This is a genomic window from Delftia sp. WY8 (assembly GCF_018437695.1).
GTDB classification, from domain to species: domain Bacteria; phylum Pseudomonadota; class Gammaproteobacteria; order Burkholderiales; family Burkholderiaceae_C; genus Comamonas; species Comamonas tsuruhatensis.
Map to the genome: position 1 here is coordinate 2327383 of NZ_CP049795.1, position 227019 is coordinate 2554401.

201 protein-coding genes, 1 tRNA gene, 1 other RNA gene and 1 pseudogene (2 of these 204 cut by a window edge) are annotated in these 227019 nt (G+C 66.8%); 72 read left to right on the forward strand and 132 right to left on the reverse strand.

Annotated features, from left to right (window positions below):
* The 6 genes from G4D77_RS10785 to G4D77_RS10810 form a co-directional block, all read right to left on the reverse strand.
* A protein-coding gene (locus G4D77_RS10785) for a DNA-3-methyladenine glycosylase I (protein ID WP_074922779.1) crosses the window boundary here: on the reverse strand, positions 1-457 show its 5' portion. It extends 143 nt beyond the left edge of the window; the window shows 457 of its 600 coding nt (coding positions 1-457); it begins with the start codon at positions 455-457; its stop codon lies beyond the left edge, outside the window.
* A gap of 2 nt (positions 458-459) precedes the next feature.
* Positions 460-936, reverse strand: coding sequence for a c-type cytochrome (locus tag G4D77_RS10790; RefSeq protein WP_017406137.1), 477 nt, complete (start codon positions 934-936; stop codon positions 460-462).
* Positions 936-2534, reverse strand: a complete 1599-nt coding sequence (gene purH, locus G4D77_RS10795; RefSeq protein ID WP_154835582.1) for a bifunctional phosphoribosylaminoimidazolecarboxamide formyltransferase/IMP cyclohydrolase — start codon at positions 2532-2534, stop codon at positions 936-938. The genes G4D77_RS10790 and purH overlap by 1 nt, the downstream gene beginning before the upstream one ends.
* Positions 2535-2578: 44 nt before the next feature.
* Positions 2579-2812: a Fis family transcriptional regulator gene (locus tag G4D77_RS10800; protein WP_016447943.1), complete on the reverse strand. Its 234-nt coding sequence runs from the start codon at positions 2810-2812 to the stop codon at positions 2579-2581.
* A complete protein-coding gene (gene dusB / locus G4D77_RS10805; protein ID WP_154835584.1) occupies positions 2809-3879 on the reverse strand; it encodes a tRNA dihydrouridine synthase DusB in 1071 nt (356 codons plus the stop codon). Before dusB ends, G4D77_RS10800 begins: the two co-directional genes overlap by 4 nt.
* A gap of 143 nt (positions 3880-4022) precedes the next feature.
* Positions 4023-4631 (reverse strand): hypothetical protein, encoded by a 609-nt coding sequence (locus G4D77_RS10810; protein ID WP_154835586.1) that lies wholly within the window; start codon positions 4629-4631, stop codon positions 4023-4025.
* A 107-nt stretch (positions 4632-4738) separates the two neighbouring features.
* Between G4D77_RS10810 and G4D77_RS10815 the strand changes: the two genes are divergently transcribed.
* Positions 4739-5260 (forward strand): YqaA family protein, encoded by a 522-nt coding sequence (locus G4D77_RS10815; protein ID WP_016447946.1) that lies wholly within the window; start codon positions 4739-4741, stop codon positions 5258-5260.
* 38 nt (positions 5261-5298) lie between these two features.
* Here the strand turns inward: G4D77_RS10815 and G4D77_RS10820 are convergent, their stop codons facing one another.
* Positions 5299-6222, reverse strand: a complete 924-nt coding sequence (locus G4D77_RS10820) for a LysR family transcriptional regulator (protein ID WP_016447947.1) — start codon at positions 6220-6222, stop codon at positions 5299-5301.
* A 102-nt stretch (positions 6223-6324) separates the two neighbouring features.
* Between G4D77_RS10820 and G4D77_RS10825 the strand changes: the two genes are divergently transcribed.
* The 6 genes and pseudogenes from G4D77_RS10825 to G4D77_RS10850 all read left to right on the forward strand — a co-directional run bounded on the left by G4D77_RS10825 (position 6325) and on the right by G4D77_RS10850 (position 12298).
* Positions 6325-7029: a pirin family protein gene (locus G4D77_RS10825; protein ID WP_154835588.1), complete on the forward strand. Its 705-nt coding sequence runs from the start codon at positions 6325-6327 to the stop codon at positions 7027-7029.
* A gap of 108 nt (positions 7030-7137) precedes the next feature.
* A complete protein-coding gene (locus tag G4D77_RS10830) occupies positions 7138-7836 on the forward strand; it encodes a hydrolase (RefSeq protein WP_154835590.1) in 699 nt (232 codons plus the stop codon).
* Between the two features lie 39 nt (positions 7837-7875).
* A pseudogene (locus G4D77_RS10835) lies at positions 7876-8145 on the forward strand (XapX domain-containing protein); the annotation flags it as partial.
* A 127-nt stretch (positions 8146-8272) separates the two neighbouring features.
* Positions 8273-10171, forward strand: coding sequence for an amidohydrolase (locus G4D77_RS10840; RefSeq protein WP_213757953.1), 1899 nt, complete (start codon positions 8273-8275; stop codon positions 10169-10171).
* Positions 10172-10194: 23 nt separating this feature from the next.
* Positions 10195-10638 carry a DoxX family protein gene (locus G4D77_RS10845; RefSeq protein ID WP_174549386.1) on the forward strand — a complete coding sequence of 148 codons (444 nt, stop codon included), beginning with the start codon at positions 10195-10197 and terminating at the stop codon, positions 10636-10638.
* Entirely contained in the window at positions 10628-12298 is a 1671-nt protein-coding gene (locus G4D77_RS10850; RefSeq protein ID WP_154835594.1) for an MFS transporter, read from the forward strand. Before G4D77_RS10845 ends, G4D77_RS10850 begins: the two co-directional genes overlap by 11 nt.
* A 50-nt stretch (positions 12299-12348) precedes the next feature.
* On the opposite strand, the gene G4D77_RS10855 is transcribed toward G4D77_RS10850, so the two are convergent.
* From G4D77_RS10855 to mdlC, 9 genes are all read right to left on the reverse strand, one after another.
* Positions 12349-12987, reverse strand: coding sequence for a response regulator transcription factor (locus tag G4D77_RS10855; protein WP_043824892.1), 639 nt, complete (start codon positions 12985-12987; stop codon positions 12349-12351).
* Entirely contained in the window at positions 12980-14080 is a 1101-nt protein-coding gene (locus tag G4D77_RS10860; protein ID WP_013804047.1) for a sensor histidine kinase, read from the reverse strand. The genes G4D77_RS10855 and G4D77_RS10860 overlap by 8 nt, the downstream gene beginning before the upstream one ends.
* Positions 14081-14283: 203 nt before the next feature.
* Positions 14284-15603 carry a TolC family protein gene (locus G4D77_RS10865; RefSeq protein WP_154835596.1) on the reverse strand — a complete coding sequence of 440 codons (1320 nt, stop codon included), beginning with the start codon at positions 15601-15603 and terminating at the stop codon, positions 14284-14286.
* A gap of 11 nt (positions 15604-15614) precedes the next feature.
* On the reverse strand, positions 15615-18788 hold the full coding sequence (locus G4D77_RS10870; RefSeq protein WP_154835598.1) for an efflux RND transporter permease subunit: 3174 nt from the start codon (positions 18786-18788) through the stop codon (positions 15615-15617).
* Entirely contained in the window at positions 18785-20020 is a 1236-nt protein-coding gene (locus tag G4D77_RS10875) for an efflux RND transporter periplasmic adaptor subunit (RefSeq protein ID WP_154835600.1), read from the reverse strand. The genes G4D77_RS10870 and G4D77_RS10875 overlap by 4 nt, the downstream gene beginning before the upstream one ends.
* A gap of 443 nt (positions 20021-20463) precedes the next feature.
* On the reverse strand, positions 20464-21462 hold the full coding sequence (locus G4D77_RS10880) for a Bug family tripartite tricarboxylate transporter substrate binding protein (protein ID WP_012203478.1): 999 nt from the start codon (positions 21460-21462) through the stop codon (positions 20464-20466).
* 78 nt (positions 21463-21540) lie between these two features.
* A complete protein-coding gene (locus G4D77_RS10885; protein WP_154835602.1) occupies positions 21541-22515 on the reverse strand; it encodes a Bug family tripartite tricarboxylate transporter substrate binding protein in 975 nt (324 codons plus the stop codon).
* A 42-nt stretch (positions 22516-22557) separates the two neighbouring features.
* On the reverse strand, positions 22558-23496 hold the full coding sequence (locus G4D77_RS10890) for a ketopantoate reductase family protein (RefSeq protein WP_154835604.1): 939 nt from the start codon (positions 23494-23496) through the stop codon (positions 22558-22560).
* Between the two features lie 28 nt (positions 23497-23524).
* The gene (gene mdlC, locus G4D77_RS10895; RefSeq protein WP_213757954.1) at positions 23525-25171 is read right to left on the reverse strand and encodes a benzoylformate decarboxylase; all 1647 of its coding nucleotides are present in this window, start codon (positions 25169-25171) and stop codon (positions 23525-23527) included.
* A gap of 130 nt (positions 25172-25301) precedes the next feature.
* Here mdlC and G4D77_RS10900 point away from each other — a divergent pair, with 130 nt between their 5' ends.
* Together G4D77_RS10900 and G4D77_RS10905 are read left to right on the forward strand one after the other, a co-directional pair.
* Positions 25302-26231 carry a LysR family transcriptional regulator gene (locus tag G4D77_RS10900; protein WP_071954433.1) on the forward strand — a complete coding sequence of 310 codons (930 nt, stop codon included), beginning with the start codon at positions 25302-25304 and terminating at the stop codon, positions 26229-26231.
* A gap of 446 nt (positions 26232-26677) precedes the next feature.
* Positions 26678-27460 (forward strand): 3-hydroxybutyrate dehydrogenase, encoded by a 783-nt coding sequence (locus tag G4D77_RS10905; RefSeq protein ID WP_012203473.1) that lies wholly within the window; start codon positions 26678-26680, stop codon positions 27458-27460.
* A gap of 27 nt (positions 27461-27487) precedes the next feature.
* Here the strand turns inward: G4D77_RS10905 and G4D77_RS10910 are convergent, their stop codons facing one another.
* The 8 genes from G4D77_RS10910 to G4D77_RS10945 all read right to left on the reverse strand — a co-directional run bounded on the left by G4D77_RS10910 (position 27488) and on the right by G4D77_RS10945 (position 35842).
* The gene (locus G4D77_RS10910; RefSeq protein WP_154835610.1) at positions 27488-28483 is read right to left on the reverse strand and encodes a tripartite tricarboxylate transporter substrate-binding protein; all 996 of its coding nucleotides are present in this window, start codon (positions 28481-28483) and stop codon (positions 27488-27490) included.
* A 10-nt stretch (positions 28484-28493) separates the two neighbouring features.
* Complete coding sequence (gene nadC / locus G4D77_RS10915) at positions 28494-29375, reverse strand: carboxylating nicotinate-nucleotide diphosphorylase (protein ID WP_016447964.1); 882 nt, start codon at positions 29373-29375, stop codon at positions 28494-28496.
* A 124-nt stretch (positions 29376-29499) separates the two neighbouring features.
* A complete protein-coding gene (locus G4D77_RS10920; RefSeq protein WP_013804059.1) occupies positions 29500-30450 on the reverse strand; it encodes an NUDIX hydrolase in 951 nt (316 codons plus the stop codon).
* A gap of 198 nt (positions 30451-30648) precedes the next feature.
* Positions 30649-31797 carry a PDDEXK nuclease domain-containing protein gene (locus tag G4D77_RS10925; RefSeq protein WP_154835612.1) on the reverse strand — a complete coding sequence of 383 codons (1149 nt, stop codon included), beginning with the start codon at positions 31795-31797 and terminating at the stop codon, positions 30649-30651.
* Positions 31798-32227: 430 nt separating this feature from the next.
* Positions 32228-33115 carry an SMI1/KNR4 family protein gene (locus tag G4D77_RS10930; RefSeq protein WP_154835614.1) on the reverse strand — a complete coding sequence of 296 codons (888 nt, stop codon included), beginning with the start codon at positions 33113-33115 and terminating at the stop codon, positions 32228-32230.
* Positions 33112-33654, reverse strand: a complete 543-nt coding sequence (locus G4D77_RS10935; protein ID WP_154835616.1) for a CbrC family protein — start codon at positions 33652-33654, stop codon at positions 33112-33114. The genes G4D77_RS10930 and G4D77_RS10935 overlap by 4 nt, the downstream gene beginning before the upstream one ends.
* A 157-nt stretch (positions 33655-33811) precedes the next feature.
* Positions 33812-34906, reverse strand: coding sequence for a redox-regulated ATPase YchF (gene ychF, locus G4D77_RS10940; RefSeq protein WP_047217470.1), 1095 nt, complete (start codon positions 34904-34906; stop codon positions 33812-33814).
* A gap of 69 nt (positions 34907-34975) precedes the next feature.
* A complete protein-coding gene (locus tag G4D77_RS10945; RefSeq protein WP_193726171.1) occupies positions 34976-35842 on the reverse strand; it encodes an MOSC domain-containing protein in 867 nt (288 codons plus the stop codon).
* A gap of 175 nt (positions 35843-36017) precedes the next feature.
* Here G4D77_RS10945 and G4D77_RS10950 point away from each other — a divergent pair, with 175 nt between their 5' ends.
* The 7 genes from G4D77_RS10950 (at position 36018) to G4D77_RS10980 (ending at position 43231) form a co-directional block, all read left to right on the forward strand.
* Positions 36018-37163: an FAD-dependent monooxygenase gene (locus G4D77_RS10950; protein ID WP_026062153.1), complete on the forward strand. Its 1146-nt coding sequence runs from the start codon at positions 36018-36020 to the stop codon at positions 37161-37163.
* A 144-nt stretch (positions 37164-37307) separates the two neighbouring features.
* Entirely contained in the window at positions 37308-38024 is a 717-nt protein-coding gene (locus G4D77_RS10955) for a DsbC family protein (RefSeq protein WP_016447970.1), read from the forward strand.
* A 121-nt stretch (positions 38025-38145) separates the two neighbouring features.
* Entirely contained in the window at positions 38146-40068 is a 1923-nt protein-coding gene (locus tag G4D77_RS10960) for a M61 family metallopeptidase (RefSeq protein ID WP_154835620.1), read from the forward strand.
* Positions 40069-40163: 95 nt separating this feature from the next.
* Positions 40164-40943, forward strand: coding sequence for an enoyl-CoA hydratase (locus tag G4D77_RS10965; protein WP_016447972.1), 780 nt, complete (start codon positions 40164-40166; stop codon positions 40941-40943).
* Positions 40944-41072: 129 nt separating this feature from the next.
* Positions 41073-41149, forward strand: a tRNA-Met gene (locus G4D77_RS10970).
* Between the two features lie 185 nt (positions 41150-41334).
* On the forward strand, positions 41335-42372 hold the full coding sequence (locus G4D77_RS10975) for a type IV toxin-antitoxin system AbiEi family antitoxin (RefSeq protein WP_154835624.1): 1038 nt from the start codon (positions 41335-41337) through the stop codon (positions 42370-42372).
* Positions 42362-43231 (forward strand): nucleotidyl transferase AbiEii/AbiGii toxin family protein, encoded by an 870-nt coding sequence (locus G4D77_RS10980; RefSeq protein WP_154835626.1) that lies wholly within the window; start codon positions 42362-42364, stop codon positions 43229-43231. Before G4D77_RS10975 ends, G4D77_RS10980 begins: the two co-directional genes overlap by 11 nt.
* A gap of 17 nt (positions 43232-43248) precedes the next feature.
* Here the strand turns inward: G4D77_RS10980 and G4D77_RS10985 are convergent, their stop codons facing one another.
* The 5 genes from G4D77_RS10985 to G4D77_RS11005 all read right to left on the reverse strand — a co-directional run bounded on the left by G4D77_RS10985 (position 43249) and on the right by G4D77_RS11005 (position 50744).
* Positions 43249-44460 (reverse strand): DUF1513 domain-containing protein, encoded by a 1212-nt coding sequence (locus G4D77_RS10985; RefSeq protein ID WP_154835628.1) that lies wholly within the window; start codon positions 44458-44460, stop codon positions 43249-43251.
* Entirely contained in the window at positions 44444-45529 is a 1086-nt protein-coding gene (locus G4D77_RS10990; RefSeq protein ID WP_213757955.1) for an imelysin family protein, read from the reverse strand. The genes G4D77_RS10985 and G4D77_RS10990 overlap by 17 nt, the downstream gene beginning before the upstream one ends.
* Positions 45529-47025: a di-heme oxidoreductase family protein gene (locus G4D77_RS10995; RefSeq protein ID WP_154835632.1), complete on the reverse strand. Its 1497-nt coding sequence runs from the start codon at positions 47023-47025 to the stop codon at positions 45529-45531. Before G4D77_RS10995 ends, G4D77_RS10990 begins: the two co-directional genes overlap by 1 nt.
* A 104-nt stretch (positions 47026-47129) precedes the next feature.
* Positions 47130-48326, reverse strand: a complete 1197-nt coding sequence (locus G4D77_RS11000; RefSeq protein WP_016447976.1) for an imelysin family protein — start codon at positions 48324-48326, stop codon at positions 47130-47132.
* Positions 48327-48575: 249 nt separating this feature from the next.
* The gene (locus G4D77_RS11005) at positions 48576-50744 is read right to left on the reverse strand and encodes a TonB-dependent siderophore receptor (protein ID WP_016453159.1); all 2169 of its coding nucleotides are present in this window, start codon (positions 50742-50744) and stop codon (positions 48576-48578) included.
* A 602-nt stretch (positions 50745-51346) separates the two neighbouring features.
* Between G4D77_RS11005 and G4D77_RS11010 the strand changes: the two genes are divergently transcribed.
* Complete coding sequence (locus tag G4D77_RS11010; protein ID WP_016453158.1) at positions 51347-52639, forward strand: MFS transporter; 1293 nt, start codon at positions 51347-51349, stop codon at positions 52637-52639.
* An 81-nt stretch (positions 52640-52720) separates the two neighbouring features.
* Here G4D77_RS11010 and G4D77_RS11015 read toward each other — a convergent pair whose 3' ends face one another.
* From G4D77_RS11015 to G4D77_RS11025, 3 genes are all read right to left on the reverse strand, one after another.
* Positions 52721-53131, reverse strand: coding sequence for a hypothetical protein (locus G4D77_RS11015; RefSeq protein WP_047217464.1), 411 nt, complete (start codon positions 53129-53131; stop codon positions 52721-52723).
* Between the two features lie 93 nt (positions 53132-53224).
* The gene (locus tag G4D77_RS11020) at positions 53225-53503 is read right to left on the reverse strand and encodes a hypothetical protein (RefSeq protein WP_016447980.1); all 279 of its coding nucleotides are present in this window, start codon (positions 53501-53503) and stop codon (positions 53225-53227) included.
* Positions 53504-53719: 216 nt separating this feature from the next.
* Positions 53720-54547, reverse strand: coding sequence for a TOBE domain-containing protein (locus tag G4D77_RS11025; protein WP_016447981.1), 828 nt, complete (start codon positions 54545-54547; stop codon positions 53720-53722).
* 103 nt (positions 54548-54650) lie between these two features.
* On the opposite strand from G4D77_RS11025, the gene modA reads away from it, so the two are divergent.
* The 9 genes from modA to G4D77_RS11070 all read left to right on the forward strand — a co-directional run bounded on the left by modA (position 54651) and on the right by G4D77_RS11070 (position 64627).
* The gene (gene modA / locus G4D77_RS11030) at positions 54651-55412 is read left to right on the forward strand and encodes a molybdate ABC transporter substrate-binding protein (protein WP_046237955.1); all 762 of its coding nucleotides are present in this window, start codon (positions 54651-54653) and stop codon (positions 55410-55412) included.
* A gap of 90 nt (positions 55413-55502) precedes the next feature.
* The gene (gene modB / locus G4D77_RS11035; protein ID WP_016447983.1) at positions 55503-56183 is read left to right on the forward strand and encodes a molybdate ABC transporter permease subunit; all 681 of its coding nucleotides are present in this window, start codon (positions 55503-55505) and stop codon (positions 56181-56183) included.
* Positions 56180-57310: a molybdenum ABC transporter ATP-binding protein gene (modC, locus tag G4D77_RS11040; RefSeq protein WP_154835634.1), complete on the forward strand. Its 1131-nt coding sequence runs from the start codon at positions 56180-56182 to the stop codon at positions 57308-57310. The genes modB and modC overlap by 4 nt, the downstream gene beginning before the upstream one ends.
* 52 nt (positions 57311-57362) lie before the next feature.
* On the forward strand, positions 57363-58283 hold the full coding sequence (gene fdhD / locus G4D77_RS11045) for a formate dehydrogenase accessory sulfurtransferase FdhD (protein ID WP_213757956.1): 921 nt from the start codon (positions 57363-57365) through the stop codon (positions 58281-58283).
* A gap of 73 nt (positions 58284-58356) precedes the next feature.
* A complete protein-coding gene (locus G4D77_RS11050; protein WP_016447986.1) occupies positions 58357-58758 on the forward strand; it encodes a hypothetical protein in 402 nt (133 codons plus the stop codon).
* Between the two features lie 156 nt (positions 58759-58914).
* Positions 58915-60243, forward strand: coding sequence for a tRNA (N6-isopentenyl adenosine(37)-C2)-methylthiotransferase MiaB (miaB, locus tag G4D77_RS11055; RefSeq protein WP_016447987.1), 1329 nt, complete (start codon positions 58915-58917; stop codon positions 60241-60243).
* A 210-nt stretch (positions 60244-60453) separates the two neighbouring features.
* Positions 60454-62742: a hypothetical protein gene (locus G4D77_RS11060; protein WP_154835638.1), complete on the forward strand. Its 2289-nt coding sequence runs from the start codon at positions 60454-60456 to the stop codon at positions 62740-62742.
* Positions 62739-63956: a hypothetical protein gene (locus G4D77_RS11065; RefSeq protein WP_213757957.1), complete on the forward strand. Its 1218-nt coding sequence runs from the start codon at positions 62739-62741 to the stop codon at positions 63954-63956. The genes G4D77_RS11060 and G4D77_RS11065 overlap by 4 nt, the downstream gene beginning before the upstream one ends.
* Positions 63953-64627 carry a DUF1266 domain-containing protein gene (locus G4D77_RS11070; RefSeq protein WP_016453151.1) on the forward strand — a complete coding sequence of 225 codons (675 nt, stop codon included), beginning with the start codon at positions 63953-63955 and terminating at the stop codon, positions 64625-64627. Before G4D77_RS11065 ends, G4D77_RS11070 begins: the two co-directional genes overlap by 4 nt.
* 22 nt (positions 64628-64649) lie before the next feature.
* On the opposite strand, the gene G4D77_RS11075 is transcribed toward G4D77_RS11070, so the two are convergent.
* The 3 genes from G4D77_RS11075 to ffh all read right to left on the reverse strand — a co-directional run bounded on the left by G4D77_RS11075 (position 64650) and on the right by ffh (position 67186).
* On the reverse strand, positions 64650-65045 hold the full coding sequence (locus G4D77_RS11075; RefSeq protein WP_016447991.1) for a helix-turn-helix domain-containing protein: 396 nt from the start codon (positions 65043-65045) through the stop codon (positions 64650-64652).
* 98 nt (positions 65046-65143) lie between these two features.
* Positions 65144-65698 carry a C40 family peptidase gene (locus tag G4D77_RS11080; RefSeq protein ID WP_016447992.1) on the reverse strand — a complete coding sequence of 185 codons (555 nt, stop codon included), beginning with the start codon at positions 65696-65698 and terminating at the stop codon, positions 65144-65146.
* 93 nt (positions 65699-65791) lie between these two features.
* On the reverse strand, positions 65792-67186 hold the full coding sequence (ffh, locus tag G4D77_RS11085; protein ID WP_016447993.1) for a signal recognition particle protein: 1395 nt from the start codon (positions 67184-67186) through the stop codon (positions 65792-65794).
* Positions 67187-67453: 267 nt separating this feature from the next.
* Between ffh and G4D77_RS11090 the strand changes: the two genes are divergently transcribed.
* The 11 genes from G4D77_RS11090 (at position 67454) to G4D77_RS11135 (ending at position 83232) form a co-directional block, all read left to right on the forward strand.
* Positions 67454-71116: a response regulator gene (locus G4D77_RS11090; RefSeq protein ID WP_250134272.1), complete on the forward strand. Its 3663-nt coding sequence runs from the start codon at positions 67454-67456 to the stop codon at positions 71114-71116.
* Positions 71113-71361 carry a hypothetical protein gene (locus tag G4D77_RS30850; RefSeq protein ID WP_250134273.1) on the forward strand — a complete coding sequence of 83 codons (249 nt, stop codon included), beginning with the start codon at positions 71113-71115 and terminating at the stop codon, positions 71359-71361. The genes G4D77_RS11090 and G4D77_RS30850 overlap by 4 nt, the downstream gene beginning before the upstream one ends.
* The gene (locus G4D77_RS11095; protein WP_213757958.1) at positions 71354-72280 is read left to right on the forward strand and encodes a GGDEF domain-containing response regulator; all 927 of its coding nucleotides are present in this window, start codon (positions 71354-71356) and stop codon (positions 72278-72280) included. Before G4D77_RS30850 ends, G4D77_RS11095 begins: the two co-directional genes overlap by 8 nt.
* 86 nt (positions 72281-72366) lie before the next feature.
* Positions 72367-73182 (forward strand): cytochrome C assembly family protein, encoded by an 816-nt coding sequence (locus tag G4D77_RS11100; protein WP_017407444.1) that lies wholly within the window; start codon positions 72367-72369, stop codon positions 73180-73182.
* Positions 73179-73439 carry a PP0621 family protein gene (locus tag G4D77_RS11105; RefSeq protein WP_016453148.1) on the forward strand — a complete coding sequence of 87 codons (261 nt, stop codon included), beginning with the start codon at positions 73179-73181 and terminating at the stop codon, positions 73437-73439. Before G4D77_RS11100 ends, G4D77_RS11105 begins: the two co-directional genes overlap by 4 nt.
* A gap of 2 nt (positions 73440-73441) precedes the next feature.
* Positions 73442-75205: a sensor histidine kinase gene (locus tag G4D77_RS11110; RefSeq protein WP_016447998.1), complete on the forward strand. Its 1764-nt coding sequence runs from the start codon at positions 73442-73444 to the stop codon at positions 75203-75205.
* On the forward strand, positions 75205-76719 hold the full coding sequence (locus G4D77_RS11115; RefSeq protein ID WP_154835644.1) for a sigma-54-dependent transcriptional regulator: 1515 nt from the start codon (positions 75205-75207) through the stop codon (positions 76717-76719). Before G4D77_RS11110 ends, G4D77_RS11115 begins: the two co-directional genes overlap by 1 nt.
* Positions 76706-77347 carry a 1,6-anhydro-N-acetylmuramyl-L-alanine amidase AmpD gene (gene ampD, locus G4D77_RS11120; RefSeq protein ID WP_016448000.1) on the forward strand — a complete coding sequence of 214 codons (642 nt, stop codon included), beginning with the start codon at positions 76706-76708 and terminating at the stop codon, positions 77345-77347. The genes G4D77_RS11115 and ampD overlap by 14 nt, the downstream gene beginning before the upstream one ends.
* 528 nt (positions 77348-77875) lie before the next feature.
* A complete protein-coding gene (locus tag G4D77_RS11125) occupies positions 77876-80794 on the forward strand; it encodes a ribonucleoside-diphosphate reductase subunit alpha (RefSeq protein WP_016448001.1) in 2919 nt (972 codons plus the stop codon).
* A gap of 206 nt (positions 80795-81000) precedes the next feature.
* Complete coding sequence (locus tag G4D77_RS11130; protein ID WP_016448002.1) at positions 81001-82095, forward strand: ribonucleotide-diphosphate reductase subunit beta; 1095 nt, start codon at positions 81001-81003, stop codon at positions 82093-82095.
* Positions 82096-82272: 177 nt separating this feature from the next.
* Complete coding sequence (locus G4D77_RS11135; protein WP_074922800.1) at positions 82273-83232, forward strand: hypothetical protein; 960 nt, start codon at positions 82273-82275, stop codon at positions 83230-83232.
* Positions 83233-83329: 97 nt separating this feature from the next.
* Here the strand turns inward: G4D77_RS11135 and G4D77_RS11140 are convergent, their stop codons facing one another.
* The 7 genes from G4D77_RS11140 to G4D77_RS11170 form a co-directional block, all read right to left on the reverse strand.
* Positions 83330-84232, reverse strand: coding sequence for a carbohydrate kinase family protein (locus G4D77_RS11140; protein WP_154835646.1), 903 nt, complete (start codon positions 84230-84232; stop codon positions 83330-83332).
* A gap of 34 nt (positions 84233-84266) precedes the next feature.
* Positions 84267-85613: a zinc-ribbon and DUF3426 domain-containing protein gene (locus tag G4D77_RS11145; RefSeq protein ID WP_213757959.1), complete on the reverse strand. Its 1347-nt coding sequence runs from the start codon at positions 85611-85613 to the stop codon at positions 84267-84269.
* A gap of 75 nt (positions 85614-85688) precedes the next feature.
* On the reverse strand, positions 85689-86579 hold the full coding sequence (gene prmA / locus G4D77_RS11150; RefSeq protein WP_154835649.1) for a 50S ribosomal protein L11 methyltransferase: 891 nt from the start codon (positions 86577-86579) through the stop codon (positions 85689-85691).
* 85 nt (positions 86580-86664) lie between these two features.
* Complete coding sequence (accC, locus tag G4D77_RS11155) at positions 86665-88029, reverse strand: acetyl-CoA carboxylase biotin carboxylase subunit (protein ID WP_016448007.1); 1365 nt, start codon at positions 88027-88029, stop codon at positions 86665-86667.
* A gap of 132 nt (positions 88030-88161) precedes the next feature.
* Positions 88162-88626, reverse strand: a complete 465-nt coding sequence (gene accB, locus G4D77_RS11160; protein WP_016448008.1) for an acetyl-CoA carboxylase biotin carboxyl carrier protein — start codon at positions 88624-88626, stop codon at positions 88162-88164.
* Between the two features lie 145 nt (positions 88627-88771).
* Positions 88772-89272 (reverse strand): TlpA family protein disulfide reductase, encoded by a 501-nt coding sequence (locus G4D77_RS11165; RefSeq protein ID WP_016448009.1) that lies wholly within the window; start codon positions 89270-89272, stop codon positions 88772-88774.
* Positions 89273-89318: 46 nt separating this feature from the next.
* Positions 89319-89927 carry a hypothetical protein gene (locus G4D77_RS11170; protein WP_016448010.1) on the reverse strand — a complete coding sequence of 203 codons (609 nt, stop codon included), beginning with the start codon at positions 89925-89927 and terminating at the stop codon, positions 89319-89321.
* 244 nt (positions 89928-90171) lie between these two features.
* Here G4D77_RS11170 and mpl point away from each other — a divergent pair, with 244 nt between their 5' ends.
* A complete protein-coding gene (gene mpl / locus G4D77_RS11175) occupies positions 90172-91611 on the forward strand; it encodes a UDP-N-acetylmuramate:L-alanyl-gamma-D-glutamyl-meso-diaminopimelate ligase (protein ID WP_061288105.1) in 1440 nt (479 codons plus the stop codon).
* An 83-nt stretch (positions 91612-91694) separates the two neighbouring features.
* On the opposite strand, the gene G4D77_RS11180 is transcribed toward mpl, so the two are convergent.
* Positions 91695-92012 carry a hypothetical protein gene (locus G4D77_RS11180; RefSeq protein ID WP_016448012.1) on the reverse strand — a complete coding sequence of 106 codons (318 nt, stop codon included), beginning with the start codon at positions 92010-92012 and terminating at the stop codon, positions 91695-91697.
* A 247-nt stretch (positions 92013-92259) separates the two neighbouring features.
* On the opposite strand from G4D77_RS11180, the gene G4D77_RS11185 reads away from it, so the two are divergent.
* Positions 92260-92628 carry a YqcC family protein gene (locus G4D77_RS11185; RefSeq protein WP_016453140.1) on the forward strand — a complete coding sequence of 123 codons (369 nt, stop codon included), beginning with the start codon at positions 92260-92262 and terminating at the stop codon, positions 92626-92628.
* A gap of 57 nt (positions 92629-92685) precedes the next feature.
* Here G4D77_RS11185 and G4D77_RS11190 read toward each other — a convergent pair whose 3' ends face one another.
* From G4D77_RS11190 to rodA, 4 genes are all read right to left on the reverse strand, one after another.
* Positions 92686-93843 carry a 3-deoxy-7-phosphoheptulonate synthase gene (locus G4D77_RS11190; protein WP_016448014.1) on the reverse strand — a complete coding sequence of 386 codons (1158 nt, stop codon included), beginning with the start codon at positions 93841-93843 and terminating at the stop codon, positions 92686-92688.
* Between the two features lie 441 nt (positions 93844-94284).
* Positions 94285-94905 (reverse strand): hypothetical protein, encoded by a 621-nt coding sequence (locus G4D77_RS11195; RefSeq protein ID WP_016448015.1) that lies wholly within the window; start codon positions 94903-94905, stop codon positions 94285-94287.
* A gap of 97 nt (positions 94906-95002) precedes the next feature.
* Positions 95003-96463: a metalloprotease TldD gene (gene tldD / locus G4D77_RS11200; protein WP_016448016.1), complete on the reverse strand. Its 1461-nt coding sequence runs from the start codon at positions 96461-96463 to the stop codon at positions 95003-95005.
* 352 nt (positions 96464-96815) lie between these two features.
* Positions 96816-97985: a rod shape-determining protein RodA gene (gene rodA / locus G4D77_RS11205; protein WP_016448017.1), complete on the reverse strand. Its 1170-nt coding sequence runs from the start codon at positions 97983-97985 to the stop codon at positions 96816-96818.
* A gap of 212 nt (positions 97986-98197) precedes the next feature.
* Here rodA and G4D77_RS11210 point away from each other — a divergent pair, with 212 nt between their 5' ends.
* The 6 genes from G4D77_RS11210 to ruvC are packed head-to-tail and all read left to right on the forward strand — an operon-like array spanning position 98198 to position 104002.
* A complete protein-coding gene (locus tag G4D77_RS11210; RefSeq protein ID WP_016448018.1) occupies positions 98198-98782 on the forward strand; it encodes a YqiA/YcfP family alpha/beta fold hydrolase in 585 nt (194 codons plus the stop codon).
* 55 nt (positions 98783-98837) lie between these two features.
* A complete protein-coding gene (locus tag G4D77_RS11215) occupies positions 98838-100904 on the forward strand; it encodes a ribonuclease catalytic domain-containing protein (protein ID WP_154835656.1) in 2067 nt (688 codons plus the stop codon).
* Between the two features lie 48 nt (positions 100905-100952).
* Complete coding sequence (locus tag G4D77_RS11220; RefSeq protein WP_016448020.1) at positions 100953-101816, forward strand: energy transducer TonB; 864 nt, start codon at positions 100953-100955, stop codon at positions 101814-101816.
* Between the two features lie 38 nt (positions 101817-101854).
* Positions 101855-102712 carry a shikimate dehydrogenase gene (gene aroE / locus G4D77_RS11225; protein WP_154835658.1) on the forward strand — a complete coding sequence of 286 codons (858 nt, stop codon included), beginning with the start codon at positions 101855-101857 and terminating at the stop codon, positions 102710-102712.
* Between the two features lie 7 nt (positions 102713-102719).
* Positions 102720-103436, forward strand: coding sequence for a monofunctional biosynthetic peptidoglycan transglycosylase (mtgA, locus tag G4D77_RS11230; RefSeq protein WP_016448022.1), 717 nt, complete (start codon positions 102720-102722; stop codon positions 103434-103436).
* A 17-nt stretch (positions 103437-103453) separates the two neighbouring features.
* Entirely contained in the window at positions 103454-104002 is a 549-nt protein-coding gene (gene ruvC / locus G4D77_RS11235; RefSeq protein ID WP_016448023.1) for a crossover junction endodeoxyribonuclease RuvC, read from the forward strand.
* On the opposite strand, the gene G4D77_RS11240 is transcribed toward ruvC, so the two are convergent.
* The 27 genes from G4D77_RS11240 to dapF all read right to left on the reverse strand — a co-directional run bounded on the left by G4D77_RS11240 (position 103996) and on the right by dapF (position 134755).
* A complete protein-coding gene (locus tag G4D77_RS11240; protein WP_154835660.1) occupies positions 103996-104907 on the reverse strand; it encodes an alpha/beta fold hydrolase in 912 nt (303 codons plus the stop codon). The genes ruvC and G4D77_RS11240 overlap by 7 nt on opposite strands.
* Positions 104908-104913: 6 nt before the next feature.
* Positions 104914-106398 carry a coproporphyrinogen-III oxidase family protein gene (locus G4D77_RS11245; protein ID WP_227740844.1) on the reverse strand — a complete coding sequence of 495 codons (1485 nt, stop codon included), beginning with the start codon at positions 106396-106398 and terminating at the stop codon, positions 104914-104916.
* Positions 106399-106616: 218 nt separating this feature from the next.
* The gene (locus G4D77_RS11250; protein ID WP_016448025.1) at positions 106617-106793 is read right to left on the reverse strand and encodes a hypothetical protein; all 177 of its coding nucleotides are present in this window, start codon (positions 106791-106793) and stop codon (positions 106617-106619) included.
* 13 nt (positions 106794-106806) lie between these two features.
* Complete coding sequence (lpxC, locus tag G4D77_RS11255) at positions 106807-107730, reverse strand: UDP-3-O-acyl-N-acetylglucosamine deacetylase (RefSeq protein ID WP_016448026.1); 924 nt, start codon at positions 107728-107730, stop codon at positions 106807-106809.
* 93 nt (positions 107731-107823) lie between these two features.
* The gene (gene ftsZ, locus G4D77_RS11260; protein WP_016448027.1) at positions 107824-109062 is read right to left on the reverse strand and encodes a cell division protein FtsZ; all 1239 of its coding nucleotides are present in this window, start codon (positions 109060-109062) and stop codon (positions 107824-107826) included.
* A 119-nt stretch (positions 109063-109181) separates the two neighbouring features.
* Positions 109182-110411: a cell division protein FtsA gene (gene ftsA, locus G4D77_RS11265; protein ID WP_012203404.1), complete on the reverse strand. Its 1230-nt coding sequence runs from the start codon at positions 110409-110411 to the stop codon at positions 109182-109184.
* A gap of 84 nt (positions 110412-110495) precedes the next feature.
* A complete protein-coding gene (locus G4D77_RS11270) occupies positions 110496-111296 on the reverse strand; it encodes a cell division protein FtsQ/DivIB (protein WP_016448028.1) in 801 nt (266 codons plus the stop codon).
* Positions 111293-112270, reverse strand: a complete 978-nt coding sequence (locus G4D77_RS11275) for a D-alanine--D-alanine ligase (RefSeq protein ID WP_154835664.1) — start codon at positions 112268-112270, stop codon at positions 111293-111295. Before G4D77_RS11275 ends, G4D77_RS11270 begins: the two co-directional genes overlap by 4 nt.
* On the reverse strand, positions 112267-113700 hold the full coding sequence (gene murC / locus G4D77_RS11280; protein WP_154835666.1) for a UDP-N-acetylmuramate--L-alanine ligase: 1434 nt from the start codon (positions 113698-113700) through the stop codon (positions 112267-112269). The genes G4D77_RS11275 and murC overlap by 4 nt, the downstream gene beginning before the upstream one ends.
* Positions 113697-114788 carry an undecaprenyldiphospho-muramoylpentapeptide beta-N-acetylglucosaminyltransferase gene (gene murG, locus G4D77_RS11285; protein WP_016448031.1) on the reverse strand — a complete coding sequence of 364 codons (1092 nt, stop codon included), beginning with the start codon at positions 114786-114788 and terminating at the stop codon, positions 113697-113699. The genes murC and murG overlap by 4 nt, the downstream gene beginning before the upstream one ends.
* Entirely contained in the window at positions 114785-116050 is a 1266-nt protein-coding gene (gene ftsW, locus G4D77_RS11290; RefSeq protein ID WP_154835670.1) for a putative lipid II flippase FtsW, read from the reverse strand. The genes murG and ftsW overlap by 4 nt, the downstream gene beginning before the upstream one ends.
* Entirely contained in the window at positions 116047-118008 is a 1962-nt protein-coding gene (gene murD / locus G4D77_RS11295; protein ID WP_154835672.1) for a UDP-N-acetylmuramoyl-L-alanine--D-glutamate ligase, read from the reverse strand. Before murD ends, ftsW begins: the two co-directional genes overlap by 4 nt.
* A gap of 4 nt (positions 118009-118012) precedes the next feature.
* Entirely contained in the window at positions 118013-119191 is a 1179-nt protein-coding gene (mraY, locus tag G4D77_RS11300) for a phospho-N-acetylmuramoyl-pentapeptide-transferase (RefSeq protein ID WP_016448034.1), read from the reverse strand.
* Positions 119182-120597 (reverse strand): UDP-N-acetylmuramoyl-tripeptide--D-alanyl-D-alanine ligase, encoded by a 1416-nt coding sequence (locus G4D77_RS11305; RefSeq protein ID WP_154835676.1) that lies wholly within the window; start codon positions 120595-120597, stop codon positions 119182-119184. The genes mraY and G4D77_RS11305 overlap by 10 nt, the downstream gene beginning before the upstream one ends.
* A complete protein-coding gene (locus G4D77_RS11310) occupies positions 120594-122123 on the reverse strand; it encodes a UDP-N-acetylmuramoyl-L-alanyl-D-glutamate--2,6-diaminopimelate ligase (RefSeq protein ID WP_016453129.1) in 1530 nt (509 codons plus the stop codon). The genes G4D77_RS11305 and G4D77_RS11310 overlap by 4 nt, the downstream gene beginning before the upstream one ends.
* Positions 122120-123868: a peptidoglycan D,D-transpeptidase FtsI family protein gene (locus G4D77_RS11315; RefSeq protein WP_013804112.1), complete on the reverse strand. Its 1749-nt coding sequence runs from the start codon at positions 123866-123868 to the stop codon at positions 122120-122122. The genes G4D77_RS11310 and G4D77_RS11315 overlap by 4 nt, the downstream gene beginning before the upstream one ends.
* Complete coding sequence (gene ftsL, locus G4D77_RS11320) at positions 123865-124149, reverse strand: cell division protein FtsL (protein WP_012203393.1); 285 nt, start codon at positions 124147-124149, stop codon at positions 123865-123867. The genes G4D77_RS11315 and ftsL overlap by 4 nt, the downstream gene beginning before the upstream one ends.
* A gap of 37 nt (positions 124150-124186) precedes the next feature.
* Positions 124187-125116: a 16S rRNA (cytosine(1402)-N(4))-methyltransferase RsmH gene (rsmH, locus tag G4D77_RS11325; protein WP_154835677.1), complete on the reverse strand. Its 930-nt coding sequence runs from the start codon at positions 125114-125116 to the stop codon at positions 124187-124189.
* A 15-nt stretch (positions 125117-125131) separates the two neighbouring features.
* Entirely contained in the window at positions 125132-125560 is a 429-nt protein-coding gene (gene mraZ / locus G4D77_RS11330; RefSeq protein ID WP_026062826.1) for a division/cell wall cluster transcriptional repressor MraZ, read from the reverse strand.
* Between the two features lie 370 nt (positions 125561-125930).
* The gene (gene hslU / locus G4D77_RS11335; RefSeq protein WP_193726172.1) at positions 125931-127250 is read right to left on the reverse strand and encodes an ATP-dependent protease ATPase subunit HslU; all 1320 of its coding nucleotides are present in this window, start codon (positions 127248-127250) and stop codon (positions 125931-125933) included.
* Between the two features lie 105 nt (positions 127251-127355).
* Positions 127356-127901 carry an ATP-dependent protease subunit HslV gene (hslV, locus tag G4D77_RS11340; RefSeq protein WP_016448040.1) on the reverse strand — a complete coding sequence of 182 codons (546 nt, stop codon included), beginning with the start codon at positions 127899-127901 and terminating at the stop codon, positions 127356-127358.
* Between the two features lie 69 nt (positions 127902-127970).
* Complete coding sequence (locus G4D77_RS11345; protein ID WP_193726173.1) at positions 127971-129755, reverse strand: STAS domain-containing protein; 1785 nt, start codon at positions 129753-129755, stop codon at positions 127971-127973.
* A gap of 45 nt (positions 129756-129800) precedes the next feature.
* A complete protein-coding gene (gene dksA / locus G4D77_RS31080) occupies positions 129801-130295 on the reverse strand; it encodes an RNA polymerase-binding protein DksA (RefSeq protein ID WP_016448042.1) in 495 nt (164 codons plus the stop codon).
* Between the two features lie 530 nt (positions 130296-130825).
* Positions 130826-131947: a CobW family GTP-binding protein gene (locus tag G4D77_RS11355; protein ID WP_154835678.1), complete on the reverse strand. Its 1122-nt coding sequence runs from the start codon at positions 131945-131947 to the stop codon at positions 130826-130828.
* Between the two features lie 134 nt (positions 131948-132081).
* On the reverse strand, positions 132082-133170 hold the full coding sequence (locus tag G4D77_RS11360; RefSeq protein ID WP_154835679.1) for a tyrosine recombinase XerC: 1089 nt from the start codon (positions 133168-133170) through the stop codon (positions 132082-132084).
* A 14-nt stretch (positions 133171-133184) separates the two neighbouring features.
* The gene (locus G4D77_RS11365) at positions 133185-133898 is read right to left on the reverse strand and encodes a DUF484 family protein (RefSeq protein WP_016448045.1); all 714 of its coding nucleotides are present in this window, start codon (positions 133896-133898) and stop codon (positions 133185-133187) included.
* Positions 133895-134755 (reverse strand): diaminopimelate epimerase, encoded by an 861-nt coding sequence (dapF, locus tag G4D77_RS11370; protein WP_154835680.1) that lies wholly within the window; start codon positions 134753-134755, stop codon positions 133895-133897. The genes G4D77_RS11365 and dapF overlap by 4 nt, the downstream gene beginning before the upstream one ends.
* A gap of 127 nt (positions 134756-134882) precedes the next feature.
* On the opposite strand from dapF, the gene G4D77_RS11375 reads away from it, so the two are divergent.
* The 4 genes from G4D77_RS11375 (at position 134883) to G4D77_RS11390 (ending at position 141413) form a co-directional block, all read left to right on the forward strand.
* On the forward strand, positions 134883-136553 hold the full coding sequence (locus G4D77_RS11375) for an MBL fold metallo-hydrolase (protein ID WP_213757960.1): 1671 nt from the start codon (positions 134883-134885) through the stop codon (positions 136551-136553).
* 63 nt (positions 136554-136616) lie between these two features.
* Positions 136617-137360: a pseudouridine synthase gene (locus G4D77_RS11380; protein ID WP_012203381.1), complete on the forward strand. Its 744-nt coding sequence runs from the start codon at positions 136617-136619 to the stop codon at positions 137358-137360.
* Between the two features lie 95 nt (positions 137361-137455).
* Positions 137456-138766, forward strand: a complete 1311-nt coding sequence (locus G4D77_RS11385; RefSeq protein ID WP_154835686.1) for a sigma-70 family RNA polymerase sigma factor — start codon at positions 137456-137458, stop codon at positions 138764-138766.
* Positions 138767-138929: 163 nt separating this feature from the next.
* Positions 138930-141413: a TonB-dependent siderophore receptor gene (locus tag G4D77_RS11390; RefSeq protein WP_154835688.1), complete on the forward strand. Its 2484-nt coding sequence runs from the start codon at positions 138930-138932 to the stop codon at positions 141411-141413.
* A gap of 44 nt (positions 141414-141457) precedes the next feature.
* On the opposite strand, the gene rnpB is transcribed toward G4D77_RS11390, so the two are convergent.
* Both rnpB and G4D77_RS11400 read right to left on the reverse strand, forming a co-directional pair.
* Positions 141458-141890: RNase P RNA component class A (gene rnpB / locus G4D77_RS11395), an RNA gene on the reverse strand.
* 56 nt (positions 141891-141946) lie between these two features.
* Positions 141947-142741, reverse strand: a complete 795-nt coding sequence (locus tag G4D77_RS11400) for an AraC family transcriptional regulator (protein WP_016453123.1) — start codon at positions 142739-142741, stop codon at positions 141947-141949.
* 96 nt (positions 142742-142837) lie between these two features.
* Here G4D77_RS11400 and G4D77_RS11405 point away from each other — a divergent pair, with 96 nt between their 5' ends.
* From G4D77_RS11405 to G4D77_RS11420, 4 genes are all read left to right on the forward strand, one after another.
* Positions 142838-143737, forward strand: coding sequence for a DMT family transporter (locus G4D77_RS11405; protein ID WP_046241200.1), 900 nt, complete (start codon positions 142838-142840; stop codon positions 143735-143737).
* Positions 143738-143995: 258 nt separating this feature from the next.
* Entirely contained in the window at positions 143996-145321 is a 1326-nt protein-coding gene (locus G4D77_RS11410; RefSeq protein ID WP_016448052.1) for an MFS transporter, read from the forward strand.
* 105 nt (positions 145322-145426) lie between these two features.
* On the forward strand, positions 145427-146104 hold the full coding sequence (locus tag G4D77_RS11415; protein ID WP_043822013.1) for a DUF2848 domain-containing protein: 678 nt from the start codon (positions 145427-145429) through the stop codon (positions 146102-146104).
* A gap of 50 nt (positions 146105-146154) precedes the next feature.
* Positions 146155-147525, forward strand: a complete 1371-nt coding sequence (locus G4D77_RS11420) for an amidase (protein WP_154835690.1) — start codon at positions 146155-146157, stop codon at positions 147523-147525.
* A 20-nt stretch (positions 147526-147545) separates the two neighbouring features.
* On the opposite strand, the gene G4D77_RS11425 is transcribed toward G4D77_RS11420, so the two are convergent.
* On the reverse strand, positions 147546-148481 hold the full coding sequence (locus G4D77_RS11425) for a LysR family transcriptional regulator (protein ID WP_017406934.1): 936 nt from the start codon (positions 148479-148481) through the stop codon (positions 147546-147548).
* 141 nt (positions 148482-148622) lie between these two features.
* On the opposite strand from G4D77_RS11425, the gene cysK reads away from it, so the two are divergent.
* The 3 genes from cysK (at position 148623) to G4D77_RS11435 (ending at position 151710) form a co-directional block, all read left to right on the forward strand.
* On the forward strand, positions 148623-149540 hold the full coding sequence (gene cysK / locus G4D77_RS11430) for a cysteine synthase A (protein ID WP_013804126.1): 918 nt from the start codon (positions 148623-148625) through the stop codon (positions 149538-149540).
* A 42-nt stretch (positions 149541-149582) separates the two neighbouring features.
* Positions 149583-149714 carry a hypothetical protein gene (locus tag G4D77_RS30990; RefSeq protein WP_013804127.1) on the forward strand — a complete coding sequence of 44 codons (132 nt, stop codon included), beginning with the start codon at positions 149583-149585 and terminating at the stop codon, positions 149712-149714.
* A 139-nt stretch (positions 149715-149853) separates the two neighbouring features.
* On the forward strand, positions 149854-151710 hold the full coding sequence (locus G4D77_RS11435; RefSeq protein ID WP_154835692.1) for an ABC transporter ATP-binding protein: 1857 nt from the start codon (positions 149854-149856) through the stop codon (positions 151708-151710).
* Here G4D77_RS11435 and G4D77_RS11440 read toward each other — a convergent pair.
* Complete coding sequence (locus tag G4D77_RS11440; protein ID WP_154835694.1) at positions 151707-152453, reverse strand: GntR family transcriptional regulator; 747 nt, start codon at positions 152451-152453, stop codon at positions 151707-151709. The genes G4D77_RS11435 and G4D77_RS11440 overlap by 4 nt on opposite strands.
* 97 nt (positions 152454-152550) lie before the next feature.
* Here G4D77_RS11440 and pcaB point away from each other — a divergent pair, with 97 nt between their 5' ends.
* The 3 genes from pcaB to G4D77_RS11455 are packed head-to-tail and all read left to right on the forward strand — an operon-like array spanning position 152551 to position 156408.
* Positions 152551-153933 carry a 3-carboxy-cis,cis-muconate cycloisomerase gene (pcaB, locus tag G4D77_RS11445; RefSeq protein ID WP_154835696.1) on the forward strand — a complete coding sequence of 461 codons (1383 nt, stop codon included), beginning with the start codon at positions 152551-152553 and terminating at the stop codon, positions 153931-153933.
* A 44-nt stretch (positions 153934-153977) separates the two neighbouring features.
* Positions 153978-154970, forward strand: a complete 993-nt coding sequence (locus tag G4D77_RS11450; RefSeq protein WP_154835698.1) for a tripartite tricarboxylate transporter substrate-binding protein — start codon at positions 153978-153980, stop codon at positions 154968-154970.
* A 4-nt stretch (positions 154971-154974) separates the two neighbouring features.
* Positions 154975-156408: a class II fumarate hydratase gene (locus G4D77_RS11455; protein ID WP_154835700.1), complete on the forward strand. Its 1434-nt coding sequence runs from the start codon at positions 154975-154977 to the stop codon at positions 156406-156408.
* Between the two features lie 5 nt (positions 156409-156413).
* Here the strand turns inward: G4D77_RS11455 and G4D77_RS11460 are convergent, their stop codons facing one another.
* Together G4D77_RS11460 and ggt are read right to left on the reverse strand one after the other, a co-directional pair.
* On the reverse strand, positions 156414-157370 hold the full coding sequence (locus tag G4D77_RS11460; protein ID WP_016448063.1) for a tripartite tricarboxylate transporter substrate binding protein: 957 nt from the start codon (positions 157368-157370) through the stop codon (positions 156414-156416).
* A gap of 1071 nt (positions 157371-158441) precedes the next feature.
* On the reverse strand, positions 158442-160430 hold the full coding sequence (ggt, locus tag G4D77_RS11465) for a gamma-glutamyltransferase (RefSeq protein ID WP_017406720.1): 1989 nt from the start codon (positions 160428-160430) through the stop codon (positions 158442-158444).
* Between the two features lie 325 nt (positions 160431-160755).
* On the opposite strand from ggt, the gene G4D77_RS11470 reads away from it, so the two are divergent.
* Together G4D77_RS11470 and G4D77_RS11475 are read left to right on the forward strand one after the other, a co-directional pair.
* Positions 160756-162540 carry an NAD(P)/FAD-dependent oxidoreductase gene (locus G4D77_RS11470; RefSeq protein ID WP_154835702.1) on the forward strand — a complete coding sequence of 595 codons (1785 nt, stop codon included), beginning with the start codon at positions 160756-160758 and terminating at the stop codon, positions 162538-162540.
* Positions 162537-163106 (forward strand): VUT family protein, encoded by a 570-nt coding sequence (locus G4D77_RS11475; RefSeq protein ID WP_154835704.1) that lies wholly within the window; start codon positions 162537-162539, stop codon positions 163104-163106. Before G4D77_RS11470 ends, G4D77_RS11475 begins: the two co-directional genes overlap by 4 nt.
* An 88-nt stretch (positions 163107-163194) precedes the next feature.
* Here G4D77_RS11475 and G4D77_RS11480 read toward each other — a convergent pair whose 3' ends face one another.
* The gene (locus tag G4D77_RS11480; protein ID WP_154835706.1) at positions 163195-164571 is read right to left on the reverse strand and encodes an amidohydrolase; all 1377 of its coding nucleotides are present in this window, start codon (positions 164569-164571) and stop codon (positions 163195-163197) included.
* Between the two features lie 96 nt (positions 164572-164667).
* Here G4D77_RS11480 and G4D77_RS11485 point away from each other — a divergent pair, with 96 nt between their 5' ends.
* The 3 genes from G4D77_RS11485 (at position 164668) to msbA (ending at position 168545) form a co-directional block, all read left to right on the forward strand.
* Positions 164668-165687 carry a GlxA family transcriptional regulator gene (locus tag G4D77_RS11485; protein ID WP_016454774.1) on the forward strand — a complete coding sequence of 340 codons (1020 nt, stop codon included), beginning with the start codon at positions 164668-164670 and terminating at the stop codon, positions 165685-165687.
* A 527-nt stretch (positions 165688-166214) separates the two neighbouring features.
* Positions 166215-166484 carry a hypothetical protein gene (locus G4D77_RS11490; RefSeq protein WP_154835708.1) on the forward strand — a complete coding sequence of 90 codons (270 nt, stop codon included), beginning with the start codon at positions 166215-166217 and terminating at the stop codon, positions 166482-166484.
* Between the two features lie 234 nt (positions 166485-166718).
* Complete coding sequence (msbA, locus tag G4D77_RS11495; protein ID WP_154835710.1) at positions 166719-168545, forward strand: lipid A export permease/ATP-binding protein MsbA; 1827 nt, start codon at positions 166719-166721, stop codon at positions 168543-168545.
* A 266-nt stretch (positions 168546-168811) separates the two neighbouring features.
* Here msbA and G4D77_RS11500 read toward each other — a convergent pair whose 3' ends face one another.
* From G4D77_RS11500 to G4D77_RS11575, 16 genes are all read right to left on the reverse strand, one after another.
* Complete coding sequence (locus G4D77_RS11500) at positions 168812-169807, reverse strand: tripartite tricarboxylate transporter substrate binding protein (protein WP_154835712.1); 996 nt, start codon at positions 169805-169807, stop codon at positions 168812-168814.
* 391 nt (positions 169808-170198) lie between these two features.
* On the reverse strand, positions 170199-170444 hold the full coding sequence (locus G4D77_RS11505) for a DUF2274 domain-containing protein (protein ID WP_012202365.1): 246 nt from the start codon (positions 170442-170444) through the stop codon (positions 170199-170201).
* Complete coding sequence (locus tag G4D77_RS11510) at positions 170441-171715, reverse strand: TraB/TrbI/VirB10 family type IV secretion system protein (RefSeq protein ID WP_012202366.1); 1275 nt, start codon at positions 171713-171715, stop codon at positions 170441-170443. Before G4D77_RS11510 ends, G4D77_RS11505 begins: the two co-directional genes overlap by 4 nt.
* Positions 171716-171717: 2 nt before the next feature.
* Positions 171718-172707, reverse strand: a complete 990-nt coding sequence (gene trbG, locus G4D77_RS11515; protein ID WP_012202367.1) for a P-type conjugative transfer protein TrbG — start codon at positions 172705-172707, stop codon at positions 171718-171720.
* A complete protein-coding gene (trbF, locus tag G4D77_RS11520) occupies positions 172704-173408 on the reverse strand; it encodes a conjugal transfer protein TrbF (RefSeq protein WP_012202368.1) in 705 nt (234 codons plus the stop codon). The genes trbG and trbF overlap by 4 nt, the downstream gene beginning before the upstream one ends.
* Positions 173409-173426: 18 nt before the next feature.
* Positions 173427-174800 (reverse strand): P-type conjugative transfer protein TrbL, encoded by a 1374-nt coding sequence (gene trbL, locus G4D77_RS11525; protein ID WP_012202369.1) that lies wholly within the window; start codon positions 174798-174800, stop codon positions 173427-173429.
* A complete protein-coding gene (locus G4D77_RS11530; RefSeq protein ID WP_012202370.1) occupies positions 174797-175096 on the reverse strand; it encodes an EexN family lipoprotein in 300 nt (99 codons plus the stop codon). Before G4D77_RS11530 ends, trbL begins: the two co-directional genes overlap by 4 nt.
* A 12-nt stretch (positions 175097-175108) precedes the next feature.
* The gene (gene trbJ / locus G4D77_RS11535) at positions 175109-175834 is read right to left on the reverse strand and encodes a P-type conjugative transfer protein TrbJ (protein WP_012202371.1); all 726 of its coding nucleotides are present in this window, start codon (positions 175832-175834) and stop codon (positions 175109-175111) included.
* Positions 175831-178284, reverse strand: coding sequence for a conjugal transfer protein TrbE (trbE, locus tag G4D77_RS11540; protein WP_012202372.1), 2454 nt, complete (start codon positions 178282-178284; stop codon positions 175831-175833). Before trbE ends, trbJ begins: the two co-directional genes overlap by 4 nt.
* Positions 178285-178299: 15 nt before the next feature.
* Positions 178300-178572, reverse strand: coding sequence for a VirB3 family type IV secretion system protein (locus G4D77_RS11545; RefSeq protein WP_003103993.1), 273 nt, complete (start codon positions 178570-178572; stop codon positions 178300-178302).
* Positions 178569-178952, reverse strand: coding sequence for a TrbC/VirB2 family type IV secretion system protein (locus tag G4D77_RS11550; RefSeq protein WP_012202373.1), 384 nt, complete (start codon positions 178950-178952; stop codon positions 178569-178571). The genes G4D77_RS11545 and G4D77_RS11550 overlap by 4 nt, the downstream gene beginning before the upstream one ends.
* Entirely contained in the window at positions 178949-180010 is a 1062-nt protein-coding gene (gene trbB, locus G4D77_RS11555) for a P-type conjugative transfer ATPase TrbB (RefSeq protein WP_012202374.1), read from the reverse strand. The genes G4D77_RS11550 and trbB overlap by 4 nt, the downstream gene beginning before the upstream one ends.
* Positions 180007-180471 carry a ribbon-helix-helix protein, CopG family gene (locus tag G4D77_RS11560; RefSeq protein ID WP_012202375.1) on the reverse strand — a complete coding sequence of 155 codons (465 nt, stop codon included), beginning with the start codon at positions 180469-180471 and terminating at the stop codon, positions 180007-180009. The genes trbB and G4D77_RS11560 overlap by 4 nt, the downstream gene beginning before the upstream one ends.
* Positions 180468-182489, reverse strand: coding sequence for a conjugal transfer protein TraG (locus G4D77_RS11565; RefSeq protein ID WP_012202376.1), 2022 nt, complete (start codon positions 182487-182489; stop codon positions 180468-180470). Before G4D77_RS11565 ends, G4D77_RS11560 begins: the two co-directional genes overlap by 4 nt.
* A 217-nt stretch (positions 182490-182706) precedes the next feature.
* Entirely contained in the window at positions 182707-182934 is a 228-nt protein-coding gene (locus G4D77_RS11570) for an EexN family lipoprotein (RefSeq protein ID WP_016451559.1), read from the reverse strand.
* A gap of 13 nt (positions 182935-182947) precedes the next feature.
* Complete coding sequence (locus G4D77_RS11575; RefSeq protein ID WP_012202378.1) at positions 182948-183874, reverse strand: LysR family transcriptional regulator; 927 nt, start codon at positions 183872-183874, stop codon at positions 182948-182950.
* 76 nt (positions 183875-183950) lie between these two features.
* On the opposite strand from G4D77_RS11575, the gene G4D77_RS11580 reads away from it, so the two are divergent.
* A protein-coding gene (locus G4D77_RS11580; RefSeq protein WP_085930546.1) for an IS5 family transposase occupies positions 183951-184759 on the forward strand; the annotation gives its coding sequence in 2 pieces (ribosomal slippage) (positions 183951-184281 and positions 184281-184759; 810 coding nt in all).
* 139 nt (positions 184760-184898) lie between these two features.
* Here G4D77_RS11580 and G4D77_RS11585 read toward each other — a convergent pair.
* The 8 genes from G4D77_RS11585 to G4D77_RS11620 all read right to left on the reverse strand — a co-directional run bounded on the left by G4D77_RS11585 (position 184899) and on the right by G4D77_RS11620 (position 193067).
* Positions 184899-185183 (reverse strand): CopK family periplasmic copper-binding protein, encoded by a 285-nt coding sequence (locus G4D77_RS11585; RefSeq protein ID WP_016451563.1) that lies wholly within the window; start codon positions 185181-185183, stop codon positions 184899-184901.
* A 128-nt stretch (positions 185184-185311) separates the two neighbouring features.
* The gene (copD, locus tag G4D77_RS11590; RefSeq protein WP_008063304.1) at positions 185312-186238 is read right to left on the reverse strand and encodes a copper homeostasis membrane protein CopD; all 927 of its coding nucleotides are present in this window, start codon (positions 186236-186238) and stop codon (positions 185312-185314) included.
* Between the two features lie 4 nt (positions 186239-186242).
* Positions 186243-186629: a copper homeostasis periplasmic binding protein CopC gene (copC, locus tag G4D77_RS11595; RefSeq protein WP_008063308.1), complete on the reverse strand. Its 387-nt coding sequence runs from the start codon at positions 186627-186629 to the stop codon at positions 186243-186245.
* 141 nt (positions 186630-186770) lie between these two features.
* The gene (locus tag G4D77_RS11600; RefSeq protein ID WP_079384337.1) at positions 186771-189209 is read right to left on the reverse strand and encodes a heavy metal translocating P-type ATPase; all 2439 of its coding nucleotides are present in this window, start codon (positions 189207-189209) and stop codon (positions 186771-186773) included.
* A gap of 154 nt (positions 189210-189363) precedes the next feature.
* A complete protein-coding gene (locus G4D77_RS11605; protein WP_008063316.1) occupies positions 189364-189636 on the reverse strand; it encodes a DUF2933 domain-containing protein in 273 nt (90 codons plus the stop codon).
* A gap of 33 nt (positions 189637-189669) precedes the next feature.
* Complete coding sequence (locus G4D77_RS11610) at positions 189670-190155, reverse strand: DUF411 domain-containing protein (protein WP_003090303.1); 486 nt, start codon at positions 190153-190155, stop codon at positions 189670-189672.
* Positions 190156-190192: 37 nt separating this feature from the next.
* Positions 190193-191173, reverse strand: a complete 981-nt coding sequence (locus tag G4D77_RS11615) for a copper resistance protein B (RefSeq protein WP_005408883.1) — start codon at positions 191171-191173, stop codon at positions 190193-190195.
* A 25-nt stretch (positions 191174-191198) separates the two neighbouring features.
* Positions 191199-193067 (reverse strand): copper resistance system multicopper oxidase, encoded by a 1869-nt coding sequence (locus G4D77_RS11620; RefSeq protein ID WP_213757987.1) that lies wholly within the window; start codon positions 193065-193067, stop codon positions 191199-191201.
* Positions 193068-193322: 255 nt separating this feature from the next.
* On the opposite strand from G4D77_RS11620, the gene G4D77_RS11625 reads away from it, so the two are divergent.
* Both G4D77_RS11625 and G4D77_RS11630 read left to right on the forward strand, forming a co-directional pair.
* Positions 193323-194015, forward strand: a complete 693-nt coding sequence (locus tag G4D77_RS11625) for a heavy metal response regulator transcription factor (protein ID WP_012202383.1) — start codon at positions 193323-193325, stop codon at positions 194013-194015.
* Positions 193999-195420: a heavy metal sensor histidine kinase gene (locus G4D77_RS11630; protein WP_462050507.1), complete on the forward strand. Its 1422-nt coding sequence runs from the start codon at positions 193999-194001 to the stop codon at positions 195418-195420. Before G4D77_RS11625 ends, G4D77_RS11630 begins: the two co-directional genes overlap by 17 nt.
* A gap of 76 nt (positions 195421-195496) precedes the next feature.
* On the opposite strand, the gene G4D77_RS11635 is transcribed toward G4D77_RS11630, so the two are convergent.
* The 9 genes from G4D77_RS11635 to G4D77_RS11675 form a co-directional block, all read right to left on the reverse strand.
* A complete protein-coding gene (locus G4D77_RS11635; protein ID WP_016451568.1) occupies positions 195497-197479 on the reverse strand; it encodes a relaxase/mobilization nuclease domain-containing protein in 1983 nt (660 codons plus the stop codon).
* A gap of 448 nt (positions 197480-197927) precedes the next feature.
* Positions 197928-198515, reverse strand: coding sequence for a S26 family signal peptidase (locus G4D77_RS11640; protein WP_012202386.1), 588 nt, complete (start codon positions 198513-198515; stop codon positions 197928-197930).
* The gene (locus tag G4D77_RS11645; RefSeq protein WP_012202387.1) at positions 198512-199069 is read right to left on the reverse strand and encodes a DUF2840 domain-containing protein; all 558 of its coding nucleotides are present in this window, start codon (positions 199067-199069) and stop codon (positions 198512-198514) included. The genes G4D77_RS11640 and G4D77_RS11645 overlap by 4 nt, the downstream gene beginning before the upstream one ends.
* Positions 199066-199341 carry a hypothetical protein gene (locus G4D77_RS11650; protein WP_012202388.1) on the reverse strand — a complete coding sequence of 92 codons (276 nt, stop codon included), beginning with the start codon at positions 199339-199341 and terminating at the stop codon, positions 199066-199068. Before G4D77_RS11650 ends, G4D77_RS11645 begins: the two co-directional genes overlap by 4 nt.
* Complete coding sequence (gene parA, locus G4D77_RS11655) at positions 199338-199976, reverse strand: ParA family partition ATPase (RefSeq protein ID WP_012202389.1); 639 nt, start codon at positions 199974-199976, stop codon at positions 199338-199340. The genes G4D77_RS11650 and parA overlap by 4 nt, the downstream gene beginning before the upstream one ends.
* 253 nt (positions 199977-200229) lie before the next feature.
* Positions 200230-201087, reverse strand: a complete 858-nt coding sequence (locus G4D77_RS11660; protein WP_012202390.1) for a replication initiator protein A — start codon at positions 201085-201087, stop codon at positions 200230-200232.
* Between the two features lie 26 nt (positions 201088-201113).
* On the reverse strand, positions 201114-201404 hold the full coding sequence (locus G4D77_RS11665) for a helix-turn-helix transcriptional regulator (RefSeq protein ID WP_016451569.1): 291 nt from the start codon (positions 201402-201404) through the stop codon (positions 201114-201116).
* 83 nt (positions 201405-201487) lie between these two features.
* Positions 201488-202261 (reverse strand): DUF2285 domain-containing protein, encoded by a 774-nt coding sequence (locus G4D77_RS11670; RefSeq protein WP_012202391.1) that lies wholly within the window; start codon positions 202259-202261, stop codon positions 201488-201490.
* A 343-nt stretch (positions 202262-202604) separates the two neighbouring features.
* The gene (locus G4D77_RS11675) at positions 202605-202952 is read right to left on the reverse strand and encodes a DUF2958 domain-containing protein (RefSeq protein ID WP_012202392.1); all 348 of its coding nucleotides are present in this window, start codon (positions 202950-202952) and stop codon (positions 202605-202607) included.
* A gap of 216 nt (positions 202953-203168) precedes the next feature.
* On the opposite strand from G4D77_RS11675, the gene G4D77_RS11680 reads away from it, so the two are divergent.
* Complete coding sequence (locus tag G4D77_RS11680; RefSeq protein WP_012202393.1) at positions 203169-203462, forward strand: helix-turn-helix domain-containing protein; 294 nt, start codon at positions 203169-203171, stop codon at positions 203460-203462.
* 364 nt (positions 203463-203826) lie between these two features.
* On the opposite strand, the gene G4D77_RS11685 is transcribed toward G4D77_RS11680, so the two are convergent.
* The 18 genes from G4D77_RS11685 to G4D77_RS11770 all read right to left on the reverse strand — a co-directional run bounded on the left by G4D77_RS11685 (position 203827) and on the right by G4D77_RS11770 (position 221040).
* A complete protein-coding gene (locus tag G4D77_RS11685; RefSeq protein ID WP_016451571.1) occupies positions 203827-204141 on the reverse strand; it encodes a DUF736 domain-containing protein in 315 nt (104 codons plus the stop codon).
* Between the two features lie 790 nt (positions 204142-204931).
* Complete coding sequence (locus tag G4D77_RS11690; protein ID WP_012202395.1) at positions 204932-205324, reverse strand: YkvA family protein; 393 nt, start codon at positions 205322-205324, stop codon at positions 204932-204934.
* Entirely contained in the window at positions 205321-206268 is a 948-nt protein-coding gene (dmeF, locus tag G4D77_RS11695; RefSeq protein ID WP_017405395.1) for a CDF family Co(II)/Ni(II) efflux transporter DmeF, read from the reverse strand. Before dmeF ends, G4D77_RS11690 begins: the two co-directional genes overlap by 4 nt.
* Positions 206269-206320: 52 nt before the next feature.
* Positions 206321-206593: a metal/formaldehyde-sensitive transcriptional repressor gene (locus G4D77_RS11700; protein WP_012202397.1), complete on the reverse strand. Its 273-nt coding sequence runs from the start codon at positions 206591-206593 to the stop codon at positions 206321-206323.
* Between the two features lie 260 nt (positions 206594-206853).
* The gene (locus tag G4D77_RS11705) at positions 206854-207063 is read right to left on the reverse strand and encodes a hypothetical protein (RefSeq protein WP_012202398.1); all 210 of its coding nucleotides are present in this window, start codon (positions 207061-207063) and stop codon (positions 206854-206856) included.
* A gap of 63 nt (positions 207064-207126) precedes the next feature.
* The gene (locus G4D77_RS11710; RefSeq protein ID WP_012202399.1) at positions 207127-209190 is read right to left on the reverse strand and encodes a ParB/RepB/Spo0J family partition protein; all 2064 of its coding nucleotides are present in this window, start codon (positions 209188-209190) and stop codon (positions 207127-207129) included.
* 64 nt (positions 209191-209254) lie between these two features.
* Positions 209255-210079 (reverse strand): DUF932 domain-containing protein, encoded by an 825-nt coding sequence (locus G4D77_RS11715; RefSeq protein ID WP_012202400.1) that lies wholly within the window; start codon positions 210077-210079, stop codon positions 209255-209257.
* Between the two features lie 710 nt (positions 210080-210789).
* Complete coding sequence (locus G4D77_RS11720) at positions 210790-211068, reverse strand: hypothetical protein (RefSeq protein ID WP_012202401.1); 279 nt, start codon at positions 211066-211068, stop codon at positions 210790-210792.
* Between the two features lie 65 nt (positions 211069-211133).
* The gene (locus G4D77_RS11725; RefSeq protein WP_012202402.1) at positions 211134-211484 is read right to left on the reverse strand and encodes a DUF2958 domain-containing protein; all 351 of its coding nucleotides are present in this window, start codon (positions 211482-211484) and stop codon (positions 211134-211136) included.
* 465 nt (positions 211485-211949) lie between these two features.
* Positions 211950-212387: a copper-binding protein gene (locus G4D77_RS11730; RefSeq protein ID WP_012202403.1), complete on the reverse strand. Its 438-nt coding sequence runs from the start codon at positions 212385-212387 to the stop codon at positions 211950-211952.
* Positions 212388-212494: 107 nt separating this feature from the next.
* Positions 212495-212797 carry a hypothetical protein gene (locus tag G4D77_RS11735; protein ID WP_033945460.1) on the reverse strand — a complete coding sequence of 101 codons (303 nt, stop codon included), beginning with the start codon at positions 212795-212797 and terminating at the stop codon, positions 212495-212497.
* 52 nt (positions 212798-212849) lie between these two features.
* On the reverse strand, positions 212850-213233 hold the full coding sequence (locus tag G4D77_RS11740) for a hypothetical protein (protein WP_059038862.1): 384 nt from the start codon (positions 213231-213233) through the stop codon (positions 212850-212852).
* Positions 213220-216390: an efflux RND transporter permease subunit gene (locus G4D77_RS11745; protein WP_012202405.1), complete on the reverse strand. Its 3171-nt coding sequence runs from the start codon at positions 216388-216390 to the stop codon at positions 213220-213222. Before G4D77_RS11745 ends, G4D77_RS11740 begins: the two co-directional genes overlap by 14 nt.
* Positions 216387-218024 carry an efflux RND transporter periplasmic adaptor subunit gene (locus G4D77_RS11750; RefSeq protein WP_012202406.1) on the reverse strand — a complete coding sequence of 546 codons (1638 nt, stop codon included), beginning with the start codon at positions 218022-218024 and terminating at the stop codon, positions 216387-216389. Before G4D77_RS11750 ends, G4D77_RS11745 begins: the two co-directional genes overlap by 4 nt.
* Positions 218025-218044: 20 nt before the next feature.
* On the reverse strand, positions 218045-219358 hold the full coding sequence (locus tag G4D77_RS11755) for a TolC family protein (protein WP_012202407.1): 1314 nt from the start codon (positions 219356-219358) through the stop codon (positions 218045-218047).
* A 134-nt stretch (positions 219359-219492) separates the two neighbouring features.
* Positions 219493-219966 (reverse strand): hypothetical protein, encoded by a 474-nt coding sequence (locus tag G4D77_RS11760; protein ID WP_012202408.1) that lies wholly within the window; start codon positions 219964-219966, stop codon positions 219493-219495.
* Positions 219963-220484 (reverse strand): MerR family transcriptional regulator, encoded by a 522-nt coding sequence (locus G4D77_RS11765; RefSeq protein ID WP_012202409.1) that lies wholly within the window; start codon positions 220482-220484, stop codon positions 219963-219965. The genes G4D77_RS11760 and G4D77_RS11765 overlap by 4 nt, the downstream gene beginning before the upstream one ends.
* A gap of 163 nt (positions 220485-220647) precedes the next feature.
* A complete protein-coding gene (locus G4D77_RS11770; protein WP_236083815.1) occupies positions 220648-221040 on the reverse strand; it encodes a Cd(II)/Pb(II)-responsive transcriptional regulator in 393 nt (130 codons plus the stop codon).
* A 280-nt stretch (positions 221041-221320) separates the two neighbouring features.
* Here G4D77_RS11770 and G4D77_RS11775 point away from each other — a divergent pair, with 280 nt between their 5' ends.
* The 4 genes from G4D77_RS11775 to G4D77_RS11790 form a co-directional block, all read left to right on the forward strand.
* The gene (locus G4D77_RS11775) at positions 221321-224194 is read left to right on the forward strand and encodes a heavy metal translocating P-type ATPase (RefSeq protein ID WP_175866204.1); all 2874 of its coding nucleotides are present in this window, start codon (positions 221321-221323) and stop codon (positions 224192-224194) included.
* Entirely contained in the window at positions 224184-224690 is a 507-nt protein-coding gene (lspA, locus tag G4D77_RS11780) for a signal peptidase II (protein WP_016451581.1), read from the forward strand. Before G4D77_RS11775 ends, lspA begins: the two co-directional genes overlap by 11 nt.
* Before the next feature lie 87 nt (positions 224691-224777).
* Positions 224778-225581, forward strand: a complete 804-nt coding sequence (locus G4D77_RS11785) for an undecaprenyl-diphosphate phosphatase (RefSeq protein WP_012202413.1) — start codon at positions 224778-224780, stop codon at positions 225579-225581.
* Between the two features lie 231 nt (positions 225582-225812).
* Positions 225813-227019: the 5' portion of a cytochrome c/FTR1 family iron permease gene (locus G4D77_RS11790; protein WP_213757962.1), read on the forward strand. It continues 743 nt past the right edge of the window; the window shows 1207 of its 1950 coding nt (coding positions 1-1207); the start codon lies at positions 225813-225815; its stop codon lies beyond the right edge, outside the window.

The window sequence follows — 227019 nt, forward strand, 5'->3', positions numbered from 1 at the left end:
GCTCCTTGGACAGCGCCCGGGACTCGGCCGTCTCGGACACGGGCCCGCCACCGGTCACGGGTGCAGGCGCATGGCGCCAGAAGAAGGCCGACAGCGAGCCTTGCGCCTCCACCATCTCCAGCGCCCGCTGCGCGTTGTTGATCACGGCCTCGATCTTGCCGCGATGCCGCACGATGCCCGCATCGCCCAGCAGCCGCAGCACGTCGTCCTCGGTGAAGCGCGCGACCTGGTGGAAGTCGAAGCCCGCAAAGGCCGCGCGGAAGTTCTCGCGCTTGTTGAGGATGGTCAGCCAGCTCAGGCCGGACTGGAAGCCTTCGAGGCTGAGCTTCTCGAACAGGCGCCGGTCGTCGGTGACGGGAAAGCCCCATTCACGGTCGTGGTAGGCCAGGTAGCTGTCAGTGGCGGCGCACCAGTGGCAGCGCGGCCGGCCGTCGGGGGCGGTGAACAGGCGGGACATGGTCAGGATTTCCCGGGTTCGGGAGAAGGGAGGGACAGCAGCCAGGCCGCCATCTGCAGGGATTGCGCCGTATCGATGTGCGGGTGGCGCGGCATGATGGCGCGGCCCCATTCGCCGGCCCCGCCCTCGCGGATCTTGCGCGCCAGGTAGTCGGCGGCATCTTCGCGGCCCCGGTAGCGGCCGGCGATCTGCTGGAAGGACGGGCCCACGTAGTGGCGCACCAGGCCGTGGCAGCGCAGGCAGTCATTGCCTTCCACCAGGGCCTTGCCGGCGGCCAGCTGCGCGTCGGCTGTCACGGCAGCTGCGGCCGCCGCCGTGGTGGCCCCGACAGCCGGCCCGCGCATGATGCGCCAGCCGATGTTGAAGACACCCAGCGCCACCAGCAGCATGAAGACCACGAGCGCCCAGCCCAGCCAGCGGGGCCGCTGGGGGGCGTCGTCGCCCTCGTCGTCTGCGCCAGGAGGCAGTTGGCCGGCCATCAGTGGCGGAAGTGGCGCACGCCGGTGAAGACCATGGCCACGCCGCGCTCGTTGGCGGCGTCAATGACTTCCTGGTCGCGCATGGAGCCGCCGGGCTGGGCCACGCAGGTGGCGCCTGCGTCAACGACCACGTCCAGGCCGTCGCGGAAGGGGAAGAAGGCATCGCTGGCCACGACCGTGCCCTGCAGGCTCAGCTTGGCGGCCTCGGCCTTGATGGAGGCGATGCGCGCCGAGTCCAGGCGGCTCATCTGGCCTGCGCCCACGCCCATGGTCATGCCGTTCTTGCAGAACACGATGGCATTGCTCTTGACGTACTTGGCGACCTTCCAGGCGAACAGCAGGTCCTGCAGTTCTTCGGGCGTAGGCTGCTTGACGGTGACGACCTTGAGGTCGGCCAGGGCCAGCTCATGGTTGTCGGCGGTCTGCAGCAGCAGGCCCGAGCCGACGCGCTTGGCGTCCACGGCGTTGCGGCCCTGGTCCCAGGCGCGCTCGCCGCCGGCCGGCAGGGCGATCTTCATGAGGCGCACATTGACCTTGGGCTTGAAGATTTCCAGCGCCTCGGCCGTGAAGTCGGGGGCCATCAGCACCTCGACGAATTGCTTGACCACGGCCTCGGCCGCCGCCTTGTCCACCGTGCGGTTGAAGGCGATGATGCCGCCGAAGGCGCTGGTAGGGTCGGTCTGGAAGGCCTTGGCATAGGCTTCGTGCGCGTCCTTGCCCACGGCCACGCCGCAGGGGTTGGCGTGCTTGACGATCACGCAGGCGGGCTGCTCGAAGCTCTTGACGCATTCCCAGGCGGCATCGGCGTCGGCGATGTTGTTGTACGACAGCTCCTTGCCCTGCAGCTGCTCGCCCATGACCAGGGAGCCGGGGGCCGGATACAGGTCGCGGTACAGGGCGGCCTGCTGGTGGCTGTTTTCGCCGTAGCGCAGGTCCTGCACCTTGGTGAAGTGGCCGTTGCTCTGGCCGGGGAAGGCGCTGCGCTCTGGCACGTAGGCTTCGGAGAGCTTGTCGTCCTCGAACTTCACGCTGGACAGGTAGTCGCTGATGGCGCCGTCGTACTGGGCAATGCGGTTGAAGGCGGCCACGGACAGCGCAAAGCGCAGCTTGTCGGAGAGCTTTCCGTTGGCCTTGAGTTCGGCCAGCACGGCCTCGTACTGGCCGGCATCGGTGATCACGCCCACGTCGGCCCAGTTCTTGGCGGCAGAGCGCACCATGGCCGGGCCGCCGATGTCGATGTTCTCGATGGCGTCGGCCAGCGTGCAGCCGGCCTTGGCCACGGTGGCCTCGAAGGGGTAGAGGTTCACCACCAGCAGGTCGATGGTGTCGATGCCGTGCTCCTTGAGGGCCGCCATGTGGGCGGGCAGCTCGCGGCGCGCCAGCAGGCCGCCGTGGACCTTGGGGTGCAGGGTCTTGACGCGGCCGTCCAGCATTTCGGGGAACTGGGTGACTTCGGCCACCTCGGTCACGGGCAGGCCGGCCTCGGCCAGCAGCTTGGCGGTGCCGCCGGTGGACAGCAGCTTGATGCCCAGGGCGTGCAGGCCTTGGGCGAATTCGACGATACCGGTCTTGTCAGAGACGGAGAGCAGGGCGTTCATGGGCGTCAGTGCAGGGAGTTTGAAGAAATGGAGATTCGTGCCGCTCAGAGCATGTCGTGCTCGAGCAGCTTCTTGCGCAGCGTGTTGCGGTTCAGGCCCAGCCAGTCGGCAGCGCGGGACTGGTTGTTGTCGGCCTGGCTCATCACCACTTCCAGCAGCGGCTTTTCGACCAGGTGGATCAGCATGTCGTACATGCCATTGGGCTTTTCGCCGTCGAGATCGCGGAAGTACCCCTCCAGGCTTTCACGCACGCATTGTTCGATGTTCTGGTTGCTCATACTGTCATTCCTGCGGGCTCTGCGAATTCGGCGCTTGTGGCGCCGGCATCGATGGCGGCTGGTATCCGGTCCATCTGCGCGCCCAGGGCGTCCAGATAGTCGGCCACGGCCTGCCATTGCACCGCGCAGTCCTCGATGGTGTTGATGTGTTGTCTGAATGCCTCGCCGCCCGGCAGGCTGCGCAGGTACCAGGCGATGTGCTTGCGCGCACTGCGCACGCCGGTGCCTTCGCCGTACAGGCTGTAGTGGTCCTGCAGATGCTCCAGCAGCAGCCGGCGCAGCTCGGCCACCAGGGGCGGGGCCATGTGCTCGCCCGTGGCCAGGAAGTGCGCGATCTCGCGGAAGATCCATGGCCGGCCCTGGGCGGCGCGGCCGATCATCACGGCATCGGCGCCCGTGTAGGCGAGCACGTCGCGCGCCTTCTCGGGGCCGGTGATGTCGCCATTGGCCACCACGGGCACGCGCACCGCCGCCTTGACGGCAGCGATGGTGTCGTACTCGGCAAAGCCCTTGTAACCCTGCTCGCGCGTGCGGCCGTGCACGGTGAGCATCTGTATGCCCACCTCCTCGAAGCGGCGGGCCAGCACCACGGCGTTCCTGTGCGCGTCGCACCAGCCGGTGCGCATCTTCAGCGTGACGGGCACGCCGTGCGGGGCGCAGGCCTCTACCACAGCCTGGGCAATCTCCACGGCCAGGGCCTCGTTCTGCATCAGGGCCGAGCCGGCCCATTTGTTGCAGACCTTCTTGGCCGGGCAGCCCATGTTGATGTCGATGATCTGGGCGCCACGGTCCAGGTTGTAGCGCGCGGCCTCGGCCATCATCTCGGCGTCCGTTCCCGCGATCTGCACCGCGATGGGGCCGGGCTCGCCTTCATGGTTGGCGCGGCGCGAGGTCTTGAGGCTGTTCCACAGGTCCTTGCGCGAAGTCACCATCTCGCTGACCGCATAGCCCGCGCCCAGGGCCTTGCACAGCTGGCGGAACGGCCGATCCGTCACCCCCGCCATGGGGGCGACGAACAGGCGGTTGGCCAGGGCATGGGGGCCTATGGACAGGGGTGGGGAGGACATCGGAAAAGCCGGAGAAAACGCGCGCGCCGAGCACAAAACGGGCGGCAACAAAGGACCAAGATTGTACCTGCCCAAATTTTCAGCAGGGCTAAAACCGGGCCGTCAAGACGGCCAAGCAGCGAAAACAAGACAGTGCGCAGTTTTCATGGTGTGGGAACGAAGGTGCGCACCTGGCCCGGAACGGCCTGCAGCCCGTAGGCACCCAGCCGGCCCTGCCACCAGCGGCGGTTGAATTGCACGTCGGGAGAGACCTGGTCGTCGGGCATGGGTCGCAGGCCGACCTTCTGCAGCCCGGCTTTCTGCTGCCCGGCTGCCTGCAGCCCAGCTGTCTGCAGCCCAGCCTCAAGCCCCAGGTCCAGCGCCTCGCCGTCGGCCAGCGGGCCGCGCACCACGGCCATGGCCTTGCGCCCGTCGGTCACCCAGGCGTCCAGCACCAGGGCCGGGCGGAGCTCGGGACCGGCCAGGCTCACGCAGCCTTGCAGACGCGGCTCCAGGCCCAGAGGCTCCAGCTCGCGCTGCAGCTGCTCCAGCCTGTCGGCCACGGCCGGGTCCGGCAGGGTGCAGCCCTTGGCCTGCAGCGCCTTGCCCCAGGCCGAGGTCGGTGCGGCCTCCTGGGTCGGTGGCGCCTGGGCAGCGGCCTGTGCCACCACGGTGGTGTCCTTGCCTGGCGATGGTTGCAACGCGGCGCAGCCGGCCAGGCCGGCTGCTGCCATTCCCAATGCCGCCCATCCTGCAATCCGCCCTGTCTGCATGACGCCCCCTGTTCTTTGTGGTTCCGGACCAGGCCCCACGATAGCTTCAGGCCGACAAGGCGTCAGCCAGCGCAGACCTACACTTGGCAGCACCTATGGAAGTCTGGATGCATCAATTGCTGGGCTGGCTGGCGCTGCCGCAGTTCGGCCTCAGCACCGTGTTCATCGTGGCCCTGATCTCGGCCACGCTGCTGCCGCTGGGCTCGGAGCCTGCGGTGGTCGGCCTGCTCCAGCTCAATCCCGACCTGTTCTGGCAGACGGTTTTCGTGGCCACGGCCGGCAATACGCTGGGCGGGGCCATCAGCTGGTGGATGGGTCTGGGCGCGCACAAGGCCTGGCGCGCGGCACGCGAGCGGCGGCTGGCCGGGCTGCCGCCTGAACGGGCCAAGCCGCCGCGCAATCTGTCACGCCACGAGCGCCGCGCCCGCGTCTGGCTGCGCCGCCTGGGCGCCAAGGCCTGCCTGCTGAGCTGGCTGCCCGTGGTGGGCGATCCGCTGTGCGCCGTGGCCGGCTGGCTGCGCCTACCGTTCTGGCCCTGCGTGTTCTACATGGCCATCGGCAAGTTCCTGCGCTATGTGGTGATGACGGTGGTGCTGCTGCAGCTGCTGCCGGCCTCCTGGGCCAGCTGAGGCCGAAGCCCCCACTGAAGCCCTCCCCTTTTTGCGATCTACGCCTGCGGCTCGCGCGCCCAGGGCGCCAGCGCGAAATGCGCGGCCAGGAAATCGATCAGCGCCTGCACGCGCGCCGGCCGGGCGCGCCCCGGCGGCGTGACGATGTGCAGGGCGATGGAGGGCACCTGCCAGTCGTCCATGCAGGTCTGCAGCGCACCCGATTGCAAATCTTCCCAGGCCAGGAATTCGGGCTGCAGGGCCAGGCCCAGCCCGGCGCGCAGGGCCGGCGCCAGGCCCTCGGCATTGTTCACGCGCATGGCCGTGGGCACGACCTGGGCGAACTCGCCGCGGCGCGCATGCACGAAGCGCCAGGCCTCGCCCAGGCGGCTGTGCACATAGCGCAGCGCCCGGTGCTGCGCCAGCTCGCGCGGATGGGTGGGGCGGCCGTGGCGCTCGAAGTATTCGGGTGAGCCCACCAGCAGCAGGCGCACCGTGCACAGGCGCCGCGCCAGCAGGCTGGAGTCGGGCAGCGAGGAGATGCGCAGCGCGATGTCGAAGCCCTGGGCCACGACGTCGATCAGCTCGTCGCTGAAGTGCAGGTCCAGCGTGACCTCGGGATGCTCGGCCATGAAGGCGGGCACGGCCGGCGCCAGGTGCGAGATACCGAACGACATGGGCGCCGCAATGCGGATGGGGCCGCGCAGGCTCTTGGACTGCTCGCTGATCTCGGCCTCCACGGCCTCGCCCTCGGCCAGGATGCGCGCGGCCCGCTCCAGAGAGGCCTGGCCGCCGGCCGTCAGCGACATGCGCCGCGAGGTGCGGTGCAACAGGCTGGTCTTGAGCCGCGTCTCCAGCCGCGTGATGGCCTTGGAGATGGTGGGCTGGGAGACGCCCAGCTCGGCGGCGGCCTTGGCGAAGGAGCCCGTCTCGGCCACCTTGGCGAAGACGGCCCAGGCTTCGAGGTCAGGAAGTCTTGGCATGAAAGTTTTGGAATAGATGTCTTTGCATATTTTCTATTCTCTTCTTGATCGGCAAAACATAAAGTTCATCCATCGCAACACACAACGCAGCAGGAGAACACCATGATCGAACGCCGTCCCTTCCAAGCCCTTGGCGGTGCCAACCACGGCTGGCTCGATGCCAAGCACCACTTTTCCTTCGCCGGCTACCACGATCCGGCCCGCATGGGCTGGGGCGCGCTGCGGGTGTGGAACGACGACACCATCGCCGCCGGCACGGGTTTCCCGCCCCATGCCCACGCCAACATGGAAATCATCACCTATGTCCGTGAAGGCGCCATCACCCACCAGGACAGCCTGGGCAACAAGGGCCGCACCGAAGCGGGTGATGTGCAGGTGATGAGCGCGGGCACCGGCATCCGCCACTCGGAATACAACCAGGAAAAGGACACGACGCGGATCTTCCAGATCTGGATCATGCCCGACGAGCGCGGCCAGCAGCCCCCGTCCTGGGGTGCCAAGCCCTTCCCCAAGGGCGAGCGCTCGGGCAGCTTCGTGGCCCTGGCCAGCGGCCTGCCCGGTGACGAGGACGCCCTGCCCATCCGCACCGCCGCCCGGGTGCTGGGCGCCACGCTCAAGGCCGGCGAGAGCACGGAGTACCGCATCGGCCGCGACCGCCTGGGCTACCTGGTGCCGGCCAGCGGCTCGGTGCAGATCGACGGCGTGACGCTGCAGGAGCGCGACGGCGCCGCCATCAGCGACGTCGAGACCCTGCGCGTCACGGCCCTGACCGACGCCGAGCTGGTGCTCGTCGACACGGCGCGCTGAAGCGCCCTTGCCGCCCCGGCTCCGGCCGGGGCCCACCTGCCCCAACTGTCTTTCCGAATTTCCGCTGTCCCTTCCTTCACCCAACCCACTGCCTCACAGGAGATCACCATGACCGACCGCAAGTACCTCGAAGTCCTGACCCCCGCCAACAGCCAGATCATCTTCATCGACCAGCAGCCCCAGATGGCCTTCGGCGTGCAGTCCATCGACCGCCAGGTGCTCAAGAACAATGTGGTGGGCCTGGCCAAGGCGGCCAAGGCCTTCGACATTCCCGCCACCATCACCACGGTGGAGACGGGCAGCTTCTCCGGCCACACCTATCCCGAACTGCTGGCCGTGTTCCCCGAGCACAGGCTGCTGGAGCGCAGCTCCATGAATTCCTGGGACGACCAGAACGTGCGGGACGCACTGGCCAGAAACGCCGCCCAGGGCCGCAAGAAGATCGTGGTCTCCGGCCTGTGGACCGAGGTGTGCAACACCACCTTCGCCCTGTCGGCCCTGCATGACACGGACTACGAGATCTACATGGTGGCCGACGCCTCGGGCGGCACGTCGCTGGACGCCCACAACTACGCCATGGACCGCATGGTGCAGGCCGGCGTGGTGCCCGTGACCTGGCAGCAGGTGCTGCTGGAATGGCAGCGCGACTGGGCCCGCCGCGAGACCTATGACGCGGTGATGGACATCGTGCGCGAGCATTCCGGCGCCTACGGCATGGGCGTGGACTATGCCTACACCATGGTGCACAAGGCCGCCGAGCGCGTGCAGCATGGCGAGACCGTGGGCCCGAACCCCGCCAAGGCCTGAGCACCAGCGCCGCCGCCGGCCCGCCAAAGGAGTCTCGCCATGAAGCTCTATGCACTTTCCCTTGGGGCCGGCCTGCTGGTCGGCGTGGTCTACAGCCTGCTGCAGGTGCGCTCGCCCGCACCGCCGCTGGTGGCCCTGGTCGGCCTGCTGGGCATCCTGGCCGGCGAGCAGATCGTGCCCGTGGGCCGGCACCTGCTGCAGGGCATGGACCTGCGCAGCGCCTGCAGCAAGACGCAGGCCACCGAGCATGTGCTGGGCCAGCTGCCCGGCCGCAAGAACGCCGATGCCGATGCCGATCGGCACCACGGCGGACCCCTCCCCCTCGCTCCAAGAAAACTGCACCATGACCACGCGCAGAAAAGTCCTGGGCTCCGCCGCCACCCTTGCCATGGGTGGACTGCTGGGTTGCACCACCAACGCTCGCCAAGGAGCCTCCATGTCCGATTCCACGCCCGAAGTCATCTTCCACAATGGCCGCTTCACCACGCTGAACAAGGCCCAGCCCACGGCCACCGCCGTGGCCGTGAAGGACGGCCGGTTCATCGCCGTGGGCTCGGACGCCGAGGTGCTGGCCCTGGCCGGCAGCGGCACGCGCCGCATCGATCTGCAGCGCCGCAGCGTGCTGCCCGGCCTGTTCGACAACCACACGCACGTGATCCGTGGCGGCCTGAACTTCAACCTGGAGCTGCGCTGGGACGGCGTGCGCTCGCTGGCCGACGCGCTGGACATGCTCAAGCGCCAGGTGGCCAACACGCCCGCGCCGCAGTGGGTGCGCGTGGTCGGCGGTTTCACCGAACACCAGTTCGTGGAAAAGCGCCTGCCCACCATCGAGGAGATCAACGCCATCGCGCCCGACACGCCGGTCTTCCTGCTGCACCTGTATGACCGCGCCCTGCTCAACGCGGCCGCCCTGCGCGCCGTGGGCTACACCCGCGACACGCCCGAGCCAGCAGGCGGCGAGATCACGCGCGATGCCAACGGCAACCCCACGGGCCTGCTGCTGGCCAAGCCCAACGCCACCATCCTCTACAGCACGCTGGCCAAGGGTCCCAAGCTGCCGCTGGACTACCAGGTCAATTCCACGCGCCACTTCATGCGCGAACTCAACCGCCTGGGCGTGACCGGCGTGATCGATGCGGGCGGGGGCTTCCAGAACTACCCCGACGACTACGACGTGATCCAGAAGCTCAGCGACGCCAACCAGATCACCGTGCGCCTGGCCTACAACCTGTTCACGCAAAAGCCCAAGGAGGAGAAGGCCGACTTCCTCAACTGGACGCAAAGCGTGAAGTACAAGCAGGGCAACGACTATTTCCGCCACAACGGCGCGGGCGAGATGCTGGTGTACTCGGCCGCCGACTTCGAGGACTTCCGCCAGCCGCGCCCCGACATGCCCCCCAGCATGGAGGGCGACCTGGAGGAAGTGGTGCGCGTGCTGGTGCAGAACCAATGGCCGTGGCGCCTGCACGCCACCTACGACGAGACCATCTCGCGCGCGCTCGATGTGTTCGAGAAGGTGCACCGCGACACGCCCATCGACGGCCTGAACTGGTTCTTCGACCATGCCGAGACCATTTCGGACAAGTCCATCGACCGCATTGCGGCGCTGGGCGGCGGCGTGGCCGTGCAGCACCGCATGGCCTACCAGGGCGAATATTTCACCGAACGCTACGGTGCGCGCGCCACCGAGGCCACGCCGCCCGTCAAGAAGATCCTGGAGCGCGGCGTGAAGACCTCGGCCGGCACGGACGCCACGCGCGTGGCCTCCTACAACCCCTGGGTGTCGCTGTCGTGGATGGTGACGGGCAAGACCGTGGGCGGCCTGCAGATGTACCCCCAGCGCAACCTGCTGGACCGCGAGACCGCGCTGCGCATGTGGACCGAGAACGTGGCCTGGTTCTCCAACGAGGAAGGCCTGCGCGGCCGCATCCAGGTGGGCCAGCTGGCCGACATGATCGTGCCCAGCAAGGACTATTTCGCCGTGCCCGAGGACGAGATCTCCTTTCTCACCTCCGAGCTCACCGTGGTGGGCGGCCGCGTGGTCTATGGCGCAGGCCCCTTCCAGCAGCATGACGACAACCCGCTGCCGCCGGCCATGCCCGACTGGTCCCCCGTGCGGCGCTTTGGCGGCTACGGCGCCTGGGGCGAGCCCGAGGGCGCGGGCAGAAACTCGCTCAACCCTGCGCGCTACCGCAGCCTGGCGGCGGCCTGTGGCTGCGGCACCAGCTGCGGCATGCACGGCCACAGGCATGCCAACGCCTGGGCATCGAACGTGCCGACCTCGGACCCCCGAAGCTTCTTCGGCGCGCTGGGCTGCTCCTGCTGGATGGCCTGAGGAGCACACGCATGACACCCGCCATGACCCAAGCCAGTACGTTCTCCGGCCGCCTTGCGGCCACCGCACGCCCGGTGTTCGGCAGCCAGGCCGTGCGCCTGGTGGCCTACCTGGGCCTGTGCGCCGCCTATCTGCAGGGCGGCCTGGTCAAGCTCACCGACTTTCCCGGTGCGCTGGGCGAGATGGCCCACTTCGGCCTGTCGCCGGCACCGCTGTTCGCGGTCCTGGTGATCGCGCTGGAGCTGGGCGCCTCGGCCATGATCATCACCGGCCGGCTGCGCTGGCTGGGCGCCCTGGCGCTGGCCGCGTTCACGCTGCTGGCCACCTTCGTCGCGCTGCGCTTCTGGGAGCTTCCCGCAGGGCAGGAGCGCTTCATGGCGGCCAATTCCTTCTTCGAGCATCTGGGCCTGGTCGGCGGCTTCCTGTTCGTCGCCTGGCATGACCTGGGAGAGCGCCATGACCGCTGATTCGTCCCGGCCCGCAGCCACTGCCTCCGGCAGCTTCGCGCCGCTGCGCCAGCCCGTGTTCGCGGTGCTGTGGGCGGCAACGGTGCTGGGCAACATCGGCAGCTTCATGCGCGATGTGGCCAGCTCCTGGATGGTGACCGAGCTGTCGGCCAGCCCGGCTGCCGTGGCCCTGATCCAGACGGCGGCCACGCTGCCCATCTTCCTGCTGGCGATTCCGGCCGGTGTGCTGTCGGACATCCTGGACCGCCGACGCTTCCTGATCGGCATCCAGATCCTGCTGGCCGCCGTCAGCGCCAGCCTGCTGCTGCTGGCACGCACCAACACGCTGACGGTGGAGTACCTGGTGGCGCTGACCTTCGTGGGCGGCATAGGCGCGGCGCTGATGGGGCCGACCTGGCAGTCCATCGTGCCCGAGCTGGTGCCGCGCAGCGACCTCAAGAACGCGGTGGCGCTCAACTCGCTGGGCATCAACATCGCACGCGCCCTGGGCCCTGCGGCCGGCGGCCTGCTGCTGGCCAGCTTCGGTGCGGCGGCGGCCTATGGCGCGGACGTGGCCAGCTATGTGTTCGTGATCGCCGCGCTGGTCTGGTGGAAGCGCCCCAAGGCCGAGGCCTCGGCCCTGAACGAGCAGTTCTTCGGCGCCTTCCGCGCAGGCCTGCGCTATGCCCGCTCCAGCCGCGAGCTGCATGTGGTGCTGCTGCGCGCCGCCGTGTTCTTCCTCTTCGCCAGCTCGGTCTGGGCCCTGCTGCCGCTGGTGGCGCGGCGCATGCTGGGCGGCTCGGCAGGCTTTTACGGCGTGATGCTGGGCGCCGTGGGCGCAGGCGCCATCCTGGGCGCCCTGCTGCTGCCGCGCCTGCGCCAGAAGCTGGATGCCGACGGCCTGGTGCTGCTGTCCTCCGTGCTCAGCGCCGCCGTGATGGCCGCGCTGTCCACGGCGCCGCCGCAATGGGCCGCCGTGCTGCTGATGCTGGTGCTGGGCCTGGGCTGGATCATTGCGCTGACCACGCTCAACGGCGTGGCCCAGGCGGTGCTGCCCAACTGGGTGCGCGGCCGCGGGCTGGCCATCTACCTGATGGTGTTCAACGGTGCCATGGCGGGCGGCAGCCTGGCCTGGGGGCTGTTCGCGCAGGGCGTGGGCATTCCCATGGCGCTGCTGATCGGCGCGGCGGGCCTGGTGGCCATCTCGCTGGTGTTCCACCGCATCAAGCTGCCCACGGGCGAGGCGGACCTGCAGGCCTCCAACCACTGGCCCGAGCCGCTGCTGGCCGAACCCGTGGCCCATGACCGTGGCCCGGTGATGATCCAGGTGGAGTACCAGGTGCGCCGCGACGACCTGCCAGCCTTCATCGAGGCCATGCAGCATGTGGCGCGCGAGCGGCGGCGCGACGGCGCCTATGCCTGGGGCATTGCCGAGCACACGGGCGAGCCGGGCCGGGTGATCGAGTGGTTCCTGGTGGAGTCCTGGGCCGAGCATCTGCGCCAGCACCAGCGCGTGTCCAAGGCCGATGCCGATCTGCAGGCCCAGGCGCTGCGCTTTCATATCGGCCCCGAGCGGCCCGTGGTCCACCACTTCCTGGCGCTGGATGCCGCCAGTGCCGCCAGTGCAACCAGTGCCGCAAGCGGGCCTGCGCAGGCACCGGCGCACGGCCACGCCCACTGAAGCGTTGCGGCAGGCCTGGCCCTGGCCTGCGCCCGGCCTGCCCGGACACCTCAGCGGATATCCAGCCGCTCCAGCGCACGCACCAGGTCGGCCAGCGTGCGCACCTGCATCTTGCGCATGGCCTGGCCACGCCGCACCTTCACCGTGATCTCGCTCACGCCCAGGTCCGCCGCGATCTGCTTGTTCAGCAGGCCGCGCACCACGCCCACGACCACTTCCTGCTCGCCCGGCGACAGCGATTGCCAGCAGGCGCGCAGCGCCTGTTCGCCGGCGTCCAGCGCGCGGCGCTGGCGGTCCAGGGCAATGCCCTGCTGGATGGCGTCCAGCAGGTCCTGGTCGCGGAAGGGCTTGGTCAGGAACTCGATGGCGCCGGTCTTCATGGCCTCCACGCTCATGGGAATGTCGCCATGGCCGGTGATGAAGATGGTGGGCAGCTTCAGGCCCATCTCCAGCATCTGGCGCCGGAAGTCCATGCCGCTTTGGCCCGGCATGCGGATGTCCAGCACCAGGCATGCAGGCCCCGCGGGCGGCTGCCGCTGCCAGTGGTCCAGAAACTCGCGCGTGGCGCCGAAGGCGCGCACGCACAGGCCCACCGAGGCCAGCAGGTCCTCGATGGCGGCACGCACCGAGGCGTCGTCATCGACGATGTAGACAAGTGCCTCGGCTTCGGCCGTGGAAGGTTCAGCCATGGCGCAATCCCGTGGAAGACCTGTCGCCCGTGGCCGGGGCGCAGGCAATGGTGATGTGAAAGACCGTGCCGCCGCGCATGTCCTCACGGTCCGTGGCCCAGATGCGGCCGCCGTTGGCCTCGGCCATGTGGCGGCAGATGTTCAGGCCCAGGCCCATGCCGTCGGGCTTGGTGGTCCAGAAGGCATCGAACAGGTGAGTGCGGGCCAGGGGCGACAGGCCTTCGCCCGCATCGGCCACGGTCAGCACCAGTTGCTGGCCCAGGGCCTGGGTGGTGACGGTGATGCGCCGCTGCGCGGCCGGCGTGCCCTGCATGGCATCCATGGCATTGATCAGCAGGTTGGCCAGCACCTGCTGGATGTGCACGCGGTCGGCCCAGGCCGGCTGCAGCGCGGGCGCCAGTTGCAGGTCCAGGGCCACGCCGCGCCGGTCCAGCTCGGCGTCCGACAGGCGCGCCATCTCGCGCACGGCGTCGTTGAGGTCGAAGGACTGGCGGCTGGGCGCCTCGCCGCGCGCCATGCTGCGGATGCGGGCAATGACATCGCTGGCGCGCTGCGCATCGCCCAGGATGCGCTCCAGCGCCTGGCCGGCCTTGGCGAGATTGGGCGGCTCCTGGGCCAGCCAGCGCTGGCAGGCATTGCCGCTGGTGACGATGGCCGCCAGCGGCTGGTTGACCTCATGGGCGATGGAGGCCGTCAACTGCCCAAGGCTGGTGGTCTGGGTGATGCGCATCAGCTGGGTGCGCGCCTCATGGGCCGCGTTCTGGGCCGCCACCATCTTCAGGCCCAGATAGGCCGTGATGGCAATGGCCAGGATGCTGATCACCATGTTGATCAGTCCGGTGCGATAGGCACCGGCAGGCGTGAGCGCAAAGCTGGCCAGGGTCAGCACGATGCACAGCGCCGTGAGGCCGATGACCACGCGCGGGCTGAACCAGCGCACTGCCACCAGGATGATGGCGGTATGGAACACGGCGGCCGCCACGGCGTAGTCGGTCAGCGTGTCGAGCGCGAAGATCGCGGCCATGGCGACGCCCATGGCCGCCAGGATCAGGGCCCGGGGCCAATGGGGAAAGCGGCGCAGAGCGGTGGTCATGACGTGCAGGGAAAAGGAATGGACTGTCAGCTGCCAATTCTCATTCAAGAAGCCGCTGCACCTGAATGCAGGCTATACCCGAACCGTACGATACTGGCGCGACCCAAAACAAGGGACACCGAGGAAGGGACGCCCCGCACCGAAGGTGTCGTCCCCCTCCCGCGTAGCGAGAGAGGGGGAAGCCGCGCAGCGGCTCAGGGGGTTCACAACACTGGTCGCCGGCCCACGCTCAGTTGGAGCTCCACGGTGGCCTTGGCCAGCTCGGTCTCGGCCTCCAGCGATCCCAGGTAGGCCTCGTCGGCCGAGCGCTGGGCGGACAGCAGCTCCAGCAGCGAAGCCTCGCCATGCCGGTAGGACAGGCGCATGCCCTCGAGCACGCGCTGCGCATCGCGCAGCACGCCGTCGCGGTAGCGCTGCACGTTCTCGCGCGCGGCGGTCAGGCGAAAGCGCGCGCCGCGCACATCGGCCTCTGCCCGGTTCTGGGCCTGCTGCAGGGCCAGCATGGCCTGCGTCACGGCCGCCTCGGCCTGCACCAGATCGCCCCGGTCCAGACGCGACAGCGGCAGCGGCACGCTGACCGAGACCGACAGCGTGCGCGAGCGCCCGCCGCCATCGAAGGGATTGCCCTGGGCATCGGTGCCGGCCGCCGTGGACGGCACGGCGGCCATGCCCACGGCCAGCGTGGGATTGACCCAGCGGTTGGCCTGGGCCAGGCCCGCGTTGTCGCGTGCATGCTCCAGCGCCGCCTGGGCGATGCGCACCTCGGCGCGCGACTGCAGCGCCTGGGCGACCAGGGCATCGGCATCCTCCAGCCCCGAGTCTTCGGCCAATTCCATGAAGCCGCATTGCAGCGTGTCGCTGGCAAAGACTTCGGACAGGCGGCGCCCCAGCGGGACGGACAGCGCCAGCCGCGCGGTCTGCGCCTCGGCACGCGCCTGCACCACCTCGGCCTGGAAGCGGTCGCGTTCCACGCGCGACTGCAGCCATTCCACGCCGCCGATGTCGCCGGCCTTGCGCCGCAGCTCGTTGGCCTGCACCACGTCGCCCAGCGCCTTCAGCGTCTGCTGCTTGCGCTCCAGCGCCAGCGAGTCGCGGCAGGCCTGGGTGTAGTCCTGGGCGGCATCGGAGAACAGCTGGCTGCGCACGCCTTCAAGGCCGGCCTCGGACAGGCGCACCTGGCTGCGTGCGGACTGGATGCGCGCGGCGCGCTTGCCGCCCGTCTCCAGCTCCATGCTGATCTCGTAGTTGCGCGTGGTGGGCCGGGGCTGGCCGGTGCGCACCTGCTCGCGCGAGGCGCCCAGCGTGAGGCTGGGGTCGGGGCGTATGCCGGCGATGCCGATGCCGGCACGCGCGGATTCCACGCCCTGCTCCTCCGAGCGCAGCAGCGGGCTGTGCTGCTCCACGGCGTTGAGGTAGTCGGAAAAGCGCAGGCCGGCGGACGGCGCCGTCTGCGCCTGGGCTGCGGCGCCAAGGCACAGCAGCACGGCCAGGGCCTGCCTGGGGAAGAAAAGGGTCGTTTGCATGGCGACTCGCATCAATGGGGTTGGCTCGTTGCGGTCCGATGCCCGCCCTCGTCCTCGGCGGCATCCGGATCGCCGCTCTCACCGCGTTCAGCGGCGCGGCGCTGGCGGCGCTCGGCCGCGCGGGCGGCACGGGCCTCGATCACGTAGTAGAGGTTGGGCAGCAGCAGCAGGGTCAGCAAGGTGGCGCTGAACAGGCCGCAGACGACGACGGTGGCCAGGGGCCGCTGCACGTCGCTGCCCAGGCCCGTGGCCAGCATGGCCGGCGTGAGGCCGAAGGCCGCGACGGTGGCCGTCATCAGCACAGGGCGCATGCGGCTGGAGGCGCCTTCGAGCACGGCTTCGCGCAGGCCCAGGCCGTCCTCGCGGCGCAAGCGGTTGATCTGCGAGACCATGAGCACGCCCGAGAGCACGGCCACGCCGAACAGCGCGATGAAGCCCACGGCGCTGGAGACGTTGAGCGTCATGCCGCGCAAATGCAGGCCCGCAAAGCCGCCGATCATGGCCAGCGGCACCACGCCCAGCACCAGCAGCGGCTGGCGCAGGTTGCCGAACTCGCCGAACAGCAGCACCAGCATGATGCCCAGCGTCAGCGGCAGGATCATGAGCAGCCGCGCCTCGGCACGCTGCAGGTTCTCGAACTGGCCGCCCCACTCGATGTGCAGCTTCTGGCGGTCGTAGTCCAGGTGCTGGTCGATGGCGGTGTGCGCATCCTTGAGGAAGCCCGCCAGGTCGCGGCCGCGCACATTGAGCTTGACGAGGATGTGGCGCTCGCCGCCCTCGCGCACGATGACGCTCTGGCCCACGGTGGTGGTGATGCGCGCCACGTCGGCCAGCGGCACCTGGGCGCCATTGGCCGCCGACAGGCGCAGCGCGCCGATGGCCTCGGGGCTGCTGCGCGTGTCGGGCGTGAAGCGCACGGCCATGTCGTAGCTGCGCTCGCCCACGTACAGCTGGCCGATGGAGGCCCCGCCCACGCCGGTGGAGATGAGCTGCGCCACCTCGGAGGCATTGATGCCGTAGCGCGCGGCAGCCGCGCGGTCCAGCGCAATGCGCAGGTTGGGCAGCGGCGGCTCCACGTCCACGGCCACGTCGGCCGCGCCGGGCACTTTCTCCAGCACGGCCACCAGGGCATCGGCCACGCGCCGGTCTTCGGCCAGGTCCTGGCCGAAGACCTTTACCGTGAGGTCGCTGTGCGCGCCGGACAGCTTGTCCTGCACGCCGTCGATCATGGGCTGCATGAAGCCCACGGAATAACCGGGCAGTTGGTCGAAGCGCGCGGCCATCTTCGCGATCAGCTGCTGCTTGGTCAGGCCCGATTTCCATTCGCCATAGGGATGCAGGCCCACGCTGGCCTCGATGTGCGAGGGCGTCCAATAGTCCGTGCCGTCATCGTTGCGCCCGGTCTGGGTGACGATGTAGGAGACCTCGGGGAACTCCAGCGCAGCGCTGCGCAGCGCGTCGGCCATGTCGCGCGCCTTGTCCAGCGTGATGCCGGGCGGCATCTGCACCTGCAGCCAGATGGAGCCTTCGTCCAGGTACGGCAGGAAGTCGCGGCCCATGGTGCCCGCCAGCACGCCCAGCGCCAGCAGCGAGGCCGCCACGGCCCCCGCCAGCCAGCGCACGCGGCCCACGGCCACGCCCAGGAAGCGGTCATAGCCCACGCCCAGCCGGTGCAGCACGGGGTTGTGGAAGATCTTGCGCGGCCTGCGGAAGGCCAGCCAGGCCAGGGCCGGCGTGAGCAGCAGGGCCACGGCCAGCGCCCCGACCAGGGCCGCGCCCACGGCGCTGGCCATGGGCGAGAACAGCTTGTACTCGATGCGCTCGAAGGCGAACAGCGGCAGATAGGCGGCCGCGATCACGCACATGCCGAAGAAGATGGGCCGCGCCACCTGCAGCGTGGCCGTGATGGCGTCCTTGGGCGTGAGCGGCCGGTTCTGGTCGGCCTCGCGGCGCCGCAGGATGTTCTCGACCACGACCACGGCGCCGTCCACCAGGATGCCGAAGTCGATGGCGCCCAGCGACAGCAGGTTGGCCGGAATCTTCGCGTGGTGCATGAAGATGAAGGCCAGCAGCAGCGCCATGGGAATGGTCAGCGCCACGATCAGCGCCGCGCGCGGGCTGCCCAGGAAGACCAGCAGCACCAGGGTGACGACGATCAGGCCTTCGGCCAGGGTCTTTCCCACGGTGTGGGTGGTGCGTTCGATCAGCGTGGTGCGGTCCAGGTAGGGCACGACCTTCACGTCGGGCGGCAGCAGCTTGCCGTTGAGCTCCTCCACGGCGGCGTGGATGCCCTCCAGCGCCTGCGAGGGGTTGGAGCCCTTGAGCAGCAGCACGATGCCCTGCAGGGTGTCGGAGTTGCCGTCCTTGCCCAGGATGCCGCGCCGCTCCACGTTGCCGTAGGTCAGCCGCCCCAGGTCCTTGACCAGCACGGGCGTGCCGCTGTCCGTGGTCTTGACGACCACGTTGCCCATGTCGTCCAGCGAGCCCAGCAGGCCCACGCCGCGCACCACATAGGAGACATCGCCCCGGTCGATGACGCTGCCGCCGCCGCTGGCGTTGTTGGCATTGATGGCCTCGATCACCTGGGACAGCGCCAGCCCGTACTGCAGCAGCCGCGCCGGGTCCAGCTCCAGCATGAACTGCGTGGTCAGGCCGCCGAAGTTGGTCACGTCCACCACGGACTGGGCCTTCTTCAGGCGCGGGATCACCACCCATTGCTGCAGCTCGGACAGCTCGCGCAGGCTGCGCACGGGGCTTTCCAGCGTGTAGCGGTAGACCTCGCCCGTGGGCGAGCTGTAGGGGTCCAGCCCGGCGCGGGCGCCATAGGGCAGCGTGACCTCGTCGATGCGCTCCTTCAGGCGCTGGCGCGCCCAGTAGCCGTCCACGCCGTCCTCGAAGACCACGGTGATCAGCGACAGCGCGAACAGGCTGCGCGAGCGCAGCACGTGCATGCCGGGCGTGGCCAGCAGGGCGCGCTCCAGCGGAATGGTGATCTGCTGCTCTATCTCCTCGGCCGCAAGGCCTGGCACCTGGGTGACGATCTGCGAGGTCACGTCGGCAATGTCGGGATAGGCCTCCAGCGGCAGCTGCTTCCAGCTGAACACGCCATACAGGGCCGCGAAGCAAAAGACCAGCCAGACCACGCCGCGGCGCGAAAAGCCGATGTTGACGATGCGCTCGATCATTGCAGCAGCACTCCCCCGTTGACCACCACGCGCTCGCCGGCGGCCAGGCCCGAGAGGATCTCGGCCTGGCCGTCCTGCTGCGCGCCGACCTGCACGTCGCGCGGCTCGAAGCGCCAGCCGCCCTTGTCCACGAACACGCGCGTGCTGACCTGGCCCTGCAGCAGCGCCGCGGCCGGCACCATCACGGCCTGGCGCGCCGGGGCGTCGAAGCCCACGCGCGCAAACATGCCGGGGCGCAGCCGCCCTTCGGGGTTGTCCACGGCCACGCGCACCTTGACGCTGCGCGTGGCGGTGTCCACCAGCTCGCCCACGTACTGCACGCGGCCCTGCAGCTGCAGGTCGGGATAGGCGGCCAGCGCGATGTGGGCCTGCTGGCCCACGTCCACATGGGCCAGGTCGCGCTCGCTGACGCTGGCGCTGAGCCAGACCTTGCGCAGGTCGGCCACGGTCATGACGGAGGCATTCACATCGTTCCAGTAGCCGCCCTGCGAGCCCGCCATCTCCACCACGCGGCCGCTGATGGGCGACTTGACCACGTAGCTGCCGCGCGAGCCTTCCTGCACGGCCGCACCCAGCTGGGACAGATGATCGGAGGCGGCGCGCGCATCGGCACCTGCTGCGGCCAGCGACTGCTGCGCGGCCTCGTAGTCCTTGCGCGCGGCGATCTCGGCATCGAACAGCAGCTTCTGGCGGTCGAATTCCTGGCGCGCGTGCAGCAGCGCGGCCTGGGACTTGGCGTGCTCGGCACGCACGCTGGAGATCTCGGAGGAGTCCATGGTGATCAGCGCATCGCCGGCCTTCACCGCATCGCCCAGCTGGTGGTGCAGGCGCACCAGGCGGCCCGCCACGGGCGGCGTGATGCGGACCAGCTTTTCAGGCTCGGCCTCGATGGTGGCGGGGGCCGACAGGCGGGTCTGCAGCGGCTGCAGGGCGATCTCGGCCACCTGCAGGCGCTCGCGCAGCGGCGAGCCTTCGGGCACCACGATGAGGTTGCCTTCGCGGCGCACGGGAGCCGGCTGCGGGACGGCGGTGGCGGGGGTTGCTGCTGCAGCCTGGGTTTCGGCCGGGCCGTTGCAGGCGGCCATGGCCACGCTGATCAGCAGCCCGCCCACAGGCCAGGCGGCCGCCAGCAAGGGATGGCGCTGGTGCAGGCCATGGAGTCGGTCATGGGGTCGGCCATGTGGTTGGCCATGGGGTCGGCCTGGTCGTTCAGAAGCGAGAAAGCGGGTCATCCTGAGGTCTCCGGGCGCCACGGACCCGCGCAGACCTCTCGCCCCTTCAGGCGATCACAGGTCTCCGCCCGGGTCCGGGCAGATCAAGAAATGGAAGAAGGGAAAGACGGGAAGGGACGGCGCGGCAGCGCCTGGCAGGATCGGGATCGGAATCAGGATCGGGGTCCATGGGGTACTCCTTTGCGTGTGGGTGGCGCAGTCCCCGTGCAGGCCGGGAGCCCTGTTTGCTGCAGTGCAATATGTGCCCGGAATTATCAAAGGCGAAAGTGCCTGCGGCCAGCCTTTGTTGGGAAGGCTGGCCTGTTCATTGGTGGATGCGGGATATACCTTCGTATAGAAGATGGCCGGCACAAGGCCCCCTCGGCCCGGCCCAGCCCGGCCCGGAAAGCAAAAAGCCGCCAGCGCGGAGCGGGCGGCTTGCGGGCGATGGCCTGCGGGAAAGCTCAGTCCACTTTCAGGCCGATGGCTTTCACCAGTTCGCCAAAGCGCTCGCGCTCGGTGGCGTGGTGGTCGATGAAGGCCTTGCGGCTCAGGGGCGCGGGCGTGGCGCCCAGGGTGAGGATGACGTCGTTGACGTTCTTTTGCTCCAGCGCCTTGGCCACGGCAGTGCGAACGGCCTCGATCACCGATTCGGGCGTGCCCGTGGGCGCGTAGATGCCGAACAGCGTGTCGGCGTCAAAGCCCGGCAGGCCGCTTTCGGCCAGCGTGGGCACGTTGGGGTATTGCGGCGAGCGGTGCGGGCTGCCGATGGCCAGCAGGCGCAGCTTGCCCGCCTCGACCTGCTTGAGGCCCGGACCCGGGTCGAACCAGAACTGCAGCTGCCCGCTGAGCACGTCGCTGAGCGCCGGGCCCGCGCCCTTGTAGGGGGCATGCACGGCATCGACACCGGCCATGCGCTTGAACATCTCGCCGGCCAGGTGCGGCGAGCTGCCCTGGCCCGGCGAGCCGTAGGACAGCTTGCCGGGGTTGGCCTTCAGGTGCTTGATGAAGTCGGCCACGTTGGTGGCGGGCACGGCAGGATTGGTCTCCAGGAACACATGCACGCGCGCCACGGCAGCCACGGGCGTCAAGTCCTTTTCGGGATTGAAGGCCAGCTTGCTGTAGATCATCGGGTTGATGGTGATGGCCCCGCCCGAGCTGAGCAGCAGCGTGTAGCCATCCTTGGGCGCGCGCACGGTTTCGCTGATGCCGATGTTGCCGCCCGCGCCGGGCTTGTTGTCCACCACCACCGACTGGCCCAGCACCTGGGACATGGTGGGCGTGATGGCGCGCGCCAGCACATCGGCCGCGCCGCCGGGCGCGAAGTTCACGACCAGGCGCACGGGGCGCTCGGGCCATTTGTCGCCGGCCTTCTGCGCCAGTGCAGGGACCGAGGCCGTCGCGCCCAGCAGGGCCAGCAGGCCCAGGCGGCGCCAGCGGCTGAAGGGGGTTGTCTTGTGCATGAGCTATGTCTCCTTGGGTTATGAGTTCTTGAAAACGGTGAGGGCGCCTGAAGCAGCAGCGGCGCAGCGGCGCTACGGTCAATCCAGCCGTATGCCCGCCGACTCGATGACCTGGCCCCAGCGCCGGCTTTCGCTGCGCCAGTAGTCACGCATCTGCGCAGGCGTGCCGGGCAGCGGCTCCAGCGACAGCGCCTCGAAACGCGCCAGCACGGCAGGCGAGCGCAGCGCCTGCTGCAGCGCCACGGACCAGGCCTGCACGGTGGCGTCGTCCGTGCCTGCGGGTGCCACCAGGCCCTGCCAGGCATGGGCCTCGAAATCCTTGACGCCCTGCTCGGCCAGCGTGGGCACGGCCGGATGGCTCCTGAGACGCTCGGCGCTGGCCACGCCGATGACGCGCAGCTTGCCCGCCGCAATGTGCTGGGCCGCCGCCGCGCTGTCGGCCAGCATGAAGGGGATCTGGCCGCCGATCACATCGATCAGGGCCGGCCCCGCGCCGCGATAGGGCACATGGGACATCTTCACGCCCAGGCGCTGCGACAGCAGTTCGGTGGCCAGGTGATGCGGCGTGCCCAGGCCCGGGCTGCCGTAGCTGACGGGGCCTGGCTGGGCCTTCACCCACTGCGTGAACTCCTGCAGGTTGTGCACCGGCAATTGGTTGCCGACCACGAGGAACAGCGGAAAGCGCGCCAGCAGGCCGATGGGCACGAAGTCCTTCTCGGCGTTGTAGGCCAGCTTGCGAAACAGGTGGGGATTGGCCGCCAGCGTGGCGAAGTCGGCCGTGAAGACCAGGCTGCCCAGCTCGCGCGTGCGCGCCGCGTATTCGGCGGCGATGTTGGTGCCGGCCCCGGGCTTGTTCATGACGACCACGGTGCGGCCCAGGGCCTTGCCAAAGGACTCGCCCACGGTACGCGCCACGGCGTCCGAGCCGCCGCCTGCGGCAAAGCCCACCACCCATTCGACGGGCTTGCCGGTCTGGGCGTGTGCCGTGCCCATGCCCAGCAGGGGCGGGGCGCCTATGGCCAGTGCGGCCTTGAGTGCTTGTCTGCGCAGCATCTTGTCTCCTTGTTGTAGTGGCTCGTTTTGCCTTGAGCGCGTTCAGCGCGGTGCGACGGCGCCCGCGTTCTCTGACAGGCTGACCAGTGCATGCAGCGTGCGCGTCACGGGAACGGCAATGCCCAGGCGGTCGGCCACCTGCAGCACGGCACCGTGGATGGCGCCCGTCTCGGTGGCACGGCCGGCCAGCAGGTCCTGCAGCATCGAGGGCTGGTGGCCCCGGTGGTGGTCCAGCGCATCGCGCACGGCCGCACCCACGCGCTCGGCGCTGGCGGCGACGCCATGGGCATGGGCGACGGACAGCACCTCGTCCAGCACGCGCTGCAGCAGGGCCTCGCCCTGCGGATTGGCCAGTCCGTCCACGGTCTGGCGCGTCACGGCGCACACGCCGTTGAAGGCGGCATTGAAGGCCAGCTTCTCCCAGATGGCTTCCTGCACCTGCGGGTCGATGCTGCAATGCATGCCTGCGCGGTTGAGGTCTTCCGCCAGCAGGTCGAAGACCGCGCTGCGCTGGCCGTTGCAGGGCATGAAGCGGATACTGCCCTGCCCCATGGAGCTGACCTCGCCCGGCGACATCACGCGCGCAGGCCAGGTGGTCACGCCCACGGCGATGCGTTCGAGCGGCACCATTTCACGCAACACATCGGCATGGCCTATGCCGTTTTGCAGGCTCAGGAAATGCGTGTCCGGCCCGATGAGATGGGCAATGCCCTGCAGCGCGGCCCGCGTATGGGCCGACTTGGTGAAGACCAGCCACAGCGCGGGCCCCGCCGTGAGCTGCTCGGCCCGCGCCGCATGCACGCGGACCTTGAGCAGCCCCTCATCGGTGTGGCAGCGCGCGCCATCGCGGTTCAGGGCCTGCAGCAGTTCGTCGTTCACATCGACCAGGGTCACGTCCAGGCCGATGCGGGCCAGCCGCGCGCCGAACAGGGTGCCCATGGCGCCTGCGCCGAGGATGCCTATGCTTCTTGTGTTTTCCATTGCCGTGTCTCCTGCAGGGGGCTTCGCCTCAGGCGACTTCGACCTCGACCACGATGGGCTTGGGATGGGCCAGCGCGCGCTCCAGCACATCGGCCAGCTCGGCCGCGTTCTCCACATGCACGCCGTCGCAGCCCTGGCCACGGGCCAGCGCCACGAAGTCGATGTCGGGCAGTTCCGTGCCCTCGACCTTCTCGCCCTCGCGGTAGCCGAAGACATGGGCGAAGTCCTGCAGCGCTGCGTAGCGGCGGTTCTTGAGGATCACGAAGCTGATGGGCAGGCGCAGCTGGGCTGCGCTCCAGAGGGCCTGGATGGCGTACATGGCCGAGCCGTCGCCGATGACGGCGACCACCTTGGACTCGGGCTGTGCCAGTGCCACGCCCACGGCGGCCGGCATGCTGTGGCCCAGGCCGCCGCTGCACATGGTGTAGAAGGTGCCCGAGTGGAAGATGGGCAGGTAGGTCTGGATGGTGGAGCGCGAGCTGGGTGCCTCTTCCACCACGATGCTGCGCCGGTCACGCACCTGGGCCAGCGTGTGCATGGCAAAGGCCACCGACATGCGCTCGCCTGCGGCGGGCGCGGCCGGCACCGGCGCTGCGGGCCGGGGTGCGGGCGCCTGGCGCGGTGCGGGCGCGGGGCGCTGCAGCAGCTCCTCCACGCCCATGCGCACATTGCCCACGGCGGCCGTGCCCACGGGGGCCCAGGCGGCAATGGCCGGGTCCTCGATCAGCTGGTAGAGCGCCGTGCCTTCGGGGATGTGCGGGCCCTCGCCTTCCACGTGGTAGGTGAAGGCGGCCGCGCCCACGGCGAAGACCACGTCATGGCCGGACAGCAGCTGCACGATGCGCTCGCGCATGGCGGGCAGGAAGCCGGCGAACAGGGGATGGTCCTCGGGGAAGCTGCAGCGCCCGCTCATGGGGGCCACGAAGACGCGGGCCTGGTGGCGCTCGGCCAGCGCGACCACGGCATCCCAGCCCTGGGCCCGGTCCACGGCCGCGCCCACGACCAGGGCCGGGGCACGCGCGGCGTCCAGCGCCTGGCCGATGAGCTCCAGCGTGCGCGGGTCGGGCCGCGTCTCGAAGCCCACATGGCGCAGCGTGACGGGCTCGGCCGGCTTGTCCCAGTCATCGGCGGGAATGGAGACCAGCACGGGGCCGCGCGGCTCCTGCATGGCGATGTAGTAGGCGCGCGCCAGCGCCTGGGGCACGTCTTCGGCGCGTGCGGGCTCGCAGCTCCACTTCACATATGGCTTGGGCAGCTCGGCGGCCTGGCTGGAGTGCAGGAAGGGGTCGAACTGCAGCAGCGAGCGCGCCTGCTGGCCCGCCGTGATCACCAGGGGCGTGCGGTTCTTGAAGGCCGTGAAGATGTTGGCCATGGCGTGGCCCACGCCCGCAGCCGAATGCAGGTTCACGAAGCTGGCATTGCGCGTGGCCTGGGCGTGGCCGTCGGCCATGCCCACGACGACGGTTTCCTGCAGGCCCAGCACATAGGAGAAGTCTTCGGGGTAGTCGCGGAACAGCGGCAGCTCGGTCGAGCCCGGGTTGCCGAAGATGCGCGTCATGCCCAGCTCGCGCAGCATGGCGATCACGGCATGGCGCACGGTGTAGGTCGCGGTGTAGGTCGCGGTGGAAGAGGATGCCTCGGCGGGCTGGCTGCGCGGTGTGGTGGGTGCTTGCAAGATGGGGTCTCCTGGGGAATGGGCCGGCCGCCCGGTGCGTGCCGCGCGGTGGCCATGGAAGTCGGTGCCCATGGTGCAGGCGCTTATGATTTCCAGCAATTGAATAAACTATCTAAGAGATATTCACCAAATGGATATCAAGAACCTGGACCTCAACCTGCTGCGCGTCTTTGACGCCGTGTACCGCCACTGCAGCGTCAGCCGCGCGGCCGAGGAGCTGGGCATGTCCCAGCCCGCCGCCAGCCAGGCCGTGACGCGGCTGCGCCTGCTGCTGGGCAATCCGCTGTTCGAGCGCGCGCACGCAGGCGTGCGCCCCACGCCGCGTGCCGAGCGCCTGGCGCTGGCCGTGCGCCAGGCGCTGGAGGTGCTCGAAGTCGCCATGTCCGAGGCCCAGAGCTTCGAGCCGCTGCAGGCGCGCCAGCGCTTTCGCATCCACCTGAGCGACATCGGCGAGGCGCGCTTTCTGCCGCCGCTGATGCAGGCGCTGCACCAGCGCGCCCCGCATGTGCAGCTGGAGACCCTGCCCATGCCGCTGGACGGCATTGCCGATGCGCTGGACCGGGGCACGCTGGACATCGCCATCGGCTTTCTGCCGGGTGGCACGCGGACCCGGCAGACCGTGCTGCTGTCCGACCATTACGGCGTGCTGCTGCGCAGCGGCCACCCCGCGCTGGCGCACGTGCCCGAAGACGCGCCACTGGCGCTGGCCACGCTGCGCCAGCTGGATTTCGCGGCGGTGCGCTCGCATTCGGAGACGCTGCGCATCCTGCAGGCGCTGCGGCTCGATGAGCGCATCCGCCTGTCGGCAGCACACTTCATGGCCGTGCCCTCCATCGTGGGCAAGACCGACCTGGCGGTGATCATGCCGGCCGAGATCGCGGCCGGCTTTGTCGAGCGCGGCGGCTATGCGGTGCGCGATGCCGACCTGCCCGATCACCGCTTCGACGTGTCGCTGCACTGGAGCTGGCGCTTCGAGCAGGAACCGGCCAAGCGCTGGCTGCGCGAACTGGTCTGCGAGCTGTTCCAGCAGCCCCGGCACCGCGAGGCCGCCGCGCCCTGAAGGGCCGGCCGTCACGGCCATGACTTGCGGGCTGCCAACACTAGAGCGTGTTATGCACTTTTACGTGCCCGCGAAAGCCGGGAAAGGGGTCCGGAACGAGGCGTAGCACGCGCCGCGGTTGCCACACCGCAAGCGGGCTGCAACGAAGGGCCGGGCCCCTTTCCCGGCTTTCCCGGAGGGTTGGCTCTGCGCGCAGGCGCTCGCGGCGTTGCAGCGCTTGCCAAGGCTTCAGCCTTGGCGGCGCACTGCGCCTTGCGATCACCAGCGCGCAGAGCCAACGCGGGTACTTAAAAGTGCACAACACGCTCTAGGCAGCCGGGCCTGCCGACTCAGTTTCGTCTAAGAAACCGGCGCCAGACTGGTCCCTGCGCCGACAAGGGCACGCGGCCGGCCGCGCCGAAGATGGGCACCGGCCTGTTTCATCCACTCTCCAGGAAAGACTCACCATGCAACTCAAGGACAAGGTCGCCTTCATCACCGGCTCGGCCAGCGGCATCGGCAAGGAGATCGCCACGCTGTTCGCCAGCGAAGGCGCGCGCATCGTCATTGCCGACCTCAACAAGGAGGCAGCCGACGCCACGGCGGCCGAGCTGCGCGCCACGGGAGCCCAGGCCATGGGCGTGGCCGTGGACGTGACCGACGAGGCCCAGGTCAACGCCTCGGTCGAGGAGGCCGCCCGGGCCTTCGGCGGCATCGACATCCTGGTCAGCAATGCCGGGATACAGATCGTGCATCCGGTGGAGGAATTCAGCTTTGCCGACTGGAAGAAGATGCTGGCCATCCACCTGGACGGCGCCTTCCTCACCACGCGCGCCTGCCTCAAGCACATGTATGCGCAGGGCCGCGGCGGCAGCGTGATCTACATGGGATCGGTGCACTCCAAGGAGGCCTCGCTGCTCAAGGCGCCCTATGTCACGGCCAAGCACGGCCTGATCGGGCTGGCCAAGACCGTGGCCAAGGAAGGCGCCAAGCACGGCGTGCGCGCCAATGTGATCTGCCCGGGCTTCGTGCGCACGCCGCTGGTGGACAAGCAGATTCCCGAGCAGGCCCGCACGCTGGGCATCAGCGAGGACGAGGTCATCAAGAACGTGATGCTCAAGGAAACCGTGGACGGCGAGTTCACCACCACAGAGGACGTGGCCCGCGTGGCCCTGCTGTTCGCGGGCTTCCCCAGCAATGCGCTGACCGGCCAGTCGCTGGTGGTCAGCCACGGCTGGTTCATGCAGTAAGTCGCCAGTCGGCCACCCAATCGGCCCTCAATCGGCCTTCAGGCCCAGCGCACGCGTCACGGCCGCATAGCGGTCGATGTCGGCCGCGATCAGCGCCTGGAATTGGCCCGGTGTCTGCCGCGCCAGGGTGTAGCCCTGGTCGCGCAAGCCAGCGCTGACGGCGGGATCGGCCAGCGCCTGCTCCAGCGTGTCATGCAATGCCTGCACCGTGGCCCGGGGCGTGGCGGCAGGTGCCAGCAGGCCGTGCCACTGCTCCACCGCAAAGCCCGGCAGGCCGCGCTCGGCCACCGTGGGAACGCCGGCCAGCTGCGGCAGTCGCTGCGGCGCCGTGACGGCCAGGGCGCGCACGCGGCCTGCAGCGATCATGGCCGCAGCACTGCTGGCCGTGACCATGCCCGCCGCCACCTGGCCTGCCGCCACGGCCGTGATGGCCGGGCCGCAGCCCTTGTAGGGCACATGCTGCACAAAGCGCTTCGCCTCCCGGGCCAGCATCTCGCCGGCCAGGTGCTGGGGCGTGCCGTTACCGCAGGAGGCGAACAGCAGCGGCCGTTCCTGGTGCGCCTGGGCCAGCGCGTCCTCCAGCGTCTGCAGCGCGCTGTCCGCAGGCACGACCAGCACCGAGGCGATGGAGCCTGCGTTGAACACCGCCGTGAAGTCCTTGCGCGGATCGAAGTCCAGGCGCTCGTACACACCGGGGTTGATGGCGAACGAGCTGTTGGCCATCAGCAAGGTGCTGCCGTCCGCCACGGCCTGGGCCACGGCATGGGCGCCGATGTTGCCGCTGGCGCCGGGCCGGTTCTCCACCACCACGGGCTGGCCCAGGCGCTGCTGCAGCTGCTCGCCCAGGCGCCGCGCCAGCAGGTCCGTGCCGCCACCCGGCGGAAACGTCACGACGATGGTGATGGGCCGCTCCAGGCGCGTGCCGGCCTTGCCGGGCGCCGCCAGCCACAGCCCCGATGCGCCCGCCAGCAGCGCACAGGCCGCTAGCGTCCAGAGTCCCCGCCCGCGCAAAGAAAATGCCATGGCCGAGTCCTCAGGTGTCGAGGCCGATGTCGAGAACCCGGGCGCTGTGCGTGATCCAGCCCACGGCGATCTGGTCCACGCCGGTCTCGGCCACGGCGCGCGCCGTCTCGGGCGTGATGCGGCCCGAGGCCTCGGTCACCGCGCGCCCGCGCGCCATGGAGACGGCCGTGCGCAGCGTGTCCAGGTCCATGTTGTCCAGCAGCACCACTTCCACGCCCAGGGACAGCGCCACCTCCAGCTGCTCCAGCGTGTCCACCTCCAGCTGGATCTGCACCATGTGGCCCACGCCCGCGCGCGCCCGGGCCAGGGCCTCGGCCACGCCGCCGGCCAGCGCGATGTGGTTGTCCTTGATCAGCACGGCATCGTCCAGGCCGAAGCGGTGGTTGCTGCCGCCGCCCACGCGCACCGCGTACTTCTGCAGCGCACGCAGGCCGGGCATGGTCTTGCGCGTGCAGGTCACGCGTGCGCCCGTGTCGGCGATGGCCCTCGCGATCGATGCCGTGGCCGTGGCCACGCCGCTCAGGTGGCACAGGTAGTTGAGCGCCACGCGCTCGGCGGTGAGGATGGCGCGCGCGCTGCCGTGGATGCGCGCGATCTCCTGGCCGGGCGCCAGTTCGCTGCCATCGCGCAGCACCGGCTCGAAACGCGACTGCGCATCCAGCGCACGGAACGCCAGCCGCGCCATGTCCAGCCCGGCCAGCACGCCCTCCTGGCGCGCCACAAGGCGCAGTTCGGCCTGTGCGTCGGCAGGGACGATGGCATCCGTGGTCAGGTCGCCCGCGCGGCCCAGGTCTTCCAGCAGGGCCGAGCGCACCAGCGGCTCCAGCATCAGGTCGGGCAGCGGCGGTACCGGCAGGCGGGCACTGAGGGCATTGGCAATATTAATGCTCATTTTGAGTATATGTAGGTCAAAAAAATGTGGCGCGCGGCCTTGCGGGCTTAAGCGAGGAACTTATGCTAGATACGAGCATAAGTGCTGTCAAGCCATTGACACAATCGGGCAAGTGCCGTGCGGCTCAGGGGGAACCGTCGATTCCCTTGGCCAGGGGCAGCTTGCTGCCCGAGATGGCCCGCTCCAGCAGCACATCGCTGCGAAAGCGGAACAGCTTGGCGGGCCGGCCCGCCGAGCCCACCGTGAGCTGGCCGGTCTCCTCGACCAGATCCTGCTGCTCGATCAGGCGGCGGAAGTTCTGCTTGTGCAGCCCGCGCCCGGCCAGGGCCTCCACCGTCTGCTGCAGCTGCAGCAGCGTGAACTCGGGTGGCATCAGCTCGAACACCACGGGCCGGTACTTGATCTTGGCGCGCAGCCGCGCCATGCCCGTGGCCAGGATGCGGCGATGGTCGTGGTGCATGGCCTCGCCGGGCAGCATGGCGGCCGCGCCATGGACGCGGTGAGCCGCCTCCTGCACCAGTCCGGCCTCGTACAGCAGTTCGTAGCGCTGCAGCACCATGTCCTCGTTCCAGGGCCCGCCGTCCAGGCCGAAGGCGATGTCCGCGCGCTGGCGCCGCAGCGCACGCTGGGCGCCGCGCGCCTCGGCCATCCAGGCATGCAGGCGCGGAGCGATGTGGGAGCGCAGCAGGGCCGGCTCGCCGCCGCGCCAGTCTTCCCAGGGAAAGTAGCGGTACCAGTCCTGCCAGACGGCCTGCCCCGCGCTGCGGTCCGCGGATTCGCGCGTCAGCCCCAGGTAGCTGACCGAGATCACGCGCGCCCCGCTGGCATCGGTGCGATCGCCATCGGCAAAGGTGTAGAGCTGCTCCATGTAGCCCAGCGGGTGATGGGTCTGCTCCTCCACCCAGGCGCGCAGGCCGGCCTGCAGCGAACGGTGCCCCACCTCGAACGGCCCCGCCGGCAGCAACTGCCCGTCCGCCGTGGTCAGCACGCGCGGTGTGCCCTGGGTCACCGCCGCCAGCACGGCGACGAGTTCGGCATGGATGGGAGAGGCTGCGGGACTGGTGGGGTGGGGCACGAAGGTGAGGGAGGTCGGTTGGCGGGATGGGTGATTATGGTGGGTTGAAGGGGCGGCTTCGAGCCCGGCACAGCAGACCGCCACGGGCCATCGGACGGTCAAATTCAACCTGTTGAGCGCCGGCGTGTTTTTCTATCGCATGACTACCCGCGGCGTTCGAGCTGTCGCAGGTACTTTTCCAGCAGTTCAGCGGTGTGCTCATTCATGCCCGCCTCCCAGCTCGCGCTCGATCTGTTCGATGCTGGGCAGGCTGCTTTGCAGGGTTTCCGGCAAGGCACGGGTGAGCTCGAAACCGGAAACGCCGATGGGCTTGTCCACGCCGCGCAGCGCATACTCGGCCAGCACGTGATTGGGTTTCTGGCACAGGATCAAACCGATGGTGGGTTGGTCGGTTGCGTGTCGCAACCTGTCGTCCACAACGTTGCAGTAGAAGTTCATCTTGCCCGCGTATTCAGGCTTGAAATCGCCCCGCTTGAGGTCGATGACCACGTAGCAACGCAGCTTGAGATGGTAGAACAGCAGGTCTATGTAGAAATCGTCTCCGGCAAGGTCCAGGTGGTATTGGCGCCCCACAAAGGCGAAGCCCTGGCCCAGCTCCAGGAGAAATTTTTCCAGATGGGTGATCAGACCGGTTTCCAACTCACGCTCATGGAAACCTGATTCCAACGTCAGGAAGTCGAACAGGTAAGGGTCCTTGAGCGTTTGCTGTACCAGGTCGGAATCCGGCGGAGGCAGGCGCAAGGCGAAGTTGCTGGCAGCTCTGCCTTGTCGCAGGTGCGCGGCTGTTTCGATCTGCATCAGCAGGACACTGCGGCTCCATCCGTTTTCGATGGCTGCGCACATGTACCAATGGCGTGCGCCCGGCTCCTTCACCTTGGCGATCAGCTCGGCATGGTGGCCCCACGGCAGGGACAGCAGAACATCAGGAGAAAACACCTGTGCGCCATCTGCCGCCACCCCCGGCGCCAGGCGGCTTTGTGCCACAGCCTGTGGCACTTTTTCGCTGGGGGCAAGTTGTGCCACGGCCTGTGGCACTTTCTCTGTGCTCCCGGCTGTGGCAGCCAGAGAGGGATACTCGCGATAAAAAGCCAGCATGCGCTTGATGTTGCGCTCGGAAAAACCTTTTTCCTCCGGCAGTTCGTTGTGCAGATCCCTGGCCAGCCGAGGGATGACTGCGGCACCCCAGCCTTCCCGCTTCTGGCGCTGGTCGATCAGTGCCCCGATATCCCAATACAGGCGGATCAATTCGGCATTGACCGCCAGCATGGCCCGCGTCTGGGCATGGCGGACACGCTGCTTGATATCGGCCAGCAGTGCCGGGTAGTCGGCGGGTAGGTGGGTGCTCATACTGCGCCCCCGCTGGTGGCCCTGAGTCCGTCCGGAGGGAATTTTTCGCGCACCTCGGTCCGGGCGTCCCATCCAGCCTTTTCCATAGCCTGCGTGATGAACTTGGTACAGATATCGCGTTCGCCAAGCGCCTGCTTATCCATAGGACGTGATTCCTTTCTTGCTGGCGTTACCGTGCTCGGGCCTGTCTTTTCACTCTGTCGGGTGACGACGGGTCATCTTACGGCGCTCGCTCCGAAACAGCCTGGGCCTCTGCAGAGCGATCCGGCACGATCGGAAGCTCAATGTCCAGGCCCCCACGGAGCATCTGCCTTGCATTCCCGAAGAAGAGTTCGGCACGGATGGGAGGGACTGCGGAACTGGAGGGTGAAGGCGGTCGGTTGGCGGGATGGATGGCTATGGTGGGTTGAAGGCGCCGGCCTGCCCCCGGTCAGGCGTGCGCGTTCACACGGCCGCCGAGGTGCTGGTCCACCATGGCCTTGGCCTGTCCCAGGCTGCAGCCATGCTCACTCTGGCAGGCTCTGATGGCCGCCATCTTCTGCAGGGGATCGGCGGCAAGGGTGCGCCAGTCAATCTTTGCGGGCTCTGGCACCAGGCCGGGCTGCGTGCTGCCCTCGTCCGATGAACACACTTCCCAGCGCGCCACGACGGGAAAGGAAAGGTCCACGGCGGGCAGCCGGTCCAGTTCGGCCGCCAGTTCATCCTGTGAAATCAATGAAGCCACCTGGCGAACACGCGCCCGGGGCCCGTCGCGCCAAGGCCTGATCTCCAAGGGACGCCGGCAGAAATCCTGCAGATAGCCTCCCAACTCCTGCGTCATGAAGCGCGTGGTCTGTGCGACATCGGCCCGCAACAATTGCAAAGCCTCCGGCTCCGACAATTCATCCAGCTGATCGCTCAGGTCCGCAAAGGCCTGCAGAAATCCCGCACAGACAAAGTCATCGAAGCAGGCATGGGCAACGCTGCTGGCCTCGTCATCGTGCAACACCAGCGCCACGCCCACGCCATGCGTGTCCAGCGGCGTCAGGCACCAGGCATCGCCGGCGCCCGACTGGGCGAATGGCAGAAAGCTCCGGCCGTTCTGTGCGCCAGGATGAAGCCAGCCCTCGATGACTTCCCGGCTGGCTTCGGCGTCTATCCATTCGAAGTCCTGCCAACTCATGAACAAGGGCGGGTCCTGCAGGCAGCGCTGGCGCCAGGTATCAGCCCAATCCGGGCCATAGTGGGTCTTTCCCGATGCCAGAAATTCCTTCAACAGTGGCGGCAAGGCAATGCCGGTCTGGGTGGAGAGCGTTTCGTAGTCGATCATCGGGTTCATCCCACATCCATATGCAGCCTATGCTCGCCGCAACGCACGCACCGGAAAAGGCAGCCTGAAATCATGCCGTCCGTGGACATGCGCTCCAGCATCCACTGGGCATCCTTTTTGTAGATGCCTTCGATGTCGGGCAGGACCTCAGCGAGGAAAGGCTCGACGGCCTGCCTGTCGGCGTGACCCAGGAAGACACAGGGCTCGTTGCAGTGCGTGAGCCACACGGGCTGCTGCCAGGCCCTGTAGCCGGGCGTGCGCAGCGCGATCTCCAGTAGCAGTTCCCTGGCGATGGCGGGCTCCGGGTCTGCCGGATCAGGCGACACGCCTTCGATATCGGTGTATCCCACAAGTTCGCCGTCGTATGTCTCGCAAGCCTGCCCGCTGGCAATGCACCAGGGACACAGGTAATCGGGGCTTTGCTGGCTGTAGAACGGGCCTTCGTACTTGAGGCTGCGGTTTTGTCCGCAGCAGGAACACACACCCTCTTCCTGCTCGAAGACGGTTTCATAGGCACCGGGATGGAATCTGAAATGCGGGCGGTCCATTTCAAGGTCTCTCTTTCCCCAATGGAAAGGCGCCATTGTCCATGGCGGCTCAGCGCGTGGAAATGAAACGTTCCTGGCAAGAAAAAACCGCGCAAAGCGCGGTTTTTCCGAGAAGCGCGGGAGCTGCTTTAGCAGCCCCGCTGCAGCATGTGCCGCCTCAGACGTTGAACAGGAAGTTCATCACGTCGCCATCCTTGACGACATATTCCTTGCCTTCGGCGCGCATCTTGCCCGCGTCCTTGGCGCCTTGCTCGCCCTTGAAGGCGATGAAGTCGTCGAAGGAGATGGTCTGGGCGCGGATGAAGCCGCGCTCGAAGTCGCCGTGGATGACGCCTGCGGCCTGGGGGGCGGTGTCGCCGACCTTGATGGTCCAGGCGCGCACTTCCTTGACGCCGGCCGTGAAGTAGGTCTGCAGGCCCAGCAGGCCGAAGCCGGCGCGGATCAGGCGGTTCAGGCCCGGTTCTTCCAGGCCCAGTTCCTGCAGGAACATGTCGCGGTCCTCGTCGCTCATCTCGGCCATTTCGGCCTCGATCTTGGCGCAGATGGCCACGACGGGAGCGCCCTGCGCCTCGGCATAGGCCTTGAGGCTGTCGAGCAGCGGGTTGTTCTCGAAGCCGTCTTCGCTGACGTTGCCCACGAACATGGCGGGCTTGGCGGTGATCAGGCAGAACTGCTTGAGCAGGGGCGCGTCTTCCTTGGAGACGGGCACCGTGCGTGCGGGCTTGCCCTGGTCCAGGGCAGCCTGGATGGGGGTCAGCAGCGCCACCAGCTTGGCCGCTTCCTTGTCGTTGCCCGACTTGGCGGCCTTGCTGTAGCGGTTCAGCGCCTTCTCGACGGTGGCCAGGTCGGCCAGGCACAGCTCGGTCTGGATGACCTCGATGTCGGCGATGGGGTCCACCTTGTTGGCCACGTGGATGACGTTCGGGTCTTCGAAGCAGCGCACCACGTTGACGATGGCGTCGGTCTCGCGGATGTGGGCCAGGAACTGGTTGCCCAGGCCTTCACCCTTGGAGGCGCCGGCCACCAGGCCCGCGATGTCCACGAATTCGACGATGGCCGGGACGATGCGCTCGGGCGTGATGATGTCGGCCAGCTTCTGCAGGCGCGGATCGGGCACTTCCACCACGCCGGTGTTCGGCTCGATGGTGCAGAAGGGATAGTTCTCGGCGGCGATGCCGGCCTTCGTCAGCGCGTTGAAGAGAGTGGACTTGCCCACATTGGGCAGGCCCACGATGCCGCATTTGAGGCTCATGGCAGGGCTTTCTACAGGGATTCTGGGGACAAACCCCGTATTTTAGTCAACCGGGCATTTCCTGTCGTTTCAGGCGAACTGCCAGTCGCCGGCCACGGACTGGCCAACAGCCAGTTCAGCCCCGTCGTGCAGGCCTTCCAGCACGGCATTCATGCCGAAGGTGATGGCACCATCGACACGGTCGTCCTGGCGGTAGGCACGGATGGCATCACCCACGGCGGTGCCCTGCACGGCCGTGACGGGGTCGATGTCGGGAATGGGGCAGCGTGTGCAGGGCTTGGCCATGCGCAGCCGCAGGCCCCGGGCATCGAGCACGTCGAACCCGTCGACCCGGTCCTCGTCATGGGCCTCCAGGCCCTCGATCACGATGTTCGGTCGGAAGCGGCGGGCATCGACGGCGGGCTGGCCGGCGGCCTGCAGGCGCTGGTTGAGCTCATCCACGGCCGCCTGGCTCAGCACCAGCAGCGGGTAGCCGTCCGCAAAGTGCACGGGCGCGGCCTCGCCGCCTGTCCAGCGCTCGCTGGTGCGGCGCGGCGCGGCCGGGTCGAAACGCACCAAGGCGCAATCCGCGCCCAGGGCCTGGGTCAGCCAGCGCGCTGCCTCCGGCCCCATGTCCCAGGCCTGGACCCCATCCGACCAGACGCGCGCCTGGCGCACCGGGCCCGTGGCCTGCAGCGGGATGCGCAGGGGCGGGAGCTGGGGGAAATGCAGGACCAGGTGGCCGGCCTCCAGCTCGGGGCGTATCCAGGCCATGCGCGGATGGTCGCGCTGGGTCAGGAATTCGCCGTTGACATCGACCACCATCCAATGGCGGTCCCAGGCCAGGCCCGTGGCGCCGACACCGCTGCTTTGCAGCGCGATGCCCGCGCAGGATTTGACGGGATATACCCACAACTGGGCAATGCGGCCCTGCACGTCTCTTTCTTGGTCAAACATCGGATAGCTCTTTTTGGGGAAATCTGGAGTGTGTATGCCATCCATGGCGCGAATGGCGCCATGCGATGGGCGGCAATATGCCAGATGGCGACGCAGGCTGCGGCACATCACGCCAAAGCCGGAGTTTGCGCCAGTTGGAATCCCCGGCATGGCCCGGACTCCTACAATGCCGGCCATGGCGCAAACCTTTGATGTATGTATACGCGGGGCCGGCATCGCAGGCCGGACCCTGGCTCTCCTGCTGGCCCGGGAACGGCTGCGCGTGGCCCTGGTGGTGGCCGCTCCCACCGGCAACGCGCCCGATGTGCGCGCCTACGCGCTCAATGCCAGCGCACGCGGCCTGCTGGACAGCCTGCGCTGCTGGCCGGACGACGAGCACGCCACGCCCGTGACGCAGATGGAAGTCTTTGGCGACCTGGACGGCCACGTGCTGTTCGACGCTGCCCGCCAGGACGTCGACGCCCTGACCTGGATCGTCGATGTGCCCGCGCTGGAGCAGCGCCTGGCCGAGGCCGTGCGCTACCAGCCCATGGTCGAGGTGGTGCACCAGCCCGTGGCCGCGCCGCTGACGGCCATCTGCGAAGGCCGTGCCAGCCGCACGCGCAGCGAGTTCGGCGTGGACTTCGCCGTCACGCCCTATGCACAGCACGCCATCGCCACCCGGCTGCACTGCGAGCTGCCGCACGGCCAGGTGGCGCGCCAGTGGTTCACGCCCGAAGGCATCCTGGCCCTGCTTCCGCTGGAAGGCCCCCAAGGCCACAGCGTGGCCGTGGTCTGGTCCATCGCCCGCGAGCTGGCCGATGGCTGGCTGGCCGCCGACACGCAGGATTTCACGGCGCGGCTGGAAGCCATCAGCCAGGGCGCACTGGGCCGGCTGGAGCTGAGCGCACCGCGCATGGCCTGGCCGCTGCAGCAGGCCGTGGCCGACCACTGGTGCGGCTCCATGCCTGACGGCGATGCACGCTCGGCCCGCAGCTGGGTGCTGGTGGGCGACGCGGCCCACAACGTGCACCCGCTGGCAGGCCAGGGCCTGAACCTGGGCCTGGGCGATGTGCAGGCCCTGGCCCGCGTGCTGCAGGAGCGCGGCTACTGGCGCAGCACGGGCGATCTGCGCCTGTTGCGCCGCTACGAACGCGAGCGCAAGGCCGCGCTGGCGCCCATGGGCCTGGCCATGGACGGGCTGCAGCAGCTGTTCAGCCGACCGGAGGTGCCGGTGCAGATGCTGCGCAACTGGGGCATGAAGGGCTTCGAGCGCTTCGGCCCGCTCAAGGACTGGATGGCGCGCCAGGCCATGGGCCTGGACCCGCGCAGCGGCGCCTGAGCCCGGCATGCAGGAATGCTTGCCGTTGAACCCTTTGCCGATTTGCGACTCGTACCCGTGCTCCGTGGCGCACTGCGCTGCGCACTCCCCCCTCAACCACGGCGCGGCCGGCCTGAACGCGGCCCCGCCCACCTCCGCATTGCCATGAAACTCTTCGCCTGCCTGCTGACGGCTGCCAGCCTGACCTGGAGCCTCGGTGTTCACGCCCAGGACGCCAACCTGCGCAAGACGCTGACCGAGCGCATTCCCCAGCTCGAAAAGATCGACGAAATCCGCCCCACGCCCATGTCCGGCCTGTTCGAGGTGCGCATCGGCACGGATCTGTTCTACACGGACGCCAAGGGCAACTACCTGATCCAGGGCGAGCTGATCGACACCAAGGCACGCCGCAACCTCACCGAAGACCGCATGAACCAGCTGACGGCGGTGGACTTCAAGCAGTTGCCGCTCAAGGACGCCGTGACCATCGTCCACGGCAAGGGCGAACGCAAGATGGCCGTGTTCGAGGACCCCAACTGCGGCTATTGCAAGCGCTTCGAACGCGACCTGCAGAACGTGGACAACGTCACCATCTACCTGTTCCTGTACCCCATCCTGAGCCCCGATTCGGCCGAGAAATCGCGCAACATCTGGTGCGCCAAGGACCAGGCCGGTGCATGGGCCGACCACATGCTGCGCGACAAGGTACCGGCCGCTGCCCAATGCGACACCTCGGCCGTGCAGCGCAACCTGGCCTTCGGCCGCAAGTACAAGATCACGGGAACGCCCACCGTCATCTTCACCAACAACACCCGAGTGCCTGGCGCCATCAGCGCCCAGGAAGTCGAGAAGAACCTGGCCGCAGCCGCAGCCGCACGCTGATCGCCGCCTCGCGGGCCCGATGCCGGGCCCGCCCCTCTGATTCCCCTTGGCCGGAGCTTCCCGGCTCCAGCCCGCCGCAGCGGGCCCGGGCAGCCTCCAGGCCACACCTGCAGGAGCCCGAATGACCTCTCCCCTCGCCGCCACCGCCGCTGCCACTGCCGCAGCGGACATCCACTACCGCGTGCAGGCCCTTGATGTGGACGCGCACCTGTTCAGCGTGCAGCTGCACATCGCCCGCCCGGCCGCCGGCCAGACCCTGTCGCTGCCGGTCTGGATTCCCGGCAGCTATCTGGTGCGGGAGTTCTCCAAGAACCTCCAGGACCTGTCTGCCGAGCAGGACGGCCGTCCCGTCGCGCTGGCCCAGCAGGGCAAGAACCTCTGGCAGGCCGACTGCGCAGCCGGCGTGCCGCTGGTGCTCAGCTACCAGTTCTGCGCCTACGACAGCTCGGTGCGCACGGCCTGGCTGGACCGCCGCCGCGGCTTCTTCAACGGCACCAGCCTGTGCCTGCGCGTGCACGGCCAGGAAGACACGCCGCATACGCTGCAGCTGCTTGCATCGGACGCCACGGCATCGTGGCAGGTGGCCACCGGCCTGGACGCCGTGGACGCCGATGCGCGCGGCTGGGGCCTGTACCGCGCTGCCCACTACGACGAACTGGTGGACTGCCCCGTGGAGATGGGCAGCTTCTGGCGTGGCGACTTCGTGGCCGCGGGCGTGCCCCACAGCTTCGTCGTTGCGGGCGCCGCGCCCAGCTTCGACGGCGCGCGCCTGGTTGCCGATGCACGCAGGATCTGCGAGACCGTGCTGGCCTTCTGGCACGGTACGGGCGAGCAGGCCACGCCCGCGCCCATGCAGCGCTATGTGTTCATGCTCAACGTGGTCGATGACGGCTATGGGGGCCTGGAGCACCGCAACTCCACGGCCCTGATCTGCGGCCGGCGCGACCTGCCGCGCGTGGGCGAGCGCAAGGCCGCCGAGGGCTACACCACCTTGCTCGGCCTGATCAGCCACGAGTACTTCCACACCTGGAACGTCAAGCGCCTGCGCCCCGCAGAATTCGCACGCTACGACTACGGGCAGGAGAACTACACCGAGCTGCTGTGGTTCTTCGAAGGCTTCACCAGCTACTACGACGACCTGCTGCTGCGCCGCGCCGGCCTGATCGACAACGCCCAGTACCTCAAGCTGGTCACGCGCACCATCAACCAGGTGCTGCAGACACCGGGCCGCCGCCTGCAGTCCGTGGCCCAGGCCAGCTATGACGCCTGGGTCAAGTACTACCGCCAGGACGAGAACACGCCCAACCAGACCGTCAGCTACTACACCAAGGGCTGCCTGGTCGCGCTGGCCCTGGACCTGCAACTGCGCCGCGAAGGCCGCAGCACGCTGGACGACGTGATGCGCGCGCTGTGGCAGCGCTGCCAGGGCGGCCCCATGCGCGAGGCCGATGTGCTGGCCGTGCTGCAGGAGCTGGGCGGGCGCAGCTTCGCCCCCGAGATCACGCAATGGGTGCACGGCACCGACGACCTGCCGCTGGCCGAGCTGCTGGCCGCCCAGGGCGTGCAGGCCAAGGCCGAACCGGCGCAGACTGCCCAGCGGCTGGGCCTGCGCGTACAGGAAAGCCAGGGCATCACCGTCAAGACCGTGCTGCGCGGCAGCCTGGCCGAGCGCGCAGGCTTCATGGCCGGCGACGAATGGCTGGCCATCGAGCTGCCCACCGGGGCCGAGGATGCACAGCCCGCACGCTGGCGCATCACCCGCCTGGACGATGTGGCGCTGTACGCAGGCACGGCGCTGGAGGTCGTGGCCTGGGTGGCCCGCGACCGCCAGATCCTGGCCTTCACCCTGCCCTGGGGCTCGGCCCTGCTGAGCGAGGCCGCCATGGTCGAGAAAACGGACAACGGCGATGCAAAAGCTGCCATCTCCAGCGCTCCACAGCTCCCGTCTCCCAGCAACCTCGCCCTGGAAATCACCGACGAAGAGGCCGTGGGACGCTGGCTGGGCGGCCGCGCCGACAGCCCGCAGGCTCCCGGCACGCCGTGAAACGCGGTGCAGGCGCGCACATGCACACACGCGCACCCGCGCCCCTGGCCGGTTATTCTTGAGCATCACGACGACAACCCCAGCAGGAGACTCCCTTGGCCTACGAAATGATTGAAGTTCGCGTCGAAGCCGACAAGGTCGGCATCATCACGCTCAACCGCCCCAAGCAGCTCAACGCGCTCAACGACCAGCTCATGAACGAGCTGGGCCAGGCCCTGCAGGCCTTCGATGCCGACGAGGCCATCGGCTGCATGATCATCACCGGCAGCGAGAAAGCCTTTGCGGCCGGCGCCGATATCGGCGCCATGGCCAAGTACAGCTTTGCCGACGCCTACAAGGGCGACTACATCACGCGCAACTGGGAGACCATCCGCAGCATCCGCAAGCCCGTGATCGCCGCCGTCAGCGGCTTTGCCCTGGGCGGCGGCTGCGAGCTGGCGATGATGTGCGACTTCATCATCGCCGCCGACAACGCGAAGTTCGGCCAGCCGGAAATCAAGCTGGGCGTCATCCCCGGCGCCGGCGGCACGCAGCGCCTGCCACGTGCCGTGGGCAAGTCCAAGGCCATGGACATGGCCCTCACGGCCCGCATGATGGACGCCACCGAGGCCGAGCGCGCCGGTCTGGTCAGCCGCGTCGTGCCCTTCGACAAGCTCATGGACGAAGCCCTGGGCGCCGCCATCATCATCAGCGGCTTCTCGCAGATCGCCGTCATGGCGGCCAAGGAATCGGTGAACCGCGCCTTCGAGGGCTCGCTGGCCGACGGCGTCATGTTCGAGCGCCGCCTGTTCCACGCGCTGTTCGCCACCCAGGACCAGAAGGAAGGCATGGACGCCTTCGTCAACAAGCGCCCCGCAAACTTCAAACATCTCTGAACCTGCTGAAAGACACGCTACAATGCGCGTCTTCCGGCAAGGCACTGCAGGCCTCTCGCAAAGAAATTTCGAGAAATTTGCACAACTTCCCGGATCGACCAAAAATTCTGCATATAATTTAGGTCTTACGGCGCTTTAGCTCAGTCGGTTAGAGCGATGGAATCATAATCCACAGGTCCGCGGTTCGAGTCCGTGAAGCGCCACCAAACAAAGAAAAGGGTCTACGTGCAAGCGTAGACCCTTTTTCCGTTGTACATCGATGCAGCGCGCACCTCACCGCACACAGAGCCTCCTTGGCAGCTTCAAAAAGCAATCAAGGTCAAGGTGCATGACGGGCCAAAACTGTCTATAGTCAAGCTCATCTTCCAAGGAGGATGTTCATTTTTTCAAAATGTTCATCCAAAATGAACAAGGTGAAATTTTGAACAACCCCGTTCTACAAGAAGCCGTGCTTGACGCCGCTCGCCGGACTGTTCCAGATCTGGCACTGAAGCTCTCCTTACCGCCATCATCCTCCGAAGAGCGCGACGGCCAGCGCCTTGGCTTCGCTGACATCTGGCTCGATGGACGCAGCGAACGCTTTCACACCCTTCAGCGCAACCACTCCCAACTGCATGACATGGGCGTGCTGCTATCGCGCCTGAAGGATAGCCACGGTAACTACCCACCACTGCTCATCATCCCCCACATGCCTTTGAAGCAGGCTCTGCAATGCAAAGAAGCCCACTTGAACTTCCTTGACGCGGCAGGGAACATGTTCTTGCGCATCGGCTCCAGCATCCTGTTCGTGGCCGGCATGCCACGCCCAAAGATCCACGAAACGGATGGAAGCTTCAAAGCTCTGGCCACCAGCGCCGGGATGCGCATCCTGTTCAACCTGCTCATCTCGCCAGAACTGATCAATACGCCCTATCGGGAGATCAGCCTCAGGGCTCAAGTCTCACTGGGTTCAGTCAGTCACACTCTAGAAAGCTTGGCCAGCCACAAATTTATCGAAGGACACGAAAAGAACCGTCGCCGTCTGATTCAGAAAACGGCGCTGATGGATTTATGGGCATCCAACTATCCGCTGACGCTGAGAAGAAAGCTGCAGGCTCATCGTTTCTCGACAACCCATTCTGAATTCCACGCCGACAATCTTCCTTCAGGATCTTGCTGGAGTGGGGAAGAGGCGGCCTATCGGATGATCCACTACATGGAACCGCTGACATATACCATTTACAGCAAATCCCCAATGGATGTAATAAAAAAATATCGGCTGCGTGCCGATCCGCAAGGATCTGTCGAAATTCTTGATTCTTTCTGGCCCCTCGACAGCCAGCAAGATTGCGCCCCTGCCTTGCTCGTGTACGCCGACCTAGCTGCATCCCCCGATCCACGCTGCGTGGAAACAGCAAGCCTGATACGGAGCCGCTATCTTGACAGTTGAACTCACCGTCGATGCACAGCACCCCGTCGAACCATTGCTGCATGAAATCCTTAGTCAGGCTCTCCGTTGTGCCGATCGGACGCCAATCAGTATTTTCGTGGGCGGCGCCATGGCCCGAGACATTCTCCTCCGCCATGTGTTCGGCCTGAAGCCTGGCAGGGCCACCAAGGATGTGGACTTGGGCCTCTACTTGGATTCTTGGGAACAATTCCATGGCCTGAAAGAATCACTGATCGAAAGCGGCTGTTTTAAAATAGCGGAAAAATCGGTACAACGCCTGCTCTATATGCCTAAGGACATGACCCTGGGAATACCGTTGGATCTGGTGCCCTTTGGACCTGTCGCCAATGCGCAGGCCGAAATCTCTTGGCCACCTGAACACGAAATCGTCATGAATGTTTCAGGCTTCGAGGAAGCACATCGCAGTGCTGTGACAGTGGATATTGGACAAGGCCTGAAGGTCAAGGTCTGTTCTCTGCCATCGCTTTCGGTTCTCAAGCTCATAGCATGGAATGACCGAGGACTGCAAACCAGCAAGGATGCGCAGGACTTTGTGACCCTGTGCAAGTTCTATGGCGATGCAGGAATAGGGGACAGAATCTACCAAGGCGATGCCAGCGTGCTTGCACACTACGAGTACGACATGGCGAAAACAGGGTCGTATTTTTTGGGGGTCGATGCCCAACGAGAGTGCTCGCCTGAAAACGCAAAGAAGGTAATCCACTGGCTGCAGGACGAGCAGTGGCGGCGGCGCATGGTCGATAGCCTACTGCGGGCCGGCGCTCAGCTTGGTGGCAACAGCGCACCGTATGAAGCACTCATTCAAGCCTACTTGGAAGGCTTCAGGGCCAGCACCTGACCCCCACTGCACTCACCTCACGCACCACCAGCTCCGACCCTCAGCGCAATCCAGTGATTGTCTAATGCCATGCCGGGAACCGCCACCGTGCGCAACACCTGGCCGCGTTGTCGCAGCTGGGCCTGGCGCGCACCGCCCATCCACAGCGCGGGCTCGGCAGGCAGGGGCCGGCCGTTGGCATCGAGCGAGACGCTTGCGTTGGCCACGCAGTACACGCCTGGCATGGCATCGCCACGCAGCCAGCGTCCGCTGGCCTGGCCGTTGCCGGGCACCTGCCACCAGGTGACGGTGTTCACGCGCGGGCAACTGACGGCGAAGAGCTGGCCGTCGCAACCGATGTCGCCGCCATAGCCGGCCAGGGGCTCGCGCCCTTCGGGCAGGGGCACGGCATGCAAACGGTGGCCATCGAACAGGGCCAGCACGGGCGCGGCGGCGCGCGCTTCGGTGTCGCGGTGCTCGGCCTGCAGCGCAATGCCCAGCCAGCGGCGCGCGGGCGCGTGGGCGACCTGCGGGCCCCAGGCCAGGTGGCGCAGGCTCAGGCGGCTGTCGTCCAGCTTCCAAAGGCCGGCACGGGCGCCGCCTTCTGCCGGCAACAGCCGCGCGATGGACGAGTCCATGTGGTCCAGCTGCAGCTTGCGCCGGCCGGTCTCGGACTGCGTGGGAATGCCGCCGTTGGCGACCATGAGCGTGCCGTCGGCGTCCAGCAGCAGCTGGTGCGGGTCCATGCCGCCCGTGCGCCATTCGGCGATCTTCTCCAAGGTGATGGCATCGCGCACGCCGATCAGTCCCTGGGCATCTTCCAGGTCGGTCTCAGTGGTGTAGAGATGGCGGCCATCGGCGCTTTCGATGACATGGCCGTTGAAGAAGCGGTCGGGCTCTATCCACTGCCATTGCGCATCCTCGGCGGCCTGTCCCGGCTTCAGACGCACCAGCCAGTCGCCGGGGCGGCGGCTGGCGAAGACCACGGAGCCGTCGCGCAGCGCGGCCATGCCATGGGCGCGCGTGGGCACATCCAGGGCCTGCAGCACCTGCAGCGGCCTGTCCACCTGCGCACTGGCCTGCACGATGCCGACACGCATCTGCTCGCCCTGCATCCAGGCCGCAGCCAGCGACCGTGCCGGTCCAGACGGCCTGGCCGCATGGGAGGTTGCCAGCGGCATGGCAGCCAGCAGACCCAGGCCCTGCAGCCAGCGGCGGCGATTCAGCGCCTGCTCAATCCCCGTCGGCATCCGAGAACCCGATGTTGACTTCCAGCGCAGGCGCCACCTCGCCTTCCATGAGGCGCTTGAGGCGCGAAAGCGGCTTGGTCGCGGCATCGACGGCCTTGGCACTCGGCTCGGTCAGGGCACGCATGCCGGCATCGGCCTCGTTGACGGCCTTGAGCCAGCGGTCGGCCAGCGGGTTGAGGCCACGGCCGCGCAGGTAGGACTCGATGGGCACGATGTCCACGCCGGGCCGGGGCACCTTGCGGTCCACGCTCACGGCCAGCGTGCGCAGGCCCTGCCAGTGCGCGCGCCAGACCTCGACGGTGCTGCCGCTGGCCAGGTGCTCCCAGGCGGGGGGCTTGCTGCCTGCACTGCCCGCACTGCGCAAGGGCTTTTCCATGTCCGCCCAGCGCAGGCGCTCCAGGCCGCCCACCCACTGGTTGATGAACTCGGCCATGGCTTCGGTGGTGGCATCGCCATCCTCGGACCAATTCTGGGTCGCGAGCTTGGCAAAGCCGTTGCTGAGGATGCCCATCTCGGCGCCGATTTCCTCGGCCACCAGGGTGGCATAGGCGCAAGCCGGCGTCTGCGGCTCCACGGGCTGGGTCCACAGCAGGTTCTCGAGCGCCGGGTATCCCTTGGCGGGTGCACCGATGCGCTCCATGGCAGCCAGATCGGCGGGGGCCGACTGTATGGCCTTCTTGAGCAGAGCCGGGCGCATGGGGCGGAAGTCCACCAGACGCGCCGAGCGGCGCTCCACCAGCGGCCCCAGGGCCACGGCCGAGAAGCTGCTCCACTGCCGCGACGATTGCACATAGGCCTGGCGCGCCGTCTGCAGCGTGGCAGCGGCCGATCCCGCAGGTGCTGCGCAGTGCGCGCGCAGCGCCTGGCTCAGCGCCTGGGCGGATGCCTGCGCGGCCTTGGCCTGGGGCGAGAACCATTGGCCATACAGCCCCTGCACGGCATGGGCCGTGTTGTAGAAGGGGATGGCCATGTTGGCCTCCACTTCCTGGGCCTGGGCCGGGGTGGTGGCCAGCAGCGCCAGCGCGGCGGCACAAAGGATTTGGCGAGGGGTCATGCGCATGTCTTGCATCAGAGGGACTCCACAAATTTGACCAGGGCTTCACGGTCTTCGGCGCTGAACTGGCGCACCTGTTCGCGCGCGACTTCGGCCTCGCCGCCGTGCCAGAGGATGGCTTCCAGCACGCCGCGCGCACGGCCGTCGTGCAGCAGGCGCTGGTGGTTGTTGACATCGGGCAGCAGGCCTATGCCCCACAGCGGCGGCGTGCGCCACTGGCGGCCGGAGGCCTTGAAGTCGGGCCGGCCATCGGCCAGCGCATCGCCCATGTCGTGCAGCAGCAGGTCGGTGTAGGGCGCAATGGTCTGGCCAGACAACCCCTTGCTGCTGAGTGCCGGCGACAGCGCGGGGAACAGCTCCCCGCCGGTCTTGTACGAGGGCCGGTGGCACTGCGCACACTGGGCCTGGTGGAACAGTGCCTCGCCACGGCGCACGGCCGGGTCGCTGGCGTTGCGCCGTGCAGGCGGCGCCAGCGTGGCCTGGTAGAAGATCACATCGTCCAGCACGCGGTCCTCGATCTCCACGCCCTCGGCGCCGTTGCCGTCGGGCGCGGCCAGGCAGTCCTTTTGTGCGGGCGTGCAGGTCTGGTGCGGGAAACGCTTCGATGTGATGCCGATATCGCCCAGGAAGGCCGAGGCCGTCTGGTGGGCAATGGAGGCCACGTTGGCCTTCCAGCCGAAGCGGCCCAGCATCATGCGTTCGCCGTAGGCATCCCAGACATAGTTGGGCTGGCCCTTGATGGGGCCGCCCAGGGCCGCCTGGGCGGCAGCGTTGGCCAGGATCTCGGACTCCGGGATGTGCTCCAGCAGGCCCAGGCCGATGACCTGGGGCGCAATGCGCGGGCTGGTCATCAGGTTGGCAGCCAGGGGGCCGTAGTTGAGCGCAGCCAGCTCGTAGACCGGCTTTTCCAGCGTGTAGGCCGTGCCGTCGGCAAAGCGGCCATGCACCTGTTCATAGCGGATGCGCAGCTGGCCCTCGCCCTTGACGCCCAGCACGCCCTCGGTGTTGAACTGGTCGCCATAGACCGGGTCCGGCACCGGGCTGCCGTGCGGGCCTTCGCCCGGAATGGACAGCCGCATGAGCAGGCCCGCGAACGGCTGGGGCTTGAGCGGGTTGTGGAAGTCGGGCGGCTGGGCGCGGCCATCCTGCACATGGCAGCCGCCGCAGGAGCGCGCCAGGAAGTGCGGGCCCAGGCCATCGCGCGCCGTGGTGGAGGCCGGCGCCTGCACCCAGTTGCGCTTGAAGAAGGAGTTGCCGATGACGAAGCGCGTGCGCTCGGCATCGTCCAGGTTGGCGGCAGGCAGCGAGAAGGCGTTGCGGCCCGTGGCGTGGACCGTGGTCTGGCCACCCGGGGGCAGCGGCTCGCCCGGTGCCGCGAACAGCAGTTGCGCCGCAGGCGTGGACGCGGGCATCGGCTCTGGCGGCGCGGCAGCCTTGGACTCCTGCTGTTGCGCCGAGCAACCCAGCAGACTCAGGCAGGCTGCGGCCAGCAGCAATGGGGAAAATTTCATGGTGAGGGCGACCCTGCAAATGCCAGGGCCGCCGAACCCTTTCGGGGGCGGCGGCCTTGGCGCATGGGCGTGAGAGGGGTTGGACGCTTGGGGTGAATGTTCTTTTAGTTGGCCTTGGGGTCCACCAGGTTGAGCTGGGTGATGCCGACGGCATTGGCCGCCTCCACCAGGTCCTTGCTCTGCTGGACCAGGCTGTCGATGGTGGCCTGGATCTTGGCGCGCGAGGCCGAGTCGCGCGCGCCCTGGATGGCCTGGTCGAACGGCGCGGGAATGGCCTGGGCCGCCTGCACCGACTGCGTGATCTGGCGCGTGGTCCTGTCGGCCAGCGCGCTGTCCTTGGAGGCCACCCAGTCCCTGATGCCCGGGCCTTGCAGCTCGCTGCCGTCCAGGCGCTTGTAGCTGCCCTGCCAGACGTTGAGGATGCCCTGGGCATTGGTCACGGCATCGCGGTGCGTGTTGTCCGAGAAGCAGGAGTGCTCGTCTTCCTGGTCGCGGCTGGCCAGCGCCACTTCCAGGCGCTCGCCGGCCAGCTCGCCGCGCGACAGCGAACCCAGGCCCACGAAAATGCGGCGCAGCGCGTCGTCGGGCTTTTTCTCGAACTGGGCGCGGAAATTCTTGGCCGAGCCGGGCTTCCACTGGTCGGCCACCGACTGCAGATCCTCGATCAGCAACTCGGTCACCACCTTCAGGTACTCACGGCGGCGGTCGGCATTGGATTTCTTGCCATCGACGAAGTCGGTGTAGGGACGCGCGCCCGGTCCCTTGTCATTCAGGTCCTGGCCCCAGAGCATGAACTCGATGGCGTGCCAGCCGGTGGAAACGTTCTCCTCGCCGTCATGCTCGTTGAGCTCGGCCAGGCGCTTCTTGGTGATGGCTTCCTTGCGGTTGTTGATGATGCCGGCATTGGGGTTGCCTTCCACATAGTCCACATAGGACTCGTCCATGGGCCAGGCGTTGATCTGGCCTTCGGGTCCTTCATCGTTGTCGATGGGACCGGCGTAGAAGCGGAAGGCCTCGGTCTGGCCGTAGTACTCGCGTGCATCCAGCCAGGCCTTGCGCGCATTGTTCAGGCCCTGCTCGCTGGGTGATGCGAGAAAGGCCCCGATGGCTTTCTGCATGGTCTTGGCCGAGCTGATGGAATCCGAGTAATTGGCGTGCACCAGGGTGCCGTAATGCTTGACCACCTCTGCAACGGAGAGGTTCTTCTTCACGGGCTGTTGAACGGTGCCGGCGGCTGCGGCCTGGCTCATCGGGGCGGCCGCGCCCAAAGCGAGGGCGGCTGCAATCAGGATGGGATGCATGGCAGAAAGGATCGGAGGTTGGAGAACTCGGAATGCCAAACTGTAATGAGAATTGTTTTTATTGGCAAAACCTGCGAGATATCGCCGCACTGCACCGCAAGGTCATAGACGGACCCGGGCGGCCAACGGGCAGTGAACGGACGGCAATGGGAGCGCTTGCGGCGCACGGGCCGCAGCGGGCGCCAGCCTAGCACGGCGCCCTTGGCGCCAGGGCCAAAGACCCCGCGCTGGCGCAGCGCGGGCCGGGCCTCAGAACTTGTAGTTCAGGCTGACATTCACCGAGCGCGGCTCGCCCCAGGTGTAGGTGCTGTAGTAGCTGAAGATGGTGTAGTACTTCTTGTCCAGCAGGTTGCGCACGTTGACGGTGGCCGACAGCTGTTTGCTGAACTCGTAGCGCGCCATCATGTCCAGCAGCCAGTAGCCCTTGACGGTGTGAACGGCCGTGCCGCCCGATGGCGTGGAGATGTCGCCCCAGGTCTTGTCCTGCCAGCGCGCGCCGCCGCCCACCGTCAGGCCGGAAAGCGGGCCGTCCAGCCTGTAGCTGGTGTGCAGGCTGAACTGGTTGGAGGGCGTGAGCGTGGCCACGCGCTTGCCTTGGTCGCGCGAAATGGCATGCGAGAAACCGGCCTGCAGTTGCCAGGCGGGCGTGATCTGGCCGGATATCTCCGCCTCGAAGCCGCGCGTCCTGACGCCATCGACGGCCCGGTAGGCCGTGGCGCCGCCGGGCGTCAGGCCGCCGGTCTCGATACCGAAGTTGTCTTGCTGAAGCTGGAACAGCGCCGCCGATGCATTGAGGCGGCCGTCCATGAAGGCCGCCTTGACGCCGACCTCGGCGTTGTTGCCGCGCAGCGGGTCCAGCGCCTTGCCGCTCTCGTTTTGCTTGGACTGCGGGCTGAAGATGCTGGTGTAGCTGGCGTAGACCGAATAGTTGCCATTGAGGTCGTAGATCGCGCCCACATAGGGCACGAAAACGCCGGTCTCGCGCTGACCCTGCACCTGGTTGCGATAGTTGGACCAGCGCCCGCCCGTGATCAGCTTGAGGTCGGCCGCCAGGTTCCAGCGCGCCGCCGTGTACAAGCCCTGCTCCTTGGTCACTTCGCTGTTCACGTAGTCGGGTGAGGCGCCCCACACCGGCAGGCGCGAATCGCCATTCCAGTGGTAGTAGTCATTGACCGTGGACACATAGTCGGCGGGCAGTTGCCAGTAGCCATCGTTCTTCCAGTGGCGCCTTGCTACGCTGGCGCCCAGCACCAGTTCGTGCTCGCGCCCGCCCAGCGAGAAGGGCCCGCTGGCGTAGGCATCGAGCGCATTGCTGGTGGTGCGGCCTATGTACTGGCCGCGCCACAGCGACACGCCGGAGCCGTCGGCCGGGTTGGGGAAGCCCGCAGCCGCCGCGCCCAGGTTGGCGTTGTAGCCGTTGATCTGGTGGTTGAACTGCGCCTTGGCCACCCAGCCGTTGCTGAAGCTGTGCTCCAGCGTGGCAAAGGCCGTGCGCGTGTACTGGTCCCAACGGCTCCAGCGCGTGCCGTTGTTGTGCGAGCGAGGCATGTCATTGAATTGGCCATCGGCATTGAGCAGCGGAATGCCGCCCCAGGTGGAGTTGACCGGACGGTTGTTCTGCGCATCGCCGCCCAGCGTCAGCAAAGTGCGTGGCGTCAGGTCCATTTCCACAATGCCGTACAGCGTCGCGGTCTTGCGCGAATAGCGGTCCATGAACGAGTCCTTGTCCTGGTAGGCGGCCACGCCACGCGCGCGCACGCTGCCGCTTGCATTGAGTGCGCCGCCCACATCCACCTCGGTGCGGTAGTTGCTCCAGCTGCCCGCAGAGATGGACGCATGCCCGCGGAAATCACGCGTGGGCTTCTTGCGGATCAGGTTGATGGTCGCGCCCGGAGTGCCGCTGCCCGTGAGCAGGCCGGTTGCGCCCTTGAGCACCTCGACGCGGTCATAGATCGCCATGTCGCTGAGGGTGTTGCCGGCCGAGTACGCGGAGTCGCGCATCATCGGAATGCCGTCGTACTGGAAGTTCTGGATGGCGAAGCCGCGGGCGTAGTACTCGGTGCGCTCGCTGTCATAGGTGACGATGCTGATGCCGGGCGTGTGCTCCATCACCTGGTCGATGGAGGTGAGGTTGAAGTCATCCATCTTCTGGCGTGTGACCACGCTGATGGACTGCGGCGTCTCGCGCGGCGTCAGCACCATGCGCGTGGCTGTGGCAATGGTGCCCGGCGTATAGGAGCCCGAGCCTTCGGTCACCTCGCCCAACTGGTTGGAGATCACGTTGACCGTGGGCAGCGTGGCCGGGTTCTGCGTGTCCGGCAATGCCTGAGCCTGAGCGGACAGGGCGCCGATGGCAAGGGAGATGGCCAGCGCAAGAGGCGCAGGGCGATGGCCGGGTTGAAGGCGATGCAGTGGCATGAAATGCTCCGGGAGAACAGCAATACGGCAATAAAAAAACTTCCTCGCCATGCCCTCCGATGGGTCGAAGGGCATGAAGAGAAAGCGAATGCGATTTGTTCTCATTATCGTTTCTTCAATTGTCTGGGCCATCGGCAGCACAGGGGCTGCTGCATCCGCGCAACACCCGAATCCGTCCCGCGCCCGCCGGGCAGTACCAGCCGTCCATGCCGTAGAAGCTGTCTGGCAAGCCTGCCCTACTTGCCTTGTCCGGCCACTTCCCTTACCATTGCGCCCGCCCGCATGGGAGCGCCCTTTTCACCGGGCCTGCCCGCAGCCTCCAAGCCCTGATCGCCCAGCCGATTCAGGGCTTTCGCTTTTTTGCAGAAGCGGTCTTTTGGCGCTGCACCTTGCGCTCTGTCTTTGCGCGCAGCCCCTGCCATGCCCCGGCATGCCGGCCGCCCAGCTTGTTTTCCCACCAGGACTCCCGTGCCCATCGCCTTCCCAGGATGCAGCACACGCGCAGCGTGCCCGCACGCCGGCTCAGCCGGCGGCGCAGGCGTTTTGCGCGGTGCCGCACCCCAGCGAGAGCGCGCGCCGTCCTGGCTTTCAAGGATCTTCACGTGACCACCACTTCCTCCGGGGCGCTCGCAGCCCATGCTGCCGGCGCCAGCACAGACACGCATGCCGGCGCCCATGCCACCCAGGTCAATGGCTACAGCTGGAAGGCCCTGGCCGGCTCGGCCGTCGGCTATGCCATGGACGGCTTCGACCTGCTGATCCTGGGCTTCATGCTGTCGGCCATCTCGGCCGACCTGCACCTCACGCCGGGCCAGGCCGGCTCGCTGGTGACCTGGACGCTGATCGGTGCCGTGTTCGGCGGCATCTTCTTCGGCCTGCTCAGCGACCGCTACGGACGCATCCGCGTGCTGACCTGGACCATCATGCTGTTCGCCGTGTTCACGGGCCTGTGCGCCTTCGCGCAGGGCTACTGGGACCTGCTGGCCTACCGCACGATTGCGGGCATCGGCCTGGGCGGCGAGTTCGGCATCGGCATGGCACTGGCCGCCGAGGCCTGGCCTGCCCGCCACCGCGCGCGCGTCTCGTCCTACGTGGCCCTGGGCTGGCAAATGGGTGTGCTGGGTGCGGCGCTGCTGACGCCGCTGCTGCTGCCCCTCATCGGCTGGCGCGGCATGTTCCTGGTGGGCGTGATCCCGGCCGTGGTGGCCTGGGTGATCCGCAACAAGCTGCACGAGCCCGAGGTCTTCGTGAAGCGCCAGCAGTCCGCCACGCCGTCGGCCCGCGTGCCGGTGCTGCAAAGCCTGAAGCTGCTGGTGAAGGACCGCGCCACGGCCAAGGTCAGCCTGGGTGTGATCGTGCTGACCTCGGTCCAGAACTTCGGCTACTACGGCATCATGATCTGGATGCCCAGCTTCCTGTCCAAGCAACTGGGCTTCAGCCTGACCAAGTCCTCGATATGGACTGCCGTGACCGTGGTGGGAATGATGGTCGGCATCTGGGTCTTCGGCCAGCTGGCCGACCGCATCGGCCGCAAGCCCAGCTTCCTGATCTTCCAGCTGGGCTCGGTCATCATGGTCGTGCTCTATTCACAGCTGTCCGACCCTGCGGCCATGCTCTGGGCGGGGGCCCTCATGGGCCTGTTCGTCAACGGAATGATGGGCGGCTACGGCGCCGTGATGAGCGAGGCCTATCCCACCGAGGCGCGCGCCACCGCGCAGAACGTGCTGTTCAACATCGGCCGTGCCGTGGGCGGACTGGGCCCGGTGGTGATCGGTGCGCTGGCCATGAGCTATTCGTTCCAGGTGGCGATCGCCCTGCTGGCAGCCATCTATGTGCTGGACATGCTGGCCACGGCCTTCCTGATCCCCGAACTCAAGGGTCGCGAGCTGTCCTGAGCGGTGCGGGCAACGGCCCTGCCATGCAAAGAGCTGCCGATGGCAGCTCTTTTTTTGTCCCGGGACCGGCCGGCCCGGGGCTCAGCCGCCCTCGCTGCATTCCAGGTTTTCGATGCGGTCTGCCGCCTCTCGGATGTCTTCCTGGAACATCTGGTCGCCCAGCATCACGGAAACCTGGCCCTCAAAGCCGCGCAGCTTGACCAGCGCTGCCTCGTAGCCGCCGCTGCCCATGCGCTTGAGCCCGCACAGCGCATAGAGCTTGGCCACGGGAGATCGGCGCGGATCGTCGATCACCGACAGCAGGACGGCATTGGCCTCGGGCCGCCTGAGCATGGCCTCCAGGTGCCGCTCCGCTGGCGAAATCTCGCCGGCAAGGCCGACCAGTCCCAGGTTGAACTGCGAGGCATCCAGCGGCGCCGGGTCCAGCGGACGGGCCAGGGCCGGGGCAGACAGGAACAGGCAGATCAGGGCGGCGGACAGGGTGGTCTTCATGGCAGGGGCAAGGCCGTGTGAGGCCTGGGAGGCAGTCGCAAAGGCTCTTCGACGCAAAGCATTGCGGCAGGTTCCCCTTCGGCGCCATCGCGATCATCGACCGCCAAACAGCCAGCCTGCGACCAGCGTGCCGCCATAGAACAGGAGCAGGGTGACCGGCACCAGGTGCCAGCCCCAGACTCTGAACCACCAGTGATTGAACAGGGTCACCACGGCGCCGATGACGATGCAGATGGCCAGCGCACCCAGCCGCTGCTCCAGACTGTCCGCCACGTCCTGGGACGCGAAGAAGATGAACGCCGCGACGGACGAACACAGCAAGGCGGTGTAGAACGCCACTTTCTCTTGCCTGCGCAATTTCAGGATGCTCATGGGGGCCAGGGAGGTTTCGATGGATCGGTCGCCGGGAAAGCCTGCGCCACCGGAGCGCGCAGGTTGCGCTGCGGCACAATTTTTCGTATCCCGCCCGGGATGCGCCATAAGACCCGTCCGAATCTGCAGCCACTGCAGCGCACGCGCAACGCGCTGCGGTCTTCTCGACGCCCAATCGGCCCAATCAGCTCAATCGACCCTGTCAGGTCAGTCGTGTCAGTCGGCCACGGCCAGCACCACGGCGGACTCCGGCACCGACAGCCAGACCTTGCGTCCTGTGCGCAGCGTCCAGGGCTCGCCTTGCGCCTGCTGCGCCGCATACCCCACGCCGCTGCCGCCCCAGGGCAGCCTGGCCACCACTTCGCGCGGTCCGTCCCCCTCGGCACGGGCCAGGCGTTGCACCTTGGCAGGCCAGGCATTGGCCAGGCCCTGCGCACCGGCCAGCGGCGCCACTGGCAGCACCTGGACGGCAGTGGCCTTGCACAGCGCCATCACGGGCAGGCCAGGGGCCAGGCCCAGCAACTGGGCGCTTTCGGCGGTGATGCGAGCGGCAATGCCTGGTGCATCGCCACCGCCATCGGGCAGCATCCAGACGCGGACCTGGGCACCCTGCGCCTGCAGGGCCCCGACCCGGCAAGGCCACAGATTGCGCATGCTGGTGCGCAGGCCCAGCCCCAGTCCGGGAGCCGCCGAGGAAACGCCGGCCGGCCCGCCAAAGCGCTGCAGCACCTGTGCACGGGCCTGCTCCAGCGCATCGGCCATGGCCAGCAGGGACTGCCCGGCTGCGGTGATGCGCGCGCCGCCGCCGCCGGCGCCGCCGACCGAGCGCTCCACCAGGGCACAGCCCGCGAGATTGGTCAGCACATCCAGCGCCTGCCATGCCGCCTTGTAGCTGACGCCGGCCTCGCGCGCCGCCTGTGAAATCGAATGCCCTGCTGCGATATGGCGCAGGATGGCGAGGCGGCGGTCAGCCAGGTCATGGCCCAGCGCGGGCGCCAGATCGGAGGGTGAAGCAGGAGCGTCGGCAGTCATGCGCGACATCATGCCCGCCAAGCGTTATTTCCCGCCAAGCAAAACGCCTGCACCCTGCATGCGCATTTTCAGGTCGCTACACTGCGCTATTCACCAACGGAATAGCGAGAGACCCATGAACGTGAACCAGCCCCTGCGTGCCACCGCCTTTGCCGCCCTTGCCCTGTTGGGCGGTGTCGCTGCGCAGGCTGCCGAAGTGTCGGTGGCCGTTGCCGCCAACTTCACGGCGCCCATGCAGAAGATCGCCGCCGAGTTCGAGAAGGACACCGGCCACAAGGCCCTGCTGTCCTTCGGCGCCACGGGCAAGTTCTACGCGCAGATCGTCAACGGCGCGCCCTTCCAGATCCTGCTGGCCGCCGACGACACCACGCCTGGAAAGATCGCCAAGGAAGGCCGTGGCCTGCCCGACTCGCGCTTCACCTACGCCATCGGCCAGCTCGTGCTGTGGAGCCCCAAGCCCGGCTATGTGGACGACAAGGGCGAGGTCCTCAAGACCGGCGACTACAGGCACATCGCCGTGGCCAACCCCAAGCTCGCGCCCTACGGCACGGCCGCCATGGAAGTGCTGGACAAGCTGGGCATCACGGCCCAGGTGCAGCCGCGCATCGTCATGGGCGAGAACATCGCCCAGACCTACCAGTTCGCGGCCACGGGCAATGCCCAGCTGGGCTTCGTGGCCCTGTCGCAGGTGATGGAAAACGGCAAGCTGCGCGAAGGCTCGGCCTGGCAGGTGCCCGCCGCCATGCACGAATCCATCCGCCAGGACGCCATCGTGCTCAACAGCGGCAAGGACAACGAAGCCGCCACCGAGCTGATGAAGTACCTGCGTGCTGATAAAGCGCGTGCCATCATCCGCTCCTACGGCTACGGGCTCTAGGCTCCCCCTGAGGCGCTGACGCGCCTTCCCCCCTCCCGCTGCGCGGTAGGGGGACGACGCCAGCGCTGCGAACCACTGAATTCTTCCAGCATGATTCTTACCGCCGACGACTACGCCGCCATACGTCTGACGCTGAAACTTGCCAGCGTGACCACGGTGCTGCTGCTGGCGCTGTGCACGCCGCTGGCCTGGTGGCTGGCCCATACGCGCTCGCGCTGGCGCGGCCCGATTGGCGCCGTGGTGGCGCTGCCCCTGGTGCTGCCACCCACGGTGATCGGCTTCTACCTGCTGGTGACCATGGGGCCCAATGGCCCCGTGGGCCAGTTGACGCAGGCGCTGGGGCTGGGCACCCTGCCCTTCACCTTTCCAGGCCTGGTCATCGGGTCCCTGGTCTATTCCCTGCCGTTCACGGTGCAGCCGCTGCAGCGCGCCTTCGAGTCGCTGGGCACGCGCCCCATGGAGGCCGCGGCCAGCCTGGGCGCGGGGCCACTGGACCGCTTCTTCACCGTGGCGCTGCCGTTGGCGCGCCCGGGCTTCATCACCGCAGCCGTGCTGACCTTCGCGCACACCGTGGGCGAGTTCGGCGTGGTGCTGATGCTGGGCGGCAATATCCCCGGCGTGACGCGCGTGGTCTCGGTGCAGATCTACGACCACGTGGAGGCCATGGAGTACGCCCACGCCCACTGGCTGGCCGGCGGCATGGTGGTGTTCTCCTTCCTGGTGCTGCTGGCCCTGCACCTGTTGCAGCCGCGCGAGGAGCGCCGCGCATGATGACTGACTTCTCTCCCGTTGCTTCGGCCGGCGCCCCGCCCGCCGCGAGCCCTTCGCAAATCCTTGCTGCGCTGGCGCTGGAGCGTGCCGACTTCCGCCTCGATGTGCTGCTGCAGCTGCCCGGGCGCGGCGTCACGGCCCTGTTCGGCCCTTCGGGCTGCGGCAAGACCACCTGCCTGCGCGCGCTGGCGGGGCTGGAGCGCGCACGGGGCCGTGTCGCCGTCAATGGGGAGGTCTGGCAGGACGATGCGGCCAGCCAGTGGCTGCCCACGCACCGCCGCGCACTGGGCTATGTGTTCCAGGAGGCCAGCCTGTTCCCGCACCTGAGCGTGCAGCGCAACATCGACTACGGCATGCGGCGCACGCCCGCCGAGCGGCGCAAGGTGTCCCAGGACCAGGCCGTGTCCCTGCTGGGCATAGGCCATTTGATGGACCGCATGCCCTCCACCCTGTCGGGCGGCGAGCGCCAGCGCGTGGCCATTGCGCGCGCCCTGGCCACCAGCCCCCGCGTGCTGCTCATGGACGAACCGCTGGCCGCGCTGGACGCCCAGCGCAAGGCCGAGGTCCTGCCCTACCTGGACCAGCTGCGCCGTGAACTCGACATTCCCGTGGTCTATGTCAGCCACTCCATCGACGAGGTAGCGCGCCTGGCCCAGCACCTGGTGCTGCTCAAGGCAGGCGGCATCGTCGCGGCCGGCGCCACCAGCGAACTGCTGGCACGGCTGGACCTGCCGCTGAGCATGGGCGACACGGCAGCGGCCATGCTCAGTGCGCAGATCCGGCAGCACGATCCGGATGCCCACCTGAGCACGCTGTCCTTCGACGGCGGGCGCCTTCGCCTTGTCATGGCCCGCCCGCGCCCCATCGGCGAGAGCGTGCAGCTGCGCGTGCAGGCGCGCGATGTGAGCCTGAGCCTGCAGCACCCGCAAGACAGCAGCATCCTCAACATCCTGGCGGCCACCGTGCAGGATCTGCGCGAGGACGGCCCGGGCCAGGTCATGGTCTCGCTGCAGCTGGGCCCATCCCGCCTGCTGGCGCGCATCACCCTGCATTCCGCCCGGCAGCTGGGCATTGCGCCGGGCATGCATGTCTTCGCCCAGATCAAGGGCATGGCATTGCTGGACTGAAGCTGCGCGGCGGCACCGATATCATGCGCAGGCCGCCTGCGCGGCCCACGCCATGAACGCCACCACCGAACACGCTCCCGCACCCGCCCCGGACTCGGGCCCGGCAGATGCTGCCTGCGCCACCGCGCCCGCCATTGCCGCACTGCGCACGCATGCGGTGGTGCGCCACCGGATCGCCGATGGCGGCGCCGTCAGCATCCAGGCCGAGCCGCAGGTGCTGGCCAGCGAAGTCCCCATCGCCCTGGTGTTCAATGGCATCTCGCATGCCGTGATGATGGGTACGCCCTCGGACCTGGAAGACTTTGCGCTGGGTTTTGCGCTCACCGAAGGCATTCTGGACAGCGCTGCCGACTGCTACGGCATCGAGGTGCGCACCGTGGCTGCACAGGCCGCAGGCCTTCCGTCCGGCATGGACGGCATCGAGGTGCAGCTGGACGTGGCCTCGCGCTGCTTCGCGCGCCTCAAGGACCGGCGCCGCAGCATGAGCGGGCGCACAGGCTGCGGCGTCTGCGGCGTGGACAGCTTCGCGGCGCTGGACCTGTCCTTCGACCCCCTGCCCGCGCACGACTGGATCGCCCGTGTCGATGCCACCACGGTGTGCGCTGCCATCGATGCCCTGCCGCCGCTGCAGCGGCTCAACGCCGAAGCCGGCGCCGTGCATGCCGCAGGCTGGGCAGGGCTGGACGGGCAACTGACGGATGTGCTCGAGGATGTGGGCCGCCACAACGCGCTGGACAAGCTGGTCGGCCGCCTCTCGCGCACCGGCCGCCTGGGCGAGGCCGGTTTTGTCGTGCTCTCCAGCCGGGGCAGCCATGAGCTGGTGCGCAAATGCGCCAGGGTCGGCATCGCCGCCCTGGCCACCATCTCCGCCCCCACGGCCATGGGCGTGCAGATGGCCGAGCTGACCGGCCTGCGCTTCTGGGGCCTGTGCCGGCCGCCCAAGGCCGTGCTGTATGCGCCGGGCCGCGCCTGACCCAATGCCCGAGTGCCGCGCCCGCGCAGCGGCAAGTTCGTAGAATCGCGGGTTCAGCCCCTGGATGTACACCATGAACCGCTGCAAGCCCCATTTCTCCGCCGTCCGCCGCCTGTGCGCCGGCGCCCTGCTCGCCGGCCTGGCCTGCGCCAGCCTGGGCGCGGCCGCGCAGGGCCTGCCCTCCAACGAGACACGCAACTTCCCGCCGCAGGCCCAGTTCGGCGAGCTGGTCGTGACCGCGCAGTTTCCCGTGGTCGAAATCGACGGCAAGACCATTCGCACCAGCCCGGGCTTTCGCCTGTTCAGCCCCGAGCGCACGCTGGTGCAGGCCATCAACTACCAGGGCAGCAAGCTCGTGGTGGGCTATGTGATCGAGCCGCAGACGCAGTGGCTGCACCAGGCCTGGATCCTGACCAAGGCCGAGGCCGACAAGCACTACAAGCCCAAGTCGATGCTGCACCGCTTCTTCAACTGAGGCCGGCGCACACCGCACGCACACGATGGATGCGGCCCGCAGCTTGCGGGGCGCAGCGGCTCGGGCCAGGGAGCACAGCGCCCGCCCTGGCCCGGCCATCTTCTTTTTTTGCAGACCGCCGCTTGCAGTGCGGCGGCTGCCTGACGGAACCCCACCATGTCCAAGAAAGTCTTTATCAAAACCTTCGGCTGCCAGATGAACGAGTACGACTCGGACAAGATGGCCGATGTGCTGGGCGCAGCCCAGGGCTACGAGTCCACCGACGACCCGGAGCAGGCCGACCTGATCCTGTTCAACACCTGCTCGGTGCGCGAGAAGGCACAGGAGAAGGTGTTCAGCGACCTGGGCCGCTACAAGCACCTGAAGGAACGCGGCGTGCTCATCGGCGTGGGCGGCTGCGTGGCCAGCCAGGAGGGCGAGGAAATCATCAAGCGCGCGCCCTATGTGGACGTGGTCTTCGGCCCGCAGACCCTGCACCGCCTGCCCGAGCTGCTCAATGCACGCGCCGCCAGGCACAAGCCCCAGGTCGATATCAGCTTTCCCGAGATCGAGAAATTCGACCACCTGCCACCGGCGCGCGTGGAAGGCTCCTCGGCCTTTGTCTCCATCATGGAAGGCTGCTCCAAGTACTGCAGCTACTGCGTCGTGCCCTATACGCGCGGCGAGGAAGTCAGCCGCCCGTTCGAGGACGTGCTGGTCGAGGTCGCGGGCCTGGCCGACCAGGGCGTGAAGGAGGTCACGCTGCTGGGCCAGAACGTGAACGCCTACCTGGGCAAGATGGGTGACACGGCCGAGATCGCCGACTTTGCCCTGCTGCTGGAATACGTGTCCGAGATCCCCGGCATCGAGCGCATCCGCTACACCACCAGCCATCCCAACGAATTCACGCCGCGCCTGATCGAGGCCTACGCTCGGCTGCCCAAGCTGGTCAGCCACCTGCACCTGCCCGTGCAGCACGGCAGCGACAAGATACTCATGGCCATGAAGCGCGGCTACACGGCCATGGAATACAAGAGCACCATCCGCAAGCTGCGTGCCATCCGGCCCGAGATGGCCATGAGCAGCGACTTCATCGTGGGCTTCCCCGGCGAGACCGAGGAAGACTTCCAGAAGATGATGAAGCTCATCCACGACGTGCGCTTCGACAACAGCTTCAGCTTCATCTTCAGCCCCCGCCCCGGCACGCCGGCCGCCAACCTGCACGACGACACGCCCCACGAGGTCAAGCTGCGCCGCCTGCAGGAGCTGCAGGCCGTGATCAACAACAACATCAAGGACATCAGCGACGAGCGCGTGGGCACGGTGCAGCGCCTGCTGGTGGAAGGACTGTCCAAGCGCGATGGCAGCGAACTCATGGGCCGCACCGAGTGCAACCGCGTGGTCAACTTCCCGGGCAACGAACGCCTGATCGGCCAGATGATCGATGTGAAGATCACCGAGGCACGCACCTTCACGCTGCGCGGCGAGGTCGTGGTGCGCCACTGATACCAACCCGATCCCGGCGGCCCCGGTGGCCCAGCGACCTCTTGCGTAACGAAAGCCCGGCAATGCCGGGCTTTTTGCATGTAACAGGACGTGAAAACATCCCCGCCACACTGGCCTGGCGCGGGCCGGCCCGCTAGCATCGCGGGTTGCCGCCCTGAGGTCTGTCGGCCTGCATGGCTTTTCCAGCTTCGCTTGCTTGCTATCGATTCCATGAACACCTCCCAGCCCGCCAACGCCCAGGCCATCCTTGAGGGCGAAGCCCTGCATGCCTTCATGGACCAGGCGCACGACCTGCTGCAACAGGAAGATGAAACCAGCCCCATCGCCCCGGCCGAACGCCAGGCGGCCGTCATGGAGCTGCTCTCGCAGCAGCGCTTCGCGCCGGCCACGGTGAGCGAACTGGAGCGTCTGCACGATCTCTGGCTCGACCTGGAACGGCCCGAGACCGCCAACGCCCTGCTGCGCGAGCACCGCGATGCCACGCTGCAGCACCTGCAGGGTGACAACCGCCTGCTGGCCACGGCCAGCCTGGCGCTCAGCGACATCCAGAGCCGGCTGCGCTTTGACCGCGAAGGCGGCGTGGCCCTGCTCGCGCCTGCCGCCGATCTCATGGGCCGGCTGCCGCACACCGACGAGCCCTATCGCTACTGGAATGGCTGGCACTACCTGGCCCGCGAGGCCCAGGCCTGGGAACTGGCCGAGCAAGGCGTGGACCTGCAGCGCAACCACGAGCGCAGCGACCCCGACGGCGAGGCATCCCCCGCGCGCCGCGACGCGCGTGCCAGCCTGCGCAAGGCCGAGCTGGCCCGCCTGCGCGGCGATGTGCCGGCCACCGTGCGCCATGTGCAGGCCGCCACGGCGCAGTTGGCCCTGGCAGACGCCGACCAGAACGTGGACTTCGACGACTGGCTGCACCTTGCGCGCGAAGTGCTGCCGCTGGCCCCGCAAAGCGTTCCGGCCGTGCTGATGGCGGCGCAGCAGCACCTGGCCCGCACGGAAAGCCCCGCCGCATCGCAGGCGGTGCGCGCGCACCGCAAGGTCCATGAGGCACGGCTGCAGGCCATGGCCTGCCATGCCATGGGCCAGCCAGAGGCCGCGCTGCAGCTGGCCGAGCTGGGCCGCTTCGGCCTGGTGGACGACTCCGACGACGCCTTCAGCGGCCTGGTGCTGCAATGGCTGCAAGAGGCGGGCCGCCTGGCCGATGCAGCGGACCTGGCGCTGGAGAGCGTGTTGCACAGCCGCCCCGGATCGGCCCGCCAGGGCTATGAGCTGGCACTGCGCATGGTGGACAGCGACACCGCCCACGCCCCCGCCTGGGCGCTGATCCTGGCCTGGGCGGGACTGGATTCCGACATGCAGGAGATCCTGGAAGACAGCCCGGCTGCTGCGCGCAGCGCCGACGACTACCTGGCCCTGGCGCGTGCCCAGGCGCCCGGCCATCCGCTGCTGGACATGATCGACGGCTGGCGCCTGGCCAGGAACCACCAATGGGAACAGGCCCTGCCGCTGCTCGAGCGCGGCGTGGGCGAGCAGCCCCGGCACGCCAACTCCGAACTGCTGCCCATGCTCTGGGCCGCGCGCTTTGCCGCGCTGCCGGCCGCACAGGCGCTGCAGCGGCCCTTTCCCCAGGGCTTCGGCGCCCACTGGTGCTATGCGGCGGGCGTGACGCTGGACGACGAGGACGACCTGGCCTCCCTCATGGGCGAAGGCCGGCAGGTGCCGGACGACGAGGTGCGCGAGCCGCTGGTGCAGCGCTACTACGAAGAGGGCCTGGCCCGCTTCGAAGCCTTCTGGGCCAGCGGCCAGGGCAGGTACAAGGACGCGCACCTGCACGTCTACTCCATGCTCTGCAACAACCTTGCCATCAAGTACCGCTCGCAGCAGCGCTATGAAGAGGCTGCAGCCCTGCACCACAAGGGACTGTCCAGCAGCCCCTTCGCCGAGCACCATGACGGCCTGCTGTGGTCTGCCATCCGCCGTGACGACCGACCCGGCATCGTCACGGCGGCAGAGCAGCTGTGGCACTTCACCCAGGACTACGGCTACAGCCGCCACTGCCCCACCGACTACTTCCCCAGCGTGGCGTTGGCGCTCTACCAGCTCGGCCGCGCGGGCGAGATCGGCATCTGGCTGGAACGCCTGGACCAGTGGTTCGAGGAACTGGACGCAGACGAGCAGCGCGAACAGCGGCGCGACTACCTGGCGGCCCTGATGTCCCTGCTCGACTTCTTCTCCGAAAGCCATGGCGACGTGGTGCGCCCCCGCCTGGAGGCCCTGCTGCCCGAAGTGCGCGCCCTGGGCGAGTGCTACACGCTGCGCCGCCTGGCCTGCGCCATGGAAAGCTGCGGCCCCATCGATCAGGCCGTGGCCCTGCACCGCGAGGCCATCGCCAAGCTCACCCCCGATGACAGCGAGGCCGAGCACAAGATGGCCAGGGACGGCCTCCAGCGCTGCCTCAAGCTGCACTCGGACAGCAAGCCCTGGTGGAAGCTGTGGTGAACCCGGGAGCCGCCACGGCAGCCAGCGCCTACCGCCCGCGCGATGTGGTCAATGCGCCGGACATCAAGCAGCGCATACGTGAGCGCAGCGCGGCGCGCGGCGACAGTCAGGAGATCGCGGCCTGGCTGGCCAACCACTTCTACCGCCACGTGATCGGCAACCTCGACGCCGATCCGCCGGCCGTTCAGCCCATCTCCACGCAGGCCGAGCTGCTGCGCCTGCACCGGCGCACCGAGCCTGCCGCCTGGGCGCTGGAGCGCCTGCGCGCGCATGCGGCCCGCCAGCCACCGCCACATGAAAGCCCTGCGGCCGGCGCCAGCGCACCGCTGTGGTGGGTGGAGCCTGACAGCGCCCCGCTGCTGGCGCTGGAAAGCCGGCTGCTGGAGTTCCTGTCCACCCGGCGCGGCACGGCGCTTCAGGGCAAGCTGCAGCGCATCAACTGCCCGCAGGCCCTGGCGCGCTGGACGCTGGAGCACCTGGCCTTCGCCAGAAAAAGCGAAAGCGGCTGGGCCGAGCACCGGCCCGGCGCCGTGCGTCCGCTGCTGCGCGGCCAGTTGGGCGTGTTCGTGGAATTCGATGCCCAAAGCCCGGACCTGCGCGCCGAAATGGCCTATGAAAGCCAGATGATGCGGCACTGCCTGGGCCAGTTCAGCGCGCGCGGCGCGCTGCGCGGCGGCTACGGCGAGCACTACGCCGAAGCCTGCGAGCAGGGCCGGCTGCGCCTGTTCAGCTACCGCACGGGCACGGCCCAGCCGCGCATCACCGTCAGCGCCCAGGTGCTTGACGGCGGGCGGCTGCGCATCGACCAGATCAAGGGCAAGCAGAACCGCCCGCCGATTGCGCGCTACCTGGCCGACGTGCTGGCCCTGCTCAACCACCTCGATGCCGATGGCGAGGCGCCAGCGGATGCCCTGGCCATGGGCATCGTGCGCCGTCCGGCGCATCTGCTGGCCTCGGGCCACACCAGCGCCTGGTGCGCGGCCGGCGAGCTGCACACCGAAGCCGAGCAATTGTGGCTGCTCCAGGCCCACCCGGCGCTGCTGGAGCAGCTGGATATCCGGTCGCCCCTGATGCAATGGCTGGTCGCGGCACGCCGCGACACCGTGCCCGTGCCAGCCTTCGAGCGCATGCCGCGCAGCGCGGCCCTGCAGCAGTCGCTGGAGCTGGCGCGGCGCCGGGCAGGATCGCCGGGCAGGACAGGAAATCCGCGATGAACGCCTTCACTCTTGTTGTGCTGTCTGCATTGGTCTGGTGGGCAGTGCGCGCCGGCCTGCGCCGCAGGCGTGCGGCGCGCCAGCGCGGCGACTTCAGCAGCTACCGCAGCGGCGATGCGGCGCTGGACTGGGCCCTGGCCCTGGCCCATCCCATGGCCTTTCACGCCATCCAGGGCGGCTTTGCAGACCGGCAGCTCCATGGTGCCGACGACGCCCTGACCACCCAGCTGCGCCCCATGGTGCTGCACCACCTTGGCCTACGCACCGACCTGGACGATGCCCAGATCGCACGCCAGTTGCCCGACGGCCTGCGCCAGCGCTGGTTCACGCTGGACCTGCAGCGCCTGCAGGCCGGCGACGATCCCCATGCCGCCATGGCCTTTGCCTGCGCGCGCGTGGCCTTCCACGTGCGATGTGCTTGGCTGCTGGGCTGGCTGGACGAGGCCCTGCACCAGCAGATCCTTCACCTGAACGCATGCCGCGCGCGGGATTGCTTTGACAGCTGGCAGGCCTTCGGCCAGGCCTATGCGCGGGGCCGCAGCCAATGGCTGGCCCGTGGCCGGGCCGACGTGCTGGGCCGCAGCGTGACGCCCGAGGAGGTGCAGCAATGGGTGGCCGATCCGCGCCATCCCTGGCATGCCATGCCCTGGCAGCCGCAGGCGGTGCGGTGACGGCTGCCAGGTGGCCCGGCCCTCAGCCTTCGCCGTGCACCTTGGCGAAGGTCAGGATCACCTCCCGCACCACCTGGCGTTGCGGCGCGGGCAGCCTCAGAAAGGCGTCGAAGGTTTCGCGTTCAAGATAGCCCACGCCCGGTTCCTGGCATTCGTGCTGAGGCGGCAGTGACCGCTGGGCAGGGTCGCCAAAGCGCAGCACTTCGGGCTCGATCCTGAGCAGCTCGGCCAGCAGCACCAGCTTGTCCTGCTCGGGCACGGCCTCGCCGTTGAGCCAGCGCGCAACCGCCTGGAACGAAATCGGCCGACCCCAGTAACTGGAATTGAACAGATTCAGCAGCACGCTGGGCCGCGGCTCCAGACCCGCAGCCTCGATGGCCTGGCGCAGGCGCTGTGCGAATTCGAGCTTGTTATCCATTCCGAAACCCTGGATTTCTATGGAGCTCTCATTGGACCATCGATTCAAGAGCCGGCGCCAAGCCCGGCGCCAAGCCCGGCGCCTTGCCTGGCAGGCGCTCAGGCGAAGATGCTGCGCGCTTCGGTAAAGCGCCTGGCGAAATAGGGGTTGTCCATGCGCACGCGCTGCACCGTGCCGCCGCTGGATGGCGCATGCACGAACTGGCCGTTGCCCACAAAGATGCCCATGTGCGAATAGCGCGAGCCCAGGGTGTTGAAGAACACGAAGTCGCCGCGCTGCAGGCTGCGGCTGCCCACGGGATTGCTGAACTGCGCCCACTGGGCCGTGGTGCGCGGCAGGCGGCTTTCGGTAATGCCGCCCACGGCCCACTGGATCAGGCCGCTGCAGTCGAAACCGCCGTCGGGCGAATTGCCGCCGTAGGTATACGGCGTGTTGACCACGAGCATGGTGCGCGCCAGCAGGGCCTCGCGCAACTCGCCATCCAGGTTAAGGGCCTGCGGCGAAGGAGCAGGCCCGGGACCCGCGCCCTTGCGGGGAGCAGACGAGCAGCCGGCCAGCAGCGCAGCCGCCGCCAGCAGGCCCCAGTCACGGCGAGACAGCCGCGATGCAGTCACGCGGGAAGCCGCAAGGGAAGTCGAAACGCCAGCCTTCATGGCGCCGCATGTTCTCACAAAGCCCGGCAGCGGCCAAAGAAAAGCCGCAGGCTGTGCTGCGGCTTGACTGTCTATCGGCGGGGCCCGGCCCGCTCAGAACGGCAGCTTGGGCATGCCGCCGCCACCGCCCATCATTCCCTTCATGGCCTTCATGCCGCCCATGCGCTTCATCATCTTCATGAGGCCGCCGCCCTTCATCTTCTTCATCATCTCCTGCATCTGCTCGAACTCCTTGAGCAGGCGGTTGACTTCCTGGACCTGCACGCCCGCGCCATCGGCAATGCGCTTCTTGCGCGTGGCCTTGATGATCTCGGGCTTCTTGCGCTCCTTGGCAGTCATGGAGCAGATGATGCCTTCCTTGCGGCGGATCTCGCGCTCGGCCTTGTCCATGTCCACCTGGCCGGCCTTGGCGGTGAGCTGTGCCGGCAGCTTGTCCATGAGGTTGGACAGGCCGCCCATCTGCTTCATCTGCTGGATCTGGGCCAGGAAGTCGTTGAGGTCGAAGCCGTCACCGCTCTTGACCTTCTCGGCCAGCTTCTGCGCGGCCTCCATGTCCACGCCCTTGGTGACCTGCTCGACCAGGGCCACGATGTCGCCCATGCCCAGCACACGCTGCGCGTGGCGGTCGGCGTCGAAGACTTCCAGGCCGTCGATCTTCTCGGACACGCCGGCGAACTTGATGGGCGCGCCCGTGATCTGGCGCACCGACAGCGCCGCGCCGCCGCGCGAGTCACCATCGAGCTTGGTGAGCACGATGCCGGTCAGGGGCAGGGCCTCCTTGAAGGCCTTGGCCGTGTTGATCGCATCCTGGCCCTGCATGGCATCGACGACGAACAGGGTCTCGACCGGCTTGAGCGTGGCGTGCAGATCCTTGATCTCAGCCATCAGCAGCTCGTCGATGGCCAGGCGGCCGGCCGTATCGACCAGCAGCACGTCAAAGAAGTGGCGCTTGGCGTAGTCCAGCGCGGCCACGGCAATGTCGTGGGGCTTCTGGTCTGGCGTGGAGGGAAACCACTCGGCGCCAGCCTGGCCGGTCACGGTCTTGAGCTGCTCGATGGCGGCCGGGCGGTACACGTCGCCCGACACGGTCAGCACCTTTTTCTTGCGCTTTTCAATCAAGTGCTTGGCCAGCTTGGCCGTGGTCGTGGTCTTGCCGGCGCCCTGCAGGCCGGCCATGAGGATGACGGCAGGCGGCTGGGCGTTGAGATTGATGTCGGCCACGCCCTCGCCCATGGTGGCGGCCAGTTCCTTGTTGACGATGGACACCAGCAGCTGGCCGGGCTGCAGGGAGCCCAGCACCTCCTGGCCCAGCGCTTTTTCCTTGACGCGCGCAACGAAGTCGCGCACCACGGGCAGGGCCACGTCGGCCTCGAGCAGGGCCATGCGCACTTCGCGCAGCATGTCCTGTACGTTGGATTCGGTGATGCGGGCCTGGCCGCGCATCTCCTTGACGAGTCGCGAAAGTTTGTCGGTCAGAGCGGAGGCCATAAGCGGGGAGGAACTGGAGTCGTCGGAAAGGAAAAGGTGTGCTGCAGCGAGCCAGCCGGGGCCAGGTTGCCGAATGGGGCCAGGCGGGGCCGGGTCGCGGCACGGACCCTGCAGATCCCGACGATTCTACCCGCTGCCCCTGCAGGGGTAAGTACCGGCCTTCCCTGCCGCGCAGCGGGCATCGGCCGGCAGTAACATCCACACTGTTTCCATAGATTATGGCTATCGCCCTGTGCAGTGCCGGCTTGCTACCGCCTAGGAGTCTTCATGCCCGATACGCCGTATGGCCAGTTCCTGGACCGTGTGCCCGACGGTTTTCTTCTGTTTGACGAGCAGGGCTGCCTGCTCGATGCCAATGCCCATGCCTGCGCCAGCCTGGGCCATCACAAGGCCGCCATGCTGGGGCTGGGCATCATGGACGTGTGGCCCGACGCGGACGGACTTCGGCGCGGTCCCTGGCAGGACATGGCCGTGGACAGCCAGGCCCATCTCTGCGGCCGACTGATCCGCCGCGACGGCACCAGCTTCCCCGCCGAGCTCCATATCTATTGCCAGTCGCTGTCGGGCAGGCGGCTTTTCTTCACCACCTGGCACGAGCTCAGCGAGCGCACCGGCCAGGACGAGCCGATAGGCCAGCCCGATGCGCAGCTGGCGCCGCTCCTGCGAAAAAGCACCGGGCCGTGGCAGGATTCGACGCGCCTGCTGGAGGCCGTGATGCACGAAACGCCCGACCTGGTCTTCGCCAAGGACCGGCAGGGCCGCTACACCTTCGTCAACCCCGCCGCCGCGCGCTTTTCCGGGCGCACGCCCGAAGACATCGTGGGCAAGACCGACCAGGAACTGTTCCCCGACAGCAGCTTCACCCACAGCGACCGCCGGGTGCTGGACAGCGACGCCCCCGTGGTGTCGGAGGATCATTTGCTGGTCAACGGGCAGCGCCGCCTCTTCCAGTCCACCAAAATTCCTTACCGCAATGACGAGGGCCGGACCGTGGGCGTGCTGGGCATTGCGCGCGACATCACCCTCATGCGCCAGACCGAGTCCCAGCTGCAAAAAAGCTACGACGTGCTGCGCCAGGCCGAACAGCTGGCGCGCCTGGGCAGCTGGACATGGGAGCTGGACACCGAGCACTTCCAGGCCTCGGAGATGATGTATGTGATGAACGGCCTGGACCCCCAGGGTCCGCCGCTGACGCGCCATGCCCTGCGCGCCATGCTCGGACCGCAGGATCTTGCCCGGCTCACCGCTGCCGTGCAGCTGTGCATCGGCACCGGCCAGTCCTACAGCCTCGATGTCGTGCACCACTGCCCGGACGGACGGAGGTTCGCGGCCCGCCTCATGGGCCGCGCCCTGCGCGACGAGCAAGGCCGCATCGTCGCGCTCAGCGGCACGCTGCAGGACCTGTCCGAACGCGAGGACGCACGCATGCGCCTCGAAGCCCTGGCCGACAACCTGCCCAGCGGCGCCATCTACCGTCTGGAAGGCGGCCTGGCGCAACTGCGGCTCAGCTACATCAGTGCCGGCATAGAGAACCTGATCGGCGTGCCGGCCCACGCCATCATGGCCGACCGTCAGGCCTACCTGAATGCCATCCATCCCGAGGACCTGCCGCACTACCAGCAGATGCTGCAGTGCTCGGTCGATACGCTGCGGGTCTTCGACTGCCGCTTTCGCGTGATCAGGCCCGATGGAGAGATCCGCTGGCTGCGCTGCCGATCGGCCCCCCGGAGCAGCCACGAGGGCATGGTCTGGGACGGCATCATGCTGGACATCACCCGCGAGCGCGAGGCCGAGCAGGCGCTGCAGCAGGCCAAGGAGGCCGCAGAAGCGGCCGAACGGGCCAAGTCGGATTTCCTGGCCATCATGAGCCACGAAATCCGCACCCCCATGAACACCGTCATCGGCATGACGCGCCTGGTTCAGCAGACCGCGCTGACATCACGCCAGCGCGGCTACCTGGAGAAGGTGGAGCGCTCGGCCAGCGCCCTGCTGGCCGTGATCAACGACGTCCTCGACTTTTCCAAGATAGAGGCGGGCATGCTGGCGCTGGAGGAAGTGGATTTCGCCCTTGACGATGTGCTGGAGACCGTCTCGGCCTCCACGGCGCTGCGCGCAGAGGAAAAGGGGCTGGAAGTGGTCTATGCGCTGGACCCGCACCTGCCGCCCCGGTTGCGCGGCGACCCGCTGCGCCTGGGCCAGGTGCTGACCAACCTGGTCGGCAATGCCATCAAGTTCACCGAGCATGGCGAGGTGGTGATCTCCCTGCATCTGGAGCCGCCGCTGGCGTGCGCGCCGGTGGAGGCCGGCGCGCACGCCACGGCAGCGCCCCTGCACCACCTGTGCGTGAACGTGCGCGACACCGGCATAGGCCTGGATGCATCGCGGGCCGAACGGCTGTTCCAGCCCTTCACCCAGGCCGACATCCAGACCACGCGCCGCCACGGCGGCACCGGCCTGGGCCTGGCCATCTGCCACAGGCTGGTGCAGCTCATGGGCGGCGAGATCAGCGTCTGCAGCCAGCCAGGCCAGGGCAGCAACTTCCGCTTCACGGCCAAGGTCCGGCCTGCCACGGATGCGCCGCTGGACGGCCACGACAACCTGGGCAGCACCGGCGTTCTCATCGTCGATGACAACGCCAGCGCGCGCGAGGCCCTGGCCGCCATGGTGCGCAAACTGGGCATGCGCTGCGATACGGCGGCGGACGGCATGCAGGCGCTGCACATGCTGCAAGAGGCCGCACGCCAGGAATCCCCCTACGGCCTGGCCCTGCTGGACTGGCGCATGCCCGGCATGGACGGGCTGGACCTGGCACGCCGCATGCGCGAGCAGCAGGACCTGGCCAAGACCCCGGCTGCGCTCATGGTCACGGCCTTCGGGCGCGACGAAGTGCAGCTGCAGGCCGCGCAGTTGGGCCCGCGGGGCCTGCTGATCAAGCCCTTGACCGCATCGGCACTGCGCTCGTGCATCCGGGAGGCACTGCGGGACCCCGAATCGCCCCCGCCGGAAAGCCCGGCGGCCGGCCCCTCGCCACAGCAGCGCTACCCGGGCCTGCCTGGGCGCAGGGTGCTGGTGGTGGATGACAACGTACTCAACCGCGAGGTGGCCACCGAGCTGCTGGAGCAGGCCGGCATATCGGTACAGACTGCGCAGGACGGTCTGCAGGCGCTGCAGCTGCTGGACACCCAGCCTTTCGATGCCGTGCTCATGGACGTGCACATGCCCGGCATGGACGGCCTCAGTGTCACGCGCACCATCCGCACGCGCAGCGCGCTGCGGCATCTTCCGGTGATCGCGCTGACTGCGCAGGCCTATGTCGAGGAGCGCGCCCGGATCGAGGCCGCAGGCATGAATGCCCATCTGACCAAACCCGTTGACGATGTGCTGCTGTACGAGACACTGCAGCGCTGCCTGCGCGCGGGCCCTCCTCCAACGGCGGCGCTTGCGCCGGCCGCGCCCTTGCAGCCGACGCCGTCAAGCCCTGCCCAGGCCTGGGATCCGGCACGGCTGCGGCAACGCCTTGCCGGCCAATCGCCGCGCATGCTCCACGCCATCGAAGGCTTTGCCCAGGACTTTGCCGATGCGCCGCAACGGCTGCGCGATGCCGTGCGCAGCGGCCATTGGGACACCGTGGCATCGCTGGTGCACACCTTCAAGGGCAGTCTGGGCTACCTGGGCGCGGACCTGCTGGAGCAATGGTCGGCCATGGCCGAGACCGGTGCGCAAGCCTGCCTGTCAGGCGACGGCAATGGCGGCAACGCCCGGCCCGGCGGCGATCTGCAATCCCTGGTCCAGGCGCTGGCCGATGGACTGCAGGGCCTGCTGGCGGAAATCGCCCGGCGGTCCGGGCAGACGGCCGTAGTGGCCGTGGCGTCCGCGGCCGCCGTGACCGCCGTGACCACTGCCGCGCCCCCCCGCAGCGGCAGCCGATGACCGCGGAAGAAGTCTCGTCCACCCTGGCTCGGCTGCGGCTGCAGATTGCCGACAGCGACTATGCCGCCATGGCCGAACTGGAACGGCTGCGGCCCCTGGTCGACGGGCGCCATGCGTCCGTGCTGCAGCGCATCCAGCGCTGCACCGAGTCCCTGGAAACCGAGGCGGCGCTGCAGGCGCTCGAACAGCTGGCGCGGAGCATGGCCGTGAACCGGACGGTTCTACAGGGAGCTGCAGATGTTTGAAGCCTTGACCGGGCCGGAACTGCCCACGGTCCTCATCGTTGACGACGAACGGCTGAACCGCAGCATGCTGGCCGAGCTGCTGAGCCCCCACTACCGTGTGCTGCTGGCCAAGGACGGCCCGGGTGCGCTGGTGATCGCCCAGCGCGAAGCCCACCGGCTGCAGCTGATCCTGCTGGACCTGGCCATGCCCGGCATGAACGGCTACGAGGTGCTGGGTGCGTTGCGCGCCCAGGAGCGCACCGCCCATATCGCCGTCATCTTCATCACCGGCCAGAGCAATGCCCAGGCCGAGGAATACGGCCTGCGCCTGGGCGCGGCCGACTATGTCTCCAAACCCATACGTCCCGCCGTGGTCGAGGTGCGCGTGCGCAACCAGATACGCCTGGCCCTGCAGCGCCAGGCCCTGGAGCGCCTGGCCATGGTGGACGGGCTGACAGGGCTGGCCAACCGCCGCCACTTCGACGACATGCTGAAGCGCTCCCACCGCCGCAGCCTGCGCACGGGCGAGTCCGTGGGCCTGGCTCTCATTGATATAGACCACTTCAAGCAATACAACGACTGCTATGGCCATGTGCAGGGGGACGAGGCGCTCAAGGCAGTGGCTGCCACGCTGCAGCGCCATGCGCGCCGGCTCTACGACCTGGCAGCGCGCTTTGGCGGCGAGGAATTCGCGCTCATCCTCCCCGGCGAAAGCGACGCCCAGGTCATGGCCGAGAATTTCCGCCAGGAAGTGCTGCGCCTGTCCATCGCCCACGCCGCCTCTCCCACGGCGCCGCTGCTCACCGTCAGTTGCGGCGTACTCACCGTGCGGCAGCCGTCTGCCGCGCCTTTGGAAACCTGGCTGCAGAAGGTGGACGGCCTGCTCTACCAGGCCAAGGCCCTGGGGCGCAATCGCATCGAGGCAGCCATCGAGCCCTGAAGAAAATGCGCTCCGAACCACGGCACGGCGCCCGGATTCTGAGCCTGCACAACCGGCGGCAGGAAAGCCACAGCTATCATAGAAAGATGCTCTCCGTCCCCCTGATTTCCGCCAACGCATCGCCCCTGGGCTGGATGCTGGCGCTTGCCGCAGCCGTGGCCTATGCCGTGCCGGCCGCCGGTGCCCGACGCATCAGCCATGCTGGCGCCCGCGCCGCATTGCGCCTGGCCTGGGTGCTCCACGCCCTGGCCCTGGCCTGGGGCCTGCTCGGGGAACAGCCGCACTTCGGGTTCGCGCCAGCACTGTCCATGACGGCCTGGCTGGTGCTCACCGTCTATGGGGTCGAACAGCAGTTGTTCCCCAAGATGCGCGCGCAATTGGCGCTGTCAGCGCTGGGCACGGCCGCCGTGCTCCTGGCCGCGCTGTTTCCGGGAACGCCCCTGCATGTCAACGCCTCGCCCTGGCTGCCGCTGCACCTGGCGCTGGGCATTGCCTCCTACGGACTGTTCGCCGCCGCCGTGGTCCATGCCTCGCTGATGACACGCGCCGAGCAGCACATGCGGCTGGGCGGTGGCGGGCATGACAGCGGCCTGCCCCTTCTCACGCTGGAGCGCCTGACCTTCCGCTTCGTGTCCGCAGGCTTTGTGCTGCTCACGGCCACGCTGGCCGCAGGCTGGCTGTTCGGCGAACAGCTCTACGGCAAGGCCTGGGTCTGGAACCACAAGTCGGTGTTCTCGCTGCTGTCGTGGCTGACCTTTGCCGTGCTGCTGATCGGCCGTGCGCGCTTTGGCTGGCGTGGCCGCAGCGCCGTGCGCGTGCTCTACGCGGGCGCCGCGCTGCTGCTGCTGGCCTATGCGGGATCACGCTTCGTAATGGAAGTGCTGCTGGAGCGCGCCGCATGAAGTACCTGCTGGTCCTGATCGTCATCGTCATTGCCGTCGGCGTCTGGCGCGGCCAGCGCCGCACCGAGGCCCGTGAGCGGCGCCAGGCGGCTGCGCCGCGCAACCCGGCCAACCCGGCCAACGCGCCGCTGGCGGCTCCACAGGACATGGTCGAATGCGCGCACTGCGGACTGCACCTGCCGCGCAGCGAAGCCATCGAGGCCGCAGGCCGCAGCTATTGCAGCGCCGAGCACCGGGCCCTGGCGCAACGGCGCTGAGCATGCAGGACGCCGCCCGCTCCCCGCCGCCCACCATCGACGAGGCCACGGCGCAGTCGCCGCACGACGCCAACGCCCCCTTCGTCCGGCTGTGGCAGGGATTTCTGACGGGCCGCGTTCTCATCGCCACCGCGCTGCTGCTGCTGCAGCTGGCGCTGCTCAGCGTGCAGCCCGGCGGCAATCCCCTGGTCTGGCTGGTCTGCCTGGGCTACCTGGGGCTGACGCTGCTGGTCCGGCTGACCGCACGCGAGCAGCCGCCCTCTGCCCGCGCCGGCGTGCACTGGCTGCCCGTGATCGGCGTGGACATCGCGGCCATCTGCCTGCTGCAGGTGTTGCAGACAGGCCCGCTCAACTACTCGGCCCTGCTGGCCATCCCCATCCTGATTTCGGCCGTGCTGGGCAATCTGACGCTGGCGCTGGCCACCACGGCCAGCGTCACGCTGCTGACCCTGGGCTGGGTCGCATGGCAGGACCTGGCGGGCCGCATAGAAAGTACCCAGGCCTACTACCAGGCCAGCTTTGCCTGCGCAGGCTATTTCGCCGTGGCCTATCTGACGCACGAGCTGGCGCGCCGCGTGCGGCGCGAGCGGCACCTGGCACAGCACAGCAGCCGCAAGGCCCAGGCCCAGGAGCAGGTCAATGCCCTGGTGATCCGCCACCTGGGCGAAGGCGTGCTGGTGGTTGATCCCCAATTCCGCGTGCAGCAGGCCAACCCGGCCGCGCTGCACCTGCTGGGACTGGCCGACGCGCATGCCCTGCCCTTCGCACTCAAGGAGCACGCCGGCTGGCAGCGGCTGCAGGATGCCGTGGCCCAGAGCTTTGCCCAGAACCTGCCGATATCGGCCGCCATCCATCTGCAGTCCATCGGCCAGGAAGGCATGACGGGACTGCATCTGCGCACCTGGCTGACCGAGGTCGCCACCCCGTCCGACGCCACCGATGCCGCCGAGCCCGCGCTGCTGCAGCAGCTGTGCGTGGTCTTTCTGCACGACCTGCGCGAATTGGAGGCGCGGCTGCGCACGGAAAAGCTGGCCTCCATGGGCCGCATGTCCGCCGCCGTGGCCCATGAGATCCGCAATCCGCTGGCCGCCATCACCCAGGCCAACGCCCTGCTGGCAGAAGATCTGGCGCAGAACCCGGCCCAGCAGCAGCTGTGCCGCATCGTGGGCCAGAACGCCGAGCGGCTGGCGCGCACCGTCGAGGACGTGCTCAACATCGCGCGGGCCCAGCAGCACATTGGCGAGGCCCACGCCGGCCTGCTGGACCTGGACCAGCATGTGGCCCAGGCCTGCCAGGAGTGGCAGGCCCAGGGCCAGCCTGCGCGCAGCATCCAGCTGCTGCTGGACGCGCGCGCAAGGACCGTGGTGTTCGACGGCGAGCACCTGCGCCGCATCCTGGTGAACCTGCTGGACAACGCCCAGCGCTACCGCAGCAACGCCCAGCAGCCGCATACGCTGCAGGTGCTGACCGGCGCGCCGGCCGCAGGCCAGATCTGGCTGCAGGTCTGGAGCGACGGCGCCGCACTGGAGCCCACGGTGCAGCGCCATCTGTTCGAGCCCTTCTTCTCGTCGGAAAGCCGCTCCAGCGGCCTGGGCCTGTACATCTGCCGCGAGCTGTGCCAGCGCTACGATGCAGGCATCAGCTACCAGCGGCTGTCGCGGCCCGCGCCGCACGGCCCTGTCGAGGGCAATGCCTTCAGCATCGTGTTCCGCGCCGGCGCCGCATCGGCTCTGCCGGCCTCCCTGTTTGACCAGATTGTGGTGTGATGCCCTTGAACTCCCTGCCCGCTGCCGCATCGATTCTTGTCGTGGACGACGAGCCGGATCTGCGCACCCTATATGAACTGACCCTGCTGCGCGAAGGCTACCGCGTGGAAACCGCCGCCAGCGTGGGCGAGGCGCGCGAACAGCTGCAGACCCAGCGCTTCGACGTGGTCATCACCGACATGCGCCTGCCCGACGGCATGGGAATGGAGCTGCTGCAGGACCTGCGCAACCAGCAGCGGCGAGAACGCTGCGTGGTCATGACCGCCTACGGCTCGGCCGAAAATGCCGTCGAAGCCCTGCGCTCGGGCGCCTTCGACTATCTGACCAAGCCCGTGGACCTCAAGCAGTTCCGCCTGGTCGTGGCCTCGGCCGCCCAGGGCGTGGGCGGCGTGCCGCCCCCCGGCGTGATGCCGGCGCGCAGCCCCTCGGCGGCGTCGGCCGCAAGCCCCGTGCTCAGCGGCGGCGGGGCGCTCGACGCCATGGTTGGGGAGTCGCCCGCCATGCAGGCCGTCAAGCAGCGCATTGCCAAGGTGGCGCGCGGCATGGCGCCGGTGCTGGTGCACGGCGAGTCGGGCACGGGCAAGGAGCTGGTGGCGCGCGCCCTGCACGCCTGCAGCCAGCGCGCCCACGGCCCCATGGTGGCCGTGAACTGCGGCGCCATCCCCGAAAACCTGCTGGAAGCCGAGTTCTTCGGCGCCCGCAAGGGCTCCTATACCGGAGCCACCCAGGACCGCGACGGCTACTTCCAGGCGGCACGCGGCGGCACCCTGTTCCTCGACGAAATCGGCGACCTGCCGCTGCCCATGCAGGCCAAGCTGCTGCGCGCCATCCAGGAACGCCGCGTGCGCCCCCTGGGCTCGGCGCAGGAGGAAGCAGCCGACGTGCGCATCGTCAGCGCCACCCACCGCGACCTGGCCGCCGACGTGCAGGCAGGACGTTTTCGCCAGGACCTGTACTACCGCCTCAACGTCATCGAAGTACTTCTTCCGCCGCTGCGCGAGCGCCGCGAGGACCTGCCCGCGCTGTGCCGTGCATTGCTGGCACGGCTGTCGCAGGAGTCGGGCCTGCCCATGCCCGAGATCGACGAGCGTTCCCTGGAGCAGATCGCCCGCCTGCCCCTGCCCGGCAATGTGCGTGAACTGGAGAACCTGCTGCACCGCGCCATCACGCTGGGCGAGGAAGGGCCGCTGCGCATAGACCCCGAGATGCAGCTGCCCTGCGGCACTCCGCCGGCTCCACCCGCATCGACGCAGACCCAGGCGCACGACGGCGCCGCACCGCCGCCGGAGCCTGCCGACATGGAGCTGCCCCGCGACCTGCAGGCCTGGCTGGACGAGCGCGAGCGCGGCATCCTGGTGCAGGCGCTGCAGGAAAACGGCTTCAACCGCACGGCCACGGCCGCACGCCTGGGGCTGAGCCTGCGCCAGATCCGCTACCGCATCGACCGGCTGAACATCGCCCTGCCCGGCGACGCCAGCGCCGAGGCGGACGGAGGCAGCCATGGCGAAGCCTGATCCGCAGGCACCAGCCACCACGACCATGGGCCCGGCCTGGACCTGGCAAGGCGGCTGGCTGCAACAGGCACGCCACCTGCCCTCGCCCAACTTCGGCGAGCGCCCGGCCCAGGCCCTGGTCGATCTGGTCGTCGTGCACTCCATCAGCCTGCCCCCCGGCGAGTACGGCACGGGGGCGGTCCAGCAACTGTTCACCAACCAGCTCGACTGGGACGCCCATCCTTACTACCAGGGCATACGCGGCCTGGAGGTGTCGGCGCATTTCTTCGTCACGCGCCTGGGCGAGGTCTGGCAATTTGTGGACTGTGACGCGCGCGCCTGGCATGCGGGCGCCTCCAGCTGGCGCGGCAAGGACCGCTGCAACGACGACTCCATCGGCATAGAGCTGGAGGGCCTGGAGGGACTGCCGTTCGAGCCGGCGCAATATGCGGCCCTGGAGAACCTGTGCGAAGCCATCGCCGCACGCTACCCCGTCGCCCATCTCGCAGGCCATGAGCACATTGCGCCCGGCCGCAAACGCGATCCCGGCCCCGGCTTCGACTGGCCCCGGCTGCGCGGGCTGCTGTCCCGTCACCAGGCCACGGCGAACTGGCAGCTGCCGCCCCGCGCCGGCCAGCCCTCCACGTAAGCACACACCCTCCTGCCGGACTGCGCCAGGCCTTGCACGCAGGCCGGCTTGTCCACAGGCCCAGGAAAAGTGCGCTGTCAATCCAGAAAGCAACCCATGTGGCGCGCAGGCGCACGCCGGGCCGGCCTGATCTTTTTTTACAAATTCACGCATGTGTCGCAGCCCCACTGTTCATGGGGCTTTCGGCGGTCCGACCGGCGCAGCGGCAAGGCTGTAGCGGCTTGCGACAGGCCATCGCCCGCCAGCCACCGCGCAGCGGTGATCTGCTGCTATGGGCTTGCATGCTGGGCACTGTTTTGGCGCAGCGCAAACAGCGGTTTTCCGGCCGTGAGTACCCCGTGTACATGAGACGGCGATACACTACAGGTAGTGCCTGAGAGCACGCCGGACACCATATCTAGTGTTCACAAGCTGTGCACACCCTGTGAAAACGGTGTGCACATCCGGCCCCGATTCCATCTCCCAGCAAGCCTGCCCCCAGTGCAGGTCCGCGTCCGTTCTATCCACAAACACCCGTTGAGGAAACTCATGCAAGAAGCACTGAATTCTTTGGCTCCCGCTGCGCACGGTGATGCTGCCAATCCTTCCTCCGCCCATCACCTGTCCGTGCAGGACGGCTACCAGATCATCCGCCGCAGCGGCGACGTGGTGCCCTTCACCCCGCAAAAGATCGCCGTCGCGCTGACCAAGGCCTTCCTGGCCGTGCGCGGCGCCCAGGGCGCTGCCTCCGCCAGCGTGCGCGAGACCGTGGACGAGCTCACCCAGGCCGTGGTGCGCGCCCTGCTGCGCTCGCGTCCGGGCGGCGGCACCTTCCATATTGAAGACGTGCAGGACCAGGTCGAGCTGGGCCTGATGCGCGGCGGCCACCACGACGTGGCGCGCGCCTACGTGCTGTACCGCGACCGCCGCAACCAGGAGCGTGCCGAGCAGAAGAAGGCCGCCGAGGCCGCTGCCGCCGCTGCGGCCGCGCCCGCCCCCGTGCTGCATGTGACCGACAACGGCCAGCGCGTTCCTCTGGACCAGGCCCGCCTGCTGGCCCTGATCGAGGCCTCCTGCCGCAACCTCAATGCCGACATCCAGGCCGCGCCCATCGTTGCCGAGACGCTGCGCAACCTGTACGACGGCGTGCCGATCGAAGAAGTCTTCAAGGCCTCCATCCTGGCCGCGCGCACGCTGATCGAAAAGGACCCCGACTACACCTACGTCACCGCCCGCCTGCTGCTGCACACCATCGTGCGCGAGGTCATGGGCCATGACGTGCAGCCTGCCGACATCCAGTCGGCCTACGCCGCCTACTTCCCCGGCTTCATCCAGAAGGGCGTGGACAACGAGCTGCTCAACCCCGAGCTGCTGAACTACGACCTGCCCCGCCTGGCTGCCGCCCTCAAGGCCGAACGCGACCAGCAGTTCGACTACCTGGGCCTGCAGACCCTGTACGACCGCTACTTCCTGCACGTGCGCAAGACGCGCATCGAGCTGCCCCAGTCCTTCTTCATGCGCGTGGCCATGGGCCTGGCGCTGCAGGAAGAGGACCGCAACGCGCGCGCCATCGAGTTCTACGAACTGCTGTCTTCCTTCGACTTCATGAGCAGCACGCCCACGCTGTTCAACAGCGGCACGCTGCGCTCGCAGCTGTCTTCGTGCTACCTGACCACGGTGCCCGACGATCTGGACGGCATCTATGAGTCGATCAAGGAAAACGCCCTGCTGTCCAAGTTCGCCGGCGGCCTGGGCAACGACTGGACGCGCGTGCGCGCCCTGGGTTCGCGCATCAAGGGCACGAACGGCGAGTCGCAGGGCGTGGTGCCCTTCCTCAAGGTGGTCAACGACACGGCCGTGGCCGTGAACCAGGGCGGCAAGCGCAAGGGCGCCGTCTGCACGTACCTGGAGACCTGGCACCTGGACATCGAGGAATTCCTCGAGCTGCGCAAGAACACGGGCGACGACCGCCGCCGCACGCACGACATGAACACGGCGAACTGGATTCCCGACCTGTTCATGAAGCGCGTCATGGAAAAGGGCCAGTGGACCCTGTTCTCGCCCTCCGATGTCGGCGACCTGCACGACCTCTTCGGCGCAGCCTTCGAGCGCGCCTACACGGCCTACGAAACCAAGGCCGACACCGGCGAGCTCAAGCTGTTCAAGCGCATCCCGGCCGTGGACCTGTGGCGCAAGATGCTGTCCATGCTGTTCGAGACCGGCCACCCCTGGGTCACCTTCAAGGACCCCTGCAACGTGCGCTCGCCCCAGCAGCACGCCGGCGTGGTGCACTCGTCCAACCTGTGCACCGAGATCACGCTGAACACCAGCGACACCGAGACCGCCGTCTGCAACCTGGGCTCGGTCAACCTGGCGCGCCACATCACCAACGGCGCCATCGACCACGGCAAGCTGCGCAAGACCATCACCACGGCCATGCGCATGCTGGACAACGTGATCGACATCAACTACTACGCCGTGCAGAAGGCCAAGGACTCCAACCTGCGCCATCGCCCCGTGGGCCTGGGCCTGATGGGCTTCCAGGATGCGCTCTATGAAATGCGCATCGCCTACGCCAGCGACGCGGCCGTCGAGTTCGCCGACCAGTCGATGGAAGCCATCTGCTACTACGCCTACTGGGCCTCCACCGAACTGGCCAGGGAACGCGGCCAGTACTCCAGCTACAAGGGCTCGCTGTGGGACCAGGGCATCCTGCCGCTGGACACGCTGAACCTGCTGGAGAAGGCCCGCGGCGGCTACGTGGAAGTGGACCGTTCCTCGCGCCTGGACTGGGATGCGCTGCGCGCCAAGATCGGCCAGCACGGCATGCGCAACTCCAACTGCGTGGCCATCGCGCCCACGGCGACCATCTCCAACATCGTCGGCGTCGATGCCTCCATCGAGCCTTCGTTCGGCAACCTGTCGGTCAAGTCCAACCTGTCCGGCGAGTTCACCGTCATCAACCAGTACCTGGTGCGCGACCTGAAGCGCCTGGGCCTGTGGGACGACGTGATGGTCATGGACCTCAAGCATTTCGACGGCTCGCTGCGCCCCATCGACCGCGTGCCCCAGGACGTCAAGAACCTGTACGCCACCGCCTTCGAGGTCGAGCCCACCTGGCTGGTCGAGGCCGCTGCACGCCGCCAGAAGTGGATCGACCAGGCCCAGAGCCTGAACATCTACATGGCCGGCGCCTCGGGCAAGAAGCTGGACGACACCTACAAGCTGGCCTGGCTGCGTGGCCTGAAGACCACCTACTACCTGCGCACCACCAGCGCCACCAACATCGAGAAGTCCACGGTGCAAAGCCGCGTGCTCAACGCAGTGCCCACGGCTGCCGCCCAGCCCGCTGCCGTGAGCACCTCCAGCGCCCTGGAAGCCGCGGCAGCCGCCGCACGCGCCCAGGCCCCGGCGACGGACATCAAGTTCTGCGCCATCGACGATCCCGGCTGCGAAGCCTGCCAGTAAGCCGCGCAGCGCGGGGCCTCGCCACGGCGCAGGCCCCGCGCCCTGCCCGCCAGCCAGCGCCATGCGCAGGATCTTCGCCATGGACCTTGGGCCTGCTCAACATGCCAGGCCACCCATGGTCCTACATTGACCGGAGCAGAAAGAGAGGCCTCTTTCGCACCGAATGAACTGAACATATGCCTCAGGGCATGCCGGAGAAAATTGCAATGCTGACCTTTGACGACGACGCCACCCTCTCGAACACGCCGACCGGCGCAGGAGCTGCCCCCGCCACCGGCACACACCAGCGCGTCAACGCCGCCGACAAGCGAATCATCAACGCCAAGACCGACGTCAACCAGCTGGTGCCCTTCAAGTACAAGTGGGCCTGGGAAAAGTACCTGGCCACCTGCGCCAACCACTGGATGCCGCAGGAAGTGAACATGAACCGCGACATCGCCCTGTGGAAGGACCCCAACGGCCTGACCGAGGACGAGCGCCGCATCGTCAAGCGCAACCTGGGCTTCTTCGTGACGGCCGACTCGCTGGCTGCCAACAACATCGTGCTGGGCACCTACCGCCACATCACCGCACCCGAGTGCCGCCAGTTCCTGCTGCGCCAGGCCTTCGAGGAAGCCATCCACACCCACGCCTACCAGTACATCGTGGAGTCGCTGGGCCTGGATGAAGGCGAGATCTTCAACGCCTATCTCGAGGTTCCCTCCATCCGCGACAAGGACGAATTCCTGATCCCCTTCATCGAGGCGATCATGGACCCCAGCTTCAAGACCGGCACCTTCGAGACCGACCAGACGCTGCTGAAGTCGCTCATCGTTTTCGCCTGCCTGATGGAGGGCCTGTTCTTCTACGTGGGCTTCACGCAGATCCTGGCCCTGGGCCGTCAGAACAAGATGACCGGCGCTGCCGAGCAGTACCAGTACATCCTGCGCGACGAGTCCATGCACTGCAACTTCGGCATCGACCTGATCAACCAGCTCAAGCTCGAAAATCCGCAGCTGTGGACACCCGAATTCAAGGAAGAAATCACGGCGCTTTTCGTCAAGGCCGTCGAGCTGGAATACCGCTACGCAGAGGACACCATGCCGCGCGGCGTGCTGGGCATGAACGCATCGATGTTCAAGGGCTACCTGCGCTACATCGCCAACCGCCGCGCCACGCAGATCGGCCTGGAGGCCCTGTTCCCCAACGAGGAAAACCCGTTCCCCTGGATGAGCGAGATGATCGATTTGAAGAAGGAACGTAACTTCTTTGAGACACGCGTCATCGAGTATCAAACCGGAGGCGCACTTTCCTGGGATTAATCGCTTCTCTGCAGGCACAATGCGAACCATGACGCGCTTCACGCTTTTGCAATACCGATGGTGTTGCGGCGTGGGGCGTCTCCGTGTTCATTGCGATGCGTCACTCCACATCGCATTGAATCGCTTCGGAGCCCCGTACCCCGAAGTGTTTTGTGCAAATCAACGAAGGAGAAGATGATGGCAACTGCGAAGAAGACGGCCTCTACCAAGGCCCCCACCGACAAGAAGACCACCGCCAAAAAGGCGGCCGCCCCCAAGGCTGAAGCCGTGAAGAAAGCCACGGCCACTACTGCCAAGGCAGCGCCCGCCAAGAAGGCTGCGGCTCCTGCTGCAAAGAAGGCTGCCGCTCCCGCCAAGAAGGCTGCTGCTCCTGCTGCCAAGAAGGCTGCTGCGCCTGCTGCGAAGAAGGCCGCTGCTCCCGCCAAGAAGGCTGCTGCTCCTGCTGCCAAGAAGGCCGCCGCTCCTGCCAAGAAGGCTGCTGCGCCTGCTGCAAAGAAGGCCGCTGCTCCCGCCAAGAAGGCGGCTGCTCCTGCTGCAAAGAAGGCCGCTGCTCCCGCCAAGAAGGCTGCTGCTCCTGCTGCCAAGAAGGCCGCCGCTCCCGCCAAGAAGGCCGCTGCGCCTGCTGCAAAGAAGGCCGCCGCTCCTGCCAAGAAGGCTGCTGCTCCTGCTGCAAAGAAGGCCGCTGCTCCCGCCAAGAAGGCTGCTGCTCCTGCTGCCAAGAAGGCCGCAGCTCCTGCCAAGAAGGCTGCTGCGCCTGCTGCCAAGAAGGCCGCAGCGCCCGCCAAGAAGGCTGCTGCTCCTGCTGCAAAGAAGGCTGCCGCGCCTGCCAAGAAGGCTGCTGCTCCTGCCGCCAAGAAGGCCGCAGCTCCCGCCAAGAAGGCTGCAGCTCCTGCGGCCAAGAAGCCCGCCGCTGCACCGGCTGCCAAGCCCGCAGCAGCACCCGCCAAGGCTGCAGCAGCTCCTGCCGCTCCCGCCAAGAAGGCTGCAGCGCCGAAGAAGGCCGCTGCTCCCAAGAAGGCCGCAGCAGCTCCCGCCGCTGCCGCGCCTGCAGCTCCCGCTGCCGCACCCGCGCCCATCGCGCAAACCCGCCTGGCACCCCAAGCCGCATGGCCCTTCCCCACAGGCAGCAAGCCCTGAGACTTCTCCGGTCTCAAAGCAAAAAGCCCGGCTCTTTCGAGTCGGGCTTTTTTCATTGCGACGATGGCGGCTGTACCGCCACCCAGCGATCACCGCCTCAGGGCTTGGCGAAGTCCAGCACGTAGTTCTGCGGGCCGCGGCTGGCAATCTTGAGCGCACCCAGGCGGTTGCCCAGTTCTGCACAACGCACCAGATCCCAGCCACGCTCCAGGCCGAAAAGCAGGGCGCCACGCCACGCGTCGCCACAGCCCGTGGGGTCAACCACGGCAGCGGGCTGCACAGGCGCCACCGGGGTCTTGGTGCCTTGCACCCAGACCTCGCAGCCTTGCGCGCCCAGCGTCACCACCAGGCCCTGCACCTGCCCTGAAATCTGCTCCAGGCTCCAGCCCGTGCGCTCGCTGAGCATGCGGGCTTCATAGTCGTTCACGGCCACCCAGTCGGCCTGCTCGATGAAGCGGCGCAGATCCTGCCCGTCGAACATGGGCAGGCCCTGGCCCGGATCGAAGACGAAGGGAATGCCTGCAGCCTTGAACTGCTGGGCATGCTCGATCATGGCCTCGCGGCCATCGGGAGCGATGATGCCCACGCGCACCTGCTCCCTGAGTTCGGGCGTGATGCGGTTGCCGTGGGCCTGCATCATGGCGCCCGGGTGGAAGGCCGTGATCTGGTTGTTGTCGCGGTCGGTCATGATCATGCACTGGGCCGTGTGCGTGTCCTGCAACTGGCCGATGTGCGCCGTGTGCACGCCCAGATCCTGCAGACGCTGCACATAGTCGGCACCGTCACTGCCCACCATGGCCATGGGCCAGGCATCGCCCCCCAGCAGCCTCAGCGCATAGGCGATGTTGCCCGCGCACCCGCCGAAATCGCGGCGCAGCGTGGGCACCAGGAAGGACACATTGAGGATGTGCAACTGGTCAGGCAGGATCTGGTCGGCAAACCTTCCGTCGAAGGTCATGATGTTGTCGAACGCAAGCGATCCGCAGATGAGAGCGGCCATGGTGTGTCTCGGCTTTCTTGAAGAGTCAGGGGAATCAGGGATAAAAAACCAGGGCGCGGTAACCGGCAACGGCGGACTCCAGGCCCTGCACTTCGACCGGGGCGGTCACGCTCCATTCGCCATGGCCCTCGATCTGCGCGGGGGCACCGAACTGGTCGAGCCGGATCACGCGCCGCAGCAGCAGCTTGTCCTGCGCATCGGTGAGCGTGAGTTCGACAGCGGGCATGGCCACGGGGAAGTCGGAACGGTTCTCCAGGCTCAGGCTCCATTGGTACTGGCCGTTGCGCGGCAGCTGCCGAAAACCCGAACTGCCGATCACCACATCGCCGATCTGTCGGCGCGGCTGCAGCTCGCAGCCCGCCATGGCGCACAGGGTCTGCAGCGTGGGCGCCAGCGAAGGATGCTGCACGGCCAGCGCATCGCGCTGGCCCCACATCACCTGGCCTGCCAAAGCGCCCGCGCCCAGCAGGCAGCCCAGCACAAGGGCCACGCGTACGGCAGGCCGGCGCCAGAAGGCCTTGCGCCGCGCCTGACGCACAAAGCCGGGCTCGGCCTCGGGCAGCGCAGGCTGGTCGTCGCTGCCACCCTCGCCGTCGCTGTCGGGCCAGCGGGAGAACTCCGGCGAAGGCACGGATACCTGCGCCTGCCGCTCCGATTCACGGACCAGGCCCGTCGGGACGGACAGCGAAGGCGCATCGGCTTTCTGGGACGGCACGGCACCATCCACCTTGTGCGGCGATGGCGCGGAAACAGGCTTGTGTTCAGGCTCGGGCTGGGGTTCAGGCTCGGGTTCGGGCTCCAGGCTGGGCGGGGACGCCACCGCCGGCCCATGCCGCGCGTCAGGCTGGGGCTGCGCCGCTGGTGCAGCCACGGACGCCGCCAGGATCTCGTCCACCAGCGACGCGCCAGGCAGCTCGCGGCCCGGATCGTCGGCGGCAGAAGCCGAAGGGGTCTGCGCAGGCGGTGCCGTGGACGTGGACGTGGACGCGGGCGCCTGCGGAGCCGCAGCTTCGGCAGGCGGCACGGCAGGCGAAGGCTCGACCCTGGCAGCAGGCGCCGTGCTTGCAGCAGTTGCCGTGGCTGCAGCCGGTGCCGGAGCACCCCGCCCCGGCAGCCCCACGGGCGCCGTCGGCAGCCACATGGACTCCCGGAATTCGCGGATGTCATCGTCCTCGAATTCCGGCCCATCGAGCGATGCCCCGCCCGCCACGGGATTGCCGGCGGCATGCGCAGGCGTGGCCGGCAGGGGCTGCAGATCCTCGGAGGCATCGAACACTTCATGGCAGACGCCGCAGCGCACCCACCCCTGCGAAATTCGCAGCTGGTCGGCCACCACTTTGAAACGGGTTCCACAGGCAGGACAGCGGGTGACTTGGCTCATCAGCGATCGATTGTAGGCAGCTGCTCGCGGCCAGCGCCATGAAGGCGGCAGCCGCGCAGGGACTCGTGGCGCAAATCAGGCCGCGCGGCGCGCGGTCATCAGGATCCAGCCATCTTCGCTGTCGGCGACTTCGAGTGCCAGGTACGGCGCGTAGGCCTGCTTGAGTTCGTCGGCCTGGCGCTCCAGGATGCCGGCCAGCACCAGGTTTCCACCCTCCGCCACGCGGGCGCACAGCAGCGGCGCCAGCACCTTGAGCGGCGTGGCCAGGATGTTGGCCAGCACGGTGCGGTATTCACCCGTCACGGCATCGGGCAGGCCGGCCTTCAACTGCACGGCGTTGGCATCGGCGTTGTAGCGCGTGGACTCCACGGCAGCCGGGTCGATGTCCACCGCGTCGATGTCGGTGGCACCGAACTTGGCCGCACCGATGGCCAGGATGCCGGAGCCGCAGCCGTAGTCCAGCGTGCGCCCCAGGCTGCCCTCGGGCTGGCGTGCGATCCAGCGCAGGCACATGCGCGTGGTCGGGTGCGTACCCGTGCCGAAGGCCAGGCCCGGGTCCAGGCGGATGCTCACGCGCGCCTGCGGCGGCAGTTCGTGCCAGGTGGGAACAATCCAGAATTCGGGGGTGATGTCCACGGGGGCGAACTGCGACTGCGTCAGGCGCACCCAGTCCTGCTCGGGCACCTGCTTGACGGCGATGATGCTGCAGCCCTCGAAGAAGTCCTGGGGCAGCAGCAGATCACGTGCCTCTTCGGCCGCTTGCTGCGTGGGGAACAGCGCTACCAGGCGGCTGCGCTGCCAGCCGTCCTTGGGTGGCGGCATGCCGGGCTCGCCGAACAGGGCCTGCTCGGCCTCGGTCTGCGCGTCGGCGTCCTCGACCGATACGCTCAGGGCGTCCAGCGCATCCAGTGCATCGCTGATGGTTTCGACCCGGTCTTCCGGGCACAGCAGACTCAACTCGAACATGGGCCCATCCTTTTCTAAGCAATCAATGAAAAATGCCGGCCGCCGTCGCCGGGGGCCAGCATGCATGGTCGATCGGGTGACCCGCTCAACGCTTGTTGGCGTTGCGGTGCGCCAGCCACTCTTCCAGATAGTGGATGTTGGTGCCGCCTTCCATGAACTTGGCGTCCACCATCAGGTCCTGGTGCAGCGGGATGTTGGTCTTGATGCCTTCGACCACGGTCTCCAGCAGCGCAGTGCGCATGCGTGCCAGCGCCTGCTCGCGCGTGTCGCCGTGAACGATGATCTTGCCGATCATGGAGTCGTAGTTCGGCGGCACGAAGTAGTTGTTGTAGACGTGCGAGTCCACGCGCACGCCCGGGCCACCGGGCGCATGCCACATGGTGATGCGGCCTGGCGAAGGCATGAAGTTGTAGGGGTCCTCGGCATTCACGCGGCATTCGATCGCATGGCCCTTGAGCTGGGCATTGATCTGGCGCTGGGTGAAAGGCAGCTTCTCGCCTGCGGCCACCATGATCTGGGTGCGAACGATGTCCACGCCCGTGATCAGTTCCGTCACCGGATGCTCCACCTGCACGCGCGTGTTCATCTCGATGAAGTAGAACTCGCCGTTTTCGTAGAGGAACTCGAAGGTGCCTGCGCCACGGTAGCCCAGCTTCTTGCAGGCTGCAGCGCAGCGCTCGCCGATCTTCTCGACCAGGCGACGGGGAATGCCGGGAGCCGGCGCTTCCTCGATGACCTTCTGGTGGCGGCGCTGCATGGAGCAGTCGCGCTCGCCCAGGTAGACGGCATTGCGATGGTTGTCGGCCAGGATCTGGATTTCCACATGGCGCGGGTTCTGCAGGAACTTCTCCATGTAGACGGCCGGATTGCCGAAGGCCGCACCGGCCTCGGCCTTGGTCATCTGCACGGCATTGATCAGCGCCGCCTCGGTATGCACCACGCGCATGCCACGGCCACCGCCGCCGCCTGCGGCCTTGATGATCACCGGATAGCCCACGGCCTTGGCGATGCGGCGGATCTGCACCGGATCGTCGGGCAGTTCGCCGTCCGAGCCCGGCACGCAGGGCACGCCCGCCTTGATCATGGCCTGCTTGGCCGAGACCTTGTCACCCATGGTGCGGATGTTGTCGGGCGTGGGGCCGATGAAGGTGAAGCCGCTCTTTTCCACGCGCTCGGCAAAGTCGGCGTTCTCGCTGAGAAAGCCGTAGCCAGGGTGGATCGCCTCGGCGTCGGTCACCTCGGCGGCCGAGATGATGGCCGGCATGTTGAGGTAGCTCAGCGGCGAAGGAGCGGGGCCGATGCACACGGCCTCGTCGGCCAGCTTGACGTACTTTGCGTCACGGTCGGCCTCGGAATACACCATCACCGCCTTGATGCCCAGTTCACGGCAGGCGCGCTGGATGCGCAGGGCGATCTCGCCCCGGTTGGCAACCAAAATTTTCTTAAACATGAAGGTCCTCGCGGCTTGGTGCCTGCGGCGGTACGCAGGCCGAAGCCGTCAGTTGAGCCAATTGCTCTGTCGCGCCGCGGCATGCGTTCGCGCCAGGGCGTCGTGCCGCTTGCGGCATCGCTCGCCTGCAGGTTACTCGATCACGAACAGGGGCTGGCCGTACTCGACGGCCTGGCCGTTTTCACCCAGGATGCGGGTAATGGTGCCGCTCTTGTCGGCCTCGATCTCGTTGAGAATCTTCATCGCTTCGATGATGCAGATGGTCTCGCCTTCCTTGACCTGGTTGCCCACTTCCACGAAAGGCTTGCCGCCAGGGCTGGATGCGCGGTAGAAGGTGCCGACCATGGGCGACTTCACCACATGTCCCGCGACGGCTGCCTCGGCAGGGGCTGCCACGGGCGCTGCTGCGGGAGCAGCCACAGGTGCTGCCACGGGCGCAGCCATCGGAGCCTGCATGGGCGCAGCCACGTAGTGCTGCACCACGGCGCCTTCGCTCTTGACGATCCGGACCTTGCCCTCTGCTTCGGTGATCTCCAGTTCCGACACGTTCGATTCGGACACCAGATCAATGAGGGTCTTGAGTTTTCGCAAATCCATGGGAGCTCCAGCGGCTAACAACTAAATAGGGCGCGAATTTACTCCAATTTCGCCCTTCTGCGTGCTTTGAGGCATATTTTTCATCAACGTCGCCATGGAATTCGGGGGATTTCCTGAGCCTGCACAGGCTCGGTCGCTGCGGAAATCAGCCTTTTGCGCTCCAGGAAGCCAGATCTTCGGTAGTAAGCTCACCTATTTTACGTTGCCGCACCAGGCCATCCTCGCCGAGCAGCACGGTGAAGGGCAGTCCGCCCTGCAGATTGCCGAGCGAGCGGGTCAGGCCCAGACCGCCTTCCACCGCCAGCGCCACGGGGAAACGCAGGGGTGTGCGGCCCAGAAAGCGCTGCACTGCCTCGGGCTTGTCCACGGCCAGGCCAATGACCTGAATGCCATGCTGGTCTTGGCGTGCCGAGAAGGCATCCAGCATGGGCAGTTCGCGCACGCACGGCGGGCACCAGGTGGCCCAGAAATTGACCAGCACCGGCTTGCCACGCCAGCGCGACAGCGTCATGGCCGAGCCATCCGGCGTGATGAAACGCTGCTGCCACAGCTGCTCTTCGGCGCTGGACTCCATGGCATGGGGCTGAAATCGCCACCAGGCCAATCCGGCGCCACCCAGTCCCGCAGCGGCGGCAACGCCGCCCATCAGCCAGCGGCGGCGGGAAGATGTGTTTTGACCTGCATCCACGGAATCAGCCACGGTCGGCCTCCCCTTCGTCCTGGTTCAACAGCTTGCGCAATGCCTCTGCGCTGCCACGCGGGCTGCGCCCCTGTCCATCGGGCTTGAGCGCGCCGCGCAGATCGTCAAGATCATGGACCAGCAGGTGCACACCCACATCCTCGTTCAGCGGGCGGCAGAAGGCATGGATGCTCAGCGCCTCCACGCTCTGGCCGGTGAATCCCGTCACGGTGCTGGGTTCGTAGTTCACATGCTGGTTGATCAGTGCGATCTCTGCCGATTTGGGGTCGTCGCAAAACAGTTGCAGATAAATATCGGACAGGCGCGTGGCCGTGCCGCGCCAGACGGCGCCGGCCAGGTGGGGACGGAACTCGGCCAGGCGATCCATCCATTGCAGAGCCAGCTCGCGCAGGGCCTGCAGTTCCTGGGGCTGGGTGTCGGCGCAGAACAGGGCGATGTATTCGCGCACAGCCTCTTCCACCAGGTCATTGCCCGGCAGCGCAGTGCGCGAGGGCAGTCCCAGCTGGCGCACAGCGCGGTGCTTGGCAGGCCCCCATTCCAGACCTTCCTCGACCACGAGGCGGGCCGCAGTCTGGGCAATTTCGGCAGTGGCTTGGTCCATGGCTTTACGATCCGCTGTATCCCTACATATATATAAGAGGCCTTCCCTGCGGATGGCCCCGGGCCATTGTGACCCAAGCCGCAGCAACGCCGGCCGCTGACGGGCTTTGCATGTTCCCGCCAGCGCCTTGCACCGGCGATTTCGCAACCTTGTGTTTCCGGGACCCGGTGCCTGCTGGGCCGCAAGCTCCTGTTTTTGCAGGCCAGCCATCCCGGACATGGCGGCAACCGTAGAATGCCCGGCCATGCACATACATATTCTGGGCATCTGCGGCACCTTCATGGGCGGACTGGCCGCGCTGGCGCGCGAGGCTGGGCACCGCGTCACAGGCTGCGACGCCGGCGTCTACCCGCCGATGAGCGATCAGCTGCGTGCACTGGGCATCGAGCTGATCGAGGGCTACGGCGCCGACCAGATGACCCTGCAACCCGACATGTATGTCGTAGGCAACGTGGTCAGCCGCGCGCGCCTGCCCGACGGCAGCCCCAAGTTCCCGCTGATGGAGGCAATCCTCGAAAGCGGCGCTCCCTACACCAGCGGGCCGCAATGGCTTTGCGAACATGTGCTGCACCATCCGTCCTGCCCGCGCCATGTGCTGGCCGTGGCCGGCACGCATGGCAAGACGACCACGACGTCGATGCTGGCCTGGATTCTCGAATGCGCAGGCCTGGCCCCGGGCTTTCTGGTCGGCGGCGTGCCGCTGGACTTCGGCGTCTCGGCCCGCCTGGGTGCATCCAGGCGCCCGACGCCAGGCGAGGGCCCGGCCGGCGCGGAGCCCGTCTTCGTCATCGAGGCCGATGAATACGACACGGCCTTCTTCGACAAGCGCAGCAAGTTCGTGCACTACCGCCCGCGCACGGCCGTGCTCAACAACCTGGAGTTCGATCACGCCGACATCTTCGAGGATCTCGGTGCCATCGAACGCCAGTTCCACCATCTGGTGCGCACCGTCCCCGCTTCGGGCCGGCTTGTTGTCAACGGTATCGAGGAAAGCATCACCCGCGTGCTGCACCAGGGCTGCTGGAGCGAGGTTTCCAGCTTCGGGGCGGTGGTCAGCGACTTCAGCGCAGAGGGCGATCCGAGCGCCTTCGACGTGCTGCACCGTGGCCGCAAGGTGGCCCGCCTGGAATGGGCGCTGACCGGGGAACACAACCAGCTCAACGCGCTGGCCGCCATTGCGGCAGCCGAGCACGTGGGCGTGACGCCGGCACAGGCCTGCGAGGCGCTGGCGCGCTTTCAGAACGTCAAGCGACGCATGGAGCTGCGCGGCATGGCGGGCGGCGTATCCGTCTACGACGACTTCGCCCACCACCCCACGGCCATACGCACCACGCTGGACGGCCTGCGCCGCAAACTCGGCAGCCAGGCACGCATCCTTGCGGTGTTCGAGCCGCGCAGCAACACCATGAAGCTGGGCACCATGAAGTCGCAACTGCCCTGGTCCCTGGAAAGCGCCGATCTGGTGTTCTGCCACACGGCCGGCCTGGACTGGGACGCCGCCGAGGCGCTGCATCCCCTGGGCGTGGGCCCTGGCCGCAAGGCGCAGGTGGCAGGCGACATGGACACGCTGATCGGACAGATCCTCGCAGCCGCCCGGCCGGGCGACCATGTGGTGTGCATGAGCAACGGCGGCTTCGGCGGCATACACCCCAAGCTGCTGGCCGCCCTGCAGGCCGCAGGCTGAACAAAGCGCAAGCAGGCCCGACCCCAATGAAAGAAGCCCGGGACATGCCCGGGCTTCTTTCATGTGCCTTCGCCTGTCAGCCTTCAGTAGCTGATGGACATGGCGGGCACGTCGACACGGATCAGCGGCTTGGACAGCACGGCCTGGGCTGCAACGGCATAGCTGTTGCGCCACTGCTCGTCGTCGAACAGCCCGGCACGCGAACGCGCCGCGCGCGCCACCACCACCAGCTTGTCGGCCAGCAGTACCTTGCCGCTGGCACGCAGGGGCTCGCAGTCCATGGAGATGAACTGCTGGTCCAGCCAATGCCGTCCTTCATCGGAACTCATGGGGGTGAGCCCGTTGGTGTCCGTGCGGTACTCTTTTCCGGCATCCAACACCACAATCACTTCGCTGCGCATGGAACTCCTCTCGTCATTACTGGATACAACCCCGTGCCTGCTCGCGCGGACAGGGCCGTTACTCATACCGCGAGCTTAACCGCAAGCGCCTTTTCCACACCCCGGGCAAGCTGACATGGCGCAAGCGCCGCAGCCTGGGGCTGGCACTGCCAGCAGCAGGTGTTTCATGGCGGCACGGCGCCCGCTTCAAGGTGCAAACGTACAATCGCCTGCAGATTGGACCCCGAATCTTCATCAACCGCATCGCATGACGACCGACACCACACACCAGAAACTGCTTGACCAGCTGCAGCAGCTCGAAGATGAGCTGCGCGGCCAGAGCCTCTGGTCGGCCGTGGCGCCAAGCCCCGAGGCCATGGCGTCGACCATGCCCTTCATGTACGACACGCTCAAGCTGCAGCAATGGCTGCAGTGGGTTTTCCTGCCCCGGCTGCGTGCCGTGATCGAGGCCGGCGGCCAGCTGCCCTGCCAGAGCCACGTGCATCCGCTGGCCGAACATGAGTGGAGCCAGCCCGTGGAATTCGACAAGCGCCAGTTGTTGGCCCTGCTGCAGGGCATAGACGACACGCTGAACCAGTGCGGTCTGACTCCGCCGGACGCCACATCGTCCCACTGACCACGGAGCGGCCAGGCACGAAAAACGGGGCGCAGACGCCCCGTTTTCTTTTGCGCCTCAGGCAGCCACCAAGGCTGCTGCCGCCTCGGTCTGCTTGACGCGGCGCTGCCGCACGGCGTCGGACAGCTCGGCCAGCGTGGCCAGGGAATCATCCCAGCCCAGGCAGGCGTCGGTAATGCTCTGGCCGTAGGTCAGGGCAGCCACTTCGTCCTTGCCGGGCGTGAACTTCTGGGCGCCGCCCACAAGATGGCCTTCGATCATCACGCCGAACACGCTGCGCGAGCCGCCGCTGATCTGTCCGGCGATGTCGCGGGCCACGTCCTTCTGGCGCTCATGCTGCTTGGAGCTGTTGGCGTGACTGCAGTCGACCATCAGCGTGGGCGTCAGGCCCGCCTTTTCGAGGTCCTCGCAGGCAGCGGCCACGTTGGCAGCGTCGTAGTTGGGAGTCTTGCCGCCGCGCAGGATGACGTGGCAATCCTGGTTGCCCGCCGTGTTCACGATGGCAACCTGGCCATTCTTGTGCACCGACAGGAAGTGGTGGCCACGGCTGGCCGACTGGATGGCGTCGGTGGCGATGCGAATGTTGCCGTCCGTGCCGTTCTTGAAGCCGATGGGCGCCGAGATGCCCGAGGCCAGTTCACGGTGGACCTGGCTTTCCGTGGTGCGCGCACCGATGGCGCCCCAGCTGATCAGATCGGCGATGTACTGGGGAGAGATCACGTCCAGGAACTCGCTGGCGGCCGGCACGCCCAGGCGGTTGATGTCGATCAGCAGTTGCCGCGCAATGCGCAGGCCCTCGTCGATGCGGTAGCTCTGGTCCAGGTAGGGATCGTTGATCAGCCCCTTCCAGCCCACGGTGGTGCGCGGCTTTTCGAAGTACACGCGCATCACGATCTCCAGCGTGTCCTTGTACTGCTCGCGTATGGGCGCCAGGCGGCGCGCGTACTCGATGGCGGCCGCCGGATCGTGGATGGAGCAGGGGCCGACGATGACCAGCAGGCGGTCATCCTCGCCAGCCATGATGTTGTGGATGGTGCGGCGGGTATCGCCGATCAGGGTTTCGACGGCCGTACCGCGGATGGGGAAGAAGCGAATGAGGTGCTCGGGAGGGGGCAACACGGTGATGTCCTTGATACGTGCGTCGTCGGTTTGGCCAGTCTTTTGGGAACCGCCGCGATACCAGGAATCGGCGAGGGAAGCTTGATGAGCAGTCATTGCTTGCTTTCGTGAGGAAAGATGGATCGTGGAAAACGGAGCGAAGAATCGGGAGGGGAAAAACAAAAAACCGCCGGGCTCTGCAGCTTCGGCGGTTCTGAGGGAGGTTTGTTCGGGTGCGCGCGCTTACCTCTCTTCCGCCGGGGAGGAGAACCAAAAGTAAAAGTAGAAGGAGGTACGGGCTTGCATGGGAACTGAATGTAGCACAGTCATTTTTCGCAGTGCAACATGGCCATGGCAGCACGGGGGGCGCACTTCACAGTGCCACAGAGAGAAACCTCAAAATCCACCACGCACTTAAACTGCTTTTTTAACCGTTAAACGCAAGAATATTTCGTCATCACGGATAAAAACACGATGGCATGCAGTTTTCTTGCATTCACCTTTGAAAACGTGCAAACCCCAGAAAATGACGCTTCCGCGCATCGCGGCAGGCCCGCCTCAACGCCGCAGCAAGGAGTCGCGCAGCCTGCGCAGTGCTCGGCGCAGGGCGCTCCAGGGACGCCAGCGACGCGTCCGGTACCAAGGCTGCATTGCGGCGGCATCGAACCCGCCGGCCACAGCGGCGGATTCCGCAAACATGTCTATCAACAGGCATGCATCTCCCAGCAGGCGCCAGCCCAGACGCTCGCAGCGACGGAAATGCTCGGGCTCCTGGGCATCGCCCACCAGCACGGATTGCTGCCAGGCGTGCACGACCTCCCTGAACCCCTTGAGCAGGCGCTGGTAGGCGGGAAATTCGTAGAGGGCGTGCCATACCGCCCCCAGCGTGGTGAGGAAGTGCTGGTGGTCCAGCACGGCCAGGTCGAGTTGCTGTATGGCCTCTTCCACGGCAGGGCGTGCACTGCCCGCATAGCGCACGCGCACGGCCTCGTCCAGCGCAACGGCCAGCAAGGCCAGTTGCTGGTGCATGGGCTGCAGATCGCCCACGATCAACTCGTTCAGCCAGACGCGGTTCAGCCGCGACTCGCCGGCCCAGGTGCGCCAGTGTTCCGGCAGGCTGCGCAGGGGATGGGCAGAAGTCTGCAGGCCTGGCCGGGAAGGAAAGGAAAGCTGGGTCATGGAATCGGCGCCGGGCGGCGCCCACGGAGCGCGGCGGGCCGCGTCAGGCAGGACAGAGGACCCGCCCCCTGCCATGCAGGGCGCGGGCATGCGACGGTCAGGCCGTGCCGCCCACCGTCAGGCCGTCGATGCGCAGCGTAGGCTGACCCACGCCCACGGGCACGCTCTGGCCTTCCTTGCCGCAGGTACCCACACCGCTGTCCAGGCGCATGTCGTTGCCGATCATGGTGATGTGCTTGAGCGATTCCGGGCCGCTGCCCACGATGGTCGCGCCCTTGACGGGGTACTGGATCTTGCCGTTCTCGACCCAATAGGCCTCGCTGGCGGAGAACACGAACTTGCCGCTGGTGATGTCGACCTGACCGCCGCCGAAGTTGGTGGCGTACAGGCCCTTCTTGATCGAGGCCACGATTTCCTGCGGATCCTTGTCGCCACCTAGCATGTAGGTGTTGGTCATGCGCGGCATGGGGATGTGGGCATAGCTTTCGCGGCGGCCGTTGCCCGTGGGCTTGACGCCCATCAGGCGGGCGTTCATTGCGTCCTGGATGTAGCCCTTGAGGATGCCGTCCTCGATCAGCACATTGCTCTGGCTGGTGCAGCCCTCGTCATCGACGTTGAGCGAACCGCGGCGATCGGCCAGCGTGCCGTCGTCCAGCACGGTGACTCCCTTGGCCGCCACGCGCTGGCCGATGCGGCCGCTGAAGGCGCTGGCGCCCTTGCGGTTGAAGTCGCCTTCCAGGCCGTGGCCCACGGCTTCGTGCAGCAGCACGCCGGGCCAGCCGGGGCCAAGCACCACGGTCATTTCGCCTGCCGGCGCGGGGCGCGACTGCAGGTTGGTGAGGGCCGCGCTCACGGCTTCGTCCACATATTGCGTGATCTGCTCATCGCTGAAATAGGCCAGGCCAAAACGGCCACCACCGCCGGCCGAACCCACTTCGCGCCGACCCTTTTGCTCGGCGATCACGGTGACGGAAAGACGCACCAGCGGCCGCACGTCGGCAGCCAACGTGCCATCGGCGCGGGCGACCAGCACCACGTCGTACTCGCTGGCCAGGCCGGCCATGACCTGGACAACACGCGGGTCCTTGGCGCGGGCCAGGGTTTCGACCTTGCCCAGCAGCTCGACCTTGGCCGTGCTGTCCAGCGTGGCAATGGGATCCAGCCCCGGATACAGCGAGCGGCTTTGCGCGATCTTGGACGCGTTGGCGCGCACGCGCTTGCTCTGGGCCGCGCTCGAGATGGAGCGCACGGTGCGTGCCGCATCCAGCAGGGAGGCTTCGGAAATATCGTCGGAATAGGCAAAGGCCGTCTTCTCGCCGCTGACCGCCCGCACGCCCACACCCTGGTCGATGCTGAAGCTGCCGGTTTTGACGATGCCCTCTTCCAGGCTCCAGCCTTCGGCGCGGGTGTACTGGAAGTAGAGGTCGGCGTCGTCGACCTGGTGGCTGCGGATCTCGGCCAGTGCGCGCGCGAGATGGGTTTCATCGAGCCCGAAGGGCTCAAGCAGCAACTGGCGCGCTGTGGCCAGGCGTTCAATGGTGGGTTCGCGGGAGATCATTCGCCCATTGTAGAGAGCCGGCCATGCCCTCGCCGTGCAACGGGGGCAGCCAACGGTTCATGGGCCTGCAAAAAAGAACGGAATGCCGCCCCACCAGGCTGAGCGGCATTCCGTAGGCATGCATCCGCGTGGATGGCGAACATGCTGGCCCATGTCCGCGCTTGCTTTGTAGCGCGCCTCGGCGTCTGTGGCAAGTGCACGGTCATCCCGCAGACGTTATGGAAACAGGAGCATGCCAGTCTCATGCAGGCTTGGCTTGCTCGCCAAATCATAGGAAGAAACGGAGCTTTCCGGTAGCAGGCATCCAGACTATTTGACATTTGCAGGCGCCTTGGGCGCCGCAAACTGGTGTTCAGAGCGGGCCGCCGCCCTCGCCCGGCAGTTGCCGCTGCGAACGCGCCACCGACATCAGCACCCCCAGCGCCAGCCCCAGCGTGACCATGGCCGTGCCGCCGTAGCTGATGAAGGGAAGCGGCACGCCGACCACGGGCAGGATGCCGCTGACCATGCCCATGTTCACGAAGGCATAGGTGAAGAAGATCATGGCCACGGCCGCCGCCATGAGCCGCGCGAACAGCGTGTTGGCCTGGATGGCGATGGCCAGCCCGCGCCAGACCAGCAGCAGGAAGGAGACGATGATGAACAGGTTGCCGACCAGGCCGAACTCCTCGGAATAGGCGGCGAAGATGAAGTCGGTCGTGCGCTCGGGAATGAACTCCAGGTGGGTTTGCGTGCCTGCCATGAATCCCTTGCCCCAGACGCCACCGGAGCCGATGGCGATCATGCCCTGGATGATGTGGAACCCCTTGCCCAGGGGGTCGCGCGTGGGGTCCAGCAGGGTGCAGACCCGGGTCTGCTGGTATTCATGCAGCACGGGCCAGCGCACGCCGTCGGCGCACAGCTGGGGTTCGTACCAGACGATGAGGGTGATGCCGATCACACCGGCCAGCACGGGCGGAACGATGAGTTTCCAGGGCAGGCCCGCGAAGAAGATCACCGACAGGCCGGCCGCCATCACCAGCAGCGAGGTCCCCAGGTCGGGCTGCTTCATGATCAGCCCGACAGGCACCATGAGCAGCACCATGGCGATCACGAAGTCCGTGCCGCGCAGCTGGCCCTCGCGGCGCTGGAACCACCAGGCCAGCATCAGCGGCGTGGCGATCTTCAGCAGCTCGCTGGGCTGGATCACCACACCCACGTTGACCCAGCGCTGAGCCCCCTTCTTGGTGATGCCGAACAGCGCCACCGCCACCAGCAGCGCCACGCCCAGCATGTACAGCGGCACGGCCACCTTCATGAGCTGCTGCGGGGGAATCTGGGCCACGACAAAGAGGATGGCCGCCGCGATCAGCATGTTGCGCCCGTGGTCGGTGAAGCGCGTGCCGTGGTCGAAGCCCGAGGAGTACATGGCGATCAGCCCCGCCGACGCCAGCATGCCCACGAACAGCAGCAACCAGAAGTCAAAGCCCCGCAGCAGCGGGGCAACACGTTGCCAGAGGGAGGGCTTGTCGAATTCGGTCACGGGGATGGTCGGTCGCGGGCACGGGCCGCCATTATCCCGTGGCGCATGCGGCCCAGCCCGGCGCAGGGTTGCCCACAGAGGCGGTTGTCATCCTGCTGTCGGCCCGGGCCTTCCCTGCTGGGCGCCGCCCGCTGCAGCGGCCACAATGGGCCATGAGCCGTCCGGGCCGCATCCGGCGCCCGGCCCCAGCAACGCAAAGGAGAGCGCCCGCCATGACCACCACCCATTTGCTGTATCTGCACGGCTTTCGCTCCTCACCCCAATCCACCAAGGCCCGGCGCATGGCCGAACATGTGGCCACGCGCCATCCCCATGTGCGCTGGTGGAGCCCGCAATTGCCGCCATCCCCGCGCGAGGCGGCCGCCCTGATTGCCGACGGTATAGGCAGCTGGCCGCGAGAGACCATGGCCGTGATCGGCTCCTCGCTGGGCGGCTACTACGCCAGCTGGGTGGCCCAGCTGGCGCGCTGCCGCAGCGTGATGATCAACCCGGCCGTGAACCCGGCGCGCGATCTTGAAAAGTACATTGGCGAGCAGACGTCCTGGCACAACCCCGAGGAACGCTTTTTCTTTCGCCGCGAGTACATGGAAGAGCTGCGCGCGCTGGACACGCGCTCCATGACACCGGCCGCGCCCGAGATGCTGCTGGCGGCCGAGGGCGACGAAGTTCTGGACTGGCGCGAGATGAGCGCGCGCTACCCGCATGCGCTGCAGATCATCCAGGAAGGCGGCGATCACGCGCTGAGCAACTTCGAGGAGTACTTGCCTCAGCTGGACGAGTTCCTGAATCTGGCCTGATGCCGCGCAAGACTGCGCGGCAGCTGCCAGCCGCAGCATGGGAGAATGTCGGGCTATGCACGCATTGTTTGAAGAATCCGGCAAGTTCCTGGCCGGCCGCATCCTCTCCGAAGCCGACACCTCCGCCCAGGTGGAGCTGGACTCGGGCAAACGGGTCAAGGTCAAGTCGGCCAACATCCTGCTCAAGTTCGACAAGCCGGCGCCTGCCGAACTGATCGCCCAGGCGCAGGCGCAGGCCGCCCAGATCGATCTGGACCTGGCCTGGGAATTCGCCCCCGAGGAGGAATTCGGCTTTGCCGACCTTGCACGCGACTATTTCTCGGACAAGGCCACGCTGGCCGAGCAGGCCGGCGCGCTGTTCCGCCTCTACGACGCACCGCACTACTTCCGCCGCTCCGGCAAGGGTCGCTTCAAGAAGGCGCCGGCCGAGATCCTGCAGCAGGCGCTGGCCGGCATAGAGAAGAAAAAGCAGATCCAGGCCCAGATCACGGCCTGGGCCGAGCAGTTGGGCGCCGGCGAATGCCCCGGCCCCATCCGCGAGCAGCTCTACAAGATCCTGTTCCGCCCCGACAAGAACGCCGCCGAGTACAAGGCCGTGGTCGAGGCCAGCCGCGCCACGCGCCTGGCCCCGCTGGACCTGCTGCACAGGGCCGGCGCCATTGAATCGGCCTACGAGTTCCACTGGAAGCGCTTCCTGTTCGACCACTTCCCCAAGGGCACGCAGTTCCCGGCCCTGCAGGCACCCCAGCCACCGGCCGACCTGCCGCTGGCCGAGGTCCAGGCGTTTTCCATCGACGACTCGGCCACCACCGAAATCGACGATGCGCTGTCGGTGCGCGGCCTGGGCACGGGCACGGTCACCGTGGGTATCCACATTGCCGCGCCCGGTCTGGCCATCGTGCCGGGCACGCCGCTGGACCAGCTCGGCCGCTCGCGCCTGTCCACCGTCTACATGCCCGGCTACAAGATCACCATGCTGCCCGACGAGGTGGTGCAGATCTACACGCTGGACGAAGGCCGCGCCAACCCCGCCGTGTCGCTGTACGTCACCGTGGACGAGGCCACGCTGGAGACCACGGCCAGCGAGACGCGCCTGGAGCGCGTGCCCGTGCAGGTCAACTTCCGCCATGACAAGCTGGACCACATCGTCACCGAGCAGTGGCTGGCCGACCCTTCCTTCGAGGTCGAGGGCACGCCCGAAGTGCTGCAAGGCAAGCGCGCCGAACTGACGTTCCTGCAGCGCTGGGCCAAGCACCTGAAGGCAGGTCGTGAACTAGTGCGCGGCAAGCCCGAGAACTTCAACCGCCCCGACTACAACTTCCGCCTCGTGGGCAACGGCGGCGCCGAGCCCCGCGGCAACGAGCAGGTGGAGATCAGCGTGCGCAAGCGCGGCGCGCCGCTGGACCTGATCGTGGCCGAGGCCGCCATCGTGGCCAACAGCACCTGGGGCGGCTGGATGGCCGAGCTCGGCGTGCCCGGCATCTACCGCAGCCAAGCCAGCCTGGCGCCCGGCATCAAGGTGCGCATGTCCACCAAGGCGCAGCCCCATGCAGGCATCGGCGTCAAGAGCTATGCCTGGGCCACCTCGCCGCTGCGCCGCTACGTGGACCTGGTCAACCAGTGGCAGATCATTGCCTGCGCGCGCCACGGCAAGACCGCCGCCCTGGCCGCGCCGTTCAAGCCCAAGGATGCCGAGCTGTTCGGCATCATCAGCAGCTTCGACGGTGCCTACAGCGCCTACAACGGCTACCAGGCCGGCATGGAGCGGTTCTGGACGCTCAAGTACCTGCAGCAGCACGCCATCACCGAGCTGACGGCCACCGTCATCAAGGAAGGCATGGGCGGCGGCCTGCTGGTGCGCGCCGATGACCTGCCCCTAGTCTTCCCCGTGCTGGGCGTCACCGGCCTGCCGCGCGGCGCCCATGTGCGCGTGCGCCTGGGCGAGATCGACGAGATCGCGCTCGATGTCTCGGGCACGCTGATCGAGCGCCTGGACAGCGACGCCGCCGCTGCCGACGATGGAGCGGAGGACGACGAGGAGGCCGTGGCCGGCCCCATCGCCATCGCCGTGGACATGAACGAGACCGACGGCACGCCCGCGGCCGATCCTGCCCAGCCCTGATCTGCCCGCGCCCCAGCCTCGCATCCAAGCCACTGCCTTAGATCTGACGTGAAACTGCCTACCGCCTTCCGTTCCCTGAGTACGCTGCAGTTGGCACTGGGTGTCTCCATTGCCCTGCATGCCGGGTTGCTCTCGTTCCGGTTCATCGATCCGGAACGCTTCGACCGCGTGTTCCAGGACACGCCGCTGGAAGTCATCCTGGTCAATGCCCGCGCCAACGAGCAGCCCGACAAGGCGCAGGCCATCGCGCAGACCTCGCTGGCCGGCGGCGGCGAAGCCGACAAGGGCCGGGCCTCCAGCCCCATGCCCTACTCGGCGCTCACCGCCGTGGGCGACGACTTCGAGGAACGCCAGCGCCAGATTGACTCCATGCAGGAGCAGCAGACCGTCTTGCTGACGCAGTTGCGCAAGCAGGTCGCGGCCCTGCCGCCGCTGGACCCGCGCGAGGCGGCAAAGCAGACCAAGGAGCAGCAGGCCCAGCAGGAAAAGCGCCAGCAACTGGTCAAGCTGCTGGCCGAGATCGAAAAACGCATCAACGAAGAAAACGCCCGCCCCAAGAAGCGCTACATCAGCCCGTCCACGCGCGAGGCCGTCTACGCCATCTACTACGACGGCCTGCGCCGCAAGGTCGAGGACAAGGGCACGGAGAACTTTCCCGAGCAGGCCGGCAAGAAGCTCTATGGCGAGCTGGTCATGATCCTCACCGTCAACCACGACGGCCGCGTGCTGTCCACCGAGATCGTGCAGGGCTCGGGCAACCGCCTGCTGGACACCCGGGCCGAGGCCATTGCGCGTGCGGCCGGCCCCTTCGGCCATTTCGGCCCCGCCATGCGCGCCAAGGCCGACCAGATCGCCGTGGTCTCGCGCTTCAAGTTCACCCGCGAGCAGACGCTGCAGACGACCGTGCAGTAGCGCCCTCCTCCTCTCTTCGCGCACCCTCCTTTTCCGACATGACTTCCGCCGCAACCTCCTCCGACCGCTACTGCGTCATGGGCAACCCCGTCGCGCACAGCCGTTCGCCCTGGATCCATGCCCGCTTTGCCGAACTGTGCGGGCAGGACCTGCACTACGAGCGCCAGCATGTGGAGCTGGATGGCTTTGCCGAGGCCGTGCGCGGCTTCGTCGCGGCAGGCGGACGCGGCTGCAATGTCACCGTGCCCTTCAAGCTGGAAGCCGCACAGCTGGCCACCACCTCCAGCGAGCGCGTGCAACTGGCCGGCGCCGCCAACACCCTGGTGCTGGCGGCGGACGGCATCCATGCCGACAACACCGACGGCCTGGGCCTGGTGGCCGACATCGTGCGCAATGCAGGCGTGCCGCTGGCCGGGCGCGACCTGCTGCTGCTGGGCGCGGGTGGCGCCGCAGCCGGCGCACTGGGCTCGCTGCTTGCCGAGCGCCCGCGCCGCATCGCCGTGGTCAACCGCACCTTCGAGCGCGCCCAGGCCCTGGTGCAGCGCCATGCCGCCATTGCCGCGCAACATGGCGTGGAACTGGTGGCGCTGGAGCAGCAGGCCGTGGATGAGGATTTCGACGTGGTCATCAACGCCACCGCCAGCAGCCTGGCCGGTGCCGAGGTGCCCGTGCCGGCCCGCGTGCTGCGCCCTGGCAGCCTGGCCTACGACATGATGTACGGCCCCGCGGCCCAGTGCTTCATGCAGTGGGCCGAACAGCACGGCGCCACGGCCCGCGACGGGCTGGGCATGCTGGTGGAGCAGGCGGCCGAATCGTTTGCGCTGTGGCGCGGCGTGCGCCCGCCCTCGGCCCAGGTGCTGAACGAGCTGCGCGCCCATATTGCTCAAGGCGGCTGAGCGCTTCATGAAATCCCTGGCACGCGCCCTGCTGCTGGTGCTGTGCGCCGGCCTGCTGCTGCAGCTGTTCTTCGTGCTGCGCATTGCGCTGATGGTGGTGGTCGATCCCGAGTCCACGGCCTTCCAGCGCTCCGAAGCCTGGCAGATGCTGCGCAGCTCCGAAGGCCTGCACTGGAGCCAGCAATGGCTGCCCTATGACCGCATCGCGCCCACGCTCAAGCGCGCCGTCATTGCCTCCGAAGACGACAGCTTCACCGAACACCACGGGGTGCAATGGGAAGCCATCGAGAAAGCCTGGCAGCGCAACCAGCGCGCCGAAGCCCGGGCCATGAAGGCCGACAACGGCAAGGCGCCCAAGATCTATGGCGGCTCCACCATCACGCAGCAGCTGGCCAAGAACCTGCTGCTGTCGGGCGAACGCAGCCTGCTGCGCAAGGGGCAGGAACTGGTGCTGACCCAGCTGCTGGAACTGATGCTGAGCAAGCAGCGCATCCTGGAGATCTACCTCAACAGCGTGGAATGGGGCCAGGGCGTGTTCGGCGCCGAGGCGGCTGCTCGCCACTACTTTCGCAAGAGCGCCTCCCAGCTCAGCGCCGCCGAGGCCGCGCGCCTGGCCGTGATGCTGCCCCAGCCCAAGCGCTTCGAGAAGCTGCCCAACTCCGGCTATCTGCTGCAGCGCACGCGCACGGTCATGCAGAGAATGCCCAGCGCCGTCGTCCCCTGAACAGCTACATTCACTCCATGCGCATCCTTGGAATCGACCCCGGCCTGCAGACCACGGGATTCGGCGTGATCGACGTCGACGGCCACCGCCTGGCCTATGTGGCCAGCGGCACCATCCGCACCACGGGCATCGCGCTCGGCGACCTGCCGGGCCGGCTCAAGCTGCTGTTCGACGGCATCTCGGAAGTCGCCAGCCGCTACCAGCCCGACACCTCGGCCGTGGAAATCGTCTTCGTCAACGTCAATCCCCAGTCCACCCTGCTGCTGGGCCAGGCACGCGGCGCCGCGCTCACGGCCCTGGTCAACGCCGGCCTGCCGGTGGCCGAGTACACGGCACTGCAGATGAAGAAGGCCATGACCGGCCATGGCCGCGCGGCCAAGAGCCAGATCCAGGAAATGGTGCGCCGCCTGCTGCAACTGCCCGGCCTGCCCGGCACCGACGCCGCCGACGCCCTGGGCCTGGCCATCACCCACGCCCATGCAGGCGCCGCCATGACGAAGATGGCCGAGGTCACGCAGCTGCAACGCCGCCAGCATGCGGTCTACAAGGGCGGCAGGGTCTATTGAGGCGCCTCGGAGCACTGCGCTCCGTCTCCCGCGAGACCGTGAGCAGGCTCTAAGGATGATGCGGCGCCGATCCTCAGCTTCATCCACTGCGCGATCCGTGGATATACGTCGGACTGCGCGTTGCCCGCCATCAACAGCCGGCTGTGACTGTAGTCCTCCTGAAAACAGGTGGCCTTGCCGCACAGCAGGAATTCGATGTCCTTACCTCCAAAAGCCCTGGCTAAAGCTTCGCACCCCTGCCAAGGGGCGATCACACGGTCGGCAGATCCCGCAAGCGCCAGAACGGGAATACGAACCTCGGTTAGCCTGCGCAAATAGTCCATGCCGTCATAACCGACGAATTTGCGCTGCAGGTTCCAATAGCACCACTGGCGCATCAGGCGGGCGCTTTCCCTCTCGGGACCGACCATGCCGCTCGCGGTAAGCCATTGTCTGCGGGCAATCCAGGCCCCGTAGCCCTTGATTGCAGCCCACGACGCAAAAGTTGCCGCAGCATGGGTCACCTGGGCGGCAAGTAGCACCAGGCCAGCCAGATACGCATGCGCCCGATCGGGCCGACGCGCAGCCCAGATGGCAGCGGCAATACCTCCACCGCTATGCCCTATGAGCGTCAAGCGCCGCCCCCCCTCTTGACGATGAATCTCTCCGAGAGCGCTTTCAATGTCCTCTTCGGCCACCGTTTCTAAGTCGTAGTCGTGGGTGGTTGGCGGATTCAGCCCATGCCCGCGCCAATCAAACAGCCAAACGCCATAACCTTGTAAAGCGAGGAATCTACCTAGTCTCTTGCATGACGTGACGTTAGAAAACGTGCCATGCGTCACGGCCACCACTGGCCCCTCCGAAGGGCCGATGCGCGTCAGCACGATGACATGGCCATCCCTGGTCGGTGCATGGATTTTCTGCATGCGCCGTCAACCTTTTGAAATCTGGATGAAGCGCTTGCCTTCAGCCTGAATTGCATCGCGGCCCATACGCATCTCCTGCAAGCGGGCATGCGAGAACAATGATTGAATCATCGGAATCAAGAACCGCCCTAGACCCATCATGCGAATGGTAGACCCAGATTTCTCTATCCATTGCCGTGCATCCAGTTCATCCCATATGGGTGCATAGTCTTGGACTACCTCCGTACCAAATGCTTGCTCATAGGTAGTCCCATCAATTTTCATAGTCTGCAATTGTTGAAATATATAGACCAACCGAAGATCCTCCGGCGTATATTCGAAGTATTTTTCTACTGGCAAAATACCAGCATCAATGCATTCGAAGTAGCCCTGCATTGAGCGCTTGTTCATCTGTATCCAGTTTGGCCCGCCTTCATTTGGCCAAGTCATGCAGCCACTGATGGCCGCATAGCCGATGCCGACCATGTTGCAGGTCACCGCCATCACACCCTCGGTATCCTTTTGAAGAAATTCGCGAAGCTGCTGCTCATATTGATAGCGCTCGGCATTTTCATACGAAAATCTCCCCGCCTCACTTTCGATGCGCTCCCAATCGTAAAGCGTTGCCTGACGGAAGCCACGCGATCCTAGATAGCTGCAAGCAGCTTCATACATCTCGTACGTATTCTCGAACGAGGGCAACAGATCTCGCTGCTGCCGGCTGAAATCACTTCGACCAGCGATATTGAGTTGATATAGCGTGATATGGCGCACACCGAGATCGCAGACTTCACGAAGATCGCGCAACATGTCATGCAAGGTTTGCTCAGGCCAGCCATAAATGAGATCTACGTTGACGGAAAGGCGTGCAGCATTGAACTCTTCCAGGGCGCTGATCACCTGCTCATGGGTCTGCCTTCGACCACTGTATCGAATGAGCCTGTCGCTCATCTGCTGCACCCCCATGCTGACTCTGTTGAAACCCGCCTCTTTTATGGCTTGAACCTTGTCATGGTTGAAAAGTTGGGGAATACCTTCAAGCGTTCGCTCCACACCTTCCGACGGTTCACCAAAAATACGCCTAGTGATATTCATTAGCCGAATATAGTCCTCTGCGCGCAACAGATTTGGAGTGCCTCCCCCCACATAAACAGATGAAAGCCTATCATGGCGAAGATGACACGCCATCATCTGCGCCTCTTTCTCCAGATAATCGAGATATTTCAACATGGCGCCATTCCCGCCATAGTCCTGCGTGGGGAATAGACAGAAACCACAATGATTTGGTGTAGTAGGGAGGCAATAAGGTATGCCTATATAGAAATTGGCATTCATTGAACGGGTATTGCTTGATTCTCTGCGCGCCTCCCAACGATCATTTTCTTCCCCATTCGGGCCTCTCCAATACAACGGACTCGGGTGGGCATGCAACACCTTGTTGCTCTGAGGACGTCTCATTTCTTCATTAATGAAACGATGGGCCTGCTCTCGGGTAATACAGCTGATATGCATGAAGTCTCCTTTAGCATTTTTTGCCCCGGCAGGCACTTGCCACAAGAGCCCGCCAGGTACCTAAAAGCTAAAAGATTCATGAGAATCGACAAATAGGACAGCTCTGAAAATATGAAGAAAAAGATCAGATATTTCCTATTGAGCCCCACGCGTACTACGGCCTGGGTGTTTTCACCAAGCCCTGCCGAGTAGCTGAAGCCTGGAATCCGCTCAAGGTTTCAGACGATGCGTCCAAAGAACAGCACGGCGAAGAAGGTCACGCCGGCAATCACGGTCCACTTGAGGATGATGAAGCCCCAGCGCTTGTAGCGGGGCTGGCCCGTGCCCAGGTAGAACGCAAAGGACACGGCTGATGCCAGCAGCAGCACGGTGGCCAGCCAGCGGAAGATCAGCATGGCGGCGCCCGCCTCACCAGGCCCGCGCGGGCTGGGCGAAGCCCTTGGGCGCCTGGCGCTCGCTGTCGAAGCTGACCATTTCCCAGGCGTCGGGCTGAGCCAGCAGGGCACGCAGCAGCTGGTTGTTCATGCCGTGGCCCGAGCGGAAGGCGCTGTAGGCGGCCAGCAGGGGCCTGCCGATCAGGTACAGGTCGCCGATGGCGTCCAGGATCTTGTGCTTGGCGAACTCGTCGTCGTAGCGCAGGCCGTCGCTGTTGAGCACCTTGTAGTCGTCCATGACGATGGCGTTGTCCATGCCGCCGCCCAGCGCCAGGCCATGGCTGCGCAGCATTTCCACGTCCTTGGTGAAGCCGAAGGTGCGCGCGCGCGCGATGTCGCGCGTGTAGTTGTCCTCGCCCATGTCGAACTCCACGCACTGGCCGGTGGAGTCCACGGCAGGATGGGCGAAGTCGATCTCGAAGCGCAGCTTGAAGCCGTGGTACGGGTCAAAGCGTGCCCACTTGAGGTTCTGGCCCTCGCCCTCGCGCACCTCGACGGGGCGGATGACGCGGATGAAGCGCTTGGGCGCCTTCTGCAGCTCGATGCCCGCGCTTTGCAGCAGGAATACGAAGGAGGCGGAGGAGCCGTCGAGGATGGGCACTTCCTCGGCGGTGATGTCTATGTAGATGTTGTCGAGCCCGAGGCCGGCGATGGCCGACATCAGGTGCTCCACGGTATGCACCTTGGCGCCGCCCGTGCCGATGGTCGAGGCCATGCGCGTGTCGGTGACGGCTTCGGCGGAGATCGGGATGTCCACGGGCTCCGGCAGGTCCACGCGACGGAACACGATGCCGGTGTCGGGCTGCGCGGGACGCAGCGTCAATTCGACGCGCTGGCCGCTGTGCAGACCCACGCCCACGGCACGGGTGATCGTCTTGATGGTGCGTTGTTGGAGCATCCGGCTATTTTAAAGTGCGGCAGCCGTGCGCAGGGCATGGCCCTGGCACGGCATTCGCTATCACAACCATGCAGCGACCGTATCGGCCGCTGCTCAGTCAGCCTGCTTGCGCAGGAAGGCCGGGATTTCCAGATCGTCCATGCCGCCGGAGGCCAGGGCATCGACGCGGGCAGCGGCCTGCGTGCGGTTGGTACGCCAGACGCTGGGCACCGACATGTTGTTGGCATAGTCGGCGCCGCCAGCGGCACCGCCGACCAGGCCGCCGGCTGCCGTTGCGGCACCCATGGAGGCCGAAGGCAGCTGGTAGCTCATGTTGTCGGTACCGGTGCGCAGGCCACCCTGCACCACCTGCATGTTCTGGCGGCGTGCGCTGGGGCGCGACAGGCCGGTGGCCACCACGGTGACGCGGATCTCGTCACCCAGGCTGTCGTCGTAGGCAGCGCCGTAGATCACATGCGCATCGGGCGAGGCGTAGGCATTGATGGTGCTCATGGCCAGGCGCGACTCGGACAGCTTGAGGCTGCCCTTGGCGGCCGTGACCAGCACCAGCACGCCCTTGGCGCCCGACAGGTCGATGCCCTCCAGCAGCGGGCAGGCCACGGCCTGCTCGGCAGCGATGCGCGCGCGGTCGGGGCCGGCGGCCTTGGCCGTGCCCATCATGGCCTTGCCGGGTTCGCCCATGACGGTGCGCACGTCTTCGAAGTCGACGTTCACATGGCCGTACTCGTTGATGATTTCGGCAATGCCGCCCACGGCGTTCTTGAGAACGTCGTTGGCATGGGCAAAGGCCTCGTCCTGCGAGATGTCGTCGCCCAGCACGTCCAGCAGCTTCTCGTTGAGCACGACGATCAGCGAATCGACGTTGGCTTCGAGTTCGCTCAGGCCGCTGTCGGCGTTGGCCATGCGTCGGCCGCCTTCCCACTCGAAGGGCTTGGTGACCACGCCCACGGTGAGGATGCCCATTTCCTTGGCCACGCGCGCGATCACGGGCGCAGCGCCCGTGCCCGTGCCGCCGCCCATGCCGGCCGTGATGAACAGCATGTGCGCGCCTTCGATGGCAGTGCGGATGTCGTCCTCGGCCAGCTCGGCGGCTTCGCGGCCCTTGTCGGGCTTGCTGCCCGCACCCAGGCCGCTGCCACCGAGCTGGATGGTGCGGTGGGCGCTGCTGCGCAGCAGCGCCTGCGCGTCGGTGTTGGCGCAGACGAATTCCACACCCTGCACGTTGCGCGCAATCATGTGCTCGACGGCGTTGCCGCCGCCGCCGCCAACGCCGATCACCTTGATCTGCGTACCCTGGTTGAATTCTTCAACTTCAATCATGTCGATGGGCATGTTGGTTCTCCTGTAGCTCTCTGTAAGTGGTCACCACCGTCTGGGGAAAATTCTGTCTTCTGTCCGGTATTCGGAAGCCGGTGGGCGGGCCGGTAATGCGCAGTCGATGAAAGCACATATCAAAAGTTCCCCACGATGAAGTCTTTGAAACGGCCAAAAGCGGTCTTCATCGACCCACTCTTTTGTGCCACCTTGAAACCGCGCAGGCGAGCCAGGCGGGCCTCTTCGAGCAATCCCATCACGGTGGCGGCGCGGGGTTGAGCCACCATGTCAGCCAATGCGCTCGAATACTTGGGGATGCCGCGGCGCACGGGCTTGAGGAAGATGTCCTCGCCCAGTTCCACCATGCCCGGCATGACGGCGCTGCCGCCGGTCAGCACGATGCCCGAGGACAGCACTTCCTCGTAGCCTGAATCGCGCACCACCTGCTGCACCAAAGAAAAGATCTCTTCCACGCGCGGCTCGATCACGCCGGCCAGCGCCTGCTTGCTGATCATGCGCGGGCTGCGGTCGCCCAGGCCCGGCACTTCGACCTGGGCATCGGGGTCGGCCAGCAGCTGCTTGGCATAGCCGCTTTCGACCTTGATGTCCTCGGCGTCCTTGGTGGGCGTGCGCAGCGCCATGGCGATGTCGCTGGTGATCAGGTCGCCCGCGATGGGAATCACGGCCGTGTGCCGGATGGCGCCGCCCGTGAAGATGGCCACGTCGGTGGCGCCCGCGCCGATATCGACCACGGCCACGCCCAGCTCGCGCTCGTCATCGGTGAGCACGGCCTGGCTCGATGCCAGCGGGTTGAGCAGCAGCTGCTCGACCTCCAGGCCGCAGCGGCGCACGCACTTGATGATGTTCTCGGCCGCGCTCTGCGCGCCCGTGACGATGTGGATCTTGGCCTCCAGGCGGATGCCGCTCATGCCGATGGGCTCGCGCACTTCCTGGCCGTCGATCACGAATTCCTGCGGCTCGACCAGCAGCAGCCGCTGGTCCGAGGAGATGTTGATGGCCTTGGCCGTCTCCATCACCCGCGCCACGTCGGTGGCCGTGACTTCCTTGTCCTTGATGGCCACCATGCCGCTGGAGTTCAGGCCGCGGATGTGGCTGCCGGTGATGCCGGTGCACACGCGCTGGATCTTGCAGTCGGCCATCAGCTCGGCCTCCTTCAGCGCCTGCTGGATGCTCTGCACCGTGGCGTCGATGTTGACCACCACGCCCCGCTTGAGTCCGTTGCTCGGGGCCACGCCGAGGCCTGCGAGCTTGAGTTCGCCGTTGTACAGGACCTCGGCGACCACGACCATGACCTTGGCCGTGCCGATGTCCAGTCCGACGATCACATCTTTGTATTCTCTTGCCATATCAGCATCCGCCCCCGGTTGGTTCTGTCCTGTCGCTGTGTCGCTGCTTGGTGTGCATGTACATAGGTCTGTCCTCCCTCGTCTTCAGCGTCGGGGACGCACTGCAGCCGGCGCCTTGGCCGTGCCGGTGGTCACACCGCGCAGCCTCAGCGCATATCCGTCTTCGTAGCGCAGGTCGGCCGACTCGATGGCGTCGGCCTTGCGCTTGTATTGGGTCGTGATCTGGGGCAGCGTGCGCACGAAGCGCTGCACGCGCTGCAGCACGGCCTCCACGCTGCCGCCACCCAGTTCGATCTGTGCGTCGTTGGCCAGCCTGAGCTGCCAGCTGCCGCGCGCATTGAGCGTCAGCCCGTCGATCTCCACATCCAGCGGCCCCAGCGCCGGCACCAGCAGCCGGTACATCTGCAGCATCTGCGGGGCGCTGTCCTCGGGGCCCTGCAGGCGCGGCAGGCCGTCGCGGTCCAGCTCGCCCAGGTTGGCCTCGAAGACCTCGCCGAAGCTGTTGACCAGGCCGGTGCCCGAATCAGGCCCCCAGAAGGCCTCGGCCACATGCTCGTGCAGGATGACGCGCAGGCTGTTGGGATAGTCGCGGCGCACCTGCGCCTCGCGCACCCAGGGCACCTGCTCGAACGCCGCCTTGGCGGCCTTGAGATCCACGGTGAAGAAGTTGCCCGTGAGCACCGGCGCCACATTGGCGCGCAGCGTCACCGCGTTGTTGTGCACCAGCTCGCCCTCGACCACGATGCGGCCGATGTTGAAGGCCGGATGGCGCAGCGCCCACCAGCTCACCGCTGCCAGCCCCAGCGCAGCCACGCCCACGAACAGGACCGTGGCGGTCACGTTCATGAGCTTGACGTCGAAGGGGGCCGGCAGGGAGTAGCTCATGCGTGCTCCTGCTCCGGTTGCGCGTCCAGCGCGGCGCTGGCCAGGATGCCCAGGCACAGGTTTTCGTAGCTCACGCCGATGGCGCGGGCCGACATGGGCACCAGCGAGTGGCCCGTCATGCCCGGCGAGGTGTTGATCTCCAGCAGGAAGGGCTTGCGGTCGCTGCCGCGGATCATGATGTCGGCGCGCGACCAGCCGCGGCAGCCCAGCGTGCGGAAGGCCCGCACGACGATGCGCCGGATCTCGGCCTCTTCCTCGGCAGGCAGGCCGCTGGGGCAGTGGTACTGGGTGTCGTCGGTGAAGTACTTGTTCTGGTAGTCGTAGTTGCCTTCGGGCGCGACGATGCGGATCACGGGCAGGGCGTGGGCGCCCTCGCCGGTTCCGAGCACGGGGCAGGTGGTCTCGTCGCCTTCGATGAACTCTTCGCAGAGCACTTCGGGGTCGTACCGGGAGGCCAGCACATAGGCCTGCTCACATTCCTCGGCTGTCCAGACCTTGGTCAGGCCGATGGTCGAGCCCTCGCGCGAGGGCTTGACGATCATGGGCGCGCCCAGCGCCTGCAGCGCGGCGCGGGTCTCGTCGGCGCTGGCGACCAGCCGCCAGTCGGGTGTGGGCAGACCCTCGAAGCGCCAGATGCGCTTGGTCATGATCTTGTCCATGGCGATGCTGGAGGCCATCACGCCGGGGCCCGTGTACGGGATGCCCAGCAGCTCCAGCGCGCCCTGCACCGTGCCGTCCTCACCGTAGCGGCCGTGCAGCGCGATGAAGCAGCGGTCGAAACCGTCCTTCTTCAACTCGCCCAGGTCGCGCTGGGCGGGGTCAAAGGCATGGGCATCCACGCCCTGCGACAGCAGGGCCTTGAGCACGCCCGTGCCCGACATCAGCGAGACCTCGCGCTCGGCCGAGCGGCCGCCCAACAGCACGGCCACCTTGCCCAGGGCCTTGACATCGATCTGGGTGCCGAAGCTGCTCATTGCGCAGCTCCCTGCTGCGCCTGCAGCTCTTGTTTCTGAAGCATTTCAACCAACTTTCCGGGCACGGCGCCAATCGAGCCGGCCCCCATGCACAACAGCACGTCGCCATCGCGGGCGTGGGCGGCCAGGGCCGCCGGCAGCTCGGCAACGTCTTCCACAAAGACCGGCTCGACCCGGCCGGCCACGCGCAGGGCGCGCGCCAACGAGCGGCCATCGGCCGCCACCACCGGCGCCTCGCCGGCCGCGTAGACCTCGGTCAGCAGCACGGCATCGGCCAGGCCGATGACCTTGACGAAATCCTCGAAGCAATCGCGCGTGCGGCTGTAGCGGTGCGGCTGGAAGGCCAGCACCAGGCGGCGGCCCGGGAAGGCGCCGCGCGCAGCAGCCAGCGTGGCCGCCATCTCGACAGGGTGGTGCCCGTAGTCGTCGATGACGGTGAAGATGCCACCGTCCGCTGCAGGGAGTTCGCCATAGCGCTGGAAGCGCCGGCCCACGCCCTTGAAGCTTTCGAAGGCGCGCAGCAGCGCCTCGTCGGCAATCTCCAGCTCCATGGCCACGGCCACGGCCGACAGCGCGTTGAGCACGTTGTGCTCGCCCGGCAGGCTCAGCACCACGTCCAGGTCGGGATAGCTTTGGCCGTTGCTGCGGCGCACCGTGAAATGCATGCGGCCGGCCTCGGCGCGCACGTTGAGGGCGCGCACCTGGGCGTCCTCGGCAAAGCCGTAGGTGGTCACGGGGCGGGCCACCTGGGACAGGATCTCGCGCACGGCCGGGCTGTCCACGCAGACGATGGCGCGGCCGTAGAACGGCATGCGGTGCAGGAAGTCGACGAAGGCGCCCTTGAGCCGGCCGAAGTCATGGCCGTAGGTTTCCATGTGGTCGGCGTCGATGTTGGTGACGACGGCCATCACGGGCAGCAGGTTCAGGAAGGAGGCGTCGGACTCGTCCGCCTCGACCACGATGTAGTCGCCCTGGCCCAGCTTGGCGTTGGCGCCCGCGCTGTTGAGCTTGCCGCCGATGACGAAGGTCGGGTCCAGCCCGGCCTCGGCCAGCACGCTGGTCACCAGGCTGGTGGTCGTGGTCTTGCCGTGGGCTCCTGCGATGGCGATGCCCTGCTTGAAGCGCATCAGCTCGGCCAGCATGAGTGCACGCGGCACGACGGGGATCTTGTGCGTGCGCGCAGCGACCACCTCGGGGTTGTCGGACTGCACGGCGGTGGAGGTGACGACGGCGTCAGCCCCCTCGATGTTCGCGGCCGCATGGCCGACGTGGGTGGCAATGCCCAGGTCTGCGAGCCGGCGCAGCGTGGCGCTGTCGGACAGGTCCGAGCCCGAGACGGCGTAACCCAGGTTGTGCAGCACCTCGGCGATGCCGCTCATTCCGGCGCCGCCGATGCCGACGAAATGGATGTGATGAATGGCGTGCTTCATGCGGCCAGTTCCTCACAGGCGGCGACCACCTCGGCGGTGGCTTCGGTCTTTTGCATTTTCTTGGCTTTTCCAGCGCGCTCCAGCAGCGTCGCACGCTGCATATTTTGTAGCATTTCGGCCAGGCTTTGGGCAGTCAGTGCGCTTTGTTGCATCAACCATCCACCACCAGCATCGACCAGGAAACGCGCGTTCGCGGTCTGGTGGTCGTCCACGGCGGCCGGGAAAGGCACATAGATGGCGGCTGCACCCACGGCCGCGATCTCGGTGACGGTGCTGGCACCGGCGCGGCAGACGATGACATCGGCCTCGGCAAAGGCGCGCGCCGTATCGTCGATGAAGGGCGTCAGCTCGGCCTGCACGCCTGCCGCCGCGTAGTTGGCGCGCAGGGCGTCGATCTGTGCGGCGCCGCTTTGGTGGAGCACGACGGGGCGCACATCGGCCGGAATCAGGGCCAGCGCCTGCGGCACGATCTCGTTGAGCGCCTTGGCGCCCAGGCTGCCGCCCACCACCAGCAGGCGCAGCGGACCGCTGCGGCCCGCAAAGCGCTGCTCGGGCGCGGGCTGCTCGGTGAAGGCCTGGCGCAAGGGGTTGCCGACCCAGCGGCCCTTGGGGAACACGTTGGGGAAGGCGGTGAAGATGCGGTGGGAGACGCTGGCCAGCACCTTGTTGGCCATGCCGGCCACGGAGTTCTGCTCATGCAGCACCAGGGGCTTGCCGGCCAGCACGGCCATCATGCCGCCAGGAAAGCTGATGTAGCCGCCCAGGCCCACGACCACGTCGGGCTTGACGCGGCGCACCACGGCCAGCGCCTGCCAGAAGGCACGCAGCAGGCGCATGGGCAAAAAGGCCAGGGTCATGATGCCCTTGCCGCGCACGCCCGAGAACTCGATGGTCTCCAGCGGGAAGCCCTGGGCCGGCACGATGCGGGACTCCATGGAGCCGGGGGCGCCCAGCCAGCGCACGTTCCAGCCGCGCTCGCGCAGCGCCTGGGCCACGGCCAGGCCCGGGAAGATATGGCCGCCCGTGCCGCCGGCCATGATCAGGGCCGTGCGCTGGCGTTGCGTGCCTTGAGAGGTGGACTGCGTCATGCATGCCCTCCCTTCATCAGCAACTTGTTCTCGTAGTCCACCCTTAACACCACCGCTATCGCTATCAGATTCATGAGGATGGCCGACCCGCCGAAGCTCATCAGGGGCAGCGTCAGTCCCTTGGTCGGCAGCGCGCCCAGGTTCACGCCCATGTTGATGAAGGCCTGGAAGCCCATCCAGATCGCAATGCCCTCGGCCACCAGGCCGGAGAACACCCGGTCCAGCGCAATGGCCTGCCGCCCGATGAGCATGATGCGGCGCGTGAGCCACAGGAAGGTGACGGCGATCAGGAGCACGCCGACCAGGCCGAATTCCTCGCCGATCACGGCCAGCAGAAAGTCGGTGTGCGCCTCGGGCAGCCAGTGCAGCTTTTCGACGCTGCGGCCCAGGCCCACGCCGAAGATCTCGCCGCGCCCGATGGCGATCAACGCATGCGACAGCTGGTAGCCCTTGCCCAGGGCATGCTTTTCATCCCAGGGATTGAGGTAGGCAAAGATGCGCTCGCGCCGCCATTCGGAGGTGGCGATGATGAGCACGAAGGCCAGCACCACCAGGGCCGCGATCAGGAAGAACATGCGCGCGTTCACGCCGCCCAGGAACAGGATGCCCATGGCGATCACCACGATCACCATGAAGGCGCCCATGTCGGGCTCGGCCAGCAGCAGCACCCCGACCAGCACCACGGCCAGCCCCATGGGCAGCACGGCGCGGAAGAAGCGCTCCTTGACCTCCATCTTGCGCACCATGTAGTCGGCCGCATAGATGAGCACGGCGAACTTGGCCAGCTCGGACGGCTGGAAGTTCATGATGCCCAGGGATAGCCAGCGCCTCGCGCCGTTGACCACGGTGCCCACGTGCGGTATCAGCACGGCCACCAGCAGGACCAGGGACACCAGGAAGAGCTTGCGCGCCATGCGTTCCCAGGTGGCCATGGACACCTGGAAGGCCAGCAGCGCGCCGACGAAGGCCATGCCGATGGACATGGCATGGCGCATCAGGAAATGGGTGGGCGCGATCTTGCCGAAGCGCGGATTGTCCGGCATGGCGATCGATGCCGAATACACCATGACCAGGCTCCAGGCCAGCAGACCTATGACCACCCAGATCAGGGCCTGGTCCAGGCCGAGCACGCTGGCCGGCGTCTGCGTGGGCCGGTGGTACTGGGGACCGCCCAGGCGCACGGGCAGCACGTCGATGGCCTTTTCCTGCGCGCCTCCGAACCAGGAGCGCATGCGGCCCAGGGCCTGCGATACGGCGGTCATGCAGCACCTCCGAGTTCATGCCCGGCATCCAGCGCCAGCGCGCGCACGGCATCGACGAACTGATGGGCCCGGTCCTCGTAGTTGCGGAACATGTCCAGGCTGGCGCAGGCGGGCGACAGCAGCACGGCATCGCCCTCATGGGCGCGCGAGGCGGCCAGCTCCACGGCGTCGGCCATGGTGGTGGCATCGACCAGGGGCACGCCGCAGTCCTGCAGGGCGGCGCGGATGCGGCCGGCGTCGCGGCCGATCAGCACGGCCGTGCGCACATGGCGCGACACGGGCGCGACCAGCGGAGAGAAATCCTGGCCCTTGCCATCGCCACCCAGGATGACCACGATGCGGTGGTCAGGCCCCAGGCCCGACAGCGCGGCCACGGTGGCGCCCACGTTCGTGCCCTTGCTGTCGTCGTAGTACTCCACGCCGTTGACGCGGCCGATGGGCTGGACGCGGTGCGGCTCGCCCCGGTACTCGCGCAGGCCGTAGAGCAGGGGCGCCAGCGTGCAGCCGCCCGCGCTGGCCAGGGCCAGGGCGGACAGGGCATTGATGGCGTTGTGCCGGCCGCGGATGCGCAGCGCGTCGGCGGGCATCAGGCGCTGGATGTACAGGTCTTCGGCGTTCTTGCCCTTGGCGGTTTCGTCGGCCTCATGGGCGCGCACCAGCCACGTCATGCCGCTGACCACTTCCAGACCGAAGTCGCCGGGGCGGCGCGGCATGTCGCCGCCGAAGGTGATGTGGGCGCGCTGCTGGGGCTTTTGGCGCTTGCCCGGCGGCACCACGGGTGCCGGCAGCATGCGCATGACCTCGGGGTCCTCGCGGTTGAGCACCATGGTGCCGCTGCTGCCGAAGATGCAGGCCTTGGCATCGGCATAGGCGCGCAGGCTGCCGTGCCAGTCCAGGTGGTCCTGGGTGATATTGAGGACGGCAGCGGCCGTGGGCTCGAACATCTGCACGCCATCGAGCTGGAAGCTGGACAACTCCAGCACCCAGGCCTGGGGCAGCGTTTCGGCATCGATGGCCTGGGTCAGCGTGTCCAGCAGCGTGGGGCCGATATTGCCCGCCACCGCCACGCGCAGGCCGGCATGCTCCAGCAGTTGGCCGGTCAGCGAGGTGACCGTGGTCTTGCCATTGGTTCCGGTAATGCCCAGCACGGTGGGACGGTAGCCATGGGCTGCGGCCAGGGCCTTGAGCGCCATGGCGAAGAGATCGAGTTCGCCGCCCACGGGCAGGCCCTGGGCCCGGGCCGTGTCGACCACGGGCGCCACGGCGGCCGGGCTCAGGCCGGGCGAGCGGTAGACCAGCCCCAGGCTCTGGCCGTCCACCAGCTGGGCCGTGAAATCTCCGGGCACGAAGCGCGCCTGGGGCAGTTCGGCGGACAGCTGTTGCAGCTGGGGCGGCGCCTGCCGCGTATCGGCCACGATGACTTCGGCGCCGCAGCGCACGCACCAGCGCGCCATGGCCAGGCCCGAGGCGCCCAGGCCCAGGATGAGCACGCGCTGGCCCTGCAGGTGCTGGGCCTGCTCGCCGGGCCAGCCGGCAGCCACGGGTGGCAGTACCTGTTCGGCTTCAACCGCCTCTTCGGTGGCGACCGGGGTGACCTCGGCGTCGGAGGAATCCGAGATGCTGGGGTCGGCAAAGATCTGGGCCACGAAGGCAGCGGCATCCCTGGCCGCCGTCAGCGTGGAGATGTCGGGCACAGGCTCGGTCATCGCCGCAGGGGCCGGGGCTGCCTCAAGCCCAAGCGCCTGCGAAGGCTCGGCAGCCAGCGGCTGCTCTGCGCCTTGCGGCGCCGCAGCCGGCGAATCGTCCAGGACCGGATCCGCGGCCGGCTCGTCCGCCCGCTCGCCGGCAGACTCCGAGGCAAAGTCGGCCCCCTTGGCCAGTTCGGCATGCAGCGCCGGGACAACGGGCTCGCCAGCCGGCAGCGCAGGAGGTTCGGTCTTGAAGTCTTCGGTGTTCATGGACTCACCTCAGCTTCAGCGTGGACAGGCCCAGCAGGCACAGCAGCATGGTGATGATCCAGAAGCGGATCACGACCTGGGTTTCCTTCCAGCCGCTCTTCTCGAAATGGTGGTGCAGCGGCGCCATCTTGAGCAGGCGACGGCCTTCGCCATAGCGCTTCTTGGTGAACTTGAACCAGGTGACCTGCAGCATCACCGACAGCGCCTCGACCACGAAGATGCCGCCCATGATGGCCAGCACGATTTCCTGGCGAACGATCACGGCGATGGTGCCCAGCGAAGCGCCCAGCGCCAGCGCGCCCACGTCGCCCATGAAGACCTGGGCCGGATGGGCGTTGAACCACAGAAAGGCCAGACCCGCTCCGGCCATGGCCGCGCAATACACCAGCAGCTCGCCCGAGCCCGGGATGTGCGGGAACAGCAGGTACTTGGCGTAGCCGGCATTGCCGGTGACGTAGGCAAAGATGCCCAGGGCCGAGCCCACCATGATCACAGGCATGATGGCCAGGCCGTCCAGGCCATCGGTCAGGTTCACCGCATTGCTGGCGCCCACGATGACCAGGTAGGTCATGACCACGAAGCCGAGCACGCCCAGCGGGTAGCTGACTTCCTTGAAGAAGGGAACAAGCAGGCCGGCCTTGGGCGGCAGGTCCAGCGAAAAGCCCGACTGCACCCAGGTCACGAACAGCTCGAAGACCTGGGCATTGGTGTTCTCCGAAATGCAAAACACCAGGTAGAGCGCGGCCAGCAGTCCGATGACGGACTGCCAGAAATACTTCTCGCCCGAGCGCATGCCCTCGGGGTCCTTGTTGACCACCTTGCGCCAGTCATCGACCCAGCCGATGGTGCCGAAGCCCAGGGTGACCAGCAGCACGATCCAGACGAAGCGGTTGGACAGGTCGAACCACAGCAGCGTGGACACGGCGATGGACAGCAGGATCAGCGCCCCGCCCATGGTGGGCGTGCCGCTCTTGGCCAGATGGGTTTCCATGCCGTAGCCGCGCACGGGCTGGCCGATCTTGAGCGAGGTCAGCATGCGGATCAGGCGCGGTCCGGCCAGCAGGCCGATGACCAGGGCCGTGAGCGCGGCCATCACGGCGCGCATCGTGAGGTACTGGAAGACGCGCAGAAAGCCGAACTCGGGAGACAGGCCCTGCAGCCATTGGGACAGCATCAGCAGCATGCGGCCTCCTTCTTGCAACCGTCATCCTTGCCGGCCGCCTCGACCGCCTGAACCACCTGCTCCATCTTCATGAACCTCGAACCCTTGACCAGAATGCTACCCACCTCGGGCAGCGCGGCACAGGCTGCCTGTTGCAGCGAGGCCATGTCTTCGAAATGCCGGGCACCTGCACCGAATGCGGTGGCGGCGGATGTGCTTTGCGCGCCCAGCGTGAACAGCCGGGCAATGCCCAGGCTGCGCGCCAGCGCGCCCGCCTCGGCATGGAATTGCGGCCCCTGGTCGCCGACCTCGCCCATGTCGCCCAGCACCAGCAGCTGGGGAGCGGGCAGTTCGCGCAGCACCTCGATGGCCGCGGCCACCGAATCGGGATTGGCGTTGTAGCTGTCGTCGATCACGGTGACCGTGCGGCCTTGCACCGAAACGCCCAGCGCGCGCGAACGGCCCTGCACGGGCTCGAACACGCTCAGGCCGCGTGCGATGTCGGCCAGCGGCACGCCGGCCGCCTGGGCGCAGGCCGCTGCGGCCAGCGCGTTGCGCACGTTGTGGCGGCCGGCGATGTGCAGGCGCACCGGCGCCTCGCCCTCGGGCGTGGCCAGGGTGAACTGCCAGGCATCGCCCAGCCACAGCGCGTCACGCGCGTGGATATGGGCGCCGTCGCCAGACTCGCCGAACAGCAGGCATTGGCGGGCGCCCGCCAGCTCACGCCACAACGGCGTGTAGGTGTCGCCTGCGGGGAACACGGCCACGCCGTCGGCGGGCAGGGCCAGCAGCACGCTGCCGTTTTCGCGCGCCACGGCCTCGACCGTGTGCATGAATTCCTGGTGCTCGCGCTGGGCGTTGTTGACCAGGGCCACCGTGGGTTGGCCGATGGCGGCCAGCTCGGCAATCTCGCCGGGATGGTTCATACCCATCTCCAGCACGGCCACGCGGTGCTGGCCGGTCATGCGCATCAGGCTCAGCGGCAGGCCGATGGAGTTGTTGAAGTTGCCGCGCGTGGCCAGCGCCGCCTCGCCCGCATGGGCACGCAGGATGGAGGCCACCATCTGCGTGACCGTGGTCTTGCCGTTGCTGCCGGTGACGGCGATCAGCGGCAGCGCAAAGCGCGCGCGCCAGGCCGTGGCCAGCGCGCCCAGGGCGGCCAGCGAATCGGGCACTTCGATGCCGGACAGGCCTGCAGCCTCCAGGCCGCCATGGGCCAGGGCTGCGGCGGCACCGGCCTCGCGGGCCTGGACCAGGAACTGGTTGGCATCGAAACGCTCGCCCTTCAAGGCGACGAATAGATCCCCGGCCTGCAGCGTGCGGGTGTCGGTGTGCACGCGCGTGAGCACGGTCTGGCCGTTGCCGACCAGCCGTGCCTGGGGGATATGCGACTGGATCAGCTCCAGCGCTTGTTGCAAGGTCATCATGACCGCTTCTTTCCTTCACGGGCCGCCAGCGCCTTGCGCGCCTCGGCCATGTCGGAGAACGGATGGCGCTGGCCTGCCGTCTCCTGGTAGTCCTCATGTCCCTTGCCGGCGATCAGCACCACGTCGCGTTCGCTGGCGTGCGCGATCGCCTGGGCGATGGCCGCCGCGCGATCGGCCTGGGACTGCAGGTTCTCGCCCGGCTGCATGCCGGCCAGGATCTGGTCGATGATGCGGTCGGGCACTTCGCTGCGCGGGTTGTCGCTGGTGACCAGCACGCAGTCGGCATTCTTCTGGGCGGCCTGCCCCATGAGCGGCCGCTTGGTGGCATCGCGGTCTCCACCGCAGCCGAACACGCACCACAGCCGGCCCTGGCGCTGCTCGGCGGCCGGGCGCAAGGCGCGCAGGGCCTTGTCCAGCGCGTCAGGCGTGTGGGCGTAGTCCACGGCCACCAGCGGCTGGCCGGGCTGGACGATCTGCTGCATGCGGCCGGGCACGGGCTCCAGGTGGGCGCAGGCAGCGACGGCCTGGTCCAGGCTCAGGCCCAGGCAGCGCAGCGCTGCCAGCACACCCAGCAGGTTGGATACGTTGTACTGGCCCACCATGCGCGTGTGCATGCGCAGGCTGTGGCCGGCCTCGATCACGGTGAAGCTCAGGCCCTCGGCGCCCAGCGCGATGTCCTTGGCCTGCAGGCGCGCCGCGCCCTCGATGGAAATGCTCCAGACATCGAGCGCGGCAGAGGATGGGCGCGACTGCAGCGTGGCCCACAGGCGCGCGCCGTGCGCGTCGTCCACATTGACGACGGCGGCCTGCAGGCCGGGCCAGTCGAACAGCGCGGCCTTGGCATCCCAGTAGGCCTGCATGCTGCCGTGGTAGTCGAGATGGTCCTGCGTGAAATTGGTGAACATCGCCACGCGGATGCGCGTGCCGTCCAGCCGGTGCTCGACGATGCCGATGGACGAGGCCTCGATGGCGCAGGCCGCCAGGCCCGCATCGGCGTACTCGCGGAATGCGCGCTGCAGCCGCACCGGGTCGGGCGTGGTCATGCCCGTGGATTCCAGGGCGGGCGGGATGCCCACGCCCAGCGTGCCCACCAGGGCGCAGCCGCTGCGTTCCTGCAGCTTCACCTGGGCCAGCGCATGCGCCAGCCACCAGGCCGTGGTGGTCTTTCCGTTGGTGCCGGTGACGGCCAGCACGTCGATCCGGGCGCTGGGATGCTGGAACCACTGGTCGGCGATCAGGCCCGTGGCGGCCTTGAGGCCAGGCAAGGCCGCGATGTGCTCGCCGGAAAAACCGAAGGGCTCGACGCCCTGCGCTTCGACCAGGCAGGCCACGGCGCCGCGCTCCAGGGCCGAGGCCACATGGGCGCGGCCATCGGTGGCCGCGCCGGGCCAGGCAATGAAGGCATCGCCGGGCCGGACCTTGCGGCTGTCGGTCTGCAGCGTGCCGCTGCCTTGCAGGCGGGCGGCCAGCCATTGGACAGCCTCGGTGGCCGACGACAGCATCAGCAGGGCTTGGGAGGAACTCATAGCGATGGCTCCTCCACGGGGTTGGCGACGATCAAGGGCTTGACTTCCATATCGGGCTGCACGCCCATCAGGCGCAGCGTCTGCTGCACCACTTCGCTGAACACGGGTGCCGCCACGGTGCCGCCGTAGATGGTGCCGGCACTGGGCTCGTCCACCATCACGGCGACGATGATGCGCGGGTTCTCGATGGGCGCCATGCCCGTGAACCAGGCGCGGTACTTGCCGGCGGCATAGCCCTTGCCCTGCTGCTTGCGGGCCGTGCCCGACTTGCCGCCCACCGAGTAGCCGATGGTCTGGGCGCGCTGGCCCGTGCCGCCGGGGCCGGCCGCCAGGGCCAGCATCTTGCGCACCTCGTTGGCCGTGCGCGGAGAGAACACGGGCACGCCCACGGGCGGCTCGTCGGTCTTGACCATGGTGGCCGGGATCACGCGCCCGCCGTTGGCAAATACGGTGTAGCTGCGCGTCATCTGCAGCAGGCTGGCGGACAGGCCGTAGCCATAGCCCATGGTGGCCTGCTCCACCGGCCTCCAGGTCTTGTAGGGACGCAGGCGACCGCTGGCGGCGCCGGGAAAGGAGATCTGCGGCTTCTGGCCGAAGCCCACGGCCGAGAAGGTTTCCCACATTTCCTTGGCCGGCATCTGCAGCGCGATCTTGGTCGTGCCCACGTTGCTGGACTTCTGGATCACGCCGGCCACGGTGAGCAGGCCGTAGTTGTGGGTGTCGGAAATCGTCGAGCCCGTGACGTTGACGCGGCCCGGCGTGGTGTCGATGGGCGTTTCCGGCTTGAAGCGGCCCGACTCCAGCGCCAGGCCGATGGTGATGGGCTTCATGGTCGAGCCGGGCTCGAAGGTGTCGGTGATGGCGCGGTTGCGCAGCTGCTCGCCCGTCAGGTTCTTGCGCTTGTCGGGCACGTAGCTGGGGTAGTTGGCCAGGGCCAGCAATTCGCCGGTGTGCGCATCCATGACCACCACGCTGCCCGCCTTGGCCTTGTGCGCGATGACCTGCTCCTTGAGCTTCTGGTAGGCGAAGTACTGGACCTTGCTGTCCACGGACAGCTGGATGTCGCGGCCGTCCTGCGGCGGCACTTCCTCGCCCACGCCCTCGACCACGCGGCCCAGGCGGTCCTTGATCACGCGGCGCGAGCCGGGCTTGCCGCCCAGCTCCTTGTCGAAGGCCAGCTCCATGCCTTCCTGGCCATGGTCTTCCACATTGGTGAAGCCCACGATGTGGGCGGCCGATTCGCCTTCCGGGTACTGGCGCTTGTATTCCTTGCGCTGGTAGATGCCCTTGATGTTGAGGGCATGGATCTGCTGGCCCACGTCCCAGTCGAGCTGGCGCTTGATCCAGACGAAGGTCTTGTCCTCGTCGGCCAGCTTTTCCATCAGCGCGGGCAGCGGCATCTCCATGAGCGCGGCCAGCTGCTTGAGCTTGGCCTTGACCTCGGGGTCGTCCTGCTCGACATCTTCGGGAATGGCCCAGATGCTGGCGGCCGGCACGCTGGAGGCCAGGATCAGTCCATTGCGGTCCAGCAGGCGGCCGCGGTTGGCCGGCAACTCCAGCGTGCGCGCAAAGCGCACCTGGCCCTGGCGCTGGAAGAAGTCGTTGCCGAACACCTGCACATAGGCCGCGCGTGCACCCAGGCCGACAAAGCCCAGGCCCAGCATGGCCACGATCATCTTGCTGCGCCACAGGGGTGTCTTGGACGCCAGCAAGGGACTGGAGGTGTAGAGCACGCTGCGCGTCATGGAGCCACTCCCGTGCGCGCATCGTCATTGACGTACTGGGCGATGGCCGGCGTGGCCGGCTTCATCTGCAGGCGCTCGCGCGCCATGACCTCGATGCGCTGTGGCGTGGCCTGGGCGCGCTTTTCCACCTGCAGGCGCTGCTGCTCGGTGGCCAGGCGGCGCGATTCGGCCACGGCGCGGTCCAGTTCGGTGAACAGCCGGCGCGACTCGTACTGGTTGTGCACCAGGAAGATGGCGCTGGCCATCACCGCCAGCAGCAGCACGAGGTTCAGGCGCAGCATGCCACGCCCTCCTCTTGCGCCAGACGGTGCGTGCGCTTCATGCAGGCACCTCGGTGCGGCGGGCCACGCGCATCACGGCCGAGCGCGAACGCGCATTGGCGGCGACCTCGGCCTCGCTGGGCTTGATGCGGCCCAGGGCTTCAAGGCGCATGGGTGTGGGCGCGGCAAAGGGTGCGCGCCGGTCATAGACTTCCTTGGAATGCCTGGCAATGAACTGCTTGACGATGCGGTCTTCCAGCGAGTGGAAGCTGATCACCACCAGGCGCCCGCCCGGCGCGAGCACGCGCAGGCTGGCCTCTAGCGCCTGTTCGAGTTCTTCAAGCTCGGCATTGATGAAAATCCGAAGAGCCTGGAATGTGCGTGTCGCTGGGTTCTGCCCAGCCTCGCGGGTCCGGACCGCGCCAGCCACGAGCTCGGCAAGCTCCGCGGTGTTGCGAAGGGGCCCCTGGCTTTCGCGCCGAGCAACAATCGCCTTTGCAATGGGGCCAGCAAACCGTTCTTCGCCGTAGTCACGTATCACCTCCGCAATCTGCTGGGCATCGGCTTCCGCCAGCCAGTCCGCCACGCTCTGACCGCGCGTGGTGTCCATGCGCATGTCCAGCGGACCCTCGAAGCGGAAGCTGAAGCCACGCTCGGGGTTGTCGATCTGGGGAGAGCTCACCCCCAGGTCCATCAGCACGCCCTGCACGCTGCCGGCCGGCAACTCGCCCAGGTGGCGAAACCCTTCGTGCCGAATCGAAAAACGCGCATCGGTGATGCGCGCTGCCTCTTCGATCGCGTCCGGGTCCTTGTCGAACGCCAGCAAGGTCCCGCCCGGCCCTAGCCGATGGAGGATGCGCCGGGAATGCCCGCCTCGCCCGAACGTCGCGTCCACCCATTGCCCGGCAACGGGCTGCGCGGCGCCGTCCAGCAGCGCATCGACGGCCTCGTCGAGCAAAACGGTGATGTGTTGCAACGGCTGATTCAAGAGAACGCCTCTTTCCTAGAAAGCAAAATCCTGGAAGGCCGCAGGCATCTCTTCCTGCATGGCCTTCGCTTCATGTGCCTCATAAGTGGCCTTGTCCCACAGCTCGAAATGGTTGCCCATTCCCAGCAGCACGACCTCCTTGGTCAGACCCACGGCGTCGCGCAACTCGGGCGACACCAGCACACGGCCGGTGGCATCCATGTCCACGTCCATGGCGTTGCCCAGGAAGATGCGCTTCCACCACTGCGCCGACATGGGCAGCTGCGCGATCCGCTCGCGGAACTGCAGCCACTCCGTGCGCGGGAACAGCATCAGGCAACCATGGGGGTGTTTGGTGAGGGTGACCTGGCCCTGCGCCATGGCCAAGAGGGCGTCACGATGCCGGGTCGGCACAGACAGCCGCCCCTTGCCATCGAGATTCAGCGAGGACGCCCCTTGAAACACGGTCAGTCACCCCGGTCGGTTGGAGCCATCGCGTCCCGGAAATCGGGGCACAAAGGCAACTTTCACCACTTAATTGCACTTTTTTGCACTGTAGCAGCAATTTGGTGTTTCACAACCCGGGAATGGACAATTATTTGCAATGAAATCAACAACTTAGAGATCGAATGCAATGTGAGTGATGACAAAAAACCGAGACTTTACAAGCACTTAGGGGAGTGATTGCAAGTGAACTCTCAATCCCGGCAGGCAATTGCAACGATTCAATTCGCTGGCGACCGGGTGCAACTCGGGCCGGCCTCCTACAAAAAGTGACTGCCCGGCAATGCGGGCAGTCACTTCGATGGCGGCTGCTCGGCCGCCGAGGCAGGCTTCAGAGGATGAAGCGAGACAGGTCTTCGTCCTGGCTCAGGGACTGCAGGCGCTGGTCCACGTAGGCCGCGTCGATGGTGACGGTCTGCCCCGAAAGCTTGGCCGCATCGAAGCTGACCTCGTCCAGCAGCCGCTCCAGCACGGTGGACAGGCGGCGCGCGCCGATGTTTTCGGTGCGCTCGTTGACCTCGAAGGCGATGCCGGCCAGCCGGGTGATGCCTTCGGGCGTGAACTCCAGCGTGACGCCTTCGGTGGCCAGCAGCGCCTGGTACTGCTTGACCAGGGAGGCATGGGTCTGGGTGAGGATGGCCTCGAAGTCCTGGACCGACAGCGAGTCCAGCTCCACGCGGATCGGAAAGCGGCCCTGCAGCTCGGGGATGAGGTCGCTGGGCTTGGACAGGTGAAAGGCGCCCGAGGCGATGAACAGGATGTGGTCGGTCTTGACCACGCCGTACTTGGTGGAGACGCTGGTGCCCTCGACCAGGGGCAGCAGGTCGCGCTGCACGCCCTGGCGCGAGATGTCGGAGCCGCTGCTTTCCTGGCGCGTGGCGACCTTGTCGATCTCGTCGATGAAGACGATGCCGTTTTGCTCGGCATTGGCAATGGCGCGCGTGCGCACGTCTTCCTCGTTGACGAGCTTGGCCGCTTCCTCGTCGGTCAGCAGCTTCATGGCCTCGGCAATGCGCAGCTTGCGCGTCTTGCGCTTTTCCTGGCCCATGTGGCTGAACATGCCGCGCAGCTGCTCGGCCATCTCCTCCATGCCCTGCGGGCCCATGATCTGCACCTGAGGCGGCGCGTCGGCCACGTCGATATCGATTTCCTTGTCGTCGAGCTGGCCTTCGCGCAGCTTCTTGCGGAAAACCTGGCGGGCCGTGCTGTCGGCAGCCACCTCGCCGCTGCGGGCCTGGGGCACGAGCACGTCGAGGATGCGGTCCTCTGCAGCGTCTTCGGCGCGCAGGCGCAGCTTCTTCATGTCGGCCTCGCGCGTCTGCTTGACGGCGACCTCGGCCAGATCGCGGATGATGGCGTCCACGTCCTTGCCCACGTAGCCCACTTCGGTGAACTTGGTGGCCTCGACCTTGATGAAGGGCGCATCGGCCAGCCGCGCCAGGCGTCGCGCGATCTCGGTCTTGCCCACGCCGGTGGGGCCGATCATGAGGATGTTCTTGGGCGTGATCTCCTGGCGCAGGCCGTCGGCCACGTTCTGGCGGCGCCAGCGGTTGCGCAGCGCGATGGCCACGGCGCGCTTGGCGCCAGCCTGGCCGACGATGTGGCGGTCCAGTTCGGAGACGATCTCCTGGGGGGTCATGGCAGAGGACATGGTGTGTATTCGAAGCATTGCGCCGCCAGCCCCGCTTCCGTTACCTGGCCGCTGGCGGCTATCCGTTTCAATGGCCGGGCGAGAACCGCCCGCGCCGCGAGGGTCTCAGAGCGTCTCGACCGTGTGATGCATGTTGGTGTAGATGCACAGCTCGCCGGCAATCGCCAGCGACTTGCGCACGATCTCCTCGGCCGACAGCTCGGTATTGGTCAGCAGCGCCTTGGCCGCCGAGTGCGCGTAGGCGCCACCCGATCCGATGGCCACGATGCCCTGCTCGGGCTCCAGCACATCGCCGTTGCCGGTGATGATCAGCGAGGCCGATGCATCGGCCACGGCCAGCATGGCCTCCAGCCGGCGCAGCACGCGGTCGGTGCGCCAGTCCTTGGTCAGCTCGATGGCCGCGCGCGTCAGATGGCCCTGGTGCTTTTCCAGCTTGGCCTCGAAGCGCTCGAACAGCGTGAAGGCGTCGGCCGTGGCGCCGGCAAAGCCGGCCAGCACCTTGCCGTGGTAGAGCTTGCGCACCTTGCGCGCCGTACCCTTGACGACGATGTTGCCCAATGTGACCTGGCCATCGCCACCGATGGCGACCTGCACGCCTTCGGGGGTCTGCCGGCGCACGCTGATGATGGTGGTGCCGTGATACTGTTCCATAGCGGTGCCAGATGAGGGCGGCTCCCGCCTTCTCAAGAGCCCCTCCAAAGAATGCCGCCGCTCGGCAGGTCAGTCCCGTCTCGGCGTTACCTGCGCATGCTCCTGGATGCCGATCACATTGAAGAATACGGCCACCAGCTGGTGCAGCTGGCCGAACTGCAGCACATGGCCCAGCGACTGCATGTGGGCCGCCCAGTTGAGCACGGAGCCGGCCGCCGCAAAGTCCATGCGCACCAGCTGGGTGCAGTCGATGAACACCGGCTCGCCCAGGCTGGCGCCTTCCTGCACCGGGTCCAGCCAGGTGGAGGCATCGCCTTCGATGGTGCCAGACAGCGCAAATCGCACGGTATCCACCGGGGCGGCAGCGCCCGGCTGCACAGGGGCTTGTGCACCGCCGGACTCGACGGCTTGCGTCAGGCACTGGCAGACCGGGTCCACCCATGCAGGTGGCGAGACTTCGTAGGTCACGCAGTAGTCCAGGGCCACCAGCTCGAAATCATCCTGCCGGTTCATCAGGCGCAGCACGGCCATGCGCAGGCGCCACCACAGCGTATCCACAGCGGAGTCGCCCGAGGGAGCCAGCTCGCCCAGCAGCGCCTGCAGCCGGTCCGCGTTGAGCAGCACGAATACGCCCTGGGAATCGGCCCATTGCTGCAGCAGCGCCTCCAAGGCGGTGGCTGCCGCCTCGTCGATGTGGGTCACGGCAGCCCAGTCCAGGGTCCAGGGACCGGCGGCCTTGGCCTGGGAGGCCTTCAGCGCCGTGACGGCGCTGGGCGTGACCTGGGCAGGAGCGCTCCAGCGCCAGCCGCGCCCTGCCGCTGCGCCGGGAAGGGGCGCCATCGCGGCGGTGCGCTGCTGCGGCATCGCGAACCACTGGGGAGCGGAGCGGCCGAAGCGCGCCGCGAATTCAATGCCGGCCTTGTCGAACTGCAGCGGGCGATCGGCCGCGCGGTACAGGTCCAGCAAGGCCAGCCAGACCGGCAGCTGCGCAGGCACATCGCGCCGCTCGATCAGCTCCAGCATGCCCTGCTCGGCGCCGTCCACGTCACCATTGGCAAAGAGGATGGCCGGCTCTTCGAGGTCGGGATCGTGCTCGAACACCACGAAGGATGGCGGCACCATGTCCATGGGCTGCGGGGCAGAGACCTCGGTGGCCGCGAAGGCGGGCAGAAAATCGGTGGCCCCTTCCAAGGGCCGCAGGGGGCGGGCCATGGGCATGGAATCCATGAGGGGAGCCGTGGAGACGGACGGCACCTGCGGCGCAGGTGCCAGGCTCATGGGCAAGGTGGTGGCAAAGGCCGCCACATCGCCGGCCGAGGCGATGGCCGCAGGCACCACGTCGCTGAGCATGGGGATCTGGCCCGGCGGCGGCTGCTTGCGAAACGACGCCGGCGCGGGGTTGCCGCCAGCGGGCAGCGCCATGGGAATGGTGGTGGCGTCGGCCGCCTGCTTGCCCCGCCACCATTGCTGGGACATCTGGGCCTCGATCTCGTCGATCTTCTTGAGCGTGACGGCGCGCTCGCCGGAGGATTTGGAGCTCAGCAGGCTGCTGAGGAATTGCGAGCCCTGTGCAGCCGGTCCGGGCACGCCGACACCGACAGATGCGCTGCCCGGCCGGGAGGCCTGTTGCAACTCGGCCTGGCGCAGGCGGCGCAGCTGGTCGAATTCGCGCTTGCGTACGAAGTCGTTGCGGCGCTTGCGCTCGATCATTTCCTTGAGCGCCTGCTTGCTGTACTGGCTCTCCTGGTCAGCGTCGAGGCCGTCGAGATCGGACCAATTGACCGTCGGGTGGCGCACAAAGCGCACCACCTTGGACAACAACCCTCCCGATTTGCTGCTCTCTTCTTTTGCCATGGCGAATCAGATTAGCACCACCGTTCCGAAGGCCGTTGCCGCAACTCAATCTCCGTACATCTTCTGCTTGAGCTCGCGTCGCTGCTGGGCCTCCAGCGACAGCGTGGCCGTGGGACGGGCCAGCAGGCGGCCCACGCCGATGGGCTCGCCGGTTTCGTCGCAGTAGCCGTAGTCGCCTGCGTCGATGCGTGCAATGGATTGCTCGATCTTCTTGAGCAGCTTGCGCTCGCGGTCGCGGGTGCGCAGTTCCAGCGCGTGCTCTTCCTCGATGGTGGCGCGGTCGGCCGGATCGGGAACCACCACGGTGTCCTCGCGCAGGTTTTCTGCCGTCTCGCCCGCGTTGGTGTGCATGTCGTGCTTGAGAGTGAGCAGCTTCAGGCGGAAGAACGCCATCTGCTTCTCATTCATGTAGTCGTCATCGGACATGGCCAGCACTTCGGCATCCGTCAGCTCCTCCGCCGACTTGGTCTTCCAGGCATTGGCCAGCTTGGGGTCTCGTTTCGTCGATCCCGACGAAGGCGTTTGCGTAGTGGTAGGCATAGTGTTGGTTTCGCTAACTTAGTCCGAGCCGGGGGCATCGGACGGGGCCATGGATGGTACTGTCAATCGAGGCGCCCGGGTCGAATGCCATGTAGGACAGCCGATCGCCGCAGTTGCGGAACCTGCCGGCTTCCCCTTGCGGCGGGGTGCGGCAATCCAGGCCGTGCGGCGGCCGTGCGTGCAAAGAGCCCTTTTCCAGCCGGCGCGGGAGGCCAGGTCGACGACGCCGACCGCAGTGCGGACCGCGGCCTTCTGGCTTGCAGCCGGGGCCTGGGCGACCACTGACGGCTTCTTGCTGGATTCGGCGCTCACTTGCTGTCTCCTCACGGTATGGGCGACCCCTGCGGGGCAGTCCATTGGGCTTGGGGGCTCTCTTCAGGGGCGCGATTGTATCGATGCTCTACAGGAGCGCAAGCCGTTGCACATACCCCACATGAAAGCAGAGGAACCGCCTGCAGATGCGGGCGGCTCCTGCGTCAATCAGATGTCAGCAAAAACCATGTGATTCCTCACAAAAGTTCACAGACGGCTCAGGCCAGGCACTGCTCCAGGCCCTGCAGGAAGATGTCCTGGGGCAGGTCGATGCCGATGAAGACCATCTTGCTCTGGCGCTTTTCGTCTTCGGCCCATTGCGGTCCCAGGTCGCTGCCCATGAGCTGGTGCACCCCCTGGAAGATGACCTTGCGCTCCGTGCCCTGCATGTTCAGCACGCCCTTGTAGCGCAGCATGCGCGGGCCATAGATGTTGACGATGGCGCCCAGGAAGTCCTCCAGGCGGGCCGGGTCGAACGCGCGGTCGGCACGGTAGACGAAGCTCTTGACGTCGTCATCGTGGTGATGGTGGTGAGGATGATTGCAGTGTTCGCCGTGCTCGTGCTCGTGATCATGGGCGTGGCTGTGGGCGTGGTCGTGCCCGCAGTTCTCGTCATGCTCGTGGTCATGGCTGCAGTGCTCGCCATGCTCGTGCTTGTGATCATGGCCGTGGTCGTGATCGTCTTCCTTGAGGAAGTCGGGATCGATGTCCAGCTTGGCATTGAGGTTGAAGCCACGCAGGTCGAAGACTTCGTTCAGGGGCACTTCGCCGAAATGCACGGCGCGGATGGGCGCGCGCGGGTTCATGTGCTTGAGGCGGTGGATGAGCGCGTTCTTCTCGTCCTCGCTGACCAGATCGGTCTTGGACAGGAAGAGCTGGTCGGCAAAGCCGACCTGGCGGCGCGCTTCCTGGCGGTCGTCCAGCTGCTGGTTGGCGTGCTTGGCGTCGACCAGGGTCAGGATGGAGTCGATGAGATAGGTCTCGGCGATCTCGTCGTCCATGAAGAAGGTCTGGGCGACGGGGCCGGGATCGGCCAGGCCCGTGGTCTCGATCACGATGCGGTCGAACTCCACCAGGCCCTTGCGGCGCTTGGAGGCCAGCAGCTGCAGGGTCTCGCGCAGGTCTTCGCGGATGGTGCAGCAGATGCAGCCGTTGCTCATCTGCAGGATCTGCTCCTTGGACTCCGTCTTGAGAATGTCGGTGTCGATGTTTTCTTCGCCGAACTCGTTCTCGATCACGGCGATCTTCATGCCGTGGGACTCGCTGAGCACGCGCTTGAGCAGCGTGGTCTTGCCCGAGCCCAGGAAGCCGGTAAGGATGGTGACGGGAATCAGTGCCATGGGATTGCTTTCAGAAAATTCAGCAAAGGGAAGCGGCAAGGCCCGTCCACCATGGACGGGCCTTGTCGAAAAGACGTTCCGAATAAGTTTAGCGAGCCTGTCAAGTGCTGTTTTGCCAGAGGGCTTGGCCTTTTTTATTCGAGGTTGTACTTTTCAGGGGTTTCGCCGGTTTCGCCGACTTGCCTGCTGTCGCCGCTCTTGCGGCGCGCGCGCGGGTGGGCGCTCTCGTAGGCCTGGGCCAGATGCTGGAAATCCAGGCGCGTGTAAATCTGCGTGGTCGAGATGCTGGCGTGGCCCAGCAGCTCCTGCACGGCGCGCAAATCGCCACTGGACTGCAGCATGTGGCTGGCGAACGAATGCCGCAGCACATGGGGATGGACACCGGCCGACAGGCCGGCCTGCTGCCCGCGCTGGCGCAGCCGCGCCCAGACCGACTGCGCGCCCAGGCGCTCGCCGCGCCGGCCGATGAAAAGGGCGGGTTCGTGCTGCGCAGCCTGTGCGGCCGCCCCCGCAAGACCCGTTTCCCGAAGGGCCAGCCAGCGCTGCAGCGCCTGCAGCGCGGCCGCTCCCACGGGCACGGTGCGGCGCTTGCCGCCCTTGCCCTGCACGTGGGCGTCGGCGGACTGCAGGTCTATCCAGCCACGGCCCTGGCGCTGCGTGTCCTGGCCGGGCGCCACGTCCAGGCCCACCAGCTCGCCCACGCGCAGGCCGCAGCTGTACAGCAATTCGGTGATGGCGGCGTCGCGCGCCTCGATCCAGGGGTCGGCATCGGCGTTGCCGAAGGCGGCCAGCTGCACGGCGTCATCCACGCCCAATGCCTTGGGCAGGGGTTTGGGGGCCTTGGGGCCGCGCACGCCCTCCACAGGATTGAAAGGCACCAGCGACTGCTGGGCCGCCCAGCGGAAGAAGCTGCGCCAGCCGGACAGGATGAGCGCAATGCCGCGCGGGCTGCGGCCCCGGGAATGCATCCGGGCCACGAAGCGGCGGATGTGGGCGGGCTGCAGCGCCAGCAGATCCAGGCCGGCGTCGCGGGCCATGGCGCACAGCCTGGCCATGTCCAGCGCATAGAGCTCGCAGGTGCGGTCAGCCAGGCGCTTTTGCACGCGCACATGCTCCAGATAGGCATGGACGGCGGAGGGGAGCAGCGCCAGGTCCTCTGCCTCCAGATCCTCTGCCGGAAGGCCGCCTTCCGGGAGCCCGTCCCTGTCCGATGCCCCCGGCATGGGCTTTCAGCCGATCAGCCGCGCGCCAGGGTCAGCGCCACGGGCCGCATGCGCGAGAGGGCCGCGCTGGCCAGGGCCGCGATGCGCGAGAGGAATTCCGTGCCCATGGTGGCCTCGAAGCGCAGCGGATCGGGCGAACCCAGGACCAGCATGCCGAAGGCATGGGCCGGGTTGCCGGGGTCGCCATCGTGCAGGGTGAGCAGGGCCAGGGACTGGGCCGCGTCGGGATCGACCAGCCAGCCGCCGGGCTCGAAGCCCATGTTGGGGCCGCAAAACGGCATGGTCAGCGAGGCAGCGAAGGACTTGGCATCGTCGCTGACGCCCATGGTGTAGATGCTGCTGGTCTGCGCGCCGGAGACGTTCCACAGGCGCAGGGCCACCTGGGGCACCTCGAAGACATGCTGCAGGCTGGCCGTCAGCGCATGGGGCAGTTCGCGCAGGTCCTGGACCTTGGCCAGGGCGCAGCTCCAGGCGTGCAGCTTGTCGGCGATGGAGGCGTTCTCGCTGCTGTGCCGCATCATGTCCATGATGCGGTGCTCCAGGCCCTTGATCTTCTCGCGCAGCATCTCGGCCTGGCGTTCCTGCAGGCTGACGGTACGCGGGCTGTGGCTGCTGACCAGCTGCACACGCGCGAGCATCTCGGCGTGGCGCTCGAAGAATTCCGGATGGTTCAGCAGGTAGTCGGCAATCGTCTCTTCGGTGACGGCGATATCGGTAGTGCTGTTCATGGCTGGTCGGGAACCTCGATCTGTCCTTCAAAAACAAACTCTGCGGGGCCGGTCATGCGCACTGCGCCGCCATCCCACTCGATGGTCAGCCGGCCGCCGCGGGTGTGCACATCGACGCGCGCGTCGAGCAGCCCCCAGCGGATGCCGGCCACCACGGCCGCGCAGGCGCCCGTGCCGCAGGCCAGCGTCTCGCCGGCACCGCGCTCGTACACACGCAGCCGGATCTGGCCGCGATCGACGATCTGCATGAATCCCGCATTGACGCGCTGGGGAAAGCGCGCATGGCGCTCGATCAGCGGGCCCCAGGTGGCCACGGGCGCATGGTACACATCGTCCACCAGCTGCACCGCATGCGGGTTGCCCATGGAAACGGGGGCGATCCAGACCGTGGCTTCGTCGCCCAGCTGCAGGGGCCATTGCTGCGCCGCACCCAGCGGGCGGGGAACCAGGCCTGCACCATCGAAGGGCACCAGGGCGGGCTCCAGCACGGGCTGGCCCATGTCCACGGTGACGCGGCCATCGGCATGCAGCTCGGGGGCGATGAGGCCGGCCAGCGTCTGCACGCGGATGACGGACTTGTCCGTCAGTCCCTTGTCGTGCACATAGCGGGCAAAGCAGCGCGCGCCGTTGCCGCACTGCTCGACCTCGCCGCCGTCGGCGTTGTGGATCACGTATTCGAAGTCGATGCCTTCGGCGGGCGAGGGCCGCACCGTGAGGATCTGGTCGGCGCCCACGCCGAATTGGCGGTGGGCCAGAAAGCGGTACTGGGCTGCGCTCAGGCCCAGCGGGCCGGCGGTTTCGTCAAGGACCACGAAATCGTTGCCAGCGCCCTGCATCTTGGTAAAGCGGATCTGCATCCCGCGATTATCCCCTGCACGGCAGCCTCATGGCGCAATCCGGGGCATGCCCTGGTGCAGAGCGCCATCCAGCCGCCTGCGTCTCCGGCGCAACAGCACGATGCAGGTCCATCCGCATAATGCCCCCATGACCCGCCCCAGCCAGCTCCTGCACCCCCAGCGCCAGCCCGTAGACACGCTCAAGGCCTCCACCGTTTTGCTGATGCGCGACCGCGCCGATGGCAGCGGACTGGAAGTGCTCATGACAAGGCGCTCGCCCAAGGCCAGCTTCGTGCCCAGCGCCTATGTCTTCCCCGGCGGCGGCATCGAGGCCCAGGACTCTGCCGAAGCCGCCCATGCCTGCGCCAGCACCCGCCCCGCCCAGGCCGGCGATGGCCTGCGCGTCACCCAGGCCATCGCCGGCCTGCGCGAGACTTTCGAGGAGCTCGGCATTTTGCTGGCCCACGATGCCCAGGGCCGACCGGTATCGGCCGCCGAGCTGGCCACGCTGGACCGCAATGCTCCCCTGGTTCCCCAGTGCGAGGCACGCGGCCTGCGCCTGGCCGTGGATGCGCTGTGGTACCTGGCCCACTGGACGGCCGACCGCGACCTGCCCCGGCGCTTCGATGTGCCCTTCTTCGTGGCGCGCATGCCCGAAGGTCAGGAGCCTGACGCCGACGGATCGGAACAGTTCGAGCCCATCTGGGTGAGCCCCCAGCAAGCGCTGGAGCGCCACCGCGCCGGCAGCTTTCCCATGATCTTTCCCACCATCCGCACGCTGGACCGGCTCAGCCGCTTCGCGGGCACCGATGCCGTGTTCGCCGCCCTGCAAGGCGAGCGGCCGCTGTGGCAGTGCTGCCCGCGCACCGGCTTTCTCGATGGCAAGGAAGCCCGCCACATGGAGGACGAGGCCCCCTTCGGCGAGCTGGAAATGGTCTGCCCGGACGGCCAGATCCTGCACACGCTGGACTGGCAGAGCGAGCGCGCCGTGCCCCTGCGCAAGAACCTGCTGCGCCTGACGGCCCCCAACCCCGGCGTGATGACCGGCCCCGGCACCAACAGCTATCTGGTGGGCGATGCCGCCACGGGCTACATCTGCATCGATCCCGGCCCGGCCGACGCCGCGCATGTGCAGCGCCTGTTCGAGGCGGCCGGCGGCGACATACGCCACATCCTGTGCACCCACTCCCACGCCGACCATTCGCCGGGCGCAGCCCTGCTGCAGGCGCTGGCGGTGCAGGCCGGCAAACCACGCCCGGCCATCGGCGGCCTGCCTTCGGCACCCACGGCCCGGCCGGCCAGCCGCTTCACGCCAGACCACGTGCTGGCAGATGGCCAGCGCATCGCCGTGCAGGATGCGCAAGGCACCGTCACCCACACGCTGCAGGCCGTGTTCACGCCGGGCCATGCGGCCAACCACGTGTGCTTTCTGCTGGAGGAAGATGCCCTGCTGTTCAGCGGCGACCACATCCTCAACGGCAGCACCACCATCATCGATCCGCCCGACGGCAACATGCGCGAGTACATCGATTCGCTGGACAGGCTGGACGCGCTGTGCGCCGCGCACGATGCGCGCTTCATCCTGCCGGCCCATGGCTATGTGCTGGGCTTTGCGCGCCAGGCGATCGCCAAGCTGAAGGCCCACCGGCTGGCGCGCGAGGCCAAGGTGCTGGCCGCCATGCAAAGACAGCCCGACGGCAGCGTGCAGGACTGGGTGCGCCTGGCCTATGACGACGCCCCGCCGCAGCTGTGGCCGATTGCCGAGCGCTCGCTGCTGGCGCATGTGGAGCGCATCCGTGCGCTGTGCGGGCGGCAATGACCAGCAATGACCGGCAATGACCGACGACGCGCGCGGGGCCTGGTATCTGGTTAAGCTGCGCGCATGTCTGAATCTGAAAGCGTTCGCCTGGCCAAGCGCCTGGCCGAACAGGAACAATGCTCGCGCCGCGAGGCCGAGCTGCATATCACCGCCGGCAACGTCCAGGTGGACGGCAAGGTCGTGCAACTGCCCGAGACGCGCGTGCGCCCCGAGCAGCAGGTCACGCTGCGCAGCGGCGCCCAGCCCGAGGCCGTGCCGCCCGTCACCCTGCTGATGAACAAGCCTGCGGGCTATACCCAGGGCCGGCCCTATGGCCGGGTGCGCAGCGCCCACTCCCTGCTGGGCGAAGCCAGCATGGCCCAGGTGGACACGCCCATGCCGCTGCTGGTGCTGGCCCAGCACTTCAAGAACCTGGAATCCTTCCTGCCCCTGCCGCTGCCGGCCAGCGGCCTCATCGTCTACACCCAGGACAAGCGCGTGGCGCGCAAGCTGGGGGAGGAAGGCATGTGGCTGGAGCAGGAATGCATCGTCGGCGTCGAGGGCCAGATCCACGAGGACGGCCTGGAGCTGATGAAGGCCGGCCTGCCGATCGGCAAGCGCCAGCTGCCGCCCTGCCGCGTGAGCTGGCAGAACGAGAACCACCTGCGCTTTGCGCTCAAGGGCATCGCGCCCGACGAGATCGACGCCATGTGCACCGAAGTGGGCCTGCGCGTGGTCAGCCTGCGCCGCCTGCGCATTGGCCGCCTCTCTCTGGCCAAGGTGCCCGAAGGCCAGTGGCGCTACCTGATGCCCTGGGAGCGGTTCTAGGCCGGCATTGCCGGGTGCGCGGCGGGCAGCACATTCGGCAAATGAGAATCATTTCATAGAATGCGGGATTCCCGTGCTGCCTTCGGGCCTCCCGCATGCCTGCGCCCGCCTCTTCCTCCTCTTCCCTGCTGAGCACCTTCCAGGACAGCTACCACGAGCTGGTGCGCTTCGTGGCGCGCCGCGCCGGCCCGCAGGCAGCGCGTGACCTGGTGCATGACGCCTGGATACGCCTGGCCGAACGCCAGCGAGGCGAAAGCGATGCGCCCGCCGCGCCGGACAGTCCGCCAGGCGCCAGCCGCGCCTATCTCTACGCGGTGATGGAGAACATCGCCATCGACCACCTGCGCCATGGCCAGCGCACGGCCGAGCGCTTTGACACCAGCGCGAGGGAAGGCGAGCCGCCCTCCCCCCTCAGCCCCGATGTGGCCGACACCCATTCCTACCGCCAGGCCCTGGCCGGGGTCGAAGGCGCCCTGGCGCAGTTGCCCGCGCGCTGCCGCGACATCTTCCTGGCCGACCGCATCGAGGGCGCCTCGCATGCCGAGCTGGCCGAGCGCCACGGCGTCTCGGTCAAAACCGTGGAACGCGAGGTCATGCGCGCCATGGACAGCGTGGAAGCCTCGCTGCACCGCTGGCGCGGAGACACCGCCGCACCCGCACCACGCACGGGCCGCCGCCGCGCCCTGTCCACCCTGCTGGGGATGGCGGGCCTGGGTGTCGGCAGCCCGGCGATCTGGCTGGCCTGGCGCCAGTGGATGCCGCAGTACCAGGTGCGGCTGGCCACGGCCACCGGCCGCCTGCTGAACCAGCCCCTGCCCGACGGCAGCACCCTGACGCTGGACGCCGCCAGCCGCGCCGAGGTGGATTTCTACGCCACGCGCCGCCAGGTGCGGCTGCTGGCCGGCAGCGCCTTCTTCGCCGTGGCGCGCGACACGGAACGGCCCTTCGTGGTCCAGGCGGCGGACGTACAGGTCACCGTGCTGGGCACGCGCTTCGAGGTGGCGTTGGAGGAGGATGCGGTGCTGGTCGCCGTCGATGCGGGCCGCGTGCAGGTGCGCGACGGCAGCGGCGCCCGGCATGCACTGGGCGCAGGCCAGATGCTGCGCCTGGCGCCAGGCCAGACGGCCGCCGTGCAAACGGTTGCGGCAGTGGCCGCCTGGCGCGAGGGCTGGCTGGACTTCCAGAACACGCCGCTGGCCGAGGTTGCCCGCCGCCTGGAGCGCTACAGCCTGCAGCCACTGCGCGTGGAGCCCGACGCCGCCGCCCTGCCCGTGCTGGGGCGCGTGCGCATTGCGGCGGCCCAGGGCTGGCTGCGCATGCTGCCGCGCACCCTGCCGGTCAGCGTGCAGGAAGAGGAACAGGGCCCGGGAACCGGGCGCACCCTGGTCATCCGCCGCCGCAGCTGATGCGCCCATAGCCCCGGAGCGCCCATGGCCCCGGAATGCACGGCGCATGCGCACCAGGCGTGAGGGAATGCCTGCGCCCGTTCGTATAGGCATGAGGACCCGGGAACGCGACGCATTCGCATCCCGGGAATCGCCATTGCCCAGATCCGCCACGGGACCTTCCATGTCTTCATTCCCCTCCAAGCCTTCCCGCCTTGCCCGCCACCATGCCGTTGCGGCGGCCATCGCGCTGCTGGCCCTGCAGCTGTCTCCAGCCGCTCCAGCCGCACTGGCCCAGGCAGCACCGGCCCCGGCCACGGCCGCCAGCACCGACTTCCACATTCCCGCCCAGCCGCTGGACCAGGCGCTGGCCCAACTGGCCCGCCAGGCCGGCCTGCAGCTGCTGGCCGCGCCCGAACTGGTGCAGGGCCGCCGTGCGCCCGCCGTGGAAGGGCGCCTGAGCACCGCCGCCGCCGTGGCCCGGCTGCTGCGCGGCAGCGGGCTGGAAGGCCATGTGAGCCAGGGCACGCTGGTGGTGGAAAAGCCCGCCGGCACCGTGGCCCTGCCCGAAGTCACGGTGTCCGCCGTGGGCGAGACCACGACCACCGAGGGCTCGGGCTCCTACACCACGGGGCTGATGAGCACCTCGACCAAGCTGCCGCTGTCCATCCGCGAGACGCCCCAGTCCCTCACCGTGGTCACGCGCCAGAAGATGGACGACCAGGGCATGCTGTCCATCGACGACGTGGCCAACAGCGCCACCGGCATCACCATCAACCGCTGGAGCGACGACCGGGCGCGCTACTTCTCGCGCGGGTTCGTGATCGGTTCGTTCCTGCAGGACGGCGTGCCCGTCTCGTATGAAACCGACACCTCCACCTACGACACCATGGCCATGTACGACCACGTGGAAGTGGTGCGCGGCCCCACGGGGCTGATGACGGGCGTGGGCGACCCTTCGGGCACCATCAACTTCGTGCGCAAGCGCGCGCCGCGCACCACCCAGCGCTCGGTCACCCTGCGCGGCGGCAGCTGGAACCAGGCCGTGGGCGAGCTCGATGTGGGCGGCGCCCTCAACGAGGACGGCTCGGCACGCGGGCGTGTGGTGGCTTCGGCCCAGTCGCGCGACCACTTCATCGATGGCTATAGCAGCCGCCGCCAGCTGCTGTACGGCACCGCCGAGTTCGACCTGGGCCGCGACACCACGCTGAGCGTGGGCGGCTCCTATGTGAACGAAGACAACCCCGGCTCGCAATGGATGGGCGTGCCCATGGGCTTTGATGGCTCCTTCCTCGACATTGCGCGATCCAGGCGTTTCTCGCCCTCCTGGAGCAAATGGGACAAGAAGGAGGTCAGCCTGTTCGCCGACCTGGAGCACCGCTTCGACAACGGCTGGAAGGCCAGGCTGGCCGCGCGCGCCCTGCGGGCCAAGTCCGCGCTGGACGGCGCCTACCTGGTCTCGGGCGGCCTGGACGACCAGGGCCGCACGCGCTACGACGTGGCCGGCGGCCTGTACGACTACGACAAGCGCCAGCTCAGCCTCGATGCCTCGGCTCAGGGCCCCGTGCGCCTGTTCGGCCGCGAGCATGACCTGGCCTTCGGCGTCAGCCGCCGCACCATCCGCTGGAGCGACCAGGGCTACAGCTACCTGTCGCCCACGGGGGAATGGCTGATCGCCAATGGCGTCGATCCCTATACCTGGAACCCCGACTCGCTGGACCGCTCCGGCCTGCTGGCCGAAGACCTGTGGACGCGCCGCCAGAAGACCACGCTGACCTCGGCCTACGCCACGGGCCGCTTCCTGCTGGCCGAGCCACTGAACCTGATCGCCGGCGCGCGCCTGGACTGGTACGACTTCACCAACGTCCAGCGCCAGGGCAGCTGGAGCCGGGAGCGCGAATTCAGCGAGAAAGCCCATGCCACGCCCTATGCGGCGCTGACCTATGACATCAGCAAGACCTACTCGGCCTATGCCAGCTACACCAGCATCTTCCGGCCGCAGGATTTTCTGGATGTCTCAGGCAGCATGCTGGCGCCGGTGGAGGGCCGCAACTTCGAGCTGGGCCTCAAGGGCAGCTACCTGGACGAGCGCGTGAACCTGGCCGTTGCCGTGTTCAACACCACGCAGGACAACCTGCCCCAGGCCATCGCGGACATCAACTCCTGCACGGTGAAGACCAATTGCTACCGCTCCGTCGGCAAGGTCAGGAGCAAGGGGCTGGACGTGGACATCAGCGGCGAGATCCTGCCGCGCCTGAACGCCGGCCTTGGCTATACCTTCACCCAGGCCGAGATCGCCAGCGACAGCACCGAAGGCGCCAAGGGCGCGCCCTATGCCAGCTACACGCCGCGCCACCAGCTCAAGCTGTCGGCCATGTACCACCTGGGCGGCGAGCTGGGCGCATGGCGCGTGGGCGGCGGCCTGCGCTACCAGAGCCGCACCACGTCCGAGTCGCTGACCAGCGCCGAGGGCTATGCAATCCGCCAGCCCGCCCATGCCGTGGCCGACCTGGTCATCGGCTATCGGGTGAACCGGCAGCTGGACCTGCAGATGAACGTCAGCAACCTGTTCGACCGCCGCTACTTCGAGACCCTGGGCACGAACAACGGCGGCAACTATTTCGGCGTGCCGCGCAGGCTGCTGCTGACGGCCAAATACCAGTTCTGAACCGCCCATGAAAATGCCCCGCCGGTGGCGGGGCATGGAAGAAAGTGTGAAGCGCGCCGATAAGCCGGATTCTGTGCACGCGGTTGCCCGCATGTGACCGCCATTAATCTGGGCCGGGCGTCGCCGCCCGGCTCGGTGCTACCTACCCGCACACTCCGGGGGCCCCGTCAACGTGTGCCTACTTGGTATTGCTGCGCGTAGAGATTGCCCGTTTCACCCGGGGACGCGTTCCGCGTCCCCGGGTGGCTATGGGGCCCAGGCTTTCGCCTGGGCGTCTGGCTTGCGCCATCCGTCGCCAGCTTGCGCTGGCACCCCATAGAACACCAAGTTGGCGGCACATGTCCCCGACTCGTCTCTGTTGCTCTGATCCTCACCTCACGGTGGACAGCCGTTAGCTGCTACGCTGCCCTGTGCAGTCCGGACGTTCCTCCAGTGCCGTGTTTCCACGATTGCACCAGCGGCGGTCTGGCGTGCTTCACGGGCGGCATTATCTCGCGGCTGGGGCCAGGCTGCAGACAGATGGCGCAACAGCCTCACGGCGGCATGCAGAACTCGCGGCGGAATTGTTCGGGTGAGGTGCCGGCCTCGCGCTGGAACATGGCGATGAAGGCCGAGGGCGTGCTGTAGCCCAGGTCATAGGCGATCTGCTGCACGCTCAGGCCGGCCTCCAGCGCGTCGATGGCCAGCAGGTAGCGCATGCGCTGGCGCCATTCGCCCAGGCCCATGCCCAGCTCGCGCTGGCAGTGGCGTGCCAGGGTGCGCTCGGTCATGTGCACGCTGGCGGCCCATTGGGCCAGGCTGCGGTGGTCCTCGGGCGCAGCGCGCATGCGGGTCAGCACTTCGACCAGGGCCGGGTGTTCGGCGGCCGGCAGATAGCCGGGCTCCACGGGAACGGCCCGCAACTGGTCGTAGAGCACACGGGCCAGGCGCAGGTCGGCGTCGGTGGCGGGAATGTGCACGTCGCGCACGGCAAAGTCGGCCAGGATGGCCTTGACGATGGCGCCGATGCGCATGGAGCACGGCTGCGCCGGCAGCTCCCTGCACAACGCAGGCGCCAGGTAGACCGAGCGGTAGACCACGGCGTGCGCCACATGGCAGCTGTGCACCACGCCGGGCGGCACCCAGACGCCGTACTGCGGCGGCGAGACCCAGCGCTGGCCTGCCGTGTCCATGCACATGCTGCCGTGGGGCGTGTAGTTCAGGTGACCCCAGCTGTGGCTGTGCGGCGGCACCTCGGTGTCGGCGCCGAATTCGTCGTAGCGGAAGTAGTACTCGCCCGGCACATCCTCGACGTTCTGGATGCGCATGGGCTTGCTGGGACGGGGCATGGCGGATGGTCCGGGTTGCGCTATCGATTGTCCGAAACCAGGGATGCACTCCAAGTCGGACAGAACGATCATAGGACCAGTCTTAGGAGTCTTCCAATGGGGTCTTACCTTTTCCCTTTGATCGCCGTGCTCATCTGGTCGGTCAATACCGTGGTCAGCAAGATGGCGGCCGACAGCATCGGCGCGGCCGAGATCGGTTTCTACCGCTGGCTGGTGGCAGCCGTGCTGTTCACGCCCTTCCTTTTGCCGTCCATCTGGCGCCAGCGCGCCGACATCCGGCCGCTGCTGCCGCGCCTCATCGTGCTGGGGATGCTGGGCATGGTGATCTACCAGAGCCTGGCCTACTACGCGGCCCATATGACATCGGCCACGCACATGGGCCTGATCGGCTCGCTCACGCCCATGATGGTGCTGGGCCTGTCCACCGCCATGCTGGGCCAGGCGCTGAGCCGGGGCGCCGTGCTGGGCTGCGTGCTGGCGATTGCGGGCGTGGCCCTGGTGGTGTCTTCGGGGCAGCCTGCCACCTTGCTCACCCAGGGCCTCAATGGCGGTGACGCGCTGATGTTCGTGGCCATGCTGGCCTATGCCGTCTACAACATCCTGCTCAAGCGCTGGCCCATGCCGCGCCTGGCCACGGTGCAACTGCTGTACCTGCAGATCCTGGTGGCCGTGATCGCGCAGCTGCCGCTGTTCCTGATGGCGCCGCGCACGGGGCTGAACGCGGCCAACCTGCCGCTGGTGGGCTTTGCGGGCATCATGGCCTCCATCGCCGCGCCGCTGCTGTGGATGATGTCGGTGGCGCGCATCGGGCCGGGCCGCTCCAGCATGTTCTTCAACCTCGTGCCCATCTTCACGGCCGTGATCGCCTTCATGGCATTGGGCGAGCCCCTGGCGGCCTACCACGCCGTGGGCGGCGTGCTGACCATCGGCGGCCTGCTGCTGGCCGAGCTGTGGAAGCAGCCTTTGCGCGCACCGCGTGCCGCCGCCACCGCCTGAAAAAATCAGGGTTTTCCCGAGCGCAAATGGTGCACGCATGCCGCATGCCGGTGCGGCGCCCGCACCATTGCTGCCCATAAGAATTTGCATTCAGGCCTGCTCATAATTTCTTGTTGGACAGCCCTGTCCTGCCTTTCGATACTGCCGCCAAAGGAACCGCTGCAAGCGCCAGACGCCTGAGGTTCCCACGACACACGGGCCCGGTCCCAGCGGCCTGGCCCGTGTGCCCGCTGCACTTTCGAAGACAGGAGACACCCCATGAGCAGCCCGGCATCCGCCGCACACCCCCTCGCACAGAGCACAGGCGCCGGCGAGGCCGCGTCCCTCGACATGGACGCCACCTACCGCAAGATCGCCTGGCGCCTGATCCCTTTTCTGGTCCTGCTCTTCATCCTGGCCTGGATAGACCGCGTCAACGTCGGTTTCGCCAAGCTGCAGATGCTGGACGACCTGCAGTTCAGCGAGGCCATCTACGGCCTGGGCGCAGGCATCTTCTTCATCGGCTACTTTTTGTTCGAAGTGCCCAGCAACCTGCTGCTGGAGAAGATCGGCGCGCGCAAGACGCTGGCGCGCATCACCATCCTGTGGGGCGCGGCCTCCATGGCCATGGCCTACGTGACCACGCCCACCATGTTCTACGTGCTGCGCTTCGTGCTGGGCGTGGTGGAGGCCGGCTTCTTCCCCGGCGTGGTGCTGTACCTGACCTACTGGTTCCCGGCCCGCCACCGGGCGCGCGTCAACGGCCTGTTCATGACCTCGTTCGCCATTGCGGGCGCGGTGGGCGGCCCGATTGCGGGCGCCATCATGAATGGCATGCAGGGCGTGGGCCATCTGTCCAACTGGCAGTGGCTGTTCATCCTGGAAGGCATTCCCTCGGTGATCGCCGGCTTCTTCGTGCTGCTGTACCTGCCCGAAAAGCCCGCCAACGCCAGGTGGCTGAGCGCGGCCGAGCAGCGCGCCGTGACCGCCGCCGTGGAGGCCGAGAACCAGGGCGGCCACAAGCATGTGTCCTTCCTGGATGCCTGCCGCAACTACCGCGTGTGGCTGTGCGCCGCCGTGTATTTCTGCATCGTCAGCGGCAACGCCACCATCGCGTTCTGGTCGCCGTCCATCATCAAGGAGATCGGCATCCAGAACACGCTGCAGATCGGCCTGATCTCGGCCATTCCCTTCCTGGCCGGCACGCTGGCCATGGTCTGGAACGGCATGCATTCGGACAAGACCGGCGAGCGCCGCATGCACTGCGCCCTGTCCGCACTGATCGCGGCGGCGGGCCTGATCCTCACGGGCCTGTTCCTGCACAACGCCGTGCTCGCCCTGTGCGCGCTGACGCTGGCCTCCATCGGCATCCTCGCGGCCTTTCCCGTGTTCTGGTCGATTCCTGCCGCCTTCCTGGCCGGCACGGCGGCGGCCGGCGGCATTGCGCTGATCAACTCCATCGGCAACCTGGCCGGCTTCGTGGCGCCCTACATGATCGGCGCGCTCAAGACCAGCACGGGATCGCTGTCCTCAGGCCTGTACTTCGTGGCAGCCCTCGAATTCCTGGCGGCCTTCCTGGTCGTGCTCTTCGTCAGGAAGCAGTGAGGCCTGCGCGTGCGGTGCCGCTCCACGCCCTCCGCACGCCACAGCCTGACTTCCGCGTTTTCTCACCGGGGCCCGCGGCCCCGAATTCCCCCTGGATCGCCTGCCATGCAACTGCAGTTCACCACCCCCGAAGGCCAGACCTTCGCCCCTGAATTCGACACCCTCATCGTCGCCGGCTGGGCCGGCCGCGACCGCGAGGCCATCGAGCACCACATTGAGGAGCTGGCCGCCATCGGCATCCCGCGCCCCAGCGCCGTGCCGCTGTACTACCGCATCTCCAGCAACCAGCTGAGCCAGCACAGCGCGCTGCAGGTGCTGGGCCCGGACTCCTCGGGCGAGGTCGAGGTCTTCGTGTTCACGCACGAAGGCGAGATGTTCGTGAGCCTGGCCTCCGACCACACGGACCGCAAGCTGGAAGCCTACAGCGTGGCCTTTTCCAAGCAGGCCTGCGTCAAGCCCGTGGCCACCCAGGCCTGGCGCTTTGCCGACGTGGCCGGCCACTGGGATGAGCTGGTCGTGCGCTCGTGGATCGTGGAAGACGGCCGCGAGGTGCTCTACCAGGAAGGCACGCTGGCCAGCCTGCGCACGCCCCAGGACCTGATCGCAGGCTTCACGGGCGGCAAGGATCTGCTGCCCGCAGGCTGCGGCATGACCTGCGGCACGGTGGGCGCCATCGGCGGCATCCGCCCCTCGACGCAGTTCTCCATGGAGCTGTACGATCCCCGCAGCCAGCGTTCCATCCGCCACAGCTACCGCAGCGAACTGCTGGACGTCGTGGCCTGAGCCGCGACTCCGATCCGCCCACGCCCGCCTTCACCCACAGGACTTCCCACATGACCCAAGCCCTCCCCCTGCCCAGCCTGGAACTGGCATCACAGCGCCTGCATGGCGGCGAAACCACCTCGGTGCAGCTGACCGAGCAGGCCCTGGCCCGCACCATGTTGGGGGAAGGCCCCAAGGTGTTCACGCGCGTGTTCCAGGGCGCGGCCCTGGCCGAGGCCCGTGCCAGCGACGTGCTGCGTGCGGCCGGCCTGGCGCGCTCGCCCATCGAGGGCCTGCCGGTCTCGGTCAAGGACCTGTTCGACATCGCCGGCTTTCCCACGCTGGGCGGCTCGCGCCTGCTGGCCGACGCACCGCCCGCGCAGCGCACGGCCGAAGTGGTGCAGCGCCTGCGCCAGGCCGGCGCCGTCATCGTGGGCACGACCAACATGACCGAGTTCGCCTACTCGGGCCTGGGCATCAACCCGCACTACGGCACGCCGCGCAATCCCTGGCAGCGTGACGAGGACGGCGGCCGCATCCCGGGCGGCTCGTCCTCGGGCGCGGCCATCTCGGTCACCGACGGCATGGCCATGGCGGCCATCGGCTCGGACACGGGCGGCTCGGTGCGCATTCCTTCGGCGCTGTGCGGGCTCACGGGCTTCAAGCCCACGGCGCGCCGCGTGAGCATGGAAGGCGTGCTGCCGCTGTCGGCCAACCTGGACTCCATCGGCCCGCTGGCGCCCAGCGTGCGCTGCTGCGCCACGCTGGATGCCATCCTCTCCGGCGAGCCGCTGGGCGAGCTGCATGCCGCGCCGCTGCAGGGCCTGCGCCTGCTGGCACCCACCAACGTGGTGCTGGACGGCATGGACGCCACCGTGGCCGCGGCCTGGGAGCGCACGCTGGCCCGGCTGTCGCAGGCGGGCGCCCACATCACCCATGCCGTGGTCGCGCCCTTCGGCGAGCTGGCCGACATCAATTCCAAGGGCGGCTTCACGGCCGCCGAGGCCTGGGCCTGGCACCGCCAGCACATCGCCACGCGCCTGTCCGAGTACGACCCGCGCGTGGGCACGCGCATCCTGCGCGGCAAGGACATCAGCGCGGCCGACTACATCGACCTGCTGGCACGCCGCAGGCAGTGGATTGCCGCCGTGAGCGCCCAGATGGCCGACCATGACCTGATCGTCATGCCCACCGTGCCCGTGGTCGCCCCGAAGATCGCCGACCTCACGCAGAGCGACGAGGCCTACTTCGGCGCCAACGGCCTGATCCTGCGCAACCCCACGCTGATCAACTTCCTCGACGGCTGCGCCATCTCCCTGCCCTGCCACCGCGCAGGCGAGGCACCCGTGGGCCTGAGCCTGGCCGGCCTCGGCGGGCAGGACCGGCGACTGCTGTCCGTGGCCCTGGCCGTGGAGCAGCTGCTGGCTTCGGCGCAGGGCTGATCGACCAGACGGCCTCGGGCCTAGCCGCCCAGGCCGCTGCCCGGCAGCCGCGCCACGGCCTGGCCGTGGTTCAGCGCAAAGGCGGCGGCGGTCTCCTCGGCCGCGCGCGCCACCACTTCGGTCAGCGGGTTCTGGTGGTCATTGCGGTAGCAGGCCACCAGCGGCAGCGAGGGGAACTCACGGTCCACGCGCAGCAGGCGCAGGCGCTGCTCGGCCAGCTCGCGCTGGATGATGGCCGGCGGCACGGCGGCCACGCCCAGGCCGTCGCAGACCACGCGGATCATGGTGGCCACCGAGGCAATGCAGTTCAGGTGCACCGAGGCGCTGCTTTCAGTGGAGAACAACTGCTCGATCACCGCATAGGGCTCGGAGCCGCGCGCAAAGCACATGATGGGAAAGGCCGCCAGCTCGGCCAGGCTCAGGGTCTCGTCGCCGATGCCCAGCTTGGGGCTGCCCACCCAGGCCATGGGAAATTCACCCAGCGACAGATGGCCCACGCCGGCCGCCGTCACGGGCTTGGCCTGCAGCGACAGGTCCAGCTGCCCCTTCACCAATTGGTCGGACATGTGCAGCGTGGTGTCGCAGGCAATCTCCACCTGCAGGCGCGGATAGCGCTGCTGCAGCAGCGCCAGGAAATCGGGGAACCAGCTGTGCACGATGGACTCGATGGCGCCGATGCGGATCACGCCCGCATAGGCCTGCTTGTCCAGCATGTCCTCGCGCATCTCGCGCATGAGGCGCAGCATGCGCTCGGCATGGACCAGGGCCTTGGCGCCGTCGGCCGTGAGCGTGACCTCGCGCACGCCGCGGTCGAACAGGCGCACGCCGAACTCCTGCTCCAGCGTGGCGATGCGGCTGGAGACGGCGGCCTGCGTGGTGTACAGCCGCTCGGCCGTCATGCGGAAATTGCGCAGCTCGGCCAGCAAGACAAAGGTTTCCAGGAACCGTAGATTCATGCGGCGATGTTAGCCGTCCAGGCCATATCGATATAGCCCATGCATAGAACAGCTGCGTGCACAATGAATGCCTGGTTTTCGCGCAGCGTCTGCGCACCACCCCCGACTGTCCAACCACCACCCCAAAATCGCGGAGGTCCGATGAGAGCTGACAACATCCTGCAAACGATTGGCAACACGCCCCATGTGCGCATCAACCGCCTGTTCGGCGCCGGTGCCAATGTGTGGATCAAGTCCGAGCGCGGCAACCCCGGCGGCTCCATCAAGGACCGCATCGCCCTGGCCATGGTCGAGGACGCCGAGAAGTCCGGCGCCCTGCAGCCCGGCGGCACCATCATCGAGCCCACCAGCGGCAACACCGGCGTGGGCCTGGCCCTGGTGGCCGCCGTCAAGGGCTACAAGCTGGTGCTGGTCATGCCCGAGAGCATGAGCATCGAGCGCCGCCGCCTGATGCTGGCCTACGGCGCCAGCTTCGACCTCACGCCCAAGGAAAAGGGCATGAAGGGCGCCATCGCCCGCGCCCAGGAACTGGCCAGCCAGACGCCCGGCGCCTGGATTCCCCAGCAGTTCGAGAACCCCGCCAACATCGACGTGCATGTGCGCACCACGGCCCAGGAAATCCTGGCCGACTTCCCCGAAGGCCTGGATGTGCTGATCACCGGCGTGGGCACGGGCGGCCACCTGACCGGCGTGGCCAAGGTGCTCAAGGCCAGGTTCCCCCAGCTCAAGGTCTTTGCCGTGGAGCCTGCCGCCTCGCCCGTGATCTCGGGCGGCCAGCCCTCGCCCCACCCCATCCAGGGCATTGGCGCAGGCTTCGTGCCCAAGAACCTGGACACCAGCCTGCTGGACGGCGTGATCCAGGTCGAGGCTGAACCCGCGCGCGAGTACGCACGCCGCTCGGCCCGCGAGGAAGGCATCCTGGTAGGCATCTCCTCGGGCGCCACGCTGGCCGCCATCGCGCAAAAGCTGCCCGAGCTGCCCGCAGGCGCCAAGGTGCTGGGCTTCAACTACGACACGGGCGAGCGCTACCTGTCGGTGGAAGGCTTTCTGCCTGCCTGACCGGCGGCAAGCCCCGCCCGCTGCAGTGCACTGCACTGCGGCATGAAACACAAGGCCTCGCAAGAGGCCTTTTTTGTTGCCGCCAGCGGCATGCTGCATTCCCCATTCGCGCACAACGAAGCGGCCCCGGACGCGGACAATCTTCCCCACGGCGCGGTGTTCCCCCTGCACTGAAATCCGGGCGCGAACCCACGCGTATGACAGTTGTGTGGAGATCTCTTACAAAACATGTTGCGCCCAAAGGTCATGCTGAACGCGCATCGGGCAAACCCGACTCTGGCCTACGATGGTCTGACCAAGGAGTACAAAAATCTTGTTCGGTTTCTTTGAAAAACGCGTCCCGCCCTATCCCAGCGTCGAGCCCACGGTCCCGCCCAAGGGCTTTTTTGCCTTCATCTGGGCCTGCACGCAAGGCATGCGCGGCTGGATCGCGCTGCTGACCTGCACCTCGGCGCTGCTGGCCGTCTACGAGGCGGCGCTGTTCGCCCTGATGGGCCATGTGGTGGACTGGCTTTCCACCGTGTCGCCGGCAGGCTTCTGGGAGCAGCAGCGCGGCACGGTCTGGGGCATTGCCGCCATCCTCTTGTCCAGCGTGCTGCTGCTGGCCTTTCACACGGCAGTGATGCACCAGGTGCTGGCCATCAATTTCCCCATGCGCCTGCGCTGGGTGTTCCACCGGCTGATGCTGGGCCAGAGCATGTCGTTCTATGCGGACGAGTTCGCGGGCCGCATCACCACCAAGATCATGCAGACGGCGCTGTCGGTGCGCGAAGTGGTGTTCATGGTGGTCGATGTGCTGGTGGGCGTGAGCGTCTACATGATCGGCATCCTGGTGCTGGCGGCCAGCTTCGAGTGGCGGCTGATGATTCCGTTCGCGCTGTGGCTGCTGGCCTATATCGGCGCCTGCTTCTACTTTGTCCCGCGCCTGGGCAAGATCGGCAAGGAGCAGGCCGACGCGCGCTCCATGATGACGGGCCGCGTGACCGATGCCTATACCAACATCGCCACCGTCAAGCTGTTCGCCCACACGCGCCGCGAGGCCGAGTACGCGCGCAACGCCATGGACGCCTTCAAGTCCACCGGCTATGCGCAGATGCGGCTGGTCAGCCTGTTCGAGATCACCAACCACTTGATGATCACGATGCTGCTGGTGGGCTCCACGGGCACGGCGCTGTACTTGTGGTCTGCCGGCCAGGCCAGCGCGGGCGTGGTGGCAGCGGTGATTGCCATGGCGCTGCGGCTGATGGGCTATTCGCACTGGGTGATGTGGCAGATGACGGGCCTGTTCGAGAACGTGGGCACCATCCAGGACGGCATCCTCACGCTGACCAAGCCGCGCACCATCGTGGATGCGCCCGACGCCAGGCCGCTGCAGGTCACGCACGGCGCCATCGCCTTCGAGGACCTGAGCTTTGCCTACAAGGACGGCGGCAAGCAGGTGATCGACCACCTGAACCTGCACATTCGCGCGGGCGAGCGCATCGGCCTGATCGGCCGCTCGGGCGCGGGCAAGTCCACGCTGGTGAACCTGCTGCTGCGCTTCCATGAACCCCAGGGCGGGCGCATCACCATCGACGGGCAGGATATCCGCACCGTCACGCAGGACAGCCTGCGCGGCGCCGTGGGCATGGTGACGCAGGACACCTCGCTGCTGCACCGCTCCATGCGCGACAACATCCTCTACGGCCGCCCCGATGCGACCGAGCAGGAGATGCTGGCCGCCGCGGACAAGGCCGAGGCCTCGGACTTCATCGCCACGCTGACCGACCTCAAGGGCCGCAGCGGCTACGACGCCCAGGTGGGCGAGCGCGGCGTCAAGCTGTCGGGTGGCCAGCGCCAGCGCGTGGCGATTGCGCGCGTGATGCTCAAGGACGCGCCCATCCTGCTGCTGGACGAGGCCACCAGCGCGCTGGACAGCGAGGTCGAGGCCGCCATCCAGCAAAGCCTGGACAGCCTCATGCACGGCAAGACCGTGATCGCCATCGCCCACCGCCTGTCGACCATCGCGGCCATGGACCGGCTCATCGTCATGGACCAGGGCCAGATCGTCGAGCAGGGCACGCACCAGCAACTGCTGGAGCTGGGCGGCATCTACGCCAAGCTGTGGTCGCACCAGAGCGGCGGCTTCCTCGCAGAGCAGGGCTCGGAAGCTGCCAACGCCAACGGCTAGACGCTCGCCAGATCCCGGTCCAGCTGCGTATGCAATGTGTAGCGGCTGGCAGGGTGCAAGGTCACGCTGAGGTCCATCAACTCCCCATCGGTATCCAGGTAGCGGCGCACGATCTTCAGCGCCGCTGACCCGGCCGGGGCCTGCAATTCCTCCGACAGCGCCTCGGGAATGAGCGCCCCCACCACGGCCTGCCGCACCCGCGCGATGCGCAGGCCGTATTGCTGCTCCAGCAGGCTGCTGACCAGCATCTCGGGCGCGGCGCGCACGCGCTGGGCCAGTTCCTGCGTGTCAAAGCGCTGCGCATCCACATAGACCACGGTCCAGGCAATGGGCAGGTGTGGCGCGGCGCCGTCGCGGCGCAGGCTGCAGATGGCCAGCCAGCGGCTGCCGGCCGGGCAGTCCAGCTCGGCGGCCAGGTCCTGGTCCAGCACCACCTCTTCGATGCGCCGCACTTCGCGCACATGGGTGGCGCCGAACTGCACCAGGTCCTCCAGCGAGGTCAGCGCCTGGCGGTAGTGCGCATGGGGCTGCGCCGCCTCCACGCGCGTGCCCACCTTCTTGCGCCGCGATACCAGCCCCGACTGCTGCAGCTCGGCAATCGCCGCACGCACGGTGTGGCGGCTCACGCCATAGCGGTCGCACAGCTCCAGCTCGGTGGGCAGCAGGGCGCCCACGGCGTATTCGCCCGAGGCAATGCGCTCGGACAGGTCGCGCGCCACCTGGGCATAGCGTGTCTCAGCCATGGGCGCAGGCCCTCACCCCAGGCAAACCCGGATGTTCGTAATGTACGTACATAAATAAAAATATCGATATGTCCGAACTTAATCGCAATTGCGCACCATGACCCTTCCGTCCTTCACCTCCAGCACCGCCATCGATTCGCTGCTGTTCCGCGACGCCTTCGGCACCCCCGCCATGCGCGCCATCTTCGCCGACAGCGCGCTGGTGTCGCGCTACATCGAGGTCGAGGTCGCGCTGGCACGCGCCCAGGGCCGCTGCGGCGTGATTCCGGCCGAGGCCGCACACGAGATCGCGCAGCGCTGCAGCCTCGAAGCGCTGGACTTCGAGCTGCTGCGCAAGGAAACCGACATTGTCGGCTACCCCATCCTGCCGCTGGTGCACCAGCTGGTGAAACAGTGCGGCGACGCAGGCCGCTACATCCACTGGGGCGCCACCACCCAGGACATCATGGACACCGCCACCGTGCTGCAGGTGCGCGATGCGCTGGACCTGGTCGATGCCGACATCGCCGCGCTGCGCACCATCCTGGCCGACCTGGCAGAACGCCACCGCGACACGCCCATGGCCGGCCGCACGCACCTGCAGCACGCCCTGCCCATCACCTTCGGCTACAAGGCCGCCATCTGGCTGGCCATGTTCGACCGCCATGCCCAGCGCCTGCAGGAACTGCGCCCGCGCGTGCTGGTGGGCCAGTTCGCGGGGGCGGCAGGCACGCTGGCCTCGCTGAGCGGCCGGGGCCTGGAAGTGCAGCAATTGCTGATGGAAGAACTGGGCCTGGGCGTGCCCGCCACCACCTGGCATGTGGCGCGCGACGGCCTGGCCGAGGCCGTGAATTTCCTGGCCCTGGTCACCGGCTCGCTGGGCAAGATCGCCTACGACGTGATGCTGCTGTCCTCCACCGAGTTCGGCGAGGTGTTCGAGCCCTTCGTCACGGGGCGCGGCGCCAGCAGCACCATGCCGCAAAAGCGCAACGCCATCTCCAGCGAGCTGATGCTGGCCGCCTCCAAGGCCGTGCGCCAGCATGCGGGCCTGATGCTGGACGCCATGGTCCAGGACCTGGAGCGCGCCACCGGCCCCTGGCACGCCGAATGGGTGGCCCTGCCCGAGAGCTTCGTGCTCTCGGCCGGCGCCCTGCACCAGGCGCGCTTCATGCTCGGCGGCCTCATCGTCGATCCCGAACGCATGGCCCGCAACCTGGACATGACCGACGGTCTGATCGTGGCCGAGGCCGTGATGATGGGCCTGGCCCCGCACACGGGCCGCCAGCAGGCGCACGACATCGTCTATGCCGCCTGCCGCAGCGTCAACGCCGAGGGCGGCACGCTGGCCGATGCGCTGGCCCGCCTGCCCGAAGTCACGGCCCATTTCGACCGCGCGGCGCTGCAGCGCCTCACCGACCCGCGCAACTACCTGGGCGAGGCCCAGCAGATGGTGGACCGCGCCCTTGCGCTGTCGCGCGCCCATACAGCCAGCGGCCGCTGACATCCCGGCCCAGGACAGAACACAGCACTACAGGAGACAACACCATGCCTTTCCATCTTCCCCGCCTGCCACGCCTGGCCCTTGCCCTGGCCGCCACCACCTTCGCCCTGGCCGCGCACGCCCAGGGCGGCTACCCCGCCAAGCCGCTGACCTGGATCGTGCCCTTCGCGGCCGGCGGCCCCACGGACGCCATGGCGCGCGACATCGCCCAGCGCACCAGCACCCAGCTGGGCCAGCAGATCATCATCGAGAACGTTCCGGGTGCGGGCGGCACCATCGGCGCGGCCAAGGCGGCGCGCTCGGCGCCCGACGGCTACAGCTTCCTGGTCGGCCACATGGGCTACATGGGCGCGGCGCCGTCGCTGTACAAGAAGCTGGCCTATGACCCGGTCAAGGACTTCGAGGCGGTGTTCCGCTTCCCCGACACGCCGCTGGTGCTTCTGGTGGGCAAGAACTCCCCGTACAAGACGGCCGAGGAGCTGGTGGCCTTCGGCGAGCAGAACCCGGGCCGGCTGAACTTCGGCAACGCGGGCGTGGGATCGACCTCGCACCTGGTGGCAGCGCTGTTCGCCAGCCGCGCGCAGATGGAGATCACCCAGGTGGCCTACAAGGGCGCGGCACCGGCCATGACCGATGTGATCTCGGGCCAGGTCGATGCCATGTTCGACCAGACCAACACCGCCCTGCCCCAGCTGGCCGGCGAGCGCATCCGCGCCATCGCCCTCACCTCGGACAAGCCCATGCCCCAGTTCCCGGGCGCGGCCGCGCTGGGCCAGAAGCTGCTGCCGGGCTTCGAGACCGCCACCTGGTACGGCATCTACGCGCCCAAGGGCACGCCGCGCGACGTGGTGCAAAAGGTCTACCAGGCCTATACCAAGGCCCTGGCCGACAAGGCCTGGACCGACAGGATGGCCGCCCAGGGCATACGCCTGCTGCCCGCAGATCAATACGCGCCCGAAGCCCTGGCACGCCACACGGCCGCCGAGGTGGAGCGCTGGCGCAAGGTGGCAGCCGACGCGAAGATCTCGCTGGACTGAGCCCATGGACCAGACACGCACCCAGGCCCAGGCACAGACCCAAGCTCATACCCGCATCGAGCACGATGCCTTCGGCCCCGTCCACATCCCTGCCGACCGCCTCTGGGGCGCGCAGACCCAGCGCGCGCTGGAGCTGTTCACCATTGGCGAGGAGCGCTTTCCGCAGGGCCTGTACCGCGCATTCGGGCTGCAGAAGCTGGCGGCAGCGCGCGCCAACCGGCGCCTGGGCGTGCTGGACGACCAGCGCGGCGCGGTGATCGAGGCCGCAGCCGCCGAACTGCGCGACGGCCTGCTGGACGCGCATTTCCCGCTGACCATCTGGCAGACGGGCTCGGGCACGCAGACCAACATGAATGCCAACGAGGTCATCGCCAACCGCGCCAACCAGATGCTGGGCCAGCCCCCGGGCACGCGCAGCCCGGTCCACCCCAACGACCATGCCAATGCCTCGCAGTCGTCCAACGACAGCTTTCCCACGGTGATGCACCTGGCCACGGCGCTGGAGCTGCGCGACCACCTGCTGCCCGCCCTGGAACAGCTGCAGCAGCGCCTGCAGGAACGCGCCCTGGCCTTTGCCGGCGTGCTCAAGGTGGCGCGCACGCACCTGATGGACGCCGTGCCCATGACGCTGGGCCAGAGCTTCGAGACATTCGCCCACCAGGTGGGCCACGGCATCCACCGGCTGCGGGACACCCAGCCCCGGCTGTGGAGCCTGGCCCAGGGCGGCACTGCGGCCGGCACGGGGCTCAACGCGCCGGCCGGATTCGACCGGATCTTCTGCGAGGAGATACAGGCGCTCACGGGCCTGGCGGTCACGCCCAATCCCTGCAAGTTCGAAGGCATGGCCGCGCACGATGCGCTCATCGAGGTCTCGGGCGCACTCAATGTGGTGGCCGGTTCGCTGGCCAAGATGGCCAACGACATCCGCCTGCTGGGCTCAGGCCCGCGCTGCGGCCTGGGGGAGCTGGTGTTTCCCGACGATGGGCTGAGCTCCTCCATCATGCCGGGCAAGCGCAACCCGACCGTGGCCGAGGTCGTGGTGCAGGCCGCCTACCAGGCCATGGGCCACCACCTCACCGTCACGCTGGCGGGCTCGGCCGGGCACTTCGAGCTCAACGTGGCCAAGCCCGTGCTGATCCACCACCTGCTGCGCGCCATGCGCGCGCTGGGCGACGCCAGCCGCGTGTTTGCCGAGAAGCTGGTGGCAGGCCTGCAGGCACACACGGAGCGGCTGGAGCAGCAGGTCAGCCACTCGCTGCTGCAGGCCACCGCGCTCAACCCGGTGCTGGGCTATGACGCCGTGGCCCGCATCACGCGCGAGGCCATGGCACGCGGCATTGCGCCGCGCGAGGCAGCCGTGGAGCTGGGGCTGATCACGGCGGCCGAGTACGACCGGCTGGTGGACCTGCGGGCCATGGCCGGGCTGCCGCCCGCGTAGCGGCCTCAATCCTCCAGGCCTATGTTCTGCACGATCTTCTTCTCGTCCTCGAACGCCTTCCTGGCGAACGCCGTGTACTCCTGGCTGCCGCGGAACTGCGTGCGCACGCCGTAGTTGCCGACGACCTGGCGGAAGGCCGGGTCGTCCATGGCGGCCTTGATGGCGGCTTCGAGCTTGCGCACGATCTCGGGCGGCAGGCCGCGCGGCCCGGCAATGCCCAAGGGCGAGGGCACATCGAAGGCATAACCGGCCTCGCGGAACGTGGGCACGTTGGCAAAGGCCTCGGGCCGCACCTCGGAGGCCGAGGCCAGCGCGCGCAGCTTGCCCGAGCTCAGGTACGGCAGCACCGTGTTGGCGTACACGCCGGACTTGATGTGGCCGGCCATCAGCGAGTTCAGCGCCTCGGCATCGCCCTTGAAGGGCGCATGCGTGAAGCGTGCGCCCGTGGCCTGCTCCAGCAGCGCCATCACCACGTGGTTGGCCGTGAACTTGCCCGGCGTGCCGTAGTCCACGGCGCCCGGATTCTTCTTGGCGAACTCGACCAGGTCCTGCACCGTCTTGAACGGCGAGTCCTGGGGCACGGCCAGCACGAAGTCATAGGTCATGTAGGTGGCGATGTAGCTGAGATCGCGCACCGGGTCGTACTGCACCTTCTGGATGTGCGGCTGGCGGAAGATGCTCACGGGCGCCAGCGTCAGGCGGTAGCCGTCCGGCTTGGCCGATCGCATGTCCATCACGCCCATGGACGCGCCCGCGCCGGGCTTGTTCTCGATCACCACGGTCTGCCCCAGCTGCTTGCCCATGCCCTGTGCCAGCGCACGCGCCACCACGTCGGTCACGCCGCCCGCGCCGTAGGGCACGACCAGACTGATGGGGCGGCTGGGATAGCTGTCCTGCGCCCATGCTGCGCCCGTCATCAGGACCGATGCGCACATCCATGCGCCAAACACTCGTCTTTGCATTTCCATCTTCCTCAGAGGCTCACGACCATCGAACTTGCTGCTGTTCAATTTAGATGGATGCATGCCAACCATGGATTCGGGCAAGCCCGTAGCGTTGGTGCGTCTGGGGAAAACGCGCAGCGTGGGTGCGGGACTGATGGCTCTATAGCAGGGGGTGGCGTGGTTGCTTGGTTTGCGGGGGGTGGTGGGGTGTCTTTTTGCGCATTGGGGTGGGTGGGGCATGTCTTTGAGGCGACAGTCATGGGGCGTGTGCCCTCAGAGTGACTGCCATTCAGGGATGCTTTTTTGTCCCTGCCGGGTGGTTGTTTTTCGAGGCCGGGTTTCGGCCCGGCGGCCGACCTACTTTCTTATCACGCGATAAGAAAGTAGGCAAAGAAACGCGCCCAAATGCCCGCGACCCCTGCGCTTCGCTCCGGGGCAACCTGCGTCGTGGCGGTTGCGGGGTTCGCTGCGGAACTCGCTTTGCGCTTCGCGCGCCGCTCAGACAACCGCAGCGAGTCAGGTCACGAAGCAGTCCTGTCCTTCGGCAGGACTGCAACCCCGCAACCACCACGCCGCAGGCGCTGACATACGGGAGGTGGTGCGGGCCTTCGCTTCGCTCGGCCCCGGTTTGAAGCCGAGCGGAGCGATGGCGCCGGCTGTTGGCTGTTGGCTGTTGGCTGTTGGCTGTTGGCTGTTCCCCAGCCTCCCCCTTCTGCCCACGCCTGCGTTGGGCGGGATGCGGGGTGGCAGCCCTGCCGAAGGACAGGGCTGCTTCGTTGTCTAGCTTGCCGCAGTTGTTTGAACGGATTGCGCCGCAGGCGCAAGGAGTGAGTTCTGCGGCACACCCCGCATCCCGCCCAACGCAGGTCGCCCGCAGCGAAGCGAAGGGTCGTGGGCAGTTTGGGGCGCGCTTCTTTGCCCCGCTTTCTTGTCGCGCGACAAGAAAGCGGGTCGGCCGCCGGGCCGAACCCCGGCCTCGAAAAACAACCACCCGGCAGGGTCAAAAAAAGACCCACCAGCAAACCAGCAAAAAAGGCGCCACCAGCATCCCGCCAGCAGCGCCTTCCTCAGTCAATCATCAGACCGAAATCAGCGAACGGTATCGCCCAGAACAAGCCCTTCACGGCGCGGATCAGCCCCACCTTCCAGCTGCGCCTGCCCATTGCGCTGCACCCGCAAGATGGTGCCAATACCGCTGGACTGCGCACTGATGGACACCACATGGCCCAGGGCACGCAGGCCGCTGACCAGCGGATCGTCGTTGCCGCCATTGGCCGTGTTGATGTTGGGGTGCTCGCCGCCCACGTTGGTGGTCGGGCTGTTGGCCGCGCCGAAGTCCACCATCGACGTGGCCTGCTGCGCATCCAGACCCCAGTCCAGCGCGCCGACCAGGGTCTTGGTCACGTACTGGATGATGGTGCTGCCGCCCGGCGAGCCCGTGGCCATCTTGAAGTCGCCGGCGGTGCCGTCGGTCTTCAGGTCGAACACCAGCGTGGGCGCCATGGAGCTGCGCGGGCGCTTGCCCGGCTGCACGCGGTTGGCGACCGGGCCGTCGGCGGTGCTGGGGATGGCCGCGAAGTCGGTCAGCTGGTTGTTGAGCACGAAGCCGCGCGTGACGTGAAAGGACCCCATGCTGGACTCCACCGTGGTCGTCATGCTCAGCGCGTTGCCCTTGGCATCGACGATGCTCATGTGCGTGGTGCCGGCCTCCTTGACATCGACCACGCCCTGCGAAGGCGTGCCGAAGTTGCCTGCCTGGGCCGTGCCCATGCTCTTGGTCGTGGAGATGAGGGCGGCGCGCTGGCGCAGGTAGCTCTTGTCCAGCATCAGGGCCGGCGAGCCGCCGGGCAGGGACACGAAGTCGGTGTCGGCCACGTACTTGTCACGGTCGGCATAGGCCAGGCGCAGGGCTTCGCTGACCAGGTGCACGCCCATCACCGAAGGCTTGCCGCCCTCGCCATCGATGGCCGTGGGCGCATAGGCCTTGAGGTCGAAGTTCTCCAGAATGCCCATGGCCTGTGCCACGGCGATGCCGCCCGACGACGGCGGCGGCATGCTGCAGACCATGTAGCGCGCGCGGTAGGTGGTGCAGACGGCCTCGCGGCGCTTGGCCTCGTAGCTGGCCAGATCCTGCAGCGTGGTCTTGCCGGGGGTGATGGGCGCACCGTCCGAGACGGTCTGCGTCACGCCCACCTTGCTGACGATGGCCTGGGCCAGGTCGCCACGGTAGAAGGCATCGGCACCGCCCGTGGCGATGCTGCGCAGCGTGTCGGCATAGGGCTGGTTGACGAACTTGGCGCCCAGCGCCAGCGGCTTGCCCTGGGCATCGAAGTACAGCTTGGCGGCATCGGCATCGCGCGCCAGCTCCGTCTTGGAGCCCTCCAGCGCGGCGGCCATGCGGCCGCTGATGGGAAAGCCCTTGCTGGCCAGGTCGATGCCCGAATTGAACAGCTGGGGCCACGCGGTCTTGCCGTAGTCCTTGTGCGCGAGTTCCAGCATGCGCACCACGCCCGGCGTGCCGATGGAGCGGCCGCTGGAGCGCGCCGAAGGCTTGGGCGCGGTCTGGTCGGTGGCATCGTCCACGTAGCGCAGGTAGTTTTCCGTGGCGGCAGCCGGCGCGGTCTCGCGGCCGTCATAGGCCACGACCTTGCCCGTGGCCGCATCGCGGTAGAGCATGAAGGCGCCACCGCCAATGCCGCTGGACTGCGGCTCCACCAGGCCCAGCACCATCTGCACGGCCACGGCCGCATCCACGGCCGAGCCACCGGACTTGAGCACCTCGCAACCGGCCTTGGACGCCAGCGGGTTGGCCGTGACCACCATGTACTTGGAGGTGTGCAGGGCCTTCTTGCCGAGGCGGTAGCCCGACGAGGGTTCGGGTGCGGCCGGATCACCGGGCAGGCCCGAGCCCACGACCACGCTGCCATCGCCCGAGGTGATGGCGCAGGCCGCCAGGTCGTCCTGGCCCGATCCGCCATTGCCACCACCACCGCACGATGCGAGGAACAGCGGCGTGGCGGCCGCAAGGCCGATCCACTGCCATGCAGGCAGGCGTTGCCTGGAAGGGGGTTGCTTCATGAAATGTCTCCTTGTGGTGCGTGGAATGCGTTGATCTTGTTCACCTGGGGCAGCACCCGCCCGCAGGCTTGCCGCGAGCTTACATCCGTTCCACCACCACTTCGCGCAGATGCAGCCACCCCATCAGAGCGGGACTGAAGGGCCCCGTTCGCGGATGGCCGGCCCTGCATGCAAGGTCCGTGCCCGGATCGGGACGGCACCAGCACCGGAAATATCTGGCGGAAAATCCGAACCCGAGCACACCCCAAGGCTGTGCGGCCCGCAGCCTGTGCGGTCGCCCACTTTGGCTTACCATCGCCGGCCCTCTGCTTGATAGGTACAAGCCATGATCCGCGTCTCTGAACTGAAACTGCCCCTGTCGGCAGTGCAATACCACCCCGACAGCCATACCGAATATCTGCCCCTGGAGCCGCTGCGCGCCCTGGCCGCGCGCCAGCTGGGCATTGCCGAGGAGGCCATTGCCTGCGTGCATGTGCACAAGCGCAGCTTCGATGCGCGCAAGTCCGAGCTGCTGGCCGTCTACATCGTCGACCTGACGCTGGCCGAAGAGAGCCAGGAAGCCGCACTGCTGGAGCAGTTCTCCAGCCATGCCCATGTGAACCCCACGCCCGACATGCGCTGGCATGCCGTGGGCCAGGCGCCTGCCGACCTGCAGCGCCGGCCCGTGGTGGTGGGCTTCGGGCCCTGCGGCATTTTTGCGGCCCTGGTGCTGGCGCAGATGGGCTTCAGGCCCATCGTGATCGAGCGCGGCCGCTCGGTGCGCGAGCGCACCCAGGACACCTGGGGCCTGTGGCGCAAGCGCGAGCTGGTGCCCGAGTCCAATGTGCAGTTCGGCGAAGGCGGCGCAGGCACCTTCTCCGACGGCAAGCTCTACAGCCAGATCAAGGACCCGCGCCACCTGGGCCGCAAGGTGATGCAGGAATTCGTCACCCACGGCGCGCCGCCCGAGATCCTCTATGCCGCGCATCCGCACATCGGCACCTTCAAGCTGGTGAAGGTGGTCGAGGGAATACGCGAGGAGATCATCCGCCTGGGCGGCGAGATCCGCTTCGGCCAGCGCGTGTGCGACATGCGCATCGAAGGCGAGGGCAAGGACCGCCGTCTCACCGCCCTGGAAGTGCTGGACCAGGACAGCGGCGAGCGCCAGTGGCTGGAGACCGACCATGCCGTGATGGCCCTGGGCCACAGCTCGCGCGACACCTTCGCCATGTTCTACGAGCGCGGCGTGCACATGGAGGCCAAGCCGTTCTCGGTGGGCTTTCGCATCGAGCATCCGCAAAGCGTGATCGACCGCGCGCGCTGGGGCAGGCATGCCGGCCACCCGCTGCTGGGTGCGGCCGACTACAAGCTGGTGCACCACGCCAGCAACGGGCGCGCGGTCTACAGCTTTTGCATGTGCCCGGGCGGCACCGTGGTGGCGGCCACCAGCGAGCCCGAGCGCGTGGTCACCAACGGCATGAGCCAGTACTCGCGCGCCGAGCGCAATGCCAACGCCGGCATGGTCTGCGCCATCGACCCATCCGACTACCCGCGCGATGCCAAGAGCTTTGCCTGGGCCTTCGACGGCAAGACCCATGGCGTGGAAAACCTCAAGGACGGCGAGCTGCACCCGCTGTCGGGCATCGTGCTGCAGCGCCAGCTGGAGACCAAGGCCTACCTGCTGGGCGGGCGCAACTACAACGCGCCGGGCCAGCTGGTGGGCGACTTCATCGCGGGCAAGGAATCGGCCGCGCTGGGCGAGGTCGAGCCCTCCTACAAGCCCGGCATCACGCTGACCAACCTGCACCACGTGCTGCCCGCCTATGCCATCGAGGCCATGCGCGAGGCGCTGCCCGCCTTCGGCAAGAAGATCCGCGGCTACGACATGCACGATGCCGTGCTCACCGGCGTGGAAACGCGCACCTCCTCGCCCGTGAAGATCGAGCGCGGCGCGGACTTCCACAGCCTGAACACGCGCGGCCTGTACCCGGCCGGCGAAGGCGCCAGCTACGCGGGCGGCATCCTGTCGGCCGGCGTGGATGGCGTGAAGGTGGGCGAGGCCGTGGCCTGCGCCATCCTCGGGCTGCCCCTGCCCTCGTCGGGGGCACGCGGCTCCGGTGGCGCAGCATGACACCGCGTCCGCCCCGTTTCGCCGCCCCCTCGCGCACCCAGCTGCTGGCCGCCATTGCGGCCATGGGCGTGGTGGTGCTGTCGTCCAACATCCTGGTGCAGTACGCCATCAACGACTGGCTGACCTGGGGCGCCATCACCTATCCGTTCGCCTTCCTGGTGAGCGAGCTGGTCAACCGCAGCTTCGGCCCGCAGCAGGCCCGGCGCGTGGCCTGGGTGGGCTTTGCCGTGGCCGTGGCCGCCTCGCTGGTGCTGGCGCCGCCGCGCATCGCGCTGGCCTCGGGCGCAGCCTTCATTGCCTCGCAGTGGCTGGACATCGGCGTGTTCCACCGCCTGCGTGCGGGCCGCTGGTGGCGTGCCCCCCTGGTGGCCACGCTGCTGGCCGCCTGCCTGGACACCTTCCTGTTCTGGAGCATCGCCTTCGCGGGCGCCGCCGAGCCCTGGGTGACCTGGGCCCTGGGCGACCTGGGCGTGAAGCTGGTGCTGGGCGTGGCACTGCTGCTGCCGTTCCGCCTTGCCATCGCCCGGTGGTGGAAAAGCCCATCGGCAATCGCCAGCGCCAAATAGAGCCGACGCGGTTCGCACGGACTCGATCTCAAGCCAGGGGCACCGTGCAACGGGACGCGGCTTCCGCCGCTCAGGGCGAGTCGAATAACTATGGGTTGCGCTGCAGATAGTCCACGGCCAGCGCGGCCAGTGAGCGCGCACCCGTGGGCAGTTGCTTCTCGTCGATATCGAACAGCGGCGAGTGGTTGGACGGCGCCTTCGCGAAATCCTGGCCGGCCGGCGGTGCGCCCAGGAAGTAGAAGAAGCCCGGAACCACCTTCTGGAACTCCGAGAAATCCTCGGAGCCGCTGACCTTGGGAATCACCATGGCCTTGCCGCCCATGGCCAGCTTGAGCGCGGGCAGCGAGGCCTCGGTCAGTGCGGCGGGGTTGGTGGTCACCGGATAGGCCACGGGACCGAAACGCACCTTGGCCTTGGCGCCGCTGGATGCCGCGATCTGCTCGGCCGTGGCGGTGATGCGCTTGTGTGCCTCCTGGCGCATGTCCTCGTCGAAGGTGCGCAGCGTGCCCTGCATCTCCACGTTGTCCGGGATGATGTTGTAGCGCGTGCCGCCCTGGATGGAGCCGATCGTCAGCACGGCCGGCTCCAGGCTGATGTTGAGCTGGCGGCTGACCACGGTCTGCAGGCCCAGCACCACCTGGCTGGCCGCGACGATGGGATCGACCGCATTCCACGGCGACGAGCCATGGCCGCCCCGGCCCTCGACCTGGATGCTGAGGCTGTCCGAACCCGCCATCAGCGGCCCGCTGCGGTAGCCCACCATGCCCGACGGCAGGTTGGACGTGATGTGCAGGCCGTAGATGGCCTGCACGTCCTTGAGCACACCGGCCTCCACCATGGCCTTGGCGCCGAAGCTGGGCACATGGCCGTGGGCATCGGCCTCCACCGGGGCGCCTTCCTCGGCGGGCTGGAAGATGAACTTCACCGTGCCGGGCAGCTTGGCGCGCATGCCGGCCAGCGCCTCGGCCGCGCCCATGAGCATGGCCACGTGGGCATCGTGCCCGCAGGCATGCATGACCGAAACCTCCTTGCCCATGTACTGGGCCTTGGCCTTGGAGGCAAAGGACAGGCCGGTCTTCTCGGCCACGGGCAGCGCGTCCATGTCGGCACGCAGCGCCACGGTCTTGCCCGGCCGGCCGCCGCGCAGCACGCCCACCACGCCCGTGCCGCCCACGCCGGTCTGCACCTCCATGCCCAGGCGGCGCAGGTGATCGGCCACCACCTTGGCCGTGCGTTCTTCCTGGCCCGACAGTTCGGGGTGCTGGTGGATGTCGCGGCGCCACTCCACCATCTTGGGCGCCAGCGGCTGGATGGCGGCATCCAGGGCCGCCAGGCCCTGTGCATCGAGCCCCTGGGCGCTGGCCGCCAGTGGCAGGCCGCAGGTCAGCAGCCCGGCCAGGGCGATGGAGCGCAGGCCTGTGCGCGGGAAGGAGGAAGGCTTTGTCTCGGCGCTGGTGTGGAGCATCTTCGTGGTCCTGGAAAGTGGCACAAGCAGCCATGCTAAAAGTGAAGCACGTATGACGGGCACGTCAAAATCGCCATTCGAGGAGCCAGAACCGCCATGCCCCGGACCTTTGTCATCGAGCTGCCCTGCCTGGAGCACAGCGCCATCGGCCACGCCGCGCACCTGGTGGAGATGCTGCGCAGCGCCAACCTGGTCGCCAGCCTGCGCCTGGGCCGGCGCGCACCGCGCTTTGGCTGGCGCTGGGTCGACGGCCAGGGCCGGCCCCTGCCCACCATGCCGCACGCGGACGAAGGCGCGGCAGCCGAAGGGCCCGCGCAGGCCGTCTTCGTGAGCGCGCTGCACTGCCCTGACATTCCCTCCATACGCGACATCGTCGCCGCGCATCCGGCCCTCGTGCGCCGCATCACCACGGCCTTCGACCAGGGCCTGGCCGTCTGCACGCTGGGCAGCGCCGCCTGGTTTGCGGCGGCGGGCGGCCGCTGCCAGGGCCGGCTTGTGGCCCTGCCCTGGTATTTCATGGGCGGCTTCGGCCTGGACTTCCCGGGCATCGAACTGGCCGAGGGCCAGCCCTTCGTGGACGACAGGCCCTGGCTCAGCGCCTCCCATCCCGAGGCCTTGGCGCCCATGGCCGTTGCACTCACACGCCATGCCTTCGGCGACGACCTGGCCGCAGCGCTGGCCGCCGTGCTGCAGCCCGATGCCCAGCGCGAACGCGCCACCCGCGCCGCCCTGCAGGACCGCCGCATTCCCGCCACGCGCAACAGCGTGCTGGCCCATGCCATCGCCTGGCTGGAAGCGCGCGTGGAGCAGCCCTATGACCTGCAGGCCCTCGCGCACGCGGCATCCACCAGCCCGCGCACCCTGCTGCGCCACTTCCAGCAGGAGCTGGGCCACAGCCCGCTGGACCACCTGCACCGCCTGCGCTGCGCACGGGCCCGGGTGCTGCTGGAGATCACGCTGGAGAGCGTGCCGTCCGTGGCGCTGGCCTGCGGGTATGGGGATGCCTCGGCGTTTCGGCGGGTGTTCTTGCGGTATGTGGGGATGGCGCCTGCGGCCTATCGGGAAAGGCATGCGTTGAGGGCGCCCAGGAGGCGGTGGAGGGTGGGGGCTGCTTGATTGTTTTTGCCCCTGCCGGGGGGTTGTTTTTCGAGGCCGGGTCTCGGCCCGGCGGCCGACTGCCCTTTCTTGATTAGCCAAGAGAGGTCAGATCAAAGAAGGCGACCCGAATGTCCGCGACCCTCCGCTTCGCTGCGGGCAACCTGCGTCGTGGCCGTCGCTGCGCTCGGCCTGGGACTTTGGCCTCGCTTTCATTCAAAGCCTCTATCATTCCGAGTGGCCCCCAGTACAGGGGCTGGTGCGTAAGAACACCTTTTCTCAAAGCGGTGCGGCCTCCCCGTTAACGAGGCCTTGTCACGTCTGCATTGCCGGATCGTGGGTGTACGCCCACGTCCCTACGGTTATGGACGGGATGGGGCTACCCGCAAGGGCGTCCGCACGGCTTTGAGCGTGTTCTTAACATCCCGTCCACCTGTCTGCGCGTAAGAACGCGGATTGGTGGTTTCAAGTCTCTCAAAGGAGCACGGAACCATGCATACAGCGCCGATGATTCAGAGCGCCCTCACATTCACATGGAGGGCCATGCCATGAAGCAGGAAGTCCGACCCAGCAGCGCCAGAACCACGCAACTGACCATGGCCGTCGCCGAGATGAACGCCATGGTTCAATCAGGCTGCAACGAGGTCTCTGCACTATCCCAGCTCGCGCAGTCTTGGCTGCAGACGCCAGAAGGCCTGCGCTATCCGGATGTGGTGATCAGCGCCTTGCGCACCATCCAGCACAGCGCCGAACGGCTGGCCACCTCCATGGACGACGAAATCCACGTCCTGCGCAACACCGCCAGGCCCGAACCCTGACGCCGCACCCAACTCCATGAAACAGCCGAGCGCACCAATGCGCATCGGCTAGGTCACACATGCTGCATGTACGCCCGAGCACTCGGGCACGCAACCAGTCCATACAAAAGGTCTATTGGAAATCGCGGATCATGAGCTAACCACTAAAACGCAGAATGACCGCTTTCTGCGTCTTTTGAATATCCCGGGGCGCTTCATTTTTGCCCATCGCATTTCCAGGGGAGCAACGAGGCCATGAGCAATGTGTTCAAGCGAGGCGCAGCCATCAGCCCCTACTTCCGGGGAACGGCCTTCGCCGTCCGCATCGGTGCGGTGGCTGCTGCCGTCGCCGGTGTATGCGAGGCCGCCTTTGCATGGCTGATGCTGCCCATCGTCGACGGAGGCTTCCAATACGCGCCCATCGGTTGGCTGGCAGATATAGACCACCCTCCGCTGTGGTTTGTTCCGATCGGCATGGTTGCCGTGTTCGCCCTGCGGGGAGTGGCCGTATTCATCGTCGACTACAGCCTTGCCTGGACGGCCAACCAGGGGATCATGAATCTGCGGTTGAGGATGTTCGGAAAATTGCTGGATGCCGATCCGAACCTCTTTGCCTCCCGCCCTGCGAACAGCTTGACCAACACGATCGTGTACGAATCAGCGGCAGGAGTGGTGCAATTGACGGGGGCCATCCAGACCATCCTGAAGGACAGCTTCAGCATTCTTGCGCTGCTGGCGACACTGCTCATGCTGAACTGGAAGCTGACGCTGGTCCTGGGCGTTCTCACCCCGGTCCTGGCCGTGACCATACGTGCATTTGGCCAGCGGCTGCGAAGAATCACCAAAGCATCTCAGACGGCCATCGATCGCCTGGGCTATGTCGTGGAAGAGAATGTGCTCGCATGGCGCATCGTGCGGCTGCATGGGTTGCAGACACCGCAGGCGGCCCGGTTCCGGCAGGAAAGCCGCGCACTCAACCGCTTGCTGATGAAGTCAACGGTTGCCAGTGCATCGGCATCGCCATTGACCCAGTTGTTCACAGCCATCGCCTTGGCGACCGTGGTCGCCCTGGCGCTGTGGCAAAGCAGCAGCACCGGAACGCCAATGGGTTCTTTCGTGGCCTTCATCGCGGCGGCCGCAGGTATTGCCAACCCCATCCGCAGATTGACGGACGTATCCGCCTCCGTGGCCCGGGGAATGGCGGCTATCGAAAGAGGCATCGCACTCATCGACGATGAGCCATCCGAGGCGGGCGGCCCCCTGAGGAAGGACCATGTGGCAGGCCATTTTTCCTTGCGAGATGTCACCGTGCAGTTCGGGCCAGACGGTACAAGGCCGGCGCTGGCCGGACTGACGCTGGAAATCGAACCGGGTTCCATGGTCGCGCTCGTCGGCCCCTCAGGAGCCGGCAAAAGTACCTTGGCCAATCTGCTGCCGCGATTCCTTTCACCGTCGGGCGGTGTGGTCGAGCTGGATGGAGTGCCCCTGCCAGACTGGGACTTGCAGTGCCTGCGGGCCCAGGTGGCCATGGTGAGCCAGGACGTCGTACTCTTCAATGGCTCCATCGAATACAACGTCTGCCTCGATACGGATCCCGATCCTCAACGGCTCCGGTCAGCATTGCAGGCGGCCAACCTGCTCGCCACAGTGGACGCATTGCCACACGGGCTGCAGACCCTGGTCGGCCACAACGGCACCCACCTGTCGGGCGGGCAGCGCCAGCGCCTTGCGATTGCAAGGGCCATCTACAAGAACGCCAGCGTCGTGATACTCGATGAGGCCACCTCGGCACTTGACTCGGAATCGGAGAGATTGATCCAGCAGGCCATGGAACGCCTGATGGCGGGCCGCACAAGCATCGTCATTGCGCATCGCCTGTCCACCATCGCCGTGGCAGACAAGATCGTCGTACTGGAAGCTGGTCGGGTTGTAGAGGAAGGCTCGCATGCGCAACTCCTCGACCGCCAGGGACTGTATGCCAAGCTGCATTCCATCCAGTTTGGAGCGTTCTCTGCCGAATCGAAGGCCAACCGTGTGGAAGACAGGAGCGATGTCCTCTACACCACCGCCAAGATCCCATGAAAACAGCCGAGCGCAGCAATGCGCATCGGCTACTGGCTGTGGGCCGTGGGCCGTGGGCTGTCCCCAGTCTCCCCCTTCTGCCCAACGTGAGTCGCGCAGCGAAGCAAAGGATCGTGGGCAGTACGAGGCGCGCTTCTTTGCATACTTTCTTGTGGCCGGCTCCCCGGCCGCGCGACAAGAAAGCGGGTCGGCCGCCGGGCCGAAACCCGGCCTCGAAAAACAACCACCCGGCAGGGTCAAAAAACAGACCCGAGAACAAGAAAGACTCAGTCCACCGTCACCTTCGCCTCCCGAATCACCCTCCCCCACTTCTCCGTCTCGGCAGCAATGAACCGATCGCACTCCTCAGGCGTGGACCCCTCCGCAAACGTCCCCATCACCTGCTCCAGCCGCTGCGACACCTCGGCACTGCGGATGATGCGCGACACCTCGGCGGACATGCGCTGCACGATCTCGCGCGGCACGCCGGCCGGCGCGATCATGGCCGCCCAGGTGCTGCCCAGCAGGCCGTCGTAGCCCTGCTCCACGAAGGTGGGCACGTCGGGCAGCGCGGCCAGGCGCTTGTCGCTGGCCACGCCGATGAGGCGGATGCGGCCGGCCTTGGCGGGCTGGATGAGGTTGGGCGGCGGGTCCAGGAACAGCGGGATCTGGCCGCCCATGAGGTCGGCCAGCGCAGGCGCGGCGCCCTTGTAGGGCACGTGGACCATGTCCGTCCTGGTGAGCAGCTTCATCAGCTCGGTGGTCAGGTGGGCGCTGGAGCCGCTGCCCGAGGAGCCGAAGCCCACCTTGCCGGGATTGGCCTTCGCATAGGCGATCAGCTCGGGGGTGGTCTTGAAGGGCGCATTCATGGCCACGGCAGCGACCAGGGGCGAGACGCCCATCAGCGAGACGCCGACCAGGTCCTTCTTCGGGTTGTAGGGCAGCTTGGGATAGAGCGTGGTGTTGGCCGCATAGGCCGCGATGACCACGCCGAAGGTGTGCCCGTCCGGCGCGGCCTTGGCGATCTGGTCGACGCCGATGATGCTGTTGGCGCCGGGCTTGTTCTCCACGATGACGGGCTGGCCCAGGGCCTTTTGCAGGCCGACCTGCAGCAGGCGCGCCATCTGGTCGGTGAAGCCGCCTGCCGTGTACGGAACGACGATGCGGATGGGCTTGGAGGGCCAGGGGCTCTGGGCCCAGGCCGAGGGGGCCAGCACGGTGGTGGCTGCTGCAGCGGCGGCAGCGGTCGATTGCAAAAAGCCGCGGCGGGAAGTCGAAGGCATGGTGTCTCTGGATTCTTCTCAGTTGAAAAATGGCCCCCACGCTCCCCTTGCTGCGCAAGGTCCGCTGCCCCCCAAGGGGGCCGCTTTTCATCTTGGGGCGGCCCGGCGATGAAAAATGTCCGCTGTCAAGTCTTTTGTGAGGTCATGCAGCGGCGCAAAAGGTCTTATGGGGCAATAGGTTAGCCTAGATTCGGGCTGCGGCGCGCGCTTGCTGCATTTCTGGCTAGGTGCCACATGGGCGCTTTGCGGTGGCAAACGCAGGGGCGCCGCAGCGGGCAAGATCGCATAGCCATCTTATGCCCCGGCCTGTCGCAATCCATCCCCAGAAAGCGAAAGCGCAACCCGAGGGCTGCGCTTTCATCGTGAGTGGGTGGTGGATGCGTCCACATCGTCAACCCGACTTCGGCGGTGCGGCCTTGCCCCTGCTTCCCTTTCTGAATCCCCGATCCCCCGCCATGAACGTCTCCAGCATGTGCGGGATCAACGTCGTTGCATCGACGGCCTCGCCATACGTCTGCGCGTGCAGTGCGGCGTAGGCGTCCAGGTCGGCTTTCAGGCTGGCCGGGCAGGTGAACGTCAGCTTCGTGCTACCGCTGGACGGCAACGGGCCGAGGCGGAGTTTTCGGGCGGTACTCATCGCGCACCTCCAAGCTGATAGAACATGGGTTGGTAAGGACGCAACACGAGGTCGCGCGCCACGATCACCCGAACCGGCAAGCCCGGTCGTGCTGTCAGCGTCGGCTGGATGTTCATGTTGCGCCGAGTGATCTCCTGGCCGACCTGATTGATGCTGTCCTGTGCGCTGTCGCGCCCGGCGATGACGATGCGGTTGCCGTCCTGGCGGTTCTCCGGCGCGGCCAGCTCGGCGCCCACGCCCAGCAGCGTCGTCAACACGGCGCCGGCGAAGACGCGGTTCCAGTGCCAGTCCACGTCGTCTTCCAGGCCGGCGTAGCCGGCCGGGTCGGTGCCCACGAGGTTGTCGAGCGTCAGCGATGACGTGTCGGGCAGGATGACCCGGTTCCATACCACCTGTACGCGGCTCTGCCCGTAGCTGACCTGGCTGTTGTAGCGCCCGAGGATGCGCGATCCCTGCGGGATCAGCAGGAACTTGCCCGTGGCCGTGTCATAGACGGGCTCCGTGACGGTGGCGATCACATCGCCCGGAAGATCGGACTTGATGCCTGTGACCAGCGCCCCGGCGATCACCGTACCGGCCATCACCTGATACGGCGACGCCGGCAGCGCCAGGTTGCCGGAATTGCGGGTTTCCGTAGAGCCGCCTTTCAGGAACGCCTCCTTCTGGTCTTGCCGGTTCTGCGTGGCGGTCGGGTCGGCGGGCTGGGCCGCCGTCGAGGCCGGCCCGGCGGCGAGCGGGTCGAAGGCTGCGAGCGCGCTTGCAGCACCCGGCGCACCCGGCGCCGCCTGCGCCACCGTTGCGGCCTGGCCTTGGCCCTGGCCGCCGGAGCGGAAGAACACCGACGAAGCCGCAGCGGCTTCCGCCTCTTTGCGCAAAGCGTCATTCGGATCGTGGCCGGGGGCCGCGTAAGCGGCTACGGCCGGCTGCTGCGAAGCGACGATGGCGGGGCCAAGATCGCCCGGCAGCGGCGGCCCCAACTCGGGCACCTTCCGCAGCTTCGAGTAGTCGGAAGGCAGGCCATCCAGCCCCTCGGACTTCGATACGCGATCCACGTTGTAAAGCTCGGTCTGTTCGCCAGTGCCGCGCCGATGCGGCTGCAATGACCAGATCGTGGCCCCGAGCACGGCGACCGACAGGCCGCCGACGAGGACGGCCAGCGTGCGCCGGTTCAGGCGCGTGACCGGACACGGCTGGGCGCGTAGCGCCACCGCCTCGGGCGCGACCTTGCCCGCCTGCGGCGTGGTGAGGTCGGGGGTGTCGTCCTGGCTCATGGTCAGTTCCCCCGCGTGCCGTCGGTGCGCTCGATCCGCACCACGTCGCCCTTGTCCCCGCCCAAGCGCAACTCGGCAGCGCCGAACAAGCGATCAACGATGAAATACGGCGAGCGGAAGCGGTAGTTCACCAATTGCCCGTCGCCCTGCGCACCGATCACGAACAGCGGCGGCAACTCGCCCTGGGCGATGCCGGCGGGAAACTGGATATATACCTTCTCGCCGTCATCGAAGGCGCGCAGCGGCTTCCACGGCGGATTGCTGCCACTGATGGCATAGCGGAAACGGATCTTCTCCAGCGACAGCCCGGTCTCGACCGGCGCGGCGGCGCTGGCCGCCTGCGCCTGGCGCTGCAAGGCGAGCATCTTGTCCTTGGGGTACTCCCAGGATATCGACGCCATCCATGTCTTCTCTGTCGAGGTCAGTTCCAGCAGATAGGTGCGTCGGCTGGTGGTTACAACGAGATTCGTCTTGAGGCCCGAGCGGATGGGCTTGACCATCACGTTCACGCGCAGCGCATCCCCGCTGCCGCTCGATGTGTCGCCCACGATCCAGCGCACCGTGTCGCCAGCGGCCACCGTCACCAGTTCCTCACCGGGCTGGAGCGCGATCACGGTCACGCGGCCCACGGCCGCATAGACCTGATACAGCGCGCCGTCCGTGAAAGGCCACACCTGAATCGCGTTGACGTAGCCCTCGCGCGTGGGCGCGACGCGCGCCTCGGTATTGGCCCGTGAGACGCGCACCTTCTCGTCGACCGGCTCCGGCGCCGGCTTGGCTTCTTCGCCCTCGGGCGCTGGCTTCAACTGTGCCGGCATCGGCAGCACCTCGGGCACAGCGACCGCCTCCACAGGTGCAGGCGGCTCCGGCAGCGGCTGCGCCTGCACCGGCTCATCGAGCGAGATGGTCGGCGGCGGCTTGCCCTGGGTGGCGCAGCCCGCCAGGGCCGCGAGCGCCAGCACGGAAACGTAAGTACGGAAAGACGGGTTCATGGCTTGGCTCCTTCGGAAGAATCCAGTTCGCGGCTCCACGACAGGCCGTTGACGTAGATGCCCAACGGGTTCTTGCGCAGGCGCTGTTCGGTGCGCGGGGTCTGCTGCACGATGGAAATCACCGCGTTCCAGCGTTCGGTGCCAGCAGGAGCGCCGTTGACGAAGCGTTGTTCCGTCCAGCGCACGTTGAAAGAGGCGTCGCTGGCGCGGGTCACGCTGGTGATCTGCACCGTCACCGACTCCTTGCCGATGCGCGCGAACGGATCGTTCACGCGGGCGTACTCGTTGAGCACCACGGCGCCCTTGTCGGTGGTGTAGTCGTAGGCGTCCAGCCAGTTCTGCCGCACCACGATCGGGTCGATGGACAGCGAGCGCACCAGGCCGATGAAGCGGCCCAGGTGGTAGGCGATCTGCGCATCGCTGGGCCGGTACGGCGTAGCGGCCTCGCCCACGGCGCGCACTTGGCCCGCGTTGTCCACCTCGATGACATAGGGTGTCACGATGGATTGCGCCGAGCGCCAGACCAGGCCCCCGGCCATCAGCACGGCCAGCGTGAGACAGCCGAAGGCCATGAAACGCCAGTTCTTCGCCTGCACGCGGGCCGAGCCGATGCGCTCGTCCCACACCTGTGCGGCGGATTGGTACGGAGTAGCAGGCTGCGGCGTGTCGGCATAGCGCACCTGCGGTCGTTTGAATCGCATGGGTGTTCTCCTTGAAGATCAGGAATCGGAATCGCGCAGACTCGGCCCCTGGCTGGAACTGCCGCCGTCGCCCCCGCGCAGCGTGTGGGCGGCGGTGGTTGCGGCATGGGTGAGTTGCTGGCGGCGATGCAGGCGTTTGGCCCAGGCGGGTTGCTCCTGCGGCGCGGTGGAGGGCGTATCACCACCAGACGCTGGGCCGCCCGATGCGGCGGCTGTACCGCCTCCCGCCGAAGTCGTGCCTTCCTGGCGGAAAGCTGCGGCGGCACGTTCCTTCATCGAACGCGCGCCATCGGCCACCTTCTGCCCGGCTGCCTGAGCGCCTGTCTTGGCGACATTGCCGAAGCCCGCAGCGGCACCCTTGAGGCCGCCGCCGGCCGAAGCGGAACCGGCCTGGAACGCCGACCGTGCACTGCTGGCAGCCCCAGCGGCAGCCCGCGCGCCGCTGCCGGCCAGCTTGGCGGCAGCGGGCGCCATGCGCGCTCCAGCAGCTACCGCGCCGCCGACGCCCGTGGCTGCGGCGCCGACGGCAACGGCAGCGCCCGCAGCGCCCAGCGCAGCACCGGCCATCGCACCCGCGCCAAGCTGCGGCCCGCCAGACACCAGCCCGGTTGCAATGCCTGGCCCGAAGATGCCCAAGGCCAGCAGGGTCAGCGAGGCCAGCATCACGACCACGGAGTGGTCGATGGATGGCTCGGCGGGATGTACCTGAAACTCGGCGAACAGCCCCGAGCCGATGCCCACAATGACGGCGAGCACCAGCACCTTGATGCCGGACGACACCACGTTGCCCAGCACCTTTTCGGCGAGGAACGCGGTCTTGTTCCACAGCGCGAACGGCACCAGCACGAAGCCGGCGAGCGTGGTCAGCTTGAACTCGATCAGCGTGATGAAAAGCTGGATCGCCAGCACGAAGAAGCACAGGATGACGATCAACCACGCGAGGAACATCACGACGATGGGCGTGATGTTCACGAACACCTCGGGGAAGCCCGCCATGTTGCCGATCTGCTCAAGGATCGGCGCACCGGCGTCGATGCCGACCTTGGCCAGCCGCCCAGGGTGTAGGAAGTTCTCCATGCTCAAGGTCGAGCCGCTGGCCGTTAGGCCCAGCCCGGCGAAGGAGCGGAACAGGATGCCGGCCAGCGTGTTGAAGTTGCCGATGATGTAGGCGAAGGCACCGACGTACAGCACCTTGCGGATCAGCTTGGCGATCACGTCCTCGCCCTGGCCGACGGCATGGCCCATCGCCCAGAACAGCCCGGCGATCGTCATGTCGATGACGATCAGCGTGGCGGTCAGAAACGCCACCTCGCCATGCAGCAGTCCAAAGCCCGAGTCGATGTAGCGCGAGAAGGTATCGAGGAAGCGGTCGATGATCGTTACGTCGTTCATGGTGAGTCCTCCTGCCCAGGCGCATCGGCATCGGCGGGTTCATCGAAGCTGGGCGGAATCGGCGGCAGGTCGGCTAGCGTCTGATACTCGCTCGGCCCGGTCTGGCCGGAGAGAAAGCGCCGCAGGTCGGCCTGGGCCACCTGCGCGCAAAACGCGCCGTCGTGCGCGCCCGTGCGGCACTGCGCGCGCAGCGTGTGCAACCGGGATGGATCGGCGGCCAGTGAAGCCACCGACAGCGGCTGATCGCAGCCGGACAGCAGGAACGCGAGAGCGAACACGACAGGCGCGTACTTCATGGCCGCACCTCGTCAGTGGTTGTAGAAATCGACGGCTTGCGGCGTGTACGGCGTGCCACTGCCCAGGAAGCGGCGCGTCATCTCACGTCCGCGCTCCGTGGCCGCCGCCTGCCGCGCCAGTTCCAGCGCGGCAGCGCGATCCTGCGTGATCTGGAGCCGCTGCGACTGGATCGACTGCTTGGCCTGCAAGGCCAGCAACTGGTTCATGGCCTGCATCGCCTGCAACGCACCTTCGGCTGACTGGCTCTTGCCCACGAGGTCGGCGAGCACGCTTTCGTCTTCGCCCAGGTTCTGCGAAACCTGGGCCTGCATCCGCATCGTGGTCTGCAAGCCGTTGAGCGTGTTCTTCCATCGCTCCTGCGTGTCGCGGTACATCTGGTCGCCGCTCACCGTGGCGGCGTACTGCTCGGGATACAGGCGCTGAAACTCCCGATCCAGATTCGTCACGTCGTAGGCCAGGCCGCGCGCCTGGTCGATCAGCCGCTGCGTGGTCGCCAGATTGGCGCGCAACTGGCCGACCACGCTGGATGGCAGGCTGGCGAGATTGCGCGCCTGGTTCATCAGCATCTGCGCTTCGTTCTGAAGCTGCTGGATCTGGTTGTTGATCTGCTCCAGCGTGCGGATCGCGGTCAGCGTGTTCTGCACGAGGTTGGTGGGATCGACCACGACCCATTGCGCATGGGCGGTGGCGGTGCAAAGCATGGCCGCGATTGCGGCGGCGACAAGACGCTTTTTCATGACAGGTTCTCCAGGGGTTGATCAGCGAGGGAACCCGGCGCAAGGCCGGGGAACGAGGGCAGCAGGTCGGCCGCCCAATCGAGGCCGCGATGGCGCAGCCAGGCGCCCGCGAAGCCGGGTACGCCGGCGTCCAGCAGCACGCGGTCTATGTCGCGCTGGTCTTGCGGCGTGGAAGCGCCCGCAAACGCCAGCGCGGCCGGCCCCAGGTCGAGGTCGAACAGGCGGTTGCCGAGGCGGGATTGGTAGTAGTAGTCGCGCTTGGGCTGCGCGGTGGCGACGATCTCGATCTGCCGGCTGTTGAGGCCGAAGCCTTCGTAGATCGTGCGAATCTGCGGCTCAGTCGCCTGCGGGTTCGGCAGGAAGATGCGGCTGGCGCAGCTTTCGATAATCGCGGGGGCGATGCTCGAATCCTTGATGTCCGCGAGCGACTGCGTGGCGAAGATCACCGACACGTTTTTCTTGCGTAGCGTCTTGAGCCACTGGCGGATACGCGCGGCAAACACCGGGTCATCGAGGAACAACCACGCTTCATCGAGGATCAGCAGCGTGGGCGATCCGTCGAAGCGTTCATCGAAGCGCGCAAAGAGGTAATGCAGCACGGCCATGACGGCGGCCTTGCTGTGCATCAGCTCCTCCATCTCGAAGCACTGCACGTCGGCCATGCCGAGCCGGTCGTGGTCAGCGTCCAGCAGCTTGCCGTGCGCACCACCGAGCACGTAGGGCGCGAGCGCCTGGCGCAGCGCGTTCGATTGCAGCAGCACCGACAGGCCGGTCATCGTGCGCTGCTCCACCGGCGCACCGGCGAGGCTTCCAAGCGCCGACCAGATAGCCGCCTTCTCGTCGGGGCCGACCGCCACGCCTTCGTGCAGCAAGCGGCCTTCGACCCATTCTGCGGCCCAGGTGCGGTAGCCCTCGCGGTCGATGCGTGCCAAGGGCTGGAAGGCGATTTCGCCATCCGTGCCCAGGTCGTAGTGTTCGCCGCCCAAGCCCAGGATCGTGGCCCGCATCGAGCGGCCCATGTCGAAGGCGAAGATGCGCGAACCGCGATAGCGACGGAACTGCATCGCCAGCGTGGCGAGCAAGACCGACTTGCCCATGCCGGTCGGGCCTGCGACCAGCGTGTGGCCCACGTCGCCGATGTGCGTCACCAGCCGGAACGGCGTCGCGCCATCGGTGCGCGTGACGATCAGCGGCGGGCCGTCGAGGTGGTCGTTCTTTTCCGGCCCCGCCCATACTGCGGACACCGGCATCATGTGTGCTAGGTTCAGCGTCGAGACGATGGGCTGGCGCACGTTGGCGTAAGCGTTGCCCGGAATGGATGACAGCCACGCATCCACGGCGTTGAGCGTTTCCGGGATGGTGACGAAGCCGCGCCCCTGGATGACCCGCTCCACCATGCGCAGCTTCTCGTCGGCTACGGCCGGGTCGGCATCGAGCACCGTCACCGTGGCGGTGAGATAGCCGAAGGCGACCTGATCGCTGCCCAGCTCCTGTAAGGCGGCATCGGCGTCGGTCGCCTTGTTGCTGGCGTCAGTATCGACCAACGGGCTTTCCTGCTGGAAGATCGTTTCGCGCAGCAGCGCGATGACGTTCTTCCTTTTTGCAAACCACTGGCGGCGCAGGCGGGTGAGTTCCTTTTCCGCCTCGGATTTGTCGAGACAGAGAAAGCGCGTACTCCAACGATATGCAAAGCCCAAGCGGTTGAGGTCGTCCAGAATCCCCGGCCAGGTCGAGGTCGGAAAACCGCGCACCGACACCACGCGCAGGTGCTGGTCGCCCAGCATGGGCGCCAGGCCACCGACCAGCGGCGAGTCGGTCAGCAGGGCGTCGATGTGGAACGGCACTTCGGGCACACCGACGCGGTAGCGCCGCGTCGAGATGGTCGTGTGCAGGTAGGTCAGCGTCTGGCTGTCATCCAGCCAGACGATTTCCGGCATCACGCCGTCGAGCAGGTCAAAGACGCGATCCGTTTCCGCGACGAAGGCTTGCAGCCGCTCGCGCCAGTCCACGCCATTCGTCGGTGTGTTCTCGTAGAGCATCTTGGCTGCACGGGCGCGGGATTCTTCCGGCGGCAGGTAAAGCAACGTCAGGTGATAGCCGCTCTCGAAGTGATGGCCCGATTCCTCGAAGGCGGCCCGGCGTTCTTCCTCCACCACCCACGAAAGCGGCTCGGGAAACTCCGAGTGCGGATAGTCGGCCGCAGGCCGGCGCTCGGCTTCGATGAACAGCGCCCAGCCCGATCCCATGCGGCGCAGCGCGTTGTTCAACCGCGCCGACGTGGCGATCAGCTCGCCTTGCGTCGCGCTGTCGAGGTCAGGCCCGCGAAACCGGGCCGTGCGCTGGAAACTGCCGTCCTTGTTCAAGACGACGCCCGGTGCGACCAGCCCGGCCCAGGGCAGCCAGTCGGCAAGCAAGGCCGGGCGCTGGCGGTATTCGGCGAGGTTCAGCATCGCGGCGTCCTCCCCTCACACGTCCAGCAGCGGGCGGTGCTTGATGTGCCGGGCGAAGACCTGCATGAACTGCGGATCGACGCGCGCACCCCACACCGCCAGCGAATGGCCGACGATCCAGAGCACGACGCCCGGAATCCACAGTTGCAGGCCCAGGCCGACAGCGGCGGCCAGCGTGCCGTTAGCGATCGCTACGGTGCGCGGCGCACCGCCCAGCAGAATCGGCTCGGTCAGCGAGCGATGCAGCGGCACCTCGAAGCCGTCCGCGAAGGTGTCAGGGGCACTCATACGACCGCCCCGCCGGAGAAGCTGAAGAACGACAGGAAGAAGCTCGAAGCGGCGAACGCGATGGACAGACCGAATACGATCTGGATCAGCTTGCGGAACCCGCCGGACGTGTCGCCGAACGCGAGCGCGAGGCCCGTGGCGATGATGATGATGACCGCGACGATGCGCGCCACCGGCCCCTGGATGGATTCGAGGATGGATTGCAGCGGGCCTTCCCACGGCATCGAGGAACCGGCGGCCTGCGCGGCTCCGGCCAGGAACAACAGCAACGCGGCCAGCAGCAGCCCTTGCCCCGCAGGACGGGCCAGGCAGCGCAGCCGCGCAAGACGCAAAGCCGGATTTGCAGAAAAACGGAAAGCAGGAATGGTCATCTGCGTCATGGCAGTTCTCCAAGTGAGTCAAGGGATGAGGAAGTCGCCGCAGCGGGTACGGCATCGGGGTTTGGCGACAACTCGGGAAACGGCGTGTCCAGCGCGTCCGCCTCCCAATCCGCCAATCGGTAGCCCACGCCGTCAAAGCCGACGACGCGGGCGATGCTCTCGATGCGGCGCTTGCGCCCGCGCCCGGCGATATGGATCACCACGTTGACCGCCTCGGCGATCAGCGCACGCGGCGGGTTCACCGCCACTTCGAGAATCAGTTGCTCCAGGCGCAGCAGCGCGCCGAGCGCGGAGCCGGCGTGGATCGTGGCGATACCGCCCGGATGGCCGGTGCCCCACACCTTGATGAGATCCAGCGCCTCGGCGCCGCGCACCTCGCCGACGACGACGCGATCAGGCCGCAGGCGCATGGACGACCGCACCAGTTCGGTCATGGACACGACGCCGGCGCGCGTGCGCAGCGGCACATGGTCGCGGGCCGCGCATTGCAACTCGATGGTGTCTTCGAGCACCAGTACGCGGTCGCCCGTGGCGGCGATCTCGGCCAGCAGCGCATTGGCGAGCGTGGTCTTGCCGCTGCTCGTGGCTCCTGCGATCAGGACGTTCTGGCGCTCGCGCACGGCGCGAACGAGAAAGCCCGCCTGCTCGGCGGTCATCATTCCGTCCTCGATGTAGCGCGACAGAGGGATGACGCCGATGGCGCGCTTGCGCAGCGCGAAGGCCGGCCCCGGCGCAGCGGGCGGCAAGATGCCCTCGAAGCGTTCGCCGGTTTCGGGCAACTCGGCGGACAGCAGCGGTTGCCCGCGATGGACTTCTGCGCCAACGTGGGCCGCGACCAAGCGGATGATTCGCTCGCCGTCCGTCTCCGGCAACTCCGCGCCCATCGGCGCGCGCCCACTGGAAAGCCGATCCACCCAAAGGGTGCGATCGGGGTTCAGCATCACCTCCACCACGTCCGGGTCTTCGAGCGCGGCGGCGATCAGCGGCCCCATCGCCGTGCGCAGCATCTGGATGCGGCGGTCGAGCGAGGTGGTGAGGGATGAAGGCGCGGCGCTCATGAGGCACGCTCCTGCGCTTGCGCGGCTGCCGCCGCGTCTTCCATCCGCATTGGGTCGGGATGCAGTTCCTCCACCACGTCGCGCACCAGGCTGCGGCCCCGCAGCAGGTGGCGGCCAAGCTGCTCGGTGAACTGCTCGAAGCGCGCCTTGCCTTGCGCGCGTGCCGCGTCTTGGTGCGCCTCGGGAACCGGAGTGCTCACGGTCAGGTAGTAGCGGATGAACAGCGCCAGCGTTTCGATGGCGATGTTCTGGTCGCGCTCCATGCGATCGGCCTGGCGCGAGAGGCGATCCAGCCGCTTGGCAATGGCCGCCTCGCGCTGGTCGGCGGCATCGGGCGACAGCCATGATGCGAGCGCCGCCGCGACGATGGACGACTTGGACACGCCTTTCTTGGCGGCCAGCTCATCGAGCCGCTTGGCGTGCTCCGGCTGGATGAACAGGTTGAGGCGATAGTGGCTCATAGCTCGATTCCGTCGTTGGGGTCGAGGGAAGCCAGCCGGGCGCTGCGCTGCATGGCCGGATCAAGCTGGCGAGGAAGGGGAAGCGGCAGGTCGTCGTCGTCATCGAGCAGCGCGAGGTCGGCCGTGGGAGCGGCCAGCTCGGAGTCGTAGGCGACGGTTTCGGAGAGTTCGGGCTGACGGCGCGGGCCGCCGTCGTCGGCCGAACCCAAGTTCTCCAGGCCATCAGCGGACGCGGCGGCCAGTGCAGCGGGCACGGACGGAATCGCCAACCCGCTCCAGTCGTCGGGCCGCAATGGCGGCGCGTCGGCGTACTGCCCATCCGCCAGCGCGGGCGGTGGCAGCACGCGACGCTTGAAATTGGCGTCCGCGTAGTAGCGCAGCTTCTTCGCCTTGATCGGCGCCACGCTGGACACCATCACCACGGCCTCGTCAGGCGGAAGCTGCATGACTTCGCCCGGCGTCAGCAGCGGGCGCGCGGTTTCCTGGCGCGACACCATCAGGTGGCCCAGCCACGGCGCGAGCCGATGGCCCGCGTAGTTGCGCTGCGCGCGCAGCTCGGTAGCGGTGCCGAGCGTTTCGGAAATGCGCTTGGCCGTGCGCTCGTCGTTCGTGGCGAACGTCACGCGCACATGGCAGTTGTCCAGAATCGAATGGTTCTGGCCATAGGCTTTGTCGATCTGGTTGAGCGACTGCGCGATGAGGAAGCTGCGGATGCCGTAGCCCGCCATGAAGGCCAGGGCCGTCTCGAAGAAGTCGAGCCGCCCCAGCGCCGGGAACTCATCGAGCATCAGCAGCAGCTTGTGGCGGCGCTGAATGCCGTCGGAGCCGTCGAGCGATTCGGTGAGGCGCCGGCCGATCTGGTTGAGGATCAGGCGAATGAGCGGCTTCGTCCGCGAAATGTCCGAAGGCGGCACCACGAGGTACAGCGATACCGGATGCTCGGCAGCGATCAGGTCAGCGATGCGCCAATCGCAACGCGAGGTGACTTCGGCCACCGTGGGATCGCGGTACAGGCCGAGGAACGACATGGCCGTGGACAGCACGCCCGAGCGTTCGTTATCGCTCTTGTTGAGGACTTCGCGCGCAGCGGATGCCACCACGGGATGTGGGCCACCACCTTCCTCGTTCACGAGGTGCGGCGTAGTCATCATCCGATGCAAGGTCAGCTCGAACGGACTGGCCGGGTCGGAGAGGAAGTTGGCGACGCCGCGCAGAGTCTTGTCTTCGCCTGCGTAGAGCACATGCAGGATGGCCCCAACCAGTAGCGCGTGCGAGGTCTTTTCCCAATGGTTGCGCTTCTCCAGCGCACCTTCGGGATCAACCAGAATGTCCGCGATGTTCTGCACGTCGCGCACCTCATGCGCGCCGCGCCGTACCTCCAGCAGCGGGTTGTAGGCCGCTGACTTCGCATCGGTCGGGTTGAACAGCAGGCAATGCGAGAAGCGCGAGCGCCAACCGGCGGTGATCTGCCAGTTCTCGCCCTTGATGTCGTGGATGACGGCCGAGGCTGGCCAGGAAAGCAGCGTCGGCACCACCAGGCCCACACCTTTGCCCGAGCGCGTGGGCGCGAAGGTCAGGACGTGTTCCGGGCCTTCATGCCGCAGGTACTGGCGGTCGTGCTGGCCGAGGAACACGCCGGCCGGCTGCGTGAGGCCAGCCTTGCGAATGTCATCCGCGTTCGCCCAGCGTGCCGAGCCGTAGGTCGTAACCAGCCGCGATTGGCGCGAGCGCCAGATCGACATACCGATGGCGACCACCACCGCCAGCAGGCCACTGCCGCCCGCGATGGCGCCGCCGGTATCGAACACGCGCGGCGCGTAGGCATCGAAGAAGAACCACCACTCGAACAGTTTCCACGGGTGGTAGATCGGTGTGCCGAGAAGATCGAACCAGGGCGAGCCAAGGCGTAGCTGGTAGCCAAGGGCTGCTGCTGTCCATTGCGTGGCGCTCCATACGCCAGCGATCACGATGCCGAATACCACGGCGATCTGACCGAACAGCACGTTCGTCCCTTGCATAACCTCGCCTCCGATCACGGCACACAGAGGTGCCGCAGCACTGAGGATCAAGGCGTTCGCGCAGGTCGGTCAAAGGCCGATGTGGCGGCAATTTAGGCCCAAAAAGTCAGATTTCCTTTAGTGGCGAAAGCAATAAAAACGCCGCAAGCGCGAGCGCATTGCGGCGTAGTGAGGTAACAGCGAGAACTTCGTCGCAGCGAAGCGACCGAGAGATAACCTACTTGGATTTTTGCTCGGGCCGATCACCGAAAAATCGCCGTTTGGCGGCTTCGGCAGCACGCAGACATAGTTCGTCGCCAACCTTCGCGCGGTCTTCCTTGCATTGACGTTGAATCTCTTTGATGCGTTCGGGATTGGCTACGAGCGCATCCACGGTTTCCGAAGGTTGAGAAGGACCGCATGCAGGCAGTGCAGTGACCAATATCAGCAATATCACTTTGTTCATAGCCTTATTCCTACTATCGGTCGCGTGGAAGGTCTTCGGGGATGCCGAGTTCATCAGCCGAATCAATAAAATCTACTCGTTCGATAAATCGAGCCAGCATTTCGGACGGCTCCGTATCGCGGCGCAGCAGATAGGTCATGAGCATAGTCGGCTTGCCCGCCAAGCGCCGGGCCACGACTCCCGGCTCGCGGCTGGAAGCAATGTGCGCCTCGCCCGCCAAGCCCAATGCTAAGCCGGCGGAGACTAAAGTCATCATCACGTCGAAGGTCGCCACGCGCTGCGCGATCAGCGGCTCTTGTCCGCATGTGCGTAGGAACCGATCGACCTGGCGCGCGTGGCCTTCGCACACTGCTGGGTCGCCCAGCGCCAGCGGATGGCGCAACACCTCCTTCAGCGGGATCTGTTTGAAGGCAAGCACCGGATGGCGGGCTGGTACCGCCACCATCAATTCGTCTTCCCATGCAGGAGTGACGATGATGCCATCACCTGCATCCTCTGCCATCGAGAAGCCCGCGTCATACAGGTCGCTATGAAGCCCCTTGATCTGCTGATCCAAAGGCACCTCGAACAATCGGATTTCCACCTCGGGGTCCTCTTCGCGGCTGCGCGCCAGCAATGCCGGCAGGCGCGAAGGCGTGACGCCATCGGACAAGGCAATACGCAACTGGCCGCAAAAGCCGTTGGCGGCGGACTTGACACTATCGCGGGCCTGCTCCAGCACTGTAAAGACTCGCTGAACGTGCTCCAGAAACAGCCGTCCAGCGCGGGTCAGTTGTGTGCTGCGAGTGGTGCGGACAAACAGGCGTGCGCCGAGTTCTTCCTCCAACTCCTTGATGGTGCGAGATAACGGAGATTGGTCGATGTGCAACCGCTCGGCAGCGCGGGCAAAGTGAAGCTCCTCTGCTACAGCGAGGAAACACCGTAGATGACGAAGCTCCACAAATCAATCTCCTATTAAGAGTGGCTAACACCACTTCGTCACAGGCCCCCGCAGAGCAGTTATGCTCGCTGCCCTCATGGCAAGACGACCCGTTAGCAAAGAACTGTGGCGACAGCTACAACCCCTGATCCCAGCCTTCGTGCCTTCTGCCAAAGGCGGTGCGCGCAAGCTCGCAGTCAGCGATGAGGCCGCCCTCAACGGCATCTTGTTCGTGCTGCAAACAGGCATTCCATGGGAAGACCTTCCCCAATCCCTGGGCTACGGCAGCGGCATGACTTGCTGGCGGCGCCTACGCGACTGGAACGCCGCTGGTGTCTGGGAGCAGCTGCACCAGGCCATGCTGACTCGCTTGCGTGAACATGACCAAATCGATTGGAGCCGGGCCAGCATTGATGGCTCCTCGGTACCAAGCCCCCGGGGGGCCAGGAAACGGGCCCAAACCCCACGGACAGAGGCAAGCTCGGCTCCAAGCGGCACATCGTCGTAGATGCCAGAGGCATCCCGCTGGTGATCTTGGTCAGCGGCGCGAACCGGCACGACTCCAAGATGTTCGAGAGGTGCGTGGACGCGATTCCTGCGATTGCTGGCCTGCCAGGACGTCCCCGTAGAAGACCGGCAAAGCTGCACGCCGACAAAGGCTACGACTTCAAGCGATGCCGAGCCCACCTGAGGCAGCGGGGCATCATTGGCCGAATTGCCAGACGAGGCATTGAGAGCAGCGAGCGGCTGGGCAAACACCGGTGGGTGGTGGAGAGGACGCACAGCTGGTTTGCAGGCTTTGGCAAGCTGCGAATCCGCTTTGAACGACGGCTGGATATCCACGAAGCGCTGCTGAAATTGGCGGCAGCGATCATCTGCGCGCGCTTCGTGGATCGGTGGTGTTAGCCAGTCTTAAGTGTTATTTGAACCTACACATTGAATCTTCTGTCCGGGGTAGTCACCGAAGGCCATGCGCCTATCCGAATCGGACAGGCGCTGGGACTTCTTTCTGACGCCATTGGGAGGCATCAGCAGATCGCGCGAATTACCCGCCGTGCTCCTGTTCAAGCAGCGAGCTGAGGCGAGCAACTTCATTGCTGGTAATGGCAATGTTCCGCCCGTCCTTCGTCGCCACTGAGGCGCCGATGGATTGATACACGGCGCGTCCGAAGCGACTTTCCTGTGCCATCTTTCCATCCTTGAAGACGTACAGCGTTCCCCCGTCAGCCAGCGGAACCATCTCCTTGGCTGCCTGGGCTGCTGCATGACCGGCGAAGGCAGGCACGGAGAGGGCGCTCAACAGGGCGGCAATGACAATTTGCGATTTCATGATCGACTCCTTTGTGAAAACGACGACAACTTGCGCCGCGCCGTTAAATGTAGAAGCGCGCGATCTACAGATCGCTTACCCGTGCATTACATTCAATTCATGTGCTGTCATTTGGTGCCAGTCAAGGATTAGGTGCCGTTGGGAGAAAGGATGCCAAGCCACGCAACGCTCGCCAAAACCAGAACGGCTAATGTCGCCTCCGTGAACAGACTCTGCCGTAGCTTGACGACCGCGTGTGCGTGGTTGCCTGTTCTCAATGCCGCCTCCAGACTTGGGCTCAGTCGAAACCGATTGGCTGCCGCCAGCGCGAGCATTCCTCCGAACAACAGGAGTTTTCCTACGAGCAGGCGGCCATAGAGCGTTGAGAAGAGCGGATCAAGCGATGGCCCAGCGATCAACAGGTAATTCAGGGCTCCGGTCACGACGAGTGCCGCCACGATCACAGTACCTATCCGAGCGAAACCATTGGATGTTCGGCTCAGGATCTCTACTGAGCCTTGCCCGGTATTTGGTTTGTTCGCCGCAAGCACCAAGAACGCGATCAATGCGCCTACCCAGGCACCGGCCGCCCAGAGGTGCGTGATGTCCGAAGCGAGATGAATGTATCCGCGCACGCCGTCATCCATGGCGCCATGTCCCGCCCATGCAAGGGTCGCCAACGCCACACCACTGGAAGCGGCCATCGCTGCAAAACGCAGTGTTGAATTCATGCGCAACACTGCGATGAGCACACACGTCACTAACGCCAGGATGCGAATGCACCAGGCGATGCCCATGTGCGTGCCCGTAATGAGCATGTCGAAAACGTGCGTTGACAGCTCCGCGTAGCTTTGGGCGCCGGACATGGCCTTGGCCATGACCGTCATGCCCCACATCGACAGGACAATGCCGATGGCGGCGGATGCGCCAATGAGTACGCGATAGCGGCGCGAGATCGTCGAGGATCGCTCGTCGTTGCCCAAAGCATAGAGTCCGAACATGGCGACGCCAAACGCCGCCGCCAGGTCCAGATAAAGCGCCAGGCGCAGGACGATGGTCAACCAATCCCCGGCCATGGGCTTACTTCACCTTGAAGGTGACGTTACCCGTGATCGGATGCGTGTCCGAGGAGACGGCACGCCATTCGACGCGATAGTCGCCCGGCTGGAGCGCCTGTGCCGGCGTGATGACCATGGTCTTGCCGTCGCCGGCACCCGCGACGCTGGCGTTGATCTTCATCGGGCCATGGCTCGCCATTCCCGGCATGCCCGTCATGACAAGGCTTGCGGCGGAGAACTGCGGCACCAGCGTTTCGGAGAACTTCAGCTCGATGGTGGCTGGCGCGGAAACCTGCGACTTGTCGGCCGGCGTTGAAGACACCAGCGAAGGATGCGCGAATGCGGCGGTGGCGAACAGGCCAGCAGCGATCGGCGCGACGAGCTTGGCGATGAAATGTGAACGGGTCATAGAAGTTTCTACCTGGATGTGTGAGGTGTGGTTTAAGAACGAAATGCCGAGATAAGGCTTGCACCTTCGCAACGGCGTGGAACGAAAGAAACGGTTCGCTGGGCGATAGCAGACTCCTGTTGGTTCTGAAAGATGTTTCGGTCACAGTCGGCTCGCTCTCAGCCGCAAGGCGTTGCCCACGACCGATGCCGAACTCAGGCTCATCGCCAATGCTGCGATCAGGGGCGACAGCAACCAGCCCGTGAGGGGATAGAGAACCCCGGCGGCGATGGGGATGCCCAGCGCGTTGTAGAGGAAGGCGAACATGAGGTTCTGCTTCATGTTGCCCACGGTACTCACCGAGAGCGTGCGAGCGACAGCAATGCCACGCAGGTCGCCCTTGACCAGCGTGACCTGAGCGCTGTTCATCGCCACGTCGGTTCCCGTTCCCATGGCGATGCCCACGTCTGCCTTCGCCAAGGCCGGCGCGTCGTTGATGCCGTCTCCGGCCATGGCGACGATGCGGCCTTCTTTCTGCAGCCGCTCGATCAACATGAGCTTGTCCGCCGGCTTGACCTCACCATGCACCTCGTCGATGCCTAGGCGTGCACCGACGGCTTTGGCGGTGGTCTGCCCGTCCCCGGTGGCCATGATGACCCGCAGGCCCGCAGCCTTCAACGCGGCCAGGGCCTCGGGGGTGCTGCCCTTGACCGGGTCGGATACGGCGAGCAAACCCGCGAGTTGCCCGTCCACAGCCAAGTACATGACGCTGGCCCCTTCGCCGCGCAGAGTTTCGGCCTGGGGTACGAGCGGTTCCACCGATACGCCAGACTGTTCCATCAGCACTGTGTTGCCCAACGCCAGTTGCCGGTGCTCAACCTTTCCGCGCACGCCGATGCCGGTTCCCGATTCAAAGCTCTGAGGCTTCACGAGTTGGAGGCCCTGGGCACGCGCGGCCTGCACGATGGCGTCGGCCAGGGGGTGTTCACTGCCCTGGTCCAGGCTGGCCGCAAGACGCAGCACCTCATCGTTCGTAAAGCCGGGTGCTGCGACGACCTGATCGAAAGCAGGTCGGCCTTCGGTCAGGGTTCCTGTCTTGTCGATGACGAGGGTATCGACCTTGCGAAGATTCTCGATCGCCGCGGCATCGCGGAACAACACGCCCTGCGTGGCGCCACGGCCCGTTGCGACCATGATCGACATCGGCGTGGCCAGACCCAGCGCGCACGGGCAGGCGATGATCAGGACGGCCACCGCATTGATCAGTCCATAGACCCAGGTGGGCTGTGGCCCGAAGAATCCCCATACAAAGAGCGTCGTGACCGCAATGGCGACGACGGCCATCACGAAGTAGCCGGCAACGACATCGGCCATGCGTTGCATCGGTGCCTTGGAACGCTGCGCCTGGGCGACCATCTGGACGATCTGCGATAGAACGGTGTCCGAGCCGATCCGCTCCGAACGCATGACCAGCGCGCCGTTGGTGTTGAGTGTGGCCCCGATGACCTTGTCGCCCGCGCGCTTGCTGACGGGCAGCGGTTCGCCGGTCAGCATGGATTCGTCAATCGAGCTGCTGCCCTCGTGCACGATGCCATCCACCGGCACCTTCTCGCCGGGTCGGATGCGCAGCAGGTCGCCGACGTGCACATGGCTGAGCGGCACGTCTTCCTCGCTGCCGTCCGCATTGATGCGCCGCGCGGTCTTGGGCGCCAGCCCCAGCAGCGACTTGATGGCCGCCGAAGTCTGGGAGCGGGCCTTGAGTTCCAGCACCTGGCCGAGCAGTGTCAGCGAGATGATGACGGCGGCGGCCTCGAAATACACGCCGACCCGTCCCATGGACATGAAGGAGGCTGGAAACACTTCCGGCGCAACGGTTGCCACGACGCTGTAGATGAATGCCGCACCCGTTCCCAGGCCGATCAGTGTCCACATGTTCGGGCTGCGGTTGACCACGGACAGCCAGCCGCGGGAGAAGAAGGGCCAGCCGGCCCACAGCACGATCGGCAACGACAGCACCAACTCGACCCAGCTCTGCGTAGCCATGTCCATCAGGTGCAGCCGCTCGCCCAGCATCGCCAGCGCCAGGACCACGAGCGTCAACGGCAAGGTCCACCAGAAGCGACGCGAGAAGTCACGCAACTCCGGGTTGTCGTCGTCGAGGTCGGGCAGCAGGGGCTCCAGCGTCATCCCGCACTTGGGGCAGGTTCCCGGATGATCCTGGCGGATCTCCGGGTGCATCGGGCAGGTGTAGATCGTTCCGGGTGCGGTTGGCGATGCCGCCGGGGCCGGTGAAACTGCGGTGCTGGCATGGTGATGCGGCGCATGGCCGCTGCCTGTGCCTATGCCCGCGCCACCGCTGGCATATCGCGCCGGATCGGTGTCGAATTTGGCCTTGCATCCGGTGCTGCAAAACAAGTACGTGTTCCCCAAGTGCGTGGAGCGGTGCTCCGACGCCGCCGTGACCGCCATGCCACACACCGGATCGCGCGTCGCGGCATCGGGCTGCGAGTGGCTTGAGGACCCGCCCGCGTCGTCACTGCCGGCATGGCTGGCGTGATGGTGGTGCGTATGCGGGCCGGACGTTGTGGCACCCGCCGCCATGCCTGCGTGCTCATGTCCTGAAGACTTGCTGGGTGAATTCATAGTGACAAGTGCCCTCCGCCGTTAACCGTTGGTGTCTGGTGATCGCAGCAGGCCGCAGGCGCGCAAGGAGACAAGCGCGGCGTCGCGTGCTCGCACGGTGCGAGCACGCGACTCATTGCTTCTGCTCCTTGGCGGGTGCGGCACCTTCCTCACCCTGACGCGCGGCATGATCGTGTCCGCCGTGGCCGTGACCACGGTGCATGAACAGGTGCATCAGCGGACAAGCCGCCAGCAGCAGGAAGGGGAGATAGCCGGCAACATGTGCCGTGTGCTCCTTGAGCAGGAAATACGCGGCGACAGCGGCGATGATGAGGAACGCCACGCCGTAGCGCGATCGCCAGAACCGGGGACGATCGCTGGGGGTCTGTGTGTGCTGATGCTGCATGGCATATCTCCACGGAAAAGGGTTGATGGATGGTCAGCGATGCGACTGATAGACCGTGCTACTACCGTTTTTCCCGATCAGCAGCACGTCGTAGGCGTCCTTGCGTCCACCATAGGCCGGACCATCCATGCCGGGCGAACCGACCGGCATGCCCGGCGCCGCGAGGCCGATGGCCTGCGGGGCTTCGCGCAGCAAGCGTTGAATGTCCGAGGCAGGCACATGACCCTCGATGGCATAGCCGCCGATCTGCGCCGTGTGGCACGAACCGTACTTCTGCGGGATGCCCAGCCGCGTGCGCGCTGCCGTGTTCCCGGTGTCAAGAACCTGCACATCGAAGCCTGCGCCTTGCAGGTGTGAGACCCAGTCCTTGCAGCAACCGCAGCTCGGGTCCTTCCACACCTTGGCGATCGGTCGGCTCTGCGCCAGGCTCGGTCCTGCGAGTGCCATCACCAACAAGCCAGCGATCAATGCTTGGCGTCTCGGCACTTTGCCCTGGCTTCTGTCGTAGTGCATGTTCATAGATTGCCTCTCATCAGATGATCAAACCCACAAGGTTCTAGAACCAGAATCGCACGCCAGCCACCCAGCGCGTCTGCTGCGCGCGGCCACCTTCGGCGCGCACATAGTCCGCGGTGCGTCCGAAGCTGCCCGCCCGTTCCACGCCGATGTAGGGGGCGAACTGGCGACTGAATTCATAGCGCAGGCGCAAGCCAGCAGACGCTTCGGCCAAGCCCTTGCCGATACCGCGTTCCGGGTCGTCCTTGCCATAGAACTGCAATTCGGCACGAGGCTCCAGAATCAGTCGCTGGGTCAGCAGCAGCTCGTAGCTTCCTTCGACACGCAGCGCCGTACGTCCGCCACTTCCCACGTAGCCCGTCGCCTCCAGCTCGAACCAGTAGGGGGCGAGGCCCTGGATGCCGAAAGCCAACCATTGACGGCTCGGGCCTTCTCCGTTATCCACCCGAACGCCGAGCTGGGTGTCCCAGTACGGTGCGACGGCGTGCCCCCAGAGAAGCTCGGTACGCGATTCTTCGAGCTTTCCTTTGGCGATATCGCCTTCGGCCTTCACGACGGCCTTGTTGTAGGTCGTCCCATACCAAGCCTGGAGGTCGTAGGCCGTGGAATCGTCCCCTTTGCGCGTGAAGCGGCGTTCCAGGGTTTCGCCGCGCAACGAGAAGAACCTGTGTTCGTCGGCCAGCATCAGCCGCGGCACACCGGGTACGGCGTAGTCGCCCGATCCCAATGTCAGGCCATTGGAGTAGCCATGCGGATCGCGGGCGTCAGGAGGCGCCGACCCGCCCTGCATCTGCATGTTGCCGTGATCCATGGCCGGGGCCGCGGTCGAGCCGCTCGCCGACGTCGCGTGACCCGCGTGCGGGTCGGCGGCAGGAGCCACGGTCTGAGTGGATGGCGCGGCCGTTTGAGCGTCGGCCTGGCCGTGCGCTGCATGGTCGTTCTGTGCTTGTGCCTGGGCGGCGACGCTTACCAGGGCCAGAAGCGTCGTGGCCAGTGCGCGAGTGGGGAGTGCTTTGGACATTCTTGGTCTTCCTTGTGCGCTGGGTTCAAGACACCACGACTTCGCGGAACATGCCGGCATCCATGTGGAACATCAGGTGGCAGTGCCACGCCCAGCGGCCGAGCGCGTCGGCTGTCACCAGGAAGCTGATGCGTTGTGCCGGCTGCACCGGCAGGGTGTGGCGGCGCGCAAGGAAGCGACCGTCGGGGCTTTCCAGCTCGCTCCACATGCCGTGCAGGTGCATGGGATGGGTCATCATGGTGTCGTTGTGCAGAATGACCCGCAGCCGCTCGCCGTGTTTGAAGTGCACCGGCGTGGACTTTCCGAACTCCAGCCCGTCCAGGGACCATGCGTAGCGTTCCATGTTGCCCGTGAGGTGCAGTTCGACCTCCCGGCCAGGGCCTCTCTTGTCCAGCGGCCCCGACGGGGTATGCAGATCCGCGAGGGTCAACACGCGCCGACCGTTGTTGCGCAGTCCGATGCCGGGGTCATCGAGGTTGGTGCGCGCCATGTCAACGCGCATGTCCGTGCTGGCACCATACTCGGTGCGAGCGTGGCGAGCAGTAGTGCTGGGCACGGCCAGTCCCCCCGCAGCCGCGGCGTGTTGGCTGTGATCCATCGCCATGCCACCGTGGTTCATGGCGCCGTGATTCATGCCAGCCATCGCCCCATGATCCATCCCGGTCATCCCGGTCATCCCGGTCATGCCCGTCATCTCCATGGCTTGGCCGGACCCGCCGTGGTCCATGCCCCCCATCATGCTGCCCATCATGTCGTTCATGGTCAGCCATTCGACCGGATCGAGGGCAGGCACGGGAGCTTGAAGACCTTCACGCACGGCCAGCGTGGCCCGCGCGTAGCCTGTCCGGTCCATCGCCTGGGCGAAGATCGTGTAAGCGTCATCCCGTGGCTGGACGATCACATCGACGGTTTCGCCCGGACCGAATCGGAACTCATCGACCGTCACCGGCTCCACGTCAACACCATCGACGTGCACCACCGTGAGTTTCAGTCCGGGAATGCGTACGTCGTAGAAGGTGTTGCCCGCACCGTTGACCATGCGCAGCCGCACGCGCTCACCCGGTCGGAACAGCGCCGTCCAATTGCCGGCGGGGGTGACGCCGTTGGCCAGATAGGTCAGCGTGGCGGCAGACAGATCGGCGAGATCCGTCGGATTCATCCGCATCTCGTTCCACATCTTGCGCTTGTCGATCGCAGCGGCCATGCCGTCGCGCGAGGCGTCCCGGAAGAAGTCGAAGACGGTAGGTTGGTTGTAGTTGTAGTAGTCGCTTTGGGACTTGAGCTTGGTGAACACCCGCATCGGGTCTTCGTCGGTCCAATCCGAGAACAGCAGCACGTGGTCACGGTCGGCGCGGATGGTCTCGGCACCAGCGGGTTCGATGATGATCGCCCCGTACATGCCCGTGAGTTCCTGGAAGCCGGAGTGCGAGTGGTACCAGTAGGAGCCGCTTTGCTGAACCTTGAAGCGGTACGTGAAGGTCTCGCCGGGAGCGATGCCATTGAAGCTGATGCCCGGCACGCCATCCATCTGATACGGCAGGATGATCCCGTGCCAGTGGATGGATGTGGCTTCACGCAGCTTGTTGGTCACACGGATTGTGACGGTGTCACCCTCGCGCCAACGCAATGTCGGTGCCGGCAGCGAGCCGTTGATGGTCGTAGCCACGCCTGGCTTGCCCGTGAAGTTCACGGGCGATTCGGCGATCACCAAGTCGAACTCGGTGCCCTTCAGCACAGGGGCGGCACCGCGCGTCGCGGAGCCTTGTTGGGCAAATGCCCTGAGCGCCGGGGTGGACAGCCCGGCCAGGACGCCGCCAGCGGCCAGCCCCTGAACAAAACGCCGACGAGACAGGCCCAGTGGGGGCGCGATTACAAAGGGCGAACGAGGCGGCATGGCCTGAAATCCTCCATAGATAACTTGAAAGTCGTCTTTAGAGCCGCCTTTGGTCTTGGGCGGCACGGTTCGACGCATGGAGGTCATGCTATGGAGTGACCACTTTCGGATGAATGACCCTTGGATTACATTCATGTAATGGTCGCGTCATCTTCGTGGCAGGAAGCGACTATTACATTGCCCCTAAGAAGCAGATGAATGGGGCATCGTGGGCGGCAAAATTCCTTACGCCGCAGCGATTTCATGGGGCATGCGATGAAGCTGTTGGTCGTTGAAGACGAGAACAAGACGGCGGATTACGTCCGCCAAGGTCTCATGGAGGCAGGGTTCGTCGTGGATCTGGCGCGTAACGGATTGGACGGACACCACTTGGCCATGAGCGAGACCTACGATTTGGTGGTCTTGGATGTCATGCTGCCGGATGTCGATGGCTGGCGCATCGTGCGTTCGCTGCGAGATGCTGGCAAACAAGTCCCTGTGCTATTTCTAACCGCACGTGGCAGCGTAGATGACCGCGTCAAGGGGTTGGAACTGGGGGCAGACGACTATCTCGTCAAGCCGTTCGCGTTCTCGGAATTGCTGGCGCGGGTGCGGACGCTGCTGCGACGCGGAAGCGCTCCGAGCCAGCCTGATCGCATCCAAGTTGCCGATTTGGTGCTGGACTTGCCGCGCCGACGTGCAACGCGCGCTGGTCAGCGCATCAATCTCACCAGCAAGGAGTTCGCGTTGCTCGAACTGCTGGCACGCCGACAGGGTGAAGTTCTGCCGCGTTCGTTGATTGCGTCTCAGGTATGGGACATGAATTTCGACAGCGACAGCAACGTCATTGATGTGGCCATCCGTCGTCTGCGCGCAAAGATCGACGATGCGTTCAATCCAAAGCTCATCCACACTGTACGTGGCATGGGATACACGCTCGATGCGCCTGATGATGACCTCGCGCCATAAGCCACGGCGAAGCCGTCCCGCGTCGCTTGCATTGAGGGTCACGGTCCTGGTTGGCATTGCCACTACCTTGGTATTTCTAGCGTTCAACTGGGTTGTCGTTAGATCCCTGGAGCACCACTTTGCCCAACAGGACGCCCATGAACTGGACGCAGTGGTCACGGCCTTGGCAGAGCCGTTGCGACAGATCGCTAATGACATGGACAAAGATGAGTTGCGGCAGCATTTAGCCAATGCAGTGGCAGGACATCATGGGATGACCTATGGTGTCTATGATCGGCCGGGCAATACCATCTATGCCACGCCGGGTCCTGACCTGTCGAAACTTGCCAGCAGCAAAAAGTTGGTCAACCGCATCACCGCCGACGATTTGACGGTGTGGCAAGAGAATCAGAGGTCTTATCGAGGTGTGGCGCTACAACTGCCTGCCGACGATTCGGCGGCACCTGGCTACCGCATCGTCGCTGCCATGGACATCGGCTTTCATCTCGATTTCTTGGCAGAGTTCAAGCGCATGCTCTGGTGGGCGACCTGCCTTGTTCTCTGCATTGCGCTCGGGGTGGCTTGGCTGGCCGTGCAATGGGGCCACCTTCCAATCCGCAAGGTCAACGAGGAGATTCGCACGATCCGCTCTTCAAAGCTAGATGTGAGACTTGATCCTCTGGACGTACCTATAGAACTGGCTGAACTTGTGGTCGCCTTCAACGACATGCTGGCCAGAATCGAGGAAGGGTTTGTCCGCCTGTCGCACTTTTCCGCCGACATTGCGCACGAGTTGCGTACACCCGTTACCAACCTGATTACGCAGTCCCATGTGGCGCTCGGGCAACCCCGCAGTGCAGAGGAATATCGGGAGATCCTCTACTCCAACTTGGAGGAGTTTGATCGCATGAGTCGCATGATCGGCGACATGTTGTTTCTAGCTCAAACGGAAAATGACCCTCGAAATCTCCGCCTCGGCGAAATCGACTTGGCTGAGTTGATCCGAGGTTTGTTTGACTACTTCGAGGCATTAGCTGAAGACCGCAACATCACACTTTACGCAAAGGGTGCTGCCGAACCAATACGAGCGGATCGTGAGATGTTGCTGCGGGCGCTCAACAATCTTCTTTCCAACGCAATCCGTCATACTCCCTATGGGTCGCGTATTACAGTCGCTTTGGCGCAAGATGAGCGATGGACAACGATAAGTGTCGAAAATCCGGGCGAGCGAATTTCGGAGGCTGATCTGCCGAAGTTATTCGATCGCTTTTTCCGAGTAGATCCTGCCCGCCAACGAAAGAACGCAGGTGCAGGGCTAGGGCTGGCCATCGTCAAATCAATTGCCGAAGCTCATGGTGGACATGTGCAGGCAACGTCCAGCGATACAGCGACTAAATTTGATCTAACGCTGCCTCGCATCGCTTAAGTTGGCCTCTCGCCATTGCGGGAGAATGCAGATCGTGGATGGGCGCAGTTTCGACTCGTCGGAAGCAGGTTGCTCGTCAGATGATGGACATGCCTTTCTGCCGTCCAATCTCCCATGACACGCCACCGCCGCGTACAGTGGCAGCAAGTTGCTGACCTAGCCGTTGCTCGATCACTGGTTTCCACGGCACTAGGCTGAATCCCATGCCGTCATCGAGCATCGCGTAGCGCCCGCTGGCGAGCATGACGCTGCGCCGGTAGATGCCGGCCACGCGCTGCCCATCGGCCACCGGGCGATGCTCCAGGCCGGTTTCGCCGGCAATGTCCTTCGCGGCCTGTGCCAGTTCCCGGTTGCGCAGCGTGCCCAGCAGGTTGCGCGCCAGGATCACGCGCTGCCCGCGCCGCTCGGCCAGTCCCTGTTCGGCCAGGAAGTCGGCGCGCTGCTGCATCGCCTGCTTGGCCTCGCCGCCAAAGCCCAGGTCGCCCAGACCCGAGCCGCCGCCGATCAACTGCTGGTCGAGCCAGGTGGCCCCGATCACTCGGGCCTGCCGCTCGATGGGCAGGTGCGATTTCAGCTCCACGGCCACGCCGCCCAGGCGCTGCGCGTCGTAGCGGCGGCCCTGCTCGGGCAGATCGTCCGGCACCTTCCATAGACCTTCGGCCACGCGCTCCACAATGCCGGCGCGGCGCAAGGCTTCCAGCCGACGGACATGGGCTGCGACGACTTCCTGTGGATCGCGGCCGGGCATGGCCTGACCCTGCGCGATGGCGAGGTGGTGGTCGGTGCGGTACAGGCCATCGCTCGCCAGCGCGGCGATGTTCTTGTCGGCCGCGCGCACATCGGCCGATCCCTTCACCTCCACCACCGCGCCGGCCGGATAGTTCGCCAGTTCGTCGCGGGTGTTGAGCGCGACGTAGTGGGCCTTGCCGTCCACGCCGTCGATGACCAGATAGCCCCGGTCGCGCAGCTCGTCGGCCAGCCCCTTCGCGGCCACGCGGCCGAGGATGGTTCGGCCATCGTCGCCCGCCTCGAACACCGCCAGCTCGCGCGGCTCGCCGCGCATGGCCCGCTGCATGGTGCGGATGATGTCGCCACGCTCGCCCAGGGCGCGCAGCGTCTTTTCGGCATCGGCGTGGACGGCCCAGGTGCCCGGCTGCATCTCGTCGGCCAGGCCCAGGCGCTGCAAGCGTTGCAGGCGGCCGATCAGCAGCAGGCGCTGGCGTTGCAGCCGCGGTTCGTTGAACCGTTCGACATGCACCAAGCCATCGTCGCCCAGTTCGCGTTTGAGCGTGCGATCCAGGCTCGTCCATCGCTCCTGATCCACTTCACGCTGCAAGGTCTGCTGGATCTCCAGCTCGGTGCGTGGCCCCAGCCATTCGGTCGCCAGCTCGGACGCGCGATGCCGGAAGCCATCGGCGATGTAGTCGCCCGCGATGATGAGGTCTTTGCCGGTGTCGTCGCGTCCGCGCACGATCAAGTGGGTGTGCGGGTTGTCGGTGTTCCAGTGATCGACCGCCACCCATTCCAGCCGTGTGCCCAGGTCGGCTTCCATGCGGCCCATGAGATGCCGCGTGTAGGTGCGCAGGTCGTCCAGTTCCGCGCCATCCTCCGGCGAGAGGATGAAGCGGAAATGGTGCCGGTCGTCGGCGCAGCGTTCCTTGAAGGCGTCGAGGCCGGCAGCATCGGTCTGCGGCCCATAGGCTTGGCCTGGCTCGCCGTCGCGGCCGGCGCCGTCGCGCTCGATGTAGCGCAGGTGCTTGGCGAGCGACTGCGGACTGGCCCGCTGCTGATTGACCAGCAGCGTCTTGATGGTCACGCGCCGCGACATGGGCGTGAGCTTCGCGCCCGCGAAGCGCGCCGCCGTGTGGCCGCGTCCCAGCCGCGAGCCGGGCCGCTGGCCGATGCCGGCGCCCTTGCCACTGCCGCCAGGACGGCGCACCGCCGACTTGCCGCTGCTGGCCTTTCCTGCCTGCTTGAGCACCTTGGAAACGAAGCCCTGGCCCCGGTTCTTCGGGGCGCTGGGGCGGATGCGGAAATCGTCATCGCGGCGGTTGGTCATGGCTGGGCTCCCTGCAAGCTCTGGCGTGTCCGGGCGTGCGAAGCACGTGGACATGACTGCATCGGCGCGGGCTTCGCGCCCCAAGCGGCACGGCGGCAAAGCCGCTCCGTGCCGCGCCACCCCCACGTGCAGACAGGCTTTCGACGCGGCCCGGTGCCGCGTCCTTTTGTCTTGCCTTCCGCATTTGCCTCCCGCATCCGCTCCCGGCAATCGCGGCCCGGTGGCGCTGCTGCACCAGCAGCCAGCGCGCCGGCGAACGCGGATACGGCCGCAGGCCGGGCGCGTTCGAGGCAAGACGCCTGCACGTTGGACGGCTGCGCCGGAGACAGCGCGAAGTGCGGTGCGAATGCACCCGCACTGCACGCGCGACGACACGGCGACGACCAGCAGGACGACACGCCCGATGGCACGATGAGATGCATGGCAACGTGCAGCGAATCGACGGCCATCATGGGCGGGATTCCAGCCAGATCGGATGCGCGACGCCGATCACGGCGGATGCGCTGACCGGCCCGAAATACCGGCTGTCGAACGACGCCGGGTTGGTCACGCTCAAGAGGAACAGTTCGCCAGGCCGAAGCTGGCGGCACTGCCGCCAGGAAGGCAGCGGACGGCCCAGCCGGTCGGCGGGCAGCACGGCGGCCACCGGCACGCCGTCGATCCAGACCAGCGCATCAAACACGCACACCGTTTGCGGCGCGACGGCGCCCACGCGCTTGAGCAGCGGCACGCGCGCCGGCAGGTAGCGGCGCTGCGCGGCCAGCGCGGCGGTGTCTGCCGGCAACGTGGTCAAGACGATGCTGCCAACGGACAAAGGCTGGTGCAGCGAGTCGGTACGCTGGTGGAGCGGTTCCACGCGATACCAGCCGACCGCCACGCTGTCGGACGGGTTGTAGATGATGCGCGGCAGCGGATGCACGAAGGACGCCCAGGCCAGCGCAGCGAGGCCGCAGGCAGACAGGCACGCGAGCACGATGCGAGCGCGCAGGCGTGAGCGAGGACGCGGCGCGGTGCCGACAGTCGAAACGGCGGTCATGGCAGCGCCCTCCCGATGAGCCATCCGGCGTGCCGCTCGGCGGTGTATTCGGGCAGCGGCAGGCGCGCAGCGAGCCGGTTGGCGAGCGTGCGCCAGTACGCGGGTGAAGCGGCGGATGGCGCGATCCCCAGCGCCTCGATGGCGTCGATGCGCTCCAGCACGGCGCGCACCTGGTTCTCGCCCTCGGTGTGCAGCAGCAGGCGTGCGCCCGGCTGCACACCGGGGATGCGCTGCGCCGCGTCCAGCGGCGTGCAAGCCTGCATCACCATGAGCTGCCAGCGAACAGTGCCGTAGTCGGTGGACTGCCAGCGAATGCGGCAGAACATGGCATTCGGCATGAATACGGCGAGACTGCGCCAGCGGTCGAGCCGCAGCGTGCGCGCCGGTTCGCCGAAGCGCAGGTAGAGCTTGAAACGGTGCTCCAGGAAGGCCAGCGAAACGCGCGTTAGCGGCGTTGATGTTGGCCCCGTCGCGTGTGCTAGGAGTGGCGGCGACGGTGCAGCCGTGGCCGCGAAGGCAACAGGCGCGGGGGCAGACGAAGCGGATGCGGTCATGGTGTGTTCTCCCTGCGTTGTTCTGGAAACTCGCGCTCCAGCAGGCCGCGCAGCAGTTCGGCCACCGTCACGCCTTGCGTGAACGCCGACACCTTGATGCGCGCCCGCATTGCGGGCGTGATGTCGAGCGTCAGGCGTGCGGTGTAGAGGTCGCCCTTGCCCAGCGCATCGGCGTCGCCCTGGCGAATCCACGCCTCGGCGTGCGGATTCGCGGGCGGACGCGCGCCGATGCCGACGCGCTTTGTCGTGCGCTTGCTGGCGGGGCTGCTCATGTCGGCCACCGCAGCAGTTCGTCCACCAGTGCGGTGATTTCGCGCGCGGCGACGCTGTCCGGCGCCGTCTCGCGTGCCAGCCGGCCAGCAGCCACGCTGTCGGCGAACACGATGCGTTGATGCACTTCCGCGCGCAGCGCAGGAAGCGGCTGCTCGGCCAGCGCGCCGCGTGCTTCGCGTCCGATCACCGTGGTGCTCACGCGCCGGTTGATGACGAAGGCCGCGCGCAGCGCAGGCCGAAACACCTGCGCCTCGCGGATCAGCGCCACCATCTCGGCGCTGGCCCACAGGTCGTAGGGGCTGGGCTGCACCGGGATCAGCACGCGCTCGGCCGCCAGCAGCGAGGAGCGCGCCAAGGCGGCGATGCGCGGCGGCCCGTCGATGACGACGTGATCGGCCCGCCTGGCGAGTTCTGGCGCTTCCTGGTGCAGCGTTTCGCGTGCGAGGCCCACGGCGCTGAACAGCCTTGGCAAACCTTGCTGGCTGCGGCGCTGCGTCCAGTCCAGCGCGGAGCCTTGCGGGTCGGCGTCCAGCAACACGACGTGTTGGCCGCGCATCGCCAGCTCGCCAGCGATGTGGGTAGCCAGCGTGGTTTTGCCGACGCCGCCTTTCTGGTTGAGCAGCGCGACGATCATGGCCTGGCCCTCCCTGTTGGAAAGCCCGGTTGTTGCCGCTGTGCTTCGCGCCGCGTGGCGGTTTTCCACCGAGGTGCGGCGCTTCTACTACCAGTTAGATGTTTTAAGTTAGGGAAGTTAGGGGAGGCCGAAACCCGCGCCGTTATTGGCTTTGCGGCCGATCCGTACTCCTGATAGCACGAGAGTCGTACTCCCGATAGCACGATACCTCGTACTCCTGATAGCACGAGCCCGTCCACAAGCTGCGCACCGTTTATCCCCGTGCCGCGAACGGCACGGGCCGGAAGGTCAGCAGCTCGGCGCTGTTGTCCGGCATCCGCTCGATGCCTAGGACGTAGCCGGGCAGCGACTGCCGCGCGACCAGTGCGCGCAGGTCGTAGGCGAAGTCTGAGAAGCGCGTGGCACTGCCCGATTTCCGATACAGGTGTCGGAAATCGAATTGCCAACCACCCGGCTGTCGCCCGCCGTGTTTGCGCACCAGCCGGTACAGCCATCGCTCGATGCCGCCCGTGAGCCGGAAATACGCTGGGTCGATGGTCAGCACCAGCGCGGCATCCATGACGCCCGCGTAAAACCAGTCCGGCAGGATCAGCTCCAGCCCTAAGGGCGTGCCCTTGGTATCGGCCAGTTCCTTCCATTCGTTGATCCACGAGAAGCGGTGCAGCCGTCTTCCCGTGGTCTCCCGAATGGACGTGGCCACCGTCGTGGATTGCAGGCGATCCAAGGCCGCCTTGAGGCGCTGGTAGTCGCGCAGCGACGTACCGCGCCCAATGAATCGCTGGATCTCGTAGGGCGTGGCCTGCATGAGCCGCGATGGACGCAAGCCCGCGTCGCGCGCCTCCACAATCTGCGAAGCCGCCCAAATGAGCACATCTGCATCCCAAATCGTGGCGATGCCATGCTCCTGCGTTCCCTCCACGCGGATCGTGATGCCGCTGGCGCGGAAGTCGATCGGCGCCACGCGCCGCGACTTCGCCAGCGAGAAGAACGGAAAGGCCATCAAATCCTGGCTGTCGCGCGGCGCCATGTCGCCCGGCAGGGCACGGAACAGGTCGAGCTGTTCGCGCTCTGGCACGAGCCGCTGCCGGGACGGCAGCGCAGGGCTGGACATGGCGAAAGCCACCCGCGCGCCAGCGGTCAGCGCGCACGGCTGTCCGCCGAATGCTGCTCGGCGTACTCGGGATCGGATGTGCTCTCGAAGCTGCGCTCGGAAGCCCAGGCATCGAGATCGGCCACGGCGTACATGACGCGGCGGCCGAATTTGCGGAACTTGGGGCCGCCGCCCAGCACGCGCTGCTTTTCCAGCGTGCGCGGTGACAGTCGCAGGTAGTCGGCGGCTTCGTCGTTGGTGAGATAACGCTGCGGTTGCGCGACAGCGGCCGAGGTGGTTGCGGGAGCGGCGGCAGGCCGCAAGGGAGCAGGACGCATGGTGAGAACCTCCATCGGTTGCAGGGCTCCGGCCACACAGCGCAACCGGATGGAGGCAGTCTCAGAAAATGAAGCTCTCTTGCTCAGGGTCGTTTTGCGTGGCCTTCAAAACGACCCTTCTCAAGCGGCGCAAGCTGTGCTAGGCGGCGATAGCCGCCGCGCATCAGCGCATCGCCGCGCCGCGTCAGGCGGCGCACCTTGGAGCGCAGGCCGCCGTCGCTGTACCAACCGGCTGCGGCATCCACGCCGAACAAGCCTTCGGCCACATCGCGCAAGGACGCACCCGCCAGGGTTGCGTCGAGCGCCTGCAAGGTGTGCAGTTCCAGCAAGGCCGAATGCGATGGCCGGGGCCGAGCATTGGCCAGCGCCGCACCGGGCGCATGGCCGCGTGCAGGTGCGGCAGCACCGCCGTGATGGGCATAGGCGACAGCCATGCCGTCCTCCAGGCCGGGTGCCAGCGCGAAGCGCAGGCAATGGCCAGGGCTGCGCGCGATCAGCACCAGCCGCTTGCCATCGTGGATCAATTGCTTGTGACCAGGGATGCGCCAGAACGCGAAGGCGGTGGCATTCTGCGGTGGGTCGGCATCGGGGTAGAGCTGCACCACGCCGGCATGGCCGGGGAGCCAGGCCGGATGCGCGTCGCGCGCATCCAAGGCTGGGTCTTCCAGCAGGCGTAAGCCCCAGCGATGCGCCGCGTGCTGTGCCGCCTGCGGCCGGCGATGACGGTGCAGCCAGTCGAGCCGGTAGTCGGGATGGCGCCGCAGGTACTCACAGGCCAGTGCGAGTGCATCGAGCCGCAGAACGTAGAGGTAGGCGGCGGTGGGATACCAGTGCGGGAAATGGTGAGGGCTGACCATGACGAAAGCTCCTGTCGAACAGCAGGAACGTCGCCACGGGCCGATCAAAACGAAGCTATCGCATCCAGATCAAAACCATCATCTGCATCAATTCAAGCATGTAACATGCGGTGTCAAGACTGATTGGCTCCGGTGTATTGCGAATCCCGTCCGAATGCGACGACCGCCCGACCCGACAACGTCATGCGGCACAAAACACCGTGCCCGTACCCGCATAAAAGATCGTGACTGATTGGGTCACACCAGCACGGGTTGAATGCAAGAGTGCGGATTCAGACCGGACAGGTCTGGAATAAGACTGAAATAGTCCCAATACGCCCCGCTTGGCCGCAGTGCGAACGGTTCAATCGAGGATGGAACCATTCTCCTGGGCCAGCCGCAGATATTCCGACAGCGGGCGTGCCGCCTGAAAATACCGATCCCGCATCACGGGCTGCTTGCGTGGCCCGACGATGGATTCCAGATCGGACAGCTTCACGGTGCCCAGCTCGGGCATTCCCAGCCCCAGGTCGATCAGGCCAAAGGCCGTATCGCCATCGGCCGGATCGAGCGCGGCCAGCAGCCAAGTGAGATGCGCGTCCGGCGTGAACAACCGCACCACGGGCAACGGGTCGATGGAGCCGCCAGCGGCGCGATTCTGGCCGTGGGCCAGCAACTGCCTGCGCTCGTCCTCGGTGATGAGTCGGTTCATGGGCAGCCCTTTCTTGGAACAAATCCACCGAAGCGTGAAAGCGTAAAGCCGTATCGGCGGATTTGAGGAAATGCACGGATTCGGTTTTGTGCTTCCGTGAAAAACCGCAAATGCGTATTTCTGTAAAGACGTAGAAGCACGAAAAAGGATTGATTCGGAATGAATGAGTTAAAGATAACGTGGTTTTAATTGTGCTGCGAATTGACGCTTCTGTCTATGCAGAAGCGAACCGTCCAGCGCGGCCGACCGGCCGGCTCCACCACCCATGACGCCGAGCTGGCCCACGCCTTCGGCGCGGCGGTGCGTGCTCTGCGGATGGAGCGCGGCATCGCGCAGGAATCGCTGGCACACCAGGCCGGCATCGAGCGTTCCCACATGGGGAAGATCGAGCGCGGCGAGCACATGCCCACGCTGGCGATCATTTTCAAGATCGCTGGCGCGCTCGAATGCAGCACGGCAGTGCTAATGAGCGAGGCTGAAAGCCAGCTCGCAGCGGCGGCCCCGCCGTAGGCGCTGGCCCGGCCGATCCGGCGCAAGCCGGTTCGGCGGTGTTCAAGGGGCGCCAAGTGCAGCGCGGCGGGGATGGGCCTTGCGCCGATCCCCTGGAGCAAGCGACGCGCGCAGCGCCGCAGGCGCGAAGGCGTGAGGGATTGGCGCCGAATGGCCGTGACGACAAAGACGGCACGGGGCGCAGCCAGCTAAGCCCGGCGGTGCAAGGCACCGACACGCCCGGCCGTTCTTGCAGCCGCAGACTCGCCCCATGCCTCAACAGAAGCGGCCCAACATGGGCCACGCTCCTGCAATGACCAGGCTTCCATGCAGCTCTGCGAAAGCGGCACGGCGCCCCGCCGCGTGGGCGGGGCGCTGGCGGCCATCAGGCCGCCTGGGGCTTGCTGCGCGACCAGATCAGCGTGTGCGTGCCGTCCTCTTCCTCGATCAGCCGGGCATAGACCGTTGCTGGGAACGAAGGATCGTCGAGGGTCACGGACACGTAGGGCCGTTCGGCCTTGCTGACTTTCTTCCACGCCGCGCCGATGTCGAAGCCCGCCGCCTGCACGCGGAAGTCGGGGGCGTGTTCGTTGTCCCCCTTGTCGTTGGGAACCAGCTTGGCCTTGACGTTGAGGGTCAGGGTGCGCAGCGTGCCGGTGAAGCCGTCTTTGTCCGCGGTGAAGGTGCCGATGGTTGCCATGATGAATCTCCTTACGATTGAACAAGGTTCGCGCCCATCGCGTCCTTGTTGTGATCCGACCGGCGGGAGACGGGCTGGCTGCACCGCTTGCGGTCGCAACGCAGTGGAGAACCGGGAGGCGAAAAGAATTTGTCCCGCGAGGAATGCGCGCAGCGCAGGGGGAAATTGTTTTCGCCGGACGGTTGCAGCCATAAAGCCCGAGGCGCAGCCGTGCCACCGCCAGGATTCACAACAAGACAAGGACGCCTTGGGCCGAACCGCTTCGAAAGGAGACAGGGCTGACTCGGCATCCCCGCACGAACGCTGCACTGGCTCGCTCCCAGACGCGGGCCAGGTCAACACCCCAATGACGGGCGAGAACGCCCCGGTCACACCTTGCGGCGCCAGTCTTGAGGCGTGGCATGGAAGCTCCATAGCGATGCCGGGCGGGATGCCCGTGAACCGTCCTTCGTAACGTGATGGGCAGGAACCGTCAGCGTCGGGGACGGCACGCATCCGTACAACCTGCCGCAGCAAGCTCCAGCGTATTCGCCAGTTCCCCGCCCATCGCGGCGGGGGCGCCGGCTTGGCCGATCCGGCGTTGCCGGTTCGGCGGTATTCGACGGGCGTCAAGCACCGCGCGGCAGGGATGAGCCTTGCGCCGATCCTCAGGAGGCAAGCGCAGGCGCGAAGGCGTGAGGGATTGAAGCCGAATGGCCGTAATTCGGCACGAAGCACGGGACGCAGCTCGAAAGCCCGGCGGCGCTTCGCGCCGACACGCCCATGCCATTCAATATGCCCTCAGGAAAAACTAAAGATGCGGCATGAGCCAGAACCACAATGCCACCCCCATCACCAGCCACAGCGCCACGATCATCACTGCCCCGAACCGGCTCCGCGGCTTGGCGCCTTCCGCCAGCATCCATTCATCGGCCTGAATACGGCATTGCGCCAGCACATCGGATGGCAGCAGCTTCACAGTCAACCAGATCAGCACGGGCAACAAGATCACATCGTCCACATAACCCAGCACCGGAATGAAGTCTGGAATCAGGTCAATGGGACTGAGCGCATAGGCCACCACGAACAGCCCCAGCGCCTTGGCATACCAAGGCGTGCCGGGATGCTTGCCGGCAAACCACAGCGTCACGCCATCACGCTTGATCCGCCTGGCCCAAGCCTTCAAGGTGACGCCGATGCTCATGCGGCCCCGCGCTGCACTTCGATCGTGACATGCGACAGTTCGTGAATATGCGCGAGCAGTGCCTTGTAGTGCGCGGGCTCCTGGGGCTCCCGAGCCACCAGTGAGACGATGGCCGCGAAATGCCCTGGCCCCACCTGCCAGACATGCAGATCTGTAACCTCGCTTCCCGTCGGCTCCACGGCCTCCCGAATCTCCTGCCGCACTTCCTCGCCCTCGACTGCCGCATCGAGCAACACGCTGCCGGAGTCCCGGATCAGCCCCCATGACCAGCGGGCAATCACCAGCGCGCCCACCACACCCATGACCGGATCAGCCCACAGCCAGCCGTAGCTGCGGCCGAGCAGCAGCGCGACGATGGCGAATACGGATGTCAGCGCATCGGCCAACACATGGATGTACGCGGCGCGCAGATTGTTGTCGCGGCTCTTGCCTGGCACATGATGGTCGTGATCGTGGTGGTGATGTCCATGATTGTGACCGTGATGCGCATGGTCGTCCTTCAGCAGCCAAGCGCAGACCAGGTTGACGCCCAGGCCCACGACAGCCACGGCGATCGCCTGGTTAAAGTCGATATGGATGGGTTGGGTGAGCCGTACCAGACTTTCCCAAGCGATCAGCAGGGCAATCAAGGCCAGGACGATCGCGCTGGCGAAGCCGGCCAGATCGCCGAGCTTGCCCGTGCCGAAGGTAAAGCGCGGATTGCCCACATGCTGGCGCGCAAAGCGGTAGGCCAGCGCGGTAATCAGCATCGCGCCCGCATGGGTGGACATATGCCATCCATCGGCCACCAGCGCCATGGAGCCGTAGATCGAACCGGCCACGATTTCCACCAGCATCATGCTGGCCGTGAGAGCGATCACCAGCCACACCTTGCGCTCATTGCGCTGGTGGTCGCTGCCGAGAAAGAAATGGTCGTGGCCTGAGGCCGAGGGGGTATAGGTCATTGTCATCGGGGAGTCCCTGTCATCTGGAAAAGGTCGCCGGCGGGCGGCGGGTTTATTTCATGTAGGCTCGGATGACCTCGACCATTTCCTCGCCGCCCTGGCGGCGCTCCTTGTCCGTTTCAACTTCCAGGACGTGCTCGCGCAAATGGTCTTCCATCACCTCGGCGGTCAGGCCATTGACCGCGCCGCGCACTGACGCGATCTGGCGTAGCACTTCCACGCACGCCGCGTCTGATTCCAAAGCGCGCTCGATGCCTTCCAACTGCCCTTTGATGCGGCGAACACGGGCGACCAGCTTGTCTTTCTGGCGAGAGGTATGGGACATGACAGCCGACAATTAATATAGTCTAGGGGGCTATATTATAACAACAGCAAAGACGGCATGAGGCGCAGCCGGAAAACCCGACAGCGCGTTGCCGGGCGTGACGCCCGGCAATTTCAACGCCGCCGCCTGAGTGCCAGCGAAGGCGGCGGCGTTCTGATGGAGCTGTTGGGCCTTCAACACCGGGCGCGGCCACCGCCGCGCCCGGATTGGGCTTTTACCGCGCCCAGGACGGAACGGCCTGGGCGCGGTGCTGATCGCGGTTATTCCTTCGTTTTGATGAGCCACCACACGGCGCGCGGCAAGGCGCGTCCCGTGATGGGGTGAATGTCGGCGAGGTCGGCGCGCGTCGTCCAGCCCGAGGGCGGGAGGTAGCCGCACACGTCGCCATCGCCGCGCCAGCGGCGGGCGCGCACCGTGCCGGGCGCGTAGATCGCCGCCATGCGCGGGCGGCTGGTCGTGGTGCGGGTCATGGGGCGGTTCTCCTTCCAGCGAAGCGCCCCGGTCAAGGCCGGGGCGATTGCCATTGGCGCGGGTCAAGCAGCCAGCGCCTCGGCGGGTTCATCCGCCATTACCTCGGCATCCTCCGGGGCGTCCTGTTCCGGGCCTTCCTCCTGCGCAGCTCCCTGCGAGCCTATGGCCTTGAAGATGGCGGGCATCCAGCCCGTACCATCGGCCAGTCGTTCGGCTTCGCTGGCAATGTCGGCTTTCTTCAGCTTTGCCAACCGGGTGACGTGCTCGGGCGCGTACTCGCCCACGGCTCGCAGAATCACGGCCTTTGGAACATGCCGGAAATACCCCTCGGCAGTCGGCTGCCACCACGCGGCCATGTCCAGCCCCACGGCCTGCGCTAGTTCCGCGCCCGGCTGCTGCACCGTGGCACGCGGCGTCACCACGTCCACCGTCGAAGCCACGCACACGGCCAGCAGCTTGACCAGTTCGCCTTGCTCCATCGCCAGCAGCGCAGCGAACAGTTCGGCGCTGTCCTCGGGCAGCTTCTCGCCCCATGCCTGCTGCGCCTCGTGCAGAGCCACAGCAGCAGGCGATTCCGGCCAGTCCGGGGCCATGCCTTCCAGCCTGTCCTGCACCGTGAGGCGAACCCCCAGCGGCAGATCGTGGCCGTAGTGACTGCCCTGCAAGATGGTTTGCACCATGCCATGCACCAGCGCCGCCAGCGCCACCTGCGGATGCCGGGCGACTTCGGTTTGCAGCGCGGCGGTGCGGTGGGCGCTCAAGCGTTGGGCCAGCCGGTCGGACATGGCTGCGGCCTTGGGTGCTTCGTCGGCATCTTCGCCGTCGTCGTCGCCTTCGATTTCCGCGCCGCTAAAACCTTGGCGCAGCTTCTCCAGCGTGCGCAGCGCCTTGGCCTCGGCTTCGCGCAGCAACCCGCGATGAATGACGGCTTCGCCGTTGCGGTCGATGGTGACGATGGCACCGGCTGCGGCCTTCACGCTCGCGGCATAGTCCAGCAAGCCATCCTCCAATGCCTGCAACTGCTCGCCCAGGCGCTCGCCTTCTTCCTGCAAGGCTTCGGCCTTGTCCTCGTCGTCGGCGTCCATCGCGGCATCAATGGCTTCGGCCACTTCCTGCATCTTGGCCTGCAACTTCTCGATGCGCTGTGCGTCGCGCTTGCCCGGTGCGCGGCGCTCCCTCGGCGCACGCTGAAAGGCGTGCAGGTCGGCATGGGTCACGCCCGGCGTGGCATCCACCCATGCCCAGCCCTCGGTGCGGATTGTGTCGGCAATGCTCGCCAGCTTCTGGCGCACCAGCGTTTCCAGCAGAGCGGCATCGTTGAGGTACACGCCCGCATCGCCTTCCGCGAACAGGTCGCGGCGGATGCCTCCGCCTGCCTGCTCGTAGGTGTCCAACCCGACAAAGCGCACCAGCGGATGCGATGCCCCAATCTCGCGCTCGGTCAGCCGCTCGCGCAAGTTGGACGGGTTGCGCTGCCACTGTGGCGCATCATAGAACGCGGCCTCCTGCGCGGCGTGGTCGTCGGTGATGGACAGCGCCATCAACTGATCCAGCGTCACGGCATCGGCGCGATAGTCGGCCATCAGGCGGGGCGAGACATTCGCCAGCTTCAAGCGGCGCTGCACCACCAGCGGCGTGACGGAGAAATCCGCCGCAATGTCCTCGATGGGCCGGCCCTCGGCCACCAATGCCGCAAACGCTTCAAACTGATCTGCGGGGTGCATGGCTTCGCGCTGCACGTTTTCGGTGAGGCTGGCCGTGCGGGCCGTGCCATCGGCCACCTGCAGGCAAGGCACCTCCCAATCCTTGGCGATGCGGTGTTTCTTCGCCAGCAGCTTGAGGGCTGCAAGGCGTCGGCCACCGGCCACCACCTCGTAATGCTCGCCATCAGCGGCGGGAATCACGATCAGGTTTTGCAGCAGGCCAACGCCCTGGATGCTCGCGGCCAGTTCGGGGATGGACATGCGCGGGGTCTTGCGCACATTGCGGCCCGTGGGGCGCAGCACCAGCCGCGACAGCGGAACCAGAATCATGTGCTTGCTCGGGTCGGCGGCTTGCAGCACGTTCGCTGCGCTGCTGGCTGCGGTGTGGACGGCGCGGGCTTCGGTAGTGGTAACGGCGTTCATGGTGAATCTCCAATAAGTGAAACAAGGAAATGGAGGGGAACCGCCCCTCCGGCGGGGGAACGGTTCAAGCCTTGAGCTGGCGCATACCATCGGCCAGCAGCCACAGGGCACGGTTCAGCCGAATGTCGGAATCAATGCCCTGCACGGGGCGGGTCTGCTGCCTGCGTCCGTTGGTGCTGCGCCCGGACAGGCCGCCTTTGGTGAGGTTTTCTTGAGTGCGGTTGAACACGCTCCACAAGTCCGGGCGGCGGTCGTCGAAGCGGCGCGGCATCAGAATTTGCGATTCGGTGACAGGCGCTGGCTTGTCCGGGTCGTCGTACTTCAACGCCAGCGCAGCACGGGCGAACACCTCCGATTCGCCATCGTCCAAGGTGATGCCGCGCATCAGGTCGCGCGATTCCTTCACCCGCTCGAAGCCGCTCAACACCTCATAAGCGCCTTCGATGACGTGCCCGGCCACGTTGCCTTTGTGGGGTACGCGCACATCGGCCACGGTGTCACCGCACACCAGCCCATTGCTGCACACGAAGCGGAACATTCCGGCCAGCATCTGGTAGCTGCTCGTGCCGTCATGGGAGTTCAGCAGCACGATTTCGTTAGCTTCCGCGCCGTTGATCTGGCTGGCATGGCGCAGGCGCAGCATGTGTTTCGTGTGCTCGCGCTTGCCTTCATCGCGCACGCGGGTCTGCGTCACCATGAAGGGTTGAAACCCCTCTTTGCGCAGTTCGGTCAGCACGGCGGCGGTGGGGATATAGGCGTACCGCTCGGAACGGCTCTCATGCGGTGCATCCGCGAAGATGGACGGGGCCACCCTGCGAATCTGGTCATCGGACAGCGGGTAGCCGCTGCGCAGCGCCGGGGAGTGGGAAGCGAAACGGGTTGCAAGCATGTCGTTCTCCTGAACAAAAAGGCTGTTGAAGAAAACCGCACACCGGATTCCTAGATTCGGAGCCCAGCCTTTCGGCTGTTCGGTGCGGTCGGCACGAGGAACCCGGTTGGCCCTGTTGCCACCGTCCTTCCTGAGTTCATCGCCCGCGACGGTCAGGAGCGCGCGGACGGGGGCCGTCAAGGAGACAAGCGCAGGGTTGGTGCGGCCCGCAGGCGCAGCCGAGGACACGGCCCTGCGCGCCTTGACGGCACACAGCCGCGGGCTACAGTCGCGGTGAAGGTGATGAAGTCAGGGAAGACGGCTGGACATGGCAACGGCCGTCCCTACACACCGACCGCACGGCAAGCGAAGCGCGCAGGCCCGAAGCTGGAAGCCGGGCCGGAGGCGTCAGCCGAGCGGAGCGAGGGAACGATGGAAGCCCGAAGGGGCGAGACGCCGCAGGCGGCTCGATGCGCCACGCGCACGACAGCGCGACCGGCTATCTCCCAGGTGGCCGGGGACGCCCAGCCTTCAAAGTGGAATGAACAACTGGATCAGGATGAGCAAACGCGAGGCATCGTCGATCTGCGGCTGATGTTGTCTGGCCGATCCGGCGCAGCCGGTTCGGCGGTCTTTGAGGGGTGCCAAGCATCGCGCGGCGGGGATAGCCCGCAGGGCTTTCCCCTGGAGGCAAGCGAAGCGCGCAGCGCCCCGTCAGGGGCGCGTAGGCATCATGCCGAGTCGTCAGGACGCAGGCTGGATTCCGCAACCGGCATCCACGGCGATGACGAGTCCAGCAGGTATCGCGCACCGCGCGCGTACAGACCCGACAGCCCGGTGGGCTGGTAGAACCCGGTGACGCGGCGCCGGAACTGTGCGCCGTACTCGTTGGTGTAGATCACCGCGTCGCCGATCTTGAAGCGCAAGGGCTGGCCGTTCTCCGGCGCGAACGGCTTGAGCGCATCGTGCTGCGCCGTGATTTCGATGATGTAGTCGTGATGGCTGCTCATGGCATTGATCTCCTTCGATGGTCGAGAAAGCACAAGGAGCGCCTTGCGGCGCTCCCAAGGCCAGGTCAGACAGCGATCCGCCCGGCCAAGCGCGCATCGCGCGCATAGGCGCTCAACCGCTTCTCGGCGCGGAAAGACAGGTCACGCTCGATCGGCAACCCCAGCCGCCCGCGCACCGCTGCCAGCTCGCCCAGGCTGACCCAGCCGATTTCCGGCATCCCCAGGCCCAGGTCGCAAAGACCAAAGACGTGGTCGTGGTCGTCGGGATCAATCTCGGTCAGCAGCCAGGTCGCGCCCGCATCGGGCGTGAACAGCTTGACTACGGGCGCCGGATCGAAGTCCGGGTTCTCCAAGGATGCGCGGCCGTTGGCCAGCAGCAGCGCACGCTGCTCGTCGGTGATGAATGCGTAGTTCATGCTGAACTCCTGAAAGGATGCCGGGCGGAATTGCCCAGCCCCTGCGGGTCACGGCGCAGCGCAAGCCGTCAAGGGGCACGACGGCCGCAGGCCGCAAGCGCCCATGGCGCGCCGCCCTTTACGGCGCGAACGCCGTGGCACCATGGGGAGACAGCAAGCCGCCACACCCCACCATCCAGCTACACCCGGTCTTGGCAAGCGCAGCGCGCAGGCCCTGGTCAGCAAGTTGGGCCGGAGGTGTCAGCGATGAGAGCCCGCATGGGGCGAAACCCGCAGGGGTTCAATGCGCAGCACGACAGCGTGGCCGGCCATGCTCCAGTGGCCGGGATCGCCCTGCATCTGCGGTGAAACAGAAAAACGCCTTGGGTGACGATGCTGATCACCTTGATCAATTTGCAGGAAGGATGCGACTACGAAACGCGTGCGCGTTCACCGTAGTCGCAGGCTCACATCGTCTGCGGCGCGTTATTTGACCGAGGTCACGACGTAGCCGTCACCCTCTTTCTTGAACCCGACGTGGACTTTCGCGCCCACGGCGAGTTTGTCGTACAGGGCCTTGTCCTTGACGCCAAACGCCATGGTCATCGCGGGCCACCCCAGGCTCTTGACGGGGCCATGCGCAAGGGTGACCTTGCCCTGGACCGCGTCAAATTCCTTCACCACGGCATCGGCCTCATGGGCCGCGGACTTGGCGGTGCCTTTGGCGTCCATGCCTTTCATCATGTCCTGGCACTTCTTGGCATCCATGTCCTTCATGTCCATGCCCTTCATTCCCTTCATATCCATGCAGTTCTGCATGCCCTTGCCCTCCATCTTCATGCCGCCCATGTCACCGGATTGAGCGAAGGTGATGGCGGAGAAAGACAAGGCTGCGATCAGCGTTGCGGTTGAGACGAGTTTCATGATGAGTTTCCTTTTCTGAGCTTTAAAAATGGGCCGGCCTTCTGGCAGGCCCCGGATGGAACGCGGTCACTTGGGATGGCCCGCGTTGGAGAGTCATGCGCTGGCGCTCACGACTCGGGATTCGCGCATGCCTTGACCTGGGCTTCGTAGCGTGCCTTTCGCATCCGGTTTTCTCCGGGCGTCGTTTGAGCACGCGGCCCATGATCCAGCGGCAGCACCAATGGGGCAGGCAGACATTTCACCCGCTGGCCGGAGGCGCTGTCGACTCTGGTGGTGACCGCTTGCGCAGCCCCGGCCGCTTGCCGGGCGGCACGTGCTTTCTCGATGGCCTGGAAGTCGGGGCCGGCCAGCGCGGGCAGAGAGACACCCAGCGTCAGGGCAGCAATGAGGGGGAGATACGATGTTTTCATGATGGTTTCCTCAGGTTGGCTGGATTCAAAAGTTCGAGAGGGCCTCATCGGATCAATCCAGCCACCGGCAGAACGCAACGCGCACAGGCCATCGCAGCCGTGCGTCTCCAGCATCGAAGAACCAGGTTGGAATCGGCGCCGCCGTCGCGTGCGCGAGCCAGGCCGCCGGCGCTTGTTCTCGCGCTTCGCCCTCGCCGGTGAAGGCATGGGCAACAGGAGCCGGTGCGATGACACAAGCCGCGCAGGTCTGACAATCGCCGGCGCTGCTGGACAGCGGGCGCGAGACCGCCGCCGTCATCACCGGGCCGGCATGCTGAATCTCCGCGACGGAAACGGCAGCATGCGCCACCGTGCCCAGCAGCAGTGACAGGCACAGGCAAAGCGCCGCCGCACCCCACGCGCGGTAGCCACCGGAGGAGCATTCAAGCGGCCGCACGATGACGCCTCCAGAACATCCACGGCGATGCCTTACGTTCGCGCGACCGGCGCATCAACAGGTAGGCCGCGGGAATGACGAACATCGAGAGCAACGGCGCCGTGACCATCCCGCCCACCATCGGCGCGGCGATGCGTTGCATCACCTCCGAGCCTGTTCCCGTGCCCCACATGATCGGCAGCAGGCCGGCCAGGATGACGGCCACCGTCATCGCCTTGGGGCGCACGCGCAGCACGGCGCCTTCGCGAATGGCATCCAGCAGATCGGCCTCGCTGGTCTTACCCTGGTCGGCACGCTCTTGCCAGGCGTTCTTGAGGTACAGCAGCATGATCACGCCGAATTCGGCGGACACGCCGGCCAGCGCGATGAAGCCCACGGCGCCCGCGATCGACAGGTTGTAGCCCAGCAGATACAGCAGCCAGATGCCGCCCACCAGAGCGAACGGCAGCGCCGCCATGATCAGCAGCGCCTCACCGAACGCGCCGAAGGTCAGGTACAGCAGCACGAAGATGATGAGCAGCGTGAATGGCACCACCACCTTGAGCTTGGCGGTGGCGCGCTCCAGGAACTCGAACTGGCCCGACCAGGAGATCGAGTAGCCCGGCGGCAGCTTCACTTGCTTTTCGACGGCCTGCTGCATGTCCTGCACGGCGGAGCGCAGATCCCGATCCCGGATATCGACATACACCCAGCCCGACAGGCGCGCGTTCTCGCTGCGCAGCATCGGCGGCCCGTCGGCGACGCGGATGTCGGCCACATCGGAGAGCACCAGCCGCTGGCCGCTTCCTGTCAGCACGGGCAGGACGCGCAGCTTTTCCAGCGAATCGCGCATCTCGCGCGGATAGCGCAGGTTGATCGGGAAGCGCTGCAGGCCTTCCACCGTCTCGCCGATGTTCTCGCCGCCCACGGCGGATGAAACCACCGACTGCACGTCGGCGATGTTCAACCCATAGCGCGCCGCGTCGTCGCGCCGGATGTTCACATCCACATAGCGTCCGCCGGTGAGCCGCTCGGCCAGGGCGCTGCTCACGCCCGGCACGTCCTTGAGCGTGCGCTCGATCTCGCCAGTGAGGCGGTCGATGGTCGCCAGGTCCGTGCCCGCCACCTTGACACCCACCGGACTCTTGATGCCCGTGGCCAGCATGTCGATGCGATTGCGGATCGGCGGCACCCAGATGTTGGACAGGCCCGGCACCTTGACGATGCGGTCGAGTTCCTCAACCAGCTTGTCGGTCGTCATGCCGGCGCGCCACTGGTCGCGCGGCTTGAATTGGATCGTCGTCTCGAACATCTCCAGCGGCGCGGGGTCGGTCGCGCTCTCTGCGCGGCCCGCCTTGCCGTAGACGCTCGCGACCTCCGGCACCGTCTTGATCAGGCGATCGGTCTGCTGCAGCAACTCGGCCGCTTTCCCTGCCGACAGTCCTGGCAGTGCCGAAGGCATGTACAGCAGGTCGCCTTCGTCCAGCCGCGGCATGAACTCGCCGCCGATGTGCCGCAGCGGCCACAAGCTGGTAGCCAGCACCACGAGCGCCACCACGAGCGTGAGCTTCGGGGCGCGCAACACCCTGTCGAGCAGCGGCCGGTAGACCGCGATCAGCAGGCGATTGAGCGGATTGTTCTTCTCGTCGGGGATGCGGCCACGGACCAGGTAGCCCATGAGCACCGGGATCAGGGTCACCGACAGGCCTGCCGCAGCCGCCATGGCGTAGGTCTTGGTGAACGCCAGCGGGGAGAACAGGCGTCCTTCCTGCGCTTCCAGTGTGAACACAGGCACGAAGGACAGCGTGATGATCAGCAGCGAGAAAAACAGCGCCGGCCCCACCTCCGCCGCCGATTCGCCGATGACGTGCCATCGGGCCGTCCCTTCAAGCGTCTCGCCAGGGTGTTCATGGCCCCAATGCTCCAGATGCTTATGGGCGTTCTCGATCATCACCACCGCCGCGTCGACCATCGCACCGATGGCGATCGCGATGCCCCCCAGCGACATGATGTTGGCGTTGACGCCCTGGTAGTGCATCACGATGAACGCCGCCAGGATGCCCAGGGGCAGCGAGATGATGGCGACCAGCGCCGAGCGCAGGTGGAACAGGAAGAGGAAGCAGACCACCGCAACGACGATGAATTCCTCAATCAGCTTGTGCGTGAGGTTCTCCACTGCGCGTTCGATCAGCCCCGAGCGGTCGTAGACCGGCACGATCTCCACACCTCGCGGCAGGCTGGACGCCAGGCCCTGGAGCTTGCCCTTGACCGCAGCAATGGTCTGCAGCGCGTTCTTTCCCGAGCGCATCACGATCACGCCGCCGACGGCCTCTCCCTCGCCGTTGAGTTCGCCGATGCCGCGCCGCATTTCCGGACCGATCTGCACCCGCGCTACGTCGCCCAGACGCACCGACACGCCGGCGGCTGTCGTCATGAGCGGCACCTTCCTAAAATCTTCCAGGCTCCCCAGGTAGCCCGAGGCGCGCACCATGTACTCGGCCTCGCCGAGTTCGAGCACCGAGCCGCCCGTCTCCTGGTTCGCGCGCTGGATCGCCTCCACGACCTTGGTGTGCGGGATGCCGTAGGCCGCAAGCTTGTCCGGATCGAGCACGATCTGGTACTGGCGCACCATGCCGCCCACGGAAGCGACCTCGGCCACGTCGGGCACGGTCTTCAGCTCGTACTTGAGAAACCAGTCCTGCAGCGCGCGCAGTTGCGAGATGTCCATCTTGCCGCTGCGGTCGATCAACGCATACTCGTAGATCCAACCGACGCCGGTCGCGTCTGGACCCAATGAGGCTTTGGCCTGGGCGGGCAATCTCGACTGCACCTGGTTCAGGTATTCGAGCACCCGGGAGCGCGCCCAGTATGGGTCGGTTCCGTCCTCGAACAGCACGTAGACAAAGGAGTCGCCAAAGAACGAGTAGCCGCGCACCGCCTTGGCCCCCGGCACCGAAAGCATCGTCGTGGTCAGCGGGTACGTGACCTGGTTCTCGACGATGCGCGGCGCCTGACCCGGATAGGTGGTGCGGATGATGACCTGCACGTCCGACAGGTCGGGCAGCGCATCCAGCGGTGTGCGTTGCACCGCATAGATGCCCCAGGCGCTGAGCGCCACGGTGGCCAGCAGCACGAGGAAGCGGTTGGCGATGGACCAGCGGATCAGCTTGGCGATCATGGCTTGCCTCCGGCCGCCATCGGCGTGACGCGAGTGAGTTGCGGCAGGTCGTCCGCGCCCATGAAGAACTCGAAGCTCACGCGGTCGCCGACCTGCACCTTGGGTGCCGAGCCGTCAGGCGGCAGCTTGAAATCCATCGTCATCGGGCCCCATTTCAGCGTGGGGATCGCACCGTGCGACAGGGTCAGCGCGTCCTTGCCGATGCCGACGACCTTGGCCTCACCGGAATGCCGCGGCGCGCTGGCGGCCATCGGGACCGGCGGTGAAGCTGCTGCCACCGCCGACGGCGCGCTGTTCAGGCGGGCTTCGACGCCCTTGAGGCTGGCCTCCGAATCGATCAGGAATTGCGACGACACGACCACGCGCTGGCCGGCCGAGAGGCCGTGCTTGATCTCGGTCTGGCCACCGCTCTCGATACCGGCATCGACTTCGGCGGGACGGAAGCGCCCGTTGTCTTCGGCCACGATCACGACCGTGCGTTTGCCGGTCTGGATCACCGCCTCGGTAGGCACGAGCAGCGTCTTGTCGGGGCGCATGTCCACGAAGTTCATCGTCACGAACATGCCCGGCACCAGCCGGCCGCCCGGGTTGGCAAGCTCCATGCGCGCCTTCAGCGTGCGCGTGCTCGGGTTCACCTCGGGCAGGATCGCCTGCACCTTGCCATCGAAGCTGCTGCCGGGCGCGGCCGGGCTTCTGGCCTGCACCTTGGCGCCCGGTCGCAGCAGCGCGGCCTGGCTCTCCGGCACCTCGGCGTTGGCCCATACGGTGGAAAGGCTGTTGATGCGGAACAGCGTCGCACCCGGCGCCACCGTCATGCCTTCGCGCGCCAGCACTTCGACCGCCACTCCGCCGAGGGGCGCGCTCAGCGTGATGCGCGGCTGGGTCTGGCCGCTGCGCTCGACCAGCGCGATCTGGGCATCGTCCATGCCAACCTGACGCATGCGCTGGCGCGCACCGTCCACGAGTCCACCCAGGTCCGTGCCTTTCATGCGCCGTACCGACAGGAACTCTTCCTGCGCAGCAATCCAGTCCGGGACATAAAGGCTGACCAAGGGCTGCCCTTTGGCAACCGGGTCCAGCGTGGCGCGCACGTGCAGGCGCTCGACATAGCCGGTGGCACGCGCCTGCACGATCGCCTGGTCGCGCTCGTTGAAAGCGATGCTGCCAACAGCGGACAGCTGCGGCGACAGCGTGCCTTCGGTCACTTCAGCGGTTCGCACGCCGAGGTTCTGCTGGATGCGCGAGCTGACGGTGACCTTGCCCTGGTCCGCATCGCCGTCGGCGTAGACCGGCGACATCATCATGTCCATGAAGGGTGACTTGCCCGGCTTGTCGAACTTGTTCGCCGGTACCATGGGATCGTTGTAGTACAGGATCTTCTTGCCATTGGCGGGATCGACGTCGCCGGCCTTGAGGCCGGCCGCGATATGCCGCCGCGTGGCGTCCTCGCCCGACTCATTGGCAGGCGCAGCAACAGCGGGAGTCGCCGCTTGCGGCGATGCCATGCCACTGGGATTCGAAGGCGTGGCCGGCATGTCGGCTCCGTGGCGCATGCCGAGGGTGTAGAGGCCGTAGCCGGCGGCGCCCAGCACGCCGGCGGCGACGAGGGCCATCACGAGGTTTTTGGTTTTCATGGGAGGTCTCTCGGTTGTGCTCAGGGGCGGGGTGCGGCCGTGTCGTGACCAGCCGGCACCAGGTAGTTCAGTTGTGCCCACAGGCGCGCCGCGCCCATTTCCAGGCGCAAGCGTTCGACGCGCGTGTCAATCTCGGCGCGGCGTGCCTCTAGCACCGCGGTCAAGGTGCCCGCGTTGCCGCGGTAGGCGGCGATCGAGGCGCGCGTGCGCTCGGTGGCCAGTGGCAGCAGCGAGCTGTCGTAGCGCGCCAGGCGCTCTCGGTCGCTGCGCCATTCCTGCAGCATCGCCAGTGCCTCGGCCACATGGGCGCGCGTGGCTTCCTCGCGCTCGGCGCGCTTTTGCTCGACACTGGCGAGCTTGGCGGCCAGCTCGCGGTCCTGGCGGTTTTTCTGGTCCCACTGCAGCGGGATCGAAACATTGAGCGAGACCATGTTCGAGTAGGCCGGGCCGCGCTGGCTGTACATCAGCTCGACGCTCACATCGGTCTTCTTGTTGGCTTGCGCGATGTCGGCTTCGGCCTGCGCGACCTCTTCCTGCTTTTGCATCACGGCGATTTCAGGGTGGTGGGCCAACTGGGCTTCCAAATCCTGCGGGCTCAGGCGAACCATATCCAATGCCGGAACCGAGCCCAGGGGATCGCTTGCGACGGAGCCAATCCAGCGCGCCAGTTGCGTGCGGGCCGTGGCGACCTGGCGCTCGGCCTGCTCGATGCGGTCGTCGATCTGGGCGACCGCCGAACGGGCGGCGAACACATCGGCTTGCGTGCCGCGCCCGCCCCGGTAGGCGGCATCAGCGGCGTCGATCTGCAGGCGCGCTTCGTCGCGCTGGGTCACCAGCATGTCGCGCACACGCTCCTGGAAGAGACGGTCCAGCCAGGCCAAGGCGGTGTCGCGCTGCAGGTTGGCGAGCGCCAGGCTGCGCCCGGCCTCGGCGACTTCGGCCTCGCGCTCGTAGCGCCCGGCACGGGCCTTGAGTTTGTCTTCGCGTGTGAACTCCTGCATCACGCCGATGGAGCGCATGGTCATGAAGTCGCGCGTCGGGCTGAACCGATCCGCGCCGTTGACGGGCAGGTTGTTGATGCCGAGCTTGAGGGTGGGGTCTGGCCGCTGTCCGGCGGCGACCGCCATGTCCCGTGCGGCCGATGCCGTCGCATCCTGGGCCACGAGCGCGCGAGAACGGGTTTGTGCCAGGCGCAGCGCCTGATCCAGCGTCAGGCCGTCGGCGGCATGGGCTGCACCGGCGCCCATGGCGAATGCCGCAACGATGCCGGCAGCAAGCCTGCGCCATGGCACAGCGCCGCCCGGCGTGCGGAAAGAAAAAGAGTCGATGAACATGGGATCTCCAGTTGACGAATGCCATCAGGTCGAATGGAGCTTGGCGGGGGCGAGCGGAAACTCGCGGACACGCGCAAGCGCGACCGATCGGTCTGGTTCAGCCGGCTCAGGCCGGCCGCACCAGCGTCAGGAGATCAAATGCGAAAACAGCAGTGCAGGATGGCGTGCGGCGGAGACGCCGCGACGCGCCGGAATATCACGTCGGCCGAAGGCCAGCCATGCCCGAGAGGCTCGGGTTGCACCGGAAGGGTGTAGAGGGTCGTCAGCAGCGCCGCGGGTACGGTCGGGGCCGACGCATGGTCGGCGCTTTGCTGGCCGAAACGGCAGTGCTCTACGCACAAGTTGGCGGCGTTGTCGTCGATTTGGTCGCAGCTCGCCATGGCGGCCATGTCTGACGTTGCGACCATGTCGGGCGACACGGCCATCGCAGCACCGGCCTCATCACCGGGCATCGCCGCGGCCGACGCATTCAGGGCCATCGTCGGAAGCGACTGCGGCATGCCCGACAGTGCGGGGCAGGCGTAGGCAGCGATGGCCAACTGGCCGAAGACCAGCACACCGAGCATCAGCCGGCAGACGAATCGCCTGAACATGCGCGTCATCGTCATGCGGCCACCCCATCAGTGCGGTGATAGGCTTCAGCGCCCGGCCGCACGGATCTGCGTCGGCCGGCAACGCTTGCCTGCGCAACGAGGCTCGGATCGGCGATGGCCGGATCTAAGTCCTGCTCCCCGGTCAGCGCGGCGATGATCGAACAGGCCGAACCTTCTGGCGCTTTGGCGCAGCAATCGGCCAGATTTTCCAGCGCCGAGGCCATCGACTGCAGGTCGGCCACGCGCTCCCGGATCTCCGCGATGCGTTCGCGGGTGATTTCCCGCACGCGCAGCCGATCACGCTTGGTACTCAAGGACATCAGTTCGGCGATGTCCTCCAGCGAGTACCCCAATGCCTGAGCCCGCTTGATGAAGCGCAGACGACGGACATCGTCCTCCGAATACTGCCGGAAGCCGCCGTCCACGCGATCCGGCGCAGCCAGCAATCCACCGCGCTGGTAATAGCGCACCGCCTCCACGCCAACGCCTGCCGCGTCGGCGAGTTTGCGTATGGTGAATGCATGGGTCGGCATGGGGAAAAGAATGGCTCAGGCGATCGAACGACGAAAAGACTCTATGTCTGTTGTTTGGTACGTAGTTTAGGCGGTCTTGCCGGCGCATGTCAACACAGCCTTCGCCTGCTGCCAGTGCTTGCGCACAGGCGTCTTGCCCTGCGCCATCGATAGATCTGTTTGACTACGCTTCCCGCTGCGCTGCAGAGACCAGCTCGCCAAGGATGCCGCACTCTTTCGCTTGATGTCCTGCGGAGCAGCGGGCGCGCAGCGTCGTCAGTTGCCTTTCCAGTGCTTTCAAGCTGGTCAGGCGGGCACGCACCCTCGCAATCTGCTCGTCGACCAGCCGGTTGATGTCCGCGCAATCCTCATCCGGACGGGATGTGAAGTTCAGGAGCCGCCTGACATCGGCCAGAGGAATGTCCAAGGCCCGGCAGTGGCGGACAAAGGACAGTCCATCGATGTGTTCCGTCCCGTATACCCGGTATCCATTGGTCTGCCGAGCTGGCGGCGGCAACACCCCCGTCCTCTCGTAGAACCGGATCGTGTCGGTGTCCACGCCGGTGGCGTGGCTCAACTCGCCAATTTTCATCGCAGAACACTCACATGTTGTCAGGACATGCATCGTAGCCGCTTGACCTTGGAGCTACTCCAAGGTGTGAAATAGCCCTTGTAAATGAAAGCACAAGGGGAACGGCACCTGTCGCAACGCTGTCGGCGTCTGCGCTTTGGCTCTCCTGCGCGGAGACTGGCAAAGCTGGCCCGTCTCACCACCTGACTCTTGAAGAAGAACGGATCGATCCATGAAAGCAGACACCGAAACCTCCTGCACCACGGCGTGCTGTTCAGCGAGCGCCATGAGCGCAGCGGCGACCGTTGAGCCACTCGTGACCCACTTCGGGATAGCCAACATGGATTGCCCCAGCGAGGAGGCTCAGATTCGCAAGCGCTTGGCGCAGGTCGATGGCGTCCGGGATATGGCTTTCGACTTGACCCGTCGCCGCCTTGAGGTCACACGCGAACCAGCTGGACAGAACGCCATCCTGCGCGCGCTGCACGACATCGGCATGCGGGCGGTCGTGGAACCCGCGCCGCAGCAGGTCATCTACTTCATCAAGGAGATGGACTGTCCCAGCGAAGAGCGCCAGTTGCGCTCGATGCTGGAGCCACTGGCGGGCGTGCAGGCGGTGGACTTCGATCTGAAGGCCCACACGCTGACGGTGACCCATTCGCTGACCGATACAGCCCCGATTGCCAGGACCATCGAAGGCCTGGGAATGAAGCCGGTGGAAAAGACGGCGGGCAGCATGCCAATCGCTGTCGAAGCCCTCATCCCCAGCACGGCGGCGTCGCAAACCCCGGCACCGGCGACAGGGAACGGTACACGCTTCCTTATTCCGAACATGGATTGCCCTACCGAAGAGGCAACGATCCGCAAGCGCCTTGGTGCGGTCGATGGCATCGAACGGCTGGATTTCGACCTGATGGGGCGACGGCTCGATGTCCAGCACCGTCTGCCCGACCCCGCGCCGATCCTCAAGGCCCTGAACGATGTAGGCATGAAGGCCAGCATTGAGCACGCTGACGACACCGGGCCGCAGGGCCAGGCCGTGTACCTGATCGAAAAAATGGACTGCCCGACCGAGGAGGGCCTGCTGCGCAAGGCGCTCGAAGGCATGCCTGGGGTGAAGGCCCTGGATTTCAACCTGATGGGCCGCACGCTGACCGTGAGCCACGAGCTTGTCGATCTGGCTCCGGTGACCAGCGCGATCGAGCGGCTCGGCATGGCTCCAGTGCTCCAAAGCGCCTCCGACCCGGCGCCATCCGCTCCCCGTGAGTTCGGCACCGGCATCTCGCGCGGGCAATGGATTCGGATGGCGGTCTCCGGCGTGCTGGCGCTCGGCGCGGAGGCCATGGTCTTCGCGGGTGCTCCCGAGGCCTCCTGGCCCATCATTCTTGCTTGCCTCGCGGCCATCGGCCTGGGTGGGGTCGAGACCCTCAAGAAGGGCTGGATCGCGCTGAAGACGCGTTCGCTGAACATGAACCTGTTGATGACGGTCGCCGTCATCGGCGCGGCGCTGATCGGCCAGTGGCCCGAGGCGGCGGTGGTCATCTGGCTCTTCGGCATCGCCGAGATGATCGAGGCCTTGAGCCTGGATCGGGCCCGCAATGCCATCCGCAAGCTGATGGACCTGGCGCCAGAGAACGCATTGGTGCGCCAGCCCGACGGTCAATGGCGCGAGGTCAAGGCGGATACCGTGCCACTCGGAAGTGTTGTGCGGGTGCGTCCGGGCGAACGCATCGCACTGGATGGCGAAGTCGTCGCGGGACAGTCGTCGGTGAACCAGGCGCCGATCACCGGCGAAAGCATGCCGGTGGAGAAGACCGCCGGTGCCACGGTCTTCGCCGGCACCATCAACGAGCGCGGCACGCTGGAGTTCCGCGTTACCTCGCGCAAGGGCGAAACCACCCTCGACCGCATTGCACGATCGGTCCAGGAAGCGCAGGGACAACGCGCGCCCACGCAACGCTTCGTGGACAAGTTCGCCGGCATCTATACACCCGCGGTGTTTGCGCTTGCCCTTGCCGTGGCGGTCATTCCTCCGCTCGCTTTCGGGCAGCCCTGGTTCGAATGGGTCTACAAGGCGCTGGTGATGCTGGTCATTGCCTGCCCCTGCGCATTGGTGATCTCCACGCCGGTTACCGTGGTCAGCGGCCTGGCAGCTGCCGCACGCCGAGGCATCCTGGTCAAGGGCGGTCTTTACCTCGAACAAGGGCGGCACCTGAAATCGGTGGCCCTGGACAAGACCGGGACCCTGACCCATGGGCGCCCCGCACTGACCGATGTCATATCGCTGCGCGGCCTGCCGAAGGAAGAAGTTCTGCGCATTGCAGCGAGCATCGATGCTCTGTCGGAGCATCCTGTGGCCACCGCCATCGTGGCGGGCTACAACCAACCGCATGCCCAGGTGGACAAGTTCGAGGCGATCCCTGGACGCGGCGTCAAAGGCAACGTCGATGGAGATGTCTATTACGTCGGCAACCACCGGCTGATCAAAGAGCTGGGACTTTCAACACTTGAGGTCGAGACTCAGCTCGATGCGTTGGAGTACCAGGCCAAGACCGTTGTGCTCCTCGCCACGGACCAGCAAGTACTCGCCCTGCTGGCCGTGGCCGACACAGTGCGCGACACCAGCCGGCAAGCGATCGCCGAACTCAAGTCGCTGGGAATCGAACCAGTCATGTTGACTGGCGATAACGCGAAAACCGCGCAAGCCGTGGCTGCCCAGGTCGGCATCACCAGCGCCAAGGGCGAGTTGCTGCCGCAGGACAAGCTGCAGGCAATCGAAGAACTGCTCTCACGCGGGCCAGTCGGCATGGTGGGCGACGGCGTCAACGACGCACCGGCATTGGCCAAGTCGAGCATAGGCTTCGCAATGGGCGCAGCTGGCACCGACACGGCAATCGAAACGGCCGACGTCGCATTGATGCAGGACAACCTGCGCAAGCTTCCAGAGTTCATCCGGCTGTCACAGCGCGTAGCCGGCATCCTGACGGCCAACATCGTCTTTGCGCTTGGAACAAAGGCGGTGTTCATGGCCTTGGCCTTTACTGGACATGCAAGTCTGTGGCTGGCGATTCTGGCCGACATGGGTGCCAGTCTGGCGGTCGTTTTCAATGGGATGCGCTTGCTGCGGTCGTCTGAGGACATCAAGCCACATGGCCATTGATAGGGCTGTCTTGCGGATGTACCTGTTGGCCGTGACGGTGCTTGCCGCCGACGTAGCGACCAAGGCGGCCATCGTCGCGTGGATTCCCTTGTATGGCTCCCATGAAATCACGCCATGGTTCAACATCGGGCATTGGCTGAATCCAGGCGCGGCCTTCAGCTTCTTGGCGCAGGCGGGTGGGTGGCAACGCGGCTTTTTTATTGTTATTGGCGTCGCTGCTTCTGCCTTTCTCACCTGGCTCATTGCCCGCGAGAAGACTGCAACACCTGAGGCCGTGGGCTATGCAGCAATTCTCGGCGGCGCGCTCGGCAATGTTCTTGATCGAGTGCGGCATGGGGCCGTGGTGGACTGGCTCGATTTTCATTGGGGCGATTGGCACTGGCCTGCGTTCAATGCAGCCGACGTTGGCATCACCCTGGGAGCGGGGCTTCTGCTGATCGCCGCGTTTCGCGGCCGCGGCCGAAACGGCGCAGATTCCCATTCGCCAGCACGATGATCCAGATTTTCATTGACACATGCGGAGCCGTGAGCACGGCTTCGGAGAAACCGATGTCCCACTCGGCGCTACCACTGCCGCCTGCAAATGCACGCTGAACTCGTTCTCAAGACGCTAATGATGGGCGTCGTCGAAGGCATCACGGAATTCTTGCCAGTCTCCTCGACGGGGCATTTGATCCTAGCGGGCAATGCGCTCTCATTCCTTGCGAAAGAGAAGCGCGACGTCTTTGAAGTGTTCATCCAGTTCGGCGCGATGCTCGCGGTCATCTGGGAATATAGGGCTCGTCTGGCAAGCGTTGTTGTCTCAGCGCATGCCGACCAAGGCTCCCGCCGGTTTTTAGTGAACCTTGCCATTGCATTTATGCCCGCGGCAGTGCTCGGACTGCTGATTGGATCTCATGTGCAGAGGCTGCTTTTCAGTCCGGGGCCGGTGGCCGTCGCACTCGTTGTCGGTGGCATCGCGATCCTGTGGGCTGAGCGACGCCCCGTGCAAGTGAAGGCTGAGCGTGCCGAACAGATCAGCCGAATCGACGCACTGAAGATTGGTTTCGTGCAGTGCCTTGCGCTCTGGCCGGGTACTTCGCGCTCAGGCGCGACGATTATCGGCGGGCTATGGTTCGGGGCTTCGCGGCAGGCTGCGACGGAGTTTTCGTTTTTCCTCGGCATTCCAATCTTGGGGGCCGCCTCGGTATACAACCTCTTCAAGCACTGGGGCGCATTGTCGAGCGACGACATCGGCGTTTTTGCAATGGGTTTCATTGCTTCTTTCGCATTTGCGCTGCTTGCGATACGCCTTCTGATGCGTTATTTGACCGGACATGGATTTGGAGTTTTTGCGTGGTATCGCATTGCACTGGGAACGCTAATCTTGGTAGCGGTCGCCACGTAACCTTTCACTGGCGATGACGACGACCCATGTGGACGCTGTTGAAGGCCTTCTGCACAACAGGCCGTGGCGCAGGGCCATACGTGCAGCGAAAGGTGCGCGGCGTAGTTAGCCCCATCATTTTTCGCCGGCAACAGGCAAATCTTCGTTTTAGAACCTTCGCTCGCACTGCATCGTGCAACGCCCAGTGGTCCGAGTCATCGATAAAATGAGAATCAATAACATTTATACATCATGAAAATGCTTTCTCTTTGCGCCAGGCGATTCCTGGCAATAGCCGCGTTGTTCGCACTCTGGTCGGCTTCTCCCGCCTGGGCTGCCGCCCCTGCCGCCAGCGACCAGGCCAAGCAGACCTGGCAATTGCTGGACTACCTCGCGGTTGACTACGGCGGCGCGGTGAGCAACGGCCAGATTCAAAGTGCCAGCGAGTACGAGGAGATGAAGGAGTTCGCGGCAACCGCCGCACAGCAGCTTGCCGCACTGCCGAGCACTGCGGCGCTGCCCGAGTTGCAGCGGCAGGCCAAAGCGCTCGGAGACCTCATCGCCGCAAAGGCGGACGCCAAGGCCGTGGCCGACAGCGCCCATTCGCTGGCCGCAGCGCTGGTCAAAGCCTATCCGTTTCCGCTCTCGCCGACCCAGCCGCCGGATCTCGCACGCGCCAAGGTGCTGTTTGAAGCCAACTGCGCGGCATGCCACGGGGCAACCGGTGCAGGCGACGGCCCGCTCGGCGCCAAGCTCGAACCGCCGCCGATCGCCTTCACCGATCGTGATCGTGCCCGTTCGCGCAGCGTGCTCGCGCTGTACCAGGTCATTTCTCAAGGCGTGACCAACACGTCGATGCCCAGCTTCGCCACGCTCTCCGACGAGGATCGGTGGGCATTGGCATTTTTCGCCGGCACACTGTCGCATGACGATGCCATGCGCGCACGCGGCGAACAGTCCTGGGGGCGAGACGCCAGCGCCAAGGCTGTCTTTCCCGACCTGGCTGCTGCCGCCACCTTGACCGAAGCCGCCTTGTCCGAGCGGATGCCCCCGGACGCAGCCCGCGACCTCACCGCCTATGTTCGCCGCCACCCGGAAGTCACCGCTGCCGCGAGCGGCTCGGGCGGACTGGCCTTGGCCCGCACACGCCTTCAGGAGAGCCTTGCCGCGGCGCGCGCGGGCGACCGGGCCAGCGCAACGCGCCTGGGCCTGTCGGCCTACCTGGATGGATTTGAGCCTCTGGAGCCGGCATTGCGCGCACGCAACCAGACACTTCTCACGGAAGTCGAAAACGCCATGCTGGCCTATCGCGGCGCGCTCGCCGGCGGGAAACTGGAACAAGCCGATGCCACGGCGCAGAAGCTGGACTATCTCTTTGCCCAGGTGGACGCCGAACTCGGCGCGGACAAGGCAGACCCGCTGACCACGTTCATCGCCTCCCTCACCATCCTGCTGCGCG

Excerpts from the sequence above, each read along its gene's own strand:
- G4D77_RS10790 (WP_017406137.1), bottom strand. The coding sequence starts at position 936 with ATGGCCGGCCAACTGCCTCCTGGCGCAGACGACGAGGGCGACGACGCC.
- purH (WP_154835582.1), bottom strand. The coding sequence starts at position 2,534 with ATGAACGCCCTGCTCTCCGTCTCTGACAAGACCGGTATCGTCGAATTC.
- G4D77_RS10800 (WP_016447943.1), bottom strand. The coding sequence starts at position 2,812 with ATGAGCAACCAGAACATCGAACAATGCGTGCGTGAAAGCCTGGAGGGG.
- dusB (WP_154835584.1), bottom strand. The coding sequence starts at position 3,879 with ATGTCCTCCCCACCCCTGTCCATAGGCCCCCATGCCCTGGCCAACCGC.
- G4D77_RS10810 (WP_154835586.1), bottom strand. The coding sequence starts at position 4,631 with ATGCAGACAGGGCGGATTGCAGGATGGGCGGCATTGGGAATGGCAGCA.
- G4D77_RS10815 (WP_016447946.1), top strand. The coding sequence starts at position 4,739 with ATGCATCAATTGCTGGGCTGGCTGGCGCTGCCGCAGTTCGGCCTCAGC.
- G4D77_RS10820 (WP_016447947.1), bottom strand. The coding sequence starts at position 6,222 with ATGCCAAGACTTCCTGACCTCGAAGCCTGGGCCGTCTTCGCCAAGGTG.
- G4D77_RS10825 (WP_154835588.1), top strand. The coding sequence starts at position 6,325 with ATGATCGAACGCCGTCCCTTCCAAGCCCTTGGCGGTGCCAACCACGGC.
- G4D77_RS10830 (WP_154835590.1), top strand. The coding sequence starts at position 7,138 with ATGACCGACCGCAAGTACCTCGAAGTCCTGACCCCCGCCAACAGCCAG.
- G4D77_RS10840 (WP_213757953.1), top strand. The coding sequence starts at position 8,273 with ATGTCCGATTCCACGCCCGAAGTCATCTTCCACAATGGCCGCTTCACC.
- G4D77_RS10845 (WP_174549386.1), top strand. The coding sequence starts at position 10,195 with ATGACCCAAGCCAGTACGTTCTCCGGCCGCCTTGCGGCCACCGCACGC.
- G4D77_RS10850 (WP_154835594.1), top strand. The coding sequence starts at position 10,628 with ATGACCGCTGATTCGTCCCGGCCCGCAGCCACTGCCTCCGGCAGCTTC.
- G4D77_RS10855 (WP_043824892.1), bottom strand. The coding sequence starts at position 12,987 with ATGGCTGAACCTTCCACGGCCGAAGCCGAGGCACTTGTCTACATCGTC.
- G4D77_RS10860 (WP_013804047.1), bottom strand. The coding sequence starts at position 14,080 with ATGACCACCGCTCTGCGCCGCTTTCCCCATTGGCCCCGGGCCCTGATC.
- G4D77_RS10865 (WP_154835596.1), bottom strand. The coding sequence starts at position 15,603 with ATGCAAACGACCCTTTTCTTCCCCAGGCAGGCCCTGGCCGTGCTGCTG.
- G4D77_RS10870 (WP_154835598.1), bottom strand. The coding sequence starts at position 18,788 with ATGATCGAGCGCATCGTCAACATCGGCTTTTCGCGCCGCGGCGTGGTC.
- G4D77_RS10875 (WP_154835600.1), bottom strand. The coding sequence starts at position 20,020 with ATGACCCGCTTTCTCGCTTCTGAACGACCAGGCCGACCCCATGGCCAA.
- G4D77_RS10880 (WP_012203478.1), bottom strand. The coding sequence starts at position 21,462 with ATGCACAAGACAACCCCCTTCAGCCGCTGGCGCCGCCTGGGCCTGCTG.
- G4D77_RS10885 (WP_154835602.1), bottom strand. The coding sequence starts at position 22,515 with ATGCTGCGCAGACAAGCACTCAAGGCCGCACTGGCCATAGGCGCCCCG.
- G4D77_RS10890 (WP_154835604.1), bottom strand. The coding sequence starts at position 23,496 with ATGGAAAACACAAGAAGCATAGGCATCCTCGGCGCAGGCGCCATGGGC.
- G4D77_RS10900 (WP_071954433.1), top strand. The coding sequence starts at position 25,302 with ATGGATATCAAGAACCTGGACCTCAACCTGCTGCGCGTCTTTGACGCC.
- G4D77_RS10905 (WP_012203473.1), top strand. The coding sequence starts at position 26,678 with ATGCAACTCAAGGACAAGGTCGCCTTCATCACCGGCTCGGCCAGCGGC.
- G4D77_RS10910 (WP_154835610.1), bottom strand. The coding sequence starts at position 28,483 with ATGGCATTTTCTTTGCGCGGGCGGGGACTCTGGACGCTAGCGGCCTGT.
- nadC (WP_016447964.1), bottom strand. The coding sequence starts at position 29,375 with ATGAGCATTAATATTGCCAATGCCCTCAGTGCCCGCCTGCCGGTACCG.
- G4D77_RS10925 (WP_154835612.1), bottom strand. The coding sequence starts at position 31,797 with ATGAGCACCCACCTACCCGCCGACTACCCGGCACTGCTGGCCGATATC.
- G4D77_RS10930 (WP_154835614.1), bottom strand. The coding sequence starts at position 33,115 with ATGAACCCGATGATCGACTACGAAACGCTCTCCACCCAGACCGGCATT.
- G4D77_RS10935 (WP_154835616.1), bottom strand. The coding sequence starts at position 33,654 with ATGGACCGCCCGCATTTCAGATTCCATCCCGGTGCCTATGAAACCGTC.
- ychF (WP_047217470.1), bottom strand. The coding sequence starts at position 34,906 with ATGAGCCTCAAATGCGGCATCGTGGGCCTGCCCAATGTGGGCAAGTCC.
- G4D77_RS10945 (WP_193726171.1), bottom strand. The coding sequence starts at position 35,842 with ATGTTTGACCAAGAAAGAGACGTGCAGGGCCGCATTGCCCAGTTGTGG.
- G4D77_RS10950 (WP_026062153.1), top strand. The coding sequence starts at position 36,018 with ATGGCGCAAACCTTTGATGTATGTATACGCGGGGCCGGCATCGCAGGC.
- G4D77_RS10955 (WP_016447970.1), top strand. The coding sequence starts at position 37,308 with ATGAAACTCTTCGCCTGCCTGCTGACGGCTGCCAGCCTGACCTGGAGC.
- G4D77_RS10960 (WP_154835620.1), top strand. The coding sequence starts at position 38,146 with ATGACCTCTCCCCTCGCCGCCACCGCCGCTGCCACTGCCGCAGCGGAC.
- G4D77_RS10975 (WP_154835624.1), top strand. The coding sequence starts at position 41,335 with ATGTTCATCCAAAATGAACAAGGTGAAATTTTGAACAACCCCGTTCTA.
- G4D77_RS10985 (WP_154835628.1), bottom strand. The coding sequence starts at position 44,460 with ATGCCGACGGGGATTGAGCAGGCGCTGAATCGCCGCCGCTGGCTGCAG.
- G4D77_RS10990 (WP_213757955.1), bottom strand. The coding sequence starts at position 45,529 with ATGCAAGACATGCGCATGACCCCTCGCCAAATCCTTTGTGCCGCCGCG.
- G4D77_RS10995 (WP_154835632.1), bottom strand. The coding sequence starts at position 47,025 with ATGAAATTTTCCCCATTGCTGCTGGCCGCAGCCTGCCTGAGTCTGCTG.
- G4D77_RS11000 (WP_016447976.1), bottom strand. The coding sequence starts at position 48,326 with ATGCATCCCATCCTGATTGCAGCCGCCCTCGCTTTGGGCGCGGCCGCC.
- G4D77_RS11005 (WP_016453159.1), bottom strand. The coding sequence starts at position 50,744 with ATGCCACTGCATCGCCTTCAACCCGGCCATCGCCCTGCGCCTCTTGCG.
- G4D77_RS11015 (WP_047217464.1), bottom strand. The coding sequence starts at position 53,131 with ATGAAGACCACCCTGTCCGCCGCCCTGATCTGCCTGTTCCTGTCTGCC.
- G4D77_RS11020 (WP_016447980.1), bottom strand. The coding sequence starts at position 53,503 with ATGAGCATCCTGAAATTGCGCAGGCAAGAGAAAGTGGCGTTCTACACC.
- G4D77_RS11025 (WP_016447981.1), bottom strand. The coding sequence starts at position 54,547 with ATGATGTCGCGCATGACTGCCGACGCTCCTGCTTCACCCTCCGATCTG.
- modA (WP_046237955.1), top strand. The coding sequence starts at position 54,651 with ATGAACGTGAACCAGCCCCTGCGTGCCACCGCCTTTGCCGCCCTTGCC.
- modB (WP_016447983.1), top strand. The coding sequence starts at position 55,503 with ATGATTCTTACCGCCGACGACTACGCCGCCATACGTCTGACGCTGAAA.
- modC (WP_154835634.1), top strand. The coding sequence starts at position 56,180 with ATGATGACTGACTTCTCTCCCGTTGCTTCGGCCGGCGCCCCGCCCGCC.
- fdhD (WP_213757956.1), top strand. The coding sequence starts at position 57,363 with ATGAACGCCACCACCGAACACGCTCCCGCACCCGCCCCGGACTCGGGC.
- G4D77_RS11050 (WP_016447986.1), top strand. The coding sequence starts at position 58,357 with ATGAACCGCTGCAAGCCCCATTTCTCCGCCGTCCGCCGCCTGTGCGCC.
- miaB (WP_016447987.1), top strand. The coding sequence starts at position 58,915 with ATGTCCAAGAAAGTCTTTATCAAAACCTTCGGCTGCCAGATGAACGAG.
- G4D77_RS11060 (WP_154835638.1), top strand. The coding sequence starts at position 60,454 with ATGAACACCTCCCAGCCCGCCAACGCCCAGGCCATCCTTGAGGGCGAA.
- G4D77_RS11070 (WP_016453151.1), top strand. The coding sequence starts at position 63,953 with ATGAACGCCTTCACTCTTGTTGTGCTGTCTGCATTGGTCTGGTGGGCA.
- G4D77_RS11075 (WP_016447991.1), bottom strand. The coding sequence starts at position 65,045 with ATGGATAACAAGCTCGAATTCGCACAGCGCCTGCGCCAGGCCATCGAG.
- G4D77_RS11080 (WP_016447992.1), bottom strand. The coding sequence starts at position 65,698 with ATGAAGGCTGGCGTTTCGACTTCCCTTGCGGCTTCCCGCGTGACTGCA.
- ffh (WP_016447993.1), bottom strand. The coding sequence starts at position 67,186 with ATGGCCTCCGCTCTGACCGACAAACTTTCGCGACTCGTCAAGGAGATG.
- G4D77_RS11090 (WP_250134272.1), top strand. The coding sequence starts at position 67,454 with ATGCCCGATACGCCGTATGGCCAGTTCCTGGACCGTGTGCCCGACGGT.
- G4D77_RS30850 (WP_250134273.1), top strand. The coding sequence starts at position 71,113 with ATGACCGCGGAAGAAGTCTCGTCCACCCTGGCTCGGCTGCGGCTGCAG.
- G4D77_RS11095 (WP_213757958.1), top strand. The coding sequence starts at position 71,354 with ATGTTTGAAGCCTTGACCGGGCCGGAACTGCCCACGGTCCTCATCGTT.
- G4D77_RS11100 (WP_017407444.1), top strand. The coding sequence starts at position 72,367 with ATGCTCTCCGTCCCCCTGATTTCCGCCAACGCATCGCCCCTGGGCTGG.
- G4D77_RS11105 (WP_016453148.1), top strand. The coding sequence starts at position 73,179 with ATGAAGTACCTGCTGGTCCTGATCGTCATCGTCATTGCCGTCGGCGTC.
- G4D77_RS11110 (WP_016447998.1), top strand. The coding sequence starts at position 73,442 with ATGCAGGACGCCGCCCGCTCCCCGCCGCCCACCATCGACGAGGCCACG.
- G4D77_RS11115 (WP_154835644.1), top strand. The coding sequence starts at position 75,205 with ATGCCCTTGAACTCCCTGCCCGCTGCCGCATCGATTCTTGTCGTGGAC.
- ampD (WP_016448000.1), top strand. The coding sequence starts at position 76,706 with ATGGCGAAGCCTGATCCGCAGGCACCAGCCACCACGACCATGGGCCCG.
- G4D77_RS11125 (WP_016448001.1), top strand. The coding sequence starts at position 77,876 with ATGCAAGAAGCACTGAATTCTTTGGCTCCCGCTGCGCACGGTGATGCT.
- G4D77_RS11130 (WP_016448002.1), top strand. The coding sequence starts at position 81,001 with ATGCTGACCTTTGACGACGACGCCACCCTCTCGAACACGCCGACCGGC.
- G4D77_RS11135 (WP_074922800.1), top strand. The coding sequence starts at position 82,273 with ATGGCAACTGCGAAGAAGACGGCCTCTACCAAGGCCCCCACCGACAAG.
- G4D77_RS11140 (WP_154835646.1), bottom strand. The coding sequence starts at position 84,232 with ATGGCCGCTCTCATCTGCGGATCGCTTGCGTTCGACAACATCATGACC.
- G4D77_RS11145 (WP_213757959.1), bottom strand. The coding sequence starts at position 85,613 with ATGAGCCAAGTCACCCGCTGTCCTGCCTGTGGAACCCGTTTCAAAGTG.
- prmA (WP_154835649.1), bottom strand. The coding sequence starts at position 86,579 with ATGTTCGAGTTGAGTCTGCTGTGCCCGGAAGACCGGGTCGAAACCATC.
- accC (WP_016448007.1), bottom strand. The coding sequence starts at position 88,029 with ATGTTTAAGAAAATTTTGGTTGCCAACCGGGGCGAGATCGCCCTGCGC.
- accB (WP_016448008.1), bottom strand. The coding sequence starts at position 88,626 with ATGGATTTGCGAAAACTCAAGACCCTCATTGATCTGGTGTCCGAATCG.
- G4D77_RS11165 (WP_016448009.1), bottom strand. The coding sequence starts at position 89,272 with ATGGGCGGCGTTGCCGCCGCTGCGGGACTGGGTGGCGCCGGATTGGCC.
- G4D77_RS11170 (WP_016448010.1), bottom strand. The coding sequence starts at position 89,927 with ATGGACCAAGCCACTGCCGAAATTGCCCAGACTGCGGCCCGCCTCGTG.
- mpl (WP_061288105.1), top strand. The coding sequence starts at position 90,172 with ATGCACATACATATTCTGGGCATCTGCGGCACCTTCATGGGCGGACTG.
- G4D77_RS11180 (WP_016448012.1), bottom strand. The coding sequence starts at position 92,012 with ATGCGCAGCGAAGTGATTGTGGTGTTGGATGCCGGAAAAGAGTACCGC.
- G4D77_RS11185 (WP_016453140.1), top strand. The coding sequence starts at position 92,260 with ATGACGACCGACACCACACACCAGAAACTGCTTGACCAGCTGCAGCAG.
- G4D77_RS11190 (WP_016448014.1), bottom strand. The coding sequence starts at position 93,843 with ATGACTGCTCATCAAGCTTCCCTCGCCGATTCCTGGTATCGCGGCGGT.
- G4D77_RS11195 (WP_016448015.1), bottom strand. The coding sequence starts at position 94,905 with ATGACCCAGCTTTCCTTTCCTTCCCGGCCAGGCCTGCAGACTTCTGCC.
- tldD (WP_016448016.1), bottom strand. The coding sequence starts at position 96,463 with ATGATCTCCCGCGAACCCACCATTGAACGCCTGGCCACAGCGCGCCAG.
- G4D77_RS11210 (WP_016448018.1), top strand. The coding sequence starts at position 98,198 with ATGACCACCACCCATTTGCTGTATCTGCACGGCTTTCGCTCCTCACCC.
- G4D77_RS11215 (WP_154835656.1), top strand. The coding sequence starts at position 98,838 with ATGCACGCATTGTTTGAAGAATCCGGCAAGTTCCTGGCCGGCCGCATC.
- aroE (WP_154835658.1), top strand. The coding sequence starts at position 101,855 with ATGACTTCCGCCGCAACCTCCTCCGACCGCTACTGCGTCATGGGCAAC.
- mtgA (WP_016448022.1), top strand. The coding sequence starts at position 102,720 with ATGAAATCCCTGGCACGCGCCCTGCTGCTGGTGCTGTGCGCCGGCCTG.
- ruvC (WP_016448023.1), top strand. The coding sequence starts at position 103,454 with ATGCGCATCCTTGGAATCGACCCCGGCCTGCAGACCACGGGATTCGGC.
- G4D77_RS11240 (WP_154835660.1), bottom strand. The coding sequence starts at position 104,907 with ATGCAGAAAATCCATGCACCGACCAGGGATGGCCATGTCATCGTGCTG.
- G4D77_RS11245 (WP_227740844.1), bottom strand. The coding sequence starts at position 106,398 with ATGCATATCAGCTGTATTACCCGAGAGCAGGCCCATCGTTTCATTAAT.
- G4D77_RS11250 (WP_016448025.1), bottom strand. The coding sequence starts at position 106,793 with ATGCTGATCTTCCGCTGGCTGGCCACCGTGCTGCTGCTGGCATCAGCC.
- lpxC (WP_016448026.1), bottom strand. The coding sequence starts at position 107,730 with ATGCTCCAACAACGCACCATCAAGACGATCACCCGTGCCGTGGGCGTG.
- ftsZ (WP_016448027.1), bottom strand. The coding sequence starts at position 109,062 with ATGCCCATCGACATGATTGAAGTTGAAGAATTCAACCAGGGTACGCAG.
- ftsA (WP_012203404.1), bottom strand. The coding sequence starts at position 110,411 with ATGGCAAGAGAATACAAAGATGTGATCGTCGGACTGGACATCGGCACG.
- G4D77_RS11270 (WP_016448028.1), bottom strand. The coding sequence starts at position 111,296 with ATGAGCTACTCCCTGCCGGCCCCCTTCGACGTCAAGCTCATGAACGTG.
- G4D77_RS11275 (WP_154835664.1), bottom strand. The coding sequence starts at position 112,270 with ATGAGCAGCTTCGGCACCCAGATCGATGTCAAGGCCCTGGGCAAGGTG.
- murC (WP_154835666.1), bottom strand. The coding sequence starts at position 113,700 with ATGAAGCACGCCATTCATCACATCCATTTCGTCGGCATCGGCGGCGCC.
- murG (WP_016448031.1), bottom strand. The coding sequence starts at position 114,788 with ATGACGCAGTCCACCTCTCAAGGCACGCAACGCCAGCGCACGGCCCTG.
- ftsW (WP_154835670.1), bottom strand. The coding sequence starts at position 116,050 with ATGACCGCCGTATCGCAGGCCCTGGGCCGCATGCGCTCCTGGTTCGGA.
- murD (WP_154835672.1), bottom strand. The coding sequence starts at position 118,008 with ATGAACACCGAAGACTTCAAGACCGAACCTCCTGCGCTGCCGGCTGGC.
- mraY (WP_016448034.1), bottom strand. The coding sequence starts at position 119,191 with ATGCTGCTGATGCTGTCCCAATGGCTGCAGGGCCTGTCTCCCGAGTTC.
- G4D77_RS11305 (WP_154835676.1), bottom strand. The coding sequence starts at position 120,597 with ATGATGACCTTGCAACAAGCGCTGGAGCTGATCCAGTCGCATATCCCC.
- G4D77_RS11310 (WP_016453129.1), bottom strand. The coding sequence starts at position 122,123 with ATGAGTTCCTCCCAAGCCCTGCTGATGCTGTCGTCGGCCACCGAGGCT.
- G4D77_RS11315 (WP_013804112.1), bottom strand. The coding sequence starts at position 123,868 with ATGACGCGCAGCGTGCTCTACACCTCCAGTCCCTTGCTGGCGTCCAAG.
- ftsL (WP_012203393.1), bottom strand. The coding sequence starts at position 124,149 with ATGCTGCGCCTGAACCTCGTGCTGCTGCTGGCGGTGATGGCCAGCGCC.
- hslU (WP_193726172.1), bottom strand. The coding sequence starts at position 127,250 with ATGTCCTCTGCCATGACCCCCCAGGAGATCGTCTCCGAACTGGACCGC.
- hslV (WP_016448040.1), bottom strand. The coding sequence starts at position 127,901 with ATGGAACAGTATCACGGCACCACCATCATCAGCGTGCGCCGGCAGACC.
- G4D77_RS11345 (WP_193726173.1), bottom strand. The coding sequence starts at position 129,755 with ATGGCAAAAGAAGAGAGCAGCAAATCGGGAGGGTTGTTGTCCAAGGTG.
- dksA (WP_016448042.1), bottom strand. The coding sequence starts at position 130,295 with ATGCCTACCACTACGCAAACGCCTTCGTCGGGATCGACGAAACGAGAC.
- G4D77_RS11355 (WP_154835678.1), bottom strand. The coding sequence starts at position 131,947 with ATGGCACTGATTCCCGTCACCATCCTTACCGGCTTCCTGGGCTCGGGC.
- G4D77_RS11360 (WP_154835679.1), bottom strand. The coding sequence starts at position 133,170 with ATGCCGGGGGCATCGGACAGGGACGGGCTCCCGGAAGGCGGCCTTCCG.
- G4D77_RS11365 (WP_016448045.1), bottom strand. The coding sequence starts at position 133,898 with ATGAACAGCACTACCGATATCGCCGTCACCGAAGAGACGATTGCCGAC.
- dapF (WP_154835680.1), bottom strand. The coding sequence starts at position 134,755 with ATGCAGATCCGCTTTACCAAGATGCAGGGCGCTGGCAACGATTTCGTG.
- G4D77_RS11375 (WP_213757960.1), top strand. The coding sequence starts at position 134,883 with ATGACCCGCCCCAGCCAGCTCCTGCACCCCCAGCGCCAGCCCGTAGAC.
- G4D77_RS11380 (WP_012203381.1), top strand. The coding sequence starts at position 136,617 with ATGTCTGAATCTGAAAGCGTTCGCCTGGCCAAGCGCCTGGCCGAACAG.
- G4D77_RS11385 (WP_154835686.1), top strand. The coding sequence starts at position 137,456 with ATGCCTGCGCCCGCCTCTTCCTCCTCTTCCCTGCTGAGCACCTTCCAG.
- G4D77_RS11390 (WP_154835688.1), top strand. The coding sequence starts at position 138,930 with ATGTCTTCATTCCCCTCCAAGCCTTCCCGCCTTGCCCGCCACCATGCC.
- G4D77_RS11400 (WP_016453123.1), bottom strand. The coding sequence starts at position 142,741 with ATGCCCCGTCCCAGCAAGCCCATGCGCATCCAGAACGTCGAGGATGTG.
- G4D77_RS11405 (WP_046241200.1), top strand. The coding sequence starts at position 142,838 with ATGGGGTCTTACCTTTTCCCTTTGATCGCCGTGCTCATCTGGTCGGTC.
- G4D77_RS11410 (WP_016448052.1), top strand. The coding sequence starts at position 143,996 with ATGAGCAGCCCGGCATCCGCCGCACACCCCCTCGCACAGAGCACAGGC.
- G4D77_RS11415 (WP_043822013.1), top strand. The coding sequence starts at position 145,427 with ATGCAACTGCAGTTCACCACCCCCGAAGGCCAGACCTTCGCCCCTGAA.
- G4D77_RS11420 (WP_154835690.1), top strand. The coding sequence starts at position 146,155 with ATGACCCAAGCCCTCCCCCTGCCCAGCCTGGAACTGGCATCACAGCGC.
- G4D77_RS11425 (WP_017406934.1), bottom strand. The coding sequence starts at position 148,481 with ATGAATCTACGGTTCCTGGAAACCTTTGTCTTGCTGGCCGAGCTGCGC.
- cysK (WP_013804126.1), top strand. The coding sequence starts at position 148,623 with ATGAGAGCTGACAACATCCTGCAAACGATTGGCAACACGCCCCATGTG.
- G4D77_RS30990 (WP_013804127.1), top strand. The coding sequence starts at position 149,583 with ATGAAACACAAGGCCTCGCAAGAGGCCTTTTTTGTTGCCGCCAGCGGC.
- G4D77_RS11440 (WP_154835694.1), bottom strand. The coding sequence starts at position 152,453 with ATGGCTGAGACACGCTATGCCCAGGTGGCGCGCGACCTGTCCGAGCGC.
- pcaB (WP_154835696.1), top strand. The coding sequence starts at position 152,551 with ATGACCCTTCCGTCCTTCACCTCCAGCACCGCCATCGATTCGCTGCTG.
- G4D77_RS11450 (WP_154835698.1), top strand. The coding sequence starts at position 153,978 with ATGCCTTTCCATCTTCCCCGCCTGCCACGCCTGGCCCTTGCCCTGGCC.
- G4D77_RS11455 (WP_154835700.1), top strand. The coding sequence starts at position 154,975 with ATGGACCAGACACGCACCCAGGCCCAGGCACAGACCCAAGCTCATACC.
- G4D77_RS11460 (WP_016448063.1), bottom strand. The coding sequence starts at position 157,370 with ATGCAAAGACGAGTGTTTGGCGCATGGATGTGCGCATCGGTCCTGATG.
- ggt (WP_017406720.1), bottom strand. The coding sequence starts at position 160,430 with ATGAAGCAACCCCCTTCCAGGCAACGCCTGCCTGCATGGCAGTGGATC.
- G4D77_RS11470 (WP_154835702.1), top strand. The coding sequence starts at position 160,756 with ATGATCCGCGTCTCTGAACTGAAACTGCCCCTGTCGGCAGTGCAATAC.
- G4D77_RS11475 (WP_154835704.1), top strand. The coding sequence starts at position 162,537 with ATGACACCGCGTCCGCCCCGTTTCGCCGCCCCCTCGCGCACCCAGCTG.
- G4D77_RS11480 (WP_154835706.1), bottom strand. The coding sequence starts at position 164,571 with ATGCTCCACACCAGCGCCGAGACAAAGCCTTCCTCCTTCCCGCGCACA.
- G4D77_RS11485 (WP_016454774.1), top strand. The coding sequence starts at position 164,668 with ATGCCCCGGACCTTTGTCATCGAGCTGCCCTGCCTGGAGCACAGCGCC.
- G4D77_RS11490 (WP_154835708.1), top strand. The coding sequence starts at position 166,215 with ATGAAGCAGGAAGTCCGACCCAGCAGCGCCAGAACCACGCAACTGACC.
- msbA (WP_154835710.1), top strand. The coding sequence starts at position 166,719 with ATGAGCAATGTGTTCAAGCGAGGCGCAGCCATCAGCCCCTACTTCCGG.
- G4D77_RS11500 (WP_154835712.1), bottom strand. The coding sequence starts at position 169,807 with ATGCCTTCGACTTCCCGCCGCGGCTTTTTGCAATCGACCGCTGCCGCC.
- G4D77_RS11505 (WP_012202365.1), bottom strand. The coding sequence starts at position 170,444 with ATGAGTACCGCCCGAAAACTCCGCCTCGGCCCGTTGCCGTCCAGCGGT.
- G4D77_RS11510 (WP_012202366.1), bottom strand. The coding sequence starts at position 171,715 with ATGAGCCAGGACGACACCCCCGACCTCACCACGCCGCAGGCGGGCAAG.
- trbG (WP_012202367.1), bottom strand. The coding sequence starts at position 172,707 with ATGAACCCGTCTTTCCGTACTTACGTTTCCGTGCTGGCGCTCGCGGCC.
- trbF (WP_012202368.1), bottom strand. The coding sequence starts at position 173,408 with ATGCGATTCAAACGACCGCAGGTGCGCTATGCCGACACGCCGCAGCCT.
- trbL (WP_012202369.1), bottom strand. The coding sequence starts at position 174,800 with ATGAACGACGTAACGATCATCGACCGCTTCCTCGATACCTTCTCGCGC.
- G4D77_RS11530 (WP_012202370.1), bottom strand. The coding sequence starts at position 175,096 with ATGAAGTACGCGCCTGTCGTGTTCGCTCTCGCGTTCCTGCTGTCCGGC.
- trbJ (WP_012202371.1), bottom strand. The coding sequence starts at position 175,834 with ATGAAAAAGCGTCTTGTCGCCGCCGCAATCGCGGCCATGCTTTGCACC.
- trbE (WP_012202372.1), bottom strand. The coding sequence starts at position 178,284 with ATGCTGAACCTCGCCGAATACCGCCAGCGCCCGGCCTTGCTTGCCGAC.
- G4D77_RS11545 (WP_003103993.1), bottom strand. The coding sequence starts at position 178,572 with ATGAGTGCCCCTGACACCTTCGCGGACGGCTTCGAGGTGCCGCTGCAT.
- G4D77_RS11550 (WP_012202373.1), bottom strand. The coding sequence starts at position 178,952 with ATGACGCAGATGACCATTCCTGCTTTCCGTTTTTCTGCAAATCCGGCT.
- trbB (WP_012202374.1), bottom strand. The coding sequence starts at position 180,010 with ATGAGCGCCGCGCCTTCATCCCTCACCACCTCGCTCGACCGCCGCATC.
- G4D77_RS11560 (WP_012202375.1), bottom strand. The coding sequence starts at position 180,471 with ATGAGCCACTATCGCCTCAACCTGTTCATCCAGCCGGAGCACGCCAAG.
- G4D77_RS11565 (WP_012202376.1), bottom strand. The coding sequence starts at position 182,489 with ATGCAAGGGACGAACGTGCTGTTCGGTCAGATCGCCGTGGTATTCGGC.
- G4D77_RS11570 (WP_016451559.1), bottom strand. The coding sequence starts at position 182,934 with ATGAACAAAGTGATATTGCTGATATTGGTCACTGCACTGCCTGCATGC.
- G4D77_RS11585 (WP_016451563.1), bottom strand. The coding sequence starts at position 185,183 with ATGAAATCGCAAATTGTCATTGCCGCCCTGTTGAGCGCCCTCTCCGTG.
- copD (WP_008063304.1), bottom strand. The coding sequence starts at position 186,238 with ATGGCCGGGGATTGGTTGACCATCGTCCTGCGCCTGGCGCTTTATCTG.
- copC (WP_008063308.1), bottom strand. The coding sequence starts at position 186,629 with ATGACCCGTTCACATTTCATCGCCAAGCTCGTCGCGCCGATCGCTGCT.
- G4D77_RS11600 (WP_079384337.1), bottom strand. The coding sequence starts at position 189,209 with ATGGCGGCGGGTGCCACAACGTCCGGCCCGCATACGCACCACCATCAC.
- G4D77_RS11605 (WP_008063316.1), bottom strand. The coding sequence starts at position 189,636 with ATGCAGCATCAGCACACACAGACCCCCAGCGATCGTCCCCGGTTCTGG.
- G4D77_RS11610 (WP_003090303.1), bottom strand. The coding sequence starts at position 190,155 with ATGAACATGCACTACGACAGAAGCCAGGGCAAAGTGCCGAGACGCCAA.
- G4D77_RS11615 (WP_005408883.1), bottom strand. The coding sequence starts at position 191,173 with ATGTCCAAAGCACTCCCCACTCGCGCACTGGCCACGACGCTTCTGGCC.
- G4D77_RS11620 (WP_213757987.1), bottom strand. The coding sequence starts at position 193,067 with ATGCCGCCTCGTTCGCCCTTTGTAATCGCGCCCCCACTGGGCCTGTCT.
- G4D77_RS11625 (WP_012202383.1), top strand. The coding sequence starts at position 193,323 with ATGAAGCTGTTGGTCGTTGAAGACGAGAACAAGACGGCGGATTACGTC.
- G4D77_RS11630 (WP_462050507.1), top strand. The coding sequence starts at position 193,999 with ATGACCTCGCGCCATAAGCCACGGCGAAGCCGTCCCGCGTCGCTTGCA.
- G4D77_RS11635 (WP_016451568.1), bottom strand. The coding sequence starts at position 197,479 with ATGACCAACCGCCGCGATGACGATTTCCGCATCCGCCCCAGCGCCCCG.
- G4D77_RS11640 (WP_012202386.1), bottom strand. The coding sequence starts at position 198,515 with ATGACCGCCGTTTCGACTGTCGGCACCGCGCCGCGTCCTCGCTCACGC.
- G4D77_RS11645 (WP_012202387.1), bottom strand. The coding sequence starts at position 199,069 with ATGACCGCATCCGCTTCGTCTGCCCCCGCGCCTGTTGCCTTCGCGGCC.
- G4D77_RS11650 (WP_012202388.1), bottom strand. The coding sequence starts at position 199,341 with ATGAGCAGCCCCGCCAGCAAGCGCACGACAAAGCGCGTCGGCATCGGC.
- parA (WP_012202389.1), bottom strand. The coding sequence starts at position 199,976 with ATGATCGTCGCGCTGCTCAACCAGAAAGGCGGCGTCGGCAAAACCACG.
- G4D77_RS11660 (WP_012202390.1), bottom strand. The coding sequence starts at position 201,087 with ATGTCCAGCCCTGCGCTGCCGTCCCGGCAGCGGCTCGTGCCAGAGCGC.
- G4D77_RS11665 (WP_016451569.1), bottom strand. The coding sequence starts at position 201,404 with ATGCGTCCTGCTCCCTTGCGGCCTGCCGCCGCTCCCGCAACCACCTCG.
- G4D77_RS11670 (WP_012202391.1), bottom strand. The coding sequence starts at position 202,261 with ATGGTCAGCCCTCACCATTTCCCGCACTGGTATCCCACCGCCGCCTAC.
- G4D77_RS11675 (WP_012202392.1), bottom strand. The coding sequence starts at position 202,952 with ATGAACCGACTCATCACCGAGGACGAGCGCAGGCAGTTGCTGGCCCAC.
- G4D77_RS11680 (WP_012202393.1), top strand. The coding sequence starts at position 203,169 with ATGCAGAAGCGAACCGTCCAGCGCGGCCGACCGGCCGGCTCCACCACC.
- G4D77_RS11685 (WP_016451571.1), bottom strand. The coding sequence starts at position 204,141 with ATGGCAACCATCGGCACCTTCACCGCGGACAAAGACGGCTTCACCGGC.
- G4D77_RS11690 (WP_012202395.1), bottom strand. The coding sequence starts at position 205,324 with ATGAGCATCGGCGTCACCTTGAAGGCTTGGGCCAGGCGGATCAAGCGT.
- dmeF (WP_017405395.1), bottom strand. The coding sequence starts at position 206,268 with ATGACCTATACCCCCTCGGCCTCAGGCCACGACCATTTCTTTCTCGGC.
- G4D77_RS11700 (WP_012202397.1), bottom strand. The coding sequence starts at position 206,593 with ATGTCCCATACCTCTCGCCAGAAAGACAAGCTGGTCGCCCGTGTTCGC.
- G4D77_RS11705 (WP_012202398.1), bottom strand. The coding sequence starts at position 207,063 with ATGACCCGCACCACGACCAGCCGCCCGCGCATGGCGGCGATCTACGCG.
- G4D77_RS11710 (WP_012202399.1), bottom strand. The coding sequence starts at position 209,190 with ATGAACGCCGTTACCACTACCGAAGCCCGCGCCGTCCACACCGCAGCC.
- G4D77_RS11715 (WP_012202400.1), bottom strand. The coding sequence starts at position 210,079 with ATGCTTGCAACCCGTTTCGCTTCCCACTCCCCGGCGCTGCGCAGCGGC.
- G4D77_RS11720 (WP_012202401.1), bottom strand. The coding sequence starts at position 211,068 with ATGAGCAGCCATCACGACTACATCATCGAAATCACGGCGCAGCACGAT.
- G4D77_RS11725 (WP_012202402.1), bottom strand. The coding sequence starts at position 211,484 with ATGAACTACGCATTCATCACCGACGAGCAGCGTGCGCTGCTGCTGGCC.
- G4D77_RS11730 (WP_012202403.1), bottom strand. The coding sequence starts at position 212,387 with ATGAAACTCGTCTCAACCGCAACGCTGATCGCAGCCTTGTCTTTCTCC.
- G4D77_RS11735 (WP_033945460.1), bottom strand. The coding sequence starts at position 212,797 with ATGAAAACATCGTATCTCCCCCTCATTGCTGCCCTGACGCTGGGTGTC.
- G4D77_RS11745 (WP_012202405.1), bottom strand. The coding sequence starts at position 216,390 with ATGATCGCCAAGCTGATCCGCTGGTCCATCGCCAACCGCTTCCTCGTG.
- G4D77_RS11750 (WP_012202406.1), bottom strand. The coding sequence starts at position 218,024 with ATGAAAACCAAAAACCTCGTGATGGCCCTCGTCGCCGCCGGCGTGCTG.
- G4D77_RS11755 (WP_012202407.1), bottom strand. The coding sequence starts at position 219,358 with ATGTTCATCGACTCTTTTTCTTTCCGCACGCCGGGCGGCGCTGTGCCA.
- G4D77_RS11760 (WP_012202408.1), bottom strand. The coding sequence starts at position 219,966 with ATGACGATGACGCGCATGTTCAGGCGATTCGTCTGCCGGCTGATGCTC.
- G4D77_RS11765 (WP_012202409.1), bottom strand. The coding sequence starts at position 220,484 with ATGCCGACCCATGCATTCACCATACGCAAACTCGCCGACGCGGCAGGC.
- G4D77_RS11775 (WP_175866204.1), top strand. The coding sequence starts at position 221,321 with ATGAGCGCAGCGGCGACCGTTGAGCCACTCGTGACCCACTTCGGGATA.
- lspA (WP_016451581.1), top strand. The coding sequence starts at position 224,184 with ATGGCCATTGATAGGGCTGTCTTGCGGATGTACCTGTTGGCCGTGACG.
- G4D77_RS11785 (WP_012202413.1), top strand. The coding sequence starts at position 224,778 with ATGCACGCTGAACTCGTTCTCAAGACGCTAATGATGGGCGTCGTCGAA.